Source organism: Rhizobium sp. CB3171 (assembly GCF_029714265.1).
Classification (GTDB): Bacteria; Pseudomonadota; Alphaproteobacteria; order Rhizobiales; family Rhizobiaceae; genus Rhizobium.
Genome location: NZ_CP121652.1, coordinates 1,594,750 through 1,823,294, shown reverse-complemented (window position 1 = coordinate 1,823,294; position 228,545 = coordinate 1,594,750). Strand labels below are relative to the sequence as shown.

Sequence of the window (228,545 nt, the reverse complement as noted above, 5' to 3'; positions counted from 1 at the left end):
CGGCGTTCTTCCTCCAAACCGGCGCGGCCGCTTTCGTCGAGCGAGCGCTGGTGTGGAAACAGGCCTTCCTCCCAGCCAGGCAGGAAGACGGTGTCGAATTCCAAGCCCTTGGCGGAGTGCAGCGTCATGATCGAGACTGCGTCCAGATCCTCGTTCTGCTCGGCGTCCATGACGAGGGCTACGTGTTCGAGGAAGCCGCGCATGGATTCGAAGCTTTCCATCGAGCGGATGAGTTCCTTCAGGTTTTCCAGCCGTCCGGGTGCTTCCGCCGATTTGTCATTCTTCCACATGTCGGTATAGCCGGACTCTTCGAGAATCTGCTCGGCAAGCTCGGTATGCGGGGTGTTTTCAAGCAGTCCCTGCCAGCGGCGGAAGGATTGCACGACGTCGAACAGCGCCTTGCGCGCCTTCGGCTTCATTTCGTCCGTTTCGATGATATCGGCCGCTGCCGCCAGCATCGGAATGTCGCGGACACGGGCGTAATCGTGCAGCGCGCGCACGGTGGTGTCGCCGAGGCCGCGCTTCGGCGTATTGATGATGCGCTCGAAGGCAAGATCGTCGGCCGGCTGGCAGACGAGGCGGAAATAGGCCATGGCATCGCGGATTTCGAGGCGTTCGTAGAAGCGAGGGCCGCCAACGACGCGGTAGTTCAGGCCGAGCGTAACGAAGCGGTCTTCGAATTCACGCATCTGGAATGAGGCGCGCACGAGGATCGCCATGTCGTTGAGATTGTGTTTGCCGCGCTGAAGCTGCTCGATCTCTTCGCCGATCGCGCGCGCTTCCTCCTCGGAATCCCAGGAGGCGTGCACCTGCACCTTGATATCGTCGGGATCGGAGCGGTCGGTGAACAGCGTCTTGCCGAGCCGGCCCTCATTATGGGCAATCAGATGCGCGGCCGCGCCGAGAATATGCTCGGTAGAGCGGTAATTGCGCTCCAGTTTGATGACCTTGGCGCCTGGAAAATCCTTTTCGAAACGCAGGATGTTGTCCACCTCAGCGCCGCGCCAGCCGTAGATCGACTGGTCGTCGTCGCCGACGCAGCAGACATTCTGCAGCTCGCCCTTTTGCCGCTGCGCCAGTAGACGCAGCCACATATATTGAGCGGTGTTGGTGTCCTGATATTCGTCGACGAGGATGTAGCGGAACCGCTGGTGATAATCCTTCAATATATCAGGATTCTGGCGGAACATATTGATCGGATGCAGCAAAAGGTCGCCGAAGTCGCAGGCGTTCAGCGTCTTCAGGCGGGCCTGATACGCGGTATAGAGGTCGCGTCCCTTGCCATTGGCGAAGGCGCGCGCATCGCCTTCCGGAATATCGGCCGGGCCGAGGCCCTTGTTCTTCCAGGTGTCGATCATCCCCGCAAATTGCTTGGCGGGCCAACGCTTGTCATCCAGCCCTTCTGCTTGGATCAATTGCTTGATCAGGCGCACGACATCGTCGGTGTCGAGAATGGTGAAGCTCGAGGAGAGGCCGACCAGCTCGGAATGACGGCGCAGCAGCTTGACGCCGATCGAATGGAAAGTGCCGAGCCAGGGCATGCCTTCGACCGCGCCGCCGACGAGAAGGGCGATACGCTCCTTCATCTCGCGCGCGGCCTTGTTGGTGAAGGTGACGGCGAGGATCTGAGAGGGGAAGGCACGGTTGGTGGAAAGGATATGGGCGATGCGGGTCGTCAGCACCCGCGTCTTGCCGGTGCCGGCGCCGGCGAGCACCAGCACGGGCCCATCCAGCGTCTCGACCGCTTCCGCCTGTTCCGGATTGAGGCCAGCGAGATAGTCAGGCCGGCGGCCGCTATCGCGCGCCGCCATGGCGCGGGCCGCAATACCGCCACCGGCGCTGGGGGCAGGGGCAGGGGCAGGCCGACGCGGCGCCGCGTGCTCCGGCTCCTCGTCAAAGAAGGGAATGTCGTCATGTCCGATGGTCATGCGGCTCAATGTAATGATTCTGCCCTGAAAGGCAAAAGAAACGGCCGGGAAATAGAACAAAAAGTGCACATTTCTTGGGTTGTTAGCCTTTCAAGGGACTGTCTCGCAGTTCCTGCGGCTTGTTGTTCAACGGAACGGCGGCGGCAAGAAGAGATGTCGGAAGCGGCATTGCGTGCGAAGGCGACCAGGCTCCGGGCGGCGGAATGATCGCAACCTGAACGCGATAACGATTTTCTGATCGAGGGCGATTTATGGTAAATTGCCAGTTTCCATTATCGCTTTCTTAAGCATGATTGCTAATCATAGCGCCTGTAACCGCTCGAGTTTCAGGCGCTGTTTTTTTGCCGGACTCCACCTTCGCCGACTTCGGTTGGCCCGCGCGCATGAGCGCCCGCGGCATGGTTCCAATGTCTTCATGTATCTGTTGTGTATCGTTGCGTCCGGAGTCCTGTGTCGTGAGTATTTTTTCGACCTTCATAAGGGTAAGTTCCCCTGTCAATACAGCCCTTGAAGTCCTTCGAAACACACAGGCGGATCTGAATGTCGCACAGCGTCAGATGTCATCCGGTCTGCGTGTGCAGACCGCTAAGGACAACGCCACTTACTGGACGATCTCGACATTGACGCGCACCGATATTGGCGCCGTCTCGGCCGTGCAGGATGCGCTGGGGCTTGCTGCTGCCACGGTCAGCACCGCCTCCACGGGCATCACCAGCGCAATCGATATCGTCACTCAGATCCGGTCGAAGCTGGTGACTGGCTATGAGGGCAGTGTCGATAAGACCAAGCTCAACGACGAGATCTCCGAACTTAAGGACCAGCTTCGCAGCGTCGGCGAGTCGACGAGCTTCAACGGCGTCAACTGGGTCGTGCTGCAGAACGGTGACGATCCGACCGAGCCACACGAGATCCCGGGCTCCCTCATCCGCCACACCGATGGCACGGTTTCGATCGGCATGCTGAATTATGAGGGTGTCAGCTCGACCAGCGGCCCCATCGTCTCGACGGATGCACGATATCTGATCGACGATCGTTCAAACGGCACGGGCGGCTATGGCGTGCTCACTTCCACCGCTTTTGCGACGGAAGCGGGAGCAGCCGAGAACTATGTGCTGATCGGCAGCCAGAATGGCGACACCAGCGGGCAGGTAGAAATCTCGCTCGATGCTAATACGACACAGGGCGCCGTGACCGACATGGTCAACACCGTCACCGCCATGCTGCATCAACTGAACACCATAGGATCGGCCTTCGGCTCGTTGGAAACGCGCGTCAGTCTGCAAAACCAATTTGCCAGCAATCTCAGCGATTCGCTGACGAGTGGCGTCGGCAAGCTGGTCGATGCCGACATGGAGAGGCAATCAAGCAGGGTATTGGCGCTGCAGACGCAGCAGCAACTGGGATTGCAATCATTGTCGATTGCCAATGCCAGCTACGATACGGTGAGACAACTCTTCCAAAACCTCTGACGGCGGAAGCCTGGATTTCAAGGGGAATAGATCGGCGGAGCGGATCCAATCTCCTTGAACTGGTTAGTTTGGAAGAAAACGCTCCAGAATAGTGGCCGGGCAGCCCGGCCGCGGGTGGACGAAAATTATATTTCATCATATTGCCGCAATGCTTCATATCTGCTGCGGACCATCGAACCGGAGAGCGACGATTCTATGATCAAGAAATTTGCCATCCTTGCCGTCTCGGCAGCCTTTCTCAATGCATGTACGACAACCGATCCCTATACGGGAGAGCAGAAAGTATCCAACACGGCGGGAGGCGCCGCGATCGGTGCCGGCGTTGGTGCGGTTGCCGGTCTTCTCATCGGCCACTCGCCGGCATCGCGCCGCAATGCTGCGCTGATCGGCGCCGGCGTCGGTGCGCTTGCGGGTGCCGGCATCGGCAATTACATGGACCAGCAGGAATCCGAGCTGCGCGCGCAGTTGCAGGGTACTGGCGTCTCCGTAACGCGCGTCGGCGACCGCATCATCCTCAATATGCCGTCGGCCATTACCTTCGACATCGACCAGGATGCGATCAAGCCGGAATTCGATCCGACGCTGAATTCGGTCGCGATCGTGCTTCGCAAGTTCAACCGCACGCTGATCGACGTCAACGGCCATACGGATTCGACCGGCAGCCTGCAGCATAACCAGGAACTGTCCGAACGCCGCGCCGATTCGGTTGCCAGCTATCTCGGCAGCCAGGGCATCGACCAGCGCCGCATGTCTGCCGTCGGCTTCGGCCCGAGCCAGCCGGTCGCCACCAACGCCAGCGAAGCCGGCCGTGCGCAGAACCGTCGCGTCGAAATCCAGATCGCGCCCATTACCCAAAACGGCTGATCTGACGTAGACATTCAAACAAGGACGGCCGGGTTTTGCGACCCGGCCGTTTTGTTTGACCGCTGCCCGTTCACGAGTGCATCGTCGCGCCTTTGGTGATCTTGTCGACGACCTTCTTGTCCGCGCGCAGCGCGATGCCAACCACCTTGGCGTCCTCAGGCGTAAATTCGGAGAAGACGGCGCGATTGGCGACATCGTGGCCGGTTGAGAACATTTCCTCGATGAAGATCGAGGAGGTGACGTTGCGCTCCAGCGAGCGGCGATGAATCGTGCTCATGGTTTCTTCGTTGGCCGACAATACGATCATCGGCTGGATCGATAGCGCGTTGTAGAGGTTGCCGGCGCGATCGCGATAGGGTTCGCCGATCATGTCAGGAAATTGCCCGGCAATGCCGGTCGCCAGGAAAGCAGTCACGTTCAGTTTCTGCCAGGATTCAAGATTGCTTCGCAGAACGATCGCGATTTTGGTATTGAACATGGGTGATCTCTCTTATGCAGTCTGGGAATGAGCCTTTGCGCGAGGATGTTGCCGGCCATATCTTCGAAGGTCTTGAACGTTCGTGCACGATGCCGGAAGCAAACCGCATCGTCTCTGCACCCGCTTACCCCGGCATCGAGCGTATTCAGGCGCAATTCCATGGTGATGCGTTCGAGCCGCACCGGCACGATACCTATGCGCTCGGCGTCACCATCCGCGGCGTGCAGACCTTCAGCTATCGCGGCGAACGGCGCTACAGCCTGCCGGGCCGGGTGATTGTTCTTCATCCGGATGAGCTGCATGACGGCGGTGCCGCGACCGACGACGGCTTGCTCTACCGCATGCTTTATCTCGAACCGTCGATGCTGATGCAGTGCCTGGAAGCCGCGCGCATTGGCCTGCCCTTTGTCGAGGACCCGGTGGTCGAGGACGATCGTCTTGCCGGCTTGCTGCTGGCCGCCCTCGGCGAGCTCGACCGCGAGCTGGATGAACTCTTTGTCGATGATTTTATCTCAAGGGTGGCCGAAGGGCTTGCTTCGCACGCACGTCTGCCGCAAAAGCCGTTGGGGAGCCTGGCTTGGGGCCAGGTGAAGACAGCGCGCGATTATCTGGAAGCACATGCCATGCGCGGCGTCCGCTCGCAGGAGCTGGAACGAATCACCGGCCTCGATCGCTTTGCGCTCTCACGGCATTTCCGCGCCGTTTTTGCCACCAGCCCGCATCGCTTCCTGCTGATGCGGCGGCTGCAACGGGCGAAAGGAATGATCGCCGATGGCGAGCCGATCGCCGAAGTCGCTGCGGCCACCGGGTTTGCGGATCAAAGCCATCTGACACGGCATTTCAAGAAGGCGTTCGGCATGGCGCCGGGCGCCTGGGTCGGCATGCTGGGAACTGCTGGGGCACCGGTTCGAGGTTAACCGGCGGCTGAGAGCTCTCAGTGCAGGCCGAGAAACTGTTTGAGTTCCGGGGTCTGCGGATTGGCGAATACATCGCCCGGCGGACCGATTTCGTGGACGCGACCCTGGTGCATGAAGACGACGCGCGAGCAGACGTCACGAGCGAACTTCATTTCGTGTGTCACCATCAGCAGCGTCATGCCTTCGCTGGCAAGTTCGCGGACGACTGCGAGAACCTCCGCTACCAGCTCGGGATCGAGCGCGGAGGTGATCTCATCGCAAAGGAGTGCGATCGGCTGCATGGCAAGCGCGCGGGCGATGGCAACGCGCTGCTGCTGTCCGCCGGAAAGTTCGTCGGGATAGGCGTCGAATTTGTGCCCGAGGCCGACGCGATCGAGCATGCGCCGCGCCATTGCCTCGGCATCGGCCTTGGAGGCCTTCTTGACGACCATCTGCGACAGCATGACGTTCCGCCCGGCGCTCAGATGCGGAAAGAGATTGAACTGCTGGAAGATCATGCCGACCTTTAGCCGCAAGGCCTTCAAATGCAGATCATCGGGCAGGAGCTGTGCGCCGGCGACCGAGATTGCGCCGTCATCGATCGTTTCCAGCCCGTTGATGCAGCGCAGCAGCGTCGATTTGCCCGAGCCGCTCTTGCCGATGATGGCGATCACTTCGCCGGGCGCGACATCGAGGTTGATGCCTTTCAGCACTTCGTTTGCGCCGAAATTCTTGCGGACTTCAGTGACCTCGATGAGCGACATTGAGCTTCCTCTCCAGGATCTGGCTGCTCTTCGACAGCGGCCAGCACAGGGCGAAATAGATGAGGGCGACGAAACCGTAGACGGTGAACGGCTGGAACGTCGCGTTGGTGATGACCGTGCCGGCTTTCGAGAGTTCGACAAAGCCGATGATCGAGGTCAGAGCCGTGCCCTTGACCACCTGCACGGAGAAACCGACTGTGGGCGGCACGGCGATGCGAAGCGCCTGCGGCAGGATGACGTAGCGCATCTGCTGGAGGTAGCCCATGCCAAGGCTGGCAGAGGCTTCCCATTGGCCCTTTGCCACGGCCTCGACGCAGCCACGCCAGATTTCGGTGAGAAAAGCGGCTGACCAAAGGATCAGAGCAACGCCGGCCGCCAGCCATGCCGGTACGTCGATGCCGAAGAGCCCAAGGCCGAAGAAGGCCAGGAAAAGCTGCATCAGCAGCGGCGTGCCTTGAAAGAGCTCGACGAAATATTTGACCATAGTGCGCGCGGCCCGGTTTTTGCCAATGCGCAGAAATAGCAAGATTGCGCCGACAGCACCGCCGCCGGCGAAAGAAATGAGCGAGAGCAGAACTGTCCAGCGTGTGGCCAGAAGCAGACCGCGCAGAATGTCCCAGGTGGAGAATTGAATCATCGGCGAACCCTGCGCGGGAAAATCAGGCCGCCCACAACGGCAAGTAACTGCCGCAGGATGACGGCCAGACCCAGATAGATTGCGGTGGAAACGAAATAGGCCTCGAAAGCGCGGAAGGAGCGCGACTGAATGAAATTCGCCGCAAAAGTCAGGTCCTCCGCGGCGATCTGCGAGACGACCGAGGAGCCGAGCATGACAATGACGACCTGCGACGACAATGCGGGCCAGATGCGCTGGAGTGAGGGCACTAGGATGACGTGGCGGAAGGTCTCGAACGGCGTCATTGCGAGGCTGGCGCCGGCCTCGAACTGGCCGCGTGGCGTCGCCTGGATGCCGGCACGAATGATCTCGCAGCTATAGGCGCCGAGATTGATGACCATGGCAAGGTTGGCGGCAGCGATCTCGTTCATGTGAATGCCGGCGGCGGGCAGACCGAAGAAGATGAAGAAAAGCTGGATCAGGAACGGCGTATTGCGGATCAGCTCGACATAGGCAGCGACGAAAGGCTTGAGCCAGCGAGGCCCCAGCGCCCGCGCCCAGGCACAGGCGATGCCAAGAGCGATACCGACCGCAGAGCCGACGAAAGTCAGCTCCATGGTGACGAGAATTCCCTTGATCAGGACGGGATAGTATTCGGCAAGCCAGCCGAAATCGAAGTGATAGCGCATGAGAAGGTGCCTCGCTCGGCCCGGACCGCGCCATCGGAAGATGGCACGGCCGATGCTCTGTTGATCAGAAGCCGGCGGGGAGGGCCGCGCCCAGCCATTTCTGCGATATCTTGGTCAGCGTTCCATCGGCCTTGGCGGCGGCGATAATGTCGTTGACCTTTTTCTGCAGGGCGGGCTCGTTCTTGTTCAGGCCTATGAAGCAGGGCGAATTGGTGATGAGGAACTTCATCTCCGGCTTCTTCGGCGGGTTCTTGGCGAGAATGGCCGCTGCAACCACGTTGCCAGTGGCGATGAGATCGACCTGACCCGAGAGGAAGGCGGAGATGGTGCCGTTGTTGTCTTCATAGCGCTTGATCGTCGCGTCCTGCGGCGCGACCTTCGTCAGCGCGAGATCCTCGATGGCGCCGCGGGTTACACCGATCGTCTTGCCGGAAAGATCCTCGGGCTTGGCGGCCGCAACATCGGCAGAACCGAAGACGCCGTTGAAGAAGGGTGCGTAGGCGTCGGTGAAGTCGATGACGGCCTGGCGCTCGGCATTTTTGCCCAGGCTCGAAATCACCAGGTCGACCTTGTTCGTCTGGAGATAGGGGATGCGGTTGGCGCTGGTCACCGGCACCAGCTCGGTCTTCACGCCGAGCTTTTCGGCGATCAGGTTTGCCATGTCGATATCATAGCCCATGGGTGCCATGTCCGCCCCGACGCTGCCGAAGGGAGGAAAGTCCTGGGGAACGGCGACGCGGAGCGTGCCCTTCGCGGTAATATCGCTCAAGGCGTCCGCCCGGGCTGCGTGTGGGCTCGAAAGCGCCCCCATCGTCAGCATCGCCATACCGAGTGCCATGAGCAATTGTCTACGCTTCATCGAATGTCCTTCCAATCGTGGCTATGTCAAAGCTGCGGGGTAAAACGCAAGACATGTGCCAGTCGCGGGACGGCATAGTTTCCCGTCAAGCGCGTGCTTTTTGCGAGAGCTTTGTGCGGTGTAAATCGAATTCTGCCCAAAAAAATTGCAGATTTTGCATTTCGCGTCGTTTGCCATCGCTTATGAACGACAACGTGCGGCCATATTGGTTTCCTTCGATAGCGCTGGCTGGACAGGCCGGTTCCTATTGCCCATACAACCCATGCGGGCGAGGGAGATCGGTCCGATGGCTTTGATGGGTGCTATGGCGGGCAGGGGCGTGTGGCCGCTATCGTACCAATGATTTTTCGTGCCGGTTTGCGGCCGCGCCGAATGCTTGCCGTCACCGTGTCTCGCGCAGGCAAACCACAGGCTATTTTCGTGACTGGACAGCGTCGCGCTGATGTCTCATAGAACCGCGAAAAGGGTTAACATTTCCTTTTTTGATTGTGATGGGAGATCTGAACGATGGCTCTGACTGATACGAAGGCGGGGATACGCAACGAGGCGGGCATTGCTGCCGTTCTCGGCATCCTGAAGCAGGCCTTCGGCGAGCGTTTCCAGACCGGCGAGAGCTTTCGGGCCCAGCATGCCCACACGACCACCTATATCCCGGCGCAACTTCCGGACGGGGTGGTTTTTGCCGAGACGAGCGCGGACGTGCAAACGGTCGTCAAAGCCTGCGCCGAGCACAAGGTTCCGGTTATCGCCTTCGGCACAGGTTCTTCTCTGGAAGGGCAGGTGAATGCGCCGCAGGGCGGAATATCGATCGATTTCAGCCGGATGAATCGGGTGCTTGAAGTGAATGCCGAGGATCTCGACTGCACGGTCGAGCCTGGCGTCACCCGCGAACAGCTCAACACATATCTGCGCGATACCGGCCTGTTCTTCCCAATCGATCCTGGCGCCAATGCCTCGATCGGCGGCATGGCTTCGACGCGTGCTTCCGGCACCAATGCGGTGCGCTACGGGACGATGAAGGACAATGTGCTCGCCGTAACCGCGGTCACCGCCAATGGCGAGGAGATCCGCACCGCCCGCCGCGCCAGGAAATCGTCCGCCGGCTATGACCTGACCCGGCTCTTCGTCGGTGCCGAGGGAACGCTCGGCGTCCTGACGTCGGTGACGCTGCGGCTGCAAGGCATTCCGCAGAAGATCGCCGGCGGCGCCTGCGCCTTTCCGAATGTGAAGGCAGCTTGCGACGCGGTCATCATGACCATCCAGATGGGCGTTCCGGTTGCTCGCATCGAACTGCTGGACGCCGTCCAGATGCGCGCCTGCAATCGCTATTCCGGCTTGACCTATGACGAGCGGCCCACCTTGTTCCTAGAATTTCACGGTACGGACGAGACGGTCGCGCTGCAATCGGCGCAATTCGCAGAGATCGCGAGCGAATGCGGCGGCGGGGAATTCCTCTGGACCAGCAATCTCGAAGAGCGCAACAAACTCTGGAAAGCGCGTCACGATGCCTATTGGGCATCGCGGGCTCTGGCGCCGGAACTGGCGGCCTTGTCGACGGATGTCTGCGTGCCGATCTCGAAACTTGCCGAATGCGTTGCAGCGACCCAGGCCGATATCGAGGAACACGGATTGCTGGCGCCGATCGTCGGTCACGCCGGCGATGGCAATTTCCACGTCCTGGTGCTGTTCGATGACAAGACGCCGGAAGGTATCGCCGTCGTCGAGGCCTTCGTTGCCCGGCTGAACGGGCGGGCGCTCGCGATGGAGGGTACCTGCACCGGCGAACATGGTATAGGGCAGGGCAAGATGTCGTTTCTCGAACAGGAGCTTGGCGGCGCCGTCGATCTGATGCGCCAAGTCAAGCAGGCGCTCGATCCTGATGCGATTTTCAATCCCGGCAAGATATTCCACAGTCATTGAAAAATGGAATATTGCCAAGATCTTGGCTTGCCCCCGGCGTGAATGGCGTTAGGCTAGACCATCCCGTTTTCATATGGCGTCATGGAAAGCGGTGGAGATGCCCTAGATTTGCAGCATGGTCCAAGAATTGCGATGCGGTTCTGGATAGGAAAGCAGGCTTAAGCCGAAGATCTGGGATGTCTTTTGCATGTCCGCTTCGCTATGTGACGCTTGATATCGTAATTGGAATGCAGAATGGAGACGGTGTGCATTGTTAGGTAAGGTCCTGGTTTTTCTGGGGGGAGTGCTCGTAGTGGTGCTGTTCGTGGCGCTGCTCGCTCCGCTCTTCATAGACTGGACCGATTTTCGCAAGAATTTCGAGGATCAGGCGAGTCGGATCATCGGAAAGAAGGTGACCGTTCACGGCACCGTTGACGCCCGCCTTTTGCCTTTTCCTTCCGTGACATTGCATGACGTCCGCGTCGGACAGGAAGCCGACGGGACGCCATTGGTGCAGATCGCCCAATTCTCCATGGACGCCGAGCTGGCGCCGTTCCTGTCCGGCGAAGCGCTGATTTTCGACATGCGCGTTTCCGAGCCGAAAGTGCGTCTGCGGCTGTTGAAGGACGGGACGCTCGACTGGATGCGCGGCAGCCAGCCGGAAATCCCTGCCAAGTCGGTGGTGCTCGAGGGCGTGCATGTCGATGGCGGCGATATCCAGTTCATCGACGAGCAATCTGGCCGCACCCGGCACATAACCGGTCTCAACGCGCAAATGTCCGCCCGGTCGCTGGCGGGACCCTGGCGAATCGATGGCGATGCGGTGCTCGACGGCGAGCACGGCAATTTCAGCATTTCCAGCAGCCAGCCTGACGATAATGGCGTCTTGCGCGTCCGCACCCGGCTCTTGCCGGACCGCCATCCGCTCAATGTCGACCTCGACGGCGAATTGAAGCTGGTCAACAGCAAGCCGGATTATATCGGCATGTTTACGGCGGGGATTGAGGACAAGCAGACACATAAACCTGCCGACGAACAGGTTCAGCCCCGTGTCAAAGGTCGATTCGAGCTTACCAACGAGCGCATACGGGTTTCGGAATATCGTCTCGAAGTGGGTACCGCGGACGATCCCTATGTGGTGACGGGGGAGGCGACGCTGGACACCGGCACCAAGCCGGAATTCCTGCTGACGGCCGACGGCCAGCAGATCGACGTCAACCGCCTCGGCAACACGCAGGGCACGAGCGGCAAGACCAACCGCAATCCCACCATTTCGGCGCGCCAGCGACTAAACAGCCTGATTGCCATTGCCGCCGAAATTCCGGTGCCGCAGGTGCCCGGCAAGGCGACTTTCCGCCTGCCGGCGATCGTTGCCGGCGACACGACCATCCGCGACGTACAGCTCGATCTGGAGCCTGCCGGAACCGGCTGGAAGATCGATCACGCCATCGGCATGCTCCCTGGCCGCACCCAGGTGGAGGCCAAGGGCAATTTGATGCTGCAGGGCGATCCGAATTTCATCGGTAATCTCGTGGTCGCCTCCAATCAGCCATCCGGTCTGGCATCCTGGCTGGTGGGTTCGGTCGATCCGGCGATCCGGCAGTTGCGACAGGCCGGTTTTTCCGCCGATGTCAGCCTGCGTCACGAGGAGCAGCGCTTCGAGAATCTTGAAATCGCCGTCGGCTCGGCGACGCTCAAGGGCCAGCTCGACCGGCAGGCGCCGGCAAACGACCAGGCGCCGAGGCTTGCCGTCGATCTCAGCGGCGATGCGCTCGATCTCGATGCGCTGAGGGCGCTGACAGGGCTGTTCACCGGTCAGGATGCCGGCGAGACCTTGCTCGATCACCGGATTACGGCCCATCTGAAAGCGGACAAATTCGCCGCGTTCGGCGTGCAGGCCGACAATGTCGAAACGTCGTTTTCGATCGCCGATGGCGCACTCACGCTCGACAAGCTTGCCGTGCGCGATGTCGCCGGTGCCGAGCTTACCGCAACCGGCCGTGCCAATGGTTCGCTGCTGGACTACAAGGGGTCGGGCGAAATCACCTTCAAGGCGGCCGATCCCGGTCCCTTCTTTGATATGCTGAGCCAGCATCTGCCGCATCACCCGGCGATGGACCGGCTGGTGCGAAACGCTGCATGGTATGGAAATACCGCGCTTCGCGGCGCGCTGACGCTGGGCGGCGACCAGGGCGATGGGCTGGCGGTAACGCTTGCCGGCGTCTCCAACGGCAGCCGCGTCAATCTCGATTACCGCATGTCCGACCTGTTGGCGCTGACCGGCAAAGGGACGACGACGCTTGAAGCAACGCTCGAAAATTCCGTGACCTCGATCCTGTTTGGGCAGGCGGGCCTCGATCCGCTGCCCGTCGAAGCGGATGCCAATGGCCGTCTGACGCTGAAGGTGACGGCAAACGGCACTGATCCGGCGGATGCGGCACTCACCTTCGCCACCGACAAGACCTCGTTCACCGCAAACGGCAAGGTCGATGTGCGTCCCGCAACCTTCCTCAACGGCAAAATCGCGCTATCGCTCGAGAGTGCCGATCTTGATCCCTATTTCGTCATGAACGGCATCGGCGTACCGCAGATGGGCACGGGCTTGCCGGTCAAATTCCAGGCGAATGCCGCGCTCGATGCCGGCAAGATCGTATTCTCCGATATGAAGGGCCTGCTTGCCGACAACAATGTTTCGGGCGCGCTCACCTTCGACCGCAAGGCGCCGAATATCAAGGCTACCGGCCAATTGACGCTCGACAAGGCCGATCTCGGCTGGCTGGGCGAAGCAATCTACGGGCCGGTGACGGATGCGATGACGGGCAACCTCACCAAGGCCAAGCTGGGGTTGCCGATGTTCAGCGGGCTTGATCTCAACGTCAAGCTTTCGGCCAAGCAGTTGTGGCCGGGCATCTTCGGCCCGATCTCGGATTTCAGTACGAACGCTGCCTATAAGGGCGAGGAGCTGCGGCTGAACGACATCGCCGGCGCTTGGAACGGCGGTACGCTTAGCGGCAATTTGATGTTTGCGAACTCGGACGGCACCGGGCTGATGCAAACGAAACTCAACCTCGCCAATGGCGACCTTGCCGCGGTTGCCTGGCAGCGCGATGGCGCGCCGCTCGCCAATGGCCGCTTCGGTTTGGGACTGAGCATGGAAGCGAGCGGCAAGAGCCTGGGGGAACTGGCTGCCAACGCCAGCGGCTCGGGCGAGATCAAGCTTGGCGACACGCATGTCCGCGGCCTCAACCTCTCCGTTTTGCCGCCGCTGTTGTCGGCGACGGACCAGATCCAAGGTGAGATCACAGCCGATAAGGTGCTGCCGATCGTCCAGACATTGCTCAACAATGGCGAGGCGGCATTGCCGGCCATCAACATACCGTTCAATATTTCGACCGGCGTCATCCGTGCTGCCAATATCAGTGCCGGCAATGACCTGGCGAAGCTTTCGGGCAATGCCGAGATCAGCCTGCCGGATGAGCGCATCCGTGGCTCCATGGGCATCGATTTCAATGCCGGCAACGAGGCGCTGAGCGGCGCCGAGCCGGCATTGCGCCTCGATTTCGCCGGTCCGTTGGCGACGCCGGGTCGGACGATGGACGTTACCGACATTACCAGCTTCCTGTCGCTGCGCGCCTTCGAACGCGAGCGCCAGCGCGTCGAGCGGCTTCAGGCAAGCGTATTGGAAAAGCAGCGGCTGCGGCGCGAGGTGGCGCTCTACAAGTACACTGCCGTCGCACGCGAAGCCCAGCGTCAGCGCGATGCGGCAGTCGAGCAGCAGCGTAGCGCCGAAGAGAAGCGCTTGAGGGAACTGGCGCGCAAGGCCGAGGCAGAAAAGCAGGCGGAAGCCGCAGCCAGGGCGAAGGCGAGTGCGGAAGCCCGAGCGAAGGCGGAAGCGCAGCAATTGCCTGCTCTCAACGGACAGGTGCCGCAGACAGGGGCGCCGCTGAACTTTAACAATCTTCCCGGCATCGCTCGATAGATCATTCTCCATCGACCATGCGAAATCCGCCGCTTTCGTCGCTGGGAGCGGGGATGCTATTGAGTAGAGAATGAAGTGACTAAGCGCCCTCGTTCAAGGCGGGGCGTTTCAGGTGCGATCCTTCAGCCATTTCAGAACATAGAGCCGAAGCGCCGAGGAAAGGTTGCTTGCCGGATCGCGGCCGTCGTCGATCTCTGAGATCAGAGCCGCAAGCGACGTCCCGCGCGCATTGGCGATCGCCTTCAGTTCGGCCCAGAAGGCGTCTTCGAGGGAAAAGCTGGTGCGATGGCCATGCAGCGTGGCGGAATGTTTGCGGATCATCGGCGGATCGATCAAAAGTTCGGAAACGGAAGAGGTAATTCTAAAAATGATTCAAAATGCTGGGGTAAGCGATTGATTTCGGAGGGCTATAGACTTTCAGCTCGGTATTTCAATCGTCTGTTTTGGATGGCTCGATATGGCCGGCCTCGTGTGTTTTCGCGGCCTTTTCATTGAGCGCCTTGGTCAACTGCTTCTCCGCCTTGGTGCGGCCGAAGGTAACACGGTTCTGCTCCGCCTGCTTTTCTTTTTCCAAGCGTGTCTGTTTCTTGCGGAACTGGCGCAGATTGACGATTTCGGCACTCATCGATGGTTCCTCACGGCCGATGTGAAAAGGGGAAGCGCCTGCTTCCCCGGATGCTATTGCTTCTTGCGGAATGCGTCGAGGGAGACGACCGATCCCGGCTTCTTCTCCTCGCCGTCCTTGGCGGCCGCGGGCTCCTCGCTGCCCTCGGCCGATACCGGATAGGCGGTGATCTCGCCGGACGGCACTTCCTCGTCCTCGGCGAGCGGCACGTCGAATTCCAGCTCGAAATTCACGGACGGATCGTAGAAGCCCCGGATGGCATTGAACGGGATGACCAGCTTTTCCGGAACGTCGGAGAACGAAAGACCAATCTCGAACTGGCTCTCGGTAACCTTCAGGTCCCAGAACTGATGCTGGATGACGATGGTCATCTGCTCGGGATATTTCGACTTCAGGTGCTGCGAAATGCGCACGCCGGCCGCACCCGTCAGAAAGGTGATGAAGAAATGATGGTCACCGGGCAGACGGCCGGTGGTGCCGACCTCGGTCAACACCTTGCGGATGACCCCACGCAGGGCGTCCTGTGCCAAAATGTCGTAGCGGATATGATCCTGCCCCATACTTTCCTGTCTTTCGTTGGCCATGTTTTTTCTAAGGCTTATGCCACGCCCTGCGCCGACGGGAAACCCCCGTGCGCGAGTCAACGCCTGATCATACATAATATCGAAGAGAGGGAGAAGGTGAAGGCTTCTGTTGCCAGGTGCCTTCGAACCCCGCCTAAGAGTGCGACCCCTTAGGACTTTATTTGAAGTGCCACACTGCGATTAAGCAGCGAGACGAGCTTCCGCATAGTTGTCGTTTGCAACTACAATTTTAGCCCGATAACGGTGGTACAATGCCGAGCGAAAAGTCGATCTTTACACCCTTGTCGATCCTGTTTCGCCCCCATCAAAAGCCGGTCTTGCCCGACCAGTTTTTGGTGGAGGCGCCGGGTACCGCCCCCGGGTCCAATAGGTTTATTACACCGCTCATTTATCGCCATAGCCGGCCCGAAGACCGGCATGGCTGATATAGTGTTTTCCTCAGGCGAATGGAAGGGGATTTGTCATAAATGCTTCGCCGAAACACAGGTTTGCCATAACAAACGACGGCCGGATGGGAGAATTCCAGGGATTATGCTTGCCCGCAGTTGGTTTCGTGCCGACTTGCCATTAAATTGAGGAGGAATGGAATCGGCGGCGGGTGCGATGAAGCAATATCTCGATCTTTTGAAGCATGTGATGGACACCGGCATCGACCGCGGCGACCGTACCGGCAAAGGCACGCGCTCGGTCTTCGGTTACCAGATGCGCTTTGACCTTTCCGAAGGTTTTCCGGTACTCACCACCAAGAAGCTGCATCTGCGCTCGATCATCCACGAGCTGCTGTGGTTCCTGAAGGGCGAGACGAATATTCGGTATCTCAAGGAGAATGGCGTTTCTATCTGGGATGAATGGGCCGACGAAAACGGCGATCTCGGCCCGGTCTACGGCCATCAATGGCGTTCCTGGCCAGCTCCGGACGGCCGCCATATCGATCAGATCGCCAATCTGATCGAAGGGCTGAAGACCAACCCGAATTCCCGCCGCCATATCGTTTCGGCCTGGAATCCGGCTGAGGTGGACGAAATGGCGCTGCCGCCGTGCCATTGCCTCTTCCAGTTCTACGTCGCCGATGGCAAGCTTTCCTGCCAGCTTTACCAGCGCTCCGGTGACACCTTCCTCGGCGTGCCCTTCAACATTGCCTCATACGCGCTGCTGACGTTGATGGTAGCGCAGGTCACGGGGCTGAAGCCTGGCGACTTCGTGCACACGCTGGGTGATACGCACATCTATTCCGACCATTTCGAGCAAGCCAGGCTGCAACTGACCCGCACCCCGAAAAAACTGCCGACCATGCGCCTTAATCCGGCGGTGAAGAACATCTTCGATTTCAAGTTCGAGGATTTCACGTTGGAAGGCTATGAGGCCGACGCCAATATCAAGGCGCCGATCGCCGTCTGAGGAGCAGATTTACCTTGCGGTGCCCAGTTTCGCAAACTATGGACGGGCTCCGTTTGGTTTTCTGACTGGTAGCGAAGTTGTGTGCTCTAAGCTGATGAACAAGAAAGTTAAAAGAGTGCGGATGCCGTCTGCATTCTCTATCGTTGCGCGTAGCTATCCTGATCAGATCATTGGCGTAGACAATTCCCTCCCGTGGCATTTAAGAACAGATTTACAGCTTTTTAGAAAACGTACCGTTGATCATGCTGTAATTATGGGAAGAAAGACATTTGAATCTATTGGGCGGCCTCTTCCTAATAGAACTAATATCATCCTGTCGCGCACAGAGCCGGATTTTTTGGAAAAATTTCCATCACTAAAGTGGGCTCAAAATCCAGAAACGGCTCTTTTTATTGCAGATGTGGATTCTATTATCTCAGGAAAAATGCAATTTTTTATAATTGGTGGTGACCAGATATATAAAGTATTTGGATCTTATATAAATACTATATTTGTTACCGATGTATACTGCGGTCATATTAACGGTGACGCAAAATTTGATGTAGACTTTGGTGCTCGTTCTCCCGGCGAGAAAGGTGAATGGATGGTCAAATGGGAGGAGGAATACCCGAAAACAGAATTTGATGAGTATCCATTTCGGGTAACTCGTTACAATCGGCGCAAGCCATTCCATAGATACCGGGTTAAAGAGGAACTCATGGGCAGAGTTCCAGATTTTGATGAGCTGCTGGAACAGTATGAGCTAAAACTGGCGCTTGAGCCGCCAGAGGATCAGCTAGATTTATTTGATTGAGATGGTTCATTGTACGTCGTTCGATCAAGTTGCCCGCTGCGATGAGTTTTCCTCAGCAGGCGAAAAGCATAAAAGCTGCCCGCGAAAATCAACTATTTTCCAATAAATCCGACGAACTTCCTGAAGTTGCGTTGAAAGCAGATGCGCCGATACCTATAACGGGAGACAATCGCCGCCGCCTGCGAATTTCAAAGTCTGCGCGATACTGGGAGTCCACAAACAAAGAGGTTTTGATGCCCTGGAGCAATCAGAATGGCGGCGGCGGCCCGTGGGGCGGCGGTGGCGGCGGAAACAATCAGGGGCCTTGGGGGCAGGGACCGAACCGGCCGCGGGGAAGCGGCAGCGGTGGCCCGCCGGATCTTGAAGACATCATCCGCCGTGGTCAGGACCGTCTGAAGGGACTTGTCCCCGGCGGCTTCAACGGCGGCGCCTTTGTCATCGTCGCGGCGGTCATCGTCGTTTTCTGGCTTATCCAGTGCGTCTATACGGTTCAGCCGGACGAGCGCGGCGTCGAATTGCGATTTGGCGAGCCGCGCCCGGAAGTGTCAATGCCCGGCCTGCATTTCCATTTCTGGCCGATGGATCGTATCGAGATCGTCAAGGTTACCGAACAGCAGCGTAATATCGGCGGCCGTTCGAGCTCGAGTTCGAATGCCGGCCTGATGCTGACGGGCGATCAGAACATCGTCAACGTGCAGTTCTCGGTGCTCTACACAGTCACGAACCCGCAATCCTACCTCTTCAACCTCGAAACTCCCGACGAGACGCTGCAGCAGGTTGCCGAAAGCGCCATGCGCGAGGTGGTTGGCCGCCGTCCGGCCCAGGATATCTATCGCGACAATCGCCAGCAAATCGCGATCGAGGTAAGAAACATCATTCAGGATACGATGGACCGATATGGCTCGGGCATTTCCATCAACGCCATACCGATCGAGGATGTGTCGCCGCCGCGCGAAGTGGCCGATGCCTTCGACGAGGTGCAGCGCGCCGAGCAGAACGAAGACCAGCAAGTTCAAGAGGCCAATCAATACGCCAATCAGAAGCTCGGTCAGGCTCGTGGTCGTGCGGCGCAAATCCGTGAAGACGCGGCTGCTTACAAGGACCGTGTCGTCAAGGAAGCCCAGGGTGAAGCGCAGCGCTTCGTCTCCATCTATGACGAATACGTGAAAGCGCCGGAAGTGACCCGCAAGCGGCTGTTCCTCGAAACCATGGAGTCCGTTATCGGCAATTCCAACAGCATCATCATCGACGACAAGCAGGGCGTCGTGCCCTACCTGCCGCTGAACGACCTCGGCAAGCAATCCACGACGCAGTCGGGTAAGCCCGCGACCGCACCTCAGCCGGAGGCCAAATAATGACGTCCAGCCGTTTGCCAGCCATTCTCATCGCGCTCGCGGTGGTGCTGCTGATCGTTTATTCCTCGGTTTTCGTGGTCAATGCCCGCGAACAGGCGATCGTTCTGCGCTTCGGCCAGATCCGTGCCGTCAAGACGGAGCCGGGCCTCTACTTCAAGCTGCCCTTCGCCTTCATGGATGCCGATCGGGTGCAGTATATACAGGACCAGGAGCTGCGCTTCGATCTGGACAATATCCGTGTCCAGGTTTCGGGCGGCAAGTTCTATGAGGTCGATGCTTTTGTCGTCTACAGGATCACCGATGCGCGGAAGTTCCGCGAGACGGTGTCGGGTGATCGCGATGCGGCGGAATCGCGCCTCAGGACCCGCCTCGATGCATCGCTGCGCCGGGTCTACGGTCTGCGCGGTTTCGAAGCTGCCCTATCGAACGAACGCGCTTCGATGATGACGGAAGTGCGCGACGACCTGCACCGCGATGCAGAGTCCCTCGGGCTGAATATCGAGGATGTGCGCATCCGCCGTACCGACCTGACCCAAGAGGTGTCGCAGCAGACCTACGACCGCATGAAGGCCGAACGCCTGGCGGAAGCCGAGTTGATCCGCGCACGGGGCAACGAAGAAGGCCAGCGCCGCCGCGCCATTGCCGATCGTCAAGTGGTCGAAATCGTGGCGGATGCACAGAAGGATTCGGAGGTCCTGCGCGGCCAGGGCGAGGCCGAGCGCAACGGCATCTTCGCGGATGCCTCCTCGCGCGATCCGAGCTTCTACGAGTTCTATCGCTCGATGGCCGCCTATCGCACGTCGCTTGCTTCAGGCGGCAAGACGTTGGTGCTGCCGCCGAACCAGTCGGAATTCTTCAAGTATTTCGATAGTTCGGTCGGTTCGGCTCCTGCAGCGGGTGCTCCCGGGCTGGCTGCGCCGTCCACGACGACGCCTGCGAAATGATGTGAGGCAACCTGCCGAAATCCAAGGGGCTGCCTGTTGGCGGCCCCTTGTCTTATGTTTGATGGCATCAATCTTACCTTGGATAAAAAGGCCGGATGGACGTTCGGGGATTTCGCAAAAAGGTGATTTCACGCTTCATCATTCCGCCTTATGTTGATGCTTATACAAGACTTCCCTTTCTCGATGAGGATGCCTGATGGCTTTGACCAATCGCCTGCCTTTCAGACGTTCGTTCGCTCTTCTGGCCAGTGTGGCGCTGATTACCGGTCCCACCCTTGCAGGCGTCGATCGGGCGTATGCGCAGACGACACAGACGCCTTCGACGGATACGACGACGCCGAATAGCGGCGCGGCTCCAGGCGCACAGGTTCCCGCCAATTCCGCGACGGACGCGCCCGCGTCAGGCTCGGCTACGGCGCCGGCGACCGGTTCGTCGGCTGCGCCAAGCGGCGAGATGAAGACCGAAACGCAGGCGCCAGCCAATTCCGGGACGACAGCGCCGGCAACAACCGGCGAGACGGGTCAGGCTCCAGCCACGGGCTCTGCCAGCGCACCCAACGGCAATGCCGTGTCCGGCACGCAGCCGCCCGCGACCTCCAACGGCCAGACCCCAGCCACGGCGACCAATCCGGCGCAGGCTCCGATGGGCGGCTCGACGGCAACGACGACCGAAAATCCAGCCGTCGTGCCCAACACGCCGCCGCCGGTCACGGGCAATCCGGCAATGAATGCCGGCCCGGCTTCGGTTGCGGATCTGGCATCCGGTCTGCTGGACGCAGTGGTCAACATTTCCACCTCCCAAAAGGTCAAGGATGAGGGCGATGGCCCGGCGACACCCAAGGTGCCGGACAACTCGCCATTCCAGGAATTCTTCAACGACTTCTTCAAGAACCGGAACAACGAAAACAGCAACCGCAAGGTCAGCTCTCTCGGTTCCGGCTTCGTCATTGATCCATCCGGCTATATCGTCACCAACAACCACGTCATCGAGGGCGCCGACGATATCGAAGCGATCTTCCCGAACGGCACCAAGCTGAAGGCGAGGTTGATCGGCACCGACACCAAGACCGATCTTTCCGTGCTCAAGGTGGAACCGAAGCATCCGCTGATAGCAGTGAAATTCGGCGATTCCAGCAAGATGCGGATCGGCGACTGGGTGATGGCGATCGGCAATCCCTTCGGGCTCGGCGGCTCGGTGACCGTGGGTATCGTGTCGGCCCGTGGTCGCAATATTAATGCCGGTCCCTATGACAATTTCATCCAGACGGATGCGGCGATCAACAAGGGCAATTCCGGCGGGCCGCTCTTCAACATGAAGGGTGAGGTGATCGGCATCAATACGGCGATTATTTCGCCGAGTGGCGGCTCGATCGGCATCGGCTTCGCCGTGCCGTCCGAACTGGCAGAAGGTGTCGTCAAGCAGCTCATGGATTTCGGCGAAACCCGTCGCGGCTGGCTCGGCGTGCGCATCCAGCCGGTGACCGACGATGTTGCCAACAGCCTCGGGCTCGACAGCGCCAAAGGCGCGCTGGTGGCGGGCGTCATCAAGGGCGGACCGGTCGATAACGGCTCGATCAAGGCCGGCGATGTCATCCTGAAGTTCGATGGCAAGGATGTTGACGAGATGCGCGACTTACCGCGCGTTGTCGCCGAAAGCCCCGTCGGCAAGGAAGTCGATGTCGTCATCATACGCGACGGCAAGCAGCAGACCGTCAAGGTTACGCTTGGCCGGCTCGAGGACAGCGACCAGGCAGCCGCAGCCAGTGCCGGCGACAGCAATCAGGGCGACAAGGGCGGCGGCGACAAGGCACCCCAGCTTGCGCCCAATGATCATGGCGGTCGCGACGGCGTCATCAATCCCGACGAGGGGGATGAAGACGATGACGGAGCGGACGGCCAGGACCAGGACAACGATCAGCAGCAGCAAGCGCCGCAGCCGCAGGCTACCCAGGACGTGCTCGGCATGAGGCTTGCGACCCTCAATGCCGAAAACCGCAAGAGCTTCGGCATTGCCGACAGCGTCGACGGCGTGGTGATCACCCAGGTCACTCCGGGTTCGGCCGCAGCGGACAAGGGGTTGAAGCCCGGCGAAGTCGTCGTCGAAGTGGCACAGGAATTCGTGCAGACGCCGACGGCTGCCTCGGAAAAGGTCGCAGCGTTGAAGCGGGAAGGCCGCCGCAATGCGCAGATGATGATCGCCTCTCCGAATGGCGATCTGCGTTTCATCGCGGTAGCGCTGGAATAGGCTGCTTCAACGTTCCGTAGCCTGCATCTGCCGCTGGTGCCATTCTGCAGCGCTGAGGCGATAGAGCGCATGGCGCTTCAATTGCGGATGAGTGGCGGGAATATCGGGGTGGTCGAACGCGCCGGCCGGATCCGGACGCATGCCAATCCTTTGCATGACGGCCAAGGCGCGGTGATTATTGTGCACGGCGATGGACACGATTTCATCGAGTTTCAGCGTCTCGAAACCATGGCGCAACAGGGCCGCGCCTGCCTCGCTGGCATAGCCCTGACGCCAATTCCCTGCTGAAAGTCGCCAGCCGATTTCGACGGCGTTTTCGGGAAGGAACGGTTCAAGTTTCGGCCTTGAAAGTCCGCTGACGCCGATCGGCTTGCCGCTCTGCTTCAACGTCAGCACGAGAAGATCGAAACCGTCTTCCGGCGTCAGTCCGCTGATCATGTCGAAGACGGCATCAGCGTCTTCACGGCTGCGGCGGAAGGGAAAGAATTCGAGGACATCGGGATCGGAACTCAGTTCATAGAAGAGTTCGCGGTCGCTTTCCCGGCACGGGCGCAGGATGAACCGCGGCGTCTCGATGATCGTCATTGCAGGGCGCGCCACTCGGCTGCGGTGAGGCGATAGAGCACGTGACGCTGCAGGTGAGGGTAGGTATCAGGAACGCCGGGGTGGTCGAAATCCCCGCCTTCGACCCGATGCATGCCGATCCGCTCCATTACCGATGTCGAGCGGATATTATTATGAACCGCGAAGGACACGATCTGGTCGAGAGCGAGCGTTTCGAAGCCATAGGCAAGCAATGCCCGCGCCGCCTCGCTGACAAATCCCTTGCCCCAATATCGCGCCGCAAGCCGCCAGCCGATCTCGACGGTACCCGCCGGTACGAACGGTTCCAGATGGTTCGTCTGCGCCAGTCCGCAAAAGCCAAGCGCCTCACCACTTGCCTTGAGCTCCAGGGCATAGAAGCCAAGCCCGGTCTCAGCGATCATGGATTGGACGCGTTCGAAAAAGGCGTTGGCTTCCTCACGATTGCGGCGGAATGGAAAGAACTCCATGACGGCCTCGTCGGAGTTGATCTCGTAGGCAAGTTCGCGATCCGCCTCGCGCCAGTTCCGGATGATGAGTCGGTCGGTTTCGGTGATGATCATCTGAGCCCCGATCCCGGCGATTGCGCCGTTCTATGGTTTGATGAAATCCGTTTTCCTGTAGCCCTGGATATAGAGCAGGGCGGTCAGGTCGCCGTGGTCGATGCGCATCTTGGCCTGGGCAGCCACGGTTGGTTTGGCGTGCAGGGCGACGCCGGAGCCGGCGAGTTGCAGCATGCCGAGATCGTTGGCGCCATCGCCGACTGCCATCGCGTCATCCGGGGAGATACCGAGCTTTTCGGCAATAGTGTTGAGTGCGTCAACCTTGGCTTGCATGCCGAGAATGGGTTCGGCGACAAGGCCCGTCAGCACGCCATCATCTTCCAGCAGGACGTTGGCGTGGTTCTCGTCGAAATCCAAGGCGGCCGCGATGCGGCTCGTAAAGATGGTGAAGCCACCGGAGACGAGGGCGCTGTAATAGCCCTTGGTTTTCATGGTGGCGATCAGTTCCGCCCCGCCGGGAGTGAGGGTGATGCGTTTGGCGATGACGTCATCAACGACGGAGAGCGGCAGGCCCTTCAGCAGGGCCACGCGCTCACGCAAAGCCGGCTCGAAGGCGATCTCACCATTCATGGCGCGCGCGGTGATGTCGGCGACCTTTTCCTTCAATCCGACCTCGGCGGCCAGTTCGTCGATGCATTCCTGGCCGATCATGGTGGAGTCCATGTCGGCGATCAGCAATTTCTTCCGGCGCGTCTCCGCCTCCTGGATGACCAGGTCGATCGGCGCGCCGGCAATGACGGCGAGAATGTTGGCTTCCGCTGCCCGCAGGTCGGCGTCGTCGCGCAGCGCAATATCGCAGGCGATGCCGTCGGCCAGCCAATAAAGTCCCAGCGCCTTGACGGCGTCCGCCGCTCGCTCGGCGATTGCCGGAACGAGAACGGGGTTTGACGGATTGGCAATAAGCGTGGCAACGAAGGCCATGAGCAGAAACCTTATAAGCGATATCGACGCGATCCTGATAACCGGGCCGACCGCCAGCGGCAAGTCCGCGCTTGCCGTGGAATTGGCGCGCGCGCATGACGGCGTGGTCGTCAATGCCGACAGCATGCAGGTCTACGACACATTGCGCGTGCTGACGGCTCGGCCATCCGAAGCGGAGATGCAAGGCATTCCTCATCATCTTTATGGCCATGTGCCGGCAAGGCAAGCCTATTCCACCGGCGCCTGGCTGCGCGAGGCTGCCGAGTTGGTGGCGCAATTGCGCGGCGAGAAACGGCTGCCCGTTTTTGTCGGCGGCACGGGGCTGTACTTCAAGGCTCTGACGGGTGGGCTTTCCGACATGCCCGAGATCCCCGCGGAGATTCGCAGCCGCCTGCGGGAGCGGTTGTTGATGGAGGGAGCCGAGGCGCTGCATCGGGAGCTTGTTATTCGCGATCCAGCCGTAGCGGAAAGCCTCAATCCTCAGGATGGCCAGCGCATCGTGCGTGCCCTGGAAGTGATCGAGGCGACGGGACAATCCATCGCCGCTTTTCAGGGCAAGACCGGTCCCGTTATCGTCGATGCCGATCGTGCGCGAAAGATCATCGTGCTGCCGGATCGCGCGGTCTTGCATCAGCGCATCAACGGCCGTTTCGAAAAGATGCTCGCCATGGGTGCTGAGGATGAAGTGCGGGCCTTGCTGGCATTGAAACTGCCGGACGAGATGCCCGTCATGAAGGCGATCGGCGTCACGCAGATTGCTGCGATGCTACGCGGCGAGATGACGCGTGAGGAGGTTCTTGAAACCGGTGCTGCCGCGACGCGGCAATATGCCAAGCGGCAGATGACCTGGTTTCGCAATCAGATGGATGAAAGCTGGGAGCGGATTAGTCCGTAGTCCGCGTCAGTCCTTACTATAGAGGCTGCTCAGCGGCTTCTTCAGGATACTGTCGCGCAACGAGAGGCCGCCTTCGCGCCGCACAGACGGAGCGGGCTCCTTCTCCGAAGGGGATGGACTGCTTGTGTTGTCGCCGCCTCGGAACTCTCGGCGCAGCTCGGCAAGTCTGCTATCGATCGACGTCTGGGGAGCTGCGCTAAAAGCCGAAGCCGCCGTGGCGCGCGGCAGCATGTCGGGCCGATAAGGCTCTATCGGTGGCGGATCAATTCGCACCGGCTGGGGCTCGGATATTGCGGCAGGCTGATCGAAATCGTCATCGCCAATGTCCTCGTCCATATAAGCGGCCGGCTCGCTTGAGGCCTTATAGCTCTGCTGAAAGGCAGAGATGTCGGGACCGGAGATCGAGCGCATGCGGCCGACGATGGTGCGCAAGTCGACGGTATCGGGTGATTCCTCGCTCGTTCTTGCGATGCTACCGCTGGCCTTCGGCAGTAGGTTTTCTTCGACGCGGGAAAAGCGCATGCGCATGGGGACTGCAATGGCTTCGCCGAAGGCGATGGCTTCGCCGTTGCCGATCGAAGACAGGAAGCTCGTCGTCGAAATTGAGGAGTTCGGGATTGCCGACCGTATGATGTCCTGGTCGCGATCGTTTGCGAGGCGCATGGCGAACAGCGTCGAGCATTGCGACAGGATCGTCTGATCAAGTTCGCCCGGACGCTGGGTGATGATGCCGAGCGACACACCGTATTTGCGGCCCTCCTTGGCGATGCGGGCAATCGCCTGCCGCGTTGGGAAGAAGCCGAGGTTCGGGTCGGCGGGGATATAGCGATGCGCTTCTTCGCAGACGACCAGCATATGGATCGCCCCTTCGCTCCAAAGCGCAAGCTCGAAGGCCATGCGGCAGAGAACGGAGGCGACGGAATTGACTACTTCGGAGGGAATGCCGGCGAGCTGGAAGGTACAGATCGGCTTGTCATCACCGGGAATACGAAAGATCTGCGCGATCGTCTCCATGATCGTGTCGCTGATCGTATTGTTGGAGAACATGAAATGATAACGCGGATCGTTGATCGCCGAGATGACGCGCATCTTCAGAGAGCGCAAATGCGGTTTTTCCTGCCGGCCTTCGAGGCGGCCGATGCGCTCGTCGATCAGGGCCAGCAGATCGGCCATGCGATAGGGAACCGGTGTATCTGCTGTCACCGAGCTTTTTTCCGTCTGACGGCGCATCAGCGGCGAGTCACTGCCGCGAAAGGCGCGCTTCGCTTCGGGAATAATATCGCGCAGCATATCCAGTTCGTCGGGGATCGGCGGCCGGCCCCGGAAGACAACCTCGGCAAACTCGTCGAGCCGCATCAGCCAGAAGGGCAGGTCGAGCGTATCCGTATCGACGACGACAGAATGCTTGGGAAAGGCGGCGGCGAATTCGTTGTGCGGATCGAGGATCAGCACGCGCAGTTTGGGATCGGAGACGATTGCCTTGTGCAGCAGCAAGGAGACAGCGGTCGATTTGCCGACGCCGGTGGAGCCGACCACGGCGAAATGCTTGGCCAGCATCGAAGGGATATGAATGGCGGCGTCGATGCTTTCATCCTGCGTCAGCTTGCCGATGACGCAACTGCTGTCCTTGCCGGCATCGAAAATGCGCATGAGATCGGCGGCGCGGATACGGTGAGCGATGGCGCCGAGATAGGGATAGGCGGAAATGCCGCTGGAAAACTCTTCGCGGCCGTTTGATCCGACGCGGACTTCGCCCAGCAGTTCCACTTCGATGCGGAAAAGATTGTCCTGTCCTTCGCCCCAGCCGGTATTGCCGGTGTTCATGGCGTAGACGAGAGCTGCGACGCGATTGGAGCCTACGCTGATCGAGATCAGTTTGCCGACGGACCAAAGCTCGGTCAGATCGGTACCGCCATCCTCGGCGACTGCGGCGATGGTTGCCCTGGAACCGGTGCACGCGACGACACGGCCGAGGAAGCGATTTCCCGGCTTCAGATTGTCGCGGCGATCAAGGTCCCCAGCTTTGCCGGACGTCTGCAAATCATTATTGAGCAAACGGCTACTCCCAGCGTTAAGACATGGAACATAGGGAAGGTGGCTTAACAAAACCCTTAGCGCCGCTCGACATTTTAAGAGGATCGGTAAAGGTCGCGATTTTTTATTGCTGAATGCGTTGACGCTTGGAAATTTTCTGTCTATCAATTCCGCCCATGAAAAACTCGACGGCTCTTATCGTGGTGGGAAAGCGCATGGGCAGGATGGTGTAACCATCCGGCGATAGCCACCCATGCGCTAGACGACAGGCTCCACAGGAGCCTTTTTTTATGCCCGAAATCGAGATTTCACTTTCCAAACCCTCAGCAGATAGCGGAACAAACGTATGACCGGCAAAGATAATCAGACGAGCGGCAATCAGATGACAGGCGCGGAGATCGTGTTGCAGGCGCTCAAGGACAATGGCGTCGAACACATCTTCGGTTATCCGGGCGGCGCGGTTTTGCCGATCTATGACGAAATTTTCCAACAGGACGATATCCAGCATATCCTCGTGCGCCATGAGCAGGGCGCCGGCCATGCGGCGGAAGGTTATGCCCGCTCGACCGGCAAGGTCGGCGTTATGCTGGTCACCTCCGGTCCGGGCGCGACGAACGCCGTCACGCCGCTGCAGGACGCCTTGATGGATTCGATCCCGCTGGTTTGCCTGAGCGGCCAGGTTCCCACATCACTGATTGGCTCGGACGCGTTCCAGGAATGCGACACGGTCGGCATTACGCGGCCTTGCACCAAGCACAATTGGCTGGTCAAGGATGTCAACAAGCTCGCCGCGGTCATCCACGAAGCTTTTCGTATCGCCCAGTCCGGCCGTCCGGGTCCCGTCGTCGTCGACATTCCGAAGGATGTTCAGTTCGCCACCGGCACTTACACACCGCCGGAAGCGCATGATGTCCAGAAGAGCTACCAGCCCAAGGTTCAGGGCGATCTCAACAGGATCACGCAGGCTATCGAGCTGATGGCGAGCGCGCGCCGGCCGATCATCTATTCCGGTGGCGGCGTCGTCAATTCCGGTCCGGAAGCCTCGAAGCTGTTGCGCGAACTCGTCGAGCTGACGGGCTTCCCGATTACTTCGACGCTGATGGGCCTCGGCGCCTATCCGGCATCCGGCAAGAGCTGGCTCGGAATGCTCGGCATGCACGGTTCCTACGAAGCCAATATGGCGATGCATGATTGCGACGTCATGGTCTGTATCGGCGCACGCTTCGACGACCGCATTACTGGCCGCCTGAATGCCTTTTCGCCGAATTCGAAGAAGATCCACATCGACATCGATCCGTCGTCGATCAACAAGAACGTTCGCGTCGATATCGGCATCCTCGGCGATGTCGGCAATGTTCTGGAAGATATGGTTCGCCTGTGGCGCGCACTGCCGCACAAGCCGGCGGCGGATCGCCTCGGCGATTGGTGGACGAACATCACGCGTTGGCGTGCACGCAATTCCTTCGCTTACAAGCCGCACGATGATGTCATCATGCCGCAATATGCGATTCAGCGTCTCTATGAGCTGACCAAGCATCGTGACACCTATATCACCACCGAAGTCGGCCAGCACCAGATGTGGGCGGCACAATTCTATGGCTTCGAGCAACCGAACCGCTGGATGACTTCGGGCGGCCTCGGCACCATGGGTTATGGCCTGCCCGCCGCCCTCGGCGTACAGATCGCCCATCCGGAAAGCCTGGTCATCGACATTGCCGGCGATGCCTCGATCCAGATGTGCATTCAGGAAATGTCGGCGGCTATCCAGCACGATGCGCCGATCAAGATCTTCATCCTGAACAACCAATATATGGGCATGGTGCGCCAATGGCAGCAGTTGCTGCACGGCAACCGCTTGTCGCACTCCTATACCGAGGCGATGCCCGATTTCGTCAAGCTGGCGGAAGCCTACGGCGCCGTCGGCCTGCGCTGTGAAAAGCCCGGCGATCTCGATGCTGCCATCCAGGAAATGATCGATGTCAAAAAGCCTGTCATTTTCGATTGCCGCGTTGCCAATCTCGCCAACTGCTTCCCGATGATTCCCTCGGGCAAGGCACATAACGAGATGCTGCTGCCGGACGAAGCCACCGACGAAGCCGTCGCCAACGCCATCGATGCCAAGGGCCGGCAGCTCGTTTGATCGGAACGCCGGGACACGGTAGGTTTGCCGTGTCCCCCGGGCCGCTGGAACAATCATCATTCAAATCAGCATCGAGCTGGCATCCTGATCATAAGAACCGAGGAAACGGAACAAGGACAATGACCGCACACCTTCAACCCACGGGCTCCGCCTATTTCATCTCGCCGGAAACCGCGGCGGCCGAGAGCCATACGCTTTCGGTGCTGGTCGACAACGAGCCCGGCGTTCTCGCCCGCGTCATCGGCCTCTTCTCCGGCCGGGGTTACAACATCGAAAGCCTCACCGTTTCCGAGACCGAGCATCAGGCGCATCTGTCGCGCATCACCATCGTCACGCGCGGCACGCCGCAGGTGCTGGAGCAGATCAAGGCGCAGCTTGAGCGCATTGTGCCGGTCCATCGTGTCGTCGACCTGACGGTACGCGCCCGCGATCTCGGCCAGGAGCGGCCGATCGAGCGCGAAGTGGCGCTGCTGAAGGTGATCGGAAGCGGCGAGACCCGCGCTGAAACGCTGCGGCTGGCCGATGCCTTCCATGCCAAGGTGGTGGACGCGACCGTCGAGCATTTCATTCTCGAGATCACCGGCAAGTCCTCGAAGATCGATCAGTTCATCGCCATCATCAAGCCGCTCGGCCTGATCGAAGTCTGCCGCACCGGCATTGCCGCGATGAACCGCGGCCCGCAGGGAATGTGAAGAACGCCTGTCGTTGACCGGCTTATCGGCGTCGCGTAGCTTGCGCGGCGTTTGGGCGTGCAAGGTAGGCCCCAACTTACGCAGGTGGCATGATTGGGGCTTTCGACCGAAAAGTATACGCCCGATATCGGCGAGAAAAGCTGGCATCCTCCGGCAGGAATGCGTCTCGGCGCTACCTTCTATGTGCGGCAGGCTTTCCCCTGGCTTGGCCAGTATTTCGGGTCGCAGAAGATCGCGTCGACCCTCTCGCCGGCCATCGGTGGTATCGTATCCTGGGGCGGGCGCATGCCGGCAAAGACGGCAGCGGCGATCTCGCGGTTGCGGGGATTGCCGAATTGGAACCTTGAAGACGGTTTTCTGCGCTCGGTCGGCCTTGGAAAGGCTGGCGCAGTGCCGCTCTCCATCGTCGTCGATGATCTCGGTCTGCCGGTGGATGCGAACCGGCCGTCGCGTCTCGAGCGGCTGATCCAAGGGGCTGATGGGGTGCAGATTGGCGAACTTGGCAAGGCAATCCGCGAACAGATCGTTCGGAACAAGCTCTCCAAATACAATCATCTGCCGCACAAGGCGCCCACGATCGAGCGGACAACGAAACGCCGTATCCTGCTGGTCGATCAGGTCGTCGGCGATATCTCCATTGGCAAGGCACTCGGTTCACGCGCCTCGTTCGAACGGATGCTTGCCGATGCGCAGGCCAGCGGCGCGCAGTGCGTGATCCGGACGCATCCGGATGTCATGGCCGGCCACCGCAAGGGATATCTGACTACAGAAATTGCCGGCAAGAGCGAGGGGATATTACTCAACGATGCGGTGTCGGTAGCATCGGTCCTGGACGTTGTGGATGAGGTCTGGACGGTCTCCAGCCAGTTCGGCTTCGACGCGCTGCTGCGCGGCATTCCGGTACGCTGCTATGCCGCGCCGTTTTATGCCGGATGGGGTGTGACGGAAGATCAATTCGGCGTCTACACGAAAGCAGTCCTTGCCGACAGACGAACAAGGCGGTGTACCGTCGACCAGATCGCCGCGGCTGCCTTTTCGCTTTATCCGACCTATCGCGATCCGGCCGACTGGCGGCAGATCGATGTTTTCCAGGCAATCGAGCTGATCGTCACGCAGCAGCGCGCGGAGGCCCGCAATTAGAGCATCTCCAGCGGCTTCTTTCGCGCCGGTGGCGGAAAGGCGGCGTCGAGGGTGGCCCAATCCTCGTCGGTGATGTCGAGCGAGACGGCGTCGCGGTTTTCCGCAACCCGTTGCGGATTGGAGGTCTTGGGAATGGCGATCACGCCGTCGCGCTCCAGCAGAAAGGCAAGCGCCACCTGAGCCGGCGTTGCCTGATAGGTCTTCGCGATGTGGATCAGGTCCGGATGATGGGCGAGGCGGCCCTGCTCGATCGGCGAATAGGCCATGATCGGAATGTTGCGCTCCTGGCACCACGGCAGCAGATCATATTCGATGCCGCGTCGGCCGAGATTGTAGAGCACTTGATTGGCGGCGACATTGCCGCCATCGGGAACGGCCAGCAGTTCCTCCATGTCGTCAACATCGAAGTTCGAGACACCCCAGGCGCCGATCTTGCCTGCGGCTTTCAGGGCTTCGAAGGCCGCCACTGTTTCAGCCAGCGGATACTCTCCGCGCCAATGCAGCAGATAGAGGTCGATGCGGTCGATTTTCATCCGTTTCAGGCTGCGTTCGCATGCCTCGATCGCGCCCTTGCGACTCGCGTTCATGGGATAGACCTTGCTGACGATGAATACCTCGTCGCGCTGCCCCTTGATCGCCTTGCCGACGATTTCCTCCGCGCCGCCGTCGCCATACATTTCGGCGGTGTCGATCAGCGTCATGCCGAGATCAAGCCCGGCCTTTAGGCTGGCGATCTCGTCCTCAGCCCGAGCGATCGTTTCGCCCATGTTCCATGTCCCCTGGCCAAGAGCGGGAACCGTGATGCCGGAGGGAAGGGTGACGGTAGGAATGGGGTCGCGCATGGCCTGTCCTCGCTGCTTGAGAAGTGAAGGATAAGTGCATTCATCGGGATTTCAATCGAGGCCATTCATGTCACCGTGACAATCATCTCATGGCATTCGATTCCAAGGCGAATTAGGGTTGCGCGGCGCCGTTGTGACAGACGCGCATCGCGAGGAATGGACGCTTCCGTTGACCAAAAGAGCTGCGTCCGGGGAGGCTTTATGGCGCCGGATACATTTTTGGCTCTTCTGTTGTTTGCGTTCACGACATCGATCACGCCAGGGCCTAACAATATGATGCTGTTCGCATCGGGCGTGAATTTCGGTTTTCGTCGCACGATCCCGCATATGCTCGGCATCGGCGCCGGCTTTCTGTCGTTGCTGCTGGGCGTCGGGCTGGGGCTTGGCGCACTGCTGCATACCGTACCGCTGCTCTATACTGCCCTGAAGTTCGCTGGCGGAGCCTATCTCGTCTGGATCGCCTGGAAAATTGCGACGTCACGCAGCCTCAGCGAGAAGGAAAGCGGCGTGGAGCCGATGAGTTTCCTGAGTGCCGCCGCCTTTCAATGGGTCAATCCCAAGGCCTGGGTCATGGCTGTCACTGCCATGGCAACCTACACCAATCCGCATCTACCTCATCAGCGTATTACTCGTCGGCCTTGCCTTTGCGGCGGTCAATGTTCCCAGCGTTTCGACCTGGGCCGGTTTCGGCTCGGCCCTGCGCGATTGGCTGTCCGACCCCGTTCGCCTCAAATGGTTCAACATCACCATGGCGGTGCTGTTGGTGCTCAGCCTCTGGCCGATGCTAAAATAGCGATATGGATGGCTTGTTGAGCATCAGCCAGAGAATGCCAATGACCGCGAAAAAGGCTGGGAAGCCGCAAGCAAACCAGATGCGATAGAGGCGATGATAGGCTGACGGCAGCGGCGTGCCGGTCGCGGATGCCGTCCGGGCGAGATCCCGCAGGCGGATTTGTATCCAAACCACCGGCAGCCAGAAAACTCCGGTCAGCACATAGAGCAGCAAGGACAGGGCGATCCATCCTTCTTCGAGCGGCCAGCCGATCGATTGTGCGAGCAGATAGCCGGTCACCGGCTGAAAGACGACGGCCGTTGCCGTAAAGATGGTATCGGCGATGACGACCGTTGCGGCGACATGTGCGATCAGCTTGGGGTCGCCGGTACGATGCGCCATGACCATGAAGAAGGCGATACCCGCACCGGTGCCGAAAAGCACTGTGGCGCCGACGACATGAACGAGCCGAAGAAGCTCCTCTGTCAGCATCAGCGCTCCTCCAATACCGCAAGTGTGGCAAGCGTCAGGAGGATCGCCGGCAGTGCTTTGACAAATGGCCCGAGTGGATCGAACCAAAGCGATGATTCGAGCAACGTGCCGCCGGCAAGATAGCCGAGCGTGACGGCGAGCATTCCGAACAAGGCCGATCGCGCGAAGGGCCGCACCAGGACAAAGGCGCCAAGGGCTATGTCAAGGAGACAGGTGGTCAGCGTCAAAGCCATTGCCATGCCGTCCGGCATGAAGGGTAGGAAGTGCCGGCTTGCCGCTGTCGGGGCTAGCATCGGAATGATGCCCGACAGCATCCAGAAGAGCGCCAGCCCGCCGATCATCAACGGCTTTAACAGGTAGAGGCGGGCAAACCACAAATCCTGAACGCCGGAGGGATTGGCATTCAGCGTTTCGATGGCCGTCGCCAAACGTTGAGTTGGGAGGTGCCCCGCATTCCTTCGGCTGAGAACGCCTTCGGACATTACCGCCATCGCAGTCGACCGGAGCGGCGATCGCCATCCAAGCCTGCCGGCTATATCGGCCGTCCAACTCACCAGCTTTGCCAAACCGGCCGGTATCAGCACGACCTGTGCCGGCGGGAGGCCGAGCCAGTTTCGATGAAGGATGACGAGTTCGCGCAGTGTCAATGCTTCGCCGGCAGCAAGATCGATGTCGGCGCCGGATTCGAATTCGCCGGCAACCGCCGCCGAGACGATCGCGGCGACATCATCGACCGAGACCGTCTCGACCGGGCTTTGCGCATGGGTGAGAGGCAGGACAAAAGGTATGGCCGCAAGCGCGCGCAGCAATGCCGTACCGCCATGGGCGTTGCGGCCGAGGACGAGCGCTGGCCTCAGAATAATGTGGTTGAGACCGCTCGCCGACAGCGCCCTGTCGGCACTGCGCTTCGTCACCAGGAATGGCTGGTCTTGGCCTCCACCTTCCGTGCGGGCGGAAATCTGCACGACGAGCTCGATTGCCGATTGTGCTGCTGCGGCATAGAGCGCCAGCATTGCCTTTTCCTGCGTGGCGGCGAGATCATCGGAAAGCCCGTCCTGAAGGGCGCCGGCGCAGTTGATGACAAGCTGATGGCCGTTCAGCACGGCATGCCAGTCTGAGGGGTCGATCATTTCGGCCAGATCGGCTTTGATCCAGGCAATCGAAGGGTGTTTTATCCGCGCCCGGCCAGGATTACGGGCAAGACCGGTGATCATATGCCCGTCCTTGCGCAATCGCGCCGCGATTACAGAGCCGATGAAACCAGTTGCGCCAAGAATCAAAATCTTCATGCTGGGCAGACTAGCTAGTTTCCGTCCACAAACATACGTATTTCGGCGCGTTTACAAGGGCTTGTGCTTGGAGGAGAGAGTAGTTTAGGGCGACCGACAGGATCATGGGCGCTTGTTGTTGGACAGTATACAGTTGGCGGCGCTGAGGCGTACGCCATGAAGGCCGGCATTGGTAGCGACGGCGTAATTCCAAAAGCTAGTCGGAGTTCAGGTCGGTTTGAGGCGGGTGAAGAGGACGAGGTTGTAAGCCACAACGGAGGACCAGACGTAGGTCTTGAAGTGGTCAAGGCCCCGCCAGGTGCAGCGTGCCAAGCCGTAGGCACGCTTGAGGCATGATATTCCGGCTTCGATACCGGCGCGGAAGTTGCGCAGCTTGCGATAGACCCAATTGCTTCTGACCATGTCCTCGACCTTGAGGCCAGCTTTTTGTGGAATGCCATGTCGCGAACGCCCCAGGTCTTGGCTGTGGCCAGGTTGCCGCGACTGGCAAAGCCGCCGTCGGCCGCCGCCTGCCGCGGCGCGTGTCCATAGACGGCGATGTGGCGCTCCAGCATTGGCAGCAGCCGCTCGCTGTCGGGCGGATTACCCGCCTCGATCACGAGATCGAGGATCATGCCGCTTCTGCCGGTGGTCAGGTTGAGCTTGTGGCCGTATTCGGTCTCGCGGCTACCTTTGACGATGATATCGGCATGGGGTTCGAACAGGCTTACCAGCTTCTCGCCCGCCGGCAGCTTCTCTCCCGCCAGTACTCGCCGCTCGCTCTGTTTGATGATGCGTTCGATCAGCGGTCGATAGCGGCAAACCTGGGCCTGCCAGAGTTGGACGAGCGGATTGCTCGCCACGCCCAGTCGCTCGGTTGCCTGCTTCAGATATGCCAAGGTCGCGCGGGCGATCGCGATCAGCTCACGGTAGAGCCGGGCCCGATTGGGCTGACCGCGTGTGAACTGGATTTTGCGGGCACGCTTCTTGGCCGCGCGGCAATGATCGCGCCATGCCAGGCCGGCGCCGACCAAGGTATCTGCCTTCTTCAGCAGGCGCACCATGACCCGCACGGCATCCCACAGCAGGCTGCTGTCGCTCGGTTCGTGTATGAGTGCTGAGGTCACTGTACTGTCCAGCCGCACGACCGTGCCGTCCTCCAGCTTCGCCTGCCGAGCGCTCGACAGCAGCGCCCGATTGATCGCTTCCCAGGTCTCGGGTCGGATCGCGCTGATCGTCTTTTGCAGCACTGACTTTTGCGGGCTCCATGACCACGGCAGACGCGCAAAGGCCCGAAACGATGCGGAGTCCTCGAGATGGAACGCCAGTTCCTGGTAGCTCAGCTGCCGGTATTGCTTGAGCAATGCGCAACGCAGCACTGCCTCGGCCGGCAGCCCTTGCCGTCCGGTGGGCTTGACACCGTGCCGACCCAGATCCCGACCTACCAAGCCAAACAGATCGTGATGCTCGTCCAGCCACTGCGACATCGCCTTCAGTTCGTGGCCGATCTCGTGCGTAGCGAAAACATCGAATATACTGGCTTGGACGGTGCGTTCTTGGCGCATTGTCGGCTCCGGCGGTTGCAGATTGTGCTTCGGAATCAGTGGCATGAGCCCAAAGTATACCTGAAACCGCCGGGCCTTACCCGCGCAAAATTCAGATTCACGTAATAATATCAATAAGTTGTCGTTTGTGGACGGAAACTAGCTAAACGCGCTAACAATGCGAGGGGTTGCGGCATCTGATCGCGGTTGCAACCTATGAAGAAGGCGCTTGGCGGCCGTATGGCAAAGGCTTAGAACTGAGGCTTGTTCGACGGGGAGATTTATTATGCACGATCATGACGACCATCATCACCATGATCATGACAACCACTATTCCGATATGCAGGCCCGCGTGAAGGCGCTGGAGACGCTGCTGACGGAAAAGGGGCTGATCGATCCGGCGGCGATCGACATCATCGTCGAGACCTACGAGACGAAGGTCGGGCCGCGCAACGGAGCGCAGGTGGTGGCGAAAGCCTGGAGCGATCCGGAATTTGCCGAATGGTTGAAGCGCGACGCAACGGCGGCGATTGCCAGCCTTGGTTTTAGCGGTCGGCAGGGCGAGCATATGCGGGCGGTGTTCAATACGCCGGAAACGCATAATCTCATCGTTTGCACGCTCTGCTCCTGCTATCCCTGGTCAGTGCTCGGCCTGCCGCCGGTCTGGTACAAGGCGCCGGCTTATCGCTCTCGCGCTGTCATCGATCCACGCGGCGTGTTGGCCGAATTCGGTCTGACGCTGCCTGATGGGCAGAAGATTCGCGTCTGGGATTCGACGGCCGAGCTGCGCTATCTCGTTATCCCGGAACGTCCTGATGGCACCGAGGGCATGAATGAAGCGGCCCTTGCAGATCTCGTCAGCCGTGACGCCATGATCGGTACGGCGGTCGCCAAGGCTCCGGAGGTGACGATATGAACGGGCCGCACGATCTTGGCGGGCAGATGGGTTTTGGTCCGGTCGCGCCGGAGCCGAACGAACCTGTCTTCCATGCGGAATGGGAAAAGCGGGCGCTCGGCCTCACGCTCTCCTGCGGCGCGTTCGGCGCCTGGAGCATCGATGAAAGCCGGCATGCGCGTGAAAATATCCCTCCGGCTGCATACCTGGCCGCCAGTTATTATGAGATCTGGACGCGTGGGGTCGAAGTGCTGCTGCAACGGCATGGTTTTGTAACGCACGACGAGTTGCGAACCGGCCATTCGTCGCAGCAAGGTGTGGTGCCGAAGCGTATCTTGAAGGCCGATATGGTCACCGGCGCTCTTGCCAAGGGCGGCCCCTGCGATCGGCCGGTCAATACGGCGCCGCTTTTTGCGGTCGGCGATCACGTGCGGACGAAGAACATCAATCCGACGGGACATACGCGTTTGCCCCGCTATGCGCGAGCCAAGACGGGTGTGGTGGAAGCCGTTCAGGGCTCGTTCGTTTTCCCCGACGACAATGCTCATGGCAAGGGCGAGAATCCGCAATGGATTTACACCGTCGTTTTCGATGCGCCGGAAATCTGGGGTGAGGGCGCCGATCCGTCGCTAACCGTCTCCATCGACGCCTGGGAGAGCTATCTTGAGCGCGTCTGAGACCTCGTCGCTCCTGGCGCAATCGCCGCAACTGCCAAAATCCGCCGATGGTGAGCCGGTCTTCCCCGAGCCCTGGGCGGCGGAGGCTTTTGCAATGACCGTGCATCTGCATGAGAAGAGACTGTTTAGCTGGGGCGAGTGGGCAGAGCAGCTTTCTGCCGAATTGCACAAGCCTGGCCGGGCCAAAGACGGCAGCGATTATTTCGACTGTTGGGTGGCCGCACTCTCCAGCATGTTGATCAGCCGCGGCATTGCCGATGCCAGCGCGATCCTCGACCTGCAGAAAAGCTGGCAGCGCGCGGCGGAAGCGACGCCGCACGGCAAGCCGATCTTGCTGGAGAACGATCCCGAACGCTGAGCGTCTTACGATGAGAACTGCTTATAGCATTCATCCGCCACCCGCCTCAGCATGTCGCGCGAGATTTCGCCGGTAACGGCATAGCCGAGCTTGCCGTCGATCCAGTAGAAGGTCTCGACCGTACCGGCACTGGTGAAGCGGAAGCTGGTCGTCGTATTGTCCTTGTTGCTGCCGACGAGCACGGTCAAGCGTTGGCCGCTGGCGTTCTCATACATGAAGAGTGCACCGGGCGTGCCGTTGATCGGCAGCAGCCGGCCGCCGACAAGCTGGAAGCCGAGCGCGCTGAGGCTCGGTACCTTGAGGCCGGCGACATTCATGCGCTTGCCGAGCCAGGTGGCGAGATGCGCTTCCTGATCCGCGCCGACTTCGACCGGGTGGCGGACATCGCTCGCATAGACGACGAAGGCCGATTGCGCCTGCTGCGGCAGCGCTTCGATACCCGCCAGGCGAAGGTCCGGCTGCGTCAGAAGCGGTGGGCCGAAATGGCCGGCGGCAGCGCCGACCAGGAAGATCGCTAGGGAGGCCGCGGCCATCGGCAGCCAGCGAAGCCGACGTGACGCTGCGGCAGGCACAGACGACGCCGGGATGCGCAATACCAGCTCACGGTCGCCTTCCTTCGACGTTTCATACGGCGCAAACAGCGCTTTGATGCTGGCGTTTTGCGCCTGCCATGCGGAGATCTGGTCCGCTTGTTCGGAATTTTCGACAAGCCAGGCTTTCAATCGGGCATGATCGTCCGGCGGCAGAAGCCCGTCTGCAAAGGCATGGAGATCCGCTTCGGTCACGGTCGGGTTACGTTCGCTCATTTCGGTCTCCGAAGCGTAATGACATTCTCGGCACTCATCAGATTGGTCATTTTCCGGCGCGCTCGAGACAGGCGCGACATGACGGTGCCGATCGGAATATCCAGTGTGGTGGCGACGTCCTGATAGCTGTAGCCTTCGACCACCACCAGCATCAGCACTGCGCGGTAATCCTCCCCGAGGCTGTTCAGCGCCGCTTCCAATCGCGAGCGCTCCAAAGGGTCACTGCTGGTCTCAGTGGCCGGCAGATCGGTGTTGTCGTCAAGATCGACGAAATTGCGACGACCTTGCTGGCGCAGGCCGTTGCGGTAGAGATTGGTCATGATGGTGAGCACCCAGCCGCGCAGGTTCAGCCCGCGCCACTGGCTGCGCCGCACCAGCACCTTTTCCACGCAATCCTGCAGAAGGTCTTCGCCATCGGCGTCGGATCGGGTGAGGCTGCGCGAATAGCGCCGTAACGAGGGGAGGAGCGCCAGCACCTCCGCCTCGAAGCTGTCGGGTGCGGGGGAGGCTCCGCCCGCATCCCGGCCGGTCCGATCAGGGCCGTGCGGCATCCCAGACACCCTTGAAGCCATCGCCGGCAACTTCACCGGCCTTGGTATCCTTCATAAAGAAATAGAGCGGCATGCCGTCCTTCGCCCATTGCTTCTTCCCGTCTTTGCGGGTGATGATCGAATATGCGCCTTCTGCCTTGGCTTTGCTATCGGCCATTAGCGGCGGCCATGCCTTGGCGCAATCGTCGTTGCAATTGGAGACACCCTTCTTGTCATTCTTGAAGGTGTAGAGTGTCATGCCGTTTTCGCCTGTGAGAACCTTGCCCTTGGCGCTTTCGCCGGTTTTTACCGGGGCGGCGGCAAAGGCCGACGTCGCTACGGCCGATGCCATGACCAGGATCGGCAAGAATTTCGCGGCTTTCATGATGTTTCTCCTCGGAATGGTAGACCTATGGTCTAGGCCCCACGTTTTGCGTTGCCGGACATGAGACGCGAATTGCCACGATTTTATTCCCAACAATTCTGGGTTTTTTACTGCTTGCTTCTGCCGGGCGAATCCTGCCAAGTCGGCCCATGCAATTCGCACCACAACAAGACGAAGCGCTCAAGGCCGTTGCCAAATGGCTGAAGGAACGGCGCTCGCCGCTGTTTCGCCTGTTCGGTTATGCCGGTACGGGCAAGACGACGCTTGCCCGGCATTTTGCCGAGCATGTCGATGGCGAAGTCCTGTTTGCCGCCTTTACCGGCAAGGCGGCGCAGGTGCTGCGCTCACGCGGCGCCAGCAACGCCAAGACCATCCATTCGCTGATCTATCGCCCGCGCGGTGAAGAGGCCGTCGAGGACGAAGAAACCGGCAAGACGTCGATCGCCCCGATGTTCACCATCAACCGGCAGAGCCCGGTCGCCAAGGCCGCGCTGATCATCGTCGACGAATGTTCGATGGTGGATGAAGCACTCGGCAAGGACCTGATGAGTTTCGGCACGCCGATCCTCGTCCTCGGCGACCCCGGGCAGTTGCCGCCGGTTTCGGGCGGCGGGTTCTTCACCAACGAAGAGCCGGACTATCTTCTGACGGACATTCACCGTCAGGCCCGTGACAATCCGATCATCCAACTCGCCATGCATGTGCGCGAGGGCAGGGAGATCATGCACGGCGATTACGGCACCGCGCAGGTGATTTCGAAGAATGAAGTGACGCAGCCGCTGGTGCTCGAGGCGGATCAGGTGTTGGTGGGCACCAACCGGACCCGCCGGCGGTACAATCAGCGACTGCGCGAGCTCAAGGGTTTTACGGCCGAATATCCGCAATCCGGGGACAAGCTGGTCTGCCTGCGCAACGACCCCGCCAAGGGCCTGCTCAACGGTTCGCTCTGGCAGGTGATGACATCTTCCAGGGAAACCACGAAGCCCGGCATCAATCTCCTTGTGCGGCCGGAGGATGACGACATGGATCGGGGTGCCGCGAAGATCAAACTGCTGAAGCAGGCCTTCGAGGATGTCGAGGGCGAAATCCCCTGGTCGACCCGCAAGCGCTATGACGAATTCGATTACGGCTATGCGCTGACCGTGCATAAAGCGCAGGGTTCGCAGTGGAACAATGTGGTGTTGTTCGATGAAAGCTGGGCGTTTCGCGATACGCGCGAGCGCTGGCTTTATACGGCGATTACGCGTGCCGCCGAGACGCTGACGATCGTCCGCTGAAGTTTACTTGCTCGCCTTACGACGCCGATCAGGTGGCCTCAACCCCATGCTGAAACGGTCTATCAGATGTCCCCACCATGAGAATGAGGGCGCTCTGCAGTGCTATCATAATCAAGGAGATCGGTGACTTTCTGCATCTGCCGATTCAATTCGGACATCTCGATGATGAGTTCGCGCTTGCGGTGGTTGAGGGCCGTGCGGAAGATGGTCTCGGCATCGTCTGATGTTTCCGCATCATCGAGCTTTTCCATGATCTCCTGAATTGCGGCGATCGACATGCCGATTTCGCGGCAGACTGTAATGACGGCCATGCGTAGCACATCGTCGGTGCCGTAGATGCGCATCAGCCCGTGGCGATCGGCTGAGATCAGCCGCTTTTCCTCGTAAAAGTGCAGCGTCCTGTGTGTTACCCCGAAAGCGCTGGCCATATCGGCAATGGCGACTGCCCCCTCCGGCAGGTCAGAAGGAAGTGCGGTCTCAGGCAGGAACCGGTACTTGGCACGCGCCCGCGAAACAAGGTTGGCGGCAGCAAACGGACGTTTGGAACCGTCAGACATGAGTACCTCCATATTTCCATCCCCTTTTGTCGCGGCGCCCCACGCCACGATTGAGTGCCTATTTTTTTGTCTGACGGAGGAGGCCGCAGCTACGCCCAACTCGCTTTCACAATGACGCGACTAACAAACGCAGATGTCGCCGATGAAAATTCTTAGGTTTCATAAGGACAAATTTACTGTGGGTGAGCTTGAGCTCCCTCGTTCCCGGACGAATCAAATCAGGCGCCCGATACAACGACGCTATCGGGTTTCGGCGAAATTATAAGTTGCCCGAAGGGGGTATCGTCGGACGGGCGAGACGGCAAAAGAGGGGAAGACCATCAATCTTTTGCATGAGTCGATGTTCGAATCTCGTTGGTCTTGCGGCGTGCAATCGCATAAAACGGATGTATTATCCTCTTTATAAATCATGGATTTCGATCATGCCCGCCAAGCTCTCCGTGAACCTCAACGCCATCGCGATGCTGCGTAACCGGCGCGATCTTCCCTGGCCAAGTGTCACGGGCTTGGGACGCATCGCGCTTGCCGCCGGCGCCAGCGGTCTGACCGTGCATCCGCGGCCCGATCAGCGGCACATCCGCTTCTCTGATCTGCCCGAAATCCGGGCGCTGATCGACGATGAATTTCCGGAAGCGGAGTTCAATATCGAAGGCTATCCGACAGACGAGTTCTTCGATCTCTGTGCATCCGTAGAGCCGGAGCAGGTGACGCTGGTACCCGACGATCCCTCACAGGCGACATCCGACCACGGCTGGGATTTCCGTAAGAACCGCGATTTGCTGGTCGATGTCGTCGCCAAATATAAGAAGATCGGCTGCCGCGTTTCGCTGTTTGCCGACGGCGACGGCGATGCCGACGCGGCGAAGATCGCCAAGGACGTCGGTGCCGACCGCATCGAGCTTTACACCGGCCCTTACGGCGGCTGCTACGCTGCCCCGGAGCGCGCTGCCGTCATTCTCGAAGCGCTTGGCAAGACGGCTGATGCTGCATTCGCCAACGGCCTTGACGTCAATGCCGGTCACGATTTGACGGTCGCCAATCTGCCAGCGTTGCTTAAGCGTATTCCGAAGCTTGCAGAGACTTCGATCGGCCATGGGCTGACCGCAGACGCGCTGGAATATGGCATGGCCAAAACGGTGCGGCGCTTCCGCCGGGCTTGTGGGCAGGTCGTTTGAGTAGCGGCTGGTCAGGCGCGTTCGGCTTTGCCGCGTGCTTTTGCCTAGCCCCTCATCCTGGCCTTCTCCCCGCATTGCGGGGAGAAAGGACGACGGAGCAAGCCGTTGGTTACATCACCGAAAACTCCCTCTCCCCGCGTGCGGGGAGAGGGCTTGGGTGAGGGGCCGTGCGTGAAGGTGCGGCAAAGGTAATCTCGCCTGACCTTCCCCAAAACTCAGCCCGCCAACGCGGCCTTGTGTTCCTCGACGAAGCTGCGCAGCGTCTGCGGCTCCTTGCCAGTCAGCTTGTTGAAGTCGTTCGTGAGGATGTTGAAATTGCCGGCGCGGATGTTGGCGTCGAAGGAGACGAGCATGTCGACCACGAATTTCGGCAGGCCGGCGCCGTTGAGGCCAGCGGCGAGTTGTTCGTCGTTGACCTGTACGACTTCCAGCGGACGGTCGGTGATCCTGCTGACGACGCTTGCAATCTCATCGATGGTGACGGCGGTCGAGCCCGTCAGAGTGTAGGTAGCATTTTCCGTCGCATCAGAAGCCAAGGCGGCGGCGATGGCGAGCGCGCAATCTTCGCGGCTGATGTTGCTGACGCGGCCGCCGCCGGTCGCGGTGTACCACTTGCCGGTTTCGAGGCTATGCGGCAGACCCATCAGATAGTTGTCGAAATACCAGGCGTCGCGCAGGATCGTGTAGCCGATGCCGCTTGCCTTGATGGCGTTTTCCGTGCCGAGGTGGTCGGGCGCGAAGCTGACGAGCGAACCTTCCGGGGCCGGCATGGAGGTGTAGAGAATGTGCTTCACGCCAGCGGCCTTCGCGGCTTCAACGGCAGCCGTATGCTGCTTCAGGCGCTGACCGGGAACGGCGAGCGAGTCGGTGCTGATGATAAGCAGGCGGTCGACGCCGGCAAAGGCGGCGGACAGGCTGGCGGCATCATCAAAATCGGCCTTGCGGGTGACGACGCCCTTGGCGGCGAGGTCGGCAAGCTTCTCCGGGCTGCGCGTGGCGGCAATGATGCGGCTGGGCGCAACCCTGTATGTCTCCAGCAGGTGATGAATGACGCGCTGACCAAGCTGACCCGCGGCGCCGGTGACGAGAAGAGTGCTGCTCATATGTTTTTCCTTGTTTGACCGCCGCGGACTTGCAGAGGTTTTCCGCTCTCAAAAAGAGACTAGCACTAGAATAGGAATTGACTTCGGGCTGTAAAGGAGGCAGTTTTTCAGCCCTACGTTACCAAAAGGGAACCAGCCCGATATGAGCGCCAGCACCGTCGTCAACTTGCGCAGCACAGAGGAACCGCTGCGTGTCTTCGATGTCAGCAAACTCGATTTTACGAATTGCCCGGTGCGGGACCTGATCTCGCAGATCGGCGGCAAGTGGTCGGTGTTGCTGCTGGAAGCGTTGGCGCAGCGGCCGTATCGTTTCGGCGAGCTGCGGCGCATGGTGCCGGATATTTCACAGCGCATGTTGACCCAGACGCTGCGGGACCTGCAGCGCGATGGCTATATCGGCCGCGAAGTGTTTCCGACCAAGCCGCCGAGTGTCGAATATCGCATGACCGATCTCGGCCGCTCGCTGTATGTGCCTTTGGCGCAACTCTTGAATTGGGCCGAGGCCAACCATGATGCTGTGCGCGCTGCACGCGTCCGTTTCGATCAATCGCAGGACTGAGCGCGGCCAGTGAAATCCCTGAAAATTGCGATCGTCGGTGCCGGACCTGCGGGCCTTGCGGCTGCCCTGTTTCTATCACGTGCCGGTCATACGACGGAAATTATCGAGCGGTTCGATAGTCCTTCGCCGGTCGGATCCGCGCTGATGCTGCAGCCAACCGGCCTGACCGTGCTGGAATCGCTCGGCCTCGGTCCTGCCATTCACGCCGCCGGCAATCGCATCGATCGGCTGTTCGGCACCGAGGCGAAACGTGGCTGCATCGTTCTTGATGTGCGCTATGACACGCTGGCTGGCGGGCGCTATGGGCTGGCGGTTCATCGCGCCGCGCTGTTCGACACGCTCTATGACGAAGTCTCTGCGCGGCGACACCTTGTCCTCACCGGACGGCGGGTAACTGGCGTGCTGGAAGAGGGCAGTCACAGCTATCTCATTACTGAGGGCGGAGAGCGGTTGGGGCCGTATGATCTTGTCGTCGACGCGAGCGGCGCGCGTTCTGAGTTGGTCGCTGCCTGCCCGGTCGCACCATGGGTGCGCAATCTCGTCTATGGCGCCTTCTGGGCGATGCTGGATTGTCCCGATGGATTGGTGGATGAGAGGGCGCTGACGCAGCGCTACGACCAGGCGAAAGTGATGATCGGCGTGTTGCCGATCGGACAGCGTAAGCCGGATCTGCCGAAGCAGGCGGCGTTGTTCTGGAGCTTGAAGATAGCGGATGCCGACGAGGTGCGCCGGCAGGGGCTCGAGCGCTGGAAGTCGGCTATCCGCGGCTATTGGCCGGAATGCCAGCCGTTGCTTGATCAAATTATCGATTGGGAACAGTTGACGCTGGCGCGTTACACCCATCGAACCGTGGCCATTCCCTATAGCGGTCGCACGGTCTTCGTCGGTGACTCCGCCCATTCGACCAGTCCGCAACTCGGGCAGGGCGCCAATATGGCGTTGCTGGATGTAGCGGCGCTTGCGCATGCATTGGCGGGCAACGAGGATATCGGCGCGGCGCTTGCCGCATACGCCAAAGCGCGGCGGATGCATGTGCGGCTGTTCCAGTTGCTGTCGCTTGCGTTTACGCCGTTCTACCAGTCGGATTCGGCAGCGCTCGCCTGGATCCGGGATCGACTGGTTGCCATGATCGCCAGGGTACCGCCGGGGCCGCAGATCTTGGCGTCTATTGTCTCCGGCACCTTGATCGACCCATTTGCCGCTGCTGGCCTCAGCGAATGCGACTGGCTGCGGACCATCGTTCCGCAGCCGTCTTGATCATTTCTGCCGCTCGGTCAGGAAAATGAGCAGCGCCACGACCGGGAAGCAGACGCCGATCCAAGAGGCGAGGTTCCAGCCGCCGGTGGCATAGGCCCAGCCGCCGATCGCCGAGCCGAGGGCGCCGCCGGCAAAGAATGTCGCCATGTAGAGACCGTTCAGGCGGCTGCGATGTTCGGCGCTCAGCGCAAAGATGGCGCGCTGGCCGAGCACAAGATTGGTCTGTACGCCGAAATCGAGCAGGATGCCGGAGAGCGTCAATGTCGCCAGCGCCAGCAGTGAACCGCTGCCGGACGCGTGACCAATGAGGAGGGCGATGATGGCGAGCACCAGCGCGAAGGTGGTGGCAAGCTTTGTCCAGCCGCGATCAGCGACACGGCCGGCAATCGGCGAAGCGACCGCGCCCGCAGCTCCAGCCAGCGCGAAGAGCGCAATACCGTTCTGCGTCAGGCCGAAGGCAGGGCTTGCAAGCAGCAGCGGCGTCGTCGTCCAGAACAGGCTGAAGGCGCCGAACATGCAGGCCTGATAGAGCGCGCGGCGCTGTAGCACCGGCGTATGCAGCGCGAGATGGCCCATTGAAGAAAGCAGTTGGCCGTAATGCAGCTTGGTATGCGGAACACGGGTCGGCAGGACGACGCGAAGGATGACGGCAAGTCCGATCATGACGCCGGCGGAGAGGATATAGACCGCATGCCAGGAGAAGAGTTCCGACAGGAAGCTTGCCGCGGGCCGGGCGAGCATGATGCCGCAAAGCAGGCCACTCATGACATTGCCCACAACCGCGCCGCGGCTGGCATCCGGCGCCATATGGGCGGCGAAAGGCACCAGCACCTGGACAGCGACGGAGGCGAGGCCGATGCAAAGCGAGGCGAGCAGGAAGAGCGACGGCGACCACGCAAAGGCGGCGCCGACGAGCGCTATAGCCGAAAGACCGATCAGCGTCAGTACCAGCCTGCGGTTTTCCAGGAGATCGCCGAGCGGCACGATCAGCAGCAGGCCGAGGCCGTAACCGATCTGCGTTAGTGTCACGATCAAACCGGTTGCCGCCGGCGTGAATCCCAGCGCCTGGCTGATCGGACCGGCCAGCGGCTGGCCGTAATAGAGATTGGCGGCCACCAGCCCGCAGGCGGCAGCGAACATGAATGTCAACAGCGGTGAAATGGTCTTCTCGGGGAGCGGTGTGCTCTCCCGTCTGGCAGCGGAAGTTGCGGGCATGTTTTATCCTCGATGCGTGCGAGGGAGCGTGCTCCCCGAAAATTCGTGTGAAAAAATCAGTTCAGCAGTTTCATGGCCGTCTCGGCGACGGCGAGCATATGTTCGGTTTTGCGGCCGGTCTTTCCGATCACGCGCATGCCTTTCGTTAGGGCAAGCAAGGCGCAGGCGGTGCTTTCAGGGTCGATATGCTTTGCCACGGATCCATCCGCCTGACCCAGAAGGACGAGGTCGCGAATGCGCCGCTCGTCGAAATCGAAAGCCACGCTGACACGGCTGGCGACCTCCTTGTCGAAAAGCGCAAGCTCGGTCGCGCTGCCGACCACGAGACAGCCTCTGCGGCCGATCTCACCGCACGAAGCTTCGGCGAAGAACGCCACCAAAATACGCAGTTTCTCATATGCGTTCGGGCCCTTCGCAAGAGCCTCATCGATCAGTTGCTGGCGCATACGGCGATAGCGATCGAAAGCGGCCAGGAACACGCCCCGCTTGTCGCCGAACGCCTTGTAGACGCTGCCCGCGGTCAGCCCCATGGCTTCGGTCAGTTCGCTAATCGAGGCGGCATAGTAGCCGCGCTCGGAAAAGACCCGCAGTGCCTCGTCGAGCGCTGCGTCCATATTGAATTCCCGCGGGCGACCGCGAAGCTTCGGGGAGAAGTCTTGTGTGTCTGTCGTCATGCAGACTGTTTAGGAAATGATCGTTTCCAAATCAAGCGGAATTTTGCGGCGCAACATAATCGTGATGGCGCGTTATTTGATTAGAGGTCCAGCACCCATGTCTGGCCGTTCAATTCGGGGCCGAACATGCGGTGTTTTTCTTCCGAGACGAGTCGGAATCCAGCCTGGATATAGATGGCTCGGGCAGTATCGAGGATGTCGTTTGTCCAGAGCGAAAGCTGACGATAGCCGGCGTTGCGGGCAAAACGGATGCATTCACCGACCAGCAGCTTGCCGAGGCCGAGGCCTCGTGCCGTCTTGTCGACATAGAGCAGCCGGAGCTTTGCGATACCGTCGCCGCCATCGGCGACCATGACGGAACCGATATTCAGTCCGCCCCGCTCGACGATCCAGCATTGGTCCTTCTGCGGATTGAAGTTGGAGAGGAATTTTCCGGCGACCTCGGCGATCAGGCCTTCGAAACGCAGATCCCAGCCGAATTCCTCGCAATAGAAGCGGGCCTGGCTCTGGACGATCCAGCCGATATCGCCGGCGCGGTGAGTGCGGATGACGGCGGGAGGCGTGACATTGGCACTTGAGTTGAGGACGGTCTGGATCGTTCGCATCGCGTCCACGACACGTTCGGGCTCACCGATGGCCAGCGCATCGAAATGCCCGGCGATCTCGGCGCGGGAGCGGCGGACAAACTCGTGGAACTGCGCTTGTCCCTTGTCGGTGACTGTAATGATCTGGCTGCGCAGATCGTCCGGATCTGGCTTGGTTTCGATCAAGCCGTCTTCGCGAAAGCGTTTCAGAATGCGGCTGAGATAGGCGGGATCGAGATGCAGATCCCGCGTCAGTGTCGAAGCGGCGACGCCGCCACGCGAGCCGACTTCGAACAGCACGCGGACGTCAGTCAGCGCGTAGGGACTATCGAGATAGGCTTTGTTCAGAACGCCAAGGAAACTGGTATAGAAGCGATTGAAGTCGCGCGCCGCATCGATGGTCGCGAGTTCCGTAGTCACAAGCATGGACATCGTCTCCCTACAGCATAGGAGACGATGTCCATCATTTATTTGACTCAGTCAAGTAAATTTGGCTTGATTTACGCGGCCTGGCTTGCTCTTGCCTTTTCATTGCCGACAGCGAAATCGACAGCTTTCTGTGCGTGAATCGCCGTGGTGTCGAAGCCCGGCAGAGTAAGCGCGTTCGGATCCAGGATCAGGCAGATCTCGGTGCAGCCAAGAATGACGCTATCGGCGCCTTCGGCTTTGGCGCGCTCGATGATGGCCATCAGCTTCCGGCGCGACTCGTCCTTGACGACGCCGGCGCAGAGTTCATTGAAGATGATGTCGTGGGTCGTGGTGCGATCTTCAGCGCCGGGGACCATGACGGAAACGCCATTGCGGGCCATGCGGTCGGCATAGAAGCCGTGTTCCATCGTGTAGCGCGTGGCAAGCAGTAGCGGCTTAACGCGGCCGGCGGCCTTCAGCGTGGCAGCGGTCTCGTCGATGATATGGATCAGGGGGATCGAGATACGCGCGGCAACTTCCGGGGCGATCAGATGCATGGTGTTGGTGCAGATCAACACGCATTCGGCACCGGCGATCTGCAGGCGAAGCGCGGCATCCCCGAGACGGGCAGCGGCATCGTCCCAACGCCCGGCCTTCTGCATGGCGACGATCTCTTCGAAATTGACGGAATACATCAGCACCTCGGCAGAGGCGAGGCCGCCCAGTCTGTCGCGAACCATCTCATTGATAAGACGATAATAAACTGCCGAACTCTCGAAACTCATGCCGCCGATCAGGCCGATAGTGCGCATACTGCCGCTCTCCGTTCTCGAATGTGAATAGCAGAATATTGAGACATTTCACGCGCCTCGTGTTTGCAATCTTTGTCGTCTATGCGATCTTCACTGCAAGATTTTGCGCAAGAATGATATTATGCGCAAAATTACAGCGCCATTAGGGAGATCGTTGCATATGCTCGACGGGCGAGACAGAAAGATTCTCGATCTTTTGCAGACCGATGCCGGCATTTCGGTGACCGATCTTGCCGACCGCGTGGCGCTGTCGGTCTCCGCCTGTTCCCGTCGCATTCAGCGGCTGGAGGAGAGTGGCCACATCGCCAGACGTATTGTCGTGCTCGACCGCGAGAAGATGGGTGTGCCCACCACGCTCTACGCGCTGATCAAGACCGCACATCATGCCGACGAATGGATCGAGACCTTTCGCAAGGCGATCAGCGACATTCCGGAGATTGTCGAGGCGCACCGGCTGACCGGCAATCACGACTACATCCTGAAAATCGTGCTGCCGCGTGTCGAGCACTATGATGTCATCTACAAGATGCTCGTACGCAAGATCGAGCTCTTCGATGTCTCGGCCTCCATTTCCATGGAGGAGTTGAAAAGCGGCACATCCATCCCCGTCGGCTATGCACATTGAGCTCACTACGGTCGCGTGCTGATTCTGCATATCACCTCAGCAAAGCTGTCATGAAAATCACCAGTTTTTAAGTTGTAGAGTCGCTGTCGCAATTATCGCTTTAGGGGCAATATGCCATGCGCAATTCTGACATTCAAAACTACTTCCTGCCTGGTGAAAAATTATTGTGGCTGGGCCAGCCGAAGCAAGGGCTCATGTTTAATAAGAAAGATCTACTGCAAGTGCCTTTTTCGTTGTTGTGGGGCGGCTTTGCGATCTTCTGGGAAAGTTCGGTGATACGCCAGATCAATGCGCCAGTCGTTTTCAGGTTATGGGGCGTGCCTTTCGTATTGATCGGTCTCTATCTTATCGTTGGTCGTTTTGCGGTCGATGCGTTCGTTCGCGCAAGGACACAGTATGCGGTCAGTGACCAGCGCATCATAATTTTACGCGACGGCTGGTTTTCCAAGATTCTTACCGTATCGCTGGAACGGTTGCCGGCTCTGGATCTGGATCAGCGCGGTGATGGAACAGGGACGATCAGCTTCGGAACCGATACCCAAGTCGGCTATGGCCGTTTCGGCGGTATGGGTGCCTGGACTCCAGCGCTTTCCAACGTTCCACAATTTCTCGGTGTCAAGGACGTCCGCGACGTATTCAATCTGATCTTGCGCGCGCAATCGGCGAAAGCATCTTAGCCGCTATGGCAAGGTGGCAGATGCAGGGGTGCCATGCGTAAAAGACGGTTGCTGGCCATCATCCTCAACCCTACGCTTGCGAAGACAAAACAGGGTGCGGGGTGTCGTCATGCAGGATCATCACGTTGTCGTCGTCGGGGGTGGATTTGGCGGCTTGCAGCTCGTCAACGATCTCAAGGGAGCTCCGGTCCGGATCACGCTGATCGACCGGCGCAACCATCATCTGTTCCAGCCGCTGCTCTATCAAGTCGCCACTACGTTGCTCGCCACGTCCGAGATCGCCTGGCCAATCCGAAGCTTTTTCCGCGATCGGCCGGAAGTGACGACATTGCTGGCGGAGGTCGTCGGCGTCGACAGCCAGGCACATGAGGTGACGCTGAAGGGTGGCACCACGATCGCCTATGATACGCTTGTGCTGGCGACGGGTGCGACGCATGCCTATTTCGGGCATGACGAATGGGAACCGGTGGCGCCGGGCCTTAAGACGCTGGAGGATGCGACGACGATCCGCCGCCGCGTTCTTTTGGCCTTCGAGCAGGCGGAGCTGGAAACCGATCCCGCCGTCTGCGACGCTTTGCTGACTTTTACCATCGTCGGCGCCGGGCCGACCGGCGTCGAGCTTGCCGGCATTATTGCCGAGCTGGCCAGAACGACACTCCCGAAGGAATTCCGCAACATAGACACCACCAAGGCCAGGATCATTCTTGTCGAAGCCGGGCCGCGCGTTCTCCCAAGTTTTGACGAGGGGCTGTCTTCTTATGCCCACAAGGCGCTGGAAAAGTCGGGCGTCGAAGTTCGCACGGGAAAACCCGTTACATCGTGCACCGCGGAGGGTGTCACGATCGGGGAGACCTTCGTGCCGAGCCGGACGATCGTCTGGGCCGCTGGCGTGCAGGCTTCGCCGGCGGCGAAATGGCTCGCCGTTTCGGCCGACCGCGCCGGCCGCGTCGTGGTTGACAAGGAACTGAGAGCGTCTGGCGAGGCGGATATCTTTGTCATCGGCGACACGGCGGCGGTCATGCGCGGGGATGGCAGTCCCGTGCCGGGCATCGCGCCGGCCGCCAAGCAGCAGGGCTCTTACGTCGCCAAGATGATACGGGCCAAGTTATCGGGCCAGCCGGCACCAGGGCCATTTCACTATCATCATCAGGGAAGTCTCGCGACGATCGGCAAAAGTGCTGCGATCATCGATTTCGGCTGGATCAAGCTCAGGGGATGGATCGCCTGGTGGGTCTGGGGCCTTGCCCACATCTACTTCCTGATCGGCGTGCGCTGGCGCATTGCGGTCGCCTGGAGCTGGCTGTGGATCTATATCAGCCGCCAGCACAGCGCCCGGCTGATCACGCAAAGGGAAACCATGCGCGAAGATTAAAGAAGGCGGCGCCCGTTTCGGACGCCGCCGTTTTTCTTAGGCCAGCGAAGCGATATCGATGACGAAGCGATAGCGAACGTCGCTCTTCAGAACGCGCTCATAGGCTTCGTTGATCTCCTGGATGTTGATCTTCTCGATCTCGGCGACGATGTTGTGCTCGCCGCAGAAGTCGAGCATTTCCTGGGTTTCCTTGATCGAGCCGATCATGGAGCCGGAAAGGCTGCGGCGGCCGGGGATGAGCGAGAAGGCGTGAACCGGAACGGCATGTTCCGGAACGCCGACCAGCACCATGCTGCCGTCATACTTCAGCAGGTTGAGATAGGCATTCCAGTCGATGGCGGTGCCGACCGTGTTGATAATCAGGTCAAACGTGCCTGCGAGCTTGGTGAAGGTCTCGGCATCGCTGGTGGCGTAATAATCCTTGGCGCCCAGCTTGAAGCCGTCTTCCTTCTTCGACAGCGTCTGGCTGAGAACCGTCACGTCGGCGCCCATGGCATGCGCCAGCTTGACGCCCATATGGCCGAGACCGCCCATGCCGACGATGGCGACTTTCTTACCCGGGCCTGCCTTCCAGTGGCGCAGCGGCGAGTAGAGCGTGATGCCGGCGCACAGCAGCGGTGCACCCGAATCCAGCGGAATATTGTCGGGGAAGGAGAGGACATAGCCTTCCTTGACGACGATCGAGTCGGAATAGCCGCCATAGGTCGGCGTCTCGCCGTCTGCTTCCACGTCGTTGTAGGTCTGGACCAGGCCCGGCAGGAAGTGTTCGTAGTCCAAATCGCGCGTCGCGCAGGTCGTGCAGGAATTGACAAAGCAGCCGACGCCGACGCGGTCGCCGACCTTGAACTTCGTCACCTTCGAACCGACGGCCGTGACGAGGCCGGCAACTTCATGGCCAGGCACCATCGGATACTTCGAGCCGCCCCATTCGTTGCGGGCCTGGTGGATGTCGGAATGGCAAACGCCACAATATTTAACGGAGATGACGACGTCGTCTTCGTTCGGCTCGCGACGTTCGAAGGTGAAGGGAGTAAGCGGCTTGGACGCGTCGGTGGCGGCATAACCCTTTGCAATTGCCATGGAAGACTTCCTTTTGTTAGGATTGGCTTTGGGGTGGCCGACTTATGGACCGGAACCGGGTGAGAGCGTTAGAGCGATCCTGCAAGCTTTATGTACGATCCTGCGAATCTAAATTGGCAGCGGCTCTTTTTCAGCGGCGAGGGGTCACCTAGATAAGCTGCGACAAGCCCTCGAAAACAGTTGGTTGCGCATGACACTGCCATTCAATCCCAACCAGGAACTCGCCTCCATCGTTGCCCGTTTCGCCACGGGGGATGGAGAACATCGCACACCGATCGACGGTCTCAATCTATACCGGCAGTCGGCGGTGACCGTGTGGCAGCATGGGGCCTATCGACCTTCCTATGCCGTCGTTGTCCAGGGACGCAAAAGCCTGACGGTCGGTGCCGACACGTACCATTACGGTGTCGGCGAGTATATTCTGACCGCTCTCGATCTGCCCGTATCGACACAGGTAACCAATGTCCACAGTGAAACTCCCTACCTCTGTTTTGCCATGGTGCTCGACAGCGAACGGCTGAATGAGCTGTTATCGCGCGTCAACATTCCGCGCCAAGCGATGACATCGGAACCCATGCGTGGGCTTGCGGTCAATGCGGCATCGCCGGAACTGCTCGACGCCTCGTTGCGGCTACTTAGATTGCTCGACCGGCCGGAGGATATTCCTGCCATGGCGCCATTGATCGAGCAGGAAATCCTCTACCGTCTGTTGACGGGCCCGAACGGTCCTCGGCTGCTGCAAGTCGCGATGGCGGAGAGCCAGAGCAACAGAGTGGCGCGCGCGGTTGCCTGGATTCGCGGCAATTTCGTCCAGCCGCTGCGCATCGAGGAACTGGCGGAACGCGTCGGCATGAGCGTCTCCTCGCTGCACCATCATTTCAAGGCGGTGACTGCGATGTCGCCGATGCAATATCAGAAGCAGCTCCGGCTCCACGAGGCGCGGCGGCTGATGATCGTCGAGCAGCTCGATGTCGGATCGGCTGGCCACCGCGTCGGCTATCAGAGCCCTTCGCAGTTCAGCCGTGAATATAGCCGCCTCTATGGCCTGCCGCCGCTGAAGGATGTCGAGGCCATGCGGAGCCCGGTTGCCGCGGAATAATTTCCTTCGTTTTTGACGCGTTGCAGCAACGATTTGCGCTTGACGCTGGCTTTGCCCTCAGTCATAACGACGGCGAACCGTACCGTACGGTACGTATTTGGGGGTGGCCATCGTGCTGAGCGAAGCAGGACAGTCGAGCGAGTTTTCGCCGCGCCAGAACGCCGTTCTGGAACAGGCGCTGCGTCTGCTCGTCGACGGCGGCGAAAAGGCGCTGACGACCTCGGGCGTCGCGCGCGCTGCCAATTGCTCCAAGGAAAGTCTCTATAAATGGTTCGGCGATCGCGACGGTCTGCTGTCGGCGATGATTGCCTATCAGGCGAGCAAGGTACGCACCTTCGAGCGCAACGGCGAACGGCTGACCGTGGCGAGCCTGCATGACCATCTCGTCATTTTCGCCCGCGATCTGCTGGAAGTCCTGGCGGGCGACGTTTCGCTCGCATTGAACCGTCTGGCGATCGGTCAATCGAACCGCGACGGCTCGAAACTCGGCAAGCTTCTGCTGGAGCGCGGCCGCCGCCAGATCGACCGGCGCGCCAGCGGGCTGATCGATGCCGGCAAGCGGGCAGGGCTGCTGCGCTTCATGGACGCCGGCGAGGCTTACCATACGTTTTACGGGCTTATCGTTTCCGATCTGCATGTGCGCATGCTGCTCGGCGAGCCCGGTTTGAAGGACACCAGCCGTCAGGCGGAGAAGGCGGTCAGCGCCTTCCTCCGGCTCTACGGCACGGAAAAGGTATTGGCGGAAGCGACAGCGACCGTCTGACAATTAAAATCTGCACCCAGACAAGCAAAGGGAAGGACAAACAATGCGCGTCTATTACGATCGTGATGCCGATCTCAACCTCATCAAGTCGAAGAAGGTCGCCGTCATTGGCTACGGTTCCCAGGGCCGCGCCCATGCGCTGAACCTGAAGGACAGCGGTGCGCAAAACCTTGCGATCGCGCTCAAGGCCGGCTCGGCAACCGCCAAGAAGGCTGAAGCCGACGGCTTCAAGGTCATGACCGTTGCCGAAGCTGCTGCCTGGGCCGACCTGATGATGATGGCGACCCCGGACGAACTGCAGGCCGACATCTACAAGTCCGAAATCGCTCCGAATATCCGTGACGGCGCTGCGATCGCTTTCGCACACGGCCTCAACGTTCACTTCGGCCTCATCGAGCCGAAGGCTTCGGTCGACGTCGTCATGATCGCTCCGAAGGGCCCAGGCCACACGGTTCGCGGCGAATATCAGAAGGGCGGCGGCGTTCCCTGCCTCGTTGCCGTTCATCAGAACGCTTCCGGCAATGCGCTTGAACTCGCTCTCTCCTACGCTTGCGGCGTCGGCGGCGGCCGTTCCGGCATCATCGAAACCAACTTCCGCGAAGAGTGCGAAACCGATCTCTTCGGCGAACAGGTCGTTCTTTGCGGCGGTCTCGTCGAGCTCATCCGCGCCGGCTTCGAAACGCTGGTTGAAGCTGGCTACGCTCCGGAGATGGCCTATTTCGAGTGCCTGCATGAAGTGAAGCTGATCGTCGACCTGATCTATGAAGGCGGTATCGCCAACATGAACTACTCGATCTCGAACACGGCCGAGTGGGGCGAATACGTCACCGGTCCGCGCATCATCACCGAAGAGACCAAGGCTGAGATGAAGCGTGTCCTGAAGGACATCCAGACCGGCAAGTTCACCTCCGAGTGGATGCAGGAATACCGTTCCGGCGCTGCCCGCTTCAAGGGCATCCGCCGCAACAACGACAGCCACCAGATCGAAGAAGTCGGCGCCAAGCTGCGCGGCATGATGCCCTGGATCGGCAAGAACAAGCTGGTCGACAAGAGCGTCAACTAAGCTTCTTCAGCTTTACACCGCAATGAAAAGGGCCGGGGAGGGAGACTTCCCCGGCCCTGACCGTTTCAAGACGGGTTTACGGCTTACATAGCCGATCAAATATTTTTCCGGGCTCTCATCCGCAGCCACCTCGTCGGTTTGCCATCGTAGCCGCCGCCGTCGGTTTCGTTGAGGGAGATGTCCTTCCAGCCGGTCGAAATGAGCAGATCGTTAAGCCAGTGGGCCGAGAGATAATTGTAATATCGGCCGAAGCTGTCGTGCCCCTCGGCTTCTCCCGCTTTGAAACTGGCGTGAAATATGCCGCCGTTCTTCAGGGCCTTGTGGATGCGGTTGAAAATCCCTGGAAGATCGGGTCGCCGCACATGCAATAGGGATGCTTCGGCCCAGATGCCGTCATAGAGTTGGTCGTCCTCCAGCTCCTCGAACCTGCGAACGATGACCGGCTTTCCGATCAACTTTTCGGCCTGCTCGGCTATTTCCGGCGAACCGTCTGTGGGCGTGACGTTGAAGCCGCGCGAGATCATGTAGGCTGCGTCTTGGCCGCCGCCGCAGCCTAATTCCAGAATCGATGCACCGGCGGGAAGGGTATTCAGGAAGGCATCGAGTCGCCGCTGCGGCAGGCTGCGATCGCGCCTGACATAGACGGCGGCGTTGTCGTCGTAGAAGGAGGACGTGGGGTTGTCGTTTGTCATGCGTGTTCCCATTCGGTCATCAACTTGAGTATCGGAGCGGGATCGCTGTTTCGCAAGTTTGATCTTGAATTGCGGGCGAGAAGTAACTAGTCTTTTAACTAGTCAGATGGAGGGTGTCATGCGCCAGTGGCCTGTTCAGGACGCCAAAGCGAAATTTAGTGAAATGCTTGATGCCTCGCTGGAGGAAGGGCCGCAGCTTGTTTCAAAAAGAGGCGAACCTAAAGCCGTGCTTGTTTCCGTGTCTGAGTGGGAAGCACTGAACAAGCGGGCCAAGCCGTCCGCCAAGGACGTGCTTCTCGCGCCGGAGCCAAGATTCGATCTCGATATCCCGTCTCGTAAGGAATGGGTCTGGCGGGACGTCAATCTGAGTGAGGATTGACGCTTGTATTTGCTTGATACGAATGTGGTATCGGAATTGCGCAGGGTAAAGCCGCATGGCGCGGTACTGGCCTGGATACATAGTGTCAGGAGTGACGACCTTGCGATTTCGGCCATCACGATCGGCGAGATCCAGCGCGGTATAGAGTTGACTGGAGAAACCGATCCGCAAAAGGCAAAAGAGCTTATGCGTTGGCTGGACAGTTTGCAGCTTGGGATTCGGGTCATTCCCCTGGATGCGGAGTGCATGATCCGATGGGCGCAATTCATGCATCGCAAATCGCCGACGCTGATTGCCGATGCGATGATAGCGGCGACTGCATCCGTTCATAATCTCACGATCGTTACGCGCGATATCGTCGATTTTTCGGCCTTTCCCGCTGCTGTTCTCAACCCCTTTGACTACAAATCTCCTTGAGAATGTCACCGTCACAAACAAAATAGGTCAGTATTATTGACTTATCGTTTGTTGCGTGATCTTGTGGCACAAAGACAAAAAATTACGAGGAAGCCCCATGCTGAATTGGGAAAATATCTTTGCGACGCGCTCAAGCCGTATGCGCGCCTCCGAAATCCGCGAGTTGCTGAAGCTGCTGGAGCGTCCGGACATCATCTCGTTTGCGGGCGGCATTCCCGATCCGGCGCTGTTTCCGGATCAGGAATTCAAGCAGGCTTATGCGGACATCTTTTCCGGCCCGGCTGTCAACGCGGCGCTGCAATATTCGGTCAGCGAAGGCTACAAGCCGCTGCGCGAATGGCTGGTCGGCCAGATGGTGGCGCTTGGGGTTCCCTGCGAGCTTGAAAACGTCTTTATCGTTTCCGGTTCGCAACAGGGTCTCGATTACCTGGGTAAGCTGTTCCTGTCGCCGAAGGATACGGCATTGGTCACCGCGCCGACCTATCTCGGTGCGTTGCAGGCATTCAATGCCTATGAGCCGACTTACGATCAGCTCACGCCGAACGGCAATCGCACGCCGGCTTCCTACCGCGCGACTGCCGAGCAGGCGGGTGGAAAGGTAAAGTTCGCCTATCTCTCCGCCGATTTTGCCAATCCGACCGGCGAAACGGTCGATCTCGCTTCCCGCGAAAAGCTGATCGATCTCGGCGACGAACTGGATATCGCCATCATCGAAGATGCTGCGTATCAGTCGCTGCGTTATGACGGCGAGGCGATCCCGCCAATCCTGGCGCTGGAGATAGCCCGCAAAGGCAATATCAACGATACGCGGACGATCTATTGCGGCAGCTTTTCCAAGACCTTGGCGCCGGGTCTTCGCGTTGGTTTCGTCGTTGCCAACGCGCCAGTCATTCGCAAATTGGTGCTGATGAAGCAGGCGGCTGATCTGCATTCCTCGACCATCAACCAGATTGCCATCCATCAAGTCGCCGAACGCGGCTTCGATGCGCAGGTCGCCAAGGTCCGCAAGACTTATAGCCACCGACGCGACTGCATGCTGGCGGCGCTTGCGAAATATATGCCTGAGGTTACGAGCTGGACGAAACCCGAGGGCGGGATGTTCGTCTGGGTTACCCTGCCGAAGGGCATGGATGGGGCCAAGCTGCTGGCAAAATCGCTGGAGACTGCGAAAGTGGCCTTCGTGCCCGGCCAGGCCTTCTTCGCCGATGGCTCCGGCCCGAACACCTTCCGCGTCAGCTTCTCCTGCGCCAACGAGCAGATGATCGATGAGGGGATCTCGCGGCTCGGCAAGTTGATCGCCAGCGAAATCGGGGCGATGGCGGCCTAGTTCTTACCTTCTCCCCAGCTGGGAGAAGGATGCGCTTTAGCGCAGGTTGAGGGGGGCGTTGCACCGTAAGGATTGCCTTTCGCTTGCCGCTGAAGGCGCTCGCCGCAATGCGACGGGTTCCCCCCTCAACCGGCCAATCACTGCTTCACTGCGTTCAGCAGTTCTTGTCCACCTTCTCTTCGGGGAGAGAAGGTTTTTGGCTTTCCATCAGTTCGCCAGATGCGGTGCAATCAGCGAGAGGTCGGCATCGCTCAGCCTGTCGGTTGCTGTATTGCGCTGGTGCCAGTAGGGATACAGTAAAGGCAACAGACTGACGTCGTCGAGGCGCTTGCGCTCTTCTTCCGTCAGCTTCAGCTCGGCGCTGGCGAGATTGTCCTTGAATTGCGCGTCCGTGCGACCGCCGATGATGACAGACGTTACGCCCTTGCGGCCGATCAGCCAGGCGAGTGCGACCTGTGCGGCTGAGACGCCACGACCATCGGCGATCTCCACCAGCGTATCGACGATGTTCCACAGGCGGTTCTCGTCGCGGATCGGCGGCTCGGTCCAGCCGGCAAACTGGCGGGTGCCTTCCGGCGTCGCTTGGTTGCGGCGATGCTTGCCGGAGAGGAGGCCGCCGGCGATCGGGCTCCAGACGAGGACGCCGAGGCCCTGGTCGATGCTGACTGGCAGCAGCTCATATTCGGCATCTCGCGCTTCCAGCGTATAGTGGATCTGCTGGCTGACGAAACGTTCGCGCTTGTCGCGCTCGCTGACGCCGAGTGCTTTCATGATGTGCCAGCCGGAAAAATTCGAGCAGCCGATGTAGCGCACCTTGCCTTGACGGATGAGCGTATCGAGCGCTTCCATCGTTTCTTCGAGCGGCGTCTGGCCGTCCCATTCATGCAACTGATAGAGATCGATGACATCAGTCTTCATGCGCTTCAGGCTGGCTTCGCAGGCCTGGATCAATACGCCGTTCTTGCGCGGGCCGCCGATGATCTCGCCGAGAATCTCCTCGGAAGCCCCTTGCGAGTAGACATCGGCCGTATCGATCAAGTTGACGCCGGCATCGAGGCACATATCGACAAGTCGTTTCGCCTCGCTGACGCCGAGATCACCGACGGTCTTCGCCCAGCCGACGCCACCGAAGGTCATCGTGCCCATGGTGATGCTCGAAACTTTGAGGCCGGAGCGGCCAAGCAGACGGTATTCCATAGATTATCCTCCAAAACCAAAGCTGAAACTCGCGTGCTAGGAGATAGTGCAGGGCGTTTATGGTCAAGGTCGAATGATAGTATGAACGACCGGTCTGCGATTGCAGATTGTCACAATCATGTTAACCGCCGCCGCTAAGGAACCCTTCTCATCACCCAGCCGAGGACGCTTCATGAAGACGTTTGTTTCCGCTCTCGCCGGCCTGCTGGCCATTGCTCTTTTCTCAGGTTCTGCCGCCGCCGCCGATCTCGTCCTCTACACCAGCCAACCGAATGCCGATGCGCAGGCAACCGTCGATGGCTTCATGGCTGCCAATCCCGGCATCAAGGTCGATTGGGTTCGCGACGGCACGCCGCAGATCATCGCCAAGCTGCAGGCGGAAATCCAGGCCGGCGCTCCCGTTGCCGACGTTCTGCTGATCGCCGATACGGTTACGCTGGAGCGCCTGAAGGAAGCCGGCAAACTATTGGCCTATAAGTCGGCGGAAGCCGCAAACTACGATCCGGCGCTCTATGACGCCGACGGCTACTACTATTCCACCAAGCTGATCACCACCGGCATCGTCTATAACACCGCCGCTTCGATGAAGCCCACGAGCTGGCAGGACCTGACCAAGCCGGAAGCCAAGGGGCTCGTCGCCATGCCGAGCCCGCTTGCTTCGGGTGCCGCTCTCATTCACGCGCAGACGCTTGCCGGCGTCGGCAGTCTCGGCTGGGATTTCTACAAGAATCTCGCCGCTAACGGCGCAATCGCTTCCGGCGGCAATGGTGCGGTGCTGAAGGCGGTTGCTTCCGGCGAAAAGGCCTACGGCATGATCGTCGATTACATGCCAATCCGCGAAAAGGCCAAGGGTGCGCCGCTGGAATTCGTTTTCCCGACCGAAGGCGTTTCGGCCGTGACCGAGCCGGTCGGCATTCTCGCCAGCACCAAGCATGTCGACGCCGCCAAGAAATTCGTCGACTACGCTCTGTCGGAAAAGGGCCAGCAAGGCTTCCTGAACCTCGGCTATATCCCTGCCCGCAACGGCATGCCGCTGCCCGCCGGTTTCCCGGCGCGTGACAGCATCAAGGTTTTGCCGTTGAATGCGGCCGAAGCTCTGAAGAACACCGACCAGGATCTGAAGACCTTCTCTTCCTATTACGGATCGAAGTGATCCAATCTGGACGGCCGATGTACGGATATGTGCGGAAGGGAAACAGCCAGCCAACCTGGCTGTTTCCTTTTGTCGTTACCATCGTGATGCTGCTCAGCGCGCTGCCACTGGCGCGGCTGGCGGAGGCTGGCATCGAGGCGCTGCTGCGTGGCGGAGCCTACGAACTGATCACCGATCCCGCCCTCTGGCGTTCGGCCTGGTATACGATTGAGACCGCCGTGTTTGGCACGGTTATTTCCGTGTTGCTCGGCAGCCTCTTTGCCTTCCTGCTCACCTTGACCGACATTCCGGGCCGGGGACCCCTTAGTTTTCTTTTCGTCCTGCCGATGATGATCCCGCCGCAGGTCACCGCGCTCGCCTGGGTGCAGATGTCCGGCCCATCGAGCCCCCTGTTGAAGGCGCTGCACATCGCGCCGCCGCTCGGCTCGCCGCAGCCGCTTTATTCTGTCGGCGGCATTGCGCTGCTCTATGGCGTGCAGCACGCGCCGTTGGTTTATCTGGCACTCCGGGCCGGTCTGATGGCACTGCCGCGTGACGGCGTCGAGGCGGCAAGGCTTTCGGGTGCTTCGGGATTTCGGGTGTTCCGCGACATCATCCTGCCGCTGTCACTGCCCGGTGTCATCGCCGGCGCCGCCATTGCCTTCGTCTCTTCGATCGGCAATTTCGGCATCCCGGCTATACTCGGCATTCCTGCTTCGATCTTCACCTTGTCGACGTTGATCTTCACCAAATTCTCCACCTTTGGCCCACGCACCTTCGGTGACATCGCCGTGCTGTCGGCGATGATCGCGGTGATTTCGGTTGCCGGCCTTGCGGTGCAGGGCAAAGCGCTGAAAGGGCGGGATTATCGCGTCATCGGCCTTTCCGGCGCCTCTGCCGCCCTCGCGCTCGGCCGTTGGCGTCTTGCCGCCGTGCCGCTGCTGTGGATGATCCTGTTCATTATGCTCGTCGCACCGTTCTTCGCTCTGGTCGCCGGCGCGCTGGTGCCGGCCTATGGCGTGCCGTTGACCTTCAAGACGGCGTCGTTGCACGCCTTCACCGAAATTCTGTTTCGGCAGACGGTGACGCGCGTCGCTTTTTCCAATTCCCTATTCCTCTCCGGGATGACGGCACTTGGTCTCCTGGTGGTGACTGTTCTGGCCGCTTACTCCCTGACGCGGCGCAAGGATATGCTGAGCCGGATTGTCGGCGGATTGATCGAGATTCCCTATTCGCTGCCGGGGATCATCGTCGCCGTTTCCTTCATCCTGGTTTTCGCGGCACCATTGCCCGTCCTCAATATCACGCTTTACGGCACGATCTGGATCATTCTGCTCGCCTATTTCTCGGCCTATTTCGCTGTCAGCCTCAAGCCGGTGATGAGCGCCTTTCTGCAGCTCGATCCGGCGCTGGAGGAGGCGGCTCGTCTCTCAGGCGCCGGTTTCTTCCGTCGTCTTACCGATATCATCGTGCCACTGATCGCGCCGGCAGCGGGCGCTTCGGTGATCCTGGTTTTTCTCATCGCCTGCAATGAGCTTACCGTTTCCGCTTTGCTCTGGGCGGCGGGCACGCAAACGCTCGGCGTCGTCATCTACAATCTCGATGATGGCGGCAGCGCCGATCTCGCCTCCGCCATGTCCGTCATCGTCGTCGCCATGGTGGTCACCATGATGTTGTTGCTGGAAATTCTGGCCAAGCACCTGCCGAAGGGAGTGGTGCCGTGGCGAAGCTGATCCTCAATCACGTCAGCAAGGATTTCGGCACGGGCGGTCGTCCGGCGGTCAAGGCGCTGTCGCTGGAAGTCCGTGAAGGTGGTTTCCTGGCGTTGCTCGGCCCCTCCGGCTGCGGCAAGACGACGGTGCTGAGGATGATAGCCGGCTTCGAGCAGCCGACGGATGGTTCGATCCATCTCGGCGAACGTCTGCTTGCCGATGCCGCCCATACCTTGCCGCCGGAGCGGCGCAACATGGCGATGGTGTTCCAGTCCTATGCACTCTGGCCGCATATGAACGTTGCCGGCAATGTCGGCTACCCACTCAAAGTGCGCGGCATTTCCGGCGAGCGTTACCGTCAGAAGGTGCGAGAGGCGCTGTCGACCGTGCGGCTGGAAGACTATGCGGAACGGCGGCCTGCGGATCTTTCCGGCGGCCAGCGTCAGCGTGTGGCGCTGGCGCGCTGCCTTGTGACATCGCCCGATGTCGTGCTGCTGGACGAGCCTCTCGCCAATCTCGATCGTCATCTCAAGAAGGAGATGGAGGAGACCTTCCGCGAATTCCATCAGCGCTCGGGCGCCACCATGGTCTATGTCACTCACGACCAGAGCGAGGCAATGGCGCTCGCGACCGATGTCGCAGTCATGTCCGAGGGACGGCTATTGCAGGTGGCGGCGCCGGCGGAAATCTATGCGCGACCGGAGGGCCGGCTGGTCGGCGGACTGGTCGGACAGGGTGCGATCCTGTCGCTCGCCATTCCGGATGGTAAGCTGCGGCTTATCGATTGGCCGGCGCTGAAGACGATTTGGAGAGAGCAGGGGGACGGGAACCCGCGCGCTGATATCCTCGTTCGACCCGAGGACGTGGTCGCCGATGCCGATGGTATCTCTTGCAGGGTTGACACCGTCCTTTACGAGGGCGAGCGCTACGCCTTGCGGCTATCGCTGCCGGATGGTCAGATATTGAGAGCCTATAGCCGCGAAGCGGTGAAAACGGGCGATATTTATGCGGTCGCCGTTCGCTCGGCATGGCGGCTGTGATCGATGCGGCGGGCGGGGAGACAAGACGGTTGTTCACGGTCCCCACCTGTGCTTGAGTTGCCCGATGTCACGAATGGGAGTCGCGCCATGTCCGATCAAAACTTCCCGATTTTCGATCTCGGCGCCTTCGAGGCGGCCGACGAAGGGGAGAAGAGGCGGCTTGGTGCTGAGGTCGACGAAATCTGCCGTTCGACCGGCTTTCTGGCGATTGCCAATCATGGTGTCGATGAGGCTGTAATCCAAGCCGTATGGGCAAAGACGCACGCTTTTTTTGATCGGCCCGCCGATGTCAAGCAACGGGCAAAAGCGCCGTATCCCGGCTATCCCTATGGTTATCTTGGCCCGGGCACCGAGGCGCTGTCGAAATCGCGCAACATCGACACACCGCCCGACCTCAAGGAAAGTTTCAACGGTGGCCCGCTTGCTGTGCCGGCCGGCATGACCGATCCGGAAGCGCTCGGCTTCTGCTATGCCGCCACAATCTGGCCGGATGGCCCGGAAGGCTTTGCGGATGCCTGGAAGGCCTATTACCGTTCGATGGAGGATTTGACGGCGCGGATCATGCGCGTCTTTGCCACCGCGCTCGGTCTCGACGAGCATTTTTTCGACAGCTACGTCGACGCACCGATCAGCGCGCTCCGGGCGCTGAATTATCCCGAGCAGCGTGTCGCGCCGCAACCGGGCCAGTTGCGCGCCGGGGCGCATACCGATTATGGCAGCCTGACGATCCTGCTGCCACAGCCGGGCTCCAAGGGTCTGGAGATCATTACGCCCGACGGCCAATGGACGCCGGTGCCGCCGGTACCTGGCGCCTTCATCATTAATATCGGTGACCTGATGGCGCTTTGGACCAATGATCGCTGGGTCTCGACGGTGCACCGTGTCGTCAATCCGCCACCGGAAGAGGGAGGAATGCAACGACGGCAGTCGCTGGCGTTCTTTCACCAGCCGAACTGGTTTGCCGAGATCGCCTGCCTGCCGTCCTGTCTTTCTCCGGGCGAGGAGCCGAAATATGCCCCTGTTCTCTCCGGCCCCTATCTCATGGGCAAGTTCAAATCGACCGTAACAGCCAAGCCCAATTGATTTGGGCGAGCCGGCCCATATCTCCACAAACCGGAATGCCAGATGTCCCTGCGCCTTGCCACCTTCAATGTCGAAAACCTGCTGACCCGTTTCGATTACACCGGTTTCCGTAATCAGTTGCGCCAGGACCGTGTGTTGAAGCTGTTCGACGTGCAGAACGAAGCCATTTACAAGCAGCTCGAAGCGGCGCGCGTGGTCGCTGCCACCGACGACACGCGGCAGATGACGGCGCTTGCGATCGCCGATGCAGATGCCGACATCATTTGCCTGCAGGAAGTCGACAGCATGGCGGCATTGCAGGCTTTCGAGTACGGCTATCTCTACCGCATGGTCGGCAATGGCTACCGGCAGAAGTTCCTGATCGAGGGCAATGATGGCAGGGGTATCGATGTTGCCGTGATGACGCGCGAGGAGACGCGTGACGGGCAGCCGATCCTGTTGAAGGACATCAGAAGTCACGCCATGGTGACTTATCGCGATTTCGGTCTTTTCAACGATGAACTGGCCGCACTTGATCTTCATCTGGACGACAAGATCTTCAAGCGTGATTGCCTGGAGCTTGATTTGACCATCGGCGGCGTGCCGTTCTCGCTGTATGTCGTGCATCTGAAATCGATGGGGCCAGTGCGGGAAGGCGTCGGTGGCCGAGATTCGACCATGCCGGTCCGCCGCGCCGAGACGCTTGCCGTGCGCCGCCTCATCGAGGACCGTTTTGGCGCCGGTCATACGGCGACGAAGAATTTCGCTATTTGCGGCGATATGAATGATTATCAGGAGCGCGTCGATGTCATCGGCACGCGCCACACCGGCTATCGTTTCAAACATCGGGATGACGAGAGCCCGGCACTCGATGTCTTCAGCAAGGACGGTTTCGTTGAAAACGTTATGCGCCGGCGCGATGTGCTGGACCGCTGGACGTTGTATCACGCTCGCGGGCCGCAGGAGCAGTGGCTTTGCCAGCTCGACTATATCTGGCTGTCTCCGGCCTTGGCGCGCGCCAATGCGCAGCGGATGCCCGACGTCATCCGCTCCGGTCAGCCCTTTCGCACCATATTTCCGCCCGGACAGGAAGTAGAACGTTATCCACGTACCGGTTGGGACAGGCCGAAGGCCTCCGATCATTGCCCCGTCGTCATGACATTGGACCTACTATGACTCACGCTTTCAAACTGCGAAACGACACGGCCGCCTGGCCGCCGGAAAATACTGTATTCCCGGTGGCCCGCATCGATCTTGCGGTTATCGCCGGCGATCACCCTTTTCATCTCAGCAACGCCGAGGCAGCGCAGGAAAACTGGAAGAAGGAGATTGCCGCCAATCCGGCACTTTTCGATGGGCGGATGATCTTTCAGCATCGCTTGTCGGTCAGCGAGCAGGCTGTAGAGGGCGAGGCATATGTGACGCCGTTCTCCACATTCATGTGGTGGCGCAAACAGAGGGAGCGCGGTGGCGGCTTTCATGTCTTTGCCTTTCCGGTCGCCGTCTCTTCCGACGGCGCGATCATTGCCATCCGCATGGCTGAGCACACCGCCAATCCCGGCCAGGTCTATTGTGCCGCGGGTTCGATGGATGAAAACGATATCGTCGATGGGCACTGCGATGTCGAGGGCAACATGCGTCGCGAAGTCATGGAGGAAACAGGCCTCGACTTATGGGATGCGGTCGCGGAGCCGGGCTATTACGCCACGCATTCGAACCTTTCTGTTACCCTCTTCCGCATCTTCCGCTTCCCCTGGACAGCCGAGGAGATGTTGGAGCGGATCCGGGCGCATATGCTGGTAGACCACGAAAAGGAGATCGACGACGCGGTTGCCATTCGCTCGGCCAACCCTGCTGCGCATCATTATAGTTCGGCGATGCCGCCTATTCTCGCGTGGTTCTTCGGTCGTCGGGAATAGCTTTAGCTTGCGCTCAAATGTGTTGCCGTTATGTATGGTTGAGCAGGCGTCTACAGTCTAGAATCATGTAATGGAGGCAGGGGTGGCCCGCAGCTTCAGTGTCTATGATGTATTCACCGACAGAAAACTCGCGGGCAATCCGCTAGCCGTCATCTTCGATGCCGAGGGATTGGACGACGAGGCGATGCAGGCGATCGCGAAGGAGATGAATCTCTCCGAGACGGTGTTCGTTCTGCCGCCGCAGAACCCGGCGCATACCGCAAGCTTGCGCATCTTCACGCCCGCCCGCGAGCTGCCTTTCGCCGGCCACCCGACCGTTGGCACTGCGATCGCTCTGGCTGAGCGGGCGCATGCCCGCCATGGCGGCGACGTCGATCTCGTTTCGGTGCTGGACGAGCGGGTGGGGCCGGTGCGCTGCGCCGTCCGGCTCAGGCAGGAAAGGGCGGGTTTTGCCGAATTCGACCTGCCGCGGAAATCACAGCAAATCATGTTGCCGCTCGACCGTGCCGATATCGCCAATGCGCTCAGCCTGAAGATCACCGAGATCGGTTTCGAGAATCACGTGCCGTCGATCTGGAGCGCCGGCGTGCCGTTCCTGCTGGTGCCAGTGCACGATGTCGGGGCCGCCGAGCGTATGGAATTCGACCCACAGCTCTGGGAAAAGACCGTGCCCTTCGTCGACGGTGCGCTCGCCTCGGCCTTCATCTATTGCCGTGGCGCGCTCAATCACACGGCCAAGTTCCATGCCCGGGTATTCCCCGTCGGGATGGGCATTGTCGAGGATCCGGCCACGGGCGCGGCGGTGGCTGCGCTTTCCGGCGCGATAAACTATTTCGACCGGCTGCCGGATGGCCACCATCCCGTCATCGTCGAGCAGGGTGTCGAGATGGGCCGCCCATCCTTTATCCACCTTCACATCGACATCGACGGCGGCGATATCGCCAACGCCCGCATTGGCGGTCAGGCCGTACGCGTGGCGACGGGAATTCTTGAGCTTTGATTTTGTAAGGTTTTTGCGGCTCTTCGAAATTTTTTTGACGATTAACCAAAGAAAATTCATCTGGCCGCTGGACAATCAAACCGATCCTATTTATATGCCCGGTCACACCGCGAGCGAGCGGTTACGGGTGATTAGCTCAGTTGGTAGAGCAGCTGACTCTTAATCAGCGGGTCGTAGGTTCGAGCCCTACATCACCCACCAAAATTTCTTCTGAGAATTACCGCAAAGCCTTGGAAATAAAGGTTGTTGCGGTTTTCTGTTTCCAGAGCCTGGCGTTTGGCCACAAGGTCGCTATGCACGCATCATGCGGCGACATGGGCGCGCGACTTCATTGCGCATGATTGATTGCATAAGGTGATGCGGGAAGGCGGTTCGAGTAATCGGGATCCGGCGCAATCAGCGTTGCGAGGATCAGGATGCATCCCATAGCGATTACGGTGCCTGCATAAAGAATGAACGCAAGGTGACTTTGCATGGCCATGCCAAACCCAAAGTTCTCTGAATCTAACCGTTGGCGTTCAGGTAAGTTCCCATGATTGGAATTTACTGTGATCTCGCTTTGCCTGCTGCCGAATGACTCAAGAAATGCCGTCCTGACGACTGCGGCAGCATTTGGGGATTACCACCAGTGATGTGAGCGCTCGCTTTCCGCGGCGTTTCTTCCCATCAGGTAGCCCAATCCAAAAATAATTGCGCCAATTGCGACGATCGTTGCGGTCGTTGTTTGGTGTTCCTGAGCGCCTATAGCAACGGCTTGCGCCTCGCGCTTGGCCATGGATGTTGCCGACTTTACCGCCCTTTTCACTCCTTCGGGCTGCTCAACCGGCGTTCCCGTGAAACCTGCATTCAATTTTGGCATCGCGTTCTCCTTTTACAAAAAGGTAACTGCGGAAAAACGGAACTGTTCCTTCGACCGCGTTCTACTCCTGACGCGATCTACAGATCGCTTTCATTCGAAGCGGGATCAAAATCATAAATTTTGCGGGAGGATGGACGGCGAAAACACACGCCAAACCTTCAATTCGAATCGCTGGGCTTTGGGGAGATTGCGCTATTCGGCTGGGGCTAACTAATGCCTCTTATGCCCGCCGCCTTCCATCACGCTGAATACGAAAATGGCTGCGAGAACCAGAACCAGCATATAGTCGAAGGGGGTGAGCAGGTGCAGCAGTTCCATGATGTTTCTCCTCCCAGAGAACATGTATCAGAACAATCGGTAGTATGTGCCTTTGTTCCGCGTATGCCAAGGTTTTCACATCCTGCGGTGCGATAACGCTGTTGTGCGGGGCACAAAGAAGTCCTTGTTTGCATGGATGTATCGGCGGTCACGGATGGTCAGCAGCCGGTTGGACCATCGCGCTGCCATCGGCATTCTATTGTCAATAAAATTTATAGAGTATATTCCTATGCCGTAGGCATTTTCGGTTGCCGCCGGCGAAGTGTTCGGCGCAAACGATCGATTTGGAAGGATTTGGCGATGACCACTTGTTCTCACGATCAATCGCGTGATCGGCCTGTCATCGCAATCATCGGCGGCGGCATTTCGGGGGCGGCGGTTGCTTTTCACCTGCTGCAATCGGAAGCGCTGCAGCCCGGTCAGCTCTTCATTTTCGAACCGCGCGCCAGGCTCGGGGCAGGGCTTGCCTATGATACCCGCGACCCCGCGCATCGCATCAATGTGCCGGCAGCTAAGATGAGCCTGTTTCCTGACGATCTCGAACATTTCCAGCGCTGGCTTCAAGACAACAATGCGCTGGAGGGCGACCAGACGGCGGTCGCGGCGAATGGCAGCCTGTTTCCGCGGCGCGGGCTTTTTGGTCGTTATATCAATGCCATGGTGCAGCCTTTTATCGATGGCGGTGCCATCACCCATGTCGCGGAAAGGGTTGCGGATGTCCGGCGGCTGGATGACCGATGGGTGATCACGGGCGAGGCGGGACGGCGCTTGGAGGTGGATATTCTCGTCATCGCCACCAGCCATCCGTCGCCGTTGCCGCCGCGGTCATTGCAAAATGCGCTTGCCGGCCATCCGCGTTTCGTCGCGGACCCGACGCGGCCGGATGCGCTCGATGCCATCCGCCCCGGCGATCGGGTGTTGGTGGTCGGTAACGGCCTGACCTCCGCCGACGTCATCGCCTCGCTGGAGCTGCGTGGTCATAAAGGACCGATCACCGCAATTTCCCGACGCGGGCTGCGATCGCGCGGGCATGCGCCGGTGAAGCAGGAGTTGTTCGGCGATTTCGTCAGTCAGCCGTCACGGACAGCGCTTGATCTTCTGAGGCGCGTGCGCGCCGCTATTCGTAAGGCCGAAGGCGAGGGATGGACTTGGCATGCGGTGATCGATCAGGTGCGCGCGCAGGGAGGGGATTTATGGCAGGCAATGCCGCTCAACGAGCGTCGTCGTGTGGTGCGGCATTTGCGGCCCTTTTGGGATGTGCATCGCTTCCGTGTCGCGCCGCAGGTCGAGGCCGTCAGTGAGGAGGCGATCAGCACCGGCAGGCTCGATGTACTCGCGGCTTCCGTCGCGTCCGTAGAGGCGAAGGGCGAGGTGATCGATTGTACGCTTCGGCTCAGCCGCTCGGGCAAGAGCCTCGATCGTCAATTCGATGCGGTCGTCGTGACGACCGGGCCGAGCCATCGCGGCATTCTGGGCTCGCAAGGCTGGATCGGCGCCCTTGCGGATGCGGGCTATCTCGCCATCGATGCCACAGGGCTCGGCCTTGCCTGCAATATGGCATCGCTGGCGCTCGGCGCTGATGGTAAGACGGCACCGTCGCTGCTCATTTCCGGACCTTTGGCGCGGGGCACTTTCGGCGAACTTATGGGCCTGCCCGAAGTGGTCGAGCATGCCGTTTTCGTCGCCGAACAGGTGGCGTCGGCGATTGCCCAAAATGCTCCCGACCACACCCAGCGCAAGCATAACAAGCCAAAAGTCGATAGCAGCTCCGCGTAAAGGTAGAAAAAAGTGCAAAAACGTTGCTTGAGCGATACATTTGCCCAAATTTACTCATATAAACTATACAATTTGTGAGTTATTATCTTGTTCGCACGGGGCGGCAGCGTTACTTCCGAGGTCAATGACGAACAGGACAAGCCGGTTGAGTCTCGATCGAATCGTGCCGGGCTTACAACAATCGACTTTGCAGTAAGTGGATAGCGATGCTCACGAAAAAAGGAAAATACGGGTTGAAGGCGCTGGTGGACCTGGCACGCCTCGGGCCGGGCGAAACTGCGTTTATCAACGACATCGCGTCCCGCAATAATATCCCGAAGAAATTCCTCGACACCATCCTGTTGGAACTGCGTAATGCCGGCGTGCTGCGCTCGAAGAAGGGGCCAGGCGGCGGCTATTCGCTATCGCGCCCTGCCTCCGATATCCGCATCGGCCATGTCATCCGCACGCTCGACGGTCCGCTCGCGCCGATCCGCTGCGCCAGCCGCACGGCCTATGAAGCCTGCGACGATTGCGCCGATCCGGAGCGCTGTCATGTGCGCCGTTCCATGACGGAAGTCCGCGACGCGATCGCGGCGATTCTCGACAATATGACGCTCGAACAGTTCGTCGCCGGCGGCGGGCCTGGAATCGAAATCGAAGAGCAGGAAGATTATCGCGCTTCGAATATCGGCTAACCCATTGGGTTCCCGAACAAGCTTATTGTTCGCCGTCACCGGCTTTTGAGAACCAAAGATCCCTGTAGATCGCGGCGGCGGATTCATCGGGCGCGCGATCCTCGGTCAGCCAAACCTTCCGGATCGACCAGGCGTCGTCACGGCTCGGAGACTTGCTGCATTGGTCCACATCCGAGGCGCCGACGCAGGGAATGAACCATGACGGCATCAAAGGCCGTGCTGCGTAGCCAGTTTCCGTGCGGGTGATCAGGACAGCAAGCCCTGCCTTCTTGCTGGCTTGCCACGGAAAGATGATCCGGCCTGCGGGCCGCAATGCTTTAAGCCACGATGCCGGTGGGGCGATTACGCCGGCATTTACGTAGATGAGATCGGCATTCGGCAGCGCCAGAGTGGTCGCATCGCCATGGACGAGGGAAATTCCCTCGAATGGCTCCAGATTTGCGCGTGCACGGTTGGCCAAATCCTCTTCGATTTCGAACGCATGAACATGGCCATTTGGCAGCACCAGCATCGACAGGAGCGCCGTATAGTACCCCGTCCCCGCGCCAATATGGATTACGGTGTCGCCGGACTTCGGGGCGGCAACCCCGATCCAGGCCGCATGCAGGAACGGCTCCCCATTATTGATGCCTTTGGTTCTGTCCAAAGCGACGAGCGCATTCTGATAAAGAATGGAGGGATCGGCGCCGGGCGTTTCAATGTAGCGCCGATTGACCTTTATCTGCCAAGGCCCAGGACCCAGGAACGCTTCGCGCGGTACAAGCTCGAAAATCCGCTCAAGCCTTTCATCGTGGGAATTGCTGGCGGCAGCCATCATTTTCGCGTGAAAGGCCCGTATCTCTTCCAAACTGGCACGGCGATTTGCAGTCACGGTCTCTCTCCACCTTCCGATACAAAATTCATCAGAGCGTCCAGTTCTTCGGCGGTGTTACGCCGTTGAGATGATAGTTGCCGACGATGTGATATTTCCAGCGAACCGGGTCGTGCAGCGTGTGGGTGCGGGCGTTGCGCCAATGACGGTCGAGATTGAGGCCGATGCGGGTCGAAGAGGTGCCTGCGAGCTCGAACAGTGTATTCGAGGCTTCGATGGCTATTTCCGTCGTCAGGGTTTTCGCGGCAGCCACAGCAAGTGTGGCCTCGATCACATCATCTTCCGTTGGATTGATCTGAGCAACATCGATCTTCCTGCCGGCGCGTTCCAGCATGGCTGCGGCTGCCTCGATGCGAATGGCGATCTGGCCGATCCTGGCGATGGTCAGCGGATCATCGGCCGCTCGCTCGACGCCGCTGTCCATCCAGGGGCGGGCGTGCGTTTTCACAAACTCCACGGTCTCGGTGAAAGCGGCGCGGGCAATGCCGAGATCGATGCCGGCATGGATAATTTGGCCGACCGAACCGATGGTCGTCGCCCGCTCGAAGCCCTTGTGATGCGCGACGACAGCGTCGGCGTTAACGTAGACATTATGCAGAATGGTGGTGCCGCTGCCGGATGTGCGCTGACCGAAACCGTCCCAATCATCCATGATCTGGATGCCTTCAGCGCCACGCGGGACAAGTGCCAGGATGAGTTCGTCGTCTGCGTTCAGCGCAAAAATACCGATCCAGTCGGCGAAAACTACGCCGGTGGAATAGAATTTGCGGCCGTTGACGCGATAGCCCAACCCGTCCGATGTCAGGCGCGTGTTGTATTGACCGGCCGTTCCGGTGCCGACTTCGGAAAATGCATTGCCGAAGCGGTCACCGGCCAGCGCCCTGGTAAAGAAGAAATTCTTCTGTTCCTCGCTGCCATCGACGCGAAGCGCTTCCAGAATGTAGAAATGGCTCTGCGGAATCTGGGCGATCGAAGGATCGGCTTCGGCCAGAATGGCTATGATTTCGGCAAGAACGGAGTTGGAAATATCGATGCCGTCATATTCGGACGGAGTGGTGATGCCGAGCAGGCCGGATTGCGACAGGGCCTCCAGCTCCTCGTAGGGCAACACCCGGTTGATGTCGCGGTCGCTTGCCTGCTGTGCAAATTGGATGGCCAGCGATCGCGCGATTTCCAGCGCTTCCTCGTCGCTTTGAATGCGGTGTGCGAGCGGTCTGGTGCGCTCGTGCAACTGTGAAACAGTTCCCATTCATAACCCCATCAACGATGGCATATCAGTGACTTAGCTGGCGAAAGCGCTATGATCGTAATTTCTATAGATCTACTATACAATAGATTTTCTTTGCTTATCCAGATTTCGCTATCCGCCATAATAGGCACCGAATGGAGAAATTGTAAGCGGGCGGCTCAATGCAGCCATCGCTCGCATCCAGGAGAGCGCCGTGGTCGCGACACTGATCCTTCCGGGTTTAAACGGCTCCGCCGAGGGGCATTGGCAGCGCCATTGGGCGCGCGATAAGACCTCTGCGGCCATCGTCCGTCAGGCTTCATGGTCGAGGCCGGTGCTGGAACACTGGTTGGCGGCGCTGGAGAGAGAGTTGGAGCGGGTGGAAGAAGCCTGGCTCGTCACGCATAGTCTCGGATGCCTGCTTGCCGCAAATCTCGCAGATCACCCCGCCGCCCGGCATGTGAAAGGCGCTTTTCTTGTGGCTCCCTGTGATCTCGACCGGACGGAGAGGCTGCATCCCGGCGCCATCGATTTCGGCACAATGCCGACTAAAGCTCTGCCATTTCCGAGCTTTGTCGTTGGCAGCCGCGATGATCCGTACATGGATTTCGTCGAGCTTCGGCATCATGCCGCGCGATGGGATAGTGAGCTTCATGATCTCGGCCATGCCGGCCACATCAATATCGCCAGCGGTTTTGGCCGATGGGAGCAGGGCTTCCAACTCTTTTCCGCGTTCACGAAGGGGGTCGAGGATCGGCAATTCAGGCGGGCAAGACCACCGTTGCACGACGTCCTGTGCGGGGCCATGCCATAAGCGTCGTCTTCCATGAAAAATGCGGTCGCAAGAAAGCGCTTGCTACCGGCGCATTTTCGCGCTTTCATATACGACTAAATAAGTAGACAATAGCGACAATGACATTTGTCGAGCCGTCAATGGCTCGATGTGTGTCCAGGTTGACGAAGGCAACGGGCTTCCTAGCTTGAATGGGAGCCCGCCCAGAGCATCCCGTCAGGTAGAGGGATGCCCTGGATTCAAGAACCAGAGCGTCCAATGCGTTTACGACGCGCGGCGCTCTAGCGGCCGAGCGTTTGATGGCCGCGAGCTGTGTGCGGGTCACAGGCAAAGTATCAGCGTGCCCTCAGAAAAGCATGATCGACCACCTCTTGCCCCAGGAGTTGATATGACGGTTCAGGGACTTTTTTCTGCCAGGGCAAATGCCTCGGCGCAGGCCTATGCGATGCCGCGCATCGCTGTCATCGGCCGCGGCTTTTCCGGCATGATGACGGCGATCGCCTTGATGAAGACGGTGCGGACGCCCTTTCATCTGCAGCTCTTCGACCCCAATTCCAGCGTCAGCGGCGGTCAGGCGTTGGCTTCCGGCCATAGCAGCGAAATCCTGAACAGCCGTGTGCGCGATCTCTCGGTTTCCGCTGGCGATCCCGATGATTTCAACGATTGGCTCTGTAGCAATGCCGCGTTCCGCAGTGCCGTGCCGGCGGCCATACCGGGCTTTTTGCAGATATTCGTCCCCAAAAGCATTTTCAGCGACTATGTGTACCAGCGCTTTTCCGAGGCATTGTCCTCGCGGCGGGATATTGCGGTGCAGGTCAGCGGCGAGACGGTGATCGGCCTTCGCCGCAGCCATGGCGACCGCTTTTTGGTGGAGAGCGCCGGCGCCGTCTATCCCCCGTTCGACACCGTGGTCCTGGCGACTGGTTACGGCATTGCCGATCACGAGCCGCAGAGCGGCGAACCGGTGGCGACGCCGACGACGGTCCGCGCCCGCCGCCTAGTGTCGCGCCCGCATACGGTCTTGCTCGGTAGCGGTCTGCGCGTCGTGGACCGGCTGCTGCAGATGCGCGACAACGGCTATGATGGGCAGATCACCATCGTTTCGAGACACGGCTTTCTGCCGCAGAGCCACACCCGCAGCAATGCCGATCCGGTCTTTCCTGCAGAAGCAATGCCCGGCAGTCTCAGCGAGATTGTGCGTTTTATCCGGCGGGCTTGCGAGAATGCGGAGGCGAGCGGGCAAAGCTGGCAATCCGTCATGAACGGCCTGCGCAAACATGCGCGCTCCCTCTGGCGCTCGCTGCCGGCCGGACAGAAGCAGCAATTCAACCGCCATCTGCGCGCCCTTTACGACAGCCATAGAAACCGTCTCCCGGAGGCTCTGTATGTCCGGCTGAAGCAGGAGTTGGCGGAGGGCAACACGCTGTCGCGTCGCGGCCAATTCCTAAGGCGCACGCCGACCGGGTTGATGCTGAAGCCGGCCGGTCAGCAGGGCGCGGAGCAGATCTATGCCGACGAGGTGATCGATTGCCGCTGCCGGGAGCCCGATCTCGATACGCCATTGATGCGGAGCCTGATCAACGCGGGCCTCGCCACACCGGATGAACTCGGTCTTGGCCTTGCTGTCGAAGCAACGGGGGCGCTTTCCACAGATGGCCGCATAATCGAGGGACTTTTCGCCATCGGCCCGCTGGGGCTCGGCAGCCTGCCGGACATCGATCTCGTGCCCGAGATCGTCACGCAGGCCTATGCGGCCGCCGAAGGCGTGGCGGCCCGGTTCTATCCGCAGTGCAAGGCGGTGTGATTGGGATTTTTGTCGCTCGCCTAAGCTCGGAGGCGAGGTCATTTGCCATGTTCAACAGCCCTTATGAATACGAGCTTCGGCCTCATCGCCATGCCTTATTTTTTGATTGAAATTAGTAACGTAATAACATAACAAATGCGCTTACCATTCACGCGAACCGGAATTCGGGGACAAGTGCAGACCTCAATGACACTACCATTGCTCGCTTTGATTTTCTGTGAGATGAACCATACCGATGGTGCTGCCGCCGGAATCATCCGGAGGGCGGCTGAAAAGGGAACACGGTGCGGATTACCCATCAGGGGCCAAAACCGTGGCTGCCCCCGCAACTGTAAGCGGAGAGCGCGTTCGCGACATGCCACTGGCTTCATGCCGGGAAGGTGCGAACGGGCTGTGACCCGCGAGCCAGGAGACCTGCCATCGATGACGTCAACCGCAACGGACGGGGTGTTCCGATGGAAATTCAGTGGTTGGGCGACGGAGCATTCGCGTCCGCAGGCCCTATCTTGACTTTGCCTCCGGCGAGATCTCCGGGAGGCTTTTCATGGATACAGCGAGAGAGCAGACGCATCGGATCACCGTATGCACGAATTGCCGTCACGTCGGCGCGCCATGCCGTCCCGGTCTTGATTTGCTGAAGCATCTACAGGCCGCCATTACCCAGGCTGGCGCGGCACTTTCCGACGATTTCAGTCTGGAGGGCAGCGTTTGCATGGCCGGCTGCGATCGGCCATGCACCGTCGCCTTCCAGGCAACGGCAAAGGCGACCTACCTCTTCGGCGACATCGCGGGCGAGGCGGATATCGGGGCACTCGTCTCCTTCGCCGAGCTTTACCGCGATCGGCCCGATGGCCTGACACGGGAAGGCGAACGCCCGAAAATGCTGGGCGGCAAGACATTGGCGTGCATTCCGGCTGCGATCGTTTCGGCCGAACGCCAAGCAACGCTCTTGCAGTAGGAGCGGGGTCATGCTGGAAAAATGCTTGCGACTGGAAGCTGACGGCGTCACCTGGGGCCCGCATAAGGGTAAACCGATCATCCGGGACATCAGCCTGTCCGTCAAAGCTGGTGATCGGCTGGCAATCATCGGCCCGAACGGGGCGGGTAAATCGACCCTGCTGCGCTGCCTCTATCGTGGTATCCGGCCGCAACGGGGTTGCGTGCGTCTCGACGGCATCGATCTCTGGTCGATCGGCCCGCGCGAGGCGGCGCAGCGTATCGCCGTCGTCCTGCAGGAGACGCCGGGCGATTTTCCCTTTAGCGTCCGCGATGTGGTGATGATGGGCCGCATTCCCCATCGCAAGGGCATGGCGCGTTGGAGCGAGGAGGATCATGCGGCGACCGCGGCAGCACTTGTCCGCCTGGAGCTCAAGGATCTGGCGCTCCGGCAATTCGCGTCGCTTTCGGGCGGCGAAAAGCAGCGGGTATTGATTGCCCGCGCGCTGGCGCAAGAGCCGGAGCTGATTATCCTCGACGAGCCAACCAACCATCTCGATATCCGCCATCAGCTCGAAATACTGGAGCTGCTGAAAGGCCTTGGTCGGACGATCATCACGACCTTGCACGACATCAATCTTGCCGCCGATTTCGCCACCCATGTCGCAGTGCTCGATTCCGGCTGTTTGACAGGCCACGGCTCGGCAACCGAGGTTCTGACCGCCGAGCGCATCTCATCCGCATTCCGTGTCGAAGCGAGCCGTCAGGTCGTGGGCGACACATCCCATCGTTTTACGTTTTCTCTTCGATAATTTGGAGCCATCCATGTCTTTCCGCATGTCCTTGTCCGCTACCGCCTTGCTGCTCGGTACGTTCTTTGCTGGCGCTGCTTTGGCCGAACCCGTCACCGTGCGTAGCTGCAATCGCGATGTCACTTTCGACAAGGCGCCGGAGCGCGCCGTTTCCAACGATGTCAACCTCACGGAAATGATGCTGGCGCTGAAGCTAAGGGATCGCATGGTCGGCTACACCGGGGTTTCCGGCTGGAAGACGCTGGATGAGAAGCTGCGGGACGGCATCAAGGAAATGCCGGAGCTGTCGCCGAAATATCCAACCAAGGAAGTGTTGCTCGGAGCCAATGCCGACTTTTATTTCGCCGGCTGGAACTACGGCATGAAAGTGGGCGGCGAAGTGACGCCGCAGACTTTGGCGACCTTCGGCATCAAGGTCTATGAGCTCACCGAATCCTGCATCTTCGTCATGCAGAAGAACAAGCCGACCATGGACGACATGTTCGTCGACCTGCTCAATCTCGGCAGGATTTTCCGTGTCGAGGATAGGGCGGAAGCCCTAGTGGCGGATTATCGCAAGCAGCTCGGCGCTATCCAGGCGAAGATCAGCCGTGCCGACAAGCCGACCCGCGTCTTCGTCTATGATTCCGGTGAGGAGAAGCCCTTCACCTCGGGCCGGTACGGCATCCCGACGGCAATGATCGAAGCGGCCGGCGGCACCAATGTCATGGACAATGTCGAAAAGAGCTGGACGGAGGTCTCCTGGGAGCCTGTGATCGAGAAAAACCCCGAGGTCATCGTCATTGTCGACTACGGCGAAGTCACGGCGGCCCAGAAGATCGCATTTCTGAAGAACAATCCGGCTTTCAAGACCATCGACGCGGTGAAGAACGACCGTTTCGTCGTGCTTCCCTATGTCGAGGCCACGCCGGGACCGCGCAATATCGAGGCGATCGCAACGCTGGCGAAGGCTTTCCACCCGGAAGCGATGTAACGAACGACAATGCCCATCCGTCCAGTCGATCACTGAGCGGATCGGATCGCTTCCTGGATTTTCGCATGCGTATTGGCCTTCCCATTCTAATCCCTCTCCTGGTCGCTCTCCTCGCCATGTCGATCACGGCGGGCGTTTCCTTCGGTGCGGCACCGATCCCGTTTGCGACCGTCTGGTCGATCGTCGGCAACAAGCTGCATGCCAGCTTGTTTCCCGTCACCTGGTCGGGCGGACAGGAAAGCATCGTTTGGGACGTCCGTTTTCCGCGCGTCATTCTCGCGTTGCTCGTGGGGGCCGGGCTTGCGGTCACCGGAGCTGTGCTGCAGGCCTTGACGCGAAATCCGCTGGCTGATCCGCATCTTCTCGGCGTTTCCTCAGGTGCCGCTTTCGGTGCTATCCTGGCACTACTGCATACGGGGCTCATCCTTGGGCTACTGACCGTACCCTTATTCTCCTTCGCCGGCGCGCTACTCGCGATCGCCGCCGTAGCGCTGGTGACCCGGCTGACGCGCTCGCAATCAGCCGACCGGCTGGTGCTGTCTGGCGTCGCCGTCGCCTTTGTCTTTACCGCGCTCGGCAATCTCCTGATTTTTCTCGGCGACCCCAGGGCGGCCAATACCGTTGTCTTCTGGATGCTCGGTGGTTTGGGGCTGGCGCAGTGGCAGCATCTGATCTATCCGGCCGGCGTGCTGCTTGTCTGCCTTGCCGTGCTGATGCTGAAATCACGGGAGCTCAACGCGCTTGCCATGGGCGATGAGACGGCAGCGACGCTCGGCATTGCCGTCTCGCAATTCCGCTTCATGCTGTTTGTTGTCACGGCGCTGCTGACGGGCGTCATGGTCGCTTTTTCGGGCGCGATCGGCTTTGTCGGACTGATGGTGCCGCATTTCGTCCGGCTTCTCGCCGGCGGCGACAACGTCCGTGTCGTGCCGCTTAGCGCCGCCTTCGGGGCACTGACATTGGTCTGGGCCGATATTGCTGCGCGGCTTGTCATGGCGCCGGAGGACATGCCGATCGGCGTCGTTACCGGTCTGGTCGGCGGCATTGCCTTCATTCTGATCCTGCGAAAAAGGTGACCAACGGGCGGCGTTCACCATTGCCACCCGCCGCTCGTGGACCTATCTCCCGACGGGCATGCCGGGAGGGAGCGAATGGCCGCAGATCCGATTGTTTGTACGCCAGAGGAAGTGCTGAGCTTCTGGTTCGAGGAGTGCACGAGCGAGGATTGGTTCCGCTCCACCGTTGCTCTTGACGAAGAGATGCGCCGTCGGTTTCGCGACACGCATCTGGCATTGGCGGCTGGCGTGCCTGATCTTTGGCGGGCAACGCCCGAAAGCCGGCTGGCAGCGGTCATCGTCCTCGATCAGTTCGCCCGAAACATCTATCGCGGCACACCGCTTGCGTTTGCGACGGATGGTTTGGCTTTGCAGGAGGCGAAAGAGGCTTTGGAGGTCGGTGCGGATCGAGGGATGCCGGCGGAACGACGGATATTCTTCTACTTGCCTTTCGAGCATGCCGAAGACCTGGCCGAACAGGGCCGGTCCGTGGCACTTTTCCGTTCGCTCGGCCTTGAAGAGCAGATCGATTATGCGGTTCGCCATCGCGCCATCATCGCCGCCTACGGCCGCTTCCCGCATCGCAATGTCTTCCTTGGCCGGGTGTCGACAGAGGCTGAGAAAGACTATCTCGCCGAGCCTGGAGCAGGATTCTGAGGGAATAAAGGTGTAAATGCCTTTGTGTCGCCTTTCTTTGCCTTACAAGGCGTAGGCCAAGGGAATATGAAATTCGCAATCACAGTTTAGGAAGATCCGATCTTCCGTTTTTTCGTGCGGCGAATCCGTTTACTCGCCGCCGGCGACTTTACTGCGACGAGGAGCTTTGCTTGCGCCCGCTGAAACACCGTCTCCGTTTTTTGCCCGTGCTGCTTATGGGGCTGAGCGCAGCCATTGTTGCCGGCCCTTTGATGGGCGGGCGGGCTTTTGCGCAAAGCCAGCAGCAGGCACAACCGACGCAGCAACCGGAACAGCAGCCCGCAGGCCAAGCGCCGCAGTCGGCGCAGCTCGCCAACGGTTTGCTGGAGACTGCCGTTGCCGATCTCGCCAAGGCTAAGAAGGACTTCGCCTCGATCGAAGGTGACTCCAAGGAAGAGGGCGCTGATGACAATGCGCTGGTCGCCCTTTCCGGCCGGGCGGACGAGCTCAATCGCTCCGTAGCGGCGATTTCGGCGCGGTTGAAGCCGCGCACTACCGAGATTGACGCGCGCCTGACACAGCTCGGTGCGCCGCCCAAGGAGGGGCAGCCGCCGGAAGCCGCGATCGTTACCCAGGAGCGCGACCGTCTCAACGCCGAACGTTCGCAGATCAGCGCCGTGACTGTCGACGCCGACAATCTCGTTGCTGCGAGTAACCGGCTTGTGATGCAACTTGTCGAAGTGCGCCGCAAGCTGTTTGCCGAGACGCTGTTCAAGCGTACTGGCGTTTCCGCCACCACATTCGAGGATGCTGGAACGGCCTTTGTCAACGAGGGCGTAGAGTTCAGCACTGCCGTAACAAGCTGGATCGGCTTTGTCGTGAAGGCGAAGCTTGGGTCGCTTATGGCTGCCCTCTTCCTGTCGCTTGGTGCGGCGTTGATTTTTCTGTCCGGAGGCTACCGGTTGTTCCGCAGATATTATGTGCGGGACGAAAACATTGAAAATCCGCCCTATATTAGCCGCCTCTCGGTCGCCTTCTGGTCGACGCTGATCCGCACGCTGTCGCTGGTCGCATTCCTCGTTACGTCCTTTTTCTTCCTGTCGAATTTCAACGTGCTGCGGCCGGATATCGCGCCTGTCCTGGCCGCTCTCTTCGGCTTCATCGGGCTGGTCTATTTCGTCGGCCGCCTGGCCAATGCCGTTTTTGCGCCCTTCAGGCCGCATTGGCGGCTCGTCAAGCTGTCCAACAAAGGTGCCCGCTCGCTGAGCTGGTGCATGCAGGCCATGGCCGTCGTCAACGGTCTTGATTATGTTTTCGACCGCATCAGCGAATCCATGGGATCGCCGGTTGTCGTCACGGTGGCGAAGAGCTTCTTTGCGGCTCTGTTGATCGGTCTTATCCTGATTGCCGCCTCCTTCGGTTCGCCGATCCTTGCAAAGAACGGCAATCCCGATGCTCCAGGCCGTCGTTGGCCGCATGGCATGGCGATCATCCTTCGGGTGCTCGGTACATTGCTGATCTTCACGGCTTTTATCGGTTATGTCGGCCTGGCGCGCTTCATTGCAACGCAGTTGATCGTCACCAGCGCCGTTCTGGCGACCATGTATCTCGGCTTCCAGCTCGGCAAGTCGGTGTCGAGGCAGGGCGTTTTTGCCGAGACGATCATTGGACGTTTCCTCGAAAGCCGTTTCGCGCTCGGCGACGTTGCGCTCGATCAGGCTGGTCTCGGGGCCGGCCTTGCGACCTACGCTGTCGCGCTCATGACCGGCATACCACTGATCCTGTTGTCCTGGGGATTCCATATCCAGGATCTGGAGCTGATTGCCTATCGTCTGTTCACCGAAATCCGCATCGGCAACATGTCGATTTCGCTGGTCGGCATTTTCGCTGGCGTTCTGCTCTTTGCCGGCGGTTATCTCGTGACGCGTTGGTTCCAGCGCTGGCTGGACAGCAACGTCATGGCGCGCGGCCAGGTGGACTTGGGTGTCCGCAACTCTGTGAAGACCGGCATCGGCTATCTCGGCGTAGCGGTGGCGTCTATCATCGCCATTTCGGCTGCCGGCATCGACCTGTCGAGTCTGGCGCTCGTCGCCAGCGCGCTCTCGGTCGGTATCGGTTTCGGCCTGCAGAATATCGTGTCGAACTTTGTCTCGGGCCTGATCCTGTTGGTCGAGCGGCCCTTCAAGGTCGGCGACTGGATCGTCTCGGGTACCTCGGAAGGCATCGTCAAGCGCATCTCGGTACGCGCCACTGAGATCGAAACCTTCCGCAAGCAGTCGATCATTGTGCCGAATTCGGAGCTGATCAACGGCTCCGTCGGCAACTGGACGCACCGCAACCGCTTGGCGCGCTCTGAAATCCCGGTTTCCGTCAGCTTCGATGCCGATCCGCAGAGGGTGATGGACATTCTGCTGGAGCTGGTGCGCGACATCCCGAAGGTGCTCAGAAATCCCGAGCCGCATGTCGAATTCCTGCGCATCGGTCCGTCCTCGCTCGATTTCGAAATGCGCTTCTATCTCTCCGATCTCTCCGACGGCATGGAAATCCGCAACAATCTGCGCATCGATATTCTGAAACGGTTTCGGGCGGAGGGGATTGCTATTCCCTATCCGCATCAGGAGCTGCACATCGTCCGCGACAGCAAGCGCGGCAGGCAGACCGATCTGCTGGCGACCACCAATCTGGCCGACTCCGCAGATGGGCCGGAAGTCGTCAATGAAGATGTCGTGAAAGACATCGCTCCGCAGGTCGAAGAGGAACTGCCGGAGCCGCTGGAGGTCAGGAGCGGCACTCGTCGTCGCGGCAAGGCATCTGCCCAGTGATGTGATCGGACGGCGTGGCAGCGGGCGAGGGCGGTTGACCTTGTCCGAGCGGCAACGTCCAGAGTATAGTATATGAGAAGGCGGCCGGCGGTCGTCTTTTTCATTTATGGGAAACCAGTCGACTTAATAAATATTCAAGTGCTTTGCTGTAGAAGTTTCGAATGGGGCCGATTTCTATTAGCAGGTTTAATCATGCCATTTTTGGGTATTTCGGGAATGCAGTATTCCGGCGGCTCTCTTGCTGGAGCGCGCATTCTTCTCGCTGAGGACTCGAATGTCTTTACGTCGATGATCAGCACGAAGCTGAAGGAACTCTTCGATATCGACATCGAAATCTGCAGGAATTTCGAAGAGTTGCAGTTTGCCTACGACAAGTCGTCGGAGCCGATCCGGTTGGCGATCTCCAACATCAATCTGCCGGGGGCAGAAAAGGGCGAGGCGCTGGAATATTTGATCGATCTCAGCATCCCGACGATCGTTTTCACCGGCACGTTCCAGGAAGGCATGCGCGACGAACTGATTGCGAAGGATATTGTCGACTATATTCTCAAGGACAACATCTTCGCCGTCGATCTGCTGGCCGAGTCGATCTGCCGTTTCCTGACCAATCATCGTCATCACGTGCTGATTGTCGACGACAGCGCCACGGCGCGTGCGCTGCTGTCCAGCCGTCTGAAGCGCTATAATTTCCGTGTTAGCGTCGCCGAGAACGGCACAAAGGCGCTGGAGATCCTGAAGGCCAACCGCGACATCGGCCTGATGGTCACCGACTACAACATGCCGGATATTGACGGTTTCGAACTGACGCGTCGCATTCGAGCCAGTATCGGTTCGCACGAGCTGCGCATCATCGGCGTTTCATCCTCTACCAATCGGCTCCTATCGGCGCGTTTTCTCAAGGCCGGCGGCAATGATTTCATCCTGCGGCCGTTCATCGACGAAGAATTCTATTGCCGCGTGAACCAAAACCTCGACACGCTGCTGCAGATCCAATCAATGCAGCAGGTAAAGTTGAGGGCCTGACATGGAGGAAGTAGGAACCGGGTGATGTTCAGAAATACAAAATATGAGGATAATTCATCTTCGGTACAAGATTTCTGCAATCTCTGGTTCCAATTTCTTCATGAATCCTGTTCACGATGGAGTTGAGGGGCGAGCGTTCATCTCGCTCGCGATAGGCAGATGCGACCAGCGACTGCCGGGTAGTCTGGGAGGACGTGAAGGCAAATGGTGTTCCGCGTGGATTTCCTCAGCGATGGCCGTGGTCATCGCCGCGGCAGCCAGAAGATACTTCTGGTTGAAGATTCGCGCATGTTTTCTTCTGTCCTGTCCCACCGGTTCCAAACCGAACTCGGCCTCAGCGTTACCCATTGCGGCTCGCTGAAGGCGCTGAATGAAGCGCTGGCGGAGGGGCACGGCTTCACCATGGCTGTGGTCGACCTCAATCTGCCGGATGCACCACATGGCGAGGCACTGGATGTCGCTATCGCTCATCATATTCCGACCGTGGTTTTCACCGCGTCCTTCGACATGGACATGCGCAACCGCATCATGGAGCGCAGCATTGTCGATTATGTTCTGAAGAACAATGAATTCGCGCTCGACAATCTCGTTTCCACCGTACGGCGCGCCATCTCCAATCGCGGCACGCGGGTGCTGGTGGTAGATGATGTCCCATCGGCGCGGCGCGTGCTGGTGGAGCTTCTGGAGGCGCAGCAGTTCAAGGTGGCCGAAGCCGGTACTGGCGTCGAAGCCTTGGCAATGCTTGACGACTATGGCGACATCGAAGTGGTGGTGACCGACCATCACATGCCAGATATGGATGGTTACGAGCTGACCCGGCGTATTCGCCACCGCTACGGTTCGGATCGGATGCGGGTCGTCGGCATCTCCTCTTCAAACGACCGTCTGTTGTCGGCGATGTTCCTGAAGGCCGGCGCCAGCGATTTCATCTATCGTCCGTTTGTGGCCGAGGAGCTGCAATGCCGCATCGCGCACAATGTCGAAACGCTGATGCAGCTCAAGCAATTGCGCGCCGCCGCCGCAAGCGATTATCTGACAGGGCTCTATAACAGACGCTATTTCTACGATCACGGCCCGCGGATCGTCAACGAGTGCCTGCGCCATCATCGGCCGACCTCGGTCGCGATCCTCGACATCGATCATTTCAAGCATCTGAACGACACCTATGGCCATGAGATCGGCGACCAGGTGTTGAAGGCCGTCGCCGGCCGGCTTCATTCCCTGTTCGAAGGCAGCGAGAACCTGCTGTCGCGTCTCGGCGGCGAGGAATTCGCTATCCTGTTCACCGAGATGGATTCACGCGCTGCAACGGCTCTTTGCGACGAGGTGCGCGTCAATCTCTCCAATTTGAAGGTGAATGCGGACGACGAGGAATTGTCGGTGACCGTGTCGATCGGAGTGGCCGAGATTGCGGGCCATGAGGCGTTCGAGAACTATCTCAACGCCGCGGACCAGTTTCTCTATATGGCCAAGCACAAGGGCCGCAATCAGGTCTATTCTGACGCCAAGATGACGGAGGAAGCGGCGGAATAGCCGCCTCCGCCGGCCAAGCTCAGACGACGACGCCGGTGCGGTTGCTCGACATGGTGAGCTTGCGCTCGGCGCGCTCCTGCTGTGGCGAGCGGTTGTAGAGTTCGCGATAACACTTGGAGAAGTGCGAGGCGGAAACGAAACCGCAGGCAACCGCCACTTCCACGACCGGCATGGAGGACTGCACCAGCAGGTGACGGGCACGGTCGAGCCGGATTTCCAGATAGTAGCGCGCGGGAGAGCGGCCCATTTCCTGGCGGAAGAGGCGTTCGATCTGACGGCGCGAAAGGCCGGCATCGTCGGCGATCTCCAGCAGAGACAGGGGCTCGGCGAGATTGCTTTCCATCAGCTCGATGATCGACAGCACCTTGGCATTCTGAACACCGAGGCGCGCGCGCAGCGGCAGACGCTGGCGGTCGTGCGGGCTGCGGACACGGTCGGTAAGCTGCTGCTCACAGACGCGGTTGACAAGGTTTTCGCCGAAATCCTGGCCGATCAGGTTGAGCATCATGTCGAGCGAAGCGGTACCGCCGGCGCAGGTATAGAGATTGCTGTCGACCTCATAGAGGTCGGCATAGACTTCCGCCTGGGGGAAGCTTTCGGCAAAGCCGGGGAGATTTTCCCAGTGAATGGCGCAGCGCTTGCCGTTCAGGAGGCCGGCCTGGGCCAGTACATGCGCGCCCGTACAGAGGCTGCCGACGGCAACGCCGCGATTATACGTCTCGCGCAGCCAGGCATTGACCGACTTATTGTGGAACTCCTCGACATAAATGCCCGAACAGACGAGCACCATGTTGGGCCGGTTTTCACCGCCAAGATTGCGGCGCTCGTCGGCAAGCGACGAATTGACTTCGAGGCCGATGCCGCTGGAGGAATAAACCTTCTGGCCATCTGTCGAGGCCAGTCGCCATGTATAGGCGGGGTAACCGAGCATGCGGTTTGCAATCCGCAGCGTCTCGACCGCAGCGGAAAACGGCAGCATGGTAAAATGGGGAACGAGGAAGAAAACCAGGGAACGCGTCTTAATCGGAGTCTTGCTCATATCAGGAAAATCCATGCTCCACGACCATGCCGTATTCCTTGCGTCAAATGCGTCGGCTCGATGGTCCAATAGCGACATTGGCATGGAAAATAGCGGCCGCAAAGAGATATTTGTGCAAGCTCACTAAAATTGACGCTTTAAATAAAGCGTGCGAGGCGGGTAAGCAATTTCCTGAAGCAACCAAATATATATTTCGACAATAATCAAAATAAAACCAAATACGCGTTTAGATGCATAAATGTTCGAAAGGCGACACCCGGCGTGGTTGAGCGTCGCCTTCAGAATTCAAAGCATATTGCGATCATCGCTGGACCTTGGAATTTTTGGCCTCATTGATGGCTGGCCAGCCAATGTCCTTGCGTATGTCGTCCGAAAGGGACTCGAGCTCGCGCTCGGAACGCCATTGCTGCCAGCGATCGACGATCCGCGTGATGAGCGGTACAAAAGTGGCGCTCGGCGGAAGCGAGCTATGCGTCCTGCCGGTGTGTCTATAGGTTATCGTGGTCATTTCAAGGTTCCTTCGGTTCTCAGATGCCCGAAAGGTCGCGACCTTTGCGAGCCAATATGGGGTTGCTTCACCTATCAATCAAGCGAATAGATTTTATAGCTGCCATTAGCATTCTTGAACGATCGCACGTTGGCGGGCTTCCGTTCGATGGCCGAAACTATGCGATCCGGCGGTAGGCCGCGGGCGTTGACATCGTCAATCAGATGCGCCGGGAAACGCGTTGCGATGTCATCGAGCGTGTGCTGCGCGGTGCGTTGAATTTCGCGGGCGCGCATGAGGTTGAACAAGCGAGAAGCCTCGCGAAGTGCTGTGCCAGCCATGGTCTTGCTCCTTTCGGCTGCCTCTATCAATTCCGTTAGACCTAATATGGTGCTTCGTTGACATTCAGACAAATGAAATGATATGGTGCTTAAAATCAGAAAAATTGAAGGATGCCGTTATGACCGTACCGTTTCGCCGGCCCATACCGTTGCTCGACAATGAAGTTCTGCGCACCTTCGTCGCCATTGCCGAAACCGGCAATTTTTCGACCGCCGCCGATGCGGTCTATCGCACGCCGTCCGCCGTCTCGATGCAGATCAAGAAGCTGGAAGAGCAACTCGGCGTGACGCTGTTCCTGCGCGACGCGCGTTCCGTCAGCCTGACGCAGCATGGCGAAATGCTGCTTTCCTATGCCCGCAACATCCTGGCTCTATCCAACGAGGCCGTGTCGCGCTTCATCATGCCGGAGCTTAGCGGTGTCGTGCGGCTCGGCGCGCCCGACGATATCGGTGAGCGCCTGTTGCCGAGCATTCTGAGGAGTTTTTCGGAGAGCTATCCGGGCATCATGGTCGATGTTACCGTCGACATGAGTCTTCAGTTGAAGAAGCGCATCGAGGAGCAGCGGCTGGATCTGGCGCTGATCAACTGCGCGACCCGGCCTTTCCCGACCGATGGCGAGGTTATCTATACCGAACGCCTGGTCTGGGCCGGCGCAAAATGCGGTACGGCTTACCGCCGCGATCCATTGCCGATCTCGATTTGGGAAGACGGCTGCATCTGGCGATCGGAAGCCTTGGCGCACCTAGAGCGGCACAAGCGGCCATATCGTGTTTCCTACCTCAGCGCACATACGATGGCGCAGCGCGCCGCCGTGGTTTCGGACTTGGCGGTGGCGCCGTTCCCGCGCTCCTACGTCACGGAGGACATGGAAATCCTTGGGCAGAATGAGGGGCTGCCGGAACTCACATCCTTCGACATTCGCCTGCTGACGGCATCGCAGATGACAGGGCCGATGAAGGCGGTGGCCGACAGCATCCGGCAGGCGTTCATAGAGATCGGGCGGAAAATGGCCGCATAACTACTGCCGGTCGCGTATTACTCGCGGCTGCGGCGGCGTCTGCGGCCGCCGCCTTCGCCGCTGGCATCATCAGCAAGTTGCTTGCGTTCCGGCAATGTAACGACCTTCGACAGTTCCGGAAAGGCGTCGACCTTGTTCGGCAAGGCCATGGCGTGGACGAAATGCTCCTGAAACTTTGATTCAAGCGCCGTCTCTATCTTCTCGATCTTGCTGACGGTTTCCTCGATTTCGCGGCGGTGGCCGCGGTTGAGGAGCGCCATGCGCGCGCCGGTGCCGGCGGCGTTGCCGACGGCCTTCACCTTGTCGAGGACGCAGTCCGGGATCAAGCCGAGCACCATTGCATATTTCGGGTCGATGAAGGTGCCGAAGGCGCCGGCAAGGCCGATGCGGTCGACATGGTCAACGCCCTGCTTGTCCATCAGCAGCTTGACGCCGGCATAAAGGGCGGCCTTGGCGAGCTGAATGGCGCGGATATCGTTCTGTGTTACCGTGATGCGGGGTTCGCCGTCGCGCAGCAGGTAGGAGAAGGTGCGGCCGTTCTGCAGGATGCGCGGCGAGCGCGCCGTCATGCTGCCATCGACGACGCCATCTTCGGAGATGATGCCGGTCAGGAACATCTCCGCGACCACCTCGATGATGGCCGAGCCGCAAATGCCGGTGACGCCGACTGTGGCGGCGGCCTCCGCAAAACCGGGTTCGTCCGACCATGGTTCGATGCCGATGACACGGTAGCGCGGCTCCAGCGTGATGGGATCGATCCGAACGCGCTCGATGGCGCCGGGAGCGGCGCGTTGGCCGCTGGAAATCTCGGCGCCTTCGAAGGCTGGGCCGGTCGGTGAGGAGGCTGCGACGACACGATTGCTATTGCCGAGCACGATTTCAGCGTTCGTGCCGATATCGACCAGCAGCATCATTTCGTCCTGCCGGTGCGGCCCTTCGGCCAGCGTTGCCGCGGCAGCATCGGCGCCAACATGGCCGGCGATGCAGGGCAACATATAGATGCGTGTGCCGGCATTCATCGGCAGGCCGACGTCCGTCGCGGTCAGATGCACGGCGCCGGAGACGGCGAGGGCGAAGGGCGCGCCGCCGAGCTCTGTCGGATCGATGCCGAGGAAAAGGTGGTGCATGATCGGATTGCCGACGAAGACCGCGTCCAGAATGTCCTGGCGCGATACGCCGCCATCGGCGCAGACTTTGTCGATCAGTCCGTTCAGTGCTTCGCGCACGGCGTTGGTCATGGCGCCGCGCCCGTCCGGATTCATCATCACATACGAAACGCGGCTCATAAGATCTTCGCCAAAGCGGATCTGCGGGTTGGACGCGCCTGCGGATGCCACCGTTCGGCCCGACAACAGCGAAGAGAGATGCATGGCGATCGTCGTCGAGCCGATGTCGCAGGCAATCCCGTAGGCTTCATTCTTCAGGCCTGGATAAAGCGCGATCAGGCGCGGATGGTCGCCCTCCTGATCCCGGTGGATCGCGGCCGTAACCTTCCACTCGCCCTTGCGCAGGGTCGATTGCAGCTGCGGGATGATATGGAAATCGACTTCGAGATTGTCGTATTTCCAGTCGGCGGCCAATGCGGCTTTCAGCCGGTCGAGATCGCCGGATGGTTTGTGCATGTCCGGTTCTTCGACCTCGACGTAGCACATATGCACGGCCGTATCGCGGGCGATGACGCGTTCGTCGGCGGCCTTGCGGACCACCTGCGCGTTGATCACCGTATCCTGCGGTACGTCTATGACCAGATCGCCCTGGATCAGGGCCGAACAGGAGAGGCGGCGCCCATCCGGCAAGTCGCGGACTTCGGCGTAGCGCCTTTCCTTGGGGCCGATCGGCGAAAGATGGTCGTTGGCGGAGACGATCTTATGTTTGGCGAAATTGCCTTCCTGCACGGACACCTGGCAGCGTCCGCATGTCGCGCGGCCGCCGCAGACGCTCTCAACATAGACACCAAGCTGCCGTGCCGCCTCCAGCACCGGTGTGCCGACCGCAAAACGGCCACGCTTGCCGGAGGGCATGAAGAGGACGAGGGGATTCGTGCTGTCGCTGGCTTGGGCCACGGATCAGTCTTTCTGTCTGGTGAGGCGGCGCACGTTCGAGCGAACGCGCGCGCTGTAAGGCTTGACGGCGGCTTGGGCCACCGCATCGGCAGCGCGACGCGATGAGGCGCTGCCGCCCTTTGCCATTGCTGTTATCGCCATGACGCCCTGTTGGGTGATGGCTATGTTGGCGGCGACGGCGCTTTCCGCCGCCGCCATCATCTTTTCCGAGATCATCCGGTTGAATTCCGCGGTGTTCAAAGTACCGCCGGTCATCGCTGCCATCCATATTTGCTGCGTGCGCATTGCAATTACGATGGGCGCCTGGAGCCACAACGTCGCAAGATCGTTGGAAAGCCGGCTGCTCGGATACATCGTTATTCCCTCGCTGCGCTTGCCCCAGCGCGGGCCGCGCGTCCACCACGCCGACCGCCGCCCGCTGCCGGCGCCGCCGTGGCGGCTGCTGCCGCGCCACCCTCTGCCGGCTTATAGTCGCGATAGGTCATGATCCAGTTGGTGCAATTCGCGTCGGTGCCGTTCAGCACGTTGGCGGCGCGCACGGCTTCCATTTCCTGCGGGCGGCACGGGTTCATGATCGCCGAGGTCATGCCAGCACCGATCACCATCGGGATGAAGCCGGCGTTGATGCCATGGCGGTGCGGCAGGCCGAAGGAAATGTTGGAGAGGCCGCAGGTGGTGTTGACCTTCAGCTCGTTGCGCAGGCGGTGTAGCAGCGCGAAGACCTGACGGCCGGCGTCGCCCAGCGCACCGATCGGCATGACGAGCGGATCGACGACGATGTCATGCGGCTTGATGCCGTGATCCATGGCGCGTTCGACGATCTTCTTGGCGACGGCGAAGCGAACATCGGGGTCCATGGAAATGCCGGTCTCGTCATTGGAAATGGCGACGACGGGCACGTCGTACTTTTTCACCAGCGGCAGGATGGCCTCGAGCTTCTCCTCCTCGCCGGTGACGGAGTTGACCAGCGGCCGGCCCTTGGCGACCTTCAGCGCCGCCTCGATAGCGGCCGTCACCGAGCTGTCGATCGACAGCGGCACGTCGACGAGGCCCTGGACGATTTCCAGCGTCTGCACCAGCAGGCCCGGCTCGGTCTCGTTTGGGTTGACCGAGGTCACGCCAGCGTTGACGTCCAGCATGGTTGCGCCGGCGGCTACCTGTTCCAGCGCGTCCTTGATGACCGTATCGAAATTGCCTTCGATCATCTCGGCGGCCAGCTTTTTGCGCCCCGTCGGGTTGATGCGTTCGCCAATCACGCAAAAGGGTTGGTCGAAACCGATGATGATTTCGCGAGTGGCTGAAGCAACGATGGTGCGCGTCATATCTGATCCTTTGGTCAGTTGGCCCGATAGGGGTGGTCTATCGTGCGATGATTTCGGTTACAAGCCAGGCCGGCTCCTCCGCGGGCCTGTTGCGAATATTCTCGTTCAATGCGTCTGGTGCGGCGGATGATGGGCGGCGGCTTCCGCCATTTGCTGCTGGTTCTCCTCCATGCCGCCGCGGATATGCTCCAGCCGCTCGGCGACGAGGTCGTCGGTGCGGCTTGCCTCGTGCTTCCAGGGCTGGCGACCTTTCAGGACGCCTGATTCATGCACCATCTCGGCGACATATTCTTCCTGGCGATAGGCCATGACGTGGATGCCGGAAACGCCCGCGATCTCCTTCACCTCGTTGATGATGTCGATGCAGAGCTGCTTGCCTTCCTTCTTCTGATCTTGAGCACCTTCGAGGCGCTTGATCACGGCGTCCGGAATATGCACGCCCGGCACGTTCGAGCGCATCCAGCGCGCGGTTTTGGCGGAAGCCAGTGGTCCGACACCGACGAGGATGAAGCATTTCTCATCCAGACCGAGATCCCTGACCTTGTTCATATAGTCGCGGAACATCGGCACGTCGTAGCAATACTGGCTTTGGACGAACTGCGCGCCGGCCTCGATTTTCTTCGCCAGGCGATAGGGCCGAAAGTCGTAAGGCGGCGCAAAGGGATTGATGGCAGCGCCGAGAAAGACTTTCGGCGGAGACGTCAGCTTGCGGCCGGAGAGGAACTTGGCGTTGTCGCGCATGATGCGCACGGTTTCGAGCAGCGACATGCAGTCGAGATCGAAAACCGGCTTGGCGCCCGGCTGGTCGCCGGCCTGAACGCCGTCGCCGGTCAGGCACATGATGTTGCAGACGCCCATGGCGGCGGCGCCCAGCACGTCGCCTTGAATGGCGATGCGGTTCTTGTCGCGGCAGGCGATCTGCATGATCGGCGCATAGCCCATGCGCGTCAGCAGCGCGCAGATGCCGACCGAGGACATATGGCAATTGGCGCCAGAGGCATCGACCGCGTTGATCCCGTCCACCCAGCCATCGAAGATCGAGGCGCGTTCGTAAACGTCTTCGGGGTTGGCGCTGTCGGGCGGGTTCAGCTCTGCCGTGACGGCGAACTCGCCGCGACGCAGCACGCGCTCCAGTCGCCCAAGCGAGGAATGGCCGGGCAGGGGATCGAGCGGCAGATGCGCGCCAAGCGGATTTTCATCAATATGCGCCATCGATCAGGCTTCCTTCTTCGTCGCTTCGCGCGCTGCCGCAGCTTCCGCCGTCACGCGCAGCCACGAGGATGTTTCGCGCAGCGACTGGTTCACCGGCTTCTGCACATTCAAGATCGCGTCGCCATTGACCATGTTGCGCGAGCCGTTCCAGGCCTGCACCCAGACGCAGGGCATGTCGGGCTCGACTTCGCAATTGCCATTGGCGCGCACGCCGCCGCAAGGTCCGTTGCGCAACTGCTTCGGACAGTTCATCGGACAGGACATGCCGGTCGACGACAATGCGCATTGGCCGCACATGCGGCAATCGAAGAGAAAACCTTTCACATTGCGCTCGATCACGGTGATCGGCCGTTCGACGCGCCCATAGCCGATCGCCTTCCAGAGCGGATGCAGCAGGAGGAAGGCGTCGGCGAAGCGATGATAAAACCACTCGAGGAAGCGCGAATGACGCACGGCCCAGAGACGGACGGTGTATTTGCGGCGGGCGCGGCGGTTCGGTGAAACACCCGATGGCGTATAGGCGCCGCTGGCCGCCTTCGCACCCGCTGCGGCATTGCCGGGTTTCTGGACAGCATCAGCCATTGTCACGGCCTCCAGCCTTTACCAATGCCACCAGGCGCTCACGATCATAGGCGGCTTCGAGTTCGCTTGCGGCGCTGTCGGCCTCTGCCTCCAGATCGTCGGAAACCGGCACGGGATCGGCCTTGCGCCATTCGGCCAGATAATCGTCGGTCTCGGCGGCGCCGGTGCGCATGGCGCACATGTCGATCGCTTCAGTGAAGCGCAGTGACAATTCACGCTTCGCCGTTTGCCGTCCTTTCTTGATGATGACCTGGGCAGGAATGTCCCGCCAGTAGACGACAATGCGATCTGCCATGCAAAATTCTCCTCTTTGTACAAGAATGCACGTCCGCCGGTCTGGGGACTGCGCTTGCGGCGACGCGGCCCATGCCAAAAAACGACGCGGTGTCGAAACCGTCTTCGCAACCGCAACCTCTAGTCACCTCTAGGTGACATCGTCTTGTTTTTCGGTGGGATTTGAAGCTTTCAGCATGAGCGCGTCCCGGGGCCGCCGCAAGTGGGGAGGCGGAAAACAATGTCGTAATCAGACCGCCAGCAATTCGTGGGCGAGATCGCCATAGCCTGTGAAGCGGTATTCATAGTCGAGGCCGAGATAGGCTGCCGCAGCCTTCGCCTTTTCCTGCAGCGCCGGATCCTCTTCCTGCGAGAGATAGACGACCTTCCGGTAATTGCCGAAATACATTTCCTTCAGCTCCGGGTGCCGGTCGAGGCCGAGGGGCACGATGACGAAGGCTTCGAACTGGCGGGCCAGAAAATCGGTGAGGAAAAACGAAGTGATGTCGTCATCGCGGGCTGCAAAAGCGTCGTTGCCGCTGAAGAAGGAATAGCAGTGCGGGCCGGAGAGGCGCTCGATACCTTCGCGCTCGCAGATCCTGTCGATATCGCCACCCGTGCCGCAATCGGCATAGCCGATGAAAATCTTCTCGAAGCCGCGCGAGCGGGCATCGGCAATCGCGTCCTTAAGCGCGGGCGCGATCTTCTGTGGATAGGAGTGATAGATGGCGGGAAGACAGTGCAGGTCGATATGATCGAGGCTATTAATTCTGGCGATCGCCAATATTTCGCGCGCGATTGCACCGCACGCGATCACATGAACCTTTTGCGCGATTGTGCGTTTATCTCGCGGAGTCGTTGTCTCCGCCTTTTGTCGATCAATATCCATTTCCGAAAGGGCTTCCGATCATGACTACACCGACACTGACCAAAATCGCCGCCGCCTGCGCGATCCTCATGGCGCTCGCTTCATGCGCCAACACAATTCGCGGCATGGGCAGAGATACCGCCAACGCCGTCAACGCGACCCAGGATGCCGGCCATAAGGTCAAGAAGGCGGCTCAATAACTGATTTGGTGTGCCGATCGGCCGGCGGCAACCCTGTGGATGCCGCCGCCTTGGCATTCGTGATTAGGCGCTGGCAGCGTGGCTGTTGTGCTTGCGCTTCATAAAGTCCTTGGCGGTTTCGACCGCGACGGCCGCGTCACGGCAGTAGGCATCGGCACCGACAGCCTTGCCGAACTCTTCGTTCAACGGCGCACCGCCGACGAGGACCACGTAATCGTCCCGCATGCCCTTTTCCTTGAGCGTGTCGATGACAACCTTCATGTAGGGCATCGTCGTCGTCAGCAGCGCCGACATGCCGAGAATATCGGGCTGTTCACGCTCGATGGCGTCGAGATAGTTTTCGACCGGGTTGTTGATGCCGAGGTCGATAACATCGAAACCAGCGCCTTCCATCATCATGCCGACGAGGTTCTTGCCGATATCGTGAATGTCGCCCTTGACGGTGCCGATCACCATCTTGCCGAGCTTCGGCGCACCGGTCTCGGCCAGCAGCGGCCGCAGGATCGACATGCCGGCCTTCATCGCATTGGCGGAAAGCAGCACTTCGGGAACGAAGAGAATGCCATCGCGAAAGTCGATGCCGACGATGCGCATGCCTTCGACAAGCGCCTGGGTCAGGATATCGTAAGGCGTCCAGCCACGTTCGAGGAGGATATTGGTCGCTTCCTCGATTTCCTCCTTCAGTCCGTCATAGAGGTCATCGTGCATCTGCTGCACGAGTTCCTCGTCCGAAAGTTCCGCGAGAATGATTTCATCGTCAGACATGCGCTCCATCCCGTTTTCGTGCGATGCATCAGGGGTTTGTATAAAACACTGCTATCATTACCGATAGACCCGAAGCCTAACAAAACCCTTTTCGAAAGCGACGTAGTGCAGATAAATCGCGACGGATGGACATGAAGCAATTTCGCCCCACCCATGTCTGTCCTATGCTAGTCGCTGGCGCATAAAGGAATGTCCGTGCGACGGAATCGGGTAGCATGGGGCAATGTACAGACGCATTCATGCGCAAGAGTGAGGAAGCATCATGGACGATATGATTGAGCAACCGGCCGCAGGCGGCGATGGTGGCGGACGGCGTTCGCGCGGCGAGGGAAGAGGTGCGGCCGCGCGGCGCGCATCGCGCAGCGGCGGCGGGCCAGGTCCGTCGCTTCCATATATTACCCGCAAAATCGGCGTCTACGAAGTGCTGGACGAAGAGGGCCTGCAGCTTATCGAGCGCAATGCCGATAAGGTGCTCGAGGAAATCGGCATTGAGTTTCGCGACGATGCGGAAGCGTTGGCGCTCTGGAAGGAAGCCGGCGCCGACGTCAAGGGGCAGCGGGTCCATTTCCCCAAGGGGCTTTGCCGCGAACTCTTGAAGACCGCGCCGAAGGAGTTCACCTGGAATGCGCGCAACAGCGCCCGCAACGCCCATGTCGGCGGCAAGGGGACGATTTTCGCGCCGGTCTACGGACCGCCCTTCGTCCGCGATCTCGAAGGCAATCGCCGTTACGCGACGATCGAGGATTTCCGCAATTTCGTGAAGCTCGCCTATATGGCGCCGTCGATCCATTCGTCGGGCGGCACGGTCTGCGAGCCGGTCGACATTCCCGTCAACAAGCGCCATCTCGATATGGTCTACAGCCATATCAAATATTCCGATAAGCCGTTCATGGGCTCGGTCACCGCGCCGGAACGCGCCGAAGACACGGTCGCCATGGCGAAGATCGTCTTCGGCGATGATTTCGTCGAAAACAATTGCGTCACGCTGAACCTGATCAACGCCAACTCGCCGATGGTGTTCGACGAGACCATGCTCGGCGCATTGAAGGTCTATGCGCGCCACAACCAGGCTTCTGTCGTTTCGCCCTTCATCCTCTCCGGAGCGATGAGCCCGGTGACGGTTGCCGGTACGCTGACGCAGATCCTGGCCGAAGTTCTGGCCGGCGCTTCCTTCACGCAGTTGATCCGCAAGGGATCGCCGGTGCTCTACGGCACCTTCGCTGCGTCCATCTCCATGCAGTCGGGCGCGCCGACCTTCGGCACGCCGGAACCATCGCTGGTTTCCTACGGTTCGGCCCAGCTTGCCCGCCGTCTCGGCCTGCCGTTCCGTACCGGCGGTTCGCTCTGCGCCTCCAAGGTGCCGGATGCGCAGGCGGCGCATGAATCGGCCAACACGCTGAACATGACGCTGCTTGCCGGCACGAACTTCGTGCTGCATGCTGCCGGCTGGCTCGAAGGCGGCCTCGTCTCGTCCTACGAGAAGTTTATGATCGACCAGGACCAGCTCGGCATGATGCAGAAAATGGCCGAGGGCGTCGATCTTTCGGAAAATGGCCAGGCGCTGGATGCGATCCGCGAAGTCGGTCCCGGCAGCCACTATCTCGGCTGCGGCCATACGCAGGCCAATTTCCAGACGGCCTTCTACCGTTCGGCACTGGCTGACAATAACTCCTTCGAGCAGTGGGAAATTGAGGGCCAGAAGCGCGTCGAGGAACGTGCCAATGCGCTTTGCCGCTCCTGGCTCGACCACTACGAAGCACCGCCGCTGGATCCTGCGATCGATGAGGCGCTGCTGGCCTACATCCAGAAGCGCAAGGATTCGATGCCGGACGCTTTCACCTGAAGAGAGCCCGAGGCCGCCAGGGAGCAAGGCGGCGCGGTACGCGTCGCCGATCTGATTCAGAAAGAGGTCTGGCGGCCGCACTATCAATATAAGGGGCCGCGATGAGCGGCGGCTCCGTCATGGTTGATGAACTCCGTGCGGCGCTTGCTCCGCACGGAGTTTTTGTTCGCGGGACGGTTACCTTCGGCGAAGGTGAGGGGCCGCTACTAGCCGATGGGATGCCGGCACGGAGCGTGATCCTGCTCGGCAATATCGGCGGCTCGATCTGGGAGCCGTTTTCCCGGTGGCGGCAATCGTCCGAAAGTGCCGACCGCAACGATCCGCTGGACGAGTGGTCGAAGGCAGTCATACGGCCTATCGCCGCAGCATTCGAGGCGACAGCCTATTTCCCCTCCGATCCGCCGTGGCAGCCCTTTCAGCGATGGGCAATGCAGGCGGAGGGCTTGAAGGCATCGCCGCTCGGCATCCTGATCCATCCGGACTATGGCCTATGGCACGGCTATCGCGGTGCGCTCGGGTTTGCCTCTGTGATTGAAGGGGCAGGGATGGCCGTTACGCATCCCTGCGACCATTGTGCCGAAAAGCCGTGCCTGACCGCCTGTCCCGTCGACGCCGTTGCGTCCACCGGCTTCGATGTTGCGGCTTGTCGGTCGCATCTCCGCACGGACACAGGGAAAACCGGCTGCATGGCAGGTGGTTGCCTAGCGCGCAATGCCTGTCCGGTGGGCTCGGCCTACCGCTATTCGCAGGCGCAGCGCGCCTTTCACATGGCGGCACTTAAGCCCTAAAAAGACGAGCAATTTCCTTCTTTTGCCGCATTTCCGTTGCGCTCTAATGTTTGAGAAATTCGCTGCGGAGTTGTGCGCTTGATCCGATTGCTGATAGCCCTTGCCCTGCTCGCCTGCGCCACCACGGCTTTTGCCGATGAGGCCTGCCGCAAGGTCCTGCATCTCGGCGACAGCTACACGGTCTGCACCTTCGATCCTTCAATCGACGGCATCCGGCTCTATCAGAACGACCGTAGCGGCAAGCCCTATGGTTCGTTCCGGGCGCTGGAAGACGATCTGCGCCAGGACCGCATCTATGTTCGATTTGCCATGAATGGCGGCATGTACCGGGACGATCAGTCGCCGGTGGGCCTCTATATCGAAGAAGGTAGGCAGCAGAGAGCGATCAACGTCAACAAGGGATGGGGCAATTTTCATCTGCTGCCGAACGGCGTGTTCTACATTCAGCCGGGCCATGCCGGCATCATGGAGAGCAAGGCCTTCGTGGCTTCCGGCATCAAGCCGTTCTACGCAACGCAATCCGGCCCGATGCTCGTGATCGACGGCAAGCTGCATCCGTCGTTCCTGGCAGACAGCACCAGTTTCAAGACACGCAACGGCGTCGGCGTTTCGGCGGACGGTAAGGTGATCTTCGCCGTGTCCGACGGCGCCGTCCGCTTCCACGATTTCGCGACCTTGTTCCGTGACGATCTCGGCTGCGCCAATGCTCTCTTCCTCGACGGCAGCATCTCCAGCCTCGATATACCGGAATGGCAGAGACGGGACGAATTATTCCCGCTCGGCCCGATTATCGCGGTCACGGCGTTGCTGCCGGACTGAGGAAGCCTCAAACGAACTGTTCGATATAGGTGAGAATATCGAACAACCCATCCTTGGGACCGGGATTGGCCGGAAAGTTCTGGGTGAAGCGAAGGAAAGCCCTTGGCTTGTCGGACCTATCGAGTTGCGGAGCTTCCCGGCTTAAGCGTTCCCGGATCGATGGCGGCAGAAGATTGATCGTCGTGTCGTCGACGATCGGCTCGACAATCACTGGTTCGCCATTGAATGCGATTGCTTCCGTTGCGGCGGTCGCGATGCCGGCGAGCTTGCGGATCTGATCGTAGGATTCCGGCGGCAGCGGCGCGGGGTGATAGGCCGCCATGCGATGATACATGATGTAAGCCTCGACCCAATTTTGCGCGTTGACATGCAGGCGCATCGCAACCGCCTGACGCTGTAGCATGAATTGCGTGATGCGCTGCATCAGGGACGTCCGGTACTCGGCGGGAAGCCGGCCGTCGCGAAGGGCTTGCGAGGCAAGATATTCCAGGCCGCCCCTATAGCTATCCCATTGGAACATGCATTCCTTGTTGCCCTGCTGCAGGCGCGGGTCATCGGAAACTGCCGTCACGCGCGCGAAGGGTTCCGGCATGAAGAGGATGTCGGCCTTGTCGAGCGCGCGGGTCGTATAGAGAAATGCCCAGAAGATGAAAGGCGTCGGGCTGGAGATGGCCTTGGCCAGAACATCGCGCCTGATGATCATGAACTCGGGGAAGACGTGCTGCTCCAGAATGAATTCCAGCATCGAATGGAAATCGCCCTTCGCGTGACGCGTCGGGTAGGGCAGGTGATAAAAGGGTTGCATGTCTCCGCCACCCGGCCGTCCATCGACGAGCATCCACGGCGCCTGCACCATGCCGATCCGCTGATCGTCCGTCATCAAGCGGATATATTCGACGACCTTTTCCGGAATGAGCAGGTCATCGTCGCCAAGGAAAACCGCGTACTGGCCGCGGGCGCGCTGCATAGCGAAGGCATAGTTGCTGAGAAAACCGGCATTGCTTGCGCGCCTGTAGGCGTTGATTTCCGGATGATGCGAGATGGATTGCACATAGGCAGCGGTATTGTCGGTGGAGCAGTCGTCGACGATCACGATCTCGAAGGGAATGCCGAGCCGGCGAAAGGCCTCCAGGTGGAAGCTTACATTGCGCTCAAGCATGAACTGCCGATTGTAGGTCGGAACGCAGATCGAAAGGACGGGGGATTCAATAGAGGACATCGACTTCTCCAGGGGCATCGGCGCGATTCGGAGCGCAAGCTTTGCCGTTGCATAGGAGAGATTGCTTTCGTGGGGCTGTCCTTGTCCGCCCTTGATCCCCTTAAGCCGCGCCGAACGGGCATCGATCCAACCACGACATCTCTCAGACAGCCTGACGCAAGCCATGGCTGGAATCCTGTGCGCAGTGGGTGGGGTCAAGGAAGGACTTCTTATGCAAATCAACTCGGGCTGGAATCTCGCTGTGTCCGGCGAACAACTGATGCCTCTGGGAGCGCCGGAAGGATCGGCTGCCGCAGGTCAGGGGCGCATCGCCGTCGATCTCGAAGTTCCAGTGACATGGTTTCCAATCGCCCAGGACGGAGACCGCCATCGCTGGATGTTCGTGCGGCTGTGTTCCGTTCTTGCGCAGCGTCCGGTTTCGGTGAACATGTCGCTTGTCATGGGCGGCGTCCATCACATGCCACGCAATGCACCCGAGGGCGGCATCGTGCTTTCGTACCATTCGGTGGGCGACGAGCCGAATGTATGGCGCATCAAGGAGACGCCTATTGCCGGATGGTATTCCTTCGACGCCAACGGTTTCTCCGGCTGGAGCTCGCTTGCTCGCTTTCCGCAGAATCATGCCCCCGCAATCGACCGCATGGACACCCATGCCGCGCGTCAGCGTATCGGCGCGTTGCGCGACGAGCTGCGCAAACGCAATTTGTCCAAATACAATCAGTCCTCGGAAAGTTTCGACGTCTCTCGTCCCTATGTCTATTTTCCGTTGCAGAAGGTGGATGACCCGGTCGCGGAATTCTGCCGGCTGAACACGCTTGAGGTCCTTTATCGCGCGGCGGAGCTGGCGGATCAGACAGACACCTTGCTGGTTGTGAAGCGTCACCCTCTTTGCGAGAGCATTGTCATCGGGCAAACGCTGGACGATCTGCGTCGGAAGTTCAGGAACGTCATCGTCTCCAACGCCTCGATTCACCGCCATCTCGAAGGCTGCAATTCCGTTATCGTCGCCAATTCCGGCGTCGGAATGGAAGCGCTCCTCTACGGAAAGCCGGTCTTTTCCTTTGCGGCGAGCGAATATGAGCTGGCAACGACCGCGGTCTCGTCTCTCGATGAGCTTCACAAGGCATTCTCAGCCGTCTTGCCCGCCGATGATGGTCGCGCGGCGAGGTTTCTCGCATATTATCTCGATCACTGCTGCTTCTCGATCTACGATATCTCCACCATCGAGCAGCGCGTGGACCATGCGCTTTCGAAGATTTCCCGCCCGGCCGGAATCATGCCGCACGACGATCGCAAGGAGCTCTTCCGGGCATATGGCCAGGTCGAAGACTTCAGGCGCATGTTCACCAAGTCTCAGGCGGAACTCGCCAACGTGCAGAGAATCGCCCGCCAGGCAGTCGAGCTTGCCGACCGTCTAGCCGCTGAAAAGAATGAGGCTGTCCGCCCCGCCGGACATTCGGCGGATGCCGATGTCATGCTGGAAGCGGCAACCCAGGCGGCTATCACCCTGCATCAGGCTGCCCTTGCGGCAAGTATCGGCGAAATGGTCGTCGGCAACACCTCGCGCGAAGCATTCATACGCTATGCGGAGCTTGCCGTGAAAATGCGTGGGAATCCGCTCGCCGAGGCTGCCATCGATGCCGAATTGCTGCGCAGCGGCTACGCATCGGGGTTGGATCCCGCCGTCGCCCACCGGAACACCACGGCAAACGACTATCAGCGCCTGCATGACACCGCCAAAGGCTATCAGGAAAACAACTGGCTGGTCGATCACTGCGATATCATCAACATGGCATCTCCGAGAGTGGTCGTAGAGGTTGGTTGCGGCAATGGCCGGTTCCTGCACGAGATCGCGCGCCGCGTAGAGACTGTCATCGGGCTCGATTGGGCTCGATCAGCGCAGATGGGAGAACTTCCGGCCAACGTCATGTTCCGGACGACGAATGTCCTCGTCGACAATCTCCCGCAGGGTGATGTCTGCTGCTCGGCCGACGTTCTTGAACATTTCGAGCCGCGTGTGCTGCCGCAGCTCCTGCGCAAGATGCACGGCAGTGCGCGAATCAACTATCACGTTATCGCCTGCTACGATGACGGACACAGCCATTGCGCGGTTCTCCATCCCGGACAATGGCTTGGCCTGTTTAAAAGCATCGACCCGGCCTACGAGCTTGCCGCCGTGGTGACGCGGCCATCCCGTCCCGATCGTCTGGTTTGCGTGATCACCAACCTGAAGCAGGCCCCGGACCAGTTTCCGAATCTCGGTCGCATAGTGGGCACCTGGGCGACCAATACGGGTCAGCAGGTGACGTTCCTGAACGATTTCACCGTCCGCGTCGGCGGGCAGGCTGTCGCGACCTGGTTCCCCATGGCGGACGGATCCGCTGCTATGAACTGGACCAATTCGAAGATGATCGATCTGCTGCGGCCTGCTCCGGATGGCCGGGTCATGCAGATCAACAATCTGAACGGCGAGGCGTACGAGGTACATCGCGTCAATTGAGTGTCGTCCCGCCAGGGCAGCCGGACGAAAATCAGACAGGCCGAGGAATAGGGGCAATCCATGACATCATTTGCCGCGAGTAATCTGCAAACTCTTTCGCATGCGGAGCGTGTGGCAATTGCAGAACAATGGGCTGATGCTCCGCCTTTGCAGGCAGAGATGCTTTCAGGCACATTCTGGCAATTGAGCGATCTGAACGGGCGGCAGTTGTTGCCGTTCGTCGTGCTTGCCCCCGAGGGAATTGTCGGCAACGCCTTTCACGGATCGCTGGATCACTGGTACGTGGCCAATGGTAAACTTTGCATCCTCGACAGCCAGGGGATGCCGACGATCGTATTCACCGCGGCTCGTGTCGTGAATTCGGTGGTCGTGGCGCTTGCCGGCCACGCCGTCCTTGGCGGCGTCGAAGCGATCTACATTCTGAACCTCGTTGATCATCCGCCGCATCCGGTATCGCCGACATCGCCTCATGTCGCGCGTCGGGCGATGTTCCTCAAGCAGCCGCCGGTGGGTGCGCGCCGGGCAAATCTCGTTGTCGTCCGCGCCAACGGTTCATCCTTGCATCCGCGCTGGTTCGAAGGGCTCGACGACAATACGCGCACCTGGGATCTCTGCGTAAGCTGGTACGGCGACGAAACCCCCGACGCATCGGTTTCGCCGGAATACCTGACCCATGCGCCGAACCAACGGAAATTCAAACCGATCTTCGATCTGTTTTACGAAGGCAGCCCGCTTTGGGATTACGATCGCATCTGGTTGCCCGATGACGATCTGCTATGCAGCGGATCGGATTTGAACAAGATGTTCCATTTGTCACGCAAATACGGGCTCGATCTGGCTCAGCCATCGCTTCGCCAGGAGCCCGGTTGCCACATCAATCATCCGATAACCGCTCAGCGCCAAGGGCGCGACGTCCGCTTCGAACCCTTCGTCGAGATCATGTGCCCGCTCTTTTCGCGCCGGGCACTGCGCATTTGCGTCGGCAGCATCAAGGATGCGGTTTCGGGCTATGGCCTGGATCATTTGTGGCCTTCATTCCTCGGCCGGCCCGCGGCGCGCATGGGCATCATCGACGCTGTCGGTATCGTTCATACCCGGCCGATCGGTGCGAGCTATGATGTCCGCTCTGCAATTGCCGAGCAGGCGGCGCTTTGGAACGCCTATGGGTTTACCTACACGAGAATTCCAGGCGTGAACTGATGCGCCCGGCTGTGTGGCCATGTGTCGTGGGCGCAGCCGAGCCAGCAAGCTGATTTCCTTTCCAATCCCGGGGACCTGAAAGTTTCATGATCGATTTTTCCAACGTTGACCTGCTGATCGTCGGCGCAGGTTTCTATGGCGCGACGATTGCCGAACGGGTTGCGAACGAACTGCAAAAGAATGTCCTGCTGATCGATCGCCGCAGCCACATCGGCGGCAATGCCTATAGCGAATTCGACAGCGAAACCGGAATTGAGGTCCACCGTTACGGCGCGCATCTTTTCCATACGCCGAACGAAACCGTCTGGACCTATCTGAACAGGTTCACCGGATTTACCGATTACAAGCACCGGGTCTATTCGACCTACCGGGATCAGGTCTACTCGATGCCGATCAATCTCGGCACCATCTCCCAGTTCTTCAACCGGCGTCTTTCTCCGGCCGACGCGCGGACGCTGATCGCGGATCAGGCGGCCGAGATGGCCGGTCGCAATCCGGCGAATTTGGAAGAGAAGGCGATTTCCCTGATCGGTCGGCCCTTATACGAGGCGTTCATCCGCGGCTACACCGCAAAGCAGTGGCAGACCGACCCCCGCGATCTGCCGGAGCATATCATCACGCGGCTGCCGGTCCGCTACACCTACGACAACAGATATTTCAACGACAAATACGAGGGTCTGCCGGTCGACGGATATACGGCGATCTTCGAGCGGATGCTGAAGCATCCCAAGATCAATATCGCCCTTGGTGTCGATTTCTTTTCGCTGAAATCCTCGCTGCCGCCGAATCTGCCGATCGTCTATACAGGGCCGATCGATCGGTATTTCGACTATTCGGAAGGGGAATTGGGCTGGCGCACGATCGATTTTGAACAGGAAACCGTCAACACCGGCGATTTCCAGGGCATGGCGGTCATGAACTATGCCGATGAGACCATCCCCTATACGCGTATCCTCGAGTTCCGCCACTTCAATCCCGAGAGAAGCTATCAAACGGAAAAGACCATCATCGTAAGGGAATATTCGCGCTCGGCGCAGCGAAAGGATGAGCCCTATTATCCGATCGACACCCGGCAGGATAAGGATGTCTTCCTGCGATACCGGGCACGCGCGGAAGCGGAAACCAACGTCCATTTCGGGGGACGGCTCGGCACCTACCGATATCTCGACATGCACCAGGCAATCGGCGCGGCCCTGAAGGCGTTCGAGAGCCGCGTCGTTCCGCATTTCACCGAGGGCCGTATCCTCGGCGGCGAAAAATAGGCTTTGAGCTGAACTCAGAGGATCAGCATGTACATCGTTTTCGAACGATGCCATCATTCGAGATGTGGGCGGAATGACCATTCAAAGGACATTCCGCCCGATTGTTTTTATCCCCGGCGACGGCGCTCGCGTGAGGGCGCGGCTCCGCCTTCGTTGGCGGTCTTGTTGCGCAACGGGCCGATCCGCTCGACGATCGTTTCCAGCGTCGGGCGCGGGCCGGGCGTGTAGCTGTCGAGCGCCTCGCGCATGGCGGCGAGGTGGCCGCAGGAGGTGCCGCAGCAGCCGCCGATGATCTTGGCGCCGGCGTCGCGGGCGAGGCGGGCGTAATCGGCCATCAGCGGCGGCGTGCCGGAATAGTGGATCTCGGCGCCGCGATATTCCGGAATGCCGCAATTGCCTTTGACGATCACGGCCGCAGCAGGATCGGCATCGGTCATGTCGAGCAGGCTCGAGAGGATATCCGATGCGCCGACGCCACAATTGGCGCCGACAGCGAGCGGACCTTCGCCGACATCGTTGGCGACACCATGAATGTCCTTCGGGTGCAGGCCCATCATCGTCTTGCCGGCGGTGTCGAAGGAGCCGGTATAGGTGTAGGGCAGGCCGACCTTGACGGCGGCTTCGGCGGCGGCGCGGATTTCCTCCGGCGACGACATGGTCTCGATCCAGGCGACATCGACGCCGCCGGCCTTCAGGCCTTCGATCTGCTCGGCGAAGGCGGCAACAGCGTCCTCATAGGTCAGCGCACCAAGCGGCATTAACAATTCGCCGGTTGGGCCGACGGAGCCGGCGACGATGACCTTGCGGTTAGCCTTGTCGGCGACAGCGCGGGCGATCTCGGCTGCCTGCTTGTTCAAGCTGTGAACGCGGTCCTGCGCGTGGTGCAGCTTCAGCCGGTGGCGGGTACCGCCGAAGGTGTTGGTGAGAATGATGTCGGCGCCAGCGTCGACGAAATCCTGGTGCAGTTTGGTGATCCGCTCGGGATGCTGTTCGTTCCAGAGTTCCGGCGCTTCACCGGCCTCCAGGCCCATGGCGAAAAGATTGGTACCGGTCGCGCCATCAGCGAGCAGCACGCCCTTTTCGGCAAGAAGATCGGTCAAGGGATTGGCTGTGACGGTCATGGCGTCTCCTCGAATGCGTCGGATAAATCGGATTGAAATGCAGATATAAACATTTCTTTATATGAGTACAATGCCGGGATAAAGGCAGAGGTTGCTCGATAATGCGATGGACAAGAAAAAAGCGCCCAGGGCAGGGCGCTTTTTCGCTTCATGATGGAGGTTCGTTTCAGGCTGCTGCCATCTGCGCCGCTTCATGCGTCGTCGGCGTCACCATGGCGGCGATGATGGTTTGCAGGTCGATTGCGCCGATCGGCCGGCCGCCGGCATCGGTGACGACGGCAGCGGTCTGTCCGCCGTCGGTCATCTGTTTGGCCGCCATTTCCAGCGTCATGTCGCCGGATATGCGTACGCCGTGCGCCTCGCCAACAATCGGCTTCATGATCGTCTGAGCCTGAATAACGCGGCCGCGATTCACTTCCTTGACGAAGGCGGTGATGTAGTCGTCGGCAGGTTTCAGCACGATTTCCTGGCCGCTGCCCTGCTGCACGACCTTGCCGTCCCTAAGAATGGCGATCTTGTCGCCGAGGCGCAGTGCTTCGTCGAGATCGTGGGTGATGAAGACGACGGTTTTCTTCAACTCCTTCTGCAAGTCGAGAAGCACGGTCTGCATGTCGACACGGATCAGCGGGTCAAGTGCTGAATAGGCTTCATCCATCAACAGGATGTCGGCATCGTTGGTGAGCGCGCGGGCAAGGCCGACGCGCTGCTGCATGCCGCCGGAAAGCTGGTTCGGATAGTGGTTCTCGAACCCCTTCAGGCCGACGCGCTCGATCCAGTATTGGCCTTTCTTCTGGCTTTCTGTCCGGGCCACGCCCTGGATGTCCAGGCCGTAGATGGTGTTTTCGATCACCGTGCGGTGCGGCAGCAGGGCGAATTTCTGGAACACCATCGCCGTCTTGTGACGGCGGAACTCGCGAAGGGAATTTTCGCCCATCTTGCAGACGTCGACGCCGTCATAGAGGACTTCGCCGGCGGTCGGTTCGATCAGCCTGTTGATATGGCGGATCAGCGTCGATTTGCCGGAGCCGGAGAGACCCATGACGACCGTAATGGCGCCGGCCGGCATATCGATATTGATATCCTGCAGGCCGAGGACATGGCCATGCGTCTCGTTGAGCTCGGCCTTGCCGATGCCGTTTTTCACCGCATCCACATAGTCGCGCCCGCGTGGGCCGAAGATCTTGTAGAGGCTTTTGATCTGGATCGCATGACTAGCCATGGATGACCTCCGAGTGCTTCTGGAGCCGTCTGCCGTAGGCCTGGCTCGTGCGGTCAAAAATAATGGCGATCGCGACCAGGGCGAAGCCGTTGAGGAAGCCGACTGTGAAGAACTGATTGTTGATCGCCTGCAGCGTGTTCTTGCCAAGCCCGCCGACGCCGACCATCGAGGCGACGACGACCATGGCGAGCGACATCATGATGGTCTGATTGATGCCGGCCATGATAGTGGGCAGCGCCAACGGAATCTGCACGTTGAACAGCTTCTGCCGGTGCGACGAGCCGAAGGCGTCGGCTGCCTCAAGCACTTCTTTATCAACGAGGCGGATGCCGAGATTGGTTAGCCGGATCATCGGCGGAACGGCATAGATGACGACAGCGATCAGGCCAGGGACCTTACCGATGCCGAAAATAACGACGACGGGGATGAGATAGACGAAACTTGGCATCGTCTGCATCACGTCGAGGGTAGGGTTGATGATCGATTGCAGCCGATCGGAACGTGCCATCAATATGCCGATCGGCAGGCCGATGACGATCGCGATCAGGGTGCAGACGGTCACCATGGCAAGGGTCACCATCGTGTCGCCCCAGAGGCCACAGACGCCAATCAGGATCATGGAAATAGCGGTGCCGGCGACGATCTTGAGATTACGGCTGGCGGCGTAGACGACGGCCATCATGACGAAGAGCACAATGAACCAAGGCGTATTGGTGAAAAGCCATTCCAGATAGTTCAGAAACCATTGCAGCGGCTGAACCACGGCATCGATGACATTGCCGTAAGCCCGCACTATTCCTCTGAAGCCATCATCGATATTCTTGCGCGCGGCGCGAATGAGAGTGTCGTCGATCGCCGGAAAATTACATAGAACATCCGGCAAAAAACTACATTGTATAGCCATGAAATTCCCCTTCTTGTCCGGTTTTGACCAGCCCGTGCGTGTGGCCTTCACGTGCGGATGGTGGGCAGCGCTGCGACCGGTTCGTCAGACTGCTGTTTATTTTTTTACACCATTTGAAGGCGCCATCCTGCGCTTGTTGCGACCTAAGGCCGCGTTACTCCGTCGATATGGGCGTCGACGCCGCGGCTGCGAATATGGAACTGGCGGCCGACGCAGTGCCGGCCGCCAGTCCACGCGTTTCATGTCAAAGCGAAGCCTTCACCTTGGTGGCTACTTCTGGAGATACCCACTTGGTCCACATATCGGGGTAGGTCTTCAGGAAGTATTTTGCGCCGTCTTCGTTGGTGCCCTGATTGTCCGTCATCCAGGCCAGAACCTTGCCGACCGTGCCGTTGTCCCATTTGCGGGTCTTGACGTAATCCATGGCAATACCTGCCTTGGAGGCAAACGCCTTGGTCACGACGGTATAGACGTCGGAAACCGGATAGGAGTTGACCTTCGGATTGGCGCAATCCTGGATGGCCGTGCAGGCATCCCATTCCTTCTTGTCATGCGGCACGTTGAAGCTCAGGCGCACCATCTCGTACTTGCCGAGGATCGCGGTCGGAGCCCAGTAGTAGCCGAGCCAGCCGGTCTTCTTTTCGAAGGCGTTGGCGATCGAGCCGTCGAGACCAGCGGCCGAGCCGGTGTCCACCAGCGTGAAGCCGAGCTTCTCGGCGCCAAGCGCCTTATAGAGATTGGCCGTGGAAATCTGGCAGTTCCAGCCCGACGGGCAATTGTAGACTGCGCCCTTTGAGGAATCTTCCGGGGCGGGGAAAAGTTCCGGATGCTTCAGCGCGTCCTGAACGGTCTTGATATCCGGATGGGCGTCGGCCATGAATTTCGGAATCCACCAGCCTTCGACGCCGCCGTCGCTGAGAAGGGGGGCGGCCTCGATCAGGCGGCCTTCGGAAACGGCCTTGTCGAGCGCGGTGCGCACGGCATTGACCCAGAGTTCGGGCGCGACATCGGGCTCGCCCTTCTCGTCCATGGAGGCGAAGGTCGGCTGCGTGTCGCCGGTGACCAGCGTCACGTTGCAGCCATAGCCGTTCTGCAGGATGATCTTGTCGACCTGCGCGGCGACGCCGGCGGACGCCCAGTTCATTTCAGCAATTGACACGTCGCCGCATTCCGCAGCCTGCGCCGAGCCAGCCAAAGCATAGGCACCAAATGCAAAGATGGCGGAAGCAATGAGCTTCTTCATTGGATAATGTCTCCCAGTTCTCGTTAAGTTACGGGAATCGACTCCAGCAGACATGATGCCTGCCGATCCCCCGTCAGCGTGGTCGCACCACAACCGTTCACTCGCCGCTGACGACGTCTGTCCGGTCCCCTGTTTTTCAGTCGTGCGCTTGCTCTTTATGCGGCTACGAACCATGTCGCGACCGTGCTCTTTTTCGCATCGACAGGATGCAGCCTAAGGATTTGAGTGAAGAAATCAACCTGCCGTCGACCGTGCGGGCTTACCACGCCTTGTCGAAAAGCTTATATAAGCGCTTGAATTAGCCTGTTTTCTGCTATTCATGGCTGTAAAATGGTTATGGAAGAGGCAAGCGAACCCGTAGCGATTAAACATCGCTAAAATATCGCGCCCGGCAAAGACCTTTTTTATTCCATTCGCGCCGTTTTCAGTCTGTCGAGGCAAGCCGAAAAAAATTCAAAAAATTTTCGGATTCATCCTTATTTAAGCTCTTAATAACCCTCCGGTAACGATGTCCGGCTATCAATCTGGACGTGGCGGGGGACAAACCTGCCTCTCCGGATCAGGTAGTGCGTACCGGAGGAAGCGAGCCTTGCAGTGTGAAATGCAAGCGAGCCGGCGTTTTTGGCAAACCGCGTCGATCTGGAGATCGCGCGGTTTTCGCGTTTTGGGCTTAGGCTAACGGTCTCAGGCAGAATCGATATAGGATATTCCCGAGGTGCGGACGGACCACGGCGCACCTGAATGGCGGAAACAGCAAAGCCGCCTATGCCCTCGCATGGCGGCTTGATGTGCGGTCGGTTGGCGGCCTTGACGGCCTATCAACCGACGCTGTAGGTGCGGATGAAACCGATCGGGCCGAAGCGGGTATCGAGCTGCTGCAGGCGGCTCTCGGGGCGGCGCGACGGCAGTTTCGAATTCCAGGCGATCTGGATGGAATTCTTGTTGTTGAAGATGAAGAGCATCGGGGTTTCCTCGGGCCGGATCGACCGGCATTCGTTGTTTGATTGGCGACGGAGATAATCCTCTTCAGTGCGCCGAACAATGGATGAAGTCGTCATCGAATGTCGCAAATAGAGTATGTGAGGACGTGATGCTTTTTTGCCTCGCAGATCCGGCTTTTCGCTGTTAATCATCGCGGCAGAATCAAGGCGAAACCAGGGTTTTCGGTCGTAGTGCCATATCGGAGCGATAACGGATGACGAAGGCGATCATGCTGCAGGGGACCGGCTCCGATGTCGGAAAAACGGTATTGGTCGCCGGACTCTGCCGGCTGTTTGCCAACAGGGGCGTTCGGGTGCGCCCTTTCAAGCCCCAGAACATGTCGAACAATGCCGCGGTCGCCGAGGACGGCGGCGAAATTGGCCGGGCGCAATGGCTGCAATCGCTGGCCGCGCGCGTGCCGTCATCGGTGCATATGAACCCGGTGCTGCTGAAGCCGCAATCAGAAACCGGCAGCCAGATCATCGTGCAGGGCAAGGTCTGGGGGCAGGCAAAGGGCAGGGATTACCAGGCGCTGAAGCCGCAATTGCTCGGCGCCGTGCTGCAAAGCTTTGCGACCATGCGCGCCGGTACCGATCTGGTGATCGTCGAGGGCGCCGGTTCGCCGGCCGAGATCAATCTCAGGAAGGGCGATATCGCCAATATGGGTTTTGCCACCCGCGCTAATGTCCCGGTCGTGCTCGTCGGCGATATCGATCGCGGGGGCGTGATCGCTTCGCTGGTTGGCACCCATCATATCCTGCCCGAGGAAGACCGGCGGATGATCCGTGGCTACCTGATCAACAAGTTTCGCGGCGATATCTCGCTGTTCGGCGAAGGGGTGGATGCCATTGGGGGCTTCACTGGCTGGCCTTGCTATGGCGTCGTGCCCTGGCTAAAGGCGGCGGGCCGGCTGCCAGCCGAGGATTCGGTTGTGCTGGAGCGGCTGGCGCGCGGCTCGGATGGCGCGTTGAAGATCGCAGTGCCTGTCTTGCCGCGCATCGCCAATTTCGACGATCTCGATCCGCTGCGCGCCGAGCCCGATGTCGATCTCGTCTTCGTGCGCCCTGGCGAGCGGTTGCCCGCGGACGCAGGACTCGTAATCCTGCCGGGCTCGAAATCGACCATCGGCGACCTGATGGATTTGCGGGCGCAGGGGTGGGATCAGGATATAGCTGATCATGTCCGCCGCGGGGGCCGCGTCATCGGCATTTGCGGCGGTTATCAGATGCTCGGCCGCGTGGTGCATGATCCGCTCGGCATAGAGGGATCGGTGACGGAGATACCGGGGCTTGGCCTGCTCGATGTCGAGACCGAGATGGCGCCGGAAAAGACATTGCGCAACAGCGTGGCTTTTTCCAGGGAATACGACGCACCGCTCTCGGGCTATGAAATCCATCTCGGCGTGACTCGCGGCACCGATTGCGACCGGCCCTCGACGATGATCGACGGCCGGCCGGATGGTGCGCTTTCCAGCGACGGCCTGATCATGGGCACCTATCTGCACGGGCTTTTCACCAGCGACGCCTACCGGGCAAAGCTGCTTGCAAGCTTCGGCCTGACCGGCGAGCGGATGGATTACCGCGCCGGCGTCGAGGCGGCTCTGGACCAGATTGCAACGGAGCTGGAAGCGGTGCTTGATCCGGCCTGGCTCGACAGCCTCGTGTACTAAATTTCGCCCGACACTTCGCGGCGGCGGCGGTCGAGTTCTTCGCTGTAGCGGCGCAGCGTATAGCTCTCGGTGAGCAGGCCGATCACCTTGCGCTCGATCAGGTCGTTGATCACCACGAGTGCTTCGCTTTGCGTCTGGTCGAACAGGGCGGCGGCCTGCCTGGCGTTCATCTGCGGCTGCAGGAAATCGTTGCGATGGCGGATGAAATCGGCGAGGCCGTGTTCCTCGTCGTCCTTCTCGACCGGGCTCGCATAAATGTCCGGCATCAGCACCATGCCGGCATATTTCTCGTCCTTGTCGATAAGAATGACGCGCTGCGCCGAGCCGATCGGAAAGCGGTGACGAAATTCCTCGATGCTCGTGTTGACATCAGCCGTGTGGACGTCCGGGCGCATCATGCGGACGACCGTCAGATTGCGGATCCAGCCGACATCATGGGCGCTGCGGATGCTTTCGCCGCGCAGATGGAAGCGCCATGTTGCGAAGGAATAGCCGAAGGTGGTGCGCACGACGAGCGACGAGGTAATGACGGCGGCGAGCACCAGGGCGGTGATCGGAAAATCGCCGGTGATCTCCAGCGCCAGGAAGGTCATGGTCAAGGGGCCGCCGATGATGGCGACGGCAAGCGAGCTCATGCCGACCACGGCATAGACGGCCGGCGTCAGTGTGGCGTGATCGAAATAGGGGCCGCAATAGGCGAAGATTTTGCCGAGCAGCGCGCCCATGAACAGCGACGCAAAGAACAAGCCGCCTCTGAAGCCGGATCCGATCGACACGGCGGAGGCCAGGGATTTCAGGATGAAAAGTCCGGCCAATGCGCTGAGTGTCACATTTGTCGACAGGTTGAGATGCAGTGCGCCGTGGCCGGCCGACAGAACCTGCGGCGAGATCAGCGCCAACAGGCCGACGACAAGGCCGCCGAGCGCCGGACGGAAGGGCGGCGCGATGGAGCTCTTGCGCGCAAACTCTTCGACCCAGGCGACGCCTTGCATGATCAGGATGCCTATACCGGCGCAGAAAGCACCGAGCAGGACAGCCGGAAGATAGTCGGCAGGGACGATCGCACCGAAATGATCGATGTCGATGGCGAAGTCGTCACCGGCGAGCAATCTTGCGATCATGGTCGATATCAGCGCTGAGACGACGACCGGCGTCAGGGTGAGGATGGAATAACTTCCGATAATCAGCTCGAAAGCGTAGAAGGCGCCGGTGAGCGGCGCATTGAACGCGGCGGCGATGGCGCCGGCAGCGCCGCAACCGACGAGCATGCGCAGGTCGGCGCGGCGCATCTGCATCTTATAGCCGAATTTCGACGCAATGCCGGCGGCAAGCTGCGTGTAGCCAGCTTCAAGCCCGACCGACGCGCCGAAACCGTTCGAGATCAGGTTTTGCACCGCAACGAGGATACTATCGGTGAGCGACATACGGCCACCGTGCAGCGCATTGGCTTCGATCGGGTCGACCATCGGCTTCTTGCGCGTGCGCGACAATATATAGAGCAAGATGCCGAGGATGATGCCGCCGGCTATGGGCGCGATCAGAAGCACCGACTTGTCTGGTATAGCTACCGCTGCCGAACTCAGGCGCTCATAGTCGGTGATCCCATAGATGGCGCTGTGAAGCTTGCGCGAGACAAAGCTCATCGCTGTTACGGCGCAACCGGAGACTATTCCCGCCAGGGCGCCGGCGAAAACCAGCCCCAATTCGCCACGACGCAGCAATGCCCTGAACCGACCAAGATCGAATAGGGCGGAGAAGACGCCGAGGCGGCGCGGTTGGAATTTCTGTAACATGGGGAACAGACGACAGTTTTTTGCTCAAAGCTACGTGCTTGGCTTCTATAAACTCCTAACATCAAAGAAATACGGCAAAAAGAGCGCCAAACCGCTGCGACTTTTATGCATATTTCGCCGTTAGGACAGCCGATGTCGTATCGGCCGGCCTTGATTGACTTGCCGGGACCGAAAGCCTAATCATTGCGGCATAACGAATGGTTCCCGAGCGGCGATCTGTCGCATGGGATGAAAAGGGAATGTGAAGGGGCGGACCCAACTCGGGCGTTCTCATCACAGCCGACCCCGCGACTGTAGAGCGGTCAGGGTCTTTCATCCGGTTTGGGGGGTATTTTGCTGATGGTCCGCGTGGTGCGGGCAGGTGAAAGCAGCTTCGAGCCGGAAAAGCCACTGGCGTGGCATCATGATCAACCAGGGCTGGACGCCTCTAATTCTACGAATCGTCCGCCTTTTCATGATGTTTGCCGGGAAGGCGAGGGAGATCCGCTGGTGCAGGAGCGGAGGCGACCGATTTCGGTTTGCCCCGCTTGCTGCGCCTCATCCGCGAGCCAGGAGACCTGCCATACGTGCCGGGCACAAGGCCCACCCCAGGGACGGATGTCTCGGCTGCCAGCACGGAGGTTGTCATGGCGCGAAATGAATTTTGGGCGCGCAGGCGCCTGCTTTGCGGCTTTGGCGGCATCGCGCCCGCGGTCGCCTTTGTGTCGGGGCGGAAATAGCCGATGCTATCCTCACCGTCCCGCGCCGTTCTTGTTCTCGGCGGCGCACGCTCCGGTAAATCCCGATTCGCCGAATCGCTGATCTCGGATACCGGCCTCGATCGTCATTACGTGGCGACGGGCCAGGCCTGGGACGACGAAATGCGCGATCGCATCGCACAACATCGCGCCGAACGGGGTGATCTTCTCTGGACGACGCATGAGGAGCCGCTCGATCTTACGGCGCGGCTGGCGGCGATCGACGGCGAGGACCGCGCTGTTCTCGTCGATTGCCTGACGCTTTGGGTCACCAACCTGATGATGGCCGAGCGCAACATCGCGGCGGAATTTTCCGCTCTCACCGAATTTCTACCGGGCGCAAAGTCACGCCTCGTCCTCGTTTCCAATGAGGTCGGGCTCGGCATCGTGCCTGAAAACCGTATGGCGCGCGAGTTTCGCGATCATGCCGGCCGGTTGCACCAGATGATCGCGGCGGCGAGCGCCGAAGTCTATTTTATCGCGGCGGGGCTGCCGCTGAAAATGAAGGGTTGATCCGCATGAACCAGGAAAAAATTCCCGCCACCGTCATCACCGGCTTCCTTGGCGCCGGCAAGACGACGATGATCCGCAACCTCCTGCAGAACGCCGGCGGGAAGAAGATCGCCCTGATCATCAACGAGTTCGGTGATCTTGGCGTCGATGGCGACGTGCTGAAGGGCTGCGGCGCGGAAAACTGCACCGAGGACGACATTATCGAGCTGACCAACGGCTGCATCTGCTGCACGGTCGCGGACGATTTCATCCCGACCATGACCAAGCTTTTGGAGCGTGATGCGCGTCCCGATCATATCGTCATCGAGACTTCCGGTCTGGCGTTGCCGCAGCCCCTCGTCGCTGCTTTCAACTGGCCGGATATCCGCACCCAGGTCACCGTCGACGGCGTCATCACCGTGGTCGATAGCGCCGCTGTCGCCGCCGGCCGTTTTGCCGATGATCACGATGCTGTCGAAGCCCGTCGTGTCGAAGACGAATCGCTTGATCATGAAAGCCCGATCGAGGAGCTGTTCGAGGATCAATTGACCTGCGCCGATCTTATCGTCCTCAACAAGACCGACCTGATCGATGTCGCTGGCCTTGGTCGCGTCCGTACCGAAGTTGCCTCTCGCACCGCCCGCAAGCCGACGATCATCGAAGCGAAAAATGGTGAGGTTCCGGCCGCCATCCTCCTCGGCCTCGGCATCGGCACCGAAGGCGATATCGCCAACCGCAAATCACATCACGAGCTGGAACACGAGGACGGCGCACCGCATGATCATGACGAATTCGACAGCTTCATCGTCGAGCTCGGCCCGATCGCCGATCCGCTTGCCTTTATCGAGAACTTGAAGGGCGTGATTGCCGAACACGATGTCCTGCGCCTCAAGGGTTTTGTCGATGTGCCCGGCAAGCCGATGCGCTTGCAGATCCAGGCCGTCGGCAGCCGCATCGACCATTATTTCGACCGCGCCTGGACGCCGGGCGAAGAGCGTCAGACGCGGCTTGTGGTGATTGGGCTGCACGAGATGGACGAGGAGATCGTGCGCAAGGCGATCGAGCAGTTAGCTTGATTTTGTATCAGGTCGTGATACATTGGATATACTGCTTAGGCGGAAGTTGAGATAGCGGTGATCGTTTCATACAAGGGGAAGTTCGCCGAAGCTGTGGCCTCAGGAAACGTGCCAAAGGGCTTTCCAGCCGACCTCGTTCGTTCCGCGCAACGCAAGCTGACGATATTGAACTATGCGGTTGTGCTGGACGACCTGCGATCGCCTCCCGGCAATCGGCTGGAGCGTTTGCAAGGTGATCGTTCTGGCCAGTATTCGATCAGAATCAACGACCAATGGCGCATTTGCTTCCTATGGACCGAAGCTGGACCGCGTGATGTTGAGATCGTGGATTACCACTGATGGAGCGTAACATGACCGAGACCAAACTTCCGCCGATCCATCCGGGTGAAATCTTGCGGGAGGAGTATCTGAAGCCATTGACGATGAGCGCCGGTGCTTTGGCGAAACATCTTAACGTGCCTCGAACGCGTATTGAGAGGCTGGTTTCGGAGGAGACCGGGGTCACGGCGGATACGGCACTTCGGCTCGCGCGGTTTTTCAGCACGACGCCAGATTTCTGGATGGCGATGCAAACGGGTTATGATCTCGCGATCGCGCAAGCGGAAAAGAGCGATGTATTCGCGGCCATCAAGCCGCTTGAAGCGGCTTAAATCAATGAAACGAATTGGGGCGGCATGCATCTCCTCCTAGCCCAAAAGGGAACGATCAGCGACGGTGAGGAGGCGATTGATCTTGGCCAGTCGCCGGGCGATATCCTGTTTCTGTCGGCCGCCGATACGGAGCTTGCGGCGATAGCTGCCGCCCATGGGCAGGGGGAAGCCGCCTATTCGTTGCGGCTTGCGAGCTTGATGAGCCTCAAGCATCCGATGTCCGTCGATACCTATATCGAACGGACGGCTCGGCATGCGAAGCTGATTATCGTCAGGGCGCTTGGCGGTGCCAGCTATTTCCACTATGCGCTCGAGGCGTTGCATGCCTGCGCCGTACGCGGCGGTGCGCTTATCGCGGTACTTCCGGGAGATTCCAAGCCTGATCCCGGGCTGACGCCGTTCTCCAATGTTGCGCTCGAGGACCTCAACGCGCTTTGGTCCTATCTGATCGAAGGCGGCGACGCGAATTCTCGTGACTTTCTCGGCTACGCCGGGGCGTTGCTGTCGGGCGCCGAAAAACCGGCGCCGGCCGCTCCGTTGATGAAGGCGGGGATCTGGTGGCCGGGCAGGGGCGTGATTGGGACCGAGGAGTGGAGAAATATCTCAGCATCTTCGATGGTAGCGGGAGAGGGATTTGAACCCCCGACCGTCGCTATTTCGTTCTATCGTGCCCTCGTGCAGAGCGGTGAAACCAAGCCGGTCGAAGCCATGATAGAGGCGCTGATCACCGAGGGCATGCGGCCATTGCCGGTCTTTGCCTATAGCCTCAAGGATCCGGTTTCTGTCGGTATTCTCGAAAGCGTTTTCGGCGAGCTGAAGCCCGATGTCGTGATCAACACGACCGGTTTTGCCGTTTCGGCGCCGGGCGCGGATCGGCAGCCGACCGTATTGGAGGCGAGTGACGCCGTCGTGCTGCAGGCGATCTTTTCGGCTTCATCGCGAGAGGCTTGGGATGCTTCGTCACAAGGGCTTTCCGCACGTGATCTCGGCATGAATGTCGCGCTGCCGGAGGTGGATGGGCGCGTACTGGCTCGTGCCGTCTCCTTCAAGGCGGCGGCGCGTTATGACGATCGTGTCGAGGCCAATATCGTTGCCAGCGAGCCGGCAGCCGACCGCATGCGCTATACCGCCCGATTGGCGGCCAATTGGGCGGGATTGCGCAAAACGCGCCCGCGAGATCGGCGCGTGGCGCTCGTCATGGCCAACTATCCGAACCGCGACGGACGGCTTGGTAACGGCGTCGGGCTCGATACGCCGGCGGGCACGATGGAAGTGCTGAAAGCGATGCAGGCGGCGGAGTATCCGGTTGCCGATCTGCCTGCCGATGGCGATGCGCTCATGCGGCACCTGATGGACGGGCCGACCAATTCCGGCCACGACGGAAAGGTCGTGCGCGAGACCATTTCTATAAGCGAATACAAGAATTTCCTCTCATCTCTTCCTATTCAGATTCAGGACGAGATTACTGCGCGTTGGGGTGATCCGGAGAGCGATCCCTATGTTCGCGAAGGTGCCTTTGCACTGCCCTTCACCCACTTCGGCGACGTGCTGGTGGGTATCCAGCCAGCGCGCGGCTATAATATCGATCCGAAGGAAAGCTATCATTCGCCGGACCTCGTGCCGCCGCATGGCTATCTCGCTTTCTATGCATTCCTGCGCCGGTCTTTCGGCGCGCATGCCGTCATTCATATGGGCAAGCATGGCAATCTCGAATGGCTGCCGGGGAAAGCCCTGGCGCTGTCAGAAACCTGCTATCCCGAAGCGATTCTCGGGCCGTTGCCGCATCTCTATCCGTTCATCGTCAATGATCCAGGCGAGGGCACGCAGGCCAAGCGCCGCGCGAGCGCCGTGATCATCGACCACCTGACCCCGCCTTTAACACGCGCCGAAAGCTACGGCCCGCTCAAGGACCTCGAAGCGCTGGTGGACGAATACTATGAGGCTTCCGGCGGCGATCCTCGCCGTATTCGGCTGCTGCGCAAACAGATTCTCGATCTGGTCGCCGATATCGGCCTCGATCAGGATGCGGGCATTGCCCAGGGCGAAGGTGAGGATGAGGCGCTGAAGAAACTCGACGCCTATCTCTGCGATCTCAAGGAAATGCAGATCCGTGACGGACTGCATGTTTTCGGCGTCTCGCCGTCCGGAAGGCTGCTCGCGGATTTGACGGTGGCCCTGGCGCGTGTACCGCGCGGCTTGGGTGAGGGCGGCGATCAGAGTTTGCAACGGGCGATCGCGCGGGATGCGTTGAAGCAGCCTATGTCGTTCGATCCTCTGGACTGCGATATGGCGGACGAATGGCTCGGCCCGCGCCCCTCTATCCTGCAAGACATCTCCGATGCGCCCTGGCGCACGCAAGGCGACACTGTCGAACGTATCGAGTTGTTGGCCGCTCAACTTGTCTCACCCGGGATGGTCTGTCCAGAGAGCTGGGTAAACACCCACATGGTTCTTGAGGGGATTTTCTCCCAACTGCAGCCGTCCATTCTCGCGTGCGGCGATGCGGAGATTGCCGCCTTGATAAAAGGCCTCGACGGCCGGTTTGTGCCGCCCGGCCCCTCAGGGGCGCCGACACGCGGTAGGCCGGATGTTTTGCCGACGGGTCGGAATTTCTATTCCGTCGATAGCCGCGCCGTGCCAACGCCGGCGGCCTATGAGCTGGGCAAGAAGTCGGCGGAGCTGTTAGTCCGCCGCTACGTGCAGGATCACGGTGAGTGGCCGGTTTCCTTCGGGCTGACGGCCTGGGGCACGTCGAATATGCGCACCGGCGGTGACGATATTGCCCAGGCGCTGGCCTTGATCGGTGTCAGGCCCGTCTGGGACATGACCTCGCGGCGGGTTACCGGCTATGAGATCATTGCGCCGGCAAAGCTCGGGCGGCCGCGTGTCGATGTGACGTTGCGAATTTCCGGCTTCTTCCGCGATGCCTTTCCGGAGCAGATCGCACTGTTCGACAAGGCGGTCCGCGCGGTCGGGGCGTTGGATGAGGATGCCGTGGACAATCCCATCGCGGCACGCGTGCGCGGCGAGATTAGGCGGCTGGAGGCGGCAGGACTGGACGAGGCTTCGGCCAGCAGGCGAGCTGGCTACCGTATCTTCGGTTCCAAGCCCGGCGCCTATGGAGCCGGACTGCAGGCATTGATCGACGAGAAGGGCTGGGAGCGTCGCGCCGATCTGGCGGAGGCCTATCTCGTCTGGGGCAGCTATGCCTATGGCGCAGGCGAGGACGGGAAAGCCGAGCGCGGCGTGTTCGAGGAGCGGTTGCGCTCGATTCAGGCGGTGGTGCAGAATCAAGACAATCGAGAGCACGACCTGCTGGACAGCGACGATTACTACCAGTTTGAAGGTGGTATGGCGGCTGCTGCGGAGCAGCTCGCGGGCGCTCGTCCGTCGATCTATCACAACGACCATTCCCGCCCGGAAAAGCCGGTTATCCGCTCGCTGGAAGAGGAGATCGGCCGTGTCGTGCGCGGCCGTGTCGTCAATCCGAAGTGGATCGATGGCGTGATGCGCCATGGTTATAAGGGCGCCTTCGAGATTTCAGCCACGGTCGACTACCTCTTCGCTTTCGCCGCAACCACGGGCGCCGTGCGCAATCATCATTTCGAGGCGGTCTATCAGGCTTTTGTCGTCGATCCCCTGGTGCGCGATTTCATGGCGGAGAAGAATCCGGCGGCCTTACGGGAGATGCAAGAGCGTCTGCTCGAAGCGATCGATCGCCAACTCTGGACGCCACGCAGCAATTCGGCACGGTTCGATCTGGAGACTTTGACTGACAAGGAGGTCGTAGCTTGAGTGCGGTCGACGATCTTCTTCAAGCCTTCCAGCGCTATGTCGCTTCGCGGAGCGATCCCATATTGAGGCGTTTCATTGCAGGCTTTGATTGGCGGATGGGCGGGCGGTTACTTGCGGCACGTAGTCTGCCGGTCGTGAGTTATCTGAACGATCTCCACCGGCCAGCCGATGTCGCGGAAAGTGAATTGTTTTCCAGCCTCGTAGGTGCGGCAGACGCATTGCACTGGGCGCAGACCTATAACATCGCTGATTTCGGCGCCGATTTTCTGCAGAGATACTGTTGGGTCGAGCTTTTCGGCACGCGCGGCCACTTCGTCAGCGATGAAATGGCCGGCGGCTTTCTGCTGCTCGGGCCAGATGTGCATTATCCGGATCACCATCACATCGCCGAGGAAATCTATATTCCGCTGACGGAAGGCTCACTGTGGAGCAAGGACAGTCAAGCCTTCCTGCCGCGGTGGACAGGCGAAATCATTCATCATCCCTCGGATATTCGCCATGCGATGCGAACCGAGGGGATACCGCTGGTGGCGCTTTATCTTTGGCGTGGCGGGCCACTGGCGCAGAAATCGACAATTGCAGGGAGAGCAGAATGAGCGAAGAACCAGCCGAAACGGGCACTGAAGCACCGAAGAACGATGACGCACGCCATGCCGACAAGATGGCCAAGAAAAAGGCCGCGCGCGACAAGATCATGGCAACGAAGACGGACGAGAAGGGACTGATCATCGTCCATACCGGCAAGGGCAAAGGCAAGTCGTCATCCGCGTTCGGCATGATTTTCCGTCACATCGCTCACAGGAAGCCGTGCGCAGTGGTGCAGTTCATCAAGGGCGCGATGTGGACCGGCGAGCGGGATCTGATCGAAAAGCATTTCTCCGATATCTGCCAGTTTCATACCATGGGCGAGGGGTTCACCTGGGAGACGCAGGATCGTGCCCGCGACGTGGCGGCCGCTGCGGCAGCCTGGGAGAAGGCCAAGGATTTGATTCGCGACGAGCGCAATTCGATGGTGCTTCTCGATGAGATCAACATCGCGCTCCGCTATGATTATCTCGATATCAACGACGTCCTCGACTTCCTGAAAACGGAGAAGCCGTACATGACGCATGTCGTTTTGACTGGCCGCAACGCCAAGGAAGAGCTGATCGAGATCGCCGACCTCGTCACCGAGATGGAGCTGATCAAGCATCCGTTCCGCTCCGGCATCAAGGGACAGCCGGGCGTCGAATTCTGAGGAATTAGAGAAGCGAGGCGCTTCGGTCCGCGGCGGCGATGTAGATCTTCGGATCGCCGATGCGAAAGGTTGCCGGCTGGAGTTCTGCCGCGCGGATGCGATCGACGCGGAAGGTTCTGATGTCATCCCGCAGGTGATCCCAGGTGATGAGATACCAGACGGGCGCATTCAAATAGAGGAATTGCGGCTCGATCCGGCGGCTGGTGACAACGCCGTCGCCGGCCTCGTAATCGATGATCACCTGCCGCTGCTCGAAGAAGGCTTGGGATATCAGCGCAAGATTGGCGCGGCTCGGCGGCACATAGCTGTTGACGACATTGAGCGCTGCCGGCGCACCGACGATGATGCGCCGGCGCAGGTCGCGGATGCGGCCCTGATAGCCTTCGGTGAAGGCGGCGGAGACCTTGCGCTTGATCGACGTCAGATGCTGCAACAGCAAGGGTGAGCCGACTTTTTCTGCGATAGTGATGCTGAGCAGCAGGTCGATCGTTTCGAGATGATCGAGATGCAGCCGGCCGAGCGACCAGCTACGATGCAATTGCATGCCTCCGCCGCGGCCGCGGTCGGCATCGATCGGCAGGCCACTTTGGCGCAGTAGCGCAATGTCGCGGTTGAGGGTGCGCAGGCTGACGCCCATCTCGGCAGCGAGCTCGGCGGCTGTCGCGTGCTCACGTTCGCGAAGCAGCCCTTTCAGCTCTTCCAGCCTGTTCAGCCTTGTTCCATCTGCCGTGCGCGCCATCGCTGAAATATGTCGTTATCTGTCCTATTAAGCAATAAGCAACGGGCATTTGACTGAACCCGAGGAAAGACGATGACGGGAAAAGTTATGGAATGGGCGCCGTTCAAGCTCCGCGCCAATGTATCCGAAGGCGCACTTCTGGAAGCGGCTGCGAGAATGCAGGATCGTTTTCTGATGCAACAGCCGGGCTATCTCAACCGCGAACTGGTGCGCGGCTGTGACGGCAGCTATGTCGATGTCATCTGGTGGCGCTCTCATGCTGATGCGGTGGCCGCTCTGCCGAAAGTGCATGCGAGCAAGGATTGCCTCAACTATTTCGATCATATGCAGATCGATGCCGCCAATGCCGGCACCAGCGTGCTGCATTTCGAACAACTGCGAAGCTTTTGAGGGGATGGCATGGCTGAACGCCTGAAGGATCGCTTCGGCGCCGAGGTGCCGGCCCGTATCGCCGAAATGATCGGTGCGGTGCATCCGGCATTCGACCGGAAAGGCTTCGTTGCGGTGACGCTTGATGGATACGAGCCGCTGGAACTGATGGATCGTGGGCGAGCGATAGCGCGCACGCTCAAGGTGTTTTTGCCGGGAGATTATCCTGAGGCGATCGATATTCTCGTTCGCTCGCTGGGTCCGGAAATGAATGGCAGCGACAATTTCGGCATGACGCCGTTTCTTTATCTGCCACACACGATCTTCGTTGCCGACAACGGCATCGATCACTTCGAGCCGTCCATGCGGGCGCAATATGAGCTGACGAAGCGCTTTACCGCTGAATTCTCGGTCCGCACCTTCCTCGACAAGAGGCAGGAGGAGACGTTGGAGCGGCTGCGTATGTGGGCCAGCGACGCCAATGTGCACGTCCGGCGGCTGGTGTCGGAAGGTACGCGGCCACGTCTTCCATGGGCACAACGGCTCCGCGCCTTTCAGGCTGATCCGGCGCCGGTGCTTGAGCTATTGGAGTTGCTAAAGGATGATCCGGAGCTTTATGTCCGCCGCTCCGTCGCCAACAATCTCAACGATATCGGCAAGGATCATCCTGGCCTTCTCATAGAGACGGTGCGCCGCTGGAGCGTGGATGCGCCTGAGGAGCGTCAGCGCCTCATCCGTCATGCGCTGCGCTCTGCCGTCAAGCGCGGCGAGGCGGATGCGATCGGGGCCATGGGTTATTCCGCCGCCGAAGGCATTCGCGTCGGCAGTGCGGAGATAATGCCGGCGAAGGCGCAGATGGGCGACATCGTCCGCATCGGCTTTTCCCTCGTCAACGAGGGAGAAGCTGCGCAGTCTCTGCTCGTCGATTTTGCCGTGCACTTCGTCAAGGCAAACGGCATGGCAAGGCCAAAGGTCTTCAAGCTGACATCAGTATCCTTGGCGCCCGGTGAAACGGCACAATTCTCCAAGGCATTGCGCCTGGATGACCTGACGACGCGCAAACATTATCCTGGTCTCCATCGGATCGATGCAATGGTGAATGGCGTGGCGATGCAAGTCGGGGAGTTCGTGTTGGGCCAGTAAGCGCCTCAAAGCCGCCTGATACTAGAACCCCAGCCAGACGCGAACAGGATTGGTCGGGTCGGCCAGGAGCTTGATGGCGAAGGCGATGCAGACGACGACCAGCAGCGGCTTGATCAGCCTTGCGCCGATGCGCATGGCGAGTCGTGAGCCGGCCTGAGCGCCAAGGAACTGGCCGAGACCCATGGTGAGGCCGACCTTCCATAGGATGACGCCGGAGAAGATGAAGACGATCAAGCTGCCGAGGTTCGAGCCGAAATTCAAAAGCTTCGTATGAGCCGTCGCTTTCAGCATGCCGAAGCCGACGAGCGTGACGAAGGCGAGCATGAAGAACGAGCCGGTACCAGGTCCGAAGGCGCCGTCATAGAAGCCGATCAGCGGCACGAAGGTGAACCCGAAGAGCGTTGCGCTCATGCGGCCGTGTTTTTCGATATCGTTGAGATTGGGCTTGAAGGCGAAATAAAGCGCGATGGCGATCAACAGGAACGGCAAGATGATGCGCAGGACATCGCCGGGCATGATCGTCGCCAGCGCAGCGCCCAGCATGCCACCGATGACAGCCATCAGGGCCATCGGCAATTGCGTGCGAAGCCGCACATGGCCCTGGCGGGCATAGGCAATAGTCGCCGAGGCGGCACCAAAGATTGATTGCACCTTGTTGGTGCCGAGCGTCTGCAATGGCGGAATGCCGGCAAGCAGCATGGCTGGTACGGTGATAAGTCCGCCCCCGCCGGCAATGGAGTCGACAAAACCGGCAAAGAAGGAAGCGGCGAAGAGCAGAAGCAGCAGGTGAAGGGTGATGTCTTGCAAGGGCGGGGAACTCGACGGCGTGAAGTTGAGACGTCTTCTGGCACTGCAAACACATTAGGGCAATTGCTGTAGGGACACACCGGGCGAAATTGACGGGCAGGGGGGTGGACACGAACGCGCGACAAAGGAGACTATGCCCAATCATAACCGCCGTCGCTGAGGCCCCATGACGACTCTTGATCCTTTCACCCCCCGCTACATCCTCGGTCTCGGCTGCGAGCGCGGTACGGACTGGAACGATGTGCGCCTGCTTGCCGAACGGGCCGTGCGGGAGGGTGGGATAGAAGTCGCGGAGGTCCTTGCGGTCGCCTCCATCGATACGCGAAGCAACGAGCCCGCAATCGTAGAAACGGCCGCTCATCTTCAATTGCCGCTGCATTTTTTCGACGCGGCCACCCTGGAGCGCGAGACGCCTCGTCTGAAGAACCCGTCCGAACTCGTCTTTGCGCGTGTGGGCTGCCACGGTGTCGCCGAGGCGGCCGCACTGGCGGCGGCCGGACCCGTTGCGGAGCTTGTTCTTCCGAAAATCAAATCCGATTTTGCTACCGCCGCAATTGCGAAAATCGGCTGAATTTTCGGCTGATTGGCATCGATTTGCCGCAATCTGTGGCGAATTCGCACGAGATTGTATCCGATATTGCAGAAATGGCGTCTGCGGCTATGGTGAGGCATTTCGCTGAGCACGGCTCTCGTGCGCCCCGGTGATTTCGGAGCATGATCCCCAAAAACTGCGGCGCAGCCTTTGGACAAGATCAAGCTGGTCAAAAGGATAACAAGGAAAAATCATGCACAAGGTCATTTACGACACGGACCCTGGCGTCGACGACGCCATGGCGCTTCTCTTCCTGCATCGCCATCCGGATATCGATCTTCTCGGCGTCACCACCGTGTTCGGCAATGCTTCCGTCGACACGACGACGCGCAACGCGCTGTTTCTGAAGCGCGAATGGAACATTCCGTGCCCGGTCGCCCGCGGCGCCAGCGTCACGTTCGATCCGTCGCGAAAGGAGCGGGATTGGCCTACCTTCGTGCATGGGCATAATGGTCTCGGCGATATCGAAGTGCCTGAAACGATCGATCTGGCGACCGATCCGCGTCCGGCGCATCAATTCATCATCGATACAGTCCGCGCCAATCCGGGCGAGGTGACCCTTGTCGCAGTCGGCCGAATGACCAATCTGGCGATGGCCCTGAAGCATGATCCGGAGATCGCCAAGCTGGTGAAAGACGTCGTCATCATGGGCGGCAATTTCTATGTTCCGGGCAACGTCACGCCGGTGGCGGAAGCCAATATTCACGGTGACCCGGAAGCCGCCGATGCCGTCATGACCGCAGCCTGGAAGGTCGTAGTCGTCGGCCTCGACGTGACCGCGATCACGACGATGAGCCGCAGCTATCTCGCCGACATGGCAAAGGCGGGGGGGCCGTCCGTGCAGTTGCTGGCCGACCTGTCTCAATCCTATATCGATTTCTACAGCCATGCGGTCGACGACGGCATGATGGTGCATGATAGCTGCGCCTGCGTCTATGTCGTGGCGCCGGAGCTGTTCGATACGATCGAAGGTTCTGTACGTGTCGTCTGCGGCGGCATTGCCGACGGCCAGACGATCGTCAAACCGAACGGGCGCCATTTTCCGCCGAACGAATGGGACAATCTGCCGAGCCAGATCGTTTGCACCGGCATCCGTTCACAAGCGGTGATCGATCTGATCCGCGATGTGATTCTCGGCAAGTGAACCGCTGAGGACAGAGGGAGAGGACGGCTGTGCTGCCCTCTCCGAAAGCGTCTTATTCGCAAGATTTTTTATTTTATAATATTATCAGATCGTTGTGCCGACGCCCTGGCAGTTCGAGTCGGAGATTTCAAACGATACATTGGCTTCTTTCCGGTGTCTTCGTCGTCTTGGGAAAAGCGAATAGCGCAGCATCGCCGCTGCTGAGATCCGATTTATCCTATCATTCTACGAGGGAAATGAGAGTCGAGCCGGAGCGGCCTTATCCCATTCCCAAGATTGCAATTTTGCCCATCCGGGCATAGGACAGGTGGGATGAACGATACCGCATTTTCCAATCTGCCGGCGCTGGAGCCGGGCTCCGTCTGGCTTGTTGGCGCGGGGCCGGGTGATCCCGGGCTTTTGACCTTGCTGGCGGCCAAGGGACTGGCGGAGGCCGACATCATCGTCCACGACGCGCTCGTCAACGAGGACTGCCTGAAACTCGCCCATCCCGGTGCGATACTGGAATATGCGGGCAAACGCGGTGGCAAGCCGTCTGCCAAGCAGCGGGACATTTCCCTGCGTCTTGTCGAGCTGGCCCGTGCGGGCAAGCGCGTGTTGCGGCTGAAGGGCGGCGATCCCTTCGTATTCGGGCGTGGTGGCGAAGAAGCGCTAATGCTGGTCGAACACGGGATCCCGTTCCGCATCGTGCCGGGTATTACCGCCGGCATCGGCGGTCTCGCCTATGCTGGCATTCCCGTAACCCACCGCGACGTCAATCATGCCGTCACTTTCCTAACAGGCCACGATTCCTCAGGCGTCGTCCCGGACGGGATCAATTGGGAAGCGATCGGCAAGGGCTCGCCCGTCATTGTCATGTATATGGCGATGAAGCATATCGCGCAGATCAGCGCCAATCTCATTGCCGCTGGCCGTTCGGCCGACGAGCCGGTCGCCTTCGTCTGCAATGCCGCAACGCCGGCGCAGCAGGTGCTGGAAACGACGCTCGGGCAGGCCGAAGCCGATGTCGCTGCATCCGGCCTGGAGCCGCCGGCGATCGTCGTGGTTGGCAATGTGGTCAAGCTGCGGCCTTCCCTCGACTGGCTGGGCGCTCTATCCGGCCGCAAGCTCCTGCCGGAGACGGAGGTGCGGGCGGGAACCGGTCATAAGGTGCCAGCATGAGCGGCTTGCTGATCGCCGCGCCGGCTTCGGGCTCGGGCAAGACCACGGTCACGCTCGGCCTCCTGCGAGCGCTGCGGAAAATGGGGATTGCGGTGGCCCCAGGCAAAGCCGGTCCCGACTATATCGACCCTGCCTTCCTCGCCGCTGCTAGCGGTTCGCCCTGCCTCAATTTCGATCCCTGGGCCATGCGCCGCGAATTGATTTCGGCCAATTCGGCGCTTCATCGTGGCGGCGGGCGGATGCTGGTCATCGAAGCGATGATGGGATTGTTCGACGGGGCGGCGGATGGCTCGGGCACACCGGCCGATCTCGCCGCTTTCCTTGGGCTCTCCGTCGTGTTCGTGGTCGACGCCTCGCGGATGTCGCAGTCGATTGCTGCGCTCGTCAGCGGCTTTGCCAATTTCCGGGCCGATGTCCGTATCGCCGGCGTCGTCCTTAACCGCGTCGGCAGCGACCGGCATGAAGCGATGCTGCGCCGCGCCTTGGAAGCCGTGCGCATTCCCGTAGCCGCCGTCATTCGCGGCGACAAGGGACTGACCTTGCCAGAGCGGCATCTCGGGCTCGTGCAGGCGGGAGAACATGCAGGCCTGGAGGCGTTCATCGAGCATGCGGCGGATACGGTCTCCAAGGCATGCGATTTCGGGCTGCTGCTGCGCGCCGCACACCAGAATCTCGTTCGGCCATCGGCCGCCAACATTGCCCGGCTGATGCCGTTTGGGCAGCGCATCGCCGTGGCGCGCGATATCGCTTTTGCCTTCTGCTACGAGCATATGCTGCTCGGCTGGCGCCGGCGCGGGGCGGAGATTTCGTTTTTCTCGCCGCTTGCCGATGAGGCCCCGGCTGATAATGCCGACGCCATCTATCTACCCGGTGGTTATCCGGAATTGCATGCGGGCAGGCTTGCGGCGGCATCTCGCTTTCAAGAAGCAATGAAGGCAGCCGCCGCCCGGGGTGCGCGAATCTATGGCGAATGCGGTGGCTACATGGTGCTTGGCGAGGGATTGGTGGATGCTACCGGCATGCGTCATGAAATGCTCGGGCTGTTGCCCGTCGTCACCAGCTATCAAAAGCGCCAGCGGCATCTCGGCTACCGGCGCGTGGTGCCGCTTGACGGTTCTTTCTTCGACCGACCGATGACGGCGCATGAATTCCATTATTCGACCATTGTCTCGGAAGGTACGGCGGATCGGCTGTTCGCTGTCAAAGACGCGCTGGGGGACGATCTTGGTACGGCCGGACTGCAGCGCGGCAATGTCGCCGGCTCCTATATGCACCTGATCGACCTTGCCGGTGAGGCCGCATGACGAACAGGATCTTACACGGCGGCGGCATCACGGCGGCGGCTCGCCTTTACGGCGGGCAACCGGAGGACTGGCTCGACCTGTCGACCGGCATCAACCCCAATCCCGTTGCCTTGCCGGAAATTTCCGTTTCGGCCTGGCATCGGCTGCCGGATCAGCATCTGGTGGAACAGGCGAGGGCGGCGGCGAGAGTCTATTATCGCAGCGAGGATATCCTGCCGTTGCTTGTCCCAGGTACGCAGTCGGTGATTCAGCTACTGCCGCGACTTGCATCGGCAAGCGGTGTGGCCATCCTGTCGCCAACTTATGGGGAATATGCCCGCGCCTTTGCGCTGGCGGGTCTGCCCGTCTGCAAGATTACGGGGATCGATGATCTCACTCCCGAACAGAAGCTGGTCATCGTCGTCAATCCCAACAATCCGGATGGCCGAACTCTGTCCGTCGACCGGCTACGGGAATTGCACGACCGGCTGCAGCCGCGCGGCGGCATGCTGGTGGTCGACGAAGCATTTGGGGACATGGAGCCGGAAAGCAGCCTGGCGCCTTATGCTTCCTCCATGCCGAATCTCATCATTTTCCGTTCCTTCGGCAAATTCTTCGGGTTGGCCGGTCTGCGCCTCGGTTTCGTTATCGCGCAAGCCTCGATCCTGGAGCGTTTCGAGGATTGGCTCGGCCCGTGGGCCGTTTCCGGACCGGCGCTTTCACTGGCCGCCTCGTTGATGACCGGTGACACAACCTCCATCCGCAACCGCATTCTCGATCGCAGATCGGCGCTGGATGCGGTACTTCGCCAAGCCAGGCTTCAGGTCGCCGGCGGCACGGGGCTGTTCGCGCTGGTTGCCGATGATCGCGCAAGCGACATATGTACGCATCTCTGCCGCCATCATATTCTTGTCCGCAAGTTCGACTATGCGCCGAATTGGCTGCGCTTTGGTCTTGCCCCAGACGAGGTGACCGATCGCAGGCTTGCCAGGGCGCTCGAGGCTTATTCGATATGACGATCGACGAACATCTGCTCATCCTCGTTCTGGCATTGCTGTTGGACCGCCTCATCGGCGATCCGGACTGGCTATGGCAGCGCATGCCGCATCCCGTCGCGCTGTTCGGCAAGGCGATTTCCTTTTTCGACGGTCATTTCAACATCAAGGGCCTGCCTGGTCTGGTGCGACGCCGCAATGGCGTGATGTCGATTGTCGCGCTGCTTTTCGGCGCGGTCATAGCCGGCCTCGCCGTGCACGGGCTGCTCGCCTTCTTCGGCTGGCTCGGCATCCTGGCCGAAGCAGGCCTTGTGGCGATCTTCCTGGCACAGAAGAGCCTGGCCGATCATGTCGGCGAGGTATCGAAGGCGTTGCGCAGCGAGGGGCTCGACGGTGGACGCCGCGCCGTATCGCGCATTGTCGGTCGTGATCCCGAAACGCTGGACGAACCCGGCGTTTGCCGCGCCGCGATCGAGAGCCTTGCCGAGAATTTTTCCGACGGCGTGGTGGCGCCGGCGCTCTGGTATGCCGTGTTCGGCCTGCCGGGCCTGTTTCTCTACAAGATGCTGAATACGGCCGATTCGATGATCGGCCATAAATCCGAGACCTATATCGATTTCGGCTGGGCTGCGGCCCGGCTGGACGACATCGCCAACTGGCCGGCCGCGCGGCTGTCGATCCTGTTCATTGCCGCCGGTGCGCTCGCCAAGAAGGGGATTTCGGCACTCGGCAATACGATCCGCGTTGCGGTTCGTGATGGCGGGCTGCACCGCTCGCCGAATTCCGGCCGGCCGGAGGCGGCGATGGCAGGCGCTTTGGATATTCAGCTTGCCGGGCCGCGCGTCTACGGCGGCGAGGTCGTGCGCGAACCGATGATCAATGGTTCCGGCCGCGATATCGCCACCGTCAGCGATGTCGACAGCGGCATCTCGATCTTCTATTCGGCATGCACGATGCTGACGCTTATCGCCTTCGCGGCATTCCTGTTGTTGTTGTGATTGGCCACGCTTGCGTTAACGAATTGGTCACTATCTGTATTAATTTAGTATAATCAGAGAGCTGGTAGTTATTCTCTCCATCGGAATTGTTTCGAAAAGAAGCAAACGGTGGAGGGGCGAAATGAAGCGAATAACGGCGGCCGCTGCCGCATGTCTATGCATGCAGTTTCATGTTACAACAGCGCAGGCTGGAACTGTTCTCGCCAGTGTTGATCTTCGGTCGCAGACGATGACCGTTTCCGAAGACGGCGTATTCAAGTATCGCTGGAAAGTATCGACGGCGCGCAGAGGTTATATAACCCCTACCGGCTCTTATACCGCGAAGTGGTTGTCGCGCGATCATCGCTCGAAGAAATACGACAATGCACCGATGCCCTATGCGGTCTTCTTCAACGGCGGCTACGCGGTGCACGGCACCTATGAGCTGAAGCATCTCGGCCGGCCGGCATCGCATGGCTGCGTCCGTCTGGAACCGCGAAACGCCGCGACCTTCTTCTCGATGGCATCGCAGGTGGGGCTGAGCAACACGCGCATTATCATCAACCAGTGACCACGGTTTGCTCATTGCACCCGCGATCTGGCTGGGATTGCAACTAATTTGCTTGGCTTTGCCACTAAGCCGCAATGCTGCCGTATCTTGCTCGCATGCCGGCCGCTGTTCCGGCAATTGCGCACCGGAAGTATCTTTGCTGTTTAGGCAACAGTGCTTCGCCAAATTACCGGGGTCTCGGGTGGAAACCATTGGCTTTTGGAATGGATTTCCCTATGAGGAGGGTTGAATTATCATTTCAAGAGGTATGGGCGTGACTGCTACATTCGACAAAGTTGCCGACATCATCGCTGAGACAAGCGAAATCGACCGTGAAACGATCACGCCAGAGAGCCACACGATCGACGACCTCGGCATCGACAGCCTCGACTTCCTGGACATCGTCTTCGCCATCGACAAGGAATTCGGCATCAAGATTCCGCTGGAACAGTGGACGCAGGAAGTCAACGAGGGCAAGGTTTCGACTGAGGAATATTTCGTCCTCAAGAACCTCTGTGCCAAGATCGACGAATTGCGCGCCGCCAAGGGCTGAGCAACGTCCTTGCTTTTTTGACGCCCAGCCGCCCTTGAAATATGGCGGCCGGGCGGTTTCATTCTTAACTATCGTATCCTACCCGGGCCAAACCGCGTCACCGGGTCGGATCGGAGGCGTTAATGCTGCTGGAATATTTCCAGATGATTGACCGGGTCGAGTCGGTCGATCTCACCAAGGGCCTTTTGAAGGCGCATTCGGTCGTTCCGGCCAAGAGCCCCGTTTTCGAAGGTCACTTTCCGGGCATGCCGCTCGTTCCCGGCGTCCTTCTGATCGAGACCATGGCGCAGGCGTCGGGTATGCTGGTGCTCGCGGCAACGAAATTCGCCTATATGCCGTTCCTGATGTCGGTCGACGGCGCCAAGATGCGTACCTTCGTCGAGCCGGAAGCAAAGCTCGACATCGAGGCGGAACTGGAGCATGACGGCTCGGGCTTTGCGGTGACAAAGGCGCGGATCACGATTGCCGGCAAGAAGATCTGCGATGCGCAGTTGAAGCTGCGCACCATGCCGTTTAATGAGGTGCCGCTCGCCGATATCGTGCGCAAGCGGGCAGGCGAGGTCGGGCTTCTCGACGCTATCGCCGCCAATGGCTGACGTTTCCGGCTTGCATGGCGCCGCATTCTAAGAGGATTGATGAATGAGCAAGGCTCAGAATGATGTGGTGATCACGGGTATCGGCATCGTCACCTGTCAGGGTGTCGGCAAGGATGCGCATGTCGCCCTGCTGACGTCGGACAAGGTGCCGCCGACCATCGTCGAGACCGAGAAATTCAAACCCTATCCCGTGCATCCGCTGCCGGAGATTGACTGGTCGCAGCAGATCCCAAAGCGTGGTGATCAGCGCCAGATGGAAAACTGGCAGCGCATCGGCGTCTTCACCGCCGGCCTGGCGCTGGATGATGCCGGCTTCAAGGACGATCTGGACGCTTGCGGCAGCATGGACATGATCGTTGCGGCCGGCGGCGGCGAGCGCGACATCAATGTCGATACATTGATCGTCAACGAAGGTCTGAAGCGCAACGACCGCGAATTGCTTCTGAACGAAAAGCTGACGACCGAGCTGCGTCCGACGCTGTTCCTCGCCCAGCTTTCCAATCTGCTCGCTGGCAATATCTCCATCGTCCACAAGGTCACGGGTTCGTCGCGCACCTTCATGGGCGAGGAAGCTTCCGGCATCTCGGCCATCGAAACTGCTTTCCATCGCATCAGGTCGGGCGAATCGAGCCATGCATTGGTCGGCGGTGCGTTTTCGGCCGAGCGTCAGGACATGATACTGCTGATCGAATCAGTGAACGCGCATGCGATCGGCGACTGGCATCCGCTTTGGTCCCGCAAGCCTGAAGATGGCGGCGGTATGATCATGGGTTCGCTCAGCGCTTTCCTCGTGCTCGAATCGCGCACCCATGCCGCAGGCCGTGGCGCGCGCATCTACGCAACCATCGACGCCATCGAAGGCGATCGCGGCAGCCGCGATAGCGGCAAGTTCGAGGCCCGGTTGGAGCACTTGCTCGCGCCCGCCAAGGACGCGCAAGGCGACAGCACGGTCGTCTTCTGCGGCACGACTGCGATCCCAGATCTCGCGACGCGCGAGAAGGCTGTTCTAGAAGCGCAGTTGCCCGGATCGGCCATTCGGGGCTACGCCGGCGTTTCCGGCCACGGCCTTGAAAGCCAGTTTCCGCTTGGGCTCGCCTTTGCCGCTCTGGCGGTCGCCAACAAGGCCAAGGTACCGCCTTTCGATGCCACGCATGAAAAGCCGATGACTGCCGGCGCGCAGAAAGCGGTCGTCACGACCGTTGGGCATGTGCGCGGTGAAGGCGTCGCCGTACTTTCCGCCGAAGCGTGAGGAGTTAGGATCATGACCGCATCCGCCTACAAGGATCATCTCGGTCGCCCGATCGTCGCCGTTACCGGCATGGGCATCATCACGTCGCTCGGCCAAGGGCTGCAGGACAATTGGAACGCGCTTTCCTCGGGCACGTCTGGGATCCACGGGATCACCCGCTTCCCGACCGACGGCCTTTCGACGCGCATTGCCGGCACCGTGGATTTCATCGACATCCCTGCACCGAACGCCGTCGAGCGCTCCTATGCCTTCGCTCGTGAGACCACGATCGAGGCGCTTGCCCAGGCAGGCATTTCGGGTGATTTCAACGCGCCGCTTTTCCTCGCCGCACCGCCGATCGAGCCGGAATGGAGCGCACGCTTCGAGCTGGCCGACCGCTCGCCGCCGGCCGATCATCCGGCCGATGCCTATGAGCGCTTCCTCGCGGCAATGCGTGAGCGTCCCGATCCGGCTTTCCACGAGGCAGCCCTGTTCGGCGCCATTTCAGAGCGTCTTGCCGACCGTTTCGGTACACGCGGCCTGCCGGTGACGCTGTCGACGGCCTGTGCATCGGGCGTTACCGCGATCCAGCTCGGCATCGAGGCAATCCGCCAGGGTCGCACCACGCGGTCGCTGACAGTCGCGACGGATGGTTCGCTCAGTGCCGAAGCGCTGATCCGCTTTTCACTGCTTTCGGCATTGTCGACGCAGAATGACCCGCCGACCAAGGCGTCTAAGCCGTTCAGCAAGGACCGCGACGGCTTCGTTATCGCGGAAGGTGCCGCAACGCTTGTGTTGGAATCGCTGGAATCTGCTATTGCCCGAGGCGCAAAGATCCTTGGCATCATGAAGGGCGCCGGCGACAAGGCGGATTCCTTCCATCGCACCCGCTCGTCGCCGGACGGCGGCCCGGCGATCGCGACGATCCGAGCTGCTCTTGCCGATGCGGGAATGGCTGAAACCGATATCGGCTATATCAACGCGCACGGCACGTCGACGCCGGAAAACGACAAGATGGAGTACGGATCCATGTCCGCCGTCTTCGGCGAGCGGCTTCCGTCCATTCCGGTCTCGTCGAACAAGTCGATGATCGGCCATACGTTGACGGCCGCCGGCGCGGTCGAAGCGGTGTTCTCGCTGCAGACCATGCTGACCGGCACGCTGCCGCCGACCATCAATTACAACAATCCCGATCCGTCGATCATTCTCGACGTCGTGCCGAACAAGAAGCGCGAAAAGCAGGTGGGCGCCATTCTTTCGAACTCCTTCGGGTTCGGCGGACAGAACGCCAGCCTTGTCATGGCGCTTGAACCGGCTTAATCGGACCTTTGAACAAAAAGACATTACTGCGCCCGAGAGGCGGGGGATTTTGCCATGCGCGCTTTGCAATTGATCGACGACCGCAAACTTGAGATCACCGATCTACCGGAGCCTGAAGCTCCGGGCGCGGGTGAGGTTACCCTGCGCGTGAAGGCAGTCGCCCTCAACCATATCGACGTCTGGGGCTGGCGCGGAATGGCGTTTGCCAAGCGCAAGATGCCGCTGGTGATCGGCGCGGAAGCGGCCGGTGTCGTCGAGGCGATCGGACCGGGTGTTGCCAACGTACTGCCCGGCCAGCTCGTATCGATCTACGGTGCCCGCACCTGCGGTCTCTGCCGCCACTGCCGCGAAGGCCGCGACAATCTCTGCGAACATGTCGGCGGCGTGCATGGCTTCCATCTTGACGGCTTCGCGCAGGAGAAAGTCAACCTGCCGGCGCGCCTGCTGGTTCCGGCCCCTCCGGGTGTCGATGCGATTGGCGCTGCTTTGGCACCCGTCACCTTCGGCACGGTCGAGCATATGCTGTTCGACAATGCCAAGCTGGAGCCCGGCGAGACGATCCTTGTCCACGCCGGCGGCTCCGGCATCGGCACGGCGGCAATCCAGCTTGCCAAGAAGATCGGCTGCACCGTCATCACCACCGTCGGTTCTGACGACAAGATCGAGAAGGCCAAGGCGCTCGGCGCCGATCACGTCATCAACTATCGCACCGACCGTTTTGAAGGCGTGGTGCGCAAACTGACGAAGAAGAAGGGCGTCGACGTCGTCTTCGAACATGTCGGCAAAGATACCTGGGCCGGCTCGATGCTGTGCATGAAGCGTGGCGGGCGTCTCGTCACCTGCGGCTCGACCTCGGGCGTCTCCACCGACATGAACCTGATGATGCTGTTCCAGCAGCAGCTAAAGCTGCTCGGCTCCTTCGGCTGCCGCATGGAGAACATGGCGAACGCCATGCAGAAGATGGCGCGTGGGCTGGTATATCCGGTCATCGACACTGAAGTGAGCTTTGGCGATATCGACCGGGCGCTGGAGCGGATGGAATCGCGCCAGATCTTCGGCAAGATCATCCTCAAGATGGATTGAGCGGCGTGAAGCTCGTCCTCACCCGGATCGTGCTTGCCGTCAGGCATTTCCGCCAATGGCTGATTGCGCAGATCATCTTCGGCTTCCTAAATTTCCTGAAGCTGTTCCCCGCCGATGGCGGCATCAACTTCGCCGACTGGCTGACCCGGAAAATCGGGCCGCATACGAGCCGCCACAAGCTGATGCTGACCAATCTGCGCAACGCTTTTCCTGAGAAGAGCGAGGCGGAGATCGCGGAGATTGCCCTGGCGAGCTGGGGCAATATGGGGAGGCTGGCGGCGGAGTATGTCTTCCTCGATCGGCTGTTTGATTTCGATCCGTTTAGCGAGAAGCCGGGCCGCGTCGAGGTATCCGGCATTCCGATCTTCCTCGACCTCAGGGACAATCCGCGGCCGTTCATCGTCTTTACCGGACATACGGCAAATTTCGAATTGCTGCCGGTTGCAGGCGCTGCCTTCGGGCTGAAGGTCACCGTGCTATTCCGTCCGCCGAACAATCCCTATGTGGCAGAGAAGGTTTTTGACTTTCGTGCCAAGCGCATGGGCAATCTCGTACCCTCGCATGCGGGATCGTCTTTCACCTTGGCCAGGCAATTGGAAGCCGGCGGCGGGGTTGGCGTGCTGGTCGATCAGAAGTTCCGAAAGGGACTGAAGACGCTGTTCTTCGGTCGCGACGTCAAAACCAATCCGCTGCTGCCGAAGCTGGTTCGTCAGTTTAATTGCGAAGTTTATCCGGCTCGTTGCATCCGGCTGCCCGATAATCGCTATCGGCTGGAGATCGAACCGAGACTGGAGATGCCGCGCGATGCGCGCGGTAATCTGGATCTGCCTGCGACGGCGCAGCTTTTGAACGACAAGGTAGAGAGCTGGGTGAGGGAATATCCCGAGCAATGGCTGTGGTATCACGACCGCTGGAATATCAAAAAGACTCTTTTCTAAGTAATTACTTAAATAAAACAATTCGTAGCAGAATGAACCATCTTAAGCCTTCTTAGGCTCAAAATTAGACCTTCGGTAAGTCCTGTCTTTCGAAAAATTCGCCTTTACCGAGAACTTCATTTCACCCGGATTGAATGTGAGGGTAAGTCATGTTATTGCATTTGCAAGAAAGCTTGGTGAGATAGCGGGCGCCAGGCTGAATATCCTTGTTTATGGTAGCGTCGGGAATGAGGCCCGAAGCTGAACCATGGGCAAGGACAGGAGGGCAATTTGCTGGCACTCTTTCATGCCTTCTCCATGAAATGCACCCAGATTCAAAGGGCAATCAAGCTGGGTGACGATGAACTTGTCGGTTCGCTCGATCGCGAGTTGGAGCCGCTCGTTACAGCGATCCTGGCTTATAAAGCCACCAGCCTTCTCGAAATGTATATGCAATTGCAATTTATGAGCAATCTCATCCGCGAGGAATCGGATGACCGCTCACGAGTAATGCGCAATTCCGCGTCGCTATCGTCACTGATCGATCGCTATTTCGGCGGCGCCAGCGAGGCCGCGGCGGAGGTGCTGATGGCATTTTCCACAGGAAAGAACCAGCACGAAGCCGAGGTCGCCGGCTTCGACGAGGACAATGTTCTGAACGATGTCATCCTCGACAGTCTGCCGGACCGTGTCGCGGTGATTACGCGCGACTATCGCTATCTCTATAGCAACGCGGCCAATTCCGAATTTCTGGGGTCAAAGCCAATCGAGCTGGTCGGCCGGCATATTGCAGAATTCACCGGTTCCGAATTGTTTGAAAGCACCTTTAAGACCAAGCTGGATGCCTGCTTTGCCGGCGAGACGGTCGATTGCCTCTACCCGGCCTATCGTCCGAAGGAGGCCAACAAGACCTTGCATTGCCGAATGACGCCGCTACGCGCCACCAAGTCGAGAGGCGAAGTAATCGGCGCGCTGGTGGTGGTGCATGAAGTCAGCGTCGTTCCGGCGAACATGCTGGTGGCCTGATCGGCCGTTTTGGTTCCAGACGACAATTTTTCGATAACGCCCGCACTGTGCGGGCGTAATTCGTTTGTCTTTTCCGGTTCATCGAAAGCAGTGAAAGCGCAAGCAACAGCTCGCTCTCTCTTCGATGTCTTGCTCACTCAGGAGAGGCAGGTCTTCAGGGAGTTGGCGATACCGCGCATCAGGTCGAAATAGAGATCCGGTCCTTGCGTCAGCGTCGCCGCTTCCGGATCGAGCACGCCCGATTTGGCGGATGTGCCCTCGATGACGACATTGACCAGCTTTGGTTCGAATTGCGGCTCGGCGAAGACGCAGGTTGCGCCGAGACCGGCGACCTTGCCGTGGATTTCCGCCACCCGCTCCGCGCCGGGGATGCTTTCCGGGCTGACCGTGATCGAGCCCGCGACATGCACGCCGTAGCGGCGCTCGAAATATTGATAGGCATCGTGGAAGACGATGAAGGGCTTGTTCTTTACTGGCGCGATGGTCGAGGCGATTTCCGAGTCGAGCGCGTCCAGTTTGTCGTTCAGCGCTTTCTGGTTCGCCTCGTAGGTTAGCGCATTGGCGGGATCGGCCGCGACCAATGTGGTGGTGATCTCGGCCGTCATTGCCTTGGCATTGTGCGGATCGAGCCAGAGATGCGTATCGAACGCGCCGTGATCGTGTGTATCACCTGCGGTCGCTGCCGGTTCGTCGCCGTCGTCATCCGCTTCGAAAGCGCCGCCCTGGCGGAATTTCAGTTTAGTGATGCCAGGCGCCTTGTCGAGTTCGACCACGAGAGCGTTCGAGCCGAGCGCCGAGAGCGGCTTTTCCAGGAAAGCCTCCATACCCGGACCGACCCAGAAGACCACTTTGGCGCCTTCCAGCGCCCGCGCATTCGAAGGCTTCAGCGCATAGGTGTGCGGCGAAGCCGCGCCTTCGACAATCAAATCCGGCGTGCCGACGCCTTGCATGATTGCGGCGACGAGGGAATGAACCGGCTTGATCGATACCACCACTTCCGGCGGATCGCCCGCGAATGCCGGGGCTGCGAAGAGCCCAGAGATTAATAAGGAACCGGCGAGGGGGAGAAGGGTCTTTGGCGGGATCATGCGATATTGCCCTTGAATGGGTTCTGTTATGTTATTACATCAATTGCGTTATGCTATAACGTGTGCGATAGCAGGACGCAACAGCGCAAATGGAAATTTCATGCTTTCTTCCGTGGACAATAAGAGCCGGCCCCTCGTGTCGCTCCATGATGTCGGCGTCCGCCGTGGTGGCCGTTGGCTGGTGCGCGGCGTCGATTTTTCGGTGAGCCGCGGCGAAATCGTCACCCTGATCGGCCCGAACGGTTCCGGCAAATCCACCAGTGCCAAGACCGCGATCGGCGTGTTGAAGCCAGATGAAGGCAGCGTCGATCGCATTGCCGGGCTCAAGGTCGGTTATGTCCCGCAGAAACTTGCCATCGACTGGACCCTGCCTCTGAGCGTGCATCGTTTGATGACATTGACCGGACCCTTGCCGGAAGCGGAATTGAAGGCGGCTTTGGAGGCGGTCGGCATTGCCCATCTCGCCAAGGCCGAGGTGCAGCATCTCTCCGGCGGCGAATTTCAGCGGGCCTTGCTAGCGCGTGCGATTGCCCGCAAGCCGGACCTACTGGTGCTGGACGAGCCGGTACAAGGCGTCGACTTCAGTGGCGAGATTGCGCTTTACGATCTCATCAAATCGATCCGCAATTCCGAAGGTTGCGGCATTCTGTTGATCTCACATGATCTGCACGTCGTCATGGCCGCGACGGACACCGTTGTTTGCCTCAATGGCCACGTCTGCTGCCGCGGTACGCCGCAGGCGGTGACCCAGAGCCCGGAATATGTCAGGCTGTTCGGCACGCGAGCCGCGCAATCGCTGGCGATCTACAGCCATCACCACGACCATACGCATCTGCCTGACGGCCGTGTGCAGCATGCCGACGGCTCGATCACCGATGATTGCCGTGCCGATGACGGTCATCACGGCCATGGCCATCACGATCATCATGACCATGATCACACCCATCACGATCATGATCATCACGCTGCAGGGGAACGCCATGTTTGACGATTTCTTCCTGCGTGCCCTTATCGCGGGCGTCGGGCTGGCACTGACCACCGGTCCGCTCGGCTGCTTCATCATCTGGCGGCGCATGGCCTATTTCGGCGATACGATCTCACATTCGGCATTGCTCGGCGTGGCGCTGTCATTGCTCTTCCAGCTCAATCTGACGCTCTCCGTTTTCGCTGTCGCTGCGGCCGTTTCGATCCTGCTCCTGTTCCTGCAGCGCCGTCAGGCGCTGTCGGCGGACGCCTTGCTCGGCATTCTGTCGCATGCAACGCTGGCGATCGGCCTGGTGATCGTCGCTTTCATGAGCTGGGTAAGAATCGACCTCATTGCTTTCCTGTTCGGCGACATTCTTGCCGTCAATCGTTCGGATATTGCCCTGATCTGGGGCGGCGGCATTCTGGTGCTGGCGGCCATTGCCTGGCTTTGGCGGCCGCTGCTCGCCTCCACCGTCAATCCGGAGCTGGCCGAGGCGGAGGGACTGCAGCCGGAGCGGGCGAAGCTGTTTTTCATGCTGCTGATGGCCGTCGTTATCGCCATTGCCATGAAGATCGTCGGCATCCTGCTGATCACCGCGCTGCTGATCATCCCGGCCGCCACCGCACGCCGTTTTGCCGCGACGCCGGAGATGATGGCGGTTTTCGCATCGCTGATTGGGGCTGTTGCCGTCGTCGGCGGACTGTTTGGCTCGCTGCGTTACGATACGCCTTCCGGCCCGTCGATCGTGGTGGCGGCGCTCGTTCTGTTTATCATCAGTCTGCTGCCCCTTGCCCGCAGGGCCGGCGCGCCGGCGGCGCAACAGGGAGGACAGGGATCATGACCACTCCGATACTGACCAAGAACCAGTCGCTCGTTTTCGATATCCTGACCAAGGCGGAGGCGCCCCTCAGCGCCTATACCATTCTCGACAAGCTGCGTGACCATGGTTTCCGCGCACCGCTGCAGGTCTACCGGGCGCTGGACAAGCTCTTGGAATATGGCGTCGTCCATCGTCTCGAGAGCATTAACTCCTTCGTTGCCTGTGCCCATCCGGATGAGAATTGCCATAGCCACGGCCTCGTCGCCTTCGCCATCTGCGAAAGCTGCGGCCAGGTGATCGAATTCCACGATCATGAAGTGGATCACCGGCTGATGGACTGGCTGAAATCGCAGAAGTTCAAGGCCGAGAAGTCAACCATCGAAATCCGCGGTCATTGCGCGAGCTGTGCCGCTTGAATGTCGGCGTGGCGCGATTCTAAAGCCGCGCGCACTTTTGAAAAATGCCGCCTAATCCAGCCTCTTGAGGTCGCGGGCAAAACGCTGCCAATTGGCGACATAGTTGCGGGCTGAACGGCGCAGGCCTTCGATGGCAGCTTCGTCCAGTGTGCGGATCGCCTTGGCGGGAGCGCCGACGATCAACGAGCCGTCCGGAAATTCCTTGCCCTCTGTCACCAGCGCGTTGGCGCCGACCAGACAATTCTTGCCGATCTTTGCGCCGTTCAACACGGTCGCGCCCATGCCGATCAGCGAATTGTCGCCGATGGTGCAGCCGTGGATGATGGCATGGTGGCCGATCGTGCAGCCTTCACCGATCGTGGTCGGGAAGGCAGGATCGGTATGCACCATCGCCCCTTCCTGAATATTGGTGCCTTTGCCGACGACGATTGGCTCATTGTCGCCCCGCAGGACTGCGCCGAACCAGATGCCGACATCCTCGCCGATCTCCACCTTGCCGATCACACTTGCGTCGGGCGCGATCCAATAGCGGCCGGGATCGGGCGTCTTCGGCACCAAGCCGGAAAGGGCATAGAGCGGCATCTTGTTACTCCTCGATCAAATGACGTTCAGCACCAGCGTCGCGACGCCATCGACGGCGCAGGTGATCCTGTCGCCGCGCGCCACCGGTCCGACGCCGGCCGGCGTGCCGGTCATGATGACATCCCCAGGCGCCAGCGTGAACTGCTTCGAGAGCTCGGCGATGATTTCCGGTATCTTCCAGATCATCTGCGAGAGATCACCCCTCTGCGCCGACTCGCCGTTGCGCATCAGCCAGATGCCACCCTTGTCGGGATGACCAACCTTAGTTGCCGGGGCGAGAGGGGAAATGGGGGCGGAGTGTTCGAAGGCCTTGCCGACTTCCCAAGGGCGGCCGAGCTTCTTGGCTTCGCCCTGCCGGTCGCGGCGGGTGAAATCGATGCCGACGGCATAGCCGTAGATGCAGTCCAGCGCTCTCTCGGCCGGAATGTCGGCGCCGCCGCTTTTCAGCGCGATCGCCAGCTCGACCTCATGATGCACATCCGACGACAGCGGCGGATAGGGGAAATCGCCACTCGGCAATAGATTGTCCGGGTTCTTCTGGAAGAAGAAGGGCGGTTCGCGGCTGGGGTCGTGGCCCATCTCAATCGCATGGTCGGCATAGTTGCGGCCGACGCAATAGACGCGGCGCACGGGGAAGAATGCGGCTTCGCCCTCGATCGGCAGTAGGACGGGCGCGGGCAGGGGAATGACGGTGGCAAATTGTTCGGTCATGACAATCTCTTCACAAAATTCGTCTTCTGCCAGAAGAACGATGCCTTCCGACTCCAATGGCAGCCTAGCATCAATGGAGCGGAGGGGAAAACCGACCAATGGAAACGTTTTGGTGTAAAGCGTGGGCGGAAGCGTTTTCCCTGCTCCGGACGATGTCGGATATCCGCCGTAAGCCTTAGATTCGCTCATCTGTGCAGGTGATGGGAACTGTGGCATAACTAAGCCATGGCTATAAATGTCTTGGGGGTCCATACCAATCAGGTCAGGACGGAACAGGCGTCGGGCAATTCGCTTGCAGCCGCCTATTCTGTAGCCGTTTTCTGCTGGGTGCTGTCGTCCGGTGTCTATATTGCCGCGAAATGGGTCTCTCACGAAATGCCGCCCTGGGCGCTCTGCTTCTGGCGCGTGCTGATCGCCTGGGCCATCCTGCTACCGATCGTGCGCGGGCATTTCGGCGCCATGGTTGCGCTTGTGCGGGCTCGTCCACTGGAATTGCTTTGTATTGGCGGCACCGGGCTTGCGATCTGTCAGGGGCTGCTTTTCATCGGCCTCGAACATGCGGATGCCACGACGGCTGGCATCATCATGGCTCTGATCCCCATTCTCACGATGATCCTTGCCCGCCTGATTTTGGGGGAGCCAATGGGAACCTGGCAGGTGACGGGATCGATCATCGCTTTCCTCGGCATCGTAACCATCGTCGTCAAAGGCAGCCCGGCGGCATTGATGCGCCTCGATATTAATCCAGGGGAGTTGTGGATCGTCGCCGGCTCTTTCTGCTTCAGTCTCTACACCGTCCTGCTCCGCCGTGCGAAATTCGATATAGAGCGTCTTCCTCTTTTGGTGCTGCTTCTTGGCGCCGCGGTGCTTACGGCGTTGCCGTTCTATCTCTGGGAGCTTGCGTCCGACGAGCGCTCGACGCTCAACGGCAACGGGCTGATCGCGCTCGCCTATGTGGCGATCCCCGGCGGGGCCATGACCTATTACCTCTTCAATCGGAGCGTCGAGGCGCTGGGTGCGGCCCGGGCCGGTATGATGCTCTACCTCCAGACAATCTTCACCGCCATACTCGCCTACCTGCTTCTCGGCGAGCAGTTGCAGTCCTATCACCTCGAAGGCGCTGCGATCATCGTCGTCGGCCTGCTGCTTGTCACCCTGCTGAAGCCGAAGACCGAAACCGCGGCGGCGAAGCCCTGATGCGCTAGTGGCGTTGCTGGTCATCTCAGCGCGATACATTGCGGGACGAAGATTTGCTGCTGCGTTTGAACTTTGACGCCGTCTCGCTTTATTCCTATCTGTGCTGTATATCGCCTCTCGACATCGTGCCCCATTTTGTTGCTGCGCGCCGCTTAAGGTCGCTTAGACGCGGCAATAGACGCTTGGAGCGGGCCAGAACAAAGTTTATGCGAGCAGACAAGACATGACAAAATCGGCAGAAAAGCCCGGAGTGCCGGCGGATATCCCTTATAGCCGCAAGCCCGTTTTCGCCGTCGCACCGATGATCGACTGGACGGATCGGCATTGCCGGTATCTGCATCGGCAGATCAGCCGGCATGCGCTGCTCTATACCGAGATGGTGGTGGCGGATGCGATCATCCATGGGCCGCGTGACCGGCTGCTGGGACATGATACCTCCGAGCATCCCGTGGCGCTGCAAGTCGGCGGCTCCGATCCGGCCAAGCTTTCGGAAGCGGTGCGGATTGCCGGGGCTTATGATTATGACGAGATCAATCTGAACGTCGGCTGTCCTTCGGATCGCGTGCAGTCCGGTACGTTCGGGGCCTGCCTCATGCTGACGCCGGAGACGGTGGCGGAATGCGTTGTGGCGATGAAGAGGGTTTCCAAGGCGCCCGTGACGGTGAAATGCCGGATCGGTGTCGATGAGCAGGAGCCGGAGCTGGCGTTGCCGGAGCTGATCACCCGCGTGCTCGAGGCCGGCGCCGATGCGATCTGGATCCATGCCCGCAAGGCCTGGCTGAAGGGCCTGTCGCCGAAGGAAAACCGCGAGATCCCGCCGCTGGATTACGACATCGTCTACCGGATGAAAGAGCGTTGGCCGGACGTCTTCATCGGCATCAACGGCGGCATCCAGACGCTGGATCAGGCCGAAGCGCATCTTGCCCATGTTGACGGCGTCATGCTCGGCCGCGCCGCCTATCAGAACGCTGCTATCCTCGCCGATGTCGATCATCGCTTCTATGGTGAACCGTCCGTCGAGCCGGATTGGAACGACCTGCGCGACCGGATGATGGCCTATACGGAGCGCCACATTGCCAACGGCGGCCGCCTGCAGCATGTCGCCCGCCACATGGTCGGCCTCTTCACCGGCCTACCGGGCTCCCGCCGCTACCGTCAGATTCTCTCCACCGACGCCAACAAGCCGGGGGCGGGGGCGGAGGTGATTGCAGCGGCATTTGCAGCAGTGGATTTTGCCGGCGAGGGCGAGCGAGTGAGCGCTTAGCGCCCTGGGAATATGCCAACCCGCCCTCGTCCTTCGAGGGTCGCTTATGCTCCCACCTCAGGTGAGGGCTGATCGATTGGGTCTTGCGGCAATTGCAAGTGATCTTGGGAATAATTACGAAGCCTGCTCTACCCTCATCCTGAGATGCGGAAGCCGTAGGCTGCAGCCTCGAAGGACGAGGGTGCCCGATCTGCCTGCAAACGCAAAAAAACGGCGCGGTTTTCACCGCGCCGTTCGAAACCTTATCCGGCTTCTCAACTAAGACTTAGGAAGCCTTGATGTTGACAGCCTTCGGGCCCTTGCCCATGCGATCCGGCTCGGTGTCGAAGGTGACCTGCTGGCCTTCGCGCAGCGACTGGATGCCAGAAGCCTGAAGAGCGGAGATGTGAACGAAAACGTCCTTAGCGCCGCCGTCCGGGGTGATGAAACCAAAACCCTTGTCCTGGTTGAAGAATTTTACGATGCCCTTGGTGGCCATTGGGATAGTCCTTTTCCCTACAGTCTGATGTCTGCCCGAGCTGCCCCGAGCGGTTTAGCCTTTGCCCTACGCAAAGACCAGTCGAGAAGTCACGTACGGGGAAAGAACGTCTACGCAGAGGATAAACCTCTGTAGGCTGCCTCGCGCAGTCGGCATTGCCAAATCAGTCCAGTCACCGGCATGCAAATGCCCGAGCGGGTGTATGGGTGACAGGATTTGCGACAAAAGGCAAGGGGCAATATTGGGGCGAAGCGGGAATGAGGCCGGATAGGGGGGAGATTTCAAGGGGTTGGGAAGGTGATGCTTATGCCGTTGATGGCCGTTATTGTTTCACTTTGACACTACAATACGGCGAAAATTACCCGTATACCGATCAATGACGTAGCTTCGATGACAACTATTTGCGATGAGTCACTCGAAATGAAATGGCGCGGATTATCGCCGCGCTGGCAAATCCCAAACCCGATAGAGGTTATTGAGCGCATCCGCTGTGCGGCATTCGACGACTGGCAAACCGGATTCCTGGAGAATTTTTGCATATTTGACGCCGTTGTCGCGAGTCTTCACGAGAATCCAGTGAATCATTTCCCATTTGATGCTGTCCTGGGCACCTTCGAGATGTCCCGCACGGTCCGAGCGGTTGATCAGCGTGCGCTTGAGATAGCGGGAAAAGCGTAGCCAGTGATTGGACGTTATGAGAATAGCGCCGGTAGCGCGGGCCAAACGCTGCGGCATCAGGCGCGAATAGTTGCCCTCCATAACCCACTGCTCTCCCAGAATTGCCGCATCGTGAAGCGCGGCAAACTCTGCTTCCGGGCGCGGCTGCCAATCCGTATGGGGCAGATGATGAAGTTGATCGAGATGCACGGCCGGAAAACCAAGCTTTTTAGTAAGGGCGACCGCCAACGTCGATTTCCCCGCATTGGAAGGGCCGACAACGACAACGCGCTCGCCAAGGGAGTGCAAAGGCAACATGAGGACACCGGTCGGGAAAATTGAGATGACCTCAACTGGCTGGAAAACGATGAGTTGTCAACGACCGGCGGGCTCGGTCCCTCAATGGTAGCATCTTCGCCAATTGCGCCGCAGCTTTGCGCACGCCGGGCCGCTCTCAAACCACTTCGATTTTGAAATCCGCGCCTTCCCACCGCTGCGTATCCGTCCAGAAAAGCGTGAAGATGATCGTGCCTGGGCCGAGCGTCTTCGTCGGCACGTCGCAGACGTGAATGCCGAAGTCCGTGGAGTGAGATTGGCTGTCGGTGAAGCTGGACCAGCCGTCGGTGGACCAGTGCACCAGCGCTGGTTCCGGCAGTTCGATGCGCAGGGCGCGGCCTGCCGGCATACGCGCGCGCTTGTTCGTCGGGCGCCAGGCGAAAGGCGCGGGTGCCGGCTTGGCGCCGACGTATCGGGCGAAGGTCTGGGGCGGCATATCGAAGACTACGCCGTCACGGATCGAGCGCAGCAGCTTGATGTGTTCCGCGTGGGCCCAGACCAGAGGCATGGCGCTGCCGGAGGGGCGACCGAGAAAAAGCTCGCGTTCGGGCACGTTTTTGCTGTCCCAGATCTGCTCGGGCAGGAGCCCGCCTTCGCTTGCCGAGACTTCCAGTGCCGCCAGCAGGCGCTTCGCCTCATCCGGCCGCCCGGCGGCGAGCTCATAGTGCGCGCGCTCGCCCGTCAGCAGCGGCCATAGGCGGCCGACACCGCTGCCGGCGAAGGGCGCGCCGCCGGTGCGCTCGCCGTAGCCGTCGTCATTGTAGCGGTACCAGTAGGGTCCGGCGGGGAGGTCGCGCCGCAATTCCGAATCGATCGCGGCGATGGTGCCGAGGATGCGTGGATCGTCGGCGGCCCTGAGGCCGAAGCGTACCAGCGCCAGCGCGTCCGGGCTGATAAGCAGGTCCGCCTCCAAGACTTCGCTCGCGTCATCGCGATTGCGGATTGGGATGAAGTCACGCCTCAGTGACGAGCTGCCATCCGTGACCGAGGCGATGCGCACGTAGTAGCCTTCGATGCCGAGGCTGCGCGATAGTTCCGTATCGGTGGCATAGGTCCATTCCTCGATGCGCTCGTTCCAGCCATCGGCCACCTCGCGCAGATATTGCGCCGCCGCCAGCCGGCCGGCTGCTTCCACCGCATCGGCCGCCGCGAGCAAGCCGGCGATCTCGACGGCGAGCGTGAACGGCGAGTAGCCGGCATCCTCCTCCCAGCGATCCTGCTGGGTAGCAGGGCCGTTTCTGACAATATAGGCCGCAGCCGCCTCGATCATCGGCAGGTACCGGCCGCTCTCCGACGCGTCGATCGCGCCGGCGCGCAGCAGCATGTCGTAGAGCAGGATGGGAAAGGCCGTCTCGTCCATCTGGATGCCGTACCAATAGGGCCGGCCATCGAGCCATGCATTCTGCACCCAATGGCCATCCGCCTCTTGGATCGCCGAGAGATAGTCGAGCACGGAGCGCGCGTCGGCCTTGGCGCCGGCGGCAAGCAGCCCGCCGGCCGTTTCCACGAGATCGCGCGTCCAGACCAGATGATAGCCGCCAAGGTCGTCGTCGCTCTTGCTGAAACCCCAGGGGATGGAAAGGCTGGCGATGATGGCGCCGGAAGCATCGTCGCGGTGAGTGGCAAGCACGCCGGTACTGACGCGGTAGCGGTTTAGCTGGCTGGGATCGTGGGGTTCGTCCAGGGCAAGCAGGCTGGCCTGCCACTCCCGCCAGCCACTGCGATAATGTTTCAGCGCCGGCTCGACGCCTTGTTCCAAGCTGAGGACAGCGCGGAAGGCAGCTTCTTCCGGCTGCGTGCCGAAGCCGATGGCGATCAGCGCGCGCCCTTCGTTCGCCTGGATGTCGAGCGTCCCCGACAGCGCGACGTTGCCGGATGCGGCGTAGCGGTACTCCTCCTTCAGCCCTTGGCCGCGCGACAGCGTCTGCCAACCGTCGGAGAAGCCGACATAGCCTACAGAGCGCGCCAGCCAGGGCACCGAGGCGGCGACGGCGAGCACCCGCCCGGAACCCTCGGCGAAGAGCATCGGCCTGCCTTTGAAGTCACCGTACCAGCCAGTGTTGTCCGCGCCGCCGTTGACCAGATGCGGCGCCACGAGGGCATGCAGTCGGTAGTCGGAGAGATCGCCGATGAGCGCCTGGAAGTAGACTTTCTGCAGCACCACCTCACGCTCTGGGTCCGAAAATATGGTCTTGGTGATGCGATAGCGACCGTCGCGGGCGGTATTGACGAGGCGGAAAGCCGGAACGCCATCCTCGATCGCCTGCACGCGATGATCGGCATCGCGCTTCTCCTCGGAAAAATAGCCGTCGGCCGTCACGATGAAGCCGAAATCACGGACGCAGGCCATATCGAGCCGCGGCGCGTAGATCTCGTTGAGGATGCCATGGCTCGCCGTGAACCAAACGCTGCTCGCCGTGCTGACGGCAGTGCCGACCGCGCTCTTGTCGCTCGAGGTCCAGCGAGGCTCGATGCCCGGGGCCCCGGGCGGGTCTATGGAACCGGGTGGCAGTGTCGGATAGGCCAAGTGTCGATCCTCCGCTCAGTATGCGTTCCTCTTCGGAGCCATCCTGGATTGAATTTAAGCGATCCGCAATACGCCCGGGCTTGACAGCCGGTACCGATCTTGCGCCCCATAGGGCATGGGAGAGCCTAAGGGCAGGGTCTAAAGCGCATCGCGATCTCTGGGATTAGCTCCTTGCGCTTTAGGCCTTTGATTTTGCGCATGTCGTTATCGCAAAACCGCTGTGCGCTTTTGCGCGGCATGCTTTAGGGAGGAGCGCTAGACATGGATGACATGACGGAAGAACCCGCAGCAGAGCAAACACGTCACCACAGCAAGCCGAAGGCGCATGCGGCGCCTGCCAGCCGCACCGTGCTTGCCGTCGATATCGGCGGATCGCATGTGAAGGTGGAACTCAGTAGCGGCGGCGAGCGGCGAGCAGTCGAATCGGGGAACAAAATGACGGCGGCCAAGATGGTGGACGCGCTGCGCGATCTCACATCCGACTGGCACTACGACCTCGTCACCATGGGATACCCCGGACCCGTGGTCGCCCACCGCGCCGCAGCCGATCCGTTCAATCTTGGACCGGGATGGAAGGATTTCGATTTCGAGGCAGCGCTCGGCAAGCCCGTGCGGATGGTCAACGATGCGCTGATGCAGGCGATCGGCAGCTACGAGGCGGGCCGCATGCTCTTCCTTGGTCTCGGCACCGGCCTCGGCTCGGCCATGATCGCCGACAACGTCTGCATGCCGCTGGAACTGGCGCATATGCCCTACCGAAAGGCGACCTTCGAAGATTATGTCGGCGAACGCGGCCTGGAGCGACGGGGCAAGAGCAAGTGGCGAAAATCGGTATTCGACGTCGCCGAGCGCTTGGACAGGGCCCTGCTGCCGAACTACATCGTCATCGGCGGGGGCAATGTCGAACGGCTCAAGGAACTGCCACCGAAGTGTCGGCGGGGCAATAACGATAACGCGTTTCGCGGTGGTTTCCGGGTCTGGCTGGATGACAGTTTGCGGTTTTGAGGGGAGGCAAGACCGGCGGACTTAGGGTATCGGCGGTGCCTCCAGCGATGTCTAATTGGGCATCACACGGTATACGCATGCAATTCCCTCGACGCCCCGGAGAGGAGCCTCGAAGGCAACCAGTCTTTGACCGGCGAGGAGTTGGCTGACACCCGGCGCCGAAAACAGCGCTTCGGAAATGCATATTTCCCCCGCGTCAGCCAGCGACTGCACGCGTGCGGCAACATTGACGGTCTGGCCGAAATAATCGAGGTTTTCGTTCAAGCTCACGGCGATCGAGGGGCCGCAATGGGCTCCGATCTTCAGGATGAGGCTCGGGTCGCCATGCGCGGCATTGTAGCGCTCGATGACCCCCAGAATGTGCAGCGCAGCCGAGACAGCATCCGCCGGACGAGAGAAGGCAGCCATCACGGCGTCGCCGATCGTCTTGACGATCGCGCCTGAGTGCTCCTGCACCGTCGCACCGAGCAGTGCGAAATGCTCGCGAACCAGCGCATAGGCATTGAGATCGCCAAGCCGCTCATACATGGCGGTCGATCCCTTGAGGTCCGTGAACAGGAGGGTCACCTGACGGATGCCTAGACCTTCCTTCTCGTCGACGTTTTCCGAGCGGAACAGGCGCCGAAATGTCTGTCGGGCCAGCAGCATCCCGCCCGACATGTAAGGATCGAAGTCGAGGACCGGCTTGATTGTCTGCGCCAGGATTTCAGGCGGCCAATTGATCAGCAGCAACGAGCCACGCACGGCACCGGAGTTCTGCACGTCGATGATGACAGGGCCGGGCGGCATTGCCGGCAGCGAAGCGGAAAACCGCTGCCCGTCATATCCGATCCGGAGGTGCGTCGGCTCCGTTACCGGCTCGCCTATGACCGGCAATGCAAAACTGGCCTGGGTCTGGACATTGATGCCCGCCAGGGCGCCGGGACCGAGCTCCGCCCTCAACGTCGTGACCGAGCCAGGCGGCAGAAAAGAGAGTCCACGAACCAGTCCCTGCAGGACATCGAGAAAGCGGACCTGTTGGCCGGGTAACCGCGCGTCGCTCAGGAATCGCGCCCGCCAGTGAAAATCCTCGACTGAGAGCGAGCCGGGATCATGAAAAGGCAGCCGGCGGAGGTGCGGCGACACCGTGAAGGTGACTTCGATGAAGTCATCTAGTACTACAGTTGTAAATGACCTCGTTTTCTATAGTGGGCGAGCATGGCCTGCGCCTGATGGTTTCGTCGCCAGAGAGACCAGGCGAGAATGAATCCCCGCTTTGCGGGCTTTCGCATGATCAGCCGAGCGATGAGCGTGCGGATTTCGGCGACGGTGGGGATGAGCCTGATCTTGCGCGTCAGGCAGCGATTTTCGGATTTGGACTCGTTTCGTTCGGTTTGCCGCAGGCCGAACGGCGTAGATCGGCGCCGAGCTTGGCGAGGAAGGCCGCGGCCGCCATGACGAGCGTCATGTGGCGATGCCAGCCATGCCAGGAGCGCGCCTCGCAATGGTCAAGGCCGAGATCGTCCTTGGCGCGCTGGAAGCATTCCTCGATCGTCCAGCGCAATCCTGCCGCGCCGGCCAGTTCCGCAAGCGTAGCCTCGGCGGGTGCAAAAACCAGATAGTAGCTGAGGGCGCGCGGATCCGTTCGGCTTTTGCGGATGAGGACATAGCGGGCATAGCCTTCCTCGACGACATAAGGCAGCGCAATCCGGGCCCAGTCGTAGAGACGCAATCCTTTGGCGCCTTCGCCGGCAGGACAAGCAGTCCAGGCCGCAACGGGCAGTTCCTCGGCCATCTCTTTCGGGTCCGTCTGCAGCAGCCCCTGATCGGTCAGCATTCGCAAGGTATGGTTGGAGCGCACCGCAAGCACATAAGGCTGTCGGCGCTCCTCGAGCATGCGGCGCGTCTGGTAATCGCCGCCATAGGCCGCATCGGCCAGAACCCAGGCGCACGGCACGCCGCGATCAAGCGCCTGTGCCAGCATGGCGCGCGCCATTGCTGGCTTGGTCAAGAATTCCGTCTCCTGTGGAATCCCGGCCGCCTTGCGCCGCGCCTGGTCTTTCGCCCACGCCTCCGGCAGATAGAGCCGTCGGTCGATCAGCGTCTGGCCAAAGCGGCTGGCATAGGCGACAAACACGCCGATCTGGCAGCTCTCGATCCGGCCGGCGGTGCCCGAATATTGCCGCGCCACCCCGACCGAATGGGTGCCTTTCTTCAAAAACCGGTTTCGTCCACCACCAGCACGCCCGATCGATCGCCGAGCGCCTCCATGGCGTAATCGCAAACGATGTCACGCAACCGGTCCGCATCCCATTGCGAGCGCCCCAGCAGGGCCTGGATTCGCCACGGGCGCCCAAGGCCGGCCTGCTCGGAAAGAAGCCAGCCCGTCTTGCGCTCAATCCCCGATAAAAGCCCGTCGATAAATGCCCCGCAGCCCTCCCGCGCCTCAGAACGTCGGAACACCACGCCAAGACGCGCCTTCAGCACCGACAGTTCCCCTTCCCAGGAAATCCCCGAACCCGACCATTCCGAAACAGACATGCCGCAGCCCCTTCAAAAAACTCCTTGAAGAGAATCATGATTTGCTCCCATTTACAACTGTAGTACTAGGTTGGTTTCGCCGCTGACGTCGCACAGACCGCAGACATAGTGGGTCTTCAACGTTCGCAGCGCGCCGAAACTGTCGAGCACCATGCCGGATTGCGGGCACACCACATCCCAGCTCATCTCGAACAATCCGCTTCGGGTCGCATGGAGAAACAGATCGATACTTTCCGCCTCCGCAATGGCGCGGTCGCGAGCGAAGGCCAGGGGATTGACGCGGTAGAGAGACAAGTCGTCACCGCTGCGGATCAGCGTTTCGAATTTGGAGATGACCCGCGGACTCCAAGACCGGGCCTGCTCGATCTCGGTGATCTTGCTTTCAAGGAGCCGTTCCTGAACGTCAGTCATGTGGCACCTGCGCTTCAGCTATCGATCAGGTTTGGCCACGTTATGGGACCCGTCTTGGCTGTTGGAGACTATAGCAAAGAATGAGACGAGGGTCTGCTGGCGATGAAGTGCAGGAGATCTCAGCCTTTCTGTCGTGCCGACGGTTATTTCGTTGAGAACATTCTTGCGAAAGAGGCGCGTGCGGGCGTTGCTGCCGGGACTTGTCATCTGCGGCGGCAATGTCGAGCGGCTCAAGGAATTGCCACCGAAGTGCCAACGCGGCAATAACCTCAATGCCTTGCTTAGCGGTTTCCGGGTCTGGCTGGATGACAGTTTGCGGTTTTGAGGGGCGGCGAGGTGGGGTTAAAGAAGGCGACGGCTGAATTGCGTTTTTCGGTCGTTGGATGAGGACGAGGTTGCATATTCGCCTGCGGCTTCCTGATAGCAGCATCACTAATGCGCCCGTCAATGCAGAACCTACCGGCCTTAAGATCGTGGGGGTAATCGGAACTCGAACAAACGCAGGGGTTGATCTTGTAGGACGACGCGGGCATTTTGCTGGTTGTTGGTAGTTCGCCATATGCATTGAGGTTAGGCGTGAAGCACAAATCGATTGATCTCGCATCCGAAGTAAAGCGGGCGGCGTTACCTGACGGCTTACAGGGCTTCCTTTTTCCTCTTTACGAGGCCGTGTCTAATTCCTTCCATTCTATAGAGGAGCGATGGGGTGACGAACTGGAGGAAAAGGGCCGCATCGAAATCGACATCGATGCCGATGGCCAGCAGATCATGGTCGCCGACAATGGAATTGGGTTCGACGAAAAAAACCTAAATGCGTTTCTCACTCCCCTTACCGGCAACAAGTTTGAGCGCGGGGGTAAGGGTTTCGGGCGGTTCATTGCGTTCAAAATCTTCGGTGAAGTCTTTTATTCCTCACGGCAAGCGAGCCTGAATGGTTGGAGCGGTGGAGGTTCCTATCGGTACTTCCCGTTTGCAACCGATGACAATCTTATCGAAGTCTCTCCAGAACTCGGCGCCGGTGTCCACCGTTTCGAAACTGGCCTAACCGCTCTGATGAGAGGTCCGCTTGCGGATTCACAAGACTTCTTTGATCTTGGGGGAGACCGTTACTTTGGAGAAGATGCGCACGAGGCAATAGTCAGGGCTCTGTTGGATCATTTCTTGATCGAGTTCATTCAGCGAAAGGTGCCGCACGATTTTTTCCTGACTGTTCAGGGGCTGCGCTTCAACCTTCACGATTATTTCTACAAGTCGCTGTCGACCGGCGGTTCGAAGACTGAGTACCTGGAAATCGGACACGACAAACGATGGTTTGAGTTCAGCTACTTCAAAGTCGGCGAAGCTCAGGCCAAGAAGCACCGATTATATTTTTACGCGAACAATCGGGCATCCAGCGACCTGGAAAACATTTCCTCCGGCCTCAACGACAAACCTTTTTCTGAAATGACGGAGGACGGGCCGCGCAGGTACTTCTACCTTGTCGCAGTCTCAAGTGATTTCTTCGTATCCTCTCAGTCCCGCGACAGGATCACGAACCTGCATGCGAAAATCCAGTATGACGGCAAACGGAAGTCCATAAAGGACCATCTAGTCGCCATGGCCAAGCAACACATTCTTGAAATTGAAAACACCTACACGGCCGAACGCCGCGCAAAAATGGTCGAAGAGGTCGAACACCTGATCGCAATTGACCCTTTGCTGCGGCGGGGCCTTGGTGAAAAGTCTGCCGCCGATTTCGTGCAAAAACGCTCAATAACAGAGACGCGAGAGCAGCTTGCCCAGGATCTTTTCGTAGAGCGCTTCCGCAAGAAATTTGATTTCACAAAGTTGGATCATAATGCGAGTGTCGAGGAGTTGGTCCGCATTGTCAGAACTAAAATTCCTGAAGACGCGAAGGAAGCTCTGGCGGTTTACGTGGCCTACAGGAACCACGTAATCCGAATTTTTCGCGAGTTGCTGAAGAAGCAAGAAGACGGCCTTGCGACGGAAGACAAGGTGCACCAGCTAATCTATCCGCGCTACAAAGACAGCGAGGAGGTAGATTATAGCTCACATAACCTGTGGCTGCTGGATGACGATCTTGCCTACGCCCAATATATCTCAAGCGACCGGACCCCGGATGGGAGCCATCGGGCTAAGGGTCAGTACGCGCACGACCTCCTCATCAACAACGAAAACGAATTGATGGTCGTCGAGATGAAGCGGCCTCAGAAGACTGGTTACACCGCTGACACTGACAGCGTGACGAATGACCCTGTGGATCAGCTAAAAAAACAGATTTCAGACATCCGGAAAAAGGGCAAGGTCAAAACTTCAAGCGGACGAGAGATCACCATCTCACCCGACACGATGGTGCGGGGATATGTCTTGGCTGACTGGAACGACAACCTCCAAAGCTATCTGGAGATCGAGGATTTCATGATCACCAATTACGGTGGTCAGATGGCATATCGGTATTACAAGACGCTGAACCTCATGCTCGAAGTTGTTGCCTTCGACCGGCTGGTGGATCGCGCTAGCAATCGGAATGAGGCCTTTGTTCAGATGCTCGAAGGTCGTTCAACATTCGATCGAAAGCAAAAGGGTACACTTTTGAGCCTTAGCGAGGCGGCAAGCGTACCGCATCGCTAAACTCCTGTGCGAGACTACTTTGAAGTTCTAGGAACATCACTAGAAGCCGTTTGGCTATTAGCCGTTCCGGCTTCGATCAACCCACAAGGTGTAGCGCGGCAAGTCCGCTTCGGACTGAAAGCCGCCACTTGAAAACTGAAAAGGCCCTTAACGTCCAGGCCGCGCCCCGTCTTCCCCTTCGTGCGGGCCTTCCGCTGCTTCTCATCCACCGCATCCTCATAGGACCCGGCACCCGGCTTAGCCCGGATGATCGGCTTGTCCGGCACCTTGCCGAGTACCGGCTTTTCCGTTCTGCCGACGGTCATTTCGTCGAGGGTGTTCTTGCGGACGAGGGTGTTCTTGCGGAAGAGGGGCGTGCCGGCATTGACGGCCAGCACGACGGTCAGCAGCACGCGTTCAGACAAGGCGTTTGCCCTGGGCATCGAGTACCTGCTCGCCGTCTTCCTTGGTGAAGGAGCCTTTATGGGTGTCGGGCAGGATATCCAGAACGATCTCGGAAGGCCGGGCAAGGCGTGTGCCGATCGGCGTAATGACAAATGGGCGGTTGATCAGGATCGGGTCCTTCAACATGGCATCGAGCAACCGATCGTCGGTCAGGTCCGGATTGTCGAGGCCGAGTTCGGCATAGGGTGTGCCTTTCTCGCGAATTGCCTCGCGGACGCTCAAACCTGCATCCGCAATCATCTTGACGAGCTGTTCGCGGGTCGGCGGATTTTTCAGATATTCGATGACAGTCGGCTCGATGCCGGCATTCCGGATCATCGTCAGCGTGTTGCGCGACGTGCCGCATTGCGGGTTGTGATAGATGGTGACGTCCATGGTCATGGGGCGGATTCCGTTTCTGTAGGAGTTTGAGGATTGCGGGCTTCCATCAACAGCCAGCTAGCGAGCATCGATGCCAGCAATGCGCCCAGGACTTCCGCGACGATAAAGCCTGGCAGATCGACCGGACGGATGCCCGAAAAGGTGTTTGTCAGCGAGCGGGCGATAGCGACGGCGGGATTGGCGAATGAAGTGGAAGCCGTGAACCAGTACGCGGCCGTGATATAGAGACCGACCAGCCAGGGCACGGTTTCGGACCGAAACCGCAGGCCGGCGAGGATCACGAAGATGAGGCCGAACGTGGCCGTTATTTCAGCAAGCCATTCCGCGCCGCCGGCACGGATGGTGGTCGAGGTTTGAAGCAAGGGCAATTCGAACATGGCATGGGCAAGAATGGTTCCGACAATGCCACCAAGGATTTGCGCGACGATATAGGTCAGAGCCGACATTGCGGTCAGTCCGCGACGGAGCGCGAAAACCAGCGATACGACCGGGTTGAAGTGAGCCCCGGAAACCGGCCCCAGCACAGTAATCAGCACGACAAGGATCGCACCCGTCGCAAGCGTGTTGGCGAGCAATGCAAGCGCCGTATCAGTCGTCAGCCTGTCCGCCATGATGCCCGAACCGACGACGGTCGCAACCAGAAGTGCCGCGCCGAGGGCTTCCGAGGCAAGGCGGCGCGAGAGAGGAAACAAAGTCATAGCTTCAGACCACAGACCAAATCGGGACGTTCATTGAACTTTTTCCTCTGCGGGCGCGCAGCAGGCGGCAACCTTGGCCGTTGGTGCACAAATTTCGGGATTGCCCCCGCAGCAGTCTTCCATCAGGAAACGCACGAGGCCGCTCAGCGCATCGTAATTGGCGGTGTAGATGATGGAGCGAGCTTCACGCTGCTGGTTGACGAGGCCGGCTCGATCCAGTTCCTTAAGATGGAACGAGATGTTCGAAGGCGATACTTCGAGCTTTTCCGCAATTGTTCCTGCCGACATGCCGTCCGGACCGGCAACGACGAGCATGCGGATGATCTGTAGTCGGGTCTCCTGCGAGAGCGCACCGAACGAAGCGAGAGCTTGACGTTCATCCATAATTCAATAATCCTTGAAATATTGAAACGAGGAGTATCTCAAATGAATGCGATCGACAAGGTCCAATCTTCGGATATCAACCTTGGCCTTGTGCTTGAGACATTGGCAGCTTCCCGCGATCTGCCCCTTGTATTCCGCTATGAGGGCCGGCCGGTGAAACCGGGCTATCACGTCACCGAAGTCAAGGCGGGGCAGTTTTCAGCGCTGGACTGCGGGGCCAATCCGGAAGCATGGGCAGAGATTTTCGTGCAGCTCTGGGATATCGAGAAAGGCAACCGCACCTATATGCTTGCGGGCAAGTTCGCTGCCATCATTCGCAAGGTTTCCGAGCATGTTCAGCTTGATGGCTCGGCGAAGCTGACCTTTGAGGTAAGCGATGGTGTGCAGCCGATGCGGCTCTATTGCGCATCGACTCCTGTCATCAGCGACGGTGCGCTATATGTCGAACTCGTTCCCCGTGCGGCGAGTTGTAAGCCGCGTGACCGGTGGCTGGCTGAACAGGCTCAAGTGGCGGCCTGCTGCGGATCGGCGGCTGCTGCCAAGTGCTGCGGGTAGTCCATGCTATGACCGCAATGAGCCGCAAGTTGCCACTGGAAAACTGAAATCCGCTTACCTCCCGGGCCGCCCCGTCTTGCCCTTGGTCCGGCCCTTCCGCTGCTTCTCATCCACCGCATCCTCATAGGAGCCGACGCCCGGCTTCGCGCGGATGATCGGCTTGTCCGGCACCTTGCCGAGGACCGGCTTTTCCGTCCTGCCGACGGTCATTTCGTCGAGGCTATTCCTTCGGAAATAGCCTCGAGTTCTTGCTTGCTCGGATTCGCTATCTTGCCCGGCTGTGCCGGACAAGGCGCCCGAACTGGTGTTTTTGCGGAAGAGGGGCGTGCCGGCGTCGCTGCCGGGGCCCATTTCGTCGAGGGTGGGCTTGGCGAAATAAGAGCGCTGCGCTTCCTCCTCATGGTTCGAGACGGCCCTGCGGGCCTCCTCACCATGAAGGCTGCCTCTGCCTCCCGATGCGACGCCTGCTCCGTCCTCATCCTGAGGTGCGGAGGCCTCTGAGTTTGTCGAAGGGGACCGGAGCCTCGAAGGATTGGGGCGGCCAGTTTTGCCGCCTTCGATGCTCCTTGCCTCTTCGCGCGCCATCGGGTCGTCCATGACGGCGAGTTCGGCGGCCTTGAGGCGTTTGATTTCGTCGCGCAGGCGGGCGGCCTTTTCGAAGTCGAGGTCGGCGGCGGCGTCGCGCATCTGTTTTTCCAGCGCGTTGAGATGGGCCTGCAGGTTGTTGCCGACGAGGTGGCCGCCATCGGCAAAGCCCTTGCCGGACGCGCCGCCGATATCGGCGCGGACGTGGTCCTTCTCGTAGATGCTGTCGAGGATGTCGGAAATCTTCGCCTTAACCGATTCCGGCGTGATGCCGTTTTCCTCGTTATAGGCCGTCTGCTTTTCGCGGCGGCGGCTGGTTTCCTCCATCGCCCGCTGCATCGAGCCGGTGACGGTATCGGCATAGAGGATGACCTTGCCGTCGACGTTACGCGCGGCGCGGCCGATCGTCTGGATCAGCGACGTTTCCGAGCGCAGGAAGCCTTCCTTGTCGGCGTCGAGGATAGCGACGAAGCCGCATTCGGGAATGTCGAGGCCTTCGCGCAGCAGATTGATGCCGACGAGGACGTCGAAGGCGCCGAGGCGCAGATCGCGGATGATCTCGATGCGCTCAAGCGTGTCGATGTCGGAGTGCATGTAGCGGACGCGCACGCCCTGTTCATGCAGATATTCGGTTAGGTCCTCGGCCATGCGCTTGGTCAGCACGGTGCAGAGGGTGCGGTAACCCTTGGCGGCGGTCTCGCGGATTTCGCCGAGCACGTCGTCGACCTGGGTGCGAGCGGAGCGGACTTCGACCGGCGGGTCGATCAGGCCGGTCGGGCGGATGACCTGTTCGGCGAAGACGCCGCCGGATTGCTCCATCTCCCAGCCGCCCGGCGTTGCCGACACCGCGATCGTGTCCGGGCGCATGGCGTCCCATTCCTCGAAGCGCAGCGGGCGGTTGTCCATGCAGGAGGGCAGGCGGAAGCCGTATTCGGCGAGCGTCGCCTTGCGCCGGAAGTCGCCGCGGTACATGCCGCCGATCTGCGGCACGGTGACGTGGCTTTCGTCGATGAAGATGATGGCGTTGTCGGGAATATATTCGAACAGCGTCGGCGGCGGCTCGCCGGGGTTGCGGCCGGTGAGGTAACGCGAATAGTTCTCGATGCCCTGGCAGGAGCCGGTGGCTTCCAGCATCTCGACATCGTAGCGGGTGCGCTGCTCCAGGCGCTGCGCTTCCAACAAACGGCCGGCCTTTTCCAGCTCGGCGAGGCGGAGCTTCAACTCTTCCTTGATCGCCTTGATGGCGCCATTCAACGTCGGCCGGGGTGTAACATAGTGCGAATTGGCGTAGATCTTCACCGATTTCAGGTCGCCGGTCTTCTGGCCGGTCAACGGATCGAATTCGGTGATGGCGTCGATCTCGTCGCCGAACATGGAGATGCGCCAGGCGGCATCCTCCAAGTGGGCCGGGAAGATTTCGATCGTGTCGCCGCGCACGCGGAAGGAGCCGCGGATGAAATCCATGTCGCGGCGCTTGTATTGCTGCGCCACGAGGTCGGCCAGGAGCTGGCGCTGGTCCAGCCGGTCGCCGACATTCATCTGGAAGGTCATGGCCGTATAGGTCTCGACCGAGCCGATACCGTAGATGCAGGAGACCGAGGCGACGATGATACAGTCGTCGCGCTCCAACAGCGAACGCGTCGCCGAGTGGCGCATGCGGTCGATCTGCTCGTTGATCGAGGATTCCTTCTCGATATAGGTGTCCGAGCGCGGCACATAGGCTTCCGGCTGGTAGTAATCGTAGTAGGAGACGAAATACTCGACCGCATTGTCCGGGAAGAAGTTCTTGAACTCGGAATAGAGCTGCGCCGCCAGCGTCTTGTTCGGCGCCAGGATGACGGCCGGGCGCTGGGTCTCCTCGATCACCTTCGCCATGGTGAAGGTCTTGCCGGAGCCGGTGACGCCGAGCAACACTTGGCTGCGATCACCGTTTTCCAGGCCCTCGACGAGGTCGCGGATCGCCGTCGGCTGGTCGCCGGCGGGCTGGTATTCCGAGGCCATGCGGATGCTGATGCCGCCTTCGGATTTTTCCGGCCGGGCAGGGCGGTGCGGCGTCCAGATCTTGCCGTTCTTGTGCAGCGGATTACCGCTCTCGATCAGCGCCGACAGCGCTTCGACCGTGGCAGTGACGGCCGTGCCGGCATTGACGGCCTCCTCCAGCGTCGTGTCCATGCCGGCCACCGGATTGAGCCCGGCAGCGGCACGTGTTTTCGGGTCGGTCGAACCGCCCATGGAGGTGCCGCGCGCCGATTTCGATGCAGCGATCTCCACCTTCTTCCGGTGCTTGCCTGCCTTGGAGGCGATTTCGCGCTGGCTCTCGACGCTGCTGGCTTCCGCCTCCGCCTCGAGCCGCTTGACCCAATCTGCGACGCTGCCGCTCAGCGGCGCACCTTCAAACGGTGCCTGCGGCGCCTCTTCGAAACCGGTCGGGGCGGAGGAATTTTTCGGTGATTTTGCCATGGGCGGAATATGGAGGGAGTCAGCGCCGATGTGAAGGGGGAAAGAGTACAAAAGGGAAACAGACGTCGATTTTTCTACTTCCGATCACACAAAATGTGATGGAACCGAAAGGCGACGAAGGCGTTGGCGGGACGCTGCTCCAGACATCCGCCAGCTAATTTCGTAAGCGCTGGAGGAAAAGCCCGCCGCAGCGTCGAACCGCCCGGCCGGTGCCGGGCTCCCCCTTGCTTCGACGGCATCCGGAATTGCCCGCCTCGCCGCCGCCATCCGGTCGGAGGACCATGATGTCAGCATTGGATAGTTTACGCTCTTTATCCCCGCAACAACGCAACACCGTCATCGCCGCCTATCTCGGCTGGACGCTCGATGCCTTCGATTTCTTCATATTGGTCTTCGTTCTCAAATATATCGCCGAGGAGTTTCATACCGATGTTCCCGCTGTCTCGGTGGCGATCTTCCTGACGCTCGCCATGCGGGCGCTCGGGGCGCTGATCTTCGGGCTTGCCGCCGATCGCTTCGGCCGGCGCGTGACGCTAATGGCGGACGTGCTGCTCTATTCGATCTTCGAGTTCCTGACCGGCTTTTCGACCGGGCTGACGATGTTCCTGATATTGCGGGCACTCTTCGGCATCGCCATGGGCGGTGAATGGGGTGTCGGCGCGTCGCTGACGATGGAGACGGTGCCCGAGGAGTCGCGCGGCATCGTGTCCGGCATTCTGCAGGCGGGCTATCCTTCCGGCTATCTGCTGGCTTCGATCTTGTTCTTCCTGCTCTTCCCGATCATCGGTTGGCGCGGCATGTTCATGGTCGGTGCGCTGCCGGCGCTGCTGGTGCTCTATATTCGCCGCAACGTACAGGAATCGCCGGCCTTCGTGCAGCGGCGGGCGACGCCGCAAAGGCCTTTCGTCACCGTATTGCGCGAGAATATCCCACTGTTCCTGTGGGCTGTGCTGTTGATGACCGCCTTCAACTTCTTCAGCCACGGGACGCAGGATCTCTACCCGACCTTCCTCCAGACACAGCGGCAGTATGACAGCTATACCGTCGGCGCTATCGCTATCGTTTACAATATTGGTGCGATGATTGGCGGCTTGTTTTTCGGGGCCCTGTCGCAGCGCATCGGGCGGCGGCGGGCGATCGTCATCGCTTCGGTGCTGGCAATCCCGGTCGCCCCGTTATGGGTCTATGCGCCCGGACCGGTGCTGCTCGCTGTCGGCGCCTTCCTGATGCAATTCTTCGTGCAGGGCGCCTGGGGCATCGTGCCGGTGCATCTCAACGAGCTGTCGCCCGATGAAGTGCGCGGCACATTCCCCGGCTTCGCCTATCAGCTCGGCAACCTGCTCGCATCCGGCAACGCAACGATTCAGGCGGGCCTGGCGGCACGTTGGAACGGCGACTACGCTTTTGCGTTGTTGATTGTATTGGTGATCGTCGCGGCCGTGGTGGCGCTATTTTCCGGTTTCGGTTTTGAAAAGAAGGATATCCGCTTCGGCGATAAGGGGACGGAGGAACCCCAGAGCGCGATACCGATCTAATCGCCGCGCCCTCGCCGGAGCACGGCCGGCGGCTCAAAGCCGCCGGCCTCCAACCTATTTGCCGCAGATTTCGGAAATTTTCGCCTGCGCAAAGCTGCGGGCAAGCTCCTGTATCCCGCCGACCGAGGATATCAGGTCGCCGATGGGGCCGCTGACGCCGACATGGGAATCGGTGATTTTGCAGGCGCCCACATCGACCGTCACCGAAGCTTCCAACTGGCCTTTGACCGTCGCCTGGACGATGCCATGCGACTTGCAGGCGAGATCGGCGCGGGCGTTGACCTGCACACCGCCGGCCGCGCTGCAGAGGTCAAGCGACTTGACTTCGAATTTCTCCTTGTGATCGAGGCCCGGCAGTTTCTTGCAGGGATCGGCCTCGTTCACCGACTTCTCGATCTGCGGACCGAACTTGCTCTGCAGCAGCGACCAACAGGAGCCGGGCGCGCTCTGGGCCTGCGCGGATGCCATGGGCAAGGGGGACAGCGGCACGGCGAAGGCGATGGCGAATAATCCCATGCGAAGCGACGGAAGGAGCGAGGCGGGCAGTGCAGCGGATGTCTTGATCACGGCGGTCGGTTCCTTGGCAGATAGAATAGGAGAATATGCGCGCACTCTTCCATGTCTCCGGCTGGTGAAGCAATCCCCGCAATCATGTGAACGCACGACGCTCCAGCCGGCCTCAATTCGGCCCATTTCCATATTCACGTGACTGCTGCATTTAGGCGCAGCGCTCCGCTCTTGAATTTTCGGGCCTTGAGGGGTCAAAGGTGTGGGCGATTCATAATGGCCAAAGGATTTACCATGCCCTCCATCCTCAACCCGGCCGCGGTCTGGCCGGTCATCATGCTGTTTGCATCGAATATTTTCATGACCTTCGCCTGGTATGGCCATCTCAAGCACAAGAGCACGGCCATCACGATCGCCGTTCTTGGCAGTTGGGCCATAGCCTTTTTCGAATATTGCCTGGCCGTGCCCGCCAACCGCCTCGGCTCTGGCTATTATTCGACGGCGCAGTTGAAGACCATGCAGGAGGTGATCACGCTGATCGTGTTCTCCGGCTTCTCGGTCTTCTGGCTGGGCGAAAACCTGACCTGGGGCCACGCCATCGGTTTCGCGCTTATCGCTGTCGGCGCCTCCTTCATTTTCCGGGGATGAAGCGGGCATAGGCCGCTAGGCAGCGATCGCCATTCGTCCTATGATTCGCATGCCGGTTCAGTCTTTGAGGAGAGGCTGCCGGCGAGTGGCGTATTTCGGGAGGGCTGAGATGTCGGGTTCGCTGCATTCCGTGCTGGATGAAACGACGCCCGGGCGGGCGCCGCTTGAGGCGAACGGCAAGATTCTGTCGATGGCGCCGGACCGTTTCGGCTATCTCGAACCCACCGATGCCGCGACCGACATTGCGACGCTGCGCGAGCAATATCAGGAGCATGGCTATCTCTGGCTCAAGGGATTTCTGAAGCGCCAGGATGTGCTCGATTTCCGCGCCTGGGTGTTCGCGCATCTGATGGACACCGGGCTTCTGCAGCCCGGCTCGGACCCCATGGTCGGTCTTGCCGCCAAGGCGGAAGCCGACAAGTCGCTGGCCGACCGGCGGTTGATGTCGCTGGTGCGTTCGGTGACCTATGAGGGCTTCTGTACCCAGCCGCGGCTGGCCTCCTTCATGGACGAATTCCTGCAGGGCATCTCCTATCTGCACAAGCGCAAGATCATGCGTTTCACCCGGCCGGGCACCAGCGTCGTCACGCCCGCGCACTATGATCTTGTCTATCTGCGCGGTGGCACGAACCGCATCGTCACTGCCTGGATTCCGATCGGCGATATTCCGGTCGATATGGGCGGCCTCGTCTATCTCGAGGGATCGCACCGGATCGGCGCCGATATGGAGAAGGAGTTCGCGATCAAGAGCGCCTCGCTCTCGCCGGAGGAACGTATCAGCGCCTTCAACAAGAACATGACCGAAGGTGGCTGGGTCTCCAAAGACCTGCCTGACATGGCGGAGCGCTTCAAGACACGCTGGCTCGCCGCCGACTATGAGGCCGGCGATATCATGTTGCACAGTCCCTACATGATCCACGCATCCACGACCAATCGGGATCCGAAGGGCCGTCTGCGCCTGTCGACCGACATCCGGTATCAGAATGTCGAGGACGAAATCGACGTCCGCTGGGGCAATCACTGGAGCTTGGGGGATATGCTCTAAACAGGAGCGCCTCGGCTCACTTCATCTGATCGAGAATGCTCTGTGCCGGCGCATAGCCCTGGGCGGCGGCTTTCCGGAACCAGCCTATCGCCATGTTGCGGTCTCTCGTGACGCCGTCGCCGCGGAGATAAGCATAGCCGAGATGGAATTGCGCCTTGGGCAGGCCTTGATCGGCGGCTTTGGCAAACCAGGCAATGGCCTCGGCGTAATCCTGAGGAACGCCCTTTCCGAGCGCATAGAGGCTGCCGAGGCCATCCTGCGACGCCGCATCGCCTTTGTTCGCCAAAGGCTGCCAATGGGCGAGTGCACCGGCATAATCGCCTTTGTCATAGGCGGCTTGCCCGTCGTCGGCATGGGCCTGAAAGGCGATCGAGAGTGCCAGCGCCAGTCCGAAGCCTATCTGTCTGAGCCGCATCCGGCGATCTCCCATCCATGATTCCCGTAGGGGCAAGAGCTAAGCTTAGCAGACCGTCGGCGCAAGGCAGAGGCCTCGGTTATCTCAAATCGGGATGGTCTTATTCTGCGGAGGCGTCTCCTCATTATCACCGGGCTCATTGTCGTTGCGGCCCATGGCTTTGGCCTTGCGGAACCATTCGAAGGATTTTGCCCAATCCACCGGCACGCCGTCGCCGTCACGATACATGACGCCAAGGTTGAAGGCAGCGTCGGCATAGTTCTGTGCGGCCGCCTTTTCGAACCAATCGACGGCTTGGCGGCCATCCTTGGCAACGCCTTCACCGTCGCGATACATGACACCGAGATTGTACTCGGCTTCGACGTCATTTTGATCCGCCGCCTTGCGGAACCAGACCATGGCCTCGGCGTCGTCTTCGGCAATTCCGTCGCCGTCCGCATACATGGCGCCGAGATTATATTGTGCCTCGGCATCGCCCTGGTCTGCCGCCTTGCGGAACCATGAGACGGCTTGATTGCCGTCCTTGGGCACACCTTCGCCGTCGCGATACATGACGGCGAGATTGTATTCCGCCTCGATTTTCCCTTGGTCAGCGGACTTGCGATACCAGGCTAAAGCCTGGGCGTCATCTCGGGGCACGCCGTCGCCTTCGTCATACATGATAGCGAGATTGTATTGCGCGTCGGCATTGCCCTGATCGGCGGATTTTCGGTACCAGGCAACAGCCTCGCTCTTGTCCTGATTTACGCCGTCACCGTTGTCGTACATGACCCCGACATTGAACTGCGCATCCGCGTCGCCCTGTTTGGCTGCCTTGCTGTACCAGACGAAAGCTTGCGCGCTGTCCTTCGTCACGCCCTCGCCATTGTCGTACATCAAAGCGAGATTGTATTGCGCATCGCGATAGCCTTGTTCCGCGGCCTTGCGGTACCAGACGGCGGCCTTGGCGTCGTCCGTCGCGACACCTTGGCCTTCGTCATACATGGTGCCGACGTTGAACTCAGCCTCGGCATTACCCTGGTCGGCTGCCTTGCGATACCAGCTCAGCGCCTGCGTGAGATCCTTCGCGACGCCGTCGCCTTCCTCATACATTTCTCCGAGTTTCAGTTGCGCCGCAGCGTCGCCCTTCTTTGCGAGCGGGCGCCAATAGTCGAGCGCCGCCTTGTAGTCGCCTCGGTCGTAGGCGTTCTGCCCGCGATCGGCATGCGCGACGCCGATGGATGCCAACGCAAAAAGCAATCCGACGGCCACCCTCTTGAAACGCACGATCTGCTCCTCAACCTTTGATCTCTTCATGTGTGAATACTAAAAGCGCGACGGGCGAGGGCGCAAGGCGCCTTGCACGTATAAGTTATAAATTATGGCAACAGCGTCGTCAGCAATCGGAGGACAAGCCAGCCCGGCGCTTCGCTCCGGCTGTTCGTCTTGGCGAGTTCTCCACCCTCCGGGCCAACATCCTTGATAAGACCACCGCCGTCGGCTGCCATGTCGCCCAGGCCGTGTTGCGCCTCCGGTAGCCCCTGATCCGCTGCCTTATGGAACCAATCGGAGGCCTGGTTCATATCCTTCGCCACGCCGTAGCCATTGTAATACATATGTCCCAGCCCGTATTGGGCACGGGCGTCGCCTTGCTCGGCGGCCTTGCGGAAAAGGTCAGCGGCTTGGCTGTAATCCTGGGGAACGCCGTCGCCATTGTAATAGAGGTAGGCAAGGGCATATTGGCCGTCCGCATTGCCCTGGTCAGCGGCTTTGCGGTACCAGGCCACCGCCTCGCTCTTGTCCGGGGCTGTGCCCTGACCATTGTCGTACATATAGCCGAGCGCATATTGCGCATCCGCGCCGCCTTGATCGGCTGCCTTGCGATACCATTCGACCGCGACGTCATCATTGACCGGAACGCCCTGGCCATTGGCATAGAAGTAGCCGACGGCATATTGCGCATCGGCGCGACCCTGGGAGGCCGATTTGCGGTACCATTGCAGCGCCTGCTTATAGTCCTGGGGAACGCCGAGGCCATTGGCGAAGCTGTAACCAAGCGCATATTGCGCGTCGGCGCGGCCCTGCTCGGAGGATTTCTTATACCAGGAATAGGCCTGGGCATCGTCCTGATCGACGCCGTGGCCATTGGCATAGGCATAGCCGAGCGCATATTCGCCCTGGGCGTCGCCCTGATCTGCTGATTTTTGATACCACTCTATCGCCTGGCTTTGATCCGCGGCTGTGCCGAGGCCGTTATCAAACATATAGCCGAGCGCATATTGTGCATCGCTGCGTCCCTGATCCGCCGACTTGCGATACCAGGCAAGCGCCATCGTATCGTCCTCGCGGACGCCGATGCCGTGAGCATACATATAGCCGAGGGCATATTGCGCCTGGGGTTGGCCGAGTGCGGCGGATTTCTGGTACCAGCCGGCCGCCTGCTCGTTGTCGACATCCAGCCCGCGGCCGTTGGCGAGGGAATAGCCAATGGCATATTGCGCCTCCGCATTGCCCTGTTCGGCGGCTTTGCGGTACCAGGCATTTGCCTGTTGCTGGTCTTTGTCGATGCCGCGGCCATTGGAATACATGTAGGCGAGGGCGTATTCAGCCTTGGCATTCCCCTGTGCCGCCGCCTTCTGGTACCATTCGACCGCCTTCGCATCGTCGCGCTCGATGCCCTGGCCGTTGGCGTAGCGATAGCCGAGGCCGTATTGGGCGGCCGGATTGCCATCCCGTGCGTATTGTATCCAATATTTCAGCGCGATCGTGGTATCGCCGGGGCCTGGTGCGGGATCATCGGCATAAGCAAAGGGAGCGAGCGAAAGGGCTAGCGCCAATCCAAATGCAAGGCTGGTGATCTTCAAAAGCGCTCTCTCCCGTCCGCAAGCTAATATTCGGCCGCACTGAACAATGCGGGGTAGTTCTGGTCAAGGGTTGTACAGTATGGAAATGGCAGCCGTTTTACCGACATCGTTCCGGTCGACGCCGTTGCCGTTTTCATGCGTAGTCTGCAGCAAAATATCGGCGTCGCTCCCGGCATGGCTGGTGGTTTCTATCCCGGGAGCACGTCATACAGCCTGAAGATCCAGCTAATCTGATAGATCAACCCGACCGACACGAACGCCGCCTGGAAGCGGCGATTGGCGGTGATGGCGGCGACGATGCAGAGGACGATGTAAACGACATTGCGGATCGGATATTCCCACCCGAGCGACCTGAAATAGGTCTCGCCCTTCAGCAGCGTATCGATGAGATCGACGGCGTAGGTGACAGCAAGAAGGCCGAAAAACCAGCGCCGACGCGAGATGAAATATTCTTCGAAGCCGCCATAATCCTCGATCGACGGAGGGTTCAGCAGCACGCAGAGGAAATAGAACAGGCAGCAGAAGCAGATGAGGAAAAGATAGACGCCGAAACTGATCTCTGCCACCGACTGCAATCGATATTCCCACCACCAGAAATGAATGATGAAGAGGAACATCGACAGTATCCAGCCGAGATGGACCAGATAGACGCGGTGCTTGCCAGGCGATTGCACGAAGCCGGCGAGGCGCATCAGGAGCTGGGCGAGCGAGAGGCCGATGACCATGCTCATGACCGTCCTGATATAGACGTAAACCTCGGGCGTACGCGCGGCTTCCATCCGATCAGCTTTCCGCTGGAACCGGCTTCGGGGCCCCGGTCTCGTCCAGCGCCACCATGATGAATGTGCCGGCTATGACCTTCTCCAACTTGGCATAGCGAGAACGATGCGCCCATGCTTCGACGATGAGCGTGATCGAGGTACGGCCGACGCGTTCGATATCGGTATAGACGCTCAACGTGTCGCCGATCTTCACGGGCAGCTCGAATGCCATTTCCTTGACGGCGGCAGTGACGACGCGACCACGTGCCCGCTCTGCGGCGCGAATGCCGCTTGCCAAGTCCATCTGCGCCATGACCCAGCCGCCGAAGATGTCGCCGGCAGGATTGGCGTCGGCGGGCATGGCCAGCGTGCGCAGGGTCAATTCGCCTCTTGGTTTGACGCTGTCGTTCATTCACTCGCTCCAATCGATAAAAGCTTTGATTCCGGCGTTCAGCCTACGCAATCGAATCTCGATGGGAAAGACGTCGTCTGTATTCGACAACAGCTCTGTCGATTGAAGAGGAGCTTTTTAGACATACTTCGCGCCTCTTCAGGCCATTCCGGATGTCCCACTTTCGTGGGGCGGTAAGCATTCATTCACCGTTTTTATTTAAGATTCGTAATAGTTGCCGACCGTGGCTGGGGCAGCAGGAGCGGATCTGGAGTATGGCGTATTTGTCCTTTCTGCGGCGGGCTGTTCTGCCGCTGCTCGTGTCGTCGGCGCTGGTCGCCTGCACGGCTGATAGCCTCATACCACCGTCGAGCATCGACAGCAGCGCCCGCGTCGGTTCGATCAAGCCCCATCGCAGCATGCCGCAGCGGCAGTTCACCTACCAAGGTGATCAAGCGCCCGTTAACTCCGCCTCGGCCAACTACGCCAACAGCTATAATCTCTCGGGCAGCCGGCAGAGCGCCGCGCCGATGCCCGCTTCTGCAGCCGCCAAACAAGGCCGCCTGCCGATGGGCAGCGGCAATGAGGCCGTGACAACCACTGATGTGGAAGAGGGTCTGGCGCAACAGTCTGATATACCCTCTCAGGGCGTCAATATGGACGCGGAACTCGGTGTAGGGCCGAGCGAGGAAGCGCAGTCCGGACCGGTCGTCGGGCTGGCGCAGGAGGAAGGGCAGAACATTGCGGAGGGCGAGACCGATCAGCCCGTTGTCGACGGGATCGGCTCGGACACGCCGGTGCAGGCCAACCGCTCCATCATTCAACGCCCGGCCGCACAGGCTGAACTCAATCAGTCGCCGATCCGCCGCCAGATGCCGAATACGCAGGTCGCCATGTTGCCACGCGTCGGCAATCCGATGCCGCGGATCGAACAGCAGGAGGAGGCGCCGCAATCGTCGCCCGGCGGCGCCATGCCTGCCTCGGAAATTGCCTGCCGGCAGGAATTGCAGCGTATGGGGGTCGTCTACAACGACAAGCCGCCGATTAATGATGGTCCGGCCTGCCAGGTTCCTTATCCGGTTTCCTTGAGCGGGCTTTCCGGCAACATCGCTGTCAGGCCGGCGGTGACGCTGAACTGCCAGGTGACGCTTGCCTTCGCCAAATGGGTGAAGAACGAATTGGCGCCGGCGGCTCGCACGCGCTATTGGACGGGCGTCGGCACGATCGTGCCGCTCGGGGGCTATTCCTGCCGCCGGATGAACAATAGCCGGCAGCGCTATAATCCGATGTCGGAACATGCCCATGGCAATGCCATCGACGTCGGCACCTTCATCCTAAAGAACGGCCACGTCATCGATGTCCGCAAAAAGGGGCTGTTCTCCTTCCGTGAGGGCCGGCTGCTGAAGGCTGTGCGCAGCGATAGCTGCAATTATTTCGACACCGTGCTCGGTCCGGGCAGCAACGCCGAGCACTGGAACCATTTCCACTTCGACCTCAGGGATCGCAGGGGCGGGCGGCGTTACTGCAGCCTGTGATGCCGAATTTGCCGAGCGCCAACGGCGGCAATGTGTCGGCCGGGAGTAGGTCGACATCACAAAATCAGCTATTCTGATAGTTGTCCGTCTATCCGTGGAGTGAACGCAATGGCTGAAAAGACGCTCGTCACGTCGCCGAAGGTGGCAAAGAAGGGGGCCAAACCGAGCAATGCAGTCCCAACTCTTCTCGCGGGTGGCAACCCGCAGATCGCGAAGGGCGATGGCGACGCCCCAGTGCAAGCCTATATCGCTGCCATGCCGGGCTGGAAAAGCGACATCGGCCGCCGCCTCGACGCGCTCATTGTGCGCACGGTTCCCTGCGTGCGCAAGGCGGTCAAATGGAACTCGCCGCTCTATGGGATGGAAGGCGAAGGCTGGTTCCTGGGCATCCACTGCTTCACGAAGTACGTCAAGGTGGCCTTCTTTCGTGGTACGTCGCTGAAGCCAATCCCTTCCGGCGAGTCCAAAAGCAAGGACACGCGCTATCTCAATATCCATGAAGGTGATCCGCTCGACGAAGCTCAGCTTACCGCCTGGATAAAGCAAGCCAGCCAATTGCCCGGCGAACGAATGTGAACGCCAGTGCAGCGCAACTATAACCGTGAAGAAAGCGACACAAGCATGACCGAGAGTGAGCCGAAGGAAGGGCAGACAGAGGACTCTGCCTCTCATCTGATAGATGGGAGAATCAAGGAGCTGAACGATTGGCGGGGCCAGACGCTCGCCCGGATCCGAGCTCTCATCCAGCAGGCCGACCCTGAAGTGATCGAGGAGTGGAAGTGGCGAGGAGTTCCGGTCTGGTCGCATGCCGGGATCATCTGCACCGGCGAGACCTACAAGAACGTCGTGAAGATGACCTTCGCCAAGGGCGCCTCGTTGGAGGACCCCTCGGGCCTTTTCAACTCCAGCCTTGAAGGCAACACCAGGCGCGCCATCGATTTCCATGAGGGTGACGACATCGATGAAGAGGCATTGAAGGTACTCATTCGCGCCGCTGTGGCACTCAATACCGCTGCTCGCCCGGCCCGCTCTCAGAAGAAACCAAAGAGCGCGTAAGGAGCGTCGCGGGAATGAATGCAATGGATCATTGCGGAATCGTGTGAGCAAAAAGTTGCATTTACGCGCTTTCTTGTACTTCCCTATAACTGTGCCAGCCAAGGTGGGAGAGCTGTTCAATGGAAGAAGCCCCGAGAAGGAAGAGAGGGCTGGGGAAGGCCCTGGTTGCCGCTCTCGTTGCGATCGTTCTCGTCATCGGCGGGCGTTGGTACGCCTATGTTGCCTATGCCGATGATCCATTCGACGAGGTCGGCATCGGCCTCAACTCGATGATGCCGGGCGCGATCCGTGAAAAGGGCTGTGCGATGCTGAAGGCGCGCTTCGAAAACAAGACGCTGCCGCCGGCAGGCTGCGGCGTCAACGGCAACTGGTAGTTGGGGATCGATTGCCGGCAAAAGAAAAGCCGGCGCGGGGGCCGGCTGGAGTGGCGCACAGCAACGACAGGGGATCTTTGCTGGCCCCAGAAAAGAAACTTCATGTCGCAATGGCACTGCAATATAGATGTGAAGGCAATCAATCTGCAAATATCATCGGCGCCGACGCTGTCGCCAAGAGGCGTTGGGCGGAGTGCGACAGTCGTTGCTCACCTGGGGAAGATATGACCGAGGAAGGTCACGATTTAATGACAGCCTGCGGTGTGGTTTCTTTCCCTCAGGCGAACACACTGTTTCATTTAGGCTGGGTGGTAAAAGCCGCTGGCCAACTATATTAGCGGGCAAACGCCGCAAAACTAATCAGAAAAGCCGGACTTCGCCTCCATATGGCCCCGATCATTTCTATCCGTAATCTCACCAAAACCTATTCCAATGGGTTTCAGGCACTAAAGGGCATTGATCTCGACGTCGAGCAGGGCGAGATTCTGGCGCTGCTCGGGCCGAATGGCGCGGGCAAGACGACGATGATTTCCATCGTTTGCGGAATCACCAATCCGAGCGGGGGTACAGTGACCGTTGGCGGCCATGATGTCGTCAAGGAGTTTCGCGCCACGCGCACCATGATCGGGCTGGTGCCCCAGGAGCTGACGACTGATCAGTTCGAGACCGTGTGGAACACGGTCAGCTTTTCGCGCGGCCTGCACGGCAAGAAACCGAAGCCCGCGCATATCGAGCAGGTGCTGCGGGATCTGTCGCTCTGGGACAAGCGGGACAATATGCTCCGCCAGCTCTCCGGAGGCATGAAGCGGCGCGTGCTGATTGCCAAGGCGCTGTCGCACGAGCCGCAGATCCTCTTCCTGGACGAGCCGACGGCGGGCGTCGACGTGACGTTGCGCAAAGATATGTGGCATGTCGTTGAGCGGCTGCGGGCTTCCGGCGTCACCATCATCCTGACGACGCATTACATCGAAGAGGCCGAGGAAATCGCCGACCGCGTCGGTGTCATCAATGACGGCAAGCTGCTGCTGGTGGAGGAGAAGAAGGCATTGATGGCCAAGCTTGGCCGCAAACAACTCATCCTCGACCTGCTGCAGCCGCTGAACGCCGTTCCGCATTCTCTTGACGGCAATGGCCTGTCGCTGGGGCCGAATGGCGCGACGTTGATCTACGATTATGACGCCGAGCACGAGCAGTCGAGCATCGCGGCCCTGCTGTCGCGTCTGGCCGCCGAGGGCATTCATTTCAAGGACCTGTCGACGCGGCAGAGCTCGCTCGAAGACATCTTCGTATCGCTGGTGGGAGAAGACAAATGAACTTCGAGGCGATCAAATCCATCTATGCGTTCGAAATGGCGCGCACGCGCCGCACGCTGCTGCAGAGCGTCGTCTCGCCGGTCATTTCCACCTCGCTTTATTTCATCGTCTTCGGCGCCGCCATCGGCTCGCGCATCCAACTGGTGGAAGGCGTTTCCTACGGCGCGTTCATCACGCCGGGCCTGATCATGCTGACGCTGCTTGGGCAGTGCATCAGTAACGGTTCCTTCGGCATCTATTTCCCGAAGTTTACCGGCACGATCTACGAGGTTCTTTCTGCACCCGTCGCCATGACGGAAATCGTTCTCGGCTATGTCGGCGCTGCCGCGACCAAGGGCATGCTGATCGGGCTGATCATCCTGCTGACGGCGAATTTCTTTGTGCATATCACCATCGAACATCCCTTCATGATGATCCTGTTCTTCGTGTTGACGGCGGTGACCTTCAGCTTGTTCGGCTTCATGATCGGCATCTGGGCGGGGAATTTCGAGCAGCTCAACCTCATTCCCATGCTGGTGGTGCCGCCGCTGACCTTCCTTGGTGGCAGCTTCTATTCCATCAACATGTTGCCGCCTTTCTGGCAGGCCGTCAGTCACCTCAATCCGGTCCTTTATCTCGTCAGCGGCTTCCGCTGGAGCTTCTATGGCATCGCCGACGTCAATCCGGCGCTGAGCCTCGCGATGATAACGCTTTTCCTCTTGATCTGCCTTGGGACCCTCGCGTGGATTTTCAAGACCGGGTATCGGTTAAGGAACTGATTGGCGGGCACTTTCCCGCAAATACACCGGTTGCAATCGCTCTCCCTGCGGTTCATACATTCGATGTCCACGCCCCCCGGCCAAGCAAATTGCAAGCCATGGGGAAGCGCGGGTGAGATGACGATCAAGCCGCGCGTCCGGGCGACCGACCCGAGCCTTGTTGCAGGTGTTTCATGCCCACAGTTCCTCAGCCTCGTTCACTGTCCGATGTCCTGTCGCGCCTTGACCTGCTAACCAATTGGGAGCGCAAGCCTCGCGGAGAGATGCGTGTCGGCCTCGATCCGATGCTCGATCTCATGCAGCGGCTCGGCAATCCTCATCGAAGCTTCCGTGTCATCCATGTCGCCGGTACCAAGGGCAAGGGTTCCGTTTCTGCGCTGATCGAAGCGGCCTTGCTGCAGGCGGGGCTGGGGACCGGTCGTTATGGCTCGCCGCATGTCGATCGTGTGAATGAGCGGATCAGCGTTTCAGGCCAAGCGGTCGAAGACGAGGCGCTGGCAAGGGCATTGGAACAGACGCTGGACAGCTACGAGTCGGCAAAGCGAGAGGCGACGGCCGGCGAAGACGCCACCTGGTTCGACGTGATAACCGCTGCTGCCTTTCTTGTATTCCAGCACGCCGGTCTGGACTGGGTGGTTGTGGAAGTCGGGCTTGGCGGCCGACTGGACTCCACGAATGTCGTCTTCGGCGAAGTTGCGGTCGTCACGAATATCGAGCTCGAGCATACAGAGATTCTCGGCAGCACACGCGAGGCTATAGCGGGCGAAAAGGTGGGTATATTGAAGCCCGGCGCGGCTCTCGCGACGACACTTCCGATCTCAGATGCTGCGGGCCGGGTTTTGCAGCAACGCGCGGATGAGCTCGGTTGTCGCGTATTGCGCACCGACTTCCCCGACGATGCTACGATAGCGGACAAGAATGCGGCGCTGGCTGGCTTGGTCCTCGACTATTTGGGACAGCATGGCGAACGTGCGCGCGAGGGTGCTCGATCAGGCGTCGCGATCGGCGCATGGCTGCTTGACCAGGCGGTCAGGGATAGTGCGCATCTGCCGGGACGGATGGAGCGGCTTACCTTCGAACTGCCCGCAGCGCCAAACACGGCTCCGCGAATGGTACCAATGGTGATGGACGGCGCGCATGTTCCGTTCAATATCGAGGCCGTTTTGCGGGATATCAGCCGCGACCGCGAGTTCGACAGCGGGTGTATCGCCATTGTTGCACTGGCGTCCGACAAGGATGCGCTCGGGTTCCTGACGGTGCTGTCTCACTACGCTGTCCATACGCTATTTACGGAAGCGGCTGGCTCCGGCCGGTTTTATCCGGCCGATGAGCTGCAAGCGTTGGCATCATCCATGGGAATGGCCTGTGAAGCCGAACCTGATGTGCAAAAGGCGTTGGACCGTGCCACGGCGATGGCGTCGCAGAATAATGGCTGGGTTTTGGTGACCGGGTCGCTTTATCTTGTCGGAGCGCTGCGGAGCGTCGTGTTGAAAGGCGGCTGATCGAGGATGGACATCAATATTCGATCGGCTCTTCCCGACGATGCGGCGGCCATGGCCAATCTGCATGTTACCGTCTGGCGCGAAACCTATCGGACACTAGCATCCCCGGAAGTTTTTCGCAGCCTCGATGAAGCCCATCGGCAGGCCAGATGGGCGGCGACATTGAAGAAGCCCGGTCGTGATCAATTGGTGCTGCTTGCGGAGCAGGGCGATCGGTTGGTCGGCATCGGCTCGGTCGGTGCGCCATCGCAGCCCGTCTTCGAAGGGCGAGGGGAAATACGATCTCTCTACGTCGATCCCTCGCTCAAACGCCAGGGTCTCGGCCGTCGCCTGATGCGGGAACTGGCGCGCCACCTTGCCGATCTCCACTATCCCGGCGCTGCCCTGGGCGTTGTTGTCGGCAACGATCCGGCAATCGCATTTTACCGGTCGCTGGGCGGACGGATATCAGGACGTTATGTCGATCCCGGCCCGATTTGGCGATCGGACAACATCATCTTCGTTTGGGACGATTTGTCGTTGTTGATGTAAAGTCTTCAATCCCGCAGCCGCAGCTCATCCGTCTGCATCTGCATTGAGCCCAGCGTTTCCAGAAAGCTCATGCCGAGCAGGCTCTGGTCGAGTTTGTCATCTTCGGCGACAGTCGCTTGGACATCGCGGCGCAGGATCGGGCCGATGGCGACGGAGCCGAGTTCGACGGGAGCGGCCCTGGCCCTGCCGTTGGCGGTGATGACCGTCATGGAATAGGTGAGGTTTTCCGGATTGATGCCGACGCGCTCGGCGTCTTTTTGCGACAAAGCGATGGTGCTGGCGCCGGTATCGACGAGCATGTCGATCGGCTGGCCGTTGATCATCACCTGTGCCTCGAAATGGCCGTTCAGCAGCTTGTGGAGAATGACTTCCTGGCCACCTTCGCTTGTCGTGACGACGACGGCGTGTCCGGGCACAAGGCCGGCCATCAACCGGTCGCCAACCTGCTGGGCATCGCGGCGGTAAATGTAGCCAGTCGCCAGCGCCATGATGATGACTAGCCAGATCAGCAGATTGCGCAATGATTGGCTCGCCGTATGGCGGCTCGCCCAAATGCCTGCCGCCATGACCAGTGCGAGCGGCACCAGATAGACGATGCCGGCAAAGTCGTCATTGTCGATTCCGAAGGTCGTGCCGCTGCTATTGTTGAAGACGAGGAGCGCGAGACCGATGCCGATAATGGCGAGGGCGACGTTCAGGCGGTTCATACTGCGCCGCGCTCCCGCGCCAGCCGCTGGCGACGGGTTTCGCGGCGCGGCTTGCGTTCGACGGTGGCGAGGCGCTCCGGCAGAACCTGCATGATCTCGCGGCGCTCATCATCGCTGTAGGACGTCCATGCGCCAATTTCTTCGCGCGTGCGTCCGCAGCCGAAGCAATAGCCGGTATTCATATCGATGGAGCAGACAAGAATGCAGGGTGTTAGCATAAGGGCATATATATCGATGCTTCAAACGCACATGGCAAGGGTACAGAGGGCGGCGATCTCGCAAATCTGCTGCGTCGCACCGATGGTGTCGCCGGTGTGACCGGAAAGCCTTTGGCGTACGCGGCGGGTGAGGAGAAATGCCGCGGCTGCGGTGACAAAGAGGTACAGGATAAAGGCGGGAAGCCTGAGGCCCGGCCAGAGCAGAAGAGCAGAAAGCACCAGCGCGGTGATGAGCGCTATTTGCATTGCGCTGTAATCCGGTTTGCCGGCCGAGGCGGCAACGCCGTCCTGCTTCGCGGGGGGCAGGATATACCAGTGCCAGACCATGGCGCCGCGGCTGAGCGCGGCGGAAGCCGGTAGGGCAAGGGCTGCGGCAAAGGGCGTAAGGCCACGGGCGATGGCGGCAAGCGCTGCGGCGCGTAGTCCGAAAGAGAGGATCAGCGCTACAGCGCCGTAGGTGCCGATGCGGCTATCCTTCATGATCGCGAGCGCCTTGTCGCGATCCTTGCCGCCGCCAAGGCCATCTGCCATGTCGCTCAGACCATCCTCATGCAGAGCGCCTGTCGTCATCGTCTGGACAGCAAGTACCAACAGCGCCGCCATCAATGGGTCGGCATGGAAGGCAAGCAGCACGCCGAAGACGATGGCGGCGGGCAGGGCAATCAGCAGGCCGGCGAGGGGGAAGGTACGCGAGACGCGGGCAAGCTTGCCGTCATAGCTCTCAAAGAAGGACGGCGGCACGGGAATGCGGCTCAAGAAAGCAACGGCGCGCGCGGTGTCGCCTGTGTATTCCCGAATATTCATCCTCTCCCCGATATTCCTGCGACAGCATCGGGCGTTTTTGGAGTTGTTCGCGCCTGTGCCGAAGACTAATAGAGTCGCACGCAAAGAACCTGATTTGAGACCAAAAGACAAGGAACGGCATTCATGAGCGTTACCGGCCTGCCATTCGACGATTTCCGCACGCTGCTGCGCGACCTTCCGGGTCCGGATTCCCGAGCGCTTGTCGCCGCTCGCGAGCGTGACGCACAGCTCACCAAGCCGCCGGGCGCTCTCGGCCGTCTGGAAGAGATTGCCTTCTGGCTCGCCGCCTGGACCGGTCGTCAACCGGCCGTCAACCGGCCGCTCGTGGCGATCTTTGCCGGCAACCACGGCGTCACCAAGCAGGGCATCACGCCATTTCCGCCGGCCGTGACGCAGCAGATGGTGGAGAATTTCGCCGCTGGCGGCGCTGCGATCAACCAAATCTGTGTGGCCTACGACCTCGGCCTGAAGGTTTTTGATCTGGCACTGGATTTCCCGACCGCCGACATCACCGAAGAGCCCGCCCTCAGCGAACGCGATTGCGCCGCCACCATGGCCTTCGGCATGGAAGCCATTGCCGGCGGTACGGATCTGCTCTGCGTTGGCGAAATGGGTATCGGCAACACGACGATCGCGGCTGCCATCCACTATGCGCTCTATGGCGGCACGGCGGCGGAGTGGGTTGGACCCGGCACAGGTTCGGAAGGCGAGATGCTGCAGCGCAAGATCGCTGCCGTCGAAAAGGCTGTGGCGCTGCATCGCGACCATCTTTCGGATCCGCTGGAAGTGCTGCGCCGCCTCGGCGGCCGTGAGATCGCAGCCATGGCCGGCGCCATTCTGGCGGCCCGTATGGAGCGTATCCCTGTCATTATCGATGGCTATGTCGCAACTGCCGCCGCTTCGATCCTCAAGGCTGCCAACCCCTCCGCTCTCGATCATTGCCTGATCGGACACGTTTCGGCTGAGCCGGGGCATCTCAAGGCGATCGATAAGCTCGGCAAGACGCCGCTGCTGGCGCTCGGCATGCGGCTCGGCGAAGGCACGGGTGCAGCGCTCGCTGCTGGTATCGTCAAGGCCGCCGCTGCCTGCCATTCCGGCATGGCGACCTTCGAGAGCGCCGGCGTCGCCAACAAGCATTGACGGATAAAACGGCGGAGCGCCGCGATTAAGCGCTCCGCCTTCAAAATTCCGACCGACTTTCGACCTATGTCATAAAACTGTAATGATTTCTTTGGCCGACTCGGTTGTCGGCTTGCCTTGGGAATAGCGAAACGGTATTCGCAAGGCTGCTAATTTTGCGGTTAAGACGTTGCAAGCGGGGCAGGAATGGCCGAGTTTTCGAAATCAGCGGTAACGAAGGAAACGGGGATCCGGCATTTCTTTGCCGCCGCCGGTTATTCCTGGGGTGGCTTTCAACGTCTGCTGCAAGAATCGGCCTTCCGGCAAGAGCTGTTGTTCGCAGCCGCCGGATTGATCCTGCTCGTCGTCGTCGGGGCAACGCTTGCGGAAATTATGATTGCCGTCGTGCTGTTTCTCGGCGTTTTCGCCGTGGAGGCGATGAACACGGCGGTCGAGGAAGTCATTGACCGGATTTCTCCCGAGATTTCCAACGTCGGCAAGCATGCCAAGGATCTCGGCTCCTTCGCTGTCCTCTGCATGTTGGTCGCTTCCGGCCTCTATCTTCTTTATACGATCGCCAGCCATCTGTTTTTCCGCTGAAGCGCCGTATGGCCTGAGCGTCAGGCAAAGCTCTTCTTGCGACGCTCGACCAAGGGCGCGTCCTCGATGGCCGGCAAGCTTTGCAGTACGCGCTTGGCCGGCAGGATGGCGATCACTTCCGTGCCCTCGCGTAGCTTGGACTTCAGCATGAACTGGCCGTCATGCTTGGCGAGGATTGCCTGAACGATCGGCAAGCCGAGACCAGTCCCCTGTTCGGCACTCTTGATGGCGATCGAGCCCTGACCGAAGGCGGAAAGAACGACTGGTATCTCCTCCTCGGGAATGCCAGGACCATTGTCCTTGATCGCCACGTATTGCCCACCGCCGGCGGTCCAACCAACCTTGACGGTGATCTCTCCGCCTTGCGGCGTGAATTTTACCGCATTCGAGAGAAGATTGAGGATCACCTGGCGCATGGATTTTTCATCGGCCCAGACCGAAGGAAGCTGTGGCTCGAACTGCGACGAAATGGAGATGTTCTTGCCACGCGCGCGCAACTGCACCATGCCGATGCAATCCTCCGACACATCCAGCAGCGAGATTGCTTCCTCGCTCAGCTCATACTTGCCGGCCTCGATGCGGGATAGATCGAGGATCTCGTTGATCAGGTTGAGGAGGTGTTGCCCGGAGCGGTGGATGTCGGTGGTGTATTCGCGATAGGTGGCGTTGTTCAGCGGCCCCATGACCTCCGCCGACATGACCTCGGAGAAGCCGAGGATGGCGTTGAGCGGCGTTCTGAGCTCATGCGACATCGAAGCCAGGAAGCGGGATTTGGCGAGGTTAGCCTCTTCGGCACGCCGTCGCGCTTCATCCGACATGGATTTTGCGACTTCCAGCTCGGCGATCAGATCGTCCTTTTCCGACTGGAAGGAAAGGATCTTCAGATTCGATTGAAACATGCGGTTGGTAATGAAGGTGAAGAAGACGACCGCCACGGCAACGGTTGCGGTCAAGGCAATATCGACCGGATTGCGCGTCAGCGCCGCTTTGACGGCAAGTGCGACGATTGCCGGCGCGAAGGAGAAGGGTACGGCGCGCGGCAGCATGAAATTCGCCATCGCCGTGACGCAGATCCCCACCAGCAGCGTCGCGCCTTTATAAAGCGCGAAGCCGTCGCCGCCGCAGGTCGTGCAGCTCTGCATCGCGAAGTATGCCCAGCAAAAGCCGATGAGGAGTTGACCGAGCAACAGCATTTGGCGCCATTTTCTGGCGCTTTCGGCGGTCATTTCGCGTTTTTTTGCGCGGCGGCCGAGCAGCATGTTGAGGGCATGTGCCGACAGGGTGGGGATCGCCCAGATGAAGATTTGCGCGCCGCCGGCGAGATAGACGCCGAGCGCTGCGACGATGATGACGAAGATCGGCATAACCGAGGCGCCCTGCAAGAGGCTGTCGACATGCATCATCATGGCTTCGCGGTCGAAGCTGCGGCTGTGGCCAGATTGCAGGCGCTCGCGCGTCTGCCGCACCGTCTTCGACACAGCCCGGTTACGGTGACTGCGCGAACGGTCGACGATGATCTTATCTGTCGATGTGCTGACGCCGGTGCTCATAGATACGTTGAATTTTGGCCTGCCGAGGGCTACAGACTAGCGGCCAAACCTTAAGAAGATGCTGCTCAGAAATGATTTGTTTGCCATCTTTGCCAAGGGTTTGTTCTTTAAGGAGGCAAAAGCGTGACGCGGCCTAGCCGTCTTTTTCGTGACGGCGTGACCACATTCGCGCTGCTGGCACTGCTTGGTTTGCTGGCGTTGAAGATGAACAATCGCCCGGAACTCATTCAAACTGGAAACTTTTATGTCGTTGACGGCGATACGCTCGCCCGAAACGGTGATCGTTTGCGCCTGCTTGGCATCGATGCGCCGGAGTATCGGCAGCAATGTCAGCGCGCTCACGTGGATTGGGCCTGCGGCGAAGAGGCGCGCAAGGTTCTTGATAAATTTATGAAGACGGGTCGGGCGGAATGTCGGGGAAGCGAACATGACCGTTACGGTCGGCTGCTGGTGACCTGCAAAGCGGACGGCGTTGACATTAATGGCGCGATGGTGCGCAGCGGCATGGCGGTCTCTTATGGCGGCTATGCGAGCGAAGAGGCGGCCGCGCGTCAGGCGAAGGCAGGGCTTTGGGCGGGTGATTTCGAGCGACCGCGCGACTATCGGCGTGAGGAACAGATGGCTCGCAGTGGTGATCCGCTGGCCGGGCTCGGCGATTATTTGCGACAGTTTGTCGGATGGGATCGCTGATGGCGTGGAAGGAAGAGTTGCAGGCGCTGGGCAAGGCCATTGCCGCCTGCCGTATCTGCCGGGACGCGCCGCTGTGTGGGGAGGCGGACCGATTGCCGCATGAGCCGCGGCCGGTTGCCGTGTTATCGGCGACGGCGCGTATCCTGATTGCCGGGCAGGCGCCGGGGCTGCGTGTGCATGAGAGCGGCTTGCCGTTCAACGATGCCTCCGGCGACCGCCTGCGGCAATGGTTGGGTGTCGACCGCGATAGTTTCTACAATCCAGATCATTTCGCCATCGTGCCGATGGGGTTCTGCTTTCCCGGCTACGATGCCGCCGGCAGCGATTTGCCGCCGCGCCGGGAATGCGCGCCGCTCTGGCGGCAAAAGACCATCGACGCGATGCCGCAAATCGAGCTTGTCCTTACCGTCGGGCAATATGCTCAGGCGTGGCATCTCGGGCCGGCGCGTATGGCATCGATGACGGAAACCGTTTCGGAATGGCGGCGTTATCTCCTTACCAATCAGTCGCCGGCCGTCTTGCCGTTACCGCATCCGAGCTGGCGCAACAGCGGCTGGCTGAAGCGCAATCCCTGGTTCGAGTTGGAGCTGCTGCCCGTGTTGCGAGAACGTGTGAAAATCCTTGTTTCGTGAAACAAGTTTCTTTTCCTTCGGCAAAAATGCGCTATAGAGAGAATATAATTCGAAAGGGCACTCGAAATGGACCGTCTTGACCGCAAAATCCTGCGCCTTCTGCAGGAGGATTCCACTCTGGCCGTGGCCGATCTCGCCAAAAAGGTCGGACTGTCGACGACACCATGCTGGCGCCGCATCCAGAAGATGGAAGAGGATGGCGTCATTCGCCGTCGTGTCGCCCTGCTCGACCCCGAAAAGGTCAACACCAAGGTCACCGTTTTCGTCTCGATCCGCACCAATAGTCACTCGATCGAATGGCTGAAGCGCTTTTCCGAAGTGATCGCCGATTTCCCGGAAGTGGTTGAATTCTATCGCATGAGCGGCGATGTCGATTACCTGTTGCGCGTCGTCGTGCCGGATATCGCCGCTTATGACGCCTTCTACAAGCGCATGATCGCCAAGATCGAAATCCGCGACGTCTCCTCGGCCTTTGCAATGGAGCAGATCAAGTATTCGACGGAGCTACCGCTGGATTACATGATCCTGGAAAACGCGAAATCGAGCGACGATTAATCGACAAGCGATATGTTTGGGCAACGCCCGCTGCGTGAACTTCGCAGTAAGGGCGTTGCGTCTTTGTCAGCGCGCCATCATTGGCCGTAAGTGGCGGTGATGGAAGCGGAGGCGAGCGCGTTTGCCTGCGTCATATAGCCGACGAGCGCCCCGCTGGCATTGCTGTCGAGGCCGAGCTTATCGACTTTCAACGCGGTTACGGTCAGCTTGTAACGATGCGCCGGGCCTGGAGGCGGGCAGGCGCCGCCGAAACCAGAGGTGCCGAAGTCGGTTCTTCCCTGGATGGCTCCGGAAGGCAGACCGGTTCCCCCAGTCGATCCCGCACCCGATGGCAGCGACTTGGCGGATGCGGGGATATCAAATACGGTCCAATGCCACCAGCCGGAGCCTGTGGGCGCATCCGGATCATAGAGCGTTACCACGAAGCTCTTGGTTCCCTCCGGTGCATCTTTCCAGCTTAGCGCGGGAGAGACATTGCCGCCCTTGCAGCCGAATACGTTGGCCACCTGTTCGATCTTGAGCGTGCCGCTGTCCTTCATGTCGGGGCTGGCGAGTTCAAAGGCTGAGGCTTGGCCCGATGCCAGCAACGTGGCAGCCAGGGCCGCGGCGATAGAATATTTCATGACAATCTCCGTTAGAGCGACGCTGTCCGCAGCGTCGACGGCGGGAGATTGTCATTCTGCGGCGACGAGCGCTGCGCTGTTTCGATCAGTCTTTGCGCCGTTTCGATCAACTTCACGCTGATGGCCGCGAATTTCGCTTGGCGCGAAATCGAACCGCGTCCGAAAGCGTGCGGTGAAGCGGGAGGCCGAGTCGTAGCCGACATCCAGAGCGATTTGCGTCACGGACTTCTCGGTCGTTTGCAAAAGGGTGAGTGCCGTCGTCATCCGGATATCAGCCAAAAGCTCGGAAAAGCTCGTTTCCGCCGCTGCCAGCTTGCGCCGCAAACTGGCCTCGCTCATGCCGATCGTCTTCGCCAGCTCCGGAGCGCGCCAGGGATAGGCCGGATCGGAATTGATGATCCGGCGCAGGCGTTCGATCGGGCCAGGGTTCGTGATCGGCGCAAACCGGTGGCCGAGCGCGCCGAGCCACAACAGGATTTCGTTGACACGAGATGCTGCGATGCTGTCCGGCAGGAGAGGGCCGCTTCGGATCGCCTCGATTGCCTTGCCATAAGCTTCTTCGAAAGCCGGCTGCATGCCGGTGAGAACTTGGATCTCCTGCACCGGCCTGGCATCGCCGCCGGCGAAATCAGCGATCAAATTTGGCGCGAACTGCAGGGCGAGCGCCTGATAGCCGTCAGAGCCATCGGGCTCGTTGATGATATCGGAGGTGGCGCCTTCGGGGATCAGTACCAGATCGCCGGCGCAAGCCTTCATGTCGGCGACCCGATCGAGAATGATCTTCTGACCTTTTTGAACGAGCACCACGCCCGGAGCAGGCGACGCAAGGCGCTTGCAGAGCAGGCGCGTGCCTTGGATGATACATGCCGTCATTCCGGCTCCGTCGCGTCGGACGATATCGCGTTGGGGAAAGGCGGAATAATTATCCGAAATTTGAAACACCAGGCCTCCGCAACTCTTTTCACCGGCTTGTTCTTGTCAGCCGGCAGCAAAATGCCGCTAAACGTAGCGAAGGTTGCCGGTTTGTGAAACTGCCTTCGATCATCCTTTGCAGGAAGCAGGCGCCGCCGCGTTCGGTGAGCCGGCGGCGTCCCTCATCGAGCCGGACCAGGACGGATTATTTCCGCTCCAGTCGCGCCAGCAGCGACGACGTGTCCCAGCGATTTCCGCCCATGGCCTGGACGTCGCCGTAGAACTGATCAACCAAGGCGGTCAACGGCAGCTTTGCCTTGTTGCGGCGGGCTTCCGACAATACGATGTCCAGGTCCTTGCGCATCCAGTCGACGGCAAAGCCGAAGTCATATTTCCCAACATTCATGGTCTTGTGGCGGTTTTCCATCTGCCAGGAACCGGCCGCACCCTTGGAGATGACTTCCACCACCTTTTCGATGTCAAGGCCGGCCTGCTTGCCGAAATGGATGCCTTCGGCCAAGCCCTGGACCACACCGGCGATGCAGATCTGGTTGATCATCTTGGTGAGCTGGCCTGCGCCGACGGCACCCATCAGGCCGACCATGCGGGCGTAGGCATCGATCACGGGCTTTGCTTTTTCGAATACTGCCTCATCGCCGCCGCACATGACGGTCAGCACACCGTTTTCCGCGCCCGCCTGGCCACCGGAGACGGGAGCGTCGATAAAGTCCACGTCTTTTTCCTTGGCTGCGGAATGCAGTTCCCGGGCGACTTCGGCGCTTGCCGTCGTGTTGTCGATCAGGACTGCGCCCGCCTTCATGCCGGCGAGCACGCCGTCATGGCCGATCGTCACCGCGCGCAGGTCGTCGTCATTGCCGACGCAGGTGAAGACGAAATCGGCGCCTTCGGCCGCAGCGGCGGGGGTTGGGGCGAACTTGCCGTCGAATTGTTTGGCCCAGGCTTCGGCCTTGGCGACGGTGCGGTTATAGACGGTGACGTCATGACCGCCCTTGACCTTCAAATGCCCTGCCATGGGATAGCCCATGACGCCCATGCCGATGAAAGCGACCTTTGCCATTCGCGAGACTCCTTCCAAGAATTTGCCTGAAGGCTTAGCGGAAAGGCGAGGGGGGCGAAAGACCGATTTGTCGGCGAGTGGTAGCGGCCGAGCTCGAAAGCCAGTTGTTGGCGACGATCCTGGCTGGCTCGCGCGGGCTAGTTCGGCCTGCTTTCGTCGCCTTCGACATAGAGCCGGAGGTTGTCGAAGCCGATTTCCGTGCCCATCAACCGGGAACCATTGTCGCCATAGCCGTCGAGAAAAACCATTTGCTCGGTAAAGAGCATCGTGGTGCCGCTAGGCTCCGGCGCGAAGGTGACGGTTGCCAGCGATACCGAGATGCGCTTGTCAGCGAGCATCATGTCGAAGGCATAGATGATGCGTTCGTTCGGCACGATATCGATGTAGCGAGCCTGATAGGCGTGTACCACGCCATCCGTCGAGGCGACGCGGTTGCTCTCGCTGCCGCCAGGACGAAAGTCGAGCTGAAATTCCAGCGGCGTCCAATCCCCGTGGCAGGCGAACCATTGGCGCTTGTTTTCGGCCACCGCCCAGGCGCCGAAGACGCGCTGCGGCGGCGCCTTGAAATGACGCTCTATGGTCAGCGTCGTATGTTCCGTCGTTCTCTCGGTCATTTCACCGCCGTCTCCTCGGAATTGTCGGCCAGAAACTGATCGAGCCGGTCGAAGGTCCTGTTCCACCCCGCCCTACGCTCGGCGATCCAGCGTTCGACCTGCTCCAGCGCTTCTTTCCGTAGCTGGTAAGTCCGCACCCGGCCGATCTTTTCCGAGCGCACCAGACCGCTGGTTTCCAAAACATGCAGATGTTTCATCACGGTCGGCAGTGCCATGGCGAACGGCTGGGCCAGTTCCATCACCGAGGCGGGACCGCGGCCGAGGCGGTCGATCATGCCGCGGCGGCTTTGGTCCGACAGGGCCTGGAACATTCGGTCGAGCGCTATGGAATCCTCAACCATCCGATCGTTCCGGGCGGAAACGGGCGGGCAGCTTCTGGCTATAGGGATAGAAATGGAAGTAGGGCATCGCCTCTTCGAGCACGCGTGCAAAGGACGGACGATCGAGCAGGCGTTGATAATATTGCTGCAGCCGGACTTGCTGTTCTCCAAAGGGCACGAGCGTTTCGGCGTAGAACAATGCCGGGGCGGCGGCGCAATCCGCCATCGTCAGGGCGTCACCGGCGATCCAGAGCTTTTCGCCCAGTTGCTGCTCGATCATGCCGTAGGCGGTGCGCAACAATGCCTGCGCCTGCGCGACGGCTTTGGGGTTGCGCTCATCTTCCGGACGGCGAATGTCAGCAACGATCGCCTGCATCGGTTCCTGAACGTAGAGATCGAAGAAGCGATCCCAGAGGCGGACGCAGAGCGCATCCGTCGGATCGAGCGGCAACAGCGGCGTCGCGCCGGGATAATGCCGGTCGAGATATTCGATGATGATGCTGGTTTCGGGAACGGTGCTATCGAGCGCCTCGTCGCGCAGGACAGGGAATTTGCCGATCGGCCAGAGGCGCAGCAGCGATGCGCGGGACTCTTCATTGCCGAGATCGATGACCCGGCTTTCGAAGGGCGTACCGTTCTCATAAAGCGCCATCAGGACCTTATGGCAGAAGGAGGCGAGGGGATGCTGATAAAGGATGAGAGACATACAGCGACCTTTCCTACATCGAGGCGATGCCAAAACTTACCTAAATGGCTAAGTAACAGATCGTGCCAGCGAATGCAATGAATAGTTACCCAATTGGGTAACTATTCGGATTGGCTGCAGGAGAAATCAGATCACGACGCAAGGCGCGCGATAACCAGATGGCCCGGGGTCGGATGACCCTCTTCCATGCGGACATTGATGTCGGTGATTTCGATCAGCTCGAAGCCGGTCGCGGTCAGGCGTTCGCGCACGTAGCTTTCCGAATGGGCGAAACGCTGGTGCGGACCGACCATGTAGGCGCGGCCTGCCATAGCGCTGTCGGGCAGGGTTTCCGAGGAGAAGATGAAGAGGCCGCCCGGCGTCATGTTTTCAGCGGCGCCGAAGAACAACGGCTCCAGCGCGCCGAGATAGGGCAGCACATCGGTGGCGGTGATCAGGTCGAACGGCTCTTCGTCATTATCGTCGAGGAAATCCTCAACCTCGGCGACGAACAGCGTCTCATACAGATCCTTCTCATGGGCGACTTCGACCATGTTTTCGGAAATATCGATACCTGTGATGTCCTCGGCGATGTCTCGCAGCGTACCGCCGGTCAGGCCCGTGCCGCAGCCGAGATCGAGCATGCGCTTGAAGGGGCCGAGACCAAGTGCCTGCAGCCGCTGACGCACGAGAACCGGAACATGATAGCCGAGCTGCTCGACAAGCACGTCCTCGAAAACTTCAGCATGCTGATCGAACAGGGTTTCGACATAGGCGTCCGGCGCCTTAACCGGCGTTTCGCCGCGGCCCATCGAGGCGATGCGCACGGCTGCGCCGCCATGATCCTCGGGATCGATCGCCAGCACATCCTCATAGGCCTTAACCGCGGCGTCGATATCGCCGGCTTTTTCGAGCGCAAGGGCGCGGTTGTAGGCTTCCGCCAGCGCGTCTTCGTCTATCTTTTTCTTTGCCATGAGCGATCAGTCCTTCATTCGTCAAGGAGGCATTAAGGCGCTTGAATGGCTTTTGCAATGGCTGCGTTGAAGGAGCAAAATATTCGTCTGCGGCAGCGGCGGGCCATAAGGCCGTTGCGCAAAAAAAGAGAAATGGAGGAAAAAACCATGGCCACCGAGCTCACCACGTCGCATCTCATCAACAGCGCTACGGATCGGAAGCCGCCGCCTATGCCTTCGACGACGGGGGAGATCACCAACACGTTGACCCATTACTACCGCGGCGAGCTCGCGCGGATGACCAGTTGGCGCGATCGCATCGACCGGACGTCAAACTGGGCGATCACCGTCGTTGCGGCGTTGCTTTCCGTATCGCTGTCGACGCCGACGTCGCATCATGGCGTGTTGCTGTTTGGTATGATGCTGATCACCTTGCTGCTGATGATCGAGGCGCGGCGCTATCGCTTCTTCGACGTCTATCGGGCGCGGGTGCGGCAATTGGAACGCAGCTATTTTGCGCAGATCTTGGCGCCCGAAGCCAATCTCAATCCCGATTGGGCGGTGTCGATTGCCAAAAGCCTGCGCGCACCGCGTTTTCTGCTCAATTATTCCGAAGCGATGCAGCGACGCCTGCGGCGGAATTATTGCTGGATGTATGTGATCCTGCTGCTGGCCTGGGTTTTGAAGATCTCGACGCCGAAACTGCAAGCGAATGGTGCGCCGCAAGAACTGGCGCATTCGTGGAGCTATATTGCCGACAATGCAACGCTCGGACCGATCCCCGGTTGGCCGGTGATCGCAATCGTGGCCGTGTTCTATGCCGTCATTCTCTATAGCGCATTACGTCGCGGGCCGGATGACGGCGATTTCACCCATGGCGAAGCGCATGTCTGATCGTTTGGCAAAGCCAGACTAAAGCATGTCGCGCAAAAGTGCGCAGCGGTTTTGCGATAACGACACGCGCAAAATCAAGGGCCTAAAACGCAAGGAGCGAATCCCAGAGATCGCGATGCGTTTTAGTGCAGGATGAACTCTCCCTTCACTGCCCGCCACTCGGTCGCCGAGATCAGCCGACGGTGAACATAGCGCACCGAATGTAACGGCCCGTCGAGCTTCTCCTGCCAGAATTTCAGGAAGCCGCGCATCTCCGGGAAATTCGGGGCGAGATCATAGTCCTGCCAGATGTAGGTCTGCAGAAATTGCGGATGATCGGGCAGGCGATAGAGGATCTGCGCCGTAGTGAGCCCATAGCCTTGCAACTGCTTTTGCATGTCATTGTGCATGAGGTCTCTCTTTCTGTTCCCATTGTTCTTCGTGACGCGGATGTCACAGGAAAATGGAAACACCTCATGGTAAACCCAAGCTTTACAAAAGTGTTGCAAAAAAGAAATTTCTTCTCGAAAATCAATATGATAGCAGCCTCTATAGGTGAGTGCTGCCAAGGTGCTGGCGGCAGGCGCAAGGAGACGCCTGCCATGGCAAGGGTCAACGCTTCAGATGGCGCGTCAGGTAGCCCTCGATCCAAGCCCAGCGGTTACGCATCAGCTCGACGATGGAAAGATAGAAGATCGCTGCCCAGAGATAGGTCTGGTAGTCATAGGTCTGCGAGAAGGCATAGCGCGTCTCACCCATCAGATCGTAGACGGTGATGATCGATACGGTCGCCGAGCTCTTGATCAGGAGAATGATCTCGTTGCCGTAAGGCCGCAGCGCCACGATCAACGCTTGCGGCAAGATGATCTTGTAGAAGGTGACGAGCTTATGAAGGCCGAGCGAGGCCGCAGCTTCGCTTTGGCCGTGATGGACGCTCTGGATGGCGCCGCGGACAATCTCGGTCTGATAGGCCGCCGTGTTGAGCGTCATGGCAAACAGACCGCAATTGAAGGGATCGCGGAAGAACCACCAGAGACCGATGCTGTCAATGAAGCCGCGCGCCTGCGGAAAGCCGTAGTAGACCATGAAGATCTGCGCTAGCAGCGGCGTGCCGCGGAAGAGATAGACATAGCCATAGGTCAGGCTCTTCAAAATCCGGTTCTTCGACATTCTCGCAAAGGCCAGGGGTACGGAGAGTATCCCGCCGAGGATGAAGGAAAGCCCGACCAGCTTCACCGTGATCCAGAGGCCGTGCAGAAAGCGTGGACCGAACTTGAAGAATTTTGCGTTGTCCCAATTGGTGATCATCATCGTGATCAGCGCGATGCCTAGCAGCGCCCAGAGGGCCAGGAAGAAATAACCGGCAATGCGGGCCTTGGAGAGGCGCTTCATCGTCTCCGGTGGTGCCGGCTGCGCGGGGATCAAGACTTCTGCATAGCTCATCGGCGAAACTCCGCGCGTTTGGCCCAACGGTCGAGGTAAGACAACCCGGCCGAGGAGATGACGGCGAGCGTCAAATAGAGTCCGCAGGCAACCAAATAGAAGAAGAATGGTTCCTTGGTCGCGCGCACGGCAAGGCCCGTCTGGCGGATGATGTCAGCGAGTCCGATGACGGAAACGTAGGATGTATCCTTGAGCAAGTTCATCCAGAGGTTCCCAAGATTGGGAAGCGAGATGCGGATCAATTGCGGCAGGATGATCAGACGCATGGTGCGGGCTCGGTGAAAGCCAAGAGCGTCGCCCGCTTCATACTGGCCCTTGGGAATCGCCCTGAAGGCCGACAGCAAAACTTCCGAGCAATAGGCGGAAAAAACGATCGACAGGGCGACCATGCCGGCGACGAAGGCGTTGATCTCGACCTGTCCGGTGTAGCCCACGTAAGCCAGGGCCGTTTGCAGCAGAATCTGTATGCCGTAATAGATGATGAAGAGCGTCAGGAGCTCCGGCAGGCCGCGAAAGATGGTGGTGAACACGCCGGCTGCCAGCCGCAGCGACTTTTCTTCGGATTGCTGTGCCAGCGCCACCAGAAAGCCGACGACCAAGCCGAGCGGCAATGTCAGGACGGCTACTGTTATCGTGACTTTGAGGCCGCCGGCAATCTCGTCGCCCCAGCCGGTGTCTCCACAGGCAATAGAGGTGTTCTGGAAGAACACGGTGAAGAGCCCGACGGGGCCGCACAGCGGATCGAAAGCGTTATCTATCCAGGCCCACAAGGAACCAAACGCGGAAAACAATCCGCCCATACCGTATTTCCCCTCGCAGCTTTTGCCGCGTTTCTCTTATTCTTATATTATATGTCAAACAAAAACGGCGGAAGAGCAAGCTTCCGCCGTCGTCTTTTCCCAAGGAATCGACGGCGATCACTCGCCGTAGACGTCGAAGTCGAAATACTTGTCCTGGATCTTCTTGTAGGTGCCGTCGGCACGGATCGCGGCAATCGCGGCGTTTAACTTGTCCTTAAGGGCGGTGTCACCCTTGCGGAGGCCAATGCCGGCGCCGACGCCGTTGATTTCCGGATCGACCTTCAGCGTGCCGAGCATCTTGCAGCAATTGCCGGCATCGGACTTGACCCATTCGGAGAGAACCACGACGTCGTCGATGACAGCGTCGATACGGCCGTTAGCGAGGTCGAGCTTATATTCATCCGGCGACGGATAGAGCTTCAGCTCGGCATCCTTCAGATGCGCGGTGGCGTAGTTTGCGTGCGTGGTCGAGGACTGCGCGCCGATGGTCTTGCCCTTCAGGGCCGCATCGGTTGCTTCGGTTATGGTCGAATCCTTCGGCACGGCGATGGCCGGCGGCGTATTGTAGTATTTGTTGGTGAAGTCGATGGTCTTTTGACGCTCCGGCGTGATCGACATGGACGATACGATGGCGTCGAACTTCTTGGCCTGCAGAGCCGGAATGATGCCGTCGAAATCCTGGTTCACGAAGGTGCACTTGACCTTCATCTGATCGCAAAGCGCATTGGCTATATCGATGTCGAAGCCGACGAATTTGCCGGCGGCGTCGAGCGATTCGAACGGCGGATAGGTTGCGTCGGTGCCGATGACGATCGAATCGCCGTCAGCAAGCGCTGCCCCGGCGAAAAGCGACATCGCGGCAAGCGATGCAGCGGCGAAAAGACGAGTGGAGATGCGCATTTTGATCCTCTCTGTTGGCGACCGGCGGCTATTTTTCTTCATTGGCGGCCGGCCAGAATGGAGCGGGTGCGTGGCCCGCCTGCCTTCGATAATCGTACTTTTTTTTCGCAAATTGCAACTGGAATTACGAAGCCGGTTTGCATCGCACACACTATCTCCAAAGCGCTTGCGCGATCCCGCAGAGCTGAACGGAAGCCTTCCGGCGCGTTCAGGCGCGGTTAATTTTCCGTATCTAATTCTTTGGAACATATCACCGTTTGCCGCGATTCAGCCCTATGGACACCGAAAATCGGCCGGGATCATGGGGCATCTGTTCCGCGGGCTGAGATCCGCACCTTGGCGGATAATGATAAGAAAAGGAGATCCCAACTATGGGAAAGCGATCCAGACTATTTGCCAGTGCAGCATTTCCACTGCTGTCTCTATCACTGGCATTTGAGCCGGCTGCCGCCACAGCGCTGCGCGACCAAGCCATCGCACCGTTGAGCAATGCTGCCGCCGGATCGGTCGCCGTCAACGGCAATGCAAGTTTCGAGGTTGCCCAGGAGCAGCCGGCTCCGGACGGGCAGTCCGAAGAGGAGCTGAAAAAGCGCAAGAAGCCGGGCGGTGCAGAGCAGGGCGAGCCGCAGGGCCAGAAGCATGAGGCCGCACCAGCACAGCAGGGCGGAGCCGAGCCACAGCGCAAGATGAAGGAAGCCCAGCCCGAAGGGCAGCCTGAACAGCAAAAGCCCGCCAAGCAGCAGCAGGAAACACAGCAGCCCAAGGCGCTGCAGCCGCAGGCGGTACCGGAAACCCAGCAGGCTCAGCCGGAGCAAAAGAAGCACAAGCAGAATGCGGAGCAACAGCCAGCGGCGCAGCCGGAAGTAGCGCCGCAGCCGAAAGCGGCCCAGCAACAGGCTGCCCCTGAAACGCAACCGCAAGGCCAGCCCGAACTCAAGAAACGTCAGAAGAAGCAAGATCAATCGGCTGAACCGGCACAGCAGCCAGCCGAACAGAAGGCCGCGCCCGCGCAGCAACAGGCGCCGGCTGCACAGCCGACTCAGAGCGGACAGGCCCAGCCGGAAACCCCCGCCCAGCCTGAGAAGAAGAAGCATCAGAAGCTGCAGGGCCAATCGGCTGAACCGGCGCAGCAACCGGCGGAACAGAAGGTAGCCCCAGCTCAGCAACCAGCAGAACAGAAGGTAGCACCGGCCCTGCAACAGGCTCCCGCCACAGAGCAGGCCCAACCGAAGACCCAGGTTCAGCCTGGAAATCAGGTCGAGCCCGGCACGCAGCAGGGCCAGAAGCCGGCGACCGGCAAACTGCCGCAGACTGAGCAGGGCGCGCAACAGCCTGCAGCCACTCCCGAACAAAAGCCAGTTCAGAAGAACCTGGGACAGCAGGCTCAGCCGCAGAACGAGGTAGCTCCGCAGGTCGGCAAACAGCAGCAGCCGAATGTCGAAACCGGTGCTCCCGCTCAGGGTAACGCCGTGCAGGCGCCTGCCAATGGTGCCGTGCAGCAGGGCGCCCAGACAGCGGCCCCCGCCGCTGGAGGTGAGCAGGTTTCGCCGCAGGAACTGGAGCGTCGCAAGAAGATCGCTGCAAATCCTGCAGCCAGCAACGAGACGGTTATTCTGCCGGTGCAGAATGGCGCTGCCGTGCTGGATAGCGACAAGGATGCGGCGCGGCGCGGCTTCCGTCAGGGTGGCCAAGCTGCCGGCGGGCAGGCTCAGACTGGTGCCGGTCAGGCCCAGACTGGACAATCGCAGAGCGCCCCAGTGCAACAGCCGCAGGCCTATGCCAAGGCGCCGACATCGGATGCCGAAGCTCAACGGGCGCTCGCTGGCCAGCAGCAGCAACAGCCTGTGAGGATCGAAGCCATAACCAGCGAGCAGGGGCGGCGCCTCGACCGCCGGCCGGATTTCGCGTCGCCGGAAGGCGTTGCACTCCAGCCGAACGGCAATCAGGGCGGCCGCGTCATCCTGAATATCGACAATACCTACGTCGTTCGTCACGATGATAGCGCGCGCTTCATCCGTGAGGGTGAACGTCCGATCTATGAGCAGCTTCCGCGCGACCGTTACCGCGAAACGATCGATCAGCCGGATGGCGATCGCATTATTACCGTGCGCAATCGCTATGGCGACGTCATTCAGCGCTCGCGCATCGACGCTCGCGGCCGTGAATACGTGCTGTTCTACTCCCCGGAACTGGAGGATCAGCCGGACCGCGACGACTACTTCCGCGATCCGGGCGACGAGTTGCCGCCGATGCGCCTGCGCATTCCGTTGAACCAGTACATCATCGACACGGGCACGGACCGCGAGGCGGATTATTACGACTTCCTGCGCGAACCACCGGTCGAGCCGGTCGAGCGGGTCTATTCGCTGAACGAAGTGCGTTATTCCGCCCGTATTCGCGATAAGGTGCGTCGCATCGACCTCGATACGATCACCTTCGCGACCGGTAGCGCGGAAATCCCGATGTCGCAGGCGAGTACGCTGCGCGGCGTTGCCGACGCCATGGGCAAGATCGTCAAGAAGGACCCGACCGAGACCTTCATGATCGAAGGCCATACGGATGCCGTCGGCACTCCGGAAAGCAATCTGGTCCTTTCCGATCAGCGTGCCGAATCCGTCGCCAAGGTCCTTAGCGACGTCTATGGCATTCCGCCGGAAAACCTGGTGACCCAGGGTTACGGCGAGCAATATCTCAAGGTGAATACGCAGGGGCCCGAGCAGGAAAACCGTCGCGTTACCATCCGCCGTGTCACGGCGCTGGTGCGTCCGGTCGCTTCAACCCAGTAAGCTTTTCCTGTCTCAAACGCGTAAGGCCGTCGGGAAACCGGCGGCCTTATTCTTTTGCCAGTTCGCCGAGGCCAACCGTCGCAGCGATGAAATCGGCGATCGCCAGGGTATCGTCGAGATCGAAGACGGTCAGTGCGCCGGCATCCTCCACCGGATGGTCGGTGGCTATGGCGACGATATGCGGGTCTTGCGGCGCCAAGGGCACGCGGTTGGCCGCCTCGAGGCGACGAGCTTCGATCTTGGGGATCGGCTCGCGCTTGTAGCCTTCGATCAAGACGAGGTCGCAAGGGGCAAGCCGCGCCAGGATTTCCTCGAAGCTCGGCTCCGGCTCGCCGCGTAGTTCGTGCATGATGGCATAGCGCGTGCCGGAAACGATGGTGACTTCATGCGCTCCAGCTTCGCGATGGCGAAAGCTGTCGGCGCCCACCTTGTCGATGTCGAAGTCATGGTGGGCATGTTTGATGGTCGAAATCTTGTAGCCGCGGCGGGTGAATTCGGTGACAAGCCGCACCGCAAGGCCGGTCTTGCCGGAGTTCTTCCAGCCGGCGATGCCGAAGATTTTGGGTCGCTTGGTTGTCATGATGTCTGCTCCAATGCCGCGAGCCATGTTTCTGCGGCGATCAGGTCGTCCGGCGTGTTGACGTTGAAGAAGGGATCGAGGGGACCGATCGGTGTCTGGATCATGGCGAAGTCGACCTTTCGGACGCTATGGCGTGCGAGATAATCCCTGACGCGTCGCTTGTCATCCTTGACAAGCCAGGTCGCGAGATCGTCGGCAAGCGAGACGGGCCACAGGCCGAACACCGGATGGTCGCGACCCAGCGATGCGGCTATTGCGATTTCCTCTCGGCCTTCGATCGCTTCGGCTAGCCGAGCGATCAGATCGATTGGAAAAAACGGGCTGTCGATCGGCGCCGTAGCGATATGCGACGCGTTCGGGTGCCTCATCACCGCATCACGCATGGCGGTGTGCACGCCCGCCAGCGGGCCGAGCTTGCCGGGGATGGTGTCGGGAACCAACGGCAGCCCTTCCGTATCCGACCAATCGGCATCGGCATTCAACGCAACCGGCTTTCGCTGCTGCTGTCCGATGCGAGCGGCTATACGCGTCAGAAGAGTTTCGCCGCCGAGAAGGGCAAGCGCCTTGTTCGCACCCATGCGGCTGGAGCGACCGCCGGCGAGCAGATAGGGCGGGATATCGGCGGGATCGGTGATATAGCCGGGCATGCTGGCGGACCTCAGGCGGGCACACGCGGCTCGGATTCCTGGGCGACGCGCTCGACCGCTTGCCGTTTGCTCTCCCGGTAGAATGTATAGAGACCGGAGGCGATGACAATGGCGGAGCCGATCATGGTCCAGGCATCCGGCATCTCACTGAAGAACAGCAAGCCAAGCAATGCCGACCAGATGAGGCTTAGATAGCGGAACGGTGCGACGAAGGAGATCTCGCCCGTGCGCATCGCCTGGATCACCGATTGATAGCCAACGAGCACCAGGATCGATGCGAGCAGGATGTGTGAGAACGGAGTGAAAGTGATGGGCTGCCAGCCGCCGAGCGGAGCAATCGACAGGGCGCCGAAGATGGAAATCGAGACAGCGGTACAGACCGTCACCATCAGCGACGGCACATCCTTGCTGACACAACGCGTCGCCAGATCGCGGGCGGCTGTGGCGAACATACTGGCGACCACGAGCAGGGCAGCCGTCGTGAAGCCATCGGGGCCGGGGCGGATGATGATGAGCACGCCGACAAAGCCGACGACGATCGCCGTCCAACGCCGCCAGCCGACCGGTTCCTTCAGGAACAGGGCTGCGCCGAGGGTAACGGCGAGCGGCAATGCCTGCAGGATGGCGGAGGCATTGGCAATCGGCATCATGCCGAGCGCGGTGATATAGGTTGCTGCCGCAATTCCTTCGCAGACGACGCGCAGCGCGATCATCGGCTGCAGAATGACTTTCCATGAGCGCAGGGCTCCCATATTCCAGGCGAGCAGAAAGACGAAGATGCTGGTAAAAAGCCCGCGGAGAAACATGATCTCTCCTGCGTTCATGACCGCGATGACTGATTTGGAAAGTGCGTCGCTGCAGGAAAAGCCGGCCATAGCTGCGGCCATGTAGAGCGCGCCCTGCGTATTCTTCGTCCGCGGCATAAAGCGATTCCCTGGATATATCAGCTCGCTCTACTGCGGTTTTCCGCAAATTGGAATCATTGCCGGTGTAGTCGTGATCAAATTCGATTGTGCGTCGCAATGAAAACGTGAGCTGATGGCGAGTGCAATCACGCCGAAATCGCAAAATCGGGACAGCACTGTCGATTTTTGGGAGATGTGCGATCTTTTACGTTCGCGATTAATCCTTATTCAATCTAATTTCCGGACGCTCGGCTCAGTTTTGCATGAGGCAGAAGCTCTACCGCAGCGCAGCAGGGAATGACGGTCCCGCCTTCGCCGGATACCAACGAATTTCATTGGGGCGTGGCATGTTCTTCATTGATCGTCTTCTGCAAAGCCGCCGGATCGTGACCAAGGTTCTTATCTTCGTCGTACCGCTGGTGGTGCTCATCGCCGGTATCGGCCTGGTTGGCTATCACACGGCCAATATTCTCAACGGCCATATGACCGTGACGCGGGCGACGATCGAAAATATCAGCGACTTCGAGAACTTGCAGGCTGCTTTGCAGGAGTTCACCACGTCGCCATCCGATGAAACGCGCAAGGCGCTTGCGGATAAGATCGATGCGCAGGCGGCCGGCGTCCAGCGTCTGAGCGGCCTGCTCAGCAATGATCAACGCGCCAAGATCTCCGCCGTCAGCGATCTGGCCGACAAGATGCGCAGTCAGACGGCCGCCCTTTGGAACATCAAGCAAAAGCAGGACAGCGATGTCGACGCGATCCAGAAGGCAGTGTCGGGGCTCGAAGCCAGCGGCAAGGCTGCCGGAAAGCAGATCGACATCATCCGCAAGGAGTTCGGCGACAAGGAAACCTTCGCCAAGGAACTGCTTTACGATGCCGCTGCCTTCAAGGGCCTGTCGGACAAGATGAGCAACCTGCGCATCCAGGTGCAGATGGCCGCGGATTCCAATGAGGAAATCTCCGATGCGCGTACCTATACGGATGCGATCCTCAAGCAGGTCGCCACGTCGAAAGCTCTTGTTTCCAAGCGTGGCGTCGCGTTGGTCAACGGCGCGGCCGATGCTGCCAATAAGCTTGACGCAGTCCTGAAGGGCGGCGACACCGCCGATCTGAAGGTCCAGGCCATGGGACCGATTCTGCAGAGCTTCGTGAAGATCGAAGGGGATATGACTCTGCAATCGGCCAAGAACAGCGATACTGCCGCCGATCGCTTCGTCAGCCTCGATAAGATCATCGACGGCCAGAAAGAATTGTTGGATCACGTCGACCAGGCGCTGGGCATCATCGATCGCCTGACGCTGCATACCGCACGGATGGAGAATGTGCGCGACGCTGCCTCGCGGGACGCCGTCGTTGCCGATTTGAAGGATCTGCAGGACGCCGGCGTGAAAATCTCGGCGCTGGGCCAGACCAATTCTACGATGCGCGATTTTTCTGCTCGTACTCAGCCTTTGATCGACAGCGTGACCAAGGGTTCGGCCGATCTGTTGCAGACTGCGTCCGACTGGAAAAAGACGCGCGTCGATTCCAACAGCTTGCTGGCGGATGCGATGACGTCGCTGCGCAGCTTCGTTGCGCAAGCGCAGGAGATCGGCAAGGAAGACAGCGAGCGCTCCGCCAATGTCTCCGTCATTGCCATGATCCTCGGTACGCTGCTTGCCATCGTCGGCGGTCTAATGCTGGTCGAAACGCTGCGTGGACCTCTGAAGCGGGTTACCGAAATCATGACGCGGCTTGCCAGCGGCGATCTGGAAGTGGCGATCGACGGCCGCAATCGCGGCGACGAGATCGGCGATATGGTGCGTTCCGTCACCGTCTTCCGCGACGCTGCCCTGGAAAATGTCCGACTGGAGCGGGAGGCCGAGAGCGCACGCGCTTTGTCGGCGGAGGATGCCGCACGCCGCGCCGCCGACCGCGCCCGCATCGAAGCCGAGCAGAAGCAGGCGCTGAATGCGCTGGCAGACGTTCTCTCCAAGCTTGCGGATGGCAATCTGGAAGAGAGCATGCGCGAAGACCTCTCCGCCGATTTCGTCGAAATGGCATTCACCTACAATCACGCTGTCGAAGCCCTGCGCGAGACGTTGACGGATGTCCGCTACACGGCCGAGGAGATCAAGGGCGGTACCGGCAATCTCGCCGCATCCGCCGACGATCTCGCACGCCGCACCGAGCAGCAGGCGGCGGCCCTCGAGGAAAGTTCGCGGGCACTCCACCGTCTGAGCGACGTCGTGCGTTCCACCGCCGACCGCGCTAAGCAGACGGCGGTCTCGGTCAACGAGACCCAGGCTTACGCAACGCAATCCGGCGAAGTCGTCGCCAAGGCCGTCGGCGCCATGAGTGAGATCAACCGCTCGTCGGAAAAGATCGTCACGATTATCGGCGTCATCGACGAAATCGCCTTCCAAACCAACCTGCTGGCGCTGAATGCCGGCGTCGAAGCCGCCCGCGCCGGCGAGGCCGGTCGAGGTTTTGCTGTCGTCGCGCAGGAAGTGCGCGAACTGGCGCAGCGCTGCGCCAACGCGGCAAAGGAGATCAAGGGCCTGATTTCGGCAAGCTCCTCGCAGGTGCAAAATGGCGTCCATCTGGTCGAGCAGACCGGTGCTGCGCTCGCCGAAATCATCGGGCATGTGACCGGCGTGCAGAAGCTCGTCGCCGACATTTCCGCGGCAACGGCCGAGCAGTCGACCGGGATCGAAGAAGTGACGCGAGCGGTCGGCGAAGTCGAGCTGATCACCCAAAGAAATGCGGCGATGGTGGAAGAAAACAACGCCGAGATTCATGGCCTGCGCCAACGCGTCGATATGCTCTCCGACAAGATCGACCGCTTCCGCACGGGCGATGGCGACGGGGCACATGAAGGCTATGGGTATCGCGCCGCCTGAGGCGTTACTTCAGAAAACAACAGCAACCAATAGAAACGCCGGACTTATCGCCCGGCGTTTTCTTGTCTTGGTATGGGAAGATCAGCCGCCGGTGACGCTCATATGGCGGGCGACAGCCGGTCTGTTGTGCGTGCGGTCGATGATAAAATCGTGACCCTTCGGCTTACGGGTGATCGCTTCGTCGATGGCGGCGTAGACGAGCGCGTCATCTTCGGTGGCGCGCAGCGCCGTGCGCAGGTCGGCGGCATCGTTCTGGCCGAGGCACATATAAAGCGTGCCGGTGCAGGTGAGGCGCACGCGGTTGCAGCTCTCACAGAAATTATGGGTCAGCGGCGTGATGAAGCCGAGGCGGCCACCGGTTTCGGCGACTTCGACATAACGGGCCGGACCGCCGGTCTTATATGGAATGTCGGTCAGCGTGAATTGTTGTTCGAGATCGGCGCGCAATTTGGAGAGCGGCAGGTACCGGTCAGTGCGATCTTCCTCGACCTCACCCATCGGCATCGTCTCGATGACGGTCAGGTCCATGCCGCGGCCATGGGCGAAGCGCAGCAGCTCGGGTATCTCCGCCTCGTTGAAATCCTTGAGCGCCACGGCATTGAGCTTGATCTTCAGGCCCGCCTTCTGCGCAGCGTCGATACCCTCCATCACCTTCGCGAAATCGCCCCAGCGAGTGATGGTGTGAAATTTGTCGGGATCGAGCGTGTCGAGCGAAACGTTGATGCGGCGCACGCCGCAATCATAGAGCTCCTCTGCATAGCGCGAGAGCTGCGACCCGTTTGTCGTCAGCGTGAGCTCCTCCAGGCCACCGTCTTGAACGCGTTTGCCGAGCTCGCGCACCAGAAACATGATGTTCTTGCGCACCAGCGGCTCGCCGCCGGTCAGGCGAATCTTACGGACGCCTTTAGCAATGAAGGCGGAACAGAGCCGGTTCAGCTCTTCCAGCGTCAGCAGATCTTTTTTCGGCAGGAAGGTCATGTTTTCCGCCATGCAATAGGTGCAGCGGAAATCGCAGCGGTCGGTCACGGAGACGCGCAGATAGGTGACCGCCCGCCCGAAAGGGTCGATCATCGGTGACGCATCCGCCACCAGCGGCGATCCGTTGCCTATCGTGCCGACAATGCTGTTCACGAAAACCTCCGTTGTCATGTTAATGTGTGCATAGGCGATTGTTGCGTCAAGGGAAATGCATTTTCAAATGCACTTGCGCGTTAACGACTGGCGGCCTACTTCTCCGGGTACGCATTGAAACGCATGGGAAAATCGATGAGCGACGTCTGGCCAACCGAACTGAGAGTGTCGAAGGACCGCCATCATCTGGTGGTGAGCTTCAATGACGGCGCAAGCTTCGATCTGTCTGCGGAAATGTTGCGCGTGCTGTCGCCATCGGCCGAAGTGCAGGGACATGGACCAGGGCAGAAGATCACCGTGCCAGGCAAACGCAATGTCGGGATCATGTCGATGACGCCGACCGGCAACTATGCCGTTCGCATCGGTTTTGACGACATGCACGATACCGGCATTTTTACCTGGGCCTATCTTCGCGAACTCGGCGAGAAAGGTTCCGAGCTTTTCGCCGCCTATGAGGCCGAACTAAAGGAAAAGGGCTTGAGCCGCGACGTGGCGGGCAAGCCGCACTAGCACTGTCAGCAGCAAGGGGACAGGCATGGCAGGTGGGGATACGGGAAGCTGGCTGCGCGCCAAGGGCAGCAAAAACGAAAGCAAGGTCTCTTTCGTCGAGCTGTTTTTCGATCTCGTCTTCGTCTTCTCGATCTCGCAGCTTTCGCACGCGCTCGCTAGTCATTTCACGCCCCTCGGCGCTCTCGAAGCCGGCATGCTGATTTTTGCCGTCTGGTGGGTATGGATATTCACCGCCTGGGTGACGAACTGGCTCGATCCCGATCGCATGCCGGTGCGCATCATGCTCTTCGTGCTAATGTTTGCCGGGCTGGTTCTCTCAGCGTCCATTCCGGATGCCTTTGCCGGGAAAGCCATTTTCTTCGCTGGCGCCTATGTGTTCATGCAAGTGGGCCGTTCGCTATTTACCGTCTATACCCTAAAAGACGTCAGCCCGGCCAATCATCGCAATTTCGTCCGCATCACCTGCTGGCTGATCGTGTCGGGGATCTTCTGGATTGCCGGCGCCCTGATGGAGGGTGAGACGCGGGTGTCGCTGTGGCTCGCTGCGCTGGCGATCGAATATGCAGCACCCGCCTTCGGTTTCGCCGTGCCCGGCCTTGGCAAGTCGACCGCGGCGGATTGGGATGTTTCCGGTGCGCATCTTGCCGAGCGCTGCGCGCTCTTCATCATTATCTGCCTCGGCGAGGCAATCCTGCAGGCGGGCAAGACATTTGCCGAACAGCCGCTTTCGCCGCTAATCGTTGCGGTATTCGTCACCGTCTTCGTCAGCACCGTCGCCATGTGGTGGATCTATTTCCAGTTCGGCCATGAACGTGCCGCCCATCGCATCGAGCAGGACGAGACGCCCGGCAGCCTAGCGCGACAGGCTTTCACCTATGCGCATATCCCGATTCTAGCGGGCATCATTCTGAGCGTCGTCGGCGACGAATTCTTGTTCTCCCATCCCCATGACCCGGCCGACATGCATATGGCGGCGGCGATCCTTGGTGGCCCGGCCGTGTTCCTTGTCGGCAATCTCTGGTTCAAGGGGGCGACGACCGGGCGGCCGCCGCTATCGCATTTCGTCGGCCTCGCCGGGCTGGCGCTGCTGGTTCTCGCGGTCTCCCAGGTCGATGTTTACCAGCTCGGCATCCTCGCCACGGCGGTCCTTATCGTCGTGGCAATATGGGAGTTCGCCTCGCTGAACCGCGCAGTGCCGTTGGCCCGCCCGCCGGGCAATCACTGATCGCCGATCGTTTCCAGAGGCTCGCGTTCTTCCTGCAGCAACAGGCTGACAATGCGTTCCATGTGAGCCGTCATGATTTCGCATTCGTCGAGTGGTGCGTCCGAGAGCATGCGGTCGATGAGGTCGGTCTGGATGGCCATGGCTTCTTCCGTCAAGCGTCGGCCTTCCGTGGTCAGATAAAGCCGCCACACGCGCTTGTCGTGTTTATCGCCGCGACGTTCGATTAGGCCGCGTTTTTCCATCTGCGGCAGGAGCATGCTCATGTTGGAGCGACCGACTAGCAGCTTGTGGGCCAATTCCTGCTGCGAGATGCCTTCGAAGCGGAAGAGATTGACGAGAATGTCGAGATGCGGCGGCTTGATGTCGAGATGCGCAAGTGCCCGGCCGAGCGATTGCTGCATGAGCTGGCAGGCGCGGGCGACGGCAATCCAGCTACGAAAACGCGGATGGTCCCAAGGTAGGGATTGATTTTTGTTCATCGTTGTACTTTATTGTTCATGATTGAACATTATTGGATTCCCACTATGCCATCCTTTGCGCTTAAGGTCACCCGGCTAGGATTGTCCAGCCTTGGCAGGATTTCGCCGCAGCTTGCCGGCAAAGCCGCCTTCAAGCTTTTCTGTCTGACACCGTCGCGCCGGCCGCAGGGCGCCAAGGCGGAGGCTGCGCATTCACAGGGCAGGGCGCGTCTGAATTCTGCCGACCAGATCATGCTGTCTTTTCGCGGCGGACGGGCGATGGCCTATCGCTTGAACGGCGGGGCCAAGGGCCAGCGGAAACGCTTTCTTGTCGTCCATGGCTGGGGCTCGAGTAGCGAATACATGTCGGAGCTCGCCGTCTTCCTCGCAAATGCGGGTGCCGAAGTGATCTCGCTCGACCTGCCGGGCCATGGCCGCTCGCCGGGGCGCTTCCTCAATGTGCGCCTTGCGGTTTCGGCCATCGTGGCTGCGGCGGAGCGCTTCGGCGCTTTCGACGCGACCATCGGCCATTCGTTCGGCGGTGCTTCTGTTGCCCTGGCGGCGGCGGGCTTTCTGCCGGGCATAGAGCCGATTCTGACAGATAGCCTGGTGCTGATCGGCGCGCCGAGCGCAATGGGCTGGCTGTTCACGGATTTCGGCAGGATGGTGCAGCTTGATCCTAAGGCGCAGGCAGCACTCGAGGCGGAGGTCGGTCATGTCACTGGCAGGGCGCTCGATGAGTATGTTGCCGAACACAGCGTTCGCGATCTGGGTAGACCGGTATTGGTCATCCACGCCGAGGATGACAAGGAAGTCAGCGCCGATCATGCCCGCGCCTACGCCAGCGCCGGCGATCATGTTCGCCTCCTCTGGGCCAACGGCTTCGGCCATCGCCGTATCGTCAGCGCCGCTCCCGTGCTGGAGGCGATCGGCGAATTCCTGGCGGAAGCGCCGGCATCTGCTGAAGAAAATGCATTCGAAAGCGACGGCGAAACGGTTATATCCTTTCTTCGGACGTCGGTGCGGCGTGTGTCATAGCAACGTCACGCCTTGCGTCTAACCCGCCAGTATCTGGATCAAAAAGACGTGAGGCAACATGCGGATCATCACTTCCGTTGAAGAACTGAATGAGCTTTATGGCGGCACGAGCGAGGCATCGATCGCCAAAGTGACGACTGCGCTGACGCCGCTCTATCGCCGGATGATCGAGGCATCGCCCTTCATGGCGCTGGCGACGGTCGGCCCGGAGGGGCTGGATTGCTCACCGCGCGGTGACTTGGGCGGCGTCGTGCGCGTGCAGGACGACAAGACGCTGCTGCTTCCCGACTGGCGCGGCAACAATCGTGTCGATTCGCTGGCCAATATCGTCAGGGATCCCCGCATTGCACTGATGTTTCTGATTCCCGGTTCAAACACCACGATGCGCCTTAACGGTCGTGCGGTGGTCTCCATCGAGGAAAGCTTGCTCGCGAGTTTCGAGATGGAGGGCAAGCATCCGCGCAGCGTCGTGGTGATCACCATCGACGAGGTCTATTTTCAATGCGCGCGGGCCGTGATGCGTGCCGAACTCTGGAAGACGGAGACATTCGTCGATCCGGCAAGCCTGCCGACGCCCGGCATGCTACTGAAGGCGGCGAAGGGCGATTTCGATCAGGAGACCTATGACCGCGAATGGCCGGCGCGAGCCGCCAAGAGCATGTGGTAACAAAAAATCCGCCGGCGCGCTTGGGGAAGCAGCACCGGCGGATAAGACTTTAACTCTGGTCCGATTCTAACTTTTGTAGATGAGCCAGCTCTTCGAGAAGTCTTTCTGCATGCCTTCCTGATAAATATAGCTGGAGTTGCGGCCGCCATTCTTGGCGCAATAGAGCGCAATATCGGCCTTGCTATAGAGTTCGCCGGGATCTCCGGCTTCCGAGGCCATGCAGATGCCGAGCGAGAGGGTGATCGGCCCGTAATTCACTCCTGTGCGGGAGTTCTTGAACGGCGTCGTCTCCAGTGCACGGCGGATACGCTCGCAGACCGCCATAACCTCTTCCGACGTATTGCCTTCCAGGATCAGCGCGAATTCCTCGCCGCCGGTGCGGGCGACGAAGGCGTCGCGACGGACATTGGCGCGGATGAGGGAGGCGACGGTTGCGAGGATCTTGTCGCCGACCGGATGGCCGTATGTGTCGTTGACCTTCTTGAAGTAATCGATATCGGCCAGCACCAGCGCCGTTACGGGCCGGGCCATCTGATTGTCAAAGATGGTGGCCAGGCGATCATCGAAGGCGCGGCGATTGGAGAGGCGCGTCAGAGAGTCGGTATTGGCAATGCGCTTGTATTCGTCCAGTTCCTTGCGCACCTGGTCCATTTCCTGGCTGCGCTGCGCAACATTCTCGACGGTCTTTTCGCCGTGCGCCATCGTGTCGCCGGTCGCTTCCGCCAGGATGTCGATGGCGCTGCGCAGCAGATCGACGCTATTGTTGTTCTTGGACGTGATGCGTTGGCAGGTCTCGCCGAGCAATCGATTGTAGCTTTCAAGCGACGTCTGTTCCTGTCGCAGCGTGCGCAACACGGCATCGAGTTCCGAGATCAGGCGGGCATGGGCGTCATCGAAAACGCGGCCGGCATGGTGGGAGAAATGCTGGGCGCCCAGTGCATCCAATTCTTCTTGCGTGGCGTTGCTGCCGAGTGCGGCAAGCTCGCGAGTCAAGGCAGGATTGGAACCAATATAGGCTTCGTAGAAAAGTTCGTAGTTGCGCGGGATCGGCGCGACCCCCATGGATCGCATGGCATAGGTAATCTGTCCTGCCACGTCGGGAACTTGCGCCTTGGGCGCAACCACCGTACTCATCGGCGAACTCCATTAAATGATTTCATGAAAGCACTATTTTTAGTTAGCCTAAGAATCTTTGAAAAAGATTAAGGCAATGAACGTAAAATCTTATAAGTTCGGACTTGGGTTTAGTTTTATTATAACGTGGAAATACTTACCAGGAAGGCACCGAGACGGTGCCTTCCTTCTTGTCTGACTATTGACAAAGTTCAGCCGAGGTTGAGTTCCTGGAAGAAATCGTTCCCCTTGTTGTCGATGACGATGAAAGCCGGGAAATCTTCGACTTCGATCTTCCAGACTGCTTCCATACCAAGTTCGGGATATTCCAGCACATCGACTTTCTTGATGCAGTCCTGAGCGAGGCGGGCGGCCGGACCGCCGATCGAGCCGAGATAGAAACCACCATGCGACTCGCAGGCCTCTCGCACGGCGCGCGAGCGGTTCCCCTTGGCGAGCATCACCATGGAGCCGCCGAAGGACTGGAACTGGTCGACATAGCTGTCCATACGTCCGGCCGTCGTCGGGCCGAAGGAACCGGAGGCGTAGCCGGCAGGCGTCTTGGCCGGGCCGGCATAATAAACCGGATGATTCTTGAGGTAATCCGGCATGCCCAGGCCCTTTTCCAGGCGCTCGCGGATTTTTGCGTGCGCCAGGTCGCGGGCGACGATGATAGTGCCGGTCAGCGACAGCCGGGTCTTGACCGGATGCCGCGACAATTCCGCCAGGATCTCGGCCATCGGCCGGTTGAGATCGATGCGGACCATCGATTCGGAAAGCTTGGCCTCGTCGATTTCAGGCATGTATTTCGACGGATCGGTTTCGAGCTGCTCGATGAAGATGCCGTCGCGGGTGATCTTGCCCTTGGCCTGACGATCGGCGGAACAGGAGACGCCGAGGCCGATCGGCAGCGAAGCGCCGTGGCGGGGCAGGCGGATGACGCGGACGTCGTGGCAGAAATATTTGCCGCCGAACTGCGCGCCGACGCCGAGGCTCTGCGTCAGCTTGTGAATTTCCTTTTCCATTTCGATATCCCGGAAGGCATGTCCGCTTTCGGAGCCCTCCGTGGGAAGACAGTCGAGATAGCGCGTCGAGGCCAGCTTGACCGTCTTCAGGTTCATCTCGGCCGAAGTGCCGCCGATGACGATCGCCAGATGGTAGGGAGGGCAGGCGGCCGTGCCGAGCGTCAGGATCTTCTCCTTGAGGAAATCCAGCATGCGGTCATGGGTGAGCAGCGACGGCGTGCCCTGATAGAGGAAGGTCTTGTTGGCCGAGCCGCCGCCCTTAGCGACGAAGAGGAATTCGTAGGTGTCGGTGCCTTCCTCATAGATGTCGATCTGGGCCGGCAGATTGTTCTTGGTGTTCTTTTCCTCGAACATCTTGATGGGCGCGAGCTGCGAATAGCGCAGATTCTTCTTCTCGTAGGCATCGAGCACGCCTTTTGCCAGAGCCGCGCTGTCGCCGCCTTCGGTCCAGACGCGACGGCCTTTCTTGCCCATGATGATCGCTGTGCCGGTGTCCTGGCACATGGGCAGCACGCCGCCGGCGGCGATATTGGCGTTCTTCAGCAGGTCATAGGCAACGAAACGGTCGTTGTCGGTCGCTTCCGGATCTTCGAGGATGGAGGCGAGCTGCTGCAGGTGGCCGGGACGCAGCAGGTGGTTGATATCGGCAAAGGCGGTTTCGGCGAGCAGCCGGATACCCTCGGGATCGACGGTCAGGATGTCCTGGCCCTTGAACGTATCGACGGAAACATAGTCACCGGAAATCTTGCGATAGGGAGTGGCGTCGTCGCCGAGGGGAAAGAGATCGTCAGCCATGCGTGGACCTTTCAATGCCTTGATGTGGCGGAAGAGACGTTTGCGAACGGTCTAAATCCGGCAAGGTCCAAATGCAATTGGCTGGATGTTGCGACTGAATTTCAAAATGGTGAGTTTGTCGACGGGAGATGCGCGGGTCGGGTGGGTCTTCCGATGCTGAAATTTTGTGCCCGGCCCCTCACTCTAGCCCTCGCCACGCATGGGCAGGGAGAGGGTTGGGGTGAGTAGCCAGGCAGGCTATTGCGTCATCGGTGGACGTGCCTGACGTTCACCGAACGAGGGACTCACTTCGGCCCAATCATCGTCTCCGGCCGGACGATCGCATCGTAATCTTCCGCCGAAACCAGCCCGCTCGCCAAAGCCTCTTCCTTCAACGTCGTGCCGTTCTTATGCGCTGTCTTAGCGATCTTGGCGGCATTGTCGTAGCCGATCTTCGGGGCAAGTGCGGTCACCAGCATGAGCGAACGTTCGAGGCCAGCCCTGATATTCTCCTCGCGCGCCTCGATGCCGACGACGCAATTGTCGGTGAAGGAGACGGCGGCATCGCCGAGCAACTGCACCGACTGCAGGAAATTGTAGGCCATCATCGGATTGTAGACGTTGAGCTCGAAATGACCCTGGCTGTCGGCAAAGGTCAGCGCGGCATTGTTGCCGAAAATGTGGGCGCAGACCTGCGTCAGGGCTTCGCATTGCGTTGGATTGACTTTGCCCGGCATGATCGACGAGCCCGGCTCGTTTTCCGGCAGCGCCAATTCGCCGAGGCCGGAGCGGGGGCCGGAGCCGAGCAGGCGGATATCGTTGGCGATCTTGAAGAGAGCGGCAGCGGCGGCATTGATGGCACCATGGCTGAAGACCATCGAGTCATGGGCGGCCAGCGCTTCGAACTTGTTTGGAGCGGTAACGAAGGGCAGGGCGGTGATTTTGGCGATCTCGTCGGCGACCTTTTCGGCAAAACCGATCGGCGCATTCAGGCCGGTGCCAACCGCGGTGCCGCCTTGGGCGAGTTCGCAAAGGCCGGGCAAGGTCAGCTCGATCCGCTTGATCGAGGAGGCGACCTGTGCGGCATAGCCGGAAAACTCCTGGCCAAGCGTCAGCGGCGTGGCATCCTGCGTGTGGGTGCGGCCGATCTTGATGATGTGGGCGAAGTCGGCGACTTTCTTTTCCAATGCCGCATGCAGATGTTTGAGGCTTGGCAGCAGATGATGAACGATCTGCTCGGCGCAGGCGATATGCATCGCCGTCGGATAGGTGTCGTTCGACGACTGGCTCATATTGACGTGATCGTTCGGATGCACCGGCTTCTTGGAGCCCATGACGCCGCCCAGCATTTCGATCGCGCGGTTCGAGATCACCTCATTGGCATTCATATTCGACTGCGTGCCGGAGCCGGTTTGCCAGACCACCAGCGGGAAATGCTCGTTGAGCTTGCCGTCGATCACTTCCTGGGCGGCCTCGACGATCGCTTTGCCGAGAGCGGGATCCAACTGGCCAAGCTCCATGTTGGCCCGTGCAGCGGCCTGCTTGACGATGCCGAGGGCACGTACGATCGACAGCGGCTGCTTCTCCCAACCGATCTTGAAGTTGCCGAGCGAGCGCTGCGCCTGCGCGCCCCAATAGCGGTCGCTAGCCACTTCGATCGGGCCAAAAGTATCGGTTTCAGTGCGGGTGGAGGTCATTATCCCTGGTCCTGCTTTTCCGTTGAAAAGGATAGTTGTCATATAGGTCCGAATGGTGCCCAAGAAAACAGAGAAGGGGGATTTCATGATAGTCTTCGTCATGTTTTCGACACGATAAGGAAAGCCGTGTTCTTTTTAACACGCTCGATAGATATTCTTCGTGGCGTCCTTATTGCCACTCAAAAACCACGCGAAAATTCAATAAAAAATTAACTAATAATTTCATAATTTTGTGTGAACTAAATCGCGAAGCCTGCTTTCGCTTTTTCACACAAAGTTGAGGCATTGAACGAAAGACGGGGTCTGGCCGTTTTCATTCTAATGGTTAAACGGTGTTTGGAACATCGCGGCCGAGTTGATTGGAAAACAGCACCGTCTGTCTCGAAGATACCGCTTGATACGGGGACTGATTAGAGAATGAAACTTGTCATGAAAGCCGCAGCATCCGTTCTGGCTCTTTCCTGCTGCCTCTCCGCCGCCGGCGCGACATCCGCGAACGCGATGACCCTCATGGATTTCATTCGCGGCGGGCAGGGGCGTCAGCAGAGCACTCAAGTTTCCGCCCCGGTCACTGCCAATCCGGCACAGACTGGTATTGGCGCTACCGCGCCAACACAGGCAAAAGAGCCGCTGCCCAGCGTCAGTGCGCCTAAATATTATACCTACAAGCCCGAGGCTATGCGCCTCGTGGCATCCAACCGTTTTGCCGATCCGGTGGTGACGGGGGCGGTCGCTGATGCGTCTTCGACGCCGGTCGCTGTCGACACCAGCGCTTCGCAGCGTCGCTATCTGACCGAAGCTCGCGTGATGGCGACGAATGATGTCGCGAAGGCGCTCGAGGCCTACTACGCCGATCAGAGCAAGCCGCTCCTTTGGGTTGCCGACAATGTCATCAACGACAAGGCCAAGGCTGCCATGGCGGTTCTGGCCGACGCGGGTTCCGTTGGCCTCGACCCTGCCGATTATGCCGTGCAGGCGCCGAGCTTCGATCCGGCAAGCGTCGACCCGACAATGCGGGACCGCGCGTTGATGCAATTCGAGCTTGCACTTTCCGGCAAGGTGCTGATGTTCGTTCAGGATACGATCCGTGGCCGTCTCGACCCGAACAAGATCTCCGGTTACCACGATTTCAAGCGCAAGGACGTCAACCTGACGCCGGTTCTCGGCCTGCTGCGCGCAAGCCCGGATGTTGCCGCCTATCTCAACAGCCGCAGCCCCTCGAACCAGGAGTTCTCGGAGCTGAAGGCTGAGCTTGCCAAGCTTCGCGCAGAAAGCGGCAACGACAGCACGCACATCTCCATCTCGCTGAACGGCACCCTAAAGCCGGGCGGCAGCTCGCCGGAGATGGCAAACATCGTCAAGGCTATCCAGCATCGCGGCTCGGATGCGCTGAAGGTCAAGAACGCCGTGACGCTTGCTGCCTACAAGGGCACGCCGGACTATACGCCAGAGCTCGTCTCGTTGGTCGAAGACTTCCAGAAGGAAAAAGGCCTGACGGCAGACGGCGTCATCGGCCAGTCTTCCGTTCGCGCCATGGTCGGTGAAAACAACGATACGAAGGTCCAGAAGCTGGTCATCGCCATGGAGCAGTTGCGCTGGCTGCCGAGTGAACTTGGCCCGCGCTACGTCTTCATCAACCAGCCGGCCTTCATGGTCTACTACCACAATAACAACCATGAACAACTGTCGATGCGCGTCGTCGTCGGCGGTAAGGAACATCAGACCTTCTTCTTTGAGGATCAGGTCCAGACGGTCGAGTTCAATCCGTTCTGGGGCGTTCCGCAGTCGATTATCATCAACGAAATGCTGCCGAAGCTGCGCGCCGATCCGAACTATCTCGACCGCATGGGCTACCAGGTTGAAGTCGGTGGCCATGCCGTCGCGTCATCCAGCGTCGATTGGTACGGTTCGACACAGAATGTCTCCGTGCGCCAGCCGCCGAGCAGCGACAATGCGCTGGGCGAATTGAAGATCCTCTTCCCGAATTCGCATGCGATCTACATGCATGACACGCCGCAAAAAAGCTTCTTCAAGAAGGATATGCGTGCGCTCAGCCACGGCTGCGTCCGCCTCGCCGATCCGCGCGCCATGGCCGCTGCCGTGCTGAACACGACGGTGGACGACATCGCAAAGCAGATCGCCACCGGCCAGAACAAGGCGGTACCCGTGCCGCAGAAGTTCCCGATCTATATCGCCTACTTCACCGCCTGGCCGAACAAGGACGGCGTCGTGCAGTATTTCAACGATGTCTACGATCGCGATGCGGCAACACAGAAGGCGCTCGACGCGACCACGAAGGCGCGCACCGCACAGATCTGATTGCAGGCTCGTGTTTGAAAAAGAAAAGGCGGTCCATTCGGGCCGCCTTTTTCATGTGCTGACTTTCGTCGTCGCCGGTATGTTGCTCATTTCCGGCGCTAAATAAGGTCTGAGAAGCGCCTGGAATTGCCTCAAGGAAAATCGCGGCCGCAGGCGATGGGTGCTGTTCTTGGCCGATAGCGGATCAGTTTTTCGTCTCGATCCGCCATTCGCGGCTTCCGAATGTTACATCGAAACGTGACAGGAACGACCGACCCAGCAAGCCATCTATGTCGTCTCCCAAGGCCGCCTCGTCGCCGAGAACGATGGTGGTGACGTCGTTGGCCTCCACGTGTCCGACCTTGACCGTTGTGGATGTCGTGCGCGTACCCTGTGAGACGCCATTGGCGGTCTGCAGCGAAATGTCGCCGGCTTCGTCAAGGGGCAGCTTGGCTCGCGCCGCGAATGCCTTGGTGACGGCAATGAAGCTCGCGCCGGTATCGACGATGAATTTGCCGTCCATGCCGTTGATGTTGACCTTGGTGACGATCACGTTCTTGCCCTGGGTTGGAAAGCGGTCGCTGCCCGTCGCATAGGTCGTCGCGCATTTTCCTTGCGCGGTATAATTCTTGATGATTCCGCGCACCACCGCAGTGTCGTTATGATCGGGATTGATCGATACCCAGGTCTGAAGTGGCGTGATCGCCGCGCAGTAGTCGCCGAGAGCGCGGTAGCTGTCGGAAATGCCCTGGAACACGAGACTGTTCAAGGTGGCGACGTTATCGGTAAGGCCGATAACGGAATAATAGTCGTCGATGGCATCGCTGTATTTCTTTGCGCCTTGCCGGATCTGTCCGCGCAGAAAATAGAAGTCCGGTATGCCCGGCGTCATCGCAACCAACTCGTCCGAGACCTTCATCGCTTCGCCAAAGTCGCTGAGGCCGAGAAGAATGCTTGCCGCATTTTGGAGCGCGATATTGGAAGGCGTACATTTGCGGGAAAACGCGACCAGCGCTTTCGCGGCTTCGCGGCGATACCCTTGCGTCTGCAATTCAGCGGAAAAATTATAGAGCGCGTTCCAGTCGCAGGGCTCCCGGCGCAGCATGTCGAGGTAGTTGGCCATTGATTTGCGGCCGGCAACGACGTTCGGCAGCGGCTCAATTTCGTATTTTTCATAGACGGCGAGCAGTGCCGGGTCGGGCTTGGCGGCGGTTGCTTCTTCGAGATAGCCGACGACGCGGTCGCCATAGATATAGAATGCCAGTGCCGCGCATAGGGCGGCAAAGATTGTAAGTGTGCGAATGATTGGCGCGAGCCATCCTCTGCGAGAGGATAATCTACCGCCATTGCGGTCTTCAGGATCTGCTACCAGCAAGCGCGCGCTCCGCCATCAATTGCCCTCTGCGCTTCCTCCTTGGTGCAGACTGCTGGCTGATTTGCGTCGCAATTTCCGGCCGACATCACGTTTGTATTGAAGCGTCGACAAGTTGTGGCGTAGCAGCGTGAATCGCGCAAGGGCCGCTACAACTTTACCAACGGATTGCTGCCGATATCCGGCTCTATGCCGCTAACAGATCGCGTACGAGCGCCGGAGTCAGTTCGTCATAATGCGCGATGACTCGGCTCGGACCGAGCGTGTCGACGCTGACGTCGGAGTAGCCGAAGGGGACGGCGATGGAGGGGACGCCGGCATTGCGGGCAACCAGAATGTCGTTGATGCTGTCGCCGATCATCACCGTCCGGCGAAGGTCGCCGCCGGCGCGCTCGACGGTGCCGATCAGGTGCTCCGCATTCGGTTTGCGAACGGTGAAGGTATCGCCCCCGGTGATGGCCTCGAAATAGTGGGTAAGCCCAAGCCGGTCCAAAAGGGTGCGTGCGAGCGCCTCCATCTTGTTTGTGCAGACGGCGAACTTGTAGCCTTGCGTTTTCAATACCTCTAACGCGGCAAGCAGACCCGGATAGGGTTGCGTCAGGCCAGGCATCGTTTCGGTGTAGTGGGCGATGAACCGCTGCAATAGCGCCGGCAGTTCCTCCGGCTTCAATATATAGCCACGCAGCTTGCAGGCGCGTTCGATCATGACCTGAGCGCCGTTGCCGACGAGGTAGGTCAGGTCGCCATAGCTGACCGGCGCCAATTCCAATGCGGCAATCGTGTGGTTGAGGCTTTCGACGAGATCCGCATGGGTATCGAGCAGCGTGCCGTCGAGATCGAATACGACAAGGGGAGATTTCACGAGGAATTGGCCTTTGGGTAAGAAGAAGCGGGTCTTTTGGAGTTAAAAGATCGGGCTGGCAATTGCAACCAAAGCCTCTTTAAGCCCCGCCGAATATGGCCGCGGATTTCTATGAGGCGCCGTTATTTTGGCTTTCGTTTGCAGGGAGAGCCGTGTAAACAGCACTCCAACGTAATAAACGGGAGCATGTGGCGCATGGACGCCCGCCAATTGAAGATCGAAGCTGCAAGAGCGGCTCTGGCCCATGTCGAGAGCGGCATGCGGCTCGGGATCGGCACGGGCAGCACGGCGGAAGAGTTCGTCCGGCTGCTCGCCGAAAAGGTTGCGGTAGGCCTTGTGATTGAAGGCGTTCCGACCTCCGAGCGTACCGCGCGGCTCTGTGTCGAACTCGGCGTGCCGCTGAAGTCGCTCGATGAACTTCCAGAGCTCGACCTCACCATCGACGGTGCCGACGAGGTGGATGGCGCCCTGCGGCTGATCAAAGGCGGCGGCGGTGCGTTGCTGCGCGAAAAAATCGTCGCGGGTTCGTCGGTACGGATGATCGTCATTGCCGACGAGAGCAAGGTCGTCGAGACGCTCGGCGCGTTTCCGCTGCCTATCGAGGTCAATCCCTTCGGCCTCGTTTCCACCCGTATCCAGATCGAGAAGGTGGCGTCCCGCCTCGGCCTTTCCGGCGCGCTCAGCCTGCGCCAGTCGGGTGGCGGCAACTTCGTTACCGACGGCGGGCATTTCATTATCGACGCATCTTTTGGCCGCATTCCTGATGCAGAGGCGCTGTCGATTGAGCTGAATTCGATTCCCGGTGTTGTCGAACACGGGCTCTTCATCAACATGGCGACACTTGCGATCATTGCCGGTCCCGCCGGCGCGCGCACGTTGCAGGCGAACAATACATAGGAGCACTGAACTCATGATCAAAATAGCGGGTCTTGGCCGTTTTGCCGCTGCGACCATCGTTCTTTCAGGCATCGCGCTCGGTTCCGCCAGCGCTCAGGAAGTCACGGAAGAGCAGATCAAGGCCGCACGGGCGGCGATCAACGCGCTTGGCATCACGAACCAGTTCGACAACATCCTGCCGAATCTCGCCGAGCAGTTGAAGAGCACGATGATCCAGGCGAACCCGAACTTCGGTGACGCCATCAATTCGTCCGTCGATGCAACCGCACTTGCTCTGGCGCCGCGCCGCGCCGACCTGGAGCGGGAAGCCGCTGTGACCTACGCAAAGGCTTTCAGCACCGACGAGCTGAAGGCGATCGCCGATTTCTACAACTCCCCGGCTGGCAAGAAGCTTCTCAAGGACGGCCCGATCGCAACGCGCGCGCTCTACAAGGCGGCCGATATCTGGGGTCAGGGCATTTCGCGCGATCTCGCCAACCAGAGCAGCGATGCTCTGCAGAAGGTGGTGAAGGCTCCGATCGTTTCCCCGCCGACGGATGCCACCAACAACGCTCAGCCTGCACCGACGCAGAAGCAGAAGTAAGCCTGATCCTTTCCAGGCCCTCGAATTTCAAAGCCCGGATATCGTTCCGGGCTTTTCTTTTTGCCCTTCGAAATCCTATATCAGTGCCGACCCCTTTTCGGCGCGTCGCGCGCCCTTCCATTTCTGCAGGAGTATTCGATGTCTTCCTTTGATTTCGATCTTTTCGTCATTGGCGGTGGTTCCGGTGGCGTACGCGGCGCGCGCGTCGCCGCGTCCCTCGGGAAGAAGGTCGGCATTGCCGAGGAATATCGTTATGGCGGCACCTGCGTTATCCGCGGCTGCGTTCCGAAGAAGCTCTTTGTCTACGCTTCGCAATATAGCGAGCATTTTGAGGATGCGGCGGGATTCGGCTGGACGGTGGGCGAAAGCACCTTCGATTGGAAGAAGCTGATCGAAGCGAAGGATAAGGAAATCGCCCGCCTGGAAGGGCTCTATCGCAAGGGGCTCGACAATGCCAAGGCCGAGATCTTCGATACGCGCGCCGAGCTGGTCGATGCCCACACGATCCGCCTGCTGAAAACAGGCAGAACCGTCACCGCCGAAACGATCGTTGTCGCCACCGGCGGTACACCGAACCTGCATGCGGCGCTGCCCGGCCACGAACTCTGCATCTCTTCCAACGAGGCTTTCCACCTAGAGGAGCTGCCGAAGTCCATCCTGATCGCCGGTGGCGGCTATATCGCCGTGGAATTCGCCAACATCTTCCACGGGCTTGGGGTCGAGACGACGTTGATCTATCGCGGCGCCGAGATCCTTTCGCGCTTCGACCAGGACCTGCGAAAGGGCCTGCATGAGGCAATGGAGGCCAAGGGCATTCGCATCCTCTGTCATGACATCATCGAGAGCGTGACGAAGGCGGACGATGGCCTGAGCGTTCTGACGAAGAACGACAAGCGGCTGACGGTGGACACGGTGATGCTGGCGCTGGGTCGCACGCCGAACACGAAGGATATTGGGCTCGAGGCTGCCGGCGTGGCAATCAACGAACTCGGCGCCATCATTGTCGACGGATATTCGCAGACATCGGTGCCGAACATCTATGCGCTTGGCGATGTCACCGATCGGGTACAATTGACGCCGGTGGCGATCCACGAGGCAATGTGCTTCATCGAAACCGTCTACAAGAACAATCCGACCCGTCCGGATCATGAACTGATCCCGACTGCCGTTTTCTCGCAGCCGGAGATCGGCACGGTGGGCCTGACTGAAGAGGAAGCCGCCAAGCGTTATCCGGAACTCGAAGTCTATCGCGCCCAGTTCCGGCCGATGAAGGCGACCTTGTCGGGTCGTAGTGAGAAGATGATCATGAAGCTGATCGTCAATGCCGCCGACCGCAAGGTGATCGGAGCGCATATTCTCGGCCATGACGCCGGCGAGATGGCGCAGTTGCTTGGCATTCCCGTGAAAGCCGGCTGCACCAAGGAAGATTTCGACCGCACCATGGCCGTTCACCCGACGGCCTCCGAAGAGCTGGTGACGATGTACACGCCAAGCTATCGCATCCGCAACGGCGAGCGCGTATAAGGAATAGGATAGTAATTCCACGGTGCATAAAAGACCTCTCGAAGAGATGGTTCGCCTTTGCAAGCGGCGGGCAAAGGTTTATAAGCGCGCGTTATTTATGGCGACGGGACACTTGGCGAAGACCGAGTGCGGAAACAGGTGAGTGAGATGGCAGACAATTGGACACCGAGCAGTTGGCGGCAAAAACCGATCCAGCAGGTGCCGGAATATCCGGATCAGGCAGCGCTGGAGGCTACCGAAGCGCAGCTTGCAAGCTATCCGCCGCTCGTTTTTGCCGGTGAAGCTCGTCGTCTGAAGGCGCATCTTGCCAACGTCGCCGAAGGCAATGGTTTTCTGCTGCAGGGTGGTGACTGCGCCGAAAGCTTCGCTGAGCATGGCGCCGACACGATCCGCGACTTCTTCCGCGCCTTCCTGCAGATGGCCGTCGTCCTCACGTTTGGTGCGCAACTGCCTGTCGTGAAGGTCGGCCGCATTGCCGGTCAGTTTGCCAAGCCGCGGTCTTCGAACATCGAAACGCAGAACGGTGTTTCGCTGCCGAGCTATCGCGGCGACATCATCAACGGCATCGAGTTCACCGAAGAAGCGCGTATCCCCAATCCGGATCGTCAGATGATGGCCTACCGCCAGTCTGCCGCGACGCTGAACCTGCTGCGTGCCTTCGCCATGGGCGGCTATGCCAACCTGGAAAACGTGCAGAAGTGGATGCTCGGCTTCGTCAAGGACAGCCCGCAGGGCGAGCGCTATCGCAAGCTTGCCGATCGTATCGGCGAGACCATGGATTTCATGAGAGCGATCGGCATCACGGCCGAGAGCAATGCGAGCCTGCGCGAGACCGATTTCTTCACCAGCCATGAGGCGCTGCTTCTGGGCTATGAAGAAGCCTTCACCCGCGTCGATTCCACGACTGGCGACTGGTATGCGACCTCGGGCCATATGCTCTGGATTGGCGACCGCACGCGCCAGGCCGATCATGCCCATGTCGAGTATTTCCGTGGCATCAAGAACCCGATCGGTCTGAAGTGCGGTCCTTCGCTGCAGGCGGACGATCTCATCAACCTGATCGATATTCTGAACCCGCAGAACGAAGCCGGCCGCCTGACGCTGATCTGCCGCTTCGGCCACGACAAGGTTGCCGACAACCTGCCGCGCCTCATCCGTGCCGTCGAGCGCGAGGGCCGCAAAGTCGTATGGTCCTGCGATCCGATGCACGGCAATACGATCACGCTCAACAACTACAAGACTCGTCCGTTCGAACGCATCCTGTCGGAAGTGGAAAGCTTCTTCCAAATCCATCGCGCCGAAGGCACGCATCCGGGCGGCATCCACATCGAGATGACCGGCAAGGATGTGACCGAATGCACGGGCGGCGCCCGCGCCGTCGGCGCCGAGGATCTTCAGGATCGTTACCACACCCATTGCGACCCGCGTCTCAATGCCGACCAGGCGCTCGAGCTGGCGTTCCTGCTCGCCGAACGCATGAAGGGCGGCCGCGACGAAAAGCGTCTGCGCGCACACGGCTGATCGAAGCTGTAAAATCATCATCTGCGAAAAGGGTCGGTTATGCCGGCCCTTTTCTTTTGTGCTCTTGCAATCAATCTCGCTGAATCCTGCTTCATTTCTTTGCATTTGACGCGAACGTCATCATCGTCAAACTTGCTGAAAAAGAGAGGGATCAGCATGAACGACGATCACACCGGTGCCTGCCTTTGCGGCAGCGTACGTTTCAAGACACATGGCCCATTGCGGGAGGTGGTCGGTTGCCACTGCTCGCAATGCCGAAAGCAGACGGGGCTCTATTACGCGGCGACTAATGTCCCCCTCGATAACATCACGATCGAAGGCGAAGACGCGATCACATGGTACCGCGCCAGCTCCTTTGCCCGTCGCGGTTTCTGCCGAACCTGCGGTTCGGCGCTTTTCTGGGTAGCTGACGAGGCCAAGGAAATCTCGATCATGGCCGGCCTCTTCGACAGCCCCAGCGATCTGAAACTGGCCTATCATATCTACTGCGCCGACAAGGGCGATTTTTACGAGATCGACGATGGATTGCCGCAATACAGACAGGGCCGGCCGGGATTGCTGACGGCGGGGTCTTCGGATTAGGTTCTTGTCGGCTGGCGCGACACTTCCAAAGCCTCGCAACTACCGCCTCGACGGGCGATCCGACTATCTGCTGCCCGAGGTCAGCCAGCTTAGACGATCGACCCGCCGCTACTCTTGTCTTCGATCCTACTGCTCAGCCGTGCGAATTCCTCGCGCAAGGCGGATAGTTCCGTCAAAACGTGCAGGTCGATCTTCTGATGCAGGGAGAGAACTTCCAGTTCCGCCTTGAGATTGACTTCGTAGTCCTTTGCGGCCTCGAAGCGGTCGCGTTCGGCCTGGCGGTTCTGGGACATCATGATGATCGGCGCCTGGATGGCGGCGAGCATGGAGAGGACGAGGTTGAGGAAAATGAAGGGATAGGGGTCGAAGGCGCGGGTCATCAGCACGATGGTGTTGACGACGCACCAGACGACGAGGAACGCCAGGAAGGCGAGTATGAAAGACCAGGAGCCGCCGACGCGGGCAATGCTGTCGGCGAGGCGTGCGCCCGTGGATGCCTCGGCAGAAAAGGCAGCGTTGATGTCGGTGGAAACGATTTTCCGCTCATGCGCCTTTTTCAATACACGCTTTTCGATCTCGCCGAGTTCCTCGGCCGTCTTGTCGAAATGCTGATGAACGAAATTGGGTAGATTATACATGGGAACGCTCCGAAGACTTGGTCGCTTTGGCCGCAAGTATTCGACTGCCCGATGGAATTGCAATGCAAAAAGGTCGGAGTCTAGCTACCCTGGCCGACCAGCCAGGCATGCGACGGGAAGAAGCGGTCGAGCCCATATTCGTGTCCGAACATGACGTCATGCTGCAGGGAGCGGTAGTCGCGTATCAGCGGATCGAGGTTTTGCTCTTTGCGAGCCCAATCCGGAAACGCCTGATTGTCGCGCGTCGCGAGCTGATAGCGATCGATGATGGTGTATTTCTTCTGCAAGCGGCCGAGAAAGCCGGTGTAGAAAGGATGCTCGTAGCCGGCGGTCTTCAGGATATGATAGGGCAGTTGCGACGGGCTGATCGTTCCGACATCCCTACGCACGCCCTTTTTGCTCGACCAGATGACCAGCGGTGTTTCATGCTGCCGCTTCATCACATCGAGCGACGCTTTTCGGGTCGCCACCTGTTCGGGCATGTAATTCGTATCCGGATAGACCGTGCCAAGCGGCGGCAGATGATCGCCCCAGAGGACGATAATCGTCTCGCGATCGCGCTTCGAAGCCCAATCCATCAGCATTTTCAAGCTCTGGTCGGCTTCCCGAACGCCTTGCGCATAGGTCGCGAGCGTGTCGCGATCGGCGTCGCTCAGATCGCCTTTGATATCGACCGTATTCTCGGCGTAGCGATGCGCTTCATAGGGACCGTGACCCTGCAGGGTGACGGCGAAGAAGAAAAACGGCCGCTCCATGGCGTCGCCCTCGCGCATGATCTCCTTCATCAGCGAGTCGTCGGAGGCAAAAAGGCCGCGTTTTTCCATAGGCGGCATGGTCTCCTCGGTGCGGAACTCCTCGAAACCGAAAGCCTTGTAGACTTCGTTGCGGTTCCAGAACCAGCCGCTGAACGGATGGATGGAACGCGCTGCATAGCCTTCGCCGCGGAAGAAGGTGGCAAGTGAGGGCATCGGCCGGCGGACATATTGCTGATAGGGAATGCTGCCATAGGGCAGGAAGGCGTTGGAGAAGCCGGTCAGTGCCTCGAACTCGACATTGGCGGTCATGCCGCCGAATTCGGGAGAGAAGACATAGCCCGACTGCGCCGCGCGGATGTTCGGCATGGGATCGGGCGTGAAGGTCAGATTGGAAAGCCTTGTCGGGTCCCAGAAAGACTCGCTCATCAGCATGATGATGTCGGGCTTTTCGCGTGGGCCGGAAAGATAGCCATAATTGCGGGCGGGTAGGGCGTCGATCGCATTTTGTCCATATCCGCCAGGCGCTTTGACGTCCGCCATCGGCAGGTTCAGCGAGAAGGCGATGATGAAGCCGTTGTAAGCGTAATTTTCCTTCTGATCCCAGACGATGGGGATGATGCGCAGTTTTTCGCGGATGAACGAATTTTGCGTCGGATCCATCTGCGAGACGAAGACGGTCATGAGCGGCAGGCAGACGGAGAGCCGCGCGACCCTCTCATTGCGCGAAAGCGCTGTCGCATGTCGCCAGGCGTAGCGCCAGAGGAAGGCGAGCGCGACAATCGAGGCGATGACGCCGACAGCGACCGCAACCGCGGTCCACGGGCGCTCGCGCACGATCACCGGCATGAGTTCCAGGATCTGGTGCGCAAAAAGGAAATCCGAAGGATAGAGGGGATCGGAAAGATAATACTGTTTCTGGTTGGAGATAAGGGCCGGAACCAGCACCAGAGGCACAACCACCAAGATCGATGGATGCGCGCGGCCGAACACGGCGTCAAGCGCCAGCATCAGGAGCATGACGATGCCGATCGTGGTGAAGCCGGGATGAATAGGCGAATCGAAATAGCCGGGAAGATCCGTCAGCTCACCGCGCGCAATCCACTCGACGGCGATGACGGTGAAGAGCGCAAGCAGGAAGGTCAGCGCAAGGCTCTGAAGCTGGCGTAAAACCGTCGATCGTCGGCTCGTCGCACCAAGCTTTTGCAGAATGGCAAATCTGCCAGCCAACACGGAACTGGGGATCAAGGCGACCAACGGCCCTCTCCAATTGTTACAAAACCGTCACATAATTGTCGCCTCTCTGTCATGAATGGCGGCTGAACCGCAAGGCTTACTTAGTATTTTTTGGTGGCGAAATATGTCCTCTGCGAGCAGCGCCATCTTTGGCGCTTGAAGAGGGCCGAAGGCTGTTGCGGAACGGGGTGGCGCTCGCTAAATATATGGCATGACAGAACAAAGCCCCATCACCCAGACCATCCGGATCGCTGTCGCGCAACTCAACCCGACAGTCGGCGATGTCTCCGGCAACCTTGCCAAGGCGCGGGAAGCGCGGGCCGAGGCGGCGCGCGAGGGCGCGCAGCTCGTGTTGCTGACGGAGCTGTTCATCTCCGGTTATCCGCCAGAGGATCTGGTGTTGAAACCGGCCTTTATCCGCGCCTGCCGGAAAGCTGTGGAGAGCCTTGCTGCGGATACTGCCGATGGCGGCCCGGGCGTTGTCATCGGCTTTCCCCGCCAGGACGACACCGGTCGCTACAATTCGGTCGCTGTGCTCGACGGCGGCAAGATCATCTTCATCAGAGACAAGGTCGATCTGCCGAACTATGGCGAGTTCGACGAGAAGCGGGTCTTCGATGAAGGTACCGTTGCGGGGCCGGTCAATTTTCGGGGTGTTCGCATCGGTATCCCCATTTGCGAGGAAATCTGGAACGATCTCGGCATCTGCGAAACGCTAGCCGAAAGCGGGGCGGAAATTCTTCTGGTTCCGAACGGCTCGCCCTACTATCGCGGCAAGGTCGATGTCCGTCACCAGGTCGCGTTACGGCAAGTGATCGAGTCGGGTTTGCCGCTCATCTTTGCGGCCCAGGTTGGCGGTCAGGACGAACTGGTTTTCGACGGTGCAAGCTTCGGCTTCAACGCCGACAAAACTCTGGCCTTCCAGATGAGCCAGTTCGAAACCGCGTTGGCGGTGACGACCTGGAAGAAGAACGGCAATGGCTGGCATTGCGCCGAGGGTCCGATGGCGCATATTCCGGAAGGCGAGGAGGCAGATTATCGCGCCTGCCTGCTGGGTTTCCGCGACTATGTGAACAAGAACGGCTTCAAATCGGTCGTGCTTGGTCTTTCCGGCGGCATCGACTCGGCGATCTGCGCCGCCATCGCCGTCGATGCGCTGGGCGAGGAGCGCGTGCGTACCGTCATGCTGCCCTACCGTTATACATCGGAAGATTCCCTGAAGGATGCGGCCGATTGCGCCAAGGCACTCGGCTGCCGCTACGACATCGTGCCGATCGAGGAGCCGGTGACCGGCTTCACCTCGGCGCTTTCCGATCTATTCGAAGGGACCGACAGCGGCATTACCGAGGAAAATCTGCAGAGCCGTGCCCGCGGCACCATTCTCATGGCGATTTCCAACAAATTCGGCTCGATGGTGGTGACCACGGGCAACAAGTCGGAAATGTCTGTTGGATATGCCACGCTCTATGGCGACATGAACGGCGGCTTCAATCCGATCAAGGATCTCTACAAGATGCAGGTCTATGCGCTGTCGCGCTGGCGCAATCTGCATGTGCCGCCGGGAGCGCTTGGCCCATCGGGCGAGGTGATCCCGTTCAACATCATCGACAAGGCGCCGTCTGCCGAGCTGCGGCCGAACCAGACGGACCAGGATTCGCTGCCGCCCTATCCGGTGCTCGACGACATCCTCGAGTGCCTGGTGGAAAAGGAAATGGCGGTCGAGGAGATCGTTGCGCGCGGGCATGACGTCGCAACCGTTCATCGCGTCGAGCATCTGCTTTATCTCGCCGAATACAAGCGCCGCCAGTCGGCACCGGGCGTGAAGATCACCAAGAAGAATTTCGGTCGCGATCGGCGCTATCCGATCACCAACCGGTTCCGCGATCGTTGATCGCAACGCCCCGTGGCGAATGGAGAGGCAATGCGCAGCTCGGTCGAGATCTACAATATCCGCACCGGTGAAAACCGCGTCGTCTGGCAGACCGAGCGGCTGGTCGAGGCGCCGAACTTTTCGCCGGATGGGCGCTACCTCCTGCTGAACGGCGATGGCCTGCTTTATCGGCTTCCGCTAGACGGCAAGGCCGAGGCCGTTCAGGTCGATACCGGTTTCGCGACGCTCTGCAACAACGATCACGGCATATCGCCCGACGGTTCGCTGATCGCCATTTCCGACAAGACGGAACACGGCAAGTCTTGCATCTATGTGCTGCCGGCCGAAGGCGGCACCCCGCGGCAAGTGACGCGCAATCTGCCCTCCTATTGGCATGGCTGGTCGCCCGATGGGCGGCGGTTTTCCTATTGCGGCATTCGCGACGATATCTTCGATATCTATACGATCTCGATCGACGGCGGCGAAGAGACACGGCTGACGCATGGCGAGGGACGCAATGACGGCCCTGACTATTCCGCCGATGGGCAATGGATCTATTTCAACTCCAGCCGCACTGGTCTGATGCAGATATGGCGCATCCATCCCGATGGGACCGGGCTACAACAGATCACCAACGACAACTACGGCAACTGGTTCGCCCATCCGTCGCCGAAGAACGATAAGGTCGTGCTGATCTCCTACGATCCAGATGTCTTCGACCATCCGCGCGATCTCCATGTCCGGCTGCGGCTGATGGATATGGATGGCGGCAATCTGACGACGCTGTTCGAGCTCTTCGGCGGGCAGGGGACGATCAATGTGCCGAACTGGGCGCCCAATGGCGATGAGTTCGCCTATGTCCGCTACGAGCCGGCCTGATCGCTCTGGACAGGCCAGACGGCTCGCGATAAGTTCCGGATCGTTCGCAGGGCGCATCCGATCCGCGGGAAGGGCAAGGCCCACCTGATGCATAGAACGTAAGACTGCCACACCTCTTTTCAGTCTGTGGGCGCGGATACCGGACGTGAATGAAAGGAGGTCTTTCGTGACCACGCGCTCTCTGGCGGGCAATGCCACCGTCGATTCCCTGAAAAAACAGGCCAAGGCTTTTCTGAAAGCCGTTCATTCCGGTGATTCATCGGCACGCAGTCGCGTCGCACCGTATTTCGCCGATGCGCTCGAAGTCGGGCTTCAGGACATCCAGCTTGTTCTTGCCCGCGAATATGGCTTCTCAAGCTGGACGAAACTCAAGGCGCATCTGGAAAGCGCCAATCGCGAGCAAACTCCCCTAGATCAGCTTGCCAATCAATTCCTGTCGCTGGCGACGGTTTCCTATTTCTCCCACGTTCCGGCAGATCCGGCACGCTTCGAGGAGGCGCTGCAATTGCTGGAGGCTCATCCTGAAATTACCGGGGACAGCATCTACATTGCCGCGGCGCTTGGCGACGCCGCCGGTGTGGCGCGCTGGCTCGATCGCCAGCCACAGCTTCTCGATCGGAAAGGCGGGCCTTACGATTGGCCGCCCTTGCTCTATGCCGCCTATGCTCGTTTGCCCGGTCGGTCCAGCTTGTCGGCGGCGCGAGTCCTTGTCGAGCGTGGGGCCGATCCCGACGCCTTCTTCCTCGACGGCGGCCAATATCGCTTCACGGCGTTGACCGGCATCTTCGGAGAGGGCGAAGCCGGCAAGGTCCGGCAGCCGCCACACCCTGATTGGGAGGCTTTCGCGCGCCTATTGCTCGACGCCGGCGCGGAAGTGAATGACAGCCAGGCGCTCTATAACCGGATGTTCGAGCCCGACAATTCCTGCCTGGAATTGCTGCTTGAATACGGGCTTTCCGCCGCCGACAAGAACAATTGGCTGGTGCGCGAAGACGGTCTGATGGTGGCGAATTCGCAGACGGTGTTCGACTATCAACTGGCTTGGGCCTGTGAAAAGCGCATGGGCGCGCGCGTCAGGCTGCTGGTCGAGAATGGGGCTGACGTCAACAAGCCGGTCAATGGCCGAACGCCCTTCGAATGGGCGCGGATCGGTGGCGACAAGGATCTTGCGCTATACCTTGTACAGAAGGGCGCTGTTGCCGTTCGCTTGAAGCAGGAGGATTGGCTTTACCTTCAAATAATGACCGGCGAAATATCGATTGACCAAATGAGACGAATAGTGCCGGACCTCGACATTCCCGCGGCGATGCGGCGAACCCACCCAGCAATGTTGCACGAAGCTGCGGCGGACAATGCCTTCGAGCCCGTTCGCCGCATGCTGGCCCTCGGCCTCGACATCAACGCCATGACCAGCCGCACGCCGCTGCATGAGGCTGCCTTGCATGGCCACATCGATATGGCGAAGTTGCTGATCGAACACGGCGCCGATACCACTATTCGCGATGCCTATTACTATTCACCGCCGATCGATTGGGCGGAGTATAACGGCAAGGAGGAGATGGTCGAATTCCTGAAGACACAACCACTCGATATCTTTGCCGCGGCTGCCTTTGGCCAAGTTGAGCGATTGGCCGCATATCTGAATACGCATCCTGACCGGATGAACATCCGCTTCGGCGATTTCCGTCCACACGGACAGGCGAGCGCAGAGCGCGACTGGTTGACGCCGCTCGGCTTTGCGATCCGCAATGCTCAGGTCGATGCGATGCGCCTTCTGCTGGAGCACGGCGCGGATCGTTCGGTGAGGGATGCATCCGGCCGCTCATACAGGGATCTGGCGCGGGAGACAGGCAATGAGGCGATCGTCTCGCTGCTCAAAGCGCCTATTGTGCCGGCTGAGGACCAGCCGTCTTTGGATGTTTGAGATCGAGGCTGCCCTGGTCGGTCGCGAGGAATTGCGGCCCAACCTGGCGCACCTTGTTTGCTGAGGGATCGTAAGGCCGGTCCGCCGGCATTTGTCTGGGCTGAATTTGGGTAATCGACGGTGCCGGTGTCGCCGACATCTGCCGTTGTGGCAGCGTCGCGTCTGTCCGGGGCTTCTGCGTCTCGATGCTTGTGACCGAGCTTTCCGGTTCCGCCAGCGACTGCTCTTCAGGCGCATAGGGTTCCGGCTTCAGTCGGGTATTGATAACAGTGTCCGGCTGGGCCGAAGCCGGGGCGTTGCAGCCCTGCCGTTGCATGGCAATGAGCAATTGCCGGCGCTGTGCCCT

At 59.8% G+C, this 228,545-nt stretch carries 217 protein-coding genes, 1 tRNA gene, 1 other RNA gene, 6 pseudogenes and 2 riboswitches (2 of these 227 only partly in view); of the genes and pseudogenes, 124 read left to right on the top strand and 101 right to left on the bottom strand.

Features of this window, described 5'->3' with window-relative positions:
* Positions 1-1,928, bottom strand: the 5' portion of a protein-coding gene (locus QA648_RS08950) for a UvrD-helicase domain-containing protein (protein WP_283051283.1). 541 nt of this gene lie to the left of the window's left edge; 1,928 of the gene's 2,469 nt are visible here — the first part of the coding sequence; the start codon lies at positions 1,926-1,928; its stop codon lies off the left edge, out of view.
* 455 nt (positions 1,929-2,383) lie between these two features.
* Here QA648_RS08950 and QA648_RS08945 point away from each other — a divergent pair, with 455 nt between their 5' ends.
* Positions 2,384-3,397, top strand: a complete 1,014-nt coding sequence (locus tag QA648_RS08945) for a flagellin (RefSeq protein WP_283050960.1) — start codon at positions 2,384-2,386, stop codon at positions 3,395-3,397.
* Positions 3,398-3,592: 195 nt separating this feature from the next.
* Complete coding sequence (locus QA648_RS08940; protein WP_104825136.1) at positions 3,593-4,261, top strand: OmpA family protein; 669 nt, start codon at positions 3,593-3,595, stop codon at positions 4,259-4,261.
* A gap of 70 nt (positions 4,262-4,331) precedes the next feature.
* Here QA648_RS08940 and QA648_RS08935 read toward each other — a convergent pair whose 3' ends face one another.
* The gene (locus tag QA648_RS08935) at positions 4,332-4,739 is read right to left on the bottom strand and encodes a DUF2000 family protein (protein ID WP_283050957.1); all 408 of its coding nucleotides are present in this window, start codon (positions 4,737-4,739) and stop codon (positions 4,332-4,334) included.
* Positions 4,740-4,774: 35 nt separating this feature from the next.
* Between QA648_RS08935 and QA648_RS08930 the strand changes: the two genes are divergently transcribed.
* Complete coding sequence (locus QA648_RS08930) at positions 4,775-5,656, top strand: AraC family transcriptional regulator (protein WP_283051282.1); 882 nt, start codon at positions 4,775-4,777, stop codon at positions 5,654-5,656.
* A gap of 17 nt (positions 5,657-5,673) precedes the next feature.
* Here QA648_RS08930 and QA648_RS08925 read toward each other — a convergent pair whose 3' ends face one another.
* From QA648_RS08925 to QA648_RS08910, 4 genes are all read right to left on the bottom strand, one after another.
* Positions 5,674-6,399: an amino acid ABC transporter ATP-binding protein gene (locus tag QA648_RS08925; protein ID WP_283050955.1), complete on the bottom strand. Its 726-nt coding sequence runs from the start codon at positions 6,397-6,399 to the stop codon at positions 5,674-5,676.
* Positions 6,377-7,036 (bottom strand): amino acid ABC transporter permease, encoded by a 660-nt coding sequence (locus QA648_RS08920; protein WP_104823527.1) that lies wholly within the window; start codon positions 7,034-7,036, stop codon positions 6,377-6,379. Before QA648_RS08920 ends, QA648_RS08925 begins: the two co-directional genes overlap by 23 nt.
* A complete protein-coding gene (locus tag QA648_RS08915) occupies positions 7,033-7,704 on the bottom strand; it encodes an amino acid ABC transporter permease (RefSeq protein WP_283050954.1) in 672 nt (223 codons plus the stop codon). Before QA648_RS08915 ends, QA648_RS08920 begins: the two co-directional genes overlap by 4 nt.
* Positions 7,705-7,768: 64 nt before the next feature.
* Positions 7,769-8,542, bottom strand: a complete 774-nt coding sequence (locus QA648_RS08910) for a transporter substrate-binding domain-containing protein (protein WP_245463983.1) — start codon at positions 8,540-8,542, stop codon at positions 7,769-7,771.
* Between the two features lie 528 nt (positions 8,543-9,070).
* Here QA648_RS08910 and QA648_RS08905 point away from each other — a divergent pair.
* Together QA648_RS08905 and QA648_RS08900 are read left to right on the top strand one after the other, a co-directional pair.
* Positions 9,071-10,483 carry an FAD-linked oxidase C-terminal domain-containing protein gene (locus tag QA648_RS08905; protein WP_283050952.1) on the top strand — a complete coding sequence of 471 codons (1,413 nt, stop codon included), beginning with the start codon at positions 9,071-9,073 and terminating at the stop codon, positions 10,481-10,483.
* A 250-nt stretch (positions 10,484-10,733) separates the two neighbouring features.
* Positions 10,734-14,441: an AsmA family protein gene (locus tag QA648_RS08900; protein WP_283050950.1), complete on the top strand. Its 3,708-nt coding sequence runs from the start codon at positions 10,734-10,736 to the stop codon at positions 14,439-14,441.
* 108 nt (positions 14,442-14,549) lie between these two features.
* Here the strand turns inward: QA648_RS08900 and QA648_RS08895 are convergent, their stop codons facing one another.
* The 4 genes from QA648_RS08895 to ssrA form a co-directional block, all read right to left on the bottom strand.
* Positions 14,550-14,762 (bottom strand): ribbon-helix-helix domain-containing protein, encoded by a 213-nt coding sequence (locus QA648_RS08895; RefSeq protein WP_283050948.1) that lies wholly within the window; start codon positions 14,760-14,762, stop codon positions 14,550-14,552.
* A 109-nt stretch (positions 14,763-14,871) separates the two neighbouring features.
* On the bottom strand, positions 14,872-15,066 hold the full coding sequence (locus QA648_RS08890) for a DUF4169 family protein (RefSeq protein WP_283050946.1): 195 nt from the start codon (positions 15,064-15,066) through the stop codon (positions 14,872-14,874).
* 53 nt (positions 15,067-15,119) lie between these two features.
* Positions 15,120-15,626: an SspB family protein gene (locus QA648_RS08885; protein WP_283051280.1), complete on the bottom strand. Its 507-nt coding sequence runs from the start codon at positions 15,624-15,626 to the stop codon at positions 15,120-15,122.
* Positions 15,627-15,745: 119 nt separating this feature from the next.
* Positions 15,746-16,106, bottom strand: a transfer-messenger RNA (tmRNA) gene (gene ssrA, locus QA648_RS08880).
* A 147-nt stretch (positions 16,107-16,253) separates the two neighbouring features.
* On the opposite strand from ssrA, the gene QA648_RS08875 reads away from it, so the two are divergent.
* The 5 genes from QA648_RS08875 to QA648_RS08855 all read left to right on the top strand — a co-directional run bounded on the left by QA648_RS08875 (position 16,254) and on the right by QA648_RS08855 (position 22,385).
* Positions 16,254-17,048 carry a thymidylate synthase gene (locus tag QA648_RS08875; RefSeq protein WP_283051278.1) on the top strand — a complete coding sequence of 265 codons (795 nt, stop codon included), beginning with the start codon at positions 16,254-16,256 and terminating at the stop codon, positions 17,046-17,048.
* 94 nt (positions 17,049-17,142) lie between these two features.
* Positions 17,143-17,841 (top strand): dihydrofolate reductase, encoded by a 699-nt coding sequence (locus QA648_RS08870; protein WP_283050944.1) that lies wholly within the window; start codon positions 17,143-17,145, stop codon positions 17,839-17,841.
* Between the two features lie 233 nt (positions 17,842-18,074).
* Positions 18,075-19,196: an FtsH protease activity modulator HflK gene (hflK, locus tag QA648_RS08865; RefSeq protein ID WP_104823519.1), complete on the top strand. Its 1,122-nt coding sequence runs from the start codon at positions 18,075-18,077 to the stop codon at positions 19,194-19,196.
* On the top strand, positions 19,196-20,140 hold the full coding sequence (locus tag QA648_RS08860) for a protease modulator HflC (RefSeq protein ID WP_283050941.1): 945 nt from the start codon (positions 19,196-19,198) through the stop codon (positions 20,138-20,140). The genes hflK and QA648_RS08860 overlap by 1 nt, the downstream gene beginning before the upstream one ends.
* A gap of 196 nt (positions 20,141-20,336) precedes the next feature.
* Positions 20,337-22,385, top strand: a complete 2,049-nt coding sequence (locus tag QA648_RS08855; RefSeq protein ID WP_283050939.1) for a Do family serine endopeptidase — start codon at positions 20,337-20,339, stop codon at positions 22,383-22,385.
* Positions 22,386-22,391: 6 nt separating this feature from the next.
* On the opposite strand, the gene QA648_RS08850 is transcribed toward QA648_RS08855, so the two are convergent.
* From QA648_RS08850 to serB, 3 genes are read right to left on the bottom strand one after another with little or no spacing between them, the layout of a single operon-like run.
* Positions 22,392-22,970, bottom strand: a complete 579-nt coding sequence (locus QA648_RS08850) for a GNAT family N-acetyltransferase (RefSeq protein ID WP_283050938.1) — start codon at positions 22,968-22,970, stop codon at positions 22,392-22,394.
* A complete protein-coding gene (locus tag QA648_RS08845) occupies positions 22,967-23,530 on the bottom strand; it encodes a GNAT family N-acetyltransferase (protein ID WP_283050936.1) in 564 nt (187 codons plus the stop codon). Before QA648_RS08845 ends, QA648_RS08850 begins: the two co-directional genes overlap by 4 nt.
* A 30-nt stretch (positions 23,531-23,560) precedes the next feature.
* A complete protein-coding gene (gene serB, locus QA648_RS08840; protein ID WP_283050934.1) occupies positions 23,561-24,451 on the bottom strand; it encodes a phosphoserine phosphatase SerB in 891 nt (296 codons plus the stop codon).
* Between serB and miaA the strand changes: the two genes are divergently transcribed.
* Positions 24,450-25,346, top strand: a complete 897-nt coding sequence (gene miaA / locus QA648_RS08835) for a tRNA (adenosine(37)-N6)-dimethylallyltransferase MiaA (protein WP_283050932.1) — start codon at positions 24,450-24,452, stop codon at positions 25,344-25,346. The genes serB and miaA overlap by 2 nt on opposite strands.
* A 6-nt stretch (positions 25,347-25,352) precedes the next feature.
* Here the strand turns inward: miaA and QA648_RS08830 are convergent, their stop codons facing one another.
* A complete protein-coding gene (locus QA648_RS08830; RefSeq protein ID WP_283050930.1) occupies positions 25,353-27,401 on the bottom strand; it encodes a DUF87 domain-containing protein in 2,049 nt (682 codons plus the stop codon).
* Positions 27,402-27,726: 325 nt separating this feature from the next.
* Between QA648_RS08830 and QA648_RS08825 the strand changes: the two genes are divergently transcribed.
* The 3 genes from QA648_RS08825 (at position 27,727) to QA648_RS08815 (ending at position 31,352) form a co-directional block, all read left to right on the top strand.
* Positions 27,727-29,520: an acetolactate synthase 3 large subunit gene (locus tag QA648_RS08825; RefSeq protein ID WP_283050928.1), complete on the top strand. Its 1,794-nt coding sequence runs from the start codon at positions 27,727-27,729 to the stop codon at positions 29,518-29,520.
* 119 nt (positions 29,521-29,639) lie between these two features.
* Positions 29,640-30,212: an acetolactate synthase small subunit gene (ilvN, locus tag QA648_RS08820; RefSeq protein ID WP_283050926.1), complete on the top strand. Its 573-nt coding sequence runs from the start codon at positions 29,640-29,642 to the stop codon at positions 30,210-30,212.
* Positions 30,213-30,371: 159 nt separating this feature from the next.
* Positions 30,372-31,352: a capsular biosynthesis protein gene (locus tag QA648_RS08815; RefSeq protein ID WP_283051276.1), complete on the top strand. Its 981-nt coding sequence runs from the start codon at positions 30,372-30,374 to the stop codon at positions 31,350-31,352.
* On the opposite strand, the gene QA648_RS08810 is transcribed toward QA648_RS08815, so the two are convergent.
* Complete coding sequence (locus QA648_RS08810; RefSeq protein ID WP_283050924.1) at positions 31,349-32,194, bottom strand: aldo/keto reductase; 846 nt, start codon at positions 32,192-32,194, stop codon at positions 31,349-31,351. The two genes, QA648_RS08815 and QA648_RS08810, sit on opposite strands and share 4 nt — an antisense overlap.
* 201 nt (positions 32,195-32,395) lie before the next feature.
* Here QA648_RS08810 and QA648_RS08805 point away from each other — a divergent pair.
* Positions 32,396-32,987, top strand: a pseudogene (locus tag QA648_RS08805) (LysE family translocator).
* On the opposite strand, the gene QA648_RS08800 reads toward QA648_RS08805, so the two are convergent.
* The 3 genes and pseudogenes from QA648_RS08800 to QA648_RS08790 all read right to left on the bottom strand — a co-directional run bounded on the left by QA648_RS08800 (position 32,979) and on the right by QA648_RS08790 (position 36,291).
* Complete coding sequence (locus QA648_RS08800) at positions 32,979-33,455, bottom strand: DUF2269 domain-containing protein (protein WP_283051275.1); 477 nt, start codon at positions 33,453-33,455, stop codon at positions 32,979-32,981. The pseudogene QA648_RS08805 and the gene QA648_RS08800 overlap by 9 nt on opposite strands.
* A gap of 2 nt (positions 33,456-33,457) precedes the next feature.
* Complete coding sequence (locus tag QA648_RS08795; RefSeq protein WP_283050923.1) at positions 33,458-34,747, bottom strand: SDR family oxidoreductase; 1,290 nt, start codon at positions 34,745-34,747, stop codon at positions 33,458-33,460.
* Between the two features lie 207 nt (positions 34,748-34,954).
* Positions 34,955-36,291 (bottom strand): annotated as a pseudogene (locus tag QA648_RS08790) (ISNCY family transposase).
* Positions 36,292-36,556: 265 nt separating this feature from the next.
* Between QA648_RS08790 and nthA the strand changes: the two are divergent.
* The 3 genes from nthA to QA648_RS08775 are packed head-to-tail and all read left to right on the top strand — an operon-like array spanning position 36,557 to position 38,200.
* Positions 36,557-37,186, top strand: coding sequence for a nitrile hydratase subunit alpha (gene nthA, locus QA648_RS08785; RefSeq protein WP_104823507.1), 630 nt, complete (start codon positions 36,557-36,559; stop codon positions 37,184-37,186).
* Positions 37,183-37,842 (top strand): nitrile hydratase subunit beta, encoded by a 660-nt coding sequence (gene nthB, locus QA648_RS08780; protein WP_283050921.1) that lies wholly within the window; start codon positions 37,183-37,185, stop codon positions 37,840-37,842. Before nthA ends, nthB begins: the two co-directional genes overlap by 4 nt.
* The gene (locus tag QA648_RS08775; RefSeq protein WP_283050919.1) at positions 37,829-38,200 is read left to right on the top strand and encodes a nitrile hydratase accessory protein; all 372 of its coding nucleotides are present in this window, start codon (positions 37,829-37,831) and stop codon (positions 38,198-38,200) included. Before nthB ends, QA648_RS08775 begins: the two co-directional genes overlap by 14 nt.
* A gap of 5 nt (positions 38,201-38,205) precedes the next feature.
* Here QA648_RS08775 and QA648_RS08770 read toward each other — a convergent pair whose 3' ends face one another.
* From QA648_RS08770 to QA648_RS08760, 3 genes are read right to left on the bottom strand one after another with little or no spacing between them, the layout of a single operon-like run.
* Complete coding sequence (locus tag QA648_RS08770) at positions 38,206-39,006, bottom strand: anti-sigma factor (protein ID WP_283050917.1); 801 nt, start codon at positions 39,004-39,006, stop codon at positions 38,206-38,208.
* Complete coding sequence (locus QA648_RS08765) at positions 39,003-39,557, bottom strand: RNA polymerase sigma factor (protein ID WP_104823503.1); 555 nt, start codon at positions 39,555-39,557, stop codon at positions 39,003-39,005. Before QA648_RS08765 ends, QA648_RS08770 begins: the two co-directional genes overlap by 4 nt.
* Positions 39,541-39,921: a hypothetical protein gene (locus QA648_RS08760; protein WP_104823502.1), complete on the bottom strand. Its 381-nt coding sequence runs from the start codon at positions 39,919-39,921 to the stop codon at positions 39,541-39,543. The genes QA648_RS08765 and QA648_RS08760 overlap by 17 nt, the downstream gene beginning before the upstream one ends.
* A gap of 149 nt (positions 39,922-40,070) precedes the next feature.
* On the opposite strand from QA648_RS08760, the gene QA648_RS08755 reads away from it, so the two are divergent.
* Entirely contained in the window at positions 40,071-41,198 is a 1,128-nt protein-coding gene (locus QA648_RS08755) for an ATP-dependent RecD-like DNA helicase (protein ID WP_104823501.1), read from the top strand.
* Between the two features lie 86 nt (positions 41,199-41,284).
* On the opposite strand, the pseudogene QA648_RS08750 reads toward QA648_RS08755, so the two are convergent.
* Positions 41,285-41,755: pseudogene (locus QA648_RS08750) on the bottom strand (MerR family transcriptional regulator); the annotation flags it as partial.
* A 422-nt stretch (positions 41,756-42,177) separates the two neighbouring features.
* Between QA648_RS08750 and QA648_RS08745 the strand changes: the two are divergent.
* Positions 42,178-42,930: a pyridoxine 5'-phosphate synthase gene (locus QA648_RS08745; RefSeq protein ID WP_283050913.1), complete on the top strand. Its 753-nt coding sequence runs from the start codon at positions 42,178-42,180 to the stop codon at positions 42,928-42,930.
* A gap of 215 nt (positions 42,931-43,145) precedes the next feature.
* Here QA648_RS08745 and QA648_RS08740 read toward each other — a convergent pair whose 3' ends face one another.
* On the bottom strand, positions 43,146-44,033 hold the full coding sequence (locus QA648_RS08740; protein WP_283050911.1) for an SDR family oxidoreductase: 888 nt from the start codon (positions 44,031-44,033) through the stop codon (positions 43,146-43,148).
* 142 nt (positions 44,034-44,175) lie between these two features.
* On the opposite strand from QA648_RS08740, the gene QA648_RS08735 reads away from it, so the two are divergent.
* On the top strand, positions 44,176-44,592 hold the full coding sequence (locus QA648_RS08735) for a helix-turn-helix domain-containing protein (RefSeq protein WP_104823498.1): 417 nt from the start codon (positions 44,176-44,178) through the stop codon (positions 44,590-44,592).
* Between the two features lie 9 nt (positions 44,593-44,601).
* The gene (locus QA648_RS08730) at positions 44,602-45,849 is read left to right on the top strand and encodes an NAD(P)/FAD-dependent oxidoreductase (RefSeq protein WP_283050909.1); all 1,248 of its coding nucleotides are present in this window, start codon (positions 44,602-44,604) and stop codon (positions 45,847-45,849) included.
* On the opposite strand, the gene QA648_RS08725 is transcribed toward QA648_RS08730, so the two are convergent.
* The 4 genes from QA648_RS08725 to QA648_RS08710 form a co-directional block, all read right to left on the bottom strand.
* On the bottom strand, positions 45,850-47,064 hold the full coding sequence (locus tag QA648_RS08725; RefSeq protein ID WP_283050907.1) for an MFS transporter: 1,215 nt from the start codon (positions 47,062-47,064) through the stop codon (positions 45,850-45,852).
* Positions 47,065-47,120: 56 nt separating this feature from the next.
* Positions 47,121-47,738, bottom strand: a complete 618-nt coding sequence (locus tag QA648_RS08720; protein ID WP_283050906.1) for a TetR/AcrR family transcriptional regulator — start codon at positions 47,736-47,738, stop codon at positions 47,121-47,123.
* Between the two features lie 80 nt (positions 47,739-47,818).
* Positions 47,819-48,748: a MarR family winged helix-turn-helix transcriptional regulator gene (locus QA648_RS08715; protein WP_283050905.1), complete on the bottom strand. Its 930-nt coding sequence runs from the start codon at positions 48,746-48,748 to the stop codon at positions 47,819-47,821.
* 74 nt (positions 48,749-48,822) lie between these two features.
* Entirely contained in the window at positions 48,823-49,542 is a 720-nt protein-coding gene (locus tag QA648_RS08710; RefSeq protein ID WP_104823493.1) for an aspartate/glutamate racemase family protein, read from the bottom strand.
* Between the two features lie 160 nt (positions 49,543-49,702).
* Between QA648_RS08710 and QA648_RS08705 the strand changes: the two genes are divergently transcribed.
* From QA648_RS08705 to QA648_RS08695, 3 genes are all read left to right on the top strand, one after another.
* Complete coding sequence (locus QA648_RS08705) at positions 49,703-50,167, top strand: Lrp/AsnC family transcriptional regulator (protein WP_104823492.1); 465 nt, start codon at positions 49,703-49,705, stop codon at positions 50,165-50,167.
* A gap of 116 nt (positions 50,168-50,283) precedes the next feature.
* Positions 50,284-50,844 (top strand): PH domain-containing protein, encoded by a 561-nt coding sequence (locus tag QA648_RS08700; RefSeq protein ID WP_283050903.1) that lies wholly within the window; start codon positions 50,284-50,286, stop codon positions 50,842-50,844.
* Between the two features lie 109 nt (positions 50,845-50,953).
* Positions 50,954-52,216: an NAD(P)/FAD-dependent oxidoreductase gene (locus tag QA648_RS08695; protein WP_283050902.1), complete on the top strand. Its 1,263-nt coding sequence runs from the start codon at positions 50,954-50,956 to the stop codon at positions 52,214-52,216.
* Between the two features lie 36 nt (positions 52,217-52,252).
* On the opposite strand, the gene QA648_RS08690 is transcribed toward QA648_RS08695, so the two are convergent.
* Complete coding sequence (locus tag QA648_RS08690; protein ID WP_104823489.1) at positions 52,253-53,296, bottom strand: NAD(P)-dependent alcohol dehydrogenase; 1,044 nt, start codon at positions 53,294-53,296, stop codon at positions 52,253-52,255.
* Between the two features lie 190 nt (positions 53,297-53,486).
* On the opposite strand from QA648_RS08690, the gene QA648_RS08685 reads away from it, so the two are divergent.
* From QA648_RS08685 to ilvC, 3 genes are all read left to right on the top strand, one after another.
* Entirely contained in the window at positions 53,487-54,395 is a 909-nt protein-coding gene (locus tag QA648_RS08685) for an AraC family transcriptional regulator (protein WP_283050900.1), read from the top strand.
* A 112-nt stretch (positions 54,396-54,507) separates the two neighbouring features.
* Complete coding sequence (locus QA648_RS08680) at positions 54,508-55,158, top strand: TetR/AcrR family transcriptional regulator C-terminal domain-containing protein (RefSeq protein ID WP_283050899.1); 651 nt, start codon at positions 54,508-54,510, stop codon at positions 55,156-55,158.
* A 43-nt stretch (positions 55,159-55,201) separates the two neighbouring features.
* Positions 55,202-56,221, top strand: a complete 1,020-nt coding sequence (ilvC, locus tag QA648_RS08675; RefSeq protein WP_104823487.1) for a ketol-acid reductoisomerase — start codon at positions 55,202-55,204, stop codon at positions 56,219-56,221.
* A 95-nt stretch (positions 56,222-56,316) separates the two neighbouring features.
* Here ilvC and QA648_RS08670 read toward each other — a convergent pair whose 3' ends face one another.
* Complete coding sequence (locus tag QA648_RS08670; RefSeq protein WP_283050896.1) at positions 56,317-56,913, bottom strand: class I SAM-dependent methyltransferase; 597 nt, start codon at positions 56,911-56,913, stop codon at positions 56,317-56,319.
* 118 nt (positions 56,914-57,031) lie between these two features.
* Between QA648_RS08670 and QA648_RS08665 the strand changes: the two genes are divergently transcribed.
* From QA648_RS08665 to QA648_RS08655, 3 genes are all read left to right on the top strand, one after another.
* The gene (locus QA648_RS08665) at positions 57,032-57,292 is read left to right on the top strand and encodes a type II toxin-antitoxin system Phd/YefM family antitoxin (protein ID WP_104823485.1); all 261 of its coding nucleotides are present in this window, start codon (positions 57,032-57,034) and stop codon (positions 57,290-57,292) included.
* 3 nt (positions 57,293-57,295) lie between these two features.
* Entirely contained in the window at positions 57,296-57,709 is a 414-nt protein-coding gene (locus tag QA648_RS08660) for a type II toxin-antitoxin system VapC family toxin (RefSeq protein WP_283050893.1), read from the top strand.
* Positions 57,710-57,806: 97 nt separating this feature from the next.
* A complete protein-coding gene (locus QA648_RS08655; RefSeq protein WP_283050891.1) occupies positions 57,807-59,036 on the top strand; it encodes a PLP-dependent aminotransferase family protein in 1,230 nt (409 codons plus the stop codon).
* Between the two features lie 207 nt (positions 59,037-59,243).
* Here QA648_RS08655 and QA648_RS08650 read toward each other — a convergent pair whose 3' ends face one another.
* Positions 59,244-60,233 (bottom strand): aldo/keto reductase, encoded by a 990-nt coding sequence (locus tag QA648_RS08650; protein ID WP_283050889.1) that lies wholly within the window; start codon positions 60,231-60,233, stop codon positions 59,244-59,246.
* Positions 60,234-60,405: 172 nt separating this feature from the next.
* Between QA648_RS08650 and QA648_RS08645 the strand changes: the two genes are divergently transcribed.
* From QA648_RS08645 to QA648_RS08610, 8 genes are all read left to right on the top strand, one after another.
* Complete coding sequence (locus QA648_RS08645) at positions 60,406-61,386, top strand: ABC transporter substrate-binding protein (RefSeq protein WP_283050887.1); 981 nt, start codon at positions 60,406-60,408, stop codon at positions 61,384-61,386.
* A 17-nt stretch (positions 61,387-61,403) separates the two neighbouring features.
* Positions 61,404-63,098 (top strand): iron ABC transporter permease, encoded by a 1,695-nt coding sequence (locus QA648_RS08640; protein WP_283050885.1) that lies wholly within the window; start codon positions 61,404-61,406, stop codon positions 63,096-63,098.
* Positions 63,086-64,117: an ABC transporter ATP-binding protein gene (locus QA648_RS08635; RefSeq protein WP_283050883.1), complete on the top strand. Its 1,032-nt coding sequence runs from the start codon at positions 63,086-63,088 to the stop codon at positions 64,115-64,117. The genes QA648_RS08640 and QA648_RS08635 overlap by 13 nt, the downstream gene beginning before the upstream one ends.
* 87 nt (positions 64,118-64,204) lie before the next feature.
* Positions 64,205-65,200 (top strand): 2OG-Fe(II) oxygenase family protein, encoded by a 996-nt coding sequence (locus QA648_RS08630; RefSeq protein WP_283050882.1) that lies wholly within the window; start codon positions 64,205-64,207, stop codon positions 65,198-65,200.
* A 42-nt stretch (positions 65,201-65,242) separates the two neighbouring features.
* Complete coding sequence (locus QA648_RS08625) at positions 65,243-66,355, top strand: endonuclease/exonuclease/phosphatase family protein (protein ID WP_283050881.1); 1,113 nt, start codon at positions 65,243-65,245, stop codon at positions 66,353-66,355.
* Complete coding sequence (locus QA648_RS08620) at positions 66,352-67,098, top strand: NUDIX hydrolase (protein WP_283050879.1); 747 nt, start codon at positions 66,352-66,354, stop codon at positions 67,096-67,098. The genes QA648_RS08625 and QA648_RS08620 overlap by 4 nt, the downstream gene beginning before the upstream one ends.
* A gap of 82 nt (positions 67,099-67,180) precedes the next feature.
* The gene (locus QA648_RS08615; protein WP_283050878.1) at positions 67,181-68,098 is read left to right on the top strand and encodes a PhzF family phenazine biosynthesis protein; all 918 of its coding nucleotides are present in this window, start codon (positions 67,181-67,183) and stop codon (positions 68,096-68,098) included.
* 125 nt (positions 68,099-68,223) lie between these two features.
* Positions 68,224-68,299 (top strand) — tRNA-Lys (locus tag QA648_RS08610).
* A gap of 418 nt (positions 68,300-68,717) precedes the next feature.
* Here QA648_RS08610 and QA648_RS08605 read toward each other — a convergent pair.
* Complete coding sequence (locus QA648_RS08605; protein ID WP_104823422.1) at positions 68,718-68,957, bottom strand: hypothetical protein; 240 nt, start codon at positions 68,955-68,957, stop codon at positions 68,718-68,720.
* 618 nt (positions 68,958-69,575) lie between these two features.
* Between QA648_RS08605 and QA648_RS08600 the strand changes: the two genes are divergently transcribed.
* Together QA648_RS08600 and QA648_RS08595 are read left to right on the top strand one after the other, a co-directional pair.
* The gene (locus tag QA648_RS08600; protein ID WP_283050876.1) at positions 69,576-71,051 is read left to right on the top strand and encodes an FAD/NAD(P)-binding protein; all 1,476 of its coding nucleotides are present in this window, start codon (positions 69,576-69,578) and stop codon (positions 71,049-71,051) included.
* A gap of 206 nt (positions 71,052-71,257) precedes the next feature.
* Positions 71,258-71,728 carry an Rrf2 family transcriptional regulator gene (locus QA648_RS08595; RefSeq protein WP_104823420.1) on the top strand — a complete coding sequence of 157 codons (471 nt, stop codon included), beginning with the start codon at positions 71,258-71,260 and terminating at the stop codon, positions 71,726-71,728.
* Positions 71,729-71,750: 22 nt separating this feature from the next.
* Here QA648_RS08595 and QA648_RS08590 read toward each other — a convergent pair whose 3' ends face one another.
* Positions 71,751-72,599 carry a methyltransferase domain-containing protein gene (locus QA648_RS08590; protein ID WP_245463843.1) on the bottom strand — a complete coding sequence of 283 codons (849 nt, stop codon included), beginning with the start codon at positions 72,597-72,599 and terminating at the stop codon, positions 71,751-71,753.
* A gap of 31 nt (positions 72,600-72,630) precedes the next feature.
* Positions 72,631-73,848: an SfnB family sulfur acquisition oxidoreductase gene (locus tag QA648_RS08585; RefSeq protein WP_283050873.1), complete on the bottom strand. Its 1,218-nt coding sequence runs from the start codon at positions 73,846-73,848 to the stop codon at positions 72,631-72,633.
* Between the two features lie 193 nt (positions 73,849-74,041).
* On the opposite strand from QA648_RS08585, the gene QA648_RS08580 reads away from it, so the two are divergent.
* From QA648_RS08580 to QA648_RS08535, 10 genes are all read left to right on the top strand, one after another.
* On the top strand, positions 74,042-74,641 hold the full coding sequence (locus QA648_RS08580) for an alpha/beta hydrolase (RefSeq protein ID WP_283050872.1): 600 nt from the start codon (positions 74,042-74,044) through the stop codon (positions 74,639-74,641).
* Positions 74,642-75,008: 367 nt separating this feature from the next.
* Positions 75,009-76,424 (top strand): FAD/NAD(P)-binding protein, encoded by a 1,416-nt coding sequence (locus tag QA648_RS08575; RefSeq protein ID WP_283050870.1) that lies wholly within the window; start codon positions 75,009-75,011, stop codon positions 76,422-76,424.
* Between the two features lie 219 nt (positions 76,425-76,643).
* Positions 76,644-76,861: riboswitch (cobalamin riboswitch) on the top strand.
* Positions 76,862-76,968: 107 nt separating this feature from the next.
* On the top strand, positions 76,969-77,382 hold the full coding sequence (locus tag QA648_RS08570) for a DUF1636 domain-containing protein (RefSeq protein WP_283050868.1): 414 nt from the start codon (positions 76,969-76,971) through the stop codon (positions 77,380-77,382).
* Between the two features lie 10 nt (positions 77,383-77,392).
* A complete protein-coding gene (locus tag QA648_RS08565; RefSeq protein WP_283050866.1) occupies positions 77,393-78,172 on the top strand; it encodes an ABC transporter ATP-binding protein in 780 nt (259 codons plus the stop codon).
* 13 nt (positions 78,173-78,185) lie between these two features.
* On the top strand, positions 78,186-79,145 hold the full coding sequence (locus QA648_RS08560) for an ABC transporter substrate-binding protein (RefSeq protein ID WP_283050864.1): 960 nt from the start codon (positions 78,186-78,188) through the stop codon (positions 79,143-79,145).
* A gap of 65 nt (positions 79,146-79,210) precedes the next feature.
* The gene (locus tag QA648_RS08555) at positions 79,211-80,221 is read left to right on the top strand and encodes an iron ABC transporter permease (protein ID WP_283050863.1); all 1,011 of its coding nucleotides are present in this window, start codon (positions 79,211-79,213) and stop codon (positions 80,219-80,221) included.
* Positions 80,222-80,296: 75 nt separating this feature from the next.
* Positions 80,297-80,857, top strand: coding sequence for a DUF924 family protein (locus tag QA648_RS08550; RefSeq protein ID WP_283050861.1), 561 nt, complete (start codon positions 80,297-80,299; stop codon positions 80,855-80,857).
* Positions 80,858-81,027: 170 nt separating this feature from the next.
* The gene (locus tag QA648_RS08545; protein ID WP_283050859.1) at positions 81,028-83,658 is read left to right on the top strand and encodes a mechanosensitive ion channel family protein; all 2,631 of its coding nucleotides are present in this window, start codon (positions 81,028-81,030) and stop codon (positions 83,656-83,658) included.
* 192 nt (positions 83,659-83,850) lie between these two features.
* Positions 83,851-84,681 (top strand): response regulator, encoded by an 831-nt coding sequence (locus QA648_RS08540; RefSeq protein WP_104823409.1) that lies wholly within the window; start codon positions 83,851-83,853, stop codon positions 84,679-84,681.
* Between the two features lie 204 nt (positions 84,682-84,885).
* The gene (locus QA648_RS08535; protein WP_104823408.1) at positions 84,886-86,214 is read left to right on the top strand and encodes a diguanylate cyclase; all 1,329 of its coding nucleotides are present in this window, start codon (positions 84,886-84,888) and stop codon (positions 86,212-86,214) included.
* Positions 86,215-86,233: 19 nt separating this feature from the next.
* Here QA648_RS08535 and QA648_RS08530 read toward each other — a convergent pair whose 3' ends face one another.
* The 3 genes from QA648_RS08530 to QA648_RS08520 form a co-directional block, all read right to left on the bottom strand.
* Positions 86,234-87,253, bottom strand: coding sequence for a GlxA family transcriptional regulator (locus tag QA648_RS08530; protein ID WP_348632693.1), 1,020 nt, complete (start codon positions 87,251-87,253; stop codon positions 86,234-86,236).
* A 301-nt stretch (positions 87,254-87,554) separates the two neighbouring features.
* Positions 87,555-87,761, bottom strand: a complete 207-nt coding sequence (locus QA648_RS08525; protein ID WP_283050856.1) for a hypothetical protein — start codon at positions 87,759-87,761, stop codon at positions 87,555-87,557.
* A 74-nt stretch (positions 87,762-87,835) separates the two neighbouring features.
* Positions 87,836-88,081: a hypothetical protein gene (locus tag QA648_RS08520; RefSeq protein ID WP_104823405.1), complete on the bottom strand. Its 246-nt coding sequence runs from the start codon at positions 88,079-88,081 to the stop codon at positions 87,836-87,838.
* A gap of 77 nt (positions 88,082-88,158) precedes the next feature.
* On the opposite strand from QA648_RS08520, the gene QA648_RS08515 reads away from it, so the two are divergent.
* Positions 88,159-89,100 carry a LysR family transcriptional regulator gene (locus tag QA648_RS08515; protein WP_283050853.1) on the top strand — a complete coding sequence of 314 codons (942 nt, stop codon included), beginning with the start codon at positions 88,159-88,161 and terminating at the stop codon, positions 89,098-89,100.
* Between the two features lie 17 nt (positions 89,101-89,117).
* Here the strand turns inward: QA648_RS08515 and QA648_RS08510 are convergent, their stop codons facing one another.
* The 7 genes from QA648_RS08510 to QA648_RS08480 all read right to left on the bottom strand — a co-directional run bounded on the left by QA648_RS08510 (position 89,118) and on the right by QA648_RS08480 (position 95,441).
* A complete protein-coding gene (locus QA648_RS08510; protein ID WP_283051274.1) occupies positions 89,118-91,121 on the bottom strand; it encodes an ASKHA domain-containing protein in 2,004 nt (667 codons plus the stop codon).
* 45 nt (positions 91,122-91,166) lie between these two features.
* Positions 91,167-91,427 carry a hypothetical protein gene (locus tag QA648_RS08505; RefSeq protein WP_349254302.1) on the bottom strand — a complete coding sequence of 87 codons (261 nt, stop codon included), beginning with the start codon at positions 91,425-91,427 and terminating at the stop codon, positions 91,167-91,169.
* A 92-nt stretch (positions 91,428-91,519) separates the two neighbouring features.
* Positions 91,520-92,485, bottom strand: coding sequence for a methyltetrahydrofolate cobalamin methyltransferase (locus QA648_RS08500; RefSeq protein ID WP_104823402.1), 966 nt, complete (start codon positions 92,483-92,485; stop codon positions 91,520-91,522).
* A gap of 105 nt (positions 92,486-92,590) precedes the next feature.
* Positions 92,591-93,697 (bottom strand): methylenetetrahydrofolate reductase, encoded by a 1,107-nt coding sequence (locus QA648_RS08495; RefSeq protein ID WP_283050849.1) that lies wholly within the window; start codon positions 93,695-93,697, stop codon positions 92,591-92,593.
* 3 nt (positions 93,698-93,700) lie between these two features.
* Positions 93,701-94,279: a methylenetetrahydrofolate reductase C-terminal domain-containing protein gene (locus tag QA648_RS08490; protein ID WP_104823400.1), complete on the bottom strand. Its 579-nt coding sequence runs from the start codon at positions 94,277-94,279 to the stop codon at positions 93,701-93,703.
* A complete protein-coding gene (locus tag QA648_RS08485) occupies positions 94,272-94,574 on the bottom strand; it encodes a virulence factor (RefSeq protein ID WP_104823399.1) in 303 nt (100 codons plus the stop codon). The genes QA648_RS08490 and QA648_RS08485 overlap by 8 nt, the downstream gene beginning before the upstream one ends.
* Positions 94,575-94,802: 228 nt before the next feature.
* Entirely contained in the window at positions 94,803-95,441 is a 639-nt protein-coding gene (locus tag QA648_RS08480; RefSeq protein WP_283050847.1) for a DUF1638 domain-containing protein, read from the bottom strand.
* Between the two features lie 20 nt (positions 95,442-95,461).
* On the opposite strand from QA648_RS08480, the gene QA648_RS08475 reads away from it, so the two are divergent.
* On the top strand, positions 95,462-95,620 hold the full coding sequence (locus QA648_RS08475) for an entericidin (RefSeq protein ID WP_283050846.1): 159 nt from the start codon (positions 95,462-95,464) through the stop codon (positions 95,618-95,620).
* 63 nt (positions 95,621-95,683) lie between these two features.
* Here QA648_RS08475 and QA648_RS08470 read toward each other — a convergent pair whose 3' ends face one another.
* A complete protein-coding gene (locus QA648_RS08470; protein WP_104825124.1) occupies positions 95,684-96,385 on the bottom strand; it encodes a B12-binding domain-containing protein in 702 nt (233 codons plus the stop codon).
* 262 nt (positions 96,386-96,647) lie between these two features.
* On the opposite strand from QA648_RS08470, the gene QA648_RS08465 reads away from it, so the two are divergent.
* From QA648_RS08465 to QA648_RS08455, 3 genes are all read left to right on the top strand, one after another.
* Positions 96,648-98,228 (top strand): trimethylamine methyltransferase family protein, encoded by a 1,581-nt coding sequence (locus tag QA648_RS08465; protein ID WP_104823396.1) that lies wholly within the window; start codon positions 96,648-96,650, stop codon positions 98,226-98,228.
* 101 nt (positions 98,229-98,329) lie between these two features.
* Positions 98,330-99,016, top strand: a complete 687-nt coding sequence (locus QA648_RS08460) for a ferredoxin (protein ID WP_283050843.1) — start codon at positions 98,330-98,332, stop codon at positions 99,014-99,016.
* 81 nt (positions 99,017-99,097) lie between these two features.
* Positions 99,098-99,835 carry a phosphodiester glycosidase family protein gene (locus QA648_RS08455; protein ID WP_283051272.1) on the top strand — a complete coding sequence of 246 codons (738 nt, stop codon included), beginning with the start codon at positions 99,098-99,100 and terminating at the stop codon, positions 99,833-99,835.
* Positions 99,836-99,842: 7 nt separating this feature from the next.
* Here QA648_RS08455 and QA648_RS08450 read toward each other — a convergent pair whose 3' ends face one another.
* A complete protein-coding gene (locus QA648_RS08450) occupies positions 99,843-101,054 on the bottom strand; it encodes a glycosyltransferase family 2 protein (RefSeq protein WP_283050840.1) in 1,212 nt (403 codons plus the stop codon).
* A gap of 211 nt (positions 101,055-101,265) precedes the next feature.
* On the opposite strand from QA648_RS08450, the gene QA648_RS08445 reads away from it, so the two are divergent.
* The 3 genes from QA648_RS08445 to glf all read left to right on the top strand — a co-directional run bounded on the left by QA648_RS08445 (position 101,266) and on the right by glf (position 106,016).
* Complete coding sequence (locus tag QA648_RS08445) at positions 101,266-103,554, top strand: hypothetical protein (RefSeq protein WP_283050838.1); 2,289 nt, start codon at positions 101,266-101,268, stop codon at positions 103,552-103,554.
* Between the two features lie 60 nt (positions 103,555-103,614).
* On the top strand, positions 103,615-104,754 hold the full coding sequence (locus tag QA648_RS08440; protein ID WP_283050836.1) for a DUF707 domain-containing protein: 1,140 nt from the start codon (positions 103,615-103,617) through the stop codon (positions 104,752-104,754).
* Positions 104,755-104,840: 86 nt separating this feature from the next.
* Positions 104,841-106,016 carry a UDP-galactopyranose mutase gene (gene glf, locus QA648_RS08435; protein WP_283050834.1) on the top strand — a complete coding sequence of 392 codons (1,176 nt, stop codon included), beginning with the start codon at positions 104,841-104,843 and terminating at the stop codon, positions 106,014-106,016.
* Positions 106,017-106,123: 107 nt separating this feature from the next.
* Here glf and bmt read toward each other — a convergent pair whose 3' ends face one another.
* The 5 genes from bmt to QA648_RS08410 form a co-directional block, all read right to left on the bottom strand.
* A complete protein-coding gene (gene bmt / locus QA648_RS08430) occupies positions 106,124-107,137 on the bottom strand; it encodes a betaine--homocysteine S-methyltransferase (RefSeq protein WP_283050832.1) in 1,014 nt (337 codons plus the stop codon).
* Positions 107,138-107,303: 166 nt separating this feature from the next.
* Positions 107,304-108,356, bottom strand: a complete 1,053-nt coding sequence (locus QA648_RS08425; protein WP_104823388.1) for a glycine betaine/L-proline ABC transporter ATP-binding protein — start codon at positions 108,354-108,356, stop codon at positions 107,304-107,306.
* Positions 108,349-109,260, bottom strand: a complete 912-nt coding sequence (locus tag QA648_RS08420; protein WP_104823387.1) for a proline/glycine betaine ABC transporter permease — start codon at positions 109,258-109,260, stop codon at positions 108,349-108,351. The genes QA648_RS08425 and QA648_RS08420 overlap by 8 nt, the downstream gene beginning before the upstream one ends.
* Positions 109,261-109,504: 244 nt before the next feature.
* Positions 109,505-110,503, bottom strand: coding sequence for an ABC transporter substrate-binding protein (locus QA648_RS08415; RefSeq protein WP_104823386.1), 999 nt, complete (start codon positions 110,501-110,503; stop codon positions 109,505-109,507).
* 818 nt (positions 110,504-111,321) lie between these two features.
* Positions 111,322-111,465 carry a hypothetical protein gene (locus tag QA648_RS08410; RefSeq protein WP_162950158.1) on the bottom strand — a complete coding sequence of 48 codons (144 nt, stop codon included), beginning with the start codon at positions 111,463-111,465 and terminating at the stop codon, positions 111,322-111,324.
* A 233-nt stretch (positions 111,466-111,698) separates the two neighbouring features.
* On the opposite strand from QA648_RS08410, the gene QA648_RS08405 reads away from it, so the two are divergent.
* Positions 111,699-113,153 carry a cobyric acid synthase gene (locus QA648_RS08405; protein ID WP_104823385.1) on the top strand — a complete coding sequence of 485 codons (1,455 nt, stop codon included), beginning with the start codon at positions 111,699-111,701 and terminating at the stop codon, positions 113,151-113,153.
* Here the strand turns inward: QA648_RS08405 and QA648_RS08400 are convergent.
* Positions 113,150-114,946 carry a chloride channel protein gene (locus QA648_RS08400; protein WP_283050827.1) on the bottom strand — a complete coding sequence of 599 codons (1,797 nt, stop codon included), beginning with the start codon at positions 114,944-114,946 and terminating at the stop codon, positions 113,150-113,152. The two genes, QA648_RS08405 and QA648_RS08400, sit on opposite strands and share 4 nt — an antisense overlap.
* A gap of 181 nt (positions 114,947-115,127) precedes the next feature.
* Positions 115,128-115,526, top strand: a riboswitch (cobalamin riboswitch).
* Between the two features lie 142 nt (positions 115,527-115,668).
* Here QA648_RS08400 and cobU point away from each other — a divergent pair.
* The 7 genes from cobU to cobO are packed head-to-tail and all read left to right on the top strand — an operon-like array spanning position 115,669 to position 122,933.
* Positions 115,669-116,196: a bifunctional adenosylcobinamide kinase/adenosylcobinamide-phosphate guanylyltransferase gene (gene cobU, locus QA648_RS08395; protein WP_283050825.1), complete on the top strand. Its 528-nt coding sequence runs from the start codon at positions 115,669-115,671 to the stop codon at positions 116,194-116,196.
* Between the two features lie 5 nt (positions 116,197-116,201).
* The gene (gene cobW / locus QA648_RS08390; RefSeq protein WP_283050823.1) at positions 116,202-117,251 is read left to right on the top strand and encodes a cobalamin biosynthesis protein CobW; all 1,050 of its coding nucleotides are present in this window, start codon (positions 116,202-116,204) and stop codon (positions 117,249-117,251) included.
* Between the two features lie 57 nt (positions 117,252-117,308).
* Positions 117,309-117,590, top strand: coding sequence for a type II toxin-antitoxin system RelE/ParE family toxin (locus QA648_RS08385; protein ID WP_104823382.1), 282 nt, complete (start codon positions 117,309-117,311; stop codon positions 117,588-117,590).
* Positions 117,591-117,601: 11 nt separating this feature from the next.
* A complete protein-coding gene (locus QA648_RS08380; RefSeq protein ID WP_283050820.1) occupies positions 117,602-117,901 on the top strand; it encodes a HigA family addiction module antitoxin in 300 nt (99 codons plus the stop codon).
* A gap of 24 nt (positions 117,902-117,925) precedes the next feature.
* Entirely contained in the window at positions 117,926-121,696 is a 3,771-nt protein-coding gene (gene cobN / locus QA648_RS08375) for a cobaltochelatase subunit CobN (RefSeq protein WP_283050818.1), read from the top strand.
* Complete coding sequence (locus tag QA648_RS08370; protein ID WP_283050816.1) at positions 121,693-122,292, top strand: dimethylsulfonioproprionate lyase family protein; 600 nt, start codon at positions 121,693-121,695, stop codon at positions 122,290-122,292. The genes cobN and QA648_RS08370 overlap by 4 nt, the downstream gene beginning before the upstream one ends.
* Positions 122,289-122,933, top strand: coding sequence for a cob(I)yrinic acid a,c-diamide adenosyltransferase (gene cobO, locus QA648_RS08365; protein ID WP_283050813.1), 645 nt, complete (start codon positions 122,289-122,291; stop codon positions 122,931-122,933). Before QA648_RS08370 ends, cobO begins: the two co-directional genes overlap by 4 nt.
* 4 nt (positions 122,934-122,937) lie before the next feature.
* Here cobO and QA648_RS08360 read toward each other — a convergent pair whose 3' ends face one another.
* Positions 122,938-123,672 carry a WYL domain-containing protein gene (locus QA648_RS08360; protein ID WP_283050811.1) on the bottom strand — a complete coding sequence of 245 codons (735 nt, stop codon included), beginning with the start codon at positions 123,670-123,672 and terminating at the stop codon, positions 122,938-122,940.
* 72 nt (positions 123,673-123,744) lie between these two features.
* On the opposite strand from QA648_RS08360, the gene QA648_RS08355 reads away from it, so the two are divergent.
* Together QA648_RS08355 and QA648_RS08350 are read left to right on the top strand one after the other, a co-directional pair.
* Positions 123,745-124,062, top strand: coding sequence for a hypothetical protein (locus QA648_RS08355; RefSeq protein ID WP_283050810.1), 318 nt, complete (start codon positions 123,745-123,747; stop codon positions 124,060-124,062).
* A gap of 9 nt (positions 124,063-124,071) precedes the next feature.
* Complete coding sequence (locus QA648_RS08350) at positions 124,072-125,184, top strand: DNA alkylation repair protein (RefSeq protein WP_283050809.1); 1,113 nt, start codon at positions 124,072-124,074, stop codon at positions 125,182-125,184.
* A gap of 21 nt (positions 125,185-125,205) precedes the next feature.
* Here QA648_RS08350 and QA648_RS08345 read toward each other — a convergent pair whose 3' ends face one another.
* Positions 125,206-125,991, bottom strand: a complete 786-nt coding sequence (locus QA648_RS08345; RefSeq protein ID WP_104823375.1) for a TSUP family transporter — start codon at positions 125,989-125,991, stop codon at positions 125,206-125,208.
* A 166-nt stretch (positions 125,992-126,157) separates the two neighbouring features.
* Here QA648_RS08345 and QA648_RS08340 point away from each other — a divergent pair, with 166 nt between their 5' ends.
* The 14 genes from QA648_RS08340 (at position 126,158) to QA648_RS08275 (ending at position 139,416) form a co-directional block, all read left to right on the top strand.
* Positions 126,158-126,562: a cobalamin biosynthesis protein gene (locus QA648_RS08340; protein WP_283050808.1), complete on the top strand. Its 405-nt coding sequence runs from the start codon at positions 126,158-126,160 to the stop codon at positions 126,560-126,562.
* A gap of 214 nt (positions 126,563-126,776) precedes the next feature.
* A complete protein-coding gene (locus QA648_RS08335) occupies positions 126,777-127,727 on the top strand; it encodes a nucleoside hydrolase (RefSeq protein WP_283050806.1) in 951 nt (316 codons plus the stop codon).
* A gap of 312 nt (positions 127,728-128,039) precedes the next feature.
* Complete coding sequence (gene cobA / locus QA648_RS08330) at positions 128,040-128,888, top strand: uroporphyrinogen-III C-methyltransferase (protein ID WP_283050804.1); 849 nt, start codon at positions 128,040-128,042, stop codon at positions 128,886-128,888.
* Positions 128,885-130,192 carry a cobyrinate a,c-diamide synthase gene (locus QA648_RS08325; protein ID WP_283050802.1) on the top strand — a complete coding sequence of 436 codons (1,308 nt, stop codon included), beginning with the start codon at positions 128,885-128,887 and terminating at the stop codon, positions 130,190-130,192. The genes cobA and QA648_RS08325 overlap by 4 nt, the downstream gene beginning before the upstream one ends.
* Positions 130,189-131,187, top strand: coding sequence for a threonine-phosphate decarboxylase CobD (gene cobD, locus QA648_RS08320; RefSeq protein ID WP_283050800.1), 999 nt, complete (start codon positions 130,189-130,191; stop codon positions 131,185-131,187). The genes QA648_RS08325 and cobD overlap by 4 nt, the downstream gene beginning before the upstream one ends.
* Complete coding sequence (cbiB, locus tag QA648_RS08315) at positions 131,184-132,164, top strand: adenosylcobinamide-phosphate synthase CbiB (protein WP_104823369.1); 981 nt, start codon at positions 131,184-131,186, stop codon at positions 132,162-132,164. Before cobD ends, cbiB begins: the two co-directional genes overlap by 4 nt.
* 121 nt (positions 132,165-132,285) lie before the next feature.
* Positions 132,286-132,714: a L,D-transpeptidase gene (locus tag QA648_RS08310; RefSeq protein ID WP_283050798.1), complete on the top strand. Its 429-nt coding sequence runs from the start codon at positions 132,286-132,288 to the stop codon at positions 132,712-132,714.
* 247 nt (positions 132,715-132,961) lie between these two features.
* Entirely contained in the window at positions 132,962-133,246 is a 285-nt protein-coding gene (locus QA648_RS08305; RefSeq protein WP_003495848.1) for an acyl carrier protein, read from the top strand.
* 122 nt (positions 133,247-133,368) lie between these two features.
* Positions 133,369-133,842, top strand: coding sequence for a 3-hydroxyacyl-ACP dehydratase FabZ family protein (locus QA648_RS08300; protein ID WP_104823367.1), 474 nt, complete (start codon positions 133,369-133,371; stop codon positions 133,840-133,842).
* 43 nt (positions 133,843-133,885) lie between these two features.
* Positions 133,886-135,091, top strand: a complete 1,206-nt coding sequence (locus QA648_RS08295; RefSeq protein ID WP_283050748.1) for a beta-ketoacyl-ACP synthase — start codon at positions 133,886-133,888, stop codon at positions 135,089-135,091.
* Positions 135,092-135,103: 12 nt separating this feature from the next.
* Positions 135,104-136,390, top strand: coding sequence for a beta-ketoacyl-ACP synthase (locus QA648_RS08290; protein WP_283050746.1), 1,287 nt, complete (start codon positions 135,104-135,106; stop codon positions 136,388-136,390).
* Between the two features lie 54 nt (positions 136,391-136,444).
* Complete coding sequence (locus tag QA648_RS08285) at positions 136,445-137,473, top strand: zinc-binding dehydrogenase (protein ID WP_104823364.1); 1,029 nt, start codon at positions 136,445-136,447, stop codon at positions 137,471-137,473.
* A 5-nt stretch (positions 137,474-137,478) separates the two neighbouring features.
* A complete protein-coding gene (locus QA648_RS08280; protein ID WP_104825121.1) occupies positions 137,479-138,411 on the top strand; it encodes a lipid A biosynthesis lauroyl acyltransferase in 933 nt (310 codons plus the stop codon).
* Between the two features lie 270 nt (positions 138,412-138,681).
* Positions 138,682-139,416, top strand: a complete 735-nt coding sequence (locus QA648_RS08275; RefSeq protein WP_104823363.1) for a PAS domain-containing protein — start codon at positions 138,682-138,684, stop codon at positions 139,414-139,416.
* 137 nt (positions 139,417-139,553) lie between these two features.
* Here the strand turns inward: QA648_RS08275 and QA648_RS08270 are convergent, their stop codons facing one another.
* Positions 139,554-140,504, bottom strand: a complete 951-nt coding sequence (locus QA648_RS08270; protein WP_283050742.1) for a zinc ABC transporter substrate-binding protein — start codon at positions 140,502-140,504, stop codon at positions 139,554-139,556.
* A 100-nt stretch (positions 140,505-140,604) separates the two neighbouring features.
* Here QA648_RS08270 and QA648_RS08265 point away from each other — a divergent pair, with 100 nt between their 5' ends.
* The 3 genes from QA648_RS08265 to QA648_RS08255 are packed head-to-tail and all read left to right on the top strand — an operon-like array spanning position 140,605 to position 142,707.
* A complete protein-coding gene (locus QA648_RS08265) occupies positions 140,605-141,492 on the top strand; it encodes a metal ABC transporter ATP-binding protein (protein WP_283050739.1) in 888 nt (295 codons plus the stop codon).
* Positions 141,485-142,312 (top strand): zinc ABC transporter permease subunit ZnuB, encoded by an 828-nt coding sequence (gene znuB, locus QA648_RS08260; RefSeq protein WP_283051270.1) that lies wholly within the window; start codon positions 141,485-141,487, stop codon positions 142,310-142,312. Before QA648_RS08265 ends, znuB begins: the two co-directional genes overlap by 8 nt.
* Positions 142,309-142,707, top strand: a complete 399-nt coding sequence (locus QA648_RS08255; RefSeq protein ID WP_283050737.1) for a Fur family transcriptional regulator — start codon at positions 142,309-142,311, stop codon at positions 142,705-142,707. The genes znuB and QA648_RS08255 overlap by 4 nt, the downstream gene beginning before the upstream one ends.
* 51 nt (positions 142,708-142,758) lie before the next feature.
* Here the strand turns inward: QA648_RS08255 and QA648_RS08250 are convergent, their stop codons facing one another.
* Positions 142,759-143,289: a gamma carbonic anhydrase family protein gene (locus tag QA648_RS08250; RefSeq protein WP_104823358.1), complete on the bottom strand. Its 531-nt coding sequence runs from the start codon at positions 143,287-143,289 to the stop codon at positions 142,759-142,761.
* A 15-nt stretch (positions 143,290-143,304) separates the two neighbouring features.
* Positions 143,305-144,000, bottom strand: coding sequence for a fumarylacetoacetate hydrolase family protein (locus tag QA648_RS08245; protein ID WP_283050734.1), 696 nt, complete (start codon positions 143,998-144,000; stop codon positions 143,305-143,307).
* Between the two features lie 225 nt (positions 144,001-144,225).
* On the opposite strand from QA648_RS08245, the gene QA648_RS08240 reads away from it, so the two are divergent.
* Together QA648_RS08240 and dusA are read left to right on the top strand one after the other, a co-directional pair.
* Complete coding sequence (locus QA648_RS08240) at positions 144,226-145,197, top strand: DMT family transporter (protein ID WP_283050733.1); 972 nt, start codon at positions 144,226-144,228, stop codon at positions 145,195-145,197.
* A 223-nt stretch (positions 145,198-145,420) separates the two neighbouring features.
* Complete coding sequence (gene dusA / locus QA648_RS08235; protein ID WP_283050732.1) at positions 145,421-146,461, top strand: tRNA dihydrouridine(20/20a) synthase DusA; 1,041 nt, start codon at positions 145,421-145,423, stop codon at positions 146,459-146,461.
* A 265-nt stretch (positions 146,462-146,726) separates the two neighbouring features.
* Here the strand turns inward: dusA and QA648_RS08230 are convergent, their stop codons facing one another.
* The 3 genes from QA648_RS08230 to QA648_RS08220 all read right to left on the bottom strand — a co-directional run bounded on the left by QA648_RS08230 (position 146,727) and on the right by QA648_RS08220 (position 150,459).
* Positions 146,727-146,939: a cold-shock protein gene (locus QA648_RS08230; protein ID WP_028752932.1), complete on the bottom strand. Its 213-nt coding sequence runs from the start codon at positions 146,937-146,939 to the stop codon at positions 146,727-146,729.
* Between the two features lie 435 nt (positions 146,940-147,374).
* On the bottom strand, positions 147,375-147,914 hold the full coding sequence (locus tag QA648_RS08225; protein ID WP_283050729.1) for an AAA family ATPase: 540 nt from the start codon (positions 147,912-147,914) through the stop codon (positions 147,375-147,377).
* A gap of 136 nt (positions 147,915-148,050) precedes the next feature.
* Positions 148,051-150,459 carry a glucan 1,4-alpha-glucosidase gene (locus QA648_RS08220; protein WP_283050728.1) on the bottom strand — a complete coding sequence of 803 codons (2,409 nt, stop codon included), beginning with the start codon at positions 150,457-150,459 and terminating at the stop codon, positions 148,051-148,053.
* Positions 150,460-150,720: 261 nt separating this feature from the next.
* Between QA648_RS08220 and QA648_RS08215 the strand changes: the two genes are divergently transcribed.
* Entirely contained in the window at positions 150,721-151,464 is a 744-nt protein-coding gene (locus tag QA648_RS08215; RefSeq protein WP_283050727.1) for an ROK family protein, read from the top strand.
* A gap of 51 nt (positions 151,465-151,515) precedes the next feature.
* Here QA648_RS08215 and QA648_RS08210 read toward each other — a convergent pair.
* The 3 pseudogenes from QA648_RS08210 to QA648_RS08200 form a co-directional block, all read right to left on the bottom strand.
* Positions 151,516-152,619, bottom strand: a pseudogene (locus QA648_RS08210) (adenylate/guanylate cyclase domain-containing protein); the annotation flags it as partial.
* A gap of 178 nt (positions 152,620-152,797) precedes the next feature.
* Positions 152,798-153,984: pseudogene (locus tag QA648_RS08205) on the bottom strand (IS701 family transposase).
* Positions 153,985-154,050: 66 nt separating this feature from the next.
* Positions 154,051-154,395: pseudogene (locus QA648_RS08200) on the bottom strand (DUF5939 domain-containing protein); the annotation flags it as partial.
* 163 nt (positions 154,396-154,558) lie between these two features.
* Between QA648_RS08200 and QA648_RS08195 the strand changes: the two are divergent.
* Entirely contained in the window at positions 154,559-154,720 is a 162-nt protein-coding gene (locus QA648_RS08195) for a hypothetical protein (RefSeq protein ID WP_283050725.1), read from the top strand.
* Positions 154,721-154,971: 251 nt separating this feature from the next.
* A complete protein-coding gene (locus QA648_RS08190) occupies positions 154,972-157,026 on the top strand; it encodes an ATP-binding protein (protein ID WP_283050724.1) in 2,055 nt (684 codons plus the stop codon).
* A gap of 14 nt (positions 157,027-157,040) precedes the next feature.
* Here the strand turns inward: QA648_RS08190 and QA648_RS08185 are convergent, their stop codons facing one another.
* From QA648_RS08185 to QA648_RS08170, 4 genes are read right to left on the bottom strand one after another with little or no spacing between them, the layout of a single operon-like run.
* On the bottom strand, positions 157,041-157,430 hold the full coding sequence (locus QA648_RS08185; protein ID WP_283051472.1) for a hypothetical protein: 390 nt from the start codon (positions 157,428-157,430) through the stop codon (positions 157,041-157,043).
* Entirely contained in the window at positions 157,423-157,851 is a 429-nt protein-coding gene (gene arsC, locus QA648_RS08180) for an arsenate reductase (glutaredoxin) (protein ID WP_283050723.1), read from the bottom strand. The genes QA648_RS08185 and arsC overlap by 8 nt, the downstream gene beginning before the upstream one ends.
* Positions 157,848-158,549: an MIP/aquaporin family protein gene (locus tag QA648_RS08175; RefSeq protein WP_283050721.1), complete on the bottom strand. Its 702-nt coding sequence runs from the start codon at positions 158,547-158,549 to the stop codon at positions 157,848-157,850. Before QA648_RS08175 ends, arsC begins: the two co-directional genes overlap by 4 nt.
* A 30-nt stretch (positions 158,550-158,579) precedes the next feature.
* The gene (locus QA648_RS08170; protein ID WP_104823346.1) at positions 158,580-158,933 is read right to left on the bottom strand and encodes a metalloregulator ArsR/SmtB family transcription factor; all 354 of its coding nucleotides are present in this window, start codon (positions 158,931-158,933) and stop codon (positions 158,580-158,582) included.
* A gap of 42 nt (positions 158,934-158,975) precedes the next feature.
* Between QA648_RS08170 and QA648_RS08165 the strand changes: the two genes are divergently transcribed.
* Entirely contained in the window at positions 158,976-159,488 is a 513-nt protein-coding gene (locus QA648_RS08165; protein WP_283051268.1) for a DUF6428 family protein, read from the top strand.
* A gap of 54 nt (positions 159,489-159,542) precedes the next feature.
* On the opposite strand, the gene uvrB is transcribed toward QA648_RS08165, so the two are convergent.
* A complete protein-coding gene (uvrB, locus tag QA648_RS08160; protein WP_283050718.1) occupies positions 159,543-162,533 on the bottom strand; it encodes an excinuclease ABC subunit UvrB in 2,991 nt (996 codons plus the stop codon).
* A 284-nt stretch (positions 162,534-162,817) separates the two neighbouring features.
* Here uvrB and QA648_RS08155 point away from each other — a divergent pair, with 284 nt between their 5' ends.
* Positions 162,818-164,068 carry an MFS transporter gene (locus QA648_RS08155; RefSeq protein WP_283051266.1) on the top strand — a complete coding sequence of 417 codons (1,251 nt, stop codon included), beginning with the start codon at positions 162,818-162,820 and terminating at the stop codon, positions 164,066-164,068.
* Between the two features lie 54 nt (positions 164,069-164,122).
* Here QA648_RS08155 and QA648_RS08150 read toward each other — a convergent pair whose 3' ends face one another.
* Positions 164,123-164,635, bottom strand: a complete 513-nt coding sequence (locus QA648_RS08150) for a hypothetical protein (RefSeq protein ID WP_245463839.1) — start codon at positions 164,633-164,635, stop codon at positions 164,123-164,125.
* A gap of 234 nt (positions 164,636-164,869) precedes the next feature.
* On the opposite strand from QA648_RS08150, the gene QA648_RS08145 reads away from it, so the two are divergent.
* Entirely contained in the window at positions 164,870-165,223 is a 354-nt protein-coding gene (locus QA648_RS08145; RefSeq protein ID WP_104825119.1) for a DMT family protein, read from the top strand.
* Between the two features lie 109 nt (positions 165,224-165,332).
* Positions 165,333-166,268, top strand: a complete 936-nt coding sequence (locus QA648_RS08140; protein ID WP_104823341.1) for a phytanoyl-CoA dioxygenase family protein — start codon at positions 165,333-165,335, stop codon at positions 166,266-166,268.
* Between the two features lie 16 nt (positions 166,269-166,284).
* On the opposite strand, the gene QA648_RS08135 is transcribed toward QA648_RS08140, so the two are convergent.
* The 5 genes from QA648_RS08135 to QA648_RS08115 form a co-directional block, all read right to left on the bottom strand.
* Positions 166,285-166,683: a tetratricopeptide repeat protein gene (locus QA648_RS08135; RefSeq protein WP_104823340.1), complete on the bottom strand. Its 399-nt coding sequence runs from the start codon at positions 166,681-166,683 to the stop codon at positions 166,285-166,287.
* Between the two features lie 84 nt (positions 166,684-166,767).
* A complete protein-coding gene (locus QA648_RS08130; protein ID WP_283050715.1) occupies positions 166,768-167,949 on the bottom strand; it encodes a tetratricopeptide repeat protein in 1,182 nt (393 codons plus the stop codon).
* Between the two features lie 92 nt (positions 167,950-168,041).
* Positions 168,042-169,526 (bottom strand): SEL1-like repeat protein, encoded by a 1,485-nt coding sequence (locus tag QA648_RS08125; RefSeq protein ID WP_283050714.1) that lies wholly within the window; start codon positions 169,524-169,526, stop codon positions 168,042-168,044.
* Between the two features lie 188 nt (positions 169,527-169,714).
* Positions 169,715-170,305, bottom strand: a complete 591-nt coding sequence (locus tag QA648_RS08120; RefSeq protein ID WP_283050713.1) for a hypothetical protein — start codon at positions 170,303-170,305, stop codon at positions 169,715-169,717.
* A 4-nt stretch (positions 170,306-170,309) separates the two neighbouring features.
* Positions 170,310-170,699: an acyl-CoA thioesterase gene (locus QA648_RS08115; RefSeq protein WP_104823336.1), complete on the bottom strand. Its 390-nt coding sequence runs from the start codon at positions 170,697-170,699 to the stop codon at positions 170,310-170,312.
* Positions 170,700-170,953: 254 nt separating this feature from the next.
* Here QA648_RS08115 and QA648_RS08110 point away from each other — a divergent pair, with 254 nt between their 5' ends.
* The 8 genes from QA648_RS08110 to QA648_RS08075 all read left to right on the top strand — a co-directional run bounded on the left by QA648_RS08110 (position 170,954) and on the right by QA648_RS08075 (position 177,747).
* Positions 170,954-172,213, top strand: a complete 1,260-nt coding sequence (locus QA648_RS08110; RefSeq protein ID WP_283050711.1) for an extensin family protein — start codon at positions 170,954-170,956, stop codon at positions 172,211-172,213.
* Between the two features lie 108 nt (positions 172,214-172,321).
* On the top strand, positions 172,322-172,789 hold the full coding sequence (locus QA648_RS08105; RefSeq protein ID WP_283050710.1) for a DUF1801 domain-containing protein: 468 nt from the start codon (positions 172,322-172,324) through the stop codon (positions 172,787-172,789).
* Between the two features lie 45 nt (positions 172,790-172,834).
* Entirely contained in the window at positions 172,835-173,269 is a 435-nt protein-coding gene (locus QA648_RS08100; RefSeq protein ID WP_283050708.1) for a DUF1801 domain-containing protein, read from the top strand.
* A 119-nt stretch (positions 173,270-173,388) separates the two neighbouring features.
* Positions 173,389-173,643 carry a hypothetical protein gene (locus tag QA648_RS08095; RefSeq protein WP_104823332.1) on the top strand — a complete coding sequence of 85 codons (255 nt, stop codon included), beginning with the start codon at positions 173,389-173,391 and terminating at the stop codon, positions 173,641-173,643.
* Between the two features lie 386 nt (positions 173,644-174,029).
* Positions 174,030-174,956 carry an ABC transporter ATP-binding protein gene (locus tag QA648_RS08090; protein WP_283050706.1) on the top strand — a complete coding sequence of 309 codons (927 nt, stop codon included), beginning with the start codon at positions 174,030-174,032 and terminating at the stop codon, positions 174,954-174,956.
* Complete coding sequence (locus QA648_RS08085) at positions 174,953-175,714, top strand: ABC transporter permease (RefSeq protein WP_283050704.1); 762 nt, start codon at positions 174,953-174,955, stop codon at positions 175,712-175,714. Before QA648_RS08090 ends, QA648_RS08085 begins: the two co-directional genes overlap by 4 nt.
* Positions 175,715-175,887: 173 nt before the next feature.
* Positions 175,888-177,216 carry a Mur ligase family protein gene (locus QA648_RS08080; RefSeq protein ID WP_283050702.1) on the top strand — a complete coding sequence of 443 codons (1,329 nt, stop codon included), beginning with the start codon at positions 175,888-175,890 and terminating at the stop codon, positions 177,214-177,216.
* A 6-nt stretch (positions 177,217-177,222) separates the two neighbouring features.
* Positions 177,223-177,747: a GNAT family N-acetyltransferase gene (locus QA648_RS08075; protein WP_283050700.1), complete on the top strand. Its 525-nt coding sequence runs from the start codon at positions 177,223-177,225 to the stop codon at positions 177,745-177,747.
* Positions 177,748-177,752: 5 nt separating this feature from the next.
* Here QA648_RS08075 and QA648_RS08070 read toward each other — a convergent pair whose 3' ends face one another.
* The 3 genes from QA648_RS08070 to QA648_RS08060 are packed head-to-tail and all read right to left on the bottom strand — an operon-like array spanning position 177,753 to position 179,476.
* Positions 177,753-178,454 (bottom strand): TIGR02281 family clan AA aspartic protease, encoded by a 702-nt coding sequence (locus QA648_RS08070; RefSeq protein WP_283050698.1) that lies wholly within the window; start codon positions 178,452-178,454, stop codon positions 177,753-177,755.
* Positions 178,451-178,672 carry a DUF1289 domain-containing protein gene (locus tag QA648_RS08065; protein ID WP_104823326.1) on the bottom strand — a complete coding sequence of 74 codons (222 nt, stop codon included), beginning with the start codon at positions 178,670-178,672 and terminating at the stop codon, positions 178,451-178,453. The genes QA648_RS08070 and QA648_RS08065 overlap by 4 nt, the downstream gene beginning before the upstream one ends.
* Before the next feature lie 21 nt (positions 178,673-178,693).
* On the bottom strand, positions 178,694-179,476 hold the full coding sequence (locus tag QA648_RS08060) for an adenosylcobinamide-GDP ribazoletransferase (protein WP_104823325.1): 783 nt from the start codon (positions 179,474-179,476) through the stop codon (positions 178,694-178,696).
* A gap of 123 nt (positions 179,477-179,599) precedes the next feature.
* Between QA648_RS08060 and cobT the strand changes: the two genes are divergently transcribed.
* Together cobT and QA648_RS08050 are read left to right on the top strand one after the other, a co-directional pair.
* Positions 179,600-180,616 carry a nicotinate-nucleotide--dimethylbenzimidazole phosphoribosyltransferase gene (gene cobT / locus QA648_RS08055; protein WP_104823324.1) on the top strand — a complete coding sequence of 339 codons (1,017 nt, stop codon included), beginning with the start codon at positions 179,600-179,602 and terminating at the stop codon, positions 180,614-180,616.
* Between the two features lie 186 nt (positions 180,617-180,802).
* Positions 180,803-181,195: a diacylglycerol kinase gene (locus tag QA648_RS08050; RefSeq protein ID WP_104823323.1), complete on the top strand. Its 393-nt coding sequence runs from the start codon at positions 180,803-180,805 to the stop codon at positions 181,193-181,195.
* 20 nt (positions 181,196-181,215) lie between these two features.
* On the opposite strand, the gene QA648_RS08045 is transcribed toward QA648_RS08050, so the two are convergent.
* Positions 181,216-182,745, bottom strand: coding sequence for a HAMP domain-containing sensor histidine kinase (locus QA648_RS08045; RefSeq protein ID WP_283050695.1), 1,530 nt, complete (start codon positions 182,743-182,745; stop codon positions 181,216-181,218).
* 123 nt (positions 182,746-182,868) lie between these two features.
* Between QA648_RS08045 and QA648_RS08040 the strand changes: the two genes are divergently transcribed.
* From QA648_RS08040 to QA648_RS08030, 3 genes are all read left to right on the top strand, one after another.
* Positions 182,869-183,435 (top strand): thermonuclease family protein, encoded by a 567-nt coding sequence (locus QA648_RS08040; RefSeq protein ID WP_283050694.1) that lies wholly within the window; start codon positions 182,869-182,871, stop codon positions 183,433-183,435.
* Positions 183,435-184,067: a uracil-DNA glycosylase family protein gene (locus tag QA648_RS08035; protein WP_283050693.1), complete on the top strand. Its 633-nt coding sequence runs from the start codon at positions 183,435-183,437 to the stop codon at positions 184,065-184,067. The genes QA648_RS08040 and QA648_RS08035 overlap by 1 nt, the downstream gene beginning before the upstream one ends.
* A gap of 66 nt (positions 184,068-184,133) precedes the next feature.
* The gene (locus QA648_RS08030; RefSeq protein ID WP_104823319.1) at positions 184,134-184,622 is read left to right on the top strand and encodes an Lrp/AsnC family transcriptional regulator; all 489 of its coding nucleotides are present in this window, start codon (positions 184,134-184,136) and stop codon (positions 184,620-184,622) included.
* A gap of 77 nt (positions 184,623-184,699) precedes the next feature.
* On the opposite strand, the gene QA648_RS08025 is transcribed toward QA648_RS08030, so the two are convergent.
* The 7 genes from QA648_RS08025 to QA648_RS07995 all read right to left on the bottom strand — a co-directional run bounded on the left by QA648_RS08025 (position 184,700) and on the right by QA648_RS07995 (position 189,828).
* Positions 184,700-185,245, bottom strand: coding sequence for a YbhB/YbcL family Raf kinase inhibitor-like protein (locus QA648_RS08025; protein WP_104823318.1), 546 nt, complete (start codon positions 185,243-185,245; stop codon positions 184,700-184,702).
* 51 nt (positions 185,246-185,296) lie between these two features.
* Positions 185,297-186,118, bottom strand: a complete 822-nt coding sequence (locus tag QA648_RS08020; protein WP_283050692.1) for an AraC family transcriptional regulator — start codon at positions 186,116-186,118, stop codon at positions 185,297-185,299.
* A 244-nt stretch (positions 186,119-186,362) separates the two neighbouring features.
* Complete coding sequence (locus QA648_RS08015) at positions 186,363-187,235, bottom strand: NAD(P)-dependent oxidoreductase (protein ID WP_283050691.1); 873 nt, start codon at positions 187,233-187,235, stop codon at positions 186,363-186,365.
* A gap of 137 nt (positions 187,236-187,372) precedes the next feature.
* Entirely contained in the window at positions 187,373-187,849 is a 477-nt protein-coding gene (locus QA648_RS08010; protein WP_283050690.1) for an SRPBCC family protein, read from the bottom strand.
* A complete protein-coding gene (locus QA648_RS08005) occupies positions 187,846-188,190 on the bottom strand; it encodes a metalloregulator ArsR/SmtB family transcription factor (RefSeq protein WP_104823314.1) in 345 nt (114 codons plus the stop codon). The genes QA648_RS08010 and QA648_RS08005 overlap by 4 nt, the downstream gene beginning before the upstream one ends.
* A complete protein-coding gene (locus tag QA648_RS08000; protein ID WP_104823313.1) occupies positions 188,183-188,875 on the bottom strand; it encodes a glutathione S-transferase family protein in 693 nt (230 codons plus the stop codon). The genes QA648_RS08005 and QA648_RS08000 overlap by 8 nt, the downstream gene beginning before the upstream one ends.
* 131 nt (positions 188,876-189,006) lie before the next feature.
* Positions 189,007-189,828 (bottom strand): class I SAM-dependent methyltransferase, encoded by an 822-nt coding sequence (locus tag QA648_RS07995; protein WP_283050688.1) that lies wholly within the window; start codon positions 189,826-189,828, stop codon positions 189,007-189,009.
* 210 nt (positions 189,829-190,038) lie between these two features.
* Here QA648_RS07995 and QA648_RS07990 point away from each other — a divergent pair, with 210 nt between their 5' ends.
* A complete protein-coding gene (locus QA648_RS07990) occupies positions 190,039-190,701 on the top strand; it encodes a DUF2270 domain-containing protein (RefSeq protein ID WP_245463981.1) in 663 nt (220 codons plus the stop codon).
* Positions 190,702-190,823: 122 nt separating this feature from the next.
* Here QA648_RS07990 and QA648_RS07985 read toward each other — a convergent pair whose 3' ends face one another.
* From QA648_RS07985 to QA648_RS07970, 4 genes are all read right to left on the bottom strand, one after another.
* The gene (locus tag QA648_RS07985) at positions 190,824-191,090 is read right to left on the bottom strand and encodes an usg protein (RefSeq protein WP_104823311.1); all 267 of its coding nucleotides are present in this window, start codon (positions 191,088-191,090) and stop codon (positions 190,824-190,826) included.
* Between the two features lie 202 nt (positions 191,091-191,292).
* On the bottom strand, positions 191,293-192,123 hold the full coding sequence (locus tag QA648_RS07980; RefSeq protein ID WP_104823310.1) for an ABC transporter permease: 831 nt from the start codon (positions 192,121-192,123) through the stop codon (positions 191,293-191,295).
* Entirely contained in the window at positions 192,120-192,923 is an 804-nt protein-coding gene (locus QA648_RS07975; protein WP_104823309.1) for an ABC transporter permease, read from the bottom strand. The genes QA648_RS07980 and QA648_RS07975 overlap by 4 nt, the downstream gene beginning before the upstream one ends.
* 117 nt (positions 192,924-193,040) lie before the next feature.
* Positions 193,041-193,823, bottom strand: coding sequence for an ABC transporter substrate-binding protein (locus QA648_RS07970; RefSeq protein WP_260303881.1), 783 nt, complete (start codon positions 193,821-193,823; stop codon positions 193,041-193,043).
* Positions 193,824-194,194: 371 nt separating this feature from the next.
* On the opposite strand from QA648_RS07970, the gene QA648_RS07965 reads away from it, so the two are divergent.
* Positions 194,195-196,609, top strand: a complete 2,415-nt coding sequence (locus QA648_RS07965; protein ID WP_283050684.1) for an OmpA family protein — start codon at positions 194,195-194,197, stop codon at positions 196,607-196,609.
* Positions 196,610-196,655: 46 nt separating this feature from the next.
* On the opposite strand, the gene mobB is transcribed toward QA648_RS07965, so the two are convergent.
* Genes mobB through QA648_RS07950 form a run of 3 tightly spaced genes read right to left on the bottom strand, consistent with a single transcriptional unit; the run spans position 196,656 to position 198,759 of the window.
* Entirely contained in the window at positions 196,656-197,189 is a 534-nt protein-coding gene (gene mobB / locus QA648_RS07960; RefSeq protein ID WP_104823306.1) for a molybdopterin-guanine dinucleotide biosynthesis protein B, read from the bottom strand.
* On the bottom strand, positions 197,186-197,836 hold the full coding sequence (mobA, locus tag QA648_RS07955) for a molybdenum cofactor guanylyltransferase MobA (protein ID WP_283050681.1): 651 nt from the start codon (positions 197,834-197,836) through the stop codon (positions 197,186-197,188). Before mobA ends, mobB begins: the two co-directional genes overlap by 4 nt.
* A gap of 11 nt (positions 197,837-197,847) precedes the next feature.
* A complete protein-coding gene (locus tag QA648_RS07950; protein ID WP_104823304.1) occupies positions 197,848-198,759 on the bottom strand; it encodes a DMT family transporter in 912 nt (303 codons plus the stop codon).
* Positions 198,760-199,088: 329 nt separating this feature from the next.
* Here QA648_RS07950 and QA648_RS07945 point away from each other — a divergent pair, with 329 nt between their 5' ends.
* On the top strand, positions 199,089-201,623 hold the full coding sequence (locus QA648_RS07945) for a methyl-accepting chemotaxis protein (protein WP_283050679.1): 2,535 nt from the start codon (positions 199,089-199,091) through the stop codon (positions 201,621-201,623).
* 81 nt (positions 201,624-201,704) lie between these two features.
* On the opposite strand, the gene moaA is transcribed toward QA648_RS07945, so the two are convergent.
* Positions 201,705-202,754: a GTP 3',8-cyclase MoaA gene (moaA, locus tag QA648_RS07940; protein ID WP_283050678.1), complete on the bottom strand. Its 1,050-nt coding sequence runs from the start codon at positions 202,752-202,754 to the stop codon at positions 201,705-201,707.
* A gap of 135 nt (positions 202,755-202,889) precedes the next feature.
* Here moaA and QA648_RS07935 point away from each other — a divergent pair, with 135 nt between their 5' ends.
* Both QA648_RS07935 and QA648_RS07930 read left to right on the top strand, forming a co-directional pair.
* Entirely contained in the window at positions 202,890-203,264 is a 375-nt protein-coding gene (locus tag QA648_RS07935; protein ID WP_104823302.1) for a DUF971 domain-containing protein, read from the top strand.
* Positions 203,265-203,289: 25 nt separating this feature from the next.
* Complete coding sequence (locus QA648_RS07930; protein WP_283050676.1) at positions 203,290-204,489, top strand: low temperature requirement protein A; 1,200 nt, start codon at positions 203,290-203,292, stop codon at positions 204,487-204,489.
* On the opposite strand, the gene QA648_RS07925 is transcribed toward QA648_RS07930, so the two are convergent.
* Positions 204,483-204,968 carry a MarR family winged helix-turn-helix transcriptional regulator gene (locus QA648_RS07925; protein WP_283050675.1) on the bottom strand — a complete coding sequence of 162 codons (486 nt, stop codon included), beginning with the start codon at positions 204,966-204,968 and terminating at the stop codon, positions 204,483-204,485. The two genes, QA648_RS07930 and QA648_RS07925, sit on opposite strands and share 7 nt — an antisense overlap.
* A gap of 45 nt (positions 204,969-205,013) precedes the next feature.
* Here QA648_RS07925 and QA648_RS07920 point away from each other — a divergent pair, with 45 nt between their 5' ends.
* Together QA648_RS07920 and QA648_RS07915 are read left to right on the top strand one after the other, a co-directional pair.
* Entirely contained in the window at positions 205,014-205,985 is a 972-nt protein-coding gene (locus QA648_RS07920) for an alpha/beta fold hydrolase (RefSeq protein ID WP_283050673.1), read from the top strand.
* A gap of 58 nt (positions 205,986-206,043) precedes the next feature.
* Positions 206,044-206,652 carry a pyridoxamine 5'-phosphate oxidase family protein gene (locus tag QA648_RS07915; RefSeq protein ID WP_283050671.1) on the top strand — a complete coding sequence of 203 codons (609 nt, stop codon included), beginning with the start codon at positions 206,044-206,046 and terminating at the stop codon, positions 206,650-206,652.
* Between the two features lie 66 nt (positions 206,653-206,718).
* On the opposite strand, the gene QA648_RS07910 is transcribed toward QA648_RS07915, so the two are convergent.
* The 3 genes from QA648_RS07910 to fumC all read right to left on the bottom strand — a co-directional run bounded on the left by QA648_RS07910 (position 206,719) and on the right by fumC (position 211,261).
* The gene (locus QA648_RS07910; RefSeq protein ID WP_104823297.1) at positions 206,719-207,786 is read right to left on the bottom strand and encodes a GGDEF domain-containing protein; all 1,068 of its coding nucleotides are present in this window, start codon (positions 207,784-207,786) and stop codon (positions 206,719-206,721) included.
* A 191-nt stretch (positions 207,787-207,977) separates the two neighbouring features.
* Complete coding sequence (locus tag QA648_RS07905) at positions 207,978-209,585, bottom strand: fumarate hydratase (RefSeq protein WP_283050669.1); 1,608 nt, start codon at positions 209,583-209,585, stop codon at positions 207,978-207,980.
* Positions 209,586-209,869: 284 nt separating this feature from the next.
* Positions 209,870-211,261, bottom strand: a complete 1,392-nt coding sequence (gene fumC, locus QA648_RS07900) for a class II fumarate hydratase (protein WP_104823293.1) — start codon at positions 211,259-211,261, stop codon at positions 209,870-209,872.
* A 417-nt stretch (positions 211,262-211,678) separates the two neighbouring features.
* Between fumC and QA648_RS07895 the strand changes: the two genes are divergently transcribed.
* On the top strand, positions 211,679-213,580 hold the full coding sequence (locus QA648_RS07895; protein WP_283050666.1) for a L,D-transpeptidase family protein: 1,902 nt from the start codon (positions 211,679-211,681) through the stop codon (positions 213,578-213,580).
* A gap of 184 nt (positions 213,581-213,764) precedes the next feature.
* Here QA648_RS07895 and QA648_RS07890 read toward each other — a convergent pair whose 3' ends face one another.
* Both QA648_RS07890 and QA648_RS07885 read right to left on the bottom strand, forming a co-directional pair.
* A complete protein-coding gene (locus tag QA648_RS07890; RefSeq protein ID WP_283050664.1) occupies positions 213,765-214,934 on the bottom strand; it encodes a TIGR02281 family clan AA aspartic protease in 1,170 nt (389 codons plus the stop codon).
* Between the two features lie 184 nt (positions 214,935-215,118).
* A complete protein-coding gene (locus QA648_RS07885; protein ID WP_104823290.1) occupies positions 215,119-215,793 on the bottom strand; it encodes an HAD family hydrolase in 675 nt (224 codons plus the stop codon).
* A 195-nt stretch (positions 215,794-215,988) separates the two neighbouring features.
* On the opposite strand from QA648_RS07885, the gene rpiA reads away from it, so the two are divergent.
* The 5 genes from rpiA to QA648_RS07860 all read left to right on the top strand — a co-directional run bounded on the left by rpiA (position 215,989) and on the right by QA648_RS07860 (position 220,900).
* A complete protein-coding gene (gene rpiA / locus QA648_RS07880; RefSeq protein ID WP_283050661.1) occupies positions 215,989-216,690 on the top strand; it encodes a ribose-5-phosphate isomerase RpiA in 702 nt (233 codons plus the stop codon).
* A gap of 13 nt (positions 216,691-216,703) precedes the next feature.
* Positions 216,704-217,273: a DUF2059 domain-containing protein gene (locus QA648_RS07875; protein ID WP_104823288.1), complete on the top strand. Its 570-nt coding sequence runs from the start codon at positions 216,704-216,706 to the stop codon at positions 217,271-217,273.
* Positions 217,274-217,411: 138 nt separating this feature from the next.
* Positions 217,412-218,797: a glutathione-disulfide reductase gene (gene gor / locus QA648_RS07870; protein ID WP_283050659.1), complete on the top strand. Its 1,386-nt coding sequence runs from the start codon at positions 217,412-217,414 to the stop codon at positions 218,795-218,797.
* Between the two features lie 147 nt (positions 218,798-218,944).
* Positions 218,945-220,318 carry a 3-deoxy-7-phosphoheptulonate synthase class II gene (locus tag QA648_RS07865; RefSeq protein WP_283050657.1) on the top strand — a complete coding sequence of 458 codons (1,374 nt, stop codon included), beginning with the start codon at positions 218,945-218,947 and terminating at the stop codon, positions 220,316-220,318.
* Positions 220,319-220,474: 156 nt separating this feature from the next.
* Positions 220,475-220,900, top strand: coding sequence for a GFA family protein (locus tag QA648_RS07860; protein ID WP_283050655.1), 426 nt, complete (start codon positions 220,475-220,477; stop codon positions 220,898-220,900).
* An 89-nt stretch (positions 220,901-220,989) separates the two neighbouring features.
* Here the strand turns inward: QA648_RS07860 and QA648_RS07855 are convergent, their stop codons facing one another.
* Entirely contained in the window at positions 220,990-221,538 is a 549-nt protein-coding gene (locus QA648_RS07855; RefSeq protein WP_104823284.1) for a DUF1003 domain-containing protein, read from the bottom strand.
* Positions 221,539-221,618: 80 nt separating this feature from the next.
* Positions 221,619-223,547 (bottom strand): LTA synthase family protein, encoded by a 1,929-nt coding sequence (locus tag QA648_RS07850; protein ID WP_283050651.1) that lies wholly within the window; start codon positions 223,545-223,547, stop codon positions 221,619-221,621.
* Between the two features lie 190 nt (positions 223,548-223,737).
* On the opposite strand from QA648_RS07850, the gene QA648_RS07845 reads away from it, so the two are divergent.
* The 3 genes from QA648_RS07845 (at position 223,738) to QA648_RS07835 (ending at position 228,199) form a co-directional block, all read left to right on the top strand.
* Positions 223,738-225,417 (top strand): NAD+ synthase, encoded by a 1,680-nt coding sequence (locus tag QA648_RS07845; RefSeq protein WP_283050649.1) that lies wholly within the window; start codon positions 223,738-223,740, stop codon positions 225,415-225,417.
* A gap of 30 nt (positions 225,418-225,447) precedes the next feature.
* A complete protein-coding gene (locus QA648_RS07840) occupies positions 225,448-226,275 on the top strand; it encodes a hypothetical protein (protein WP_283050647.1) in 828 nt (275 codons plus the stop codon).
* A gap of 166 nt (positions 226,276-226,441) precedes the next feature.
* Positions 226,442-228,199, top strand: coding sequence for an ankyrin repeat domain-containing protein (locus QA648_RS07835; protein WP_283050645.1), 1,758 nt, complete (start codon positions 226,442-226,444; stop codon positions 228,197-228,199).
* Here QA648_RS07835 and QA648_RS07830 read toward each other — a convergent pair.
* Positions 228,159-228,545: the 3' portion of a hypothetical protein gene (locus QA648_RS07830; RefSeq protein ID WP_283050644.1), read on the bottom strand. The gene runs 372 nt beyond the window's last position; 387 of the gene's 759 nt are visible here — the last part of the coding sequence; the start codon falls outside the window, past its right edge — the gene reads right to left on this strand; its stop codon occupies positions 228,159-228,161. The genes QA648_RS07835 and QA648_RS07830 overlap by 41 nt on opposite strands.

Coding starts and splice junctions, on each gene's coding strand:
- QA648_RS08940 (WP_104825136.1), top strand. CDS start 3,593: ATGATCAAGAAATTTGCCATCCTTGCCGTCTCGGCAGCCTTTCTCAAT.
- QA648_RS08935 (WP_283050957.1), bottom strand. CDS start 4,739: ATGTTCAATACCAAAATCGCGATCGTTCTGCGAAGCAATCTTGAATCC.
- QA648_RS08925 (WP_283050955.1), bottom strand. CDS start 6,399: ATGTCGCTCATCGAGGTCACTGAAGTCCGCAAGAATTTCGGCGCAAAC.
- QA648_RS08920 (WP_104823527.1), bottom strand. CDS start 7,036: ATGATTCAATTCTCCACCTGGGACATTCTGCGCGGTCTGCTTCTGGCC.
- QA648_RS08915 (WP_283050954.1), bottom strand. CDS start 7,704: ATGCGCTATCACTTCGATTTCGGCTGGCTTGCCGAATACTATCCCGTC.
- QA648_RS08910 (WP_245463983.1), bottom strand. CDS start 8,542: ATGGCACTCGGTATGGCGATGCTGACGATGGGGGCGCTTTCGAGCCCA.
- QA648_RS08905 (WP_283050952.1), top strand. CDS start 9,071: ATGGCTCTGACTGATACGAAGGCGGGGATACGCAACGAGGCGGGCATT.
- QA648_RS08895 (WP_283050948.1), bottom strand. CDS start 14,762: ATGATCCGCAAACATTCCGCCACGCTGCATGGCCATCGCACCAGCTTT.
- QA648_RS08890 (WP_283050946.1), bottom strand. CDS start 15,066: ATGAGTGCCGAAATCGTCAATCTGCGCCAGTTCCGCAAGAAACAGACA.
- QA648_RS08885 (WP_283051280.1), bottom strand. CDS start 15,626: ATGGGGCAGGATCATATCCGCTACGACATTTTGGCACAGGACGCCCTG.
- QA648_RS08875 (WP_283051278.1), top strand. CDS start 16,254: ATGAAGCAATATCTCGATCTTTTGAAGCATGTGATGGACACCGGCATC.
- QA648_RS08870 (WP_283050944.1), top strand. CDS start 17,143: ATGAACAAGAAAGTTAAAAGAGTGCGGATGCCGTCTGCATTCTCTATC.
- hflK (WP_104823519.1), top strand. CDS start 18,075: ATGCCCTGGAGCAATCAGAATGGCGGCGGCGGCCCGTGGGGCGGCGGT.
- QA648_RS08860 (WP_283050941.1), top strand. CDS start 19,196: ATGACGTCCAGCCGTTTGCCAGCCATTCTCATCGCGCTCGCGGTGGTG.
- QA648_RS08855 (WP_283050939.1), top strand. CDS start 20,337: ATGGCTTTGACCAATCGCCTGCCTTTCAGACGTTCGTTCGCTCTTCTG.
- QA648_RS08850 (WP_283050938.1), bottom strand. CDS start 22,970: ATGACGATCATCGAGACGCCGCGGTTCATCCTGCGCCCGTGCCGGGAA.
- QA648_RS08845 (WP_283050936.1), bottom strand. CDS start 23,530: ATGATCATCACCGAAACCGACCGACTCATCATCCGGAACTGGCGCGAG.
- miaA (WP_283050932.1), top strand. CDS start 24,450: ATGAGCAGAAACCTTATAAGCGATATCGACGCGATCCTGATAACCGGG.
- serB (WP_283050934.1), bottom strand. CDS start 24,451: ATGGCCTTCGTTGCCACGCTTATTGCCAATCCGTCAAACCCCGTTCTC.
- QA648_RS08825 (WP_283050928.1), top strand. CDS start 27,727: ATGACCGGCAAAGATAATCAGACGAGCGGCAATCAGATGACAGGCGCG.
- ilvN (WP_283050926.1), top strand. CDS start 29,640: ATGACCGCACACCTTCAACCCACGGGCTCCGCCTATTTCATCTCGCCG.
- QA648_RS08815 (WP_283051276.1), top strand. CDS start 30,372: ATGCGTCTCGGCGCTACCTTCTATGTGCGGCAGGCTTTCCCCTGGCTT.
- QA648_RS08810 (WP_283050924.1), bottom strand. CDS start 32,194: ATGCGCGACCCCATTCCTACCGTCACCCTTCCCTCCGGCATCACGGTT.
- QA648_RS08795 (WP_283050923.1), bottom strand. CDS start 34,747: ATGAAGATTTTGATTCTTGGCGCAACTGGTTTCATCGGCTCTGTAATC.
- nthA (WP_104823507.1), top strand. CDS start 36,557: ATGCACGATCATGACGACCATCATCACCATGATCATGACAACCACTAT.
- nthB (WP_283050921.1), top strand. CDS start 37,183: ATGAACGGGCCGCACGATCTTGGCGGGCAGATGGGTTTTGGTCCGGTC.
- QA648_RS08770 (WP_283050917.1), bottom strand. CDS start 39,006: ATGAGCGAACGTAACCCGACCGTGACCGAAGCGGATCTCCATGCCTTT.
- QA648_RS08765 (WP_104823503.1), bottom strand. CDS start 39,557: ATGCCGCACGGCCCTGATCGGACCGGCCGGGATGCGGGCGGAGCCTCC.
- QA648_RS08760 (WP_104823502.1), bottom strand. CDS start 39,921: ATGAAAGCCGCGAAATTCTTGCCGATCCTGGTCATGGCATCGGCCGTA.
- QA648_RS08755 (WP_104823501.1), top strand. CDS start 40,071: ATGCAATTCGCACCACAACAAGACGAAGCGCTCAAGGCCGTTGCCAAA.
- QA648_RS08745 (WP_283050913.1), top strand. CDS start 42,178: ATGCCCGCCAAGCTCTCCGTGAACCTCAACGCCATCGCGATGCTGCGT.
- QA648_RS08740 (WP_283050911.1), bottom strand. CDS start 44,033: ATGAGCAGCACTCTTCTCGTCACCGGCGCCGCGGGTCAGCTTGGTCAG.
- QA648_RS08735 (WP_104823498.1), top strand. CDS start 44,176: ATGAGCGCCAGCACCGTCGTCAACTTGCGCAGCACAGAGGAACCGCTG.
- QA648_RS08725 (WP_283050907.1), bottom strand. CDS start 47,064: ATGCCCGCAACTTCCGCTGCCAGACGGGAGAGCACACCGCTCCCCGAG.
- QA648_RS08720 (WP_283050906.1), bottom strand. CDS start 47,738: ATGACGACAGACACACAAGACTTCTCCCCGAAGCTTCGCGGTCGCCCG.
- QA648_RS08715 (WP_283050905.1), bottom strand. CDS start 48,748: ATGCTTGTGACTACGGAACTCGCGACCATCGATGCGGCGCGCGACTTC.
- QA648_RS08710 (WP_104823493.1), bottom strand. CDS start 49,542: ATGCGCACTATCGGCCTGATCGGCGGCATGAGTTTCGAGAGTTCGGCA.
- QA648_RS08705 (WP_104823492.1), top strand. CDS start 49,703: ATGCTCGACGGGCGAGACAGAAAGATTCTCGATCTTTTGCAGACCGAT.
- QA648_RS08700 (WP_283050903.1), top strand. CDS start 50,284: ATGCGCAATTCTGACATTCAAAACTACTTCCTGCCTGGTGAAAAATTA.
- QA648_RS08695 (WP_283050902.1), top strand. CDS start 50,954: ATGCAGGATCATCACGTTGTCGTCGTCGGGGGTGGATTTGGCGGCTTG.
- QA648_RS08690 (WP_104823489.1), bottom strand. CDS start 53,296: ATGGCAATTGCAAAGGGTTATGCCGCCACCGACGCGTCCAAGCCGCTT.
- QA648_RS08685 (WP_283050900.1), top strand. CDS start 53,487: ATGACACTGCCATTCAATCCCAACCAGGAACTCGCCTCCATCGTTGCC.
- ilvC (WP_104823487.1), top strand. CDS start 55,202: ATGCGCGTCTATTACGATCGTGATGCCGATCTCAACCTCATCAAGTCG.
- QA648_RS08670 (WP_283050896.1), bottom strand. CDS start 56,913: ATGACAAACGACAACCCCACGTCCTCCTTCTACGACGACAACGCCGCC.
- QA648_RS08665 (WP_104823485.1), top strand. CDS start 57,032: ATGCGCCAGTGGCCTGTTCAGGACGCCAAAGCGAAATTTAGTGAAATG.
- QA648_RS08655 (WP_283050891.1), top strand. CDS start 57,807: ATGCTGAATTGGGAAAATATCTTTGCGACGCGCTCAAGCCGTATGCGC.
- QA648_RS08650 (WP_283050889.1), bottom strand. CDS start 60,233: ATGGAATACCGTCTGCTTGGCCGCTCCGGCCTCAAAGTTTCGAGCATC.
- QA648_RS08645 (WP_283050887.1), top strand. CDS start 60,406: ATGAAGACGTTTGTTTCCGCTCTCGCCGGCCTGCTGGCCATTGCTCTT.
- QA648_RS08640 (WP_283050885.1), top strand. CDS start 61,404: ATGTACGGATATGTGCGGAAGGGAAACAGCCAGCCAACCTGGCTGTTT.
- QA648_RS08630 (WP_283050882.1), top strand. CDS start 64,205: ATGTCCGATCAAAACTTCCCGATTTTCGATCTCGGCGCCTTCGAGGCG.
- QA648_RS08625 (WP_283050881.1), top strand. CDS start 65,243: ATGTCCCTGCGCCTTGCCACCTTCAATGTCGAAAACCTGCTGACCCGT.
- QA648_RS08620 (WP_283050879.1), top strand. CDS start 66,352: ATGACTCACGCTTTCAAACTGCGAAACGACACGGCCGCCTGGCCGCCG.
- QA648_RS08605 (WP_104823422.1), bottom strand. CDS start 68,957: ATGCCAAAATTGAATGCAGGTTTCACGGGAACGCCGGTTGAGCAGCCC.
- QA648_RS08600 (WP_283050876.1), top strand. CDS start 69,576: ATGACCACTTGTTCTCACGATCAATCGCGTGATCGGCCTGTCATCGCA.
- QA648_RS08595 (WP_104823420.1), top strand. CDS start 71,258: ATGCTCACGAAAAAAGGAAAATACGGGTTGAAGGCGCTGGTGGACCTG.
- QA648_RS08585 (WP_283050873.1), bottom strand. CDS start 73,848: ATGGGAACTGTTTCACAGTTGCACGAGCGCACCAGACCGCTCGCACAC.
- QA648_RS08575 (WP_283050870.1), top strand. CDS start 75,009: ATGACGGTTCAGGGACTTTTTTCTGCCAGGGCAAATGCCTCGGCGCAG.
- QA648_RS08570 (WP_283050868.1), top strand. CDS start 76,969: ATGGATACAGCGAGAGAGCAGACGCATCGGATCACCGTATGCACGAAT.
- QA648_RS08565 (WP_283050866.1), top strand. CDS start 77,393: ATGCTGGAAAAATGCTTGCGACTGGAAGCTGACGGCGTCACCTGGGGC.
- QA648_RS08560 (WP_283050864.1), top strand. CDS start 78,186: ATGTCTTTCCGCATGTCCTTGTCCGCTACCGCCTTGCTGCTCGGTACG.
- QA648_RS08555 (WP_283050863.1), top strand. CDS start 79,211: ATGCGTATTGGCCTTCCCATTCTAATCCCTCTCCTGGTCGCTCTCCTC.
- QA648_RS08550 (WP_283050861.1), top strand. CDS start 80,297: ATGGCCGCAGATCCGATTGTTTGTACGCCAGAGGAAGTGCTGAGCTTC.
- QA648_RS08540 (WP_104823409.1), top strand. CDS start 83,851: ATGCCATTTTTGGGTATTTCGGGAATGCAGTATTCCGGCGGCTCTCTT.
- QA648_RS08535 (WP_104823408.1), top strand. CDS start 84,886: ATGGTGTTCCGCGTGGATTTCCTCAGCGATGGCCGTGGTCATCGCCGC.
- QA648_RS08530 (WP_348632693.1), bottom strand. CDS start 87,253: ATGAGCAAGACTCCGATTAAGACGCGTTCCCTGGTTTTCTTCCTCGTT.
- QA648_RS08525 (WP_283050856.1), bottom strand. CDS start 87,761: ATGACCACGATAACCTATAGACACACCGGCAGGACGCATAGCTCGCTT.
- QA648_RS08520 (WP_104823405.1), bottom strand. CDS start 88,081: ATGGCTGGCACAGCACTTCGCGAGGCTTCTCGCTTGTTCAACCTCATG.
- QA648_RS08515 (WP_283050853.1), top strand. CDS start 88,159: ATGATATGGTGCTTAAAATCAGAAAAATTGAAGGATGCCGTTATGACC.
- QA648_RS08510 (WP_283051274.1), bottom strand. CDS start 91,121: ATGCCCTCCGGCAAGCGTGGCCGTTTTGCGGTCGGCACACCGGTGCTG.
- QA648_RS08505 (WP_349254302.1), bottom strand. CDS start 91,427: ATGGCAGCGATGACCGGCGGTACTTTGAACACCGCGGAATTCAACCGG.
- QA648_RS08500 (WP_104823402.1), bottom strand. CDS start 92,485: ATGACGCGCACCATCGTTGCTTCAGCCACTCGCGAAATCATCATCGGT.
- QA648_RS08495 (WP_283050849.1), bottom strand. CDS start 93,697: ATGGCGCATATTGATGAAAATCCGCTTGGCGCGCATCTGCCGCTCGAT.
- QA648_RS08490 (WP_104823400.1), bottom strand. CDS start 94,279: ATGGCTGATGCTGTCCAGAAACCCGGCAATGCCGCAGCGGGTGCGAAG.
- QA648_RS08485 (WP_104823399.1), bottom strand. CDS start 94,574: ATGGCAGATCGCATTGTCGTCTACTGGCGGGACATTCCTGCCCAGGTC.
- QA648_RS08480 (WP_283050847.1), bottom strand. CDS start 95,441: ATGGATATTGATCGACAAAAGGCGGAGACAACGACTCCGCGAGATAAA.
- QA648_RS08475 (WP_283050846.1), top strand. CDS start 95,462: ATGACTACACCGACACTGACCAAAATCGCCGCCGCCTGCGCGATCCTC.
- QA648_RS08470 (WP_104825124.1), bottom strand. CDS start 96,385: ATGTCTGACGATGAAATCATTCTCGCGGAACTTTCGGACGAGGAACTC.
- QA648_RS08465 (WP_104823396.1), top strand. CDS start 96,648: ATGGACGATATGATTGAGCAACCGGCCGCAGGCGGCGATGGTGGCGGA.
- QA648_RS08460 (WP_283050843.1), top strand. CDS start 98,330: ATGAGCGGCGGCTCCGTCATGGTTGATGAACTCCGTGCGGCGCTTGCT.
- QA648_RS08450 (WP_283050840.1), bottom strand. CDS start 101,054: ATGTCCTCTATTGAATCCCCCGTCCTTTCGATCTGCGTTCCGACCTAC.
- QA648_RS08445 (WP_283050838.1), top strand. CDS start 101,266: ATGCAAATCAACTCGGGCTGGAATCTCGCTGTGTCCGGCGAACAACTG.
- QA648_RS08440 (WP_283050836.1), top strand. CDS start 103,615: ATGACATCATTTGCCGCGAGTAATCTGCAAACTCTTTCGCATGCGGAG.
- glf (WP_283050834.1), top strand. CDS start 104,841: ATGATCGATTTTTCCAACGTTGACCTGCTGATCGTCGGCGCAGGTTTC.
- bmt (WP_283050832.1), bottom strand. CDS start 107,137: ATGACCGTCACAGCCAATCCCTTGACCGATCTTCTTGCCGAAAAGGGC.
- QA648_RS08425 (WP_104823388.1), bottom strand. CDS start 108,356: ATGGCTAGTCATGCGATCCAGATCAAAAGCCTCTACAAGATCTTCGGC.
- QA648_RS08420 (WP_104823387.1), bottom strand. CDS start 109,260: ATGGCTATACAATGTAGTTTTTTGCCGGATGTTCTATGTAATTTTCCG.
- QA648_RS08415 (WP_104823386.1), bottom strand. CDS start 110,503: ATGAAGAAGCTCATTGCTTCCGCCATCTTTGCATTTGGTGCCTATGCT.
- QA648_RS08410 (WP_162950158.1), bottom strand. CDS start 111,465: ATGCTCTTCATCTTCAACAACAAGAATTCCATCCAGATCGCCTGGAAT.
- QA648_RS08405 (WP_104823385.1), top strand. CDS start 111,699: ATGACGAAGGCGATCATGCTGCAGGGGACCGGCTCCGATGTCGGAAAA.
- QA648_RS08400 (WP_283050827.1), bottom strand. CDS start 114,946: ATGTTACAGAAATTCCAACCGCGCCGCCTCGGCGTCTTCTCCGCCCTA.
- cobU (WP_283050825.1), top strand. CDS start 115,669: ATGCTATCCTCACCGTCCCGCGCCGTTCTTGTTCTCGGCGGCGCACGC.
- cobW (WP_283050823.1), top strand. CDS start 116,202: ATGAACCAGGAAAAAATTCCCGCCACCGTCATCACCGGCTTCCTTGGC.
- QA648_RS08380 (WP_283050820.1), top strand. CDS start 117,602: ATGACCGAGACCAAACTTCCGCCGATCCATCCGGGTGAAATCTTGCGG.
- cobN (WP_283050818.1), top strand. CDS start 117,926: ATGCATCTCCTCCTAGCCCAAAAGGGAACGATCAGCGACGGTGAGGAG.
- cobO (WP_283050813.1), top strand. CDS start 122,289: ATGAGCGAAGAACCAGCCGAAACGGGCACTGAAGCACCGAAGAACGAT.
- QA648_RS08360 (WP_283050811.1), bottom strand. CDS start 123,672: ATGGCGCGCACGGCAGATGGAACAAGGCTGAACAGGCTGGAAGAGCTG.
- QA648_RS08355 (WP_283050810.1), top strand. CDS start 123,745: ATGACGGGAAAAGTTATGGAATGGGCGCCGTTCAAGCTCCGCGCCAAT.
- QA648_RS08350 (WP_283050809.1), top strand. CDS start 124,072: ATGGCTGAACGCCTGAAGGATCGCTTCGGCGCCGAGGTGCCGGCCCGT.
- QA648_RS08340 (WP_283050808.1), top strand. CDS start 126,158: ATGACGACTCTTGATCCTTTCACCCCCCGCTACATCCTCGGTCTCGGC.
- QA648_RS08335 (WP_283050806.1), top strand. CDS start 126,777: ATGCACAAGGTCATTTACGACACGGACCCTGGCGTCGACGACGCCATG.
- cobA (WP_283050804.1), top strand. CDS start 128,040: ATGAACGATACCGCATTTTCCAATCTGCCGGCGCTGGAGCCGGGCTCC.
- QA648_RS08325 (WP_283050802.1), top strand. CDS start 128,885: ATGAGCGGCTTGCTGATCGCCGCGCCGGCTTCGGGCTCGGGCAAGACC.
- cobD (WP_283050800.1), top strand. CDS start 130,189: ATGACGAACAGGATCTTACACGGCGGCGGCATCACGGCGGCGGCTCGC.
- cbiB (WP_104823369.1), top strand. CDS start 131,184: ATGACGATCGACGAACATCTGCTCATCCTCGTTCTGGCATTGCTGTTG.
- QA648_RS08310 (WP_283050798.1), top strand. CDS start 132,286: ATGAAGCGAATAACGGCGGCCGCTGCCGCATGTCTATGCATGCAGTTT.
- QA648_RS08305 (WP_003495848.1), top strand. CDS start 132,962: ATGGGCGTGACTGCTACATTCGACAAAGTTGCCGACATCATCGCTGAG.
- QA648_RS08300 (WP_104823367.1), top strand. CDS start 133,369: ATGCTGCTGGAATATTTCCAGATGATTGACCGGGTCGAGTCGGTCGAT.
- QA648_RS08295 (WP_283050748.1), top strand. CDS start 133,886: ATGAGCAAGGCTCAGAATGATGTGGTGATCACGGGTATCGGCATCGTC.
- QA648_RS08290 (WP_283050746.1), top strand. CDS start 135,104: ATGACCGCATCCGCCTACAAGGATCATCTCGGTCGCCCGATCGTCGCC.
- QA648_RS08285 (WP_104823364.1), top strand. CDS start 136,445: ATGCGCGCTTTGCAATTGATCGACGACCGCAAACTTGAGATCACCGAT.
- QA648_RS08270 (WP_283050742.1), bottom strand. CDS start 140,504: ATGATCCCGCCAAAGACCCTTCTCCCCCTCGCCGGTTCCTTATTAATC.
- QA648_RS08265 (WP_283050739.1), top strand. CDS start 140,605: ATGCTTTCTTCCGTGGACAATAAGAGCCGGCCCCTCGTGTCGCTCCAT.
- znuB (WP_283051270.1), top strand. CDS start 141,485: ATGTTTGACGATTTCTTCCTGCGTGCCCTTATCGCGGGCGTCGGGCTG.
- QA648_RS08255 (WP_283050737.1), top strand. CDS start 142,309: ATGACCACTCCGATACTGACCAAGAACCAGTCGCTCGTTTTCGATATC.
- QA648_RS08250 (WP_104823358.1), bottom strand. CDS start 143,289: ATGCCGCTCTATGCCCTTTCCGGCTTGGTGCCGAAGACGCCCGATCCC.
- QA648_RS08245 (WP_283050734.1), bottom strand. CDS start 144,000: ATGACCGAACAATTTGCCACCGTCATTCCCCTGCCCGCGCCCGTCCTA.
- QA648_RS08240 (WP_283050733.1), top strand. CDS start 144,226: ATGGCTATAAATGTCTTGGGGGTCCATACCAATCAGGTCAGGACGGAA.
- dusA (WP_283050732.1), top strand. CDS start 145,421: ATGACAAAATCGGCAGAAAAGCCCGGAGTGCCGGCGGATATCCCTTAT.
- QA648_RS08230 (WP_028752932.1), bottom strand. CDS start 146,939: ATGGCCACCAAGGGCATCGTAAAATTCTTCAACCAGGACAAGGGTTTT.
- QA648_RS08225 (WP_283050729.1), bottom strand. CDS start 147,914: ATGTTGCCTTTGCACTCCCTTGGCGAGCGCGTTGTCGTTGTCGGCCCT.
- QA648_RS08215 (WP_283050727.1), top strand. CDS start 150,721: ATGGATGACATGACGGAAGAACCCGCAGCAGAGCAAACACGTCACCAC.
- arsC (WP_283050723.1), bottom strand. CDS start 157,851: ATGACCATGGACGTCACCATCTATCACAACCCGCAATGCGGCACGTCG.
- QA648_RS08175 (WP_283050721.1), bottom strand. CDS start 158,549: ATGACTTTGTTTCCTCTCTCGCGCCGCCTTGCCTCGGAAGCCCTCGGC.
- QA648_RS08170 (WP_104823346.1), bottom strand. CDS start 158,933: ATGGATGAACGTCAAGCTCTCGCTTCGTTCGGTGCGCTCTCGCAGGAG.
- QA648_RS08165 (WP_283051268.1), top strand. CDS start 158,976: ATGAATGCGATCGACAAGGTCCAATCTTCGGATATCAACCTTGGCCTT.
- uvrB (WP_283050718.1), bottom strand. CDS start 162,533: ATGGCAAAATCACCGAAAAATTCCTCCGCCCCGACCGGTTTCGAAGAG.
- QA648_RS08155 (WP_283051266.1), top strand. CDS start 162,818: ATGTCAGCATTGGATAGTTTACGCTCTTTATCCCCGCAACAACGCAAC.
- QA648_RS08145 (WP_104825119.1), top strand. CDS start 164,870: ATGCCCTCCATCCTCAACCCGGCCGCGGTCTGGCCGGTCATCATGCTG.
- QA648_RS08140 (WP_104823341.1), top strand. CDS start 165,333: ATGTCGGGTTCGCTGCATTCCGTGCTGGATGAAACGACGCCCGGGCGG.
- QA648_RS08135 (WP_104823340.1), bottom strand. CDS start 166,683: ATGCGGCTCAGACAGATAGGCTTCGGACTGGCGCTGGCACTCTCGATC.
- QA648_RS08120 (WP_283050713.1), bottom strand. CDS start 170,305: ATGGAAGCCGCGCGTACGCCCGAGGTTTACGTCTATATCAGGACGGTC.
- QA648_RS08115 (WP_104823336.1), bottom strand. CDS start 170,699: ATGAACGACAGCGTCAAACCAAGAGGCGAATTGACCCTGCGCACGCTG.
- QA648_RS08110 (WP_283050711.1), top strand. CDS start 170,954: ATGGCGTATTTGTCCTTTCTGCGGCGGGCTGTTCTGCCGCTGCTCGTG.
- QA648_RS08105 (WP_283050710.1), top strand. CDS start 172,322: ATGGCTGAAAAGACGCTCGTCACGTCGCCGAAGGTGGCAAAGAAGGGG.
- QA648_RS08100 (WP_283050708.1), top strand. CDS start 172,835: ATGACCGAGAGTGAGCCGAAGGAAGGGCAGACAGAGGACTCTGCCTCT.
- QA648_RS08095 (WP_104823332.1), top strand. CDS start 173,389: ATGGAAGAAGCCCCGAGAAGGAAGAGAGGGCTGGGGAAGGCCCTGGTT.
- QA648_RS08090 (WP_283050706.1), top strand. CDS start 174,030: ATGGCCCCGATCATTTCTATCCGTAATCTCACCAAAACCTATTCCAAT.
- QA648_RS08085 (WP_283050704.1), top strand. CDS start 174,953: ATGAACTTCGAGGCGATCAAATCCATCTATGCGTTCGAAATGGCGCGC.
- QA648_RS08080 (WP_283050702.1), top strand. CDS start 175,888: ATGCCCACAGTTCCTCAGCCTCGTTCACTGTCCGATGTCCTGTCGCGC.
- QA648_RS08075 (WP_283050700.1), top strand. CDS start 177,223: ATGGACATCAATATTCGATCGGCTCTTCCCGACGATGCGGCGGCCATG.
- QA648_RS08070 (WP_283050698.1), bottom strand. CDS start 178,454: ATGAACCGCCTGAACGTCGCCCTCGCCATTATCGGCATCGGTCTCGCG.
- QA648_RS08065 (WP_104823326.1), bottom strand. CDS start 178,672: ATGCTAACACCCTGCATTCTTGTCTGCTCCATCGATATGAATACCGGC.
- QA648_RS08060 (WP_104823325.1), bottom strand. CDS start 179,476: ATGAATATTCGGGAATACACAGGCGACACCGCGCGCGCCGTTGCTTTC.
- cobT (WP_104823324.1), top strand. CDS start 179,600: ATGAGCGTTACCGGCCTGCCATTCGACGATTTCCGCACGCTGCTGCGC.
- QA648_RS08050 (WP_104823323.1), top strand. CDS start 180,803: ATGGCCGAGTTTTCGAAATCAGCGGTAACGAAGGAAACGGGGATCCGG.
- QA648_RS08045 (WP_283050695.1), bottom strand. CDS start 182,745: ATGAGCACCGGCGTCAGCACATCGACAGATAAGATCATCGTCGACCGT.
- QA648_RS08035 (WP_283050693.1), top strand. CDS start 183,435: ATGGCGTGGAAGGAAGAGTTGCAGGCGCTGGGCAAGGCCATTGCCGCC.
- QA648_RS08030 (WP_104823319.1), top strand. CDS start 184,134: ATGGACCGTCTTGACCGCAAAATCCTGCGCCTTCTGCAGGAGGATTCC.
- QA648_RS08025 (WP_104823318.1), bottom strand. CDS start 185,245: ATGAAATATTCTATCGCCGCGGCCCTGGCTGCCACGTTGCTGGCATCG.
- QA648_RS08020 (WP_283050692.1), bottom strand. CDS start 186,118: ATGACGGCATGTATCATCCAAGGCACGCGCCTGCTCTGCAAGCGCCTT.
- QA648_RS08015 (WP_283050691.1), bottom strand. CDS start 187,235: ATGGCAAAGGTCGCTTTCATCGGCATGGGCGTCATGGGCTATCCCATG.
- QA648_RS08010 (WP_283050690.1), bottom strand. CDS start 187,849: ATGACCGAGAGAACGACGGAACATACGACGCTGACCATAGAGCGTCAT.
- QA648_RS08005 (WP_104823314.1), bottom strand. CDS start 188,190: ATGGTTGAGGATTCCATAGCGCTCGACCGAATGTTCCAGGCCCTGTCG.
- QA648_RS08000 (WP_104823313.1), bottom strand. CDS start 188,875: ATGTCTCTCATCCTTTATCAGCATCCCCTCGCCTCCTTCTGCCATAAG.
- QA648_RS07995 (WP_283050688.1), bottom strand. CDS start 189,828: ATGGCAAAGAAAAAGATAGACGAAGACGCGCTGGCGGAAGCCTACAAC.
- QA648_RS07990 (WP_245463981.1), top strand. CDS start 190,039: ATGCCTTCGACGACGGGGGAGATCACCAACACGTTGACCCATTACTAC.
- QA648_RS07985 (WP_104823311.1), bottom strand. CDS start 191,090: ATGCACAATGACATGCAAAAGCAGTTGCAAGGCTATGGGCTCACTACG.
- QA648_RS07980 (WP_104823310.1), bottom strand. CDS start 192,123: ATGAGCTATGCAGAAGTCTTGATCCCCGCGCAGCCGGCACCACCGGAG.
- QA648_RS07975 (WP_104823309.1), bottom strand. CDS start 192,923: ATGGGCGGATTGTTTTCCGCGTTTGGTTCCTTGTGGGCCTGGATAGAT.
- QA648_RS07970 (WP_260303881.1), bottom strand. CDS start 193,823: ATGCGCATCTCCACTCGTCTTTTCGCCGCTGCATCGCTTGCCGCGATG.
- QA648_RS07965 (WP_283050684.1), top strand. CDS start 194,195: ATGGGAAAGCGATCCAGACTATTTGCCAGTGCAGCATTTCCACTGCTG.
- mobB (WP_104823306.1), bottom strand. CDS start 197,189: ATGACAACCAAGCGACCCAAAATCTTCGGCATCGCCGGCTGGAAGAAC.
- mobA (WP_283050681.1), bottom strand. CDS start 197,836: ATGCCCGGCTATATCACCGATCCCGCCGATATCCCGCCCTATCTGCTC.
- QA648_RS07950 (WP_104823304.1), bottom strand. CDS start 198,759: ATGCCGCGGACGAAGAATACGCAGGGCGCGCTCTACATGGCCGCAGCT.
- QA648_RS07945 (WP_283050679.1), top strand. CDS start 199,089: ATGTTCTTCATTGATCGTCTTCTGCAAAGCCGCCGGATCGTGACCAAG.
- QA648_RS07935 (WP_104823302.1), top strand. CDS start 202,890: ATGAGCGACGTCTGGCCAACCGAACTGAGAGTGTCGAAGGACCGCCAT.
- QA648_RS07930 (WP_283050676.1), top strand. CDS start 203,290: ATGGCAGGTGGGGATACGGGAAGCTGGCTGCGCGCCAAGGGCAGCAAA.
- QA648_RS07925 (WP_283050675.1), bottom strand. CDS start 204,968: ATGAACAAAAATCAATCCCTACCTTGGGACCATCCGCGTTTTCGTAGC.
- QA648_RS07920 (WP_283050673.1), top strand. CDS start 205,014: ATGCCATCCTTTGCGCTTAAGGTCACCCGGCTAGGATTGTCCAGCCTT.
- QA648_RS07915 (WP_283050671.1), top strand. CDS start 206,044: ATGCGGATCATCACTTCCGTTGAAGAACTGAATGAGCTTTATGGCGGC.
- QA648_RS07910 (WP_104823297.1), bottom strand. CDS start 207,786: ATGAGTACGGTGGTTGCGCCCAAGGCGCAAGTTCCCGACGTGGCAGGA.
- QA648_RS07905 (WP_283050669.1), bottom strand. CDS start 209,585: ATGGCTGACGATCTCTTTCCCCTCGGCGACGACGCCACTCCCTATCGC.
- fumC (WP_104823293.1), bottom strand. CDS start 211,261: ATGACCTCCACCCGCACTGAAACCGATACTTTTGGCCCGATCGAAGTG.
- QA648_RS07895 (WP_283050666.1), top strand. CDS start 211,679: ATGAAACTTGTCATGAAAGCCGCAGCATCCGTTCTGGCTCTTTCCTGC.
- rpiA (WP_283050661.1), top strand. CDS start 215,989: ATGGACGCCCGCCAATTGAAGATCGAAGCTGCAAGAGCGGCTCTGGCC.
- QA648_RS07875 (WP_104823288.1), top strand. CDS start 216,704: ATGATCAAAATAGCGGGTCTTGGCCGTTTTGCCGCTGCGACCATCGTT.
- gor (WP_283050659.1), top strand. CDS start 217,412: ATGTCTTCCTTTGATTTCGATCTTTTCGTCATTGGCGGTGGTTCCGGT.
- QA648_RS07865 (WP_283050657.1), top strand. CDS start 218,945: ATGGCAGACAATTGGACACCGAGCAGTTGGCGGCAAAAACCGATCCAG.
- QA648_RS07860 (WP_283050655.1), top strand. CDS start 220,475: ATGAACGACGATCACACCGGTGCCTGCCTTTGCGGCAGCGTACGTTTC.
- QA648_RS07855 (WP_104823284.1), bottom strand. CDS start 221,538: ATGTATAATCTACCCAATTTCGTTCATCAGCATTTCGACAAGACGGCC.
- QA648_RS07845 (WP_283050649.1), top strand. CDS start 223,738: ATGACAGAACAAAGCCCCATCACCCAGACCATCCGGATCGCTGTCGCG.
- QA648_RS07840 (WP_283050647.1), top strand. CDS start 225,448: ATGCGCAGCTCGGTCGAGATCTACAATATCCGCACCGGTGAAAACCGC.